The organism is Limnobacter thiooxidans, from assembly GCF_036323495.1.
GTDB lineage: Bacteria > Pseudomonadota > Gammaproteobacteria > Burkholderiales > Burkholderiaceae_B > Limnobacter > Limnobacter thiooxidans.
This window is the reverse complement of record NZ_AP028947.1, coordinates 3,103,343-3,331,521: the sequence shown is the minus strand read 5'-3', so window position 1 is coordinate 3,331,521 and position 228,179 is coordinate 3,103,343. Positions and strand designations below refer to the sequence as shown.

Annotated in this window: 221 protein-coding genes, 4 tRNA genes and 1 pseudogene (2 of these 226 running past the window's edge); 155 read left to right on the top strand and 71 right to left on the bottom strand. The window is 53.8% G+C overall.

The features are described from left to right. Positions 1–975: the 3' portion of an efflux transporter outer membrane subunit gene (locus RGQ30_RS15200; RefSeq protein ID WP_338284548.1), read on the top strand. 477 nt of this gene lie to the left of the window's left edge; 975 of the gene's 1,452 nt are visible here — the last part of the coding sequence; its start codon lies off the left edge, out of view; the stop codon is at positions 973–975. 58 nt (positions 976–1,033) lie between these two features. Here the strand turns inward: RGQ30_RS15200 and RGQ30_RS15195 are convergent, their stop codons facing one another. Next, positions 1,034–2,830 carry a hypothetical protein gene (locus RGQ30_RS15195; protein ID WP_130557422.1) on the bottom strand — a complete coding sequence of 599 codons (1,797 nt, stop codon included), beginning with the start codon at positions 2,828–2,830 and terminating at the stop codon, positions 1,034–1,036. A gap of 175 nt (positions 2,831–3,005) precedes the next feature. Between RGQ30_RS15195 and RGQ30_RS15190 the strand changes: the two genes are divergently transcribed. From RGQ30_RS15190 to RGQ30_RS15155, 8 genes are all read left to right on the top strand, one after another. After that, entirely contained in the window at positions 3,006–4,025 is a 1,020-nt protein-coding gene (locus RGQ30_RS15190) for a metal-dependent hydrolase (RefSeq protein ID WP_338284547.1), read from the top strand. A gap of 26 nt (positions 4,026–4,051) precedes the next feature. After that, on the top strand, positions 4,052–6,238 hold the full coding sequence (locus tag RGQ30_RS15185; RefSeq protein ID WP_130557423.1) for an acetyl-CoA hydrolase/transferase C-terminal domain-containing protein: 2,187 nt from the start codon (positions 4,052–4,054) through the stop codon (positions 6,236–6,238). 65 nt (positions 6,239–6,303) lie between these two features. Then, the gene (locus RGQ30_RS15180) at positions 6,304–6,714 is read left to right on the top strand and encodes a hypothetical protein (RefSeq protein WP_130557424.1); all 411 of its coding nucleotides are present in this window, start codon (positions 6,304–6,306) and stop codon (positions 6,712–6,714) included. A 64-nt stretch (positions 6,715–6,778) separates the two neighbouring features. Beyond that, on the top strand, positions 6,779–7,054 hold the full coding sequence (locus tag RGQ30_RS15175; protein WP_130557425.1) for a hypothetical protein: 276 nt from the start codon (positions 6,779–6,781) through the stop codon (positions 7,052–7,054). After that, on the top strand, positions 7,051–8,475 hold the full coding sequence (locus RGQ30_RS15170; RefSeq protein ID WP_130557426.1) for a TolC family protein: 1,425 nt from the start codon (positions 7,051–7,053) through the stop codon (positions 8,473–8,475). Before RGQ30_RS15175 ends, RGQ30_RS15170 begins: the two co-directional genes overlap by 4 nt. A 29-nt stretch (positions 8,476–8,504) precedes the next feature. After that, positions 8,505–9,917, top strand: coding sequence for a copper oxidase (locus RGQ30_RS15165; RefSeq protein WP_130557427.1), 1,413 nt, complete (start codon positions 8,505–8,507; stop codon positions 9,915–9,917). Between the two features lie 25 nt (positions 9,918–9,942). Then, positions 9,943–10,437, top strand: coding sequence for a cupredoxin domain-containing protein (locus RGQ30_RS15160; protein ID WP_130557428.1), 495 nt, complete (start codon positions 9,943–9,945; stop codon positions 10,435–10,437). Between the two features lie 19 nt (positions 10,438–10,456). Then, complete coding sequence (locus RGQ30_RS15155; RefSeq protein ID WP_130557429.1) at positions 10,457–10,816, top strand: copper-binding protein; 360 nt, start codon at positions 10,457–10,459, stop codon at positions 10,814–10,816. Between the two features lie 14 nt (positions 10,817–10,830). On the opposite strand, the gene RGQ30_RS15150 is transcribed toward RGQ30_RS15155, so the two are convergent. From RGQ30_RS15150 to RGQ30_RS15140, 3 genes are read right to left on the bottom strand one after another with little or no spacing between them, the layout of a single operon-like run. Continuing rightward, on the bottom strand, positions 10,831–11,595 hold the full coding sequence (locus tag RGQ30_RS15150; protein ID WP_130557430.1) for a histidine phosphatase family protein: 765 nt from the start codon (positions 11,593–11,595) through the stop codon (positions 10,831–10,833). A 4-nt stretch (positions 11,596–11,599) separates the two neighbouring features. Next, positions 11,600–12,685, bottom strand: a complete 1,086-nt coding sequence (locus RGQ30_RS15145) for a phosphotransferase family protein (RefSeq protein WP_130557431.1) — start codon at positions 12,683–12,685, stop codon at positions 11,600–11,602. Next, positions 12,685–13,914: an acyl-CoA dehydrogenase family protein gene (locus RGQ30_RS15140; protein ID WP_130557432.1), complete on the bottom strand. Its 1,230-nt coding sequence runs from the start codon at positions 13,912–13,914 to the stop codon at positions 12,685–12,687. Before RGQ30_RS15140 ends, RGQ30_RS15145 begins: the two co-directional genes overlap by 1 nt. Before the next feature lie 83 nt (positions 13,915–13,997). On the opposite strand from RGQ30_RS15140, the gene RGQ30_RS15135 reads away from it, so the two are divergent. The 4 genes from RGQ30_RS15135 to RGQ30_RS15120 all read left to right on the top strand — a co-directional run bounded on the left by RGQ30_RS15135 (position 13,998) and on the right by RGQ30_RS15120 (position 17,037). Continuing rightward, positions 13,998–15,119, top strand: coding sequence for an SMP-30/gluconolactonase/LRE family protein (locus RGQ30_RS15135; RefSeq protein WP_130557433.1), 1,122 nt, complete (start codon positions 13,998–14,000; stop codon positions 15,117–15,119). Between the two features lie 29 nt (positions 15,120–15,148). Continuing rightward, on the top strand, positions 15,149–15,685 hold the full coding sequence (locus RGQ30_RS15130; RefSeq protein WP_130557434.1) for a Dps family protein: 537 nt from the start codon (positions 15,149–15,151) through the stop codon (positions 15,683–15,685). 93 nt (positions 15,686–15,778) lie between these two features. After that, entirely contained in the window at positions 15,779–16,327 is a 549-nt protein-coding gene (locus tag RGQ30_RS15125; protein WP_130557435.1) for a sigma-70 family RNA polymerase sigma factor, read from the top strand. Beyond that, complete coding sequence (locus RGQ30_RS15120) at positions 16,324–17,037, top strand: anti-sigma factor (protein ID WP_130557436.1); 714 nt, start codon at positions 16,324–16,326, stop codon at positions 17,035–17,037. Before RGQ30_RS15125 ends, RGQ30_RS15120 begins: the two co-directional genes overlap by 4 nt. A 77-nt stretch (positions 17,038–17,114) precedes the next feature. Here the strand turns inward: RGQ30_RS15120 and RGQ30_RS15115 are convergent, their stop codons facing one another. Continuing rightward, positions 17,115–18,821 (bottom strand): DUF4394 domain-containing protein, encoded by a 1,707-nt coding sequence (locus RGQ30_RS15115; RefSeq protein ID WP_130557437.1) that lies wholly within the window; start codon positions 18,819–18,821, stop codon positions 17,115–17,117. A 90-nt stretch (positions 18,822–18,911) separates the two neighbouring features. Further along, entirely contained in the window at positions 18,912–19,622 is a 711-nt protein-coding gene (locus RGQ30_RS15110; RefSeq protein WP_130557438.1) for a Crp/Fnr family transcriptional regulator, read from the bottom strand. A 141-nt stretch (positions 19,623–19,763) separates the two neighbouring features. On the opposite strand from RGQ30_RS15110, the gene RGQ30_RS15105 reads away from it, so the two are divergent. Further along, positions 19,764–20,285, top strand: coding sequence for an Mpo1 family 2-hydroxy fatty acid dioxygenase (locus tag RGQ30_RS15105; RefSeq protein WP_130557439.1), 522 nt, complete (start codon positions 19,764–19,766; stop codon positions 20,283–20,285). 14 nt (positions 20,286–20,299) lie between these two features. Here RGQ30_RS15105 and RGQ30_RS15100 read toward each other — a convergent pair whose 3' ends face one another. After that, complete coding sequence (locus RGQ30_RS15100) at positions 20,300–20,632, bottom strand: DUF1840 domain-containing protein (RefSeq protein WP_130557440.1); 333 nt, start codon at positions 20,630–20,632, stop codon at positions 20,300–20,302. A 90-nt stretch (positions 20,633–20,722) separates the two neighbouring features. Here RGQ30_RS15100 and RGQ30_RS15095 point away from each other — a divergent pair, with 90 nt between their 5' ends. Both RGQ30_RS15095 and RGQ30_RS15090 read left to right on the top strand, forming a co-directional pair. Then, on the top strand, positions 20,723–21,265 hold the full coding sequence (locus tag RGQ30_RS15095; RefSeq protein ID WP_130557441.1) for a hypothetical protein: 543 nt from the start codon (positions 20,723–20,725) through the stop codon (positions 21,263–21,265). Then, the gene (locus tag RGQ30_RS15090) at positions 21,265–22,560 is read left to right on the top strand and encodes an MFS transporter (protein ID WP_130557442.1); all 1,296 of its coding nucleotides are present in this window, start codon (positions 21,265–21,267) and stop codon (positions 22,558–22,560) included. The genes RGQ30_RS15095 and RGQ30_RS15090 overlap by 1 nt, the downstream gene beginning before the upstream one ends. Here the strand turns inward: RGQ30_RS15090 and RGQ30_RS15085 are convergent. Further along, positions 22,533–24,098, bottom strand: a complete 1,566-nt coding sequence (locus RGQ30_RS15085) for a YifB family Mg chelatase-like AAA ATPase (RefSeq protein WP_130557443.1) — start codon at positions 24,096–24,098, stop codon at positions 22,533–22,535. The genes RGQ30_RS15090 and RGQ30_RS15085 overlap by 28 nt on opposite strands. Before the next feature lie 111 nt (positions 24,099–24,209). Then, positions 24,210–24,440: an accessory factor UbiK family protein gene (locus RGQ30_RS15080; protein WP_298218009.1), complete on the bottom strand. Its 231-nt coding sequence runs from the start codon at positions 24,438–24,440 to the stop codon at positions 24,210–24,212. A 211-nt stretch (positions 24,441–24,651) separates the two neighbouring features. Between RGQ30_RS15080 and RGQ30_RS15075 the strand changes: the two genes are divergently transcribed. From RGQ30_RS15075 to icmF, 12 genes and pseudogenes are all read left to right on the top strand, one after another. After that, positions 24,652–25,422, top strand: coding sequence for a TorF family putative porin (locus RGQ30_RS15075; protein WP_130557445.1), 771 nt, complete (start codon positions 24,652–24,654; stop codon positions 25,420–25,422). Between the two features lie 71 nt (positions 25,423–25,493). Continuing rightward, positions 25,494–25,832 carry a P-II family nitrogen regulator gene (locus tag RGQ30_RS15070; RefSeq protein ID WP_130557446.1) on the top strand — a complete coding sequence of 113 codons (339 nt, stop codon included), beginning with the start codon at positions 25,494–25,496 and terminating at the stop codon, positions 25,830–25,832. A gap of 21 nt (positions 25,833–25,853) precedes the next feature. Beyond that, positions 25,854–27,414: pseudogene (locus tag RGQ30_RS15065) on the top strand (ammonium transporter). A 740-nt stretch (positions 27,415–28,154) separates the two neighbouring features. Further along, positions 28,155–29,444: a glutamate--cysteine ligase gene (gshA, locus tag RGQ30_RS15060; protein ID WP_130558019.1), complete on the top strand. Its 1,290-nt coding sequence runs from the start codon at positions 28,155–28,157 to the stop codon at positions 29,442–29,444. After that, positions 29,441–30,403, top strand: coding sequence for a glutathione synthase (gshB, locus tag RGQ30_RS15055; protein WP_130557448.1), 963 nt, complete (start codon positions 29,441–29,443; stop codon positions 30,401–30,403). Before gshA ends, gshB begins: the two co-directional genes overlap by 4 nt. After that, on the top strand, positions 30,403–30,867 hold the full coding sequence (locus tag RGQ30_RS15050) for a PTS sugar transporter subunit IIA (protein ID WP_130557449.1): 465 nt from the start codon (positions 30,403–30,405) through the stop codon (positions 30,865–30,867). Before gshB ends, RGQ30_RS15050 begins: the two co-directional genes overlap by 1 nt. After that, a complete protein-coding gene (locus RGQ30_RS15045; RefSeq protein WP_130557450.1) occupies positions 30,836–31,105 on the top strand; it encodes an HPr family phosphocarrier protein in 270 nt (89 codons plus the stop codon). The genes RGQ30_RS15050 and RGQ30_RS15045 overlap by 32 nt, the downstream gene beginning before the upstream one ends. A 3-nt stretch (positions 31,106–31,108) precedes the next feature. Continuing rightward, entirely contained in the window at positions 31,109–32,860 is a 1,752-nt protein-coding gene (ptsP, locus tag RGQ30_RS15040) for a phosphoenolpyruvate--protein phosphotransferase (RefSeq protein WP_130557451.1), read from the top strand. Positions 32,861–32,997: 137 nt separating this feature from the next. After that, positions 32,998–34,134: a homoserine O-succinyltransferase MetX gene (metX, locus tag RGQ30_RS15035; protein ID WP_130557452.1), complete on the top strand. Its 1,137-nt coding sequence runs from the start codon at positions 32,998–33,000 to the stop codon at positions 34,132–34,134. After that, positions 34,131–34,772, top strand: a complete 642-nt coding sequence (gene metW, locus RGQ30_RS15030) for a methionine biosynthesis protein MetW (RefSeq protein ID WP_298217994.1) — start codon at positions 34,131–34,133, stop codon at positions 34,770–34,772. The genes metX and metW overlap by 4 nt, the downstream gene beginning before the upstream one ends. A 9-nt stretch (positions 34,773–34,781) precedes the next feature. Beyond that, positions 34,782–35,111: a DUF4212 domain-containing protein gene (locus RGQ30_RS15025; RefSeq protein ID WP_130557453.1), complete on the top strand. Its 330-nt coding sequence runs from the start codon at positions 34,782–34,784 to the stop codon at positions 35,109–35,111. Then, positions 35,071–38,373 carry a fused isobutyryl-CoA mutase/GTPase IcmF gene (gene icmF / locus RGQ30_RS15020; RefSeq protein WP_130557454.1) on the top strand — a complete coding sequence of 1,101 codons (3,303 nt, stop codon included), beginning with the start codon at positions 35,071–35,073 and terminating at the stop codon, positions 38,371–38,373. Before RGQ30_RS15025 ends, icmF begins: the two co-directional genes overlap by 41 nt. Before the next feature lie 350 nt (positions 38,374–38,723). On the opposite strand, the gene RGQ30_RS15015 is transcribed toward icmF, so the two are convergent. Then, positions 38,724–39,215 carry a hypothetical protein gene (locus RGQ30_RS15015; RefSeq protein ID WP_130557455.1) on the bottom strand — a complete coding sequence of 164 codons (492 nt, stop codon included), beginning with the start codon at positions 39,213–39,215 and terminating at the stop codon, positions 38,724–38,726. Next, entirely contained in the window at positions 39,208–39,675 is a 468-nt protein-coding gene (locus RGQ30_RS15010; protein ID WP_130557456.1) for a C40 family peptidase, read from the bottom strand. The genes RGQ30_RS15015 and RGQ30_RS15010 overlap by 8 nt, the downstream gene beginning before the upstream one ends. Positions 39,676–40,097: 422 nt before the next feature. On the opposite strand from RGQ30_RS15010, the gene RGQ30_RS15005 reads away from it, so the two are divergent. The 10 genes from RGQ30_RS15005 to RGQ30_RS14960 all read left to right on the top strand — a co-directional run bounded on the left by RGQ30_RS15005 (position 40,098) and on the right by RGQ30_RS14960 (position 50,775). Further along, positions 40,098–40,754, top strand: a complete 657-nt coding sequence (locus tag RGQ30_RS15005) for a cupin domain-containing protein (protein ID WP_130557457.1) — start codon at positions 40,098–40,100, stop codon at positions 40,752–40,754. Positions 40,755–40,848: 94 nt separating this feature from the next. After that, complete coding sequence (locus RGQ30_RS15000; protein WP_338284543.1) at positions 40,849–43,263, top strand: PKD domain-containing protein; 2,415 nt, start codon at positions 40,849–40,851, stop codon at positions 43,261–43,263. 55 nt (positions 43,264–43,318) lie between these two features. After that, positions 43,319–45,580, top strand: a complete 2,262-nt coding sequence (locus RGQ30_RS14995) for a heavy metal translocating P-type ATPase (protein WP_130557459.1) — start codon at positions 43,319–43,321, stop codon at positions 45,578–45,580. Next, complete coding sequence (ccoS, locus tag RGQ30_RS14990) at positions 45,581–45,736, top strand: cbb3-type cytochrome oxidase assembly protein CcoS (RefSeq protein ID WP_130557460.1); 156 nt, start codon at positions 45,581–45,583, stop codon at positions 45,734–45,736. Between the two features lie 128 nt (positions 45,737–45,864). Continuing rightward, positions 45,865–47,310, top strand: a complete 1,446-nt coding sequence (gene ccoN, locus RGQ30_RS14985) for a cytochrome-c oxidase, cbb3-type subunit I (protein WP_130557461.1) — start codon at positions 45,865–45,867, stop codon at positions 47,308–47,310. An 18-nt stretch (positions 47,311–47,328) separates the two neighbouring features. Further along, on the top strand, positions 47,329–47,970 hold the full coding sequence (gene ccoO, locus RGQ30_RS14980; protein WP_130557462.1) for a cytochrome-c oxidase, cbb3-type subunit II: 642 nt from the start codon (positions 47,329–47,331) through the stop codon (positions 47,968–47,970). A 12-nt stretch (positions 47,971–47,982) separates the two neighbouring features. Further along, positions 47,983–48,162: a CcoQ/FixQ family Cbb3-type cytochrome c oxidase assembly chaperone gene (locus RGQ30_RS14975; protein WP_130557463.1), complete on the top strand. Its 180-nt coding sequence runs from the start codon at positions 47,983–47,985 to the stop codon at positions 48,160–48,162. Further along, positions 48,159–49,097: a cytochrome-c oxidase, cbb3-type subunit III gene (ccoP, locus tag RGQ30_RS14970; protein ID WP_130557464.1), complete on the top strand. Its 939-nt coding sequence runs from the start codon at positions 48,159–48,161 to the stop codon at positions 49,095–49,097. The genes RGQ30_RS14975 and ccoP overlap by 4 nt, the downstream gene beginning before the upstream one ends. 17 nt (positions 49,098–49,114) lie before the next feature. After that, positions 49,115–50,536: a cytochrome c oxidase accessory protein CcoG gene (gene ccoG / locus RGQ30_RS14965; RefSeq protein ID WP_338284542.1), complete on the top strand. Its 1,422-nt coding sequence runs from the start codon at positions 49,115–49,117 to the stop codon at positions 50,534–50,536. Between the two features lie 14 nt (positions 50,537–50,550). Then, on the top strand, positions 50,551–50,775 hold the full coding sequence (locus RGQ30_RS14960) for a FixH family protein (protein ID WP_130557465.1): 225 nt from the start codon (positions 50,551–50,553) through the stop codon (positions 50,773–50,775). Between the two features lie 2 nt (positions 50,776–50,777). Here the strand turns inward: RGQ30_RS14960 and fnr are convergent, their stop codons facing one another. Next, entirely contained in the window at positions 50,778–51,533 is a 756-nt protein-coding gene (gene fnr / locus RGQ30_RS14955; protein ID WP_338284541.1) for a fumarate/nitrate reduction transcriptional regulator Fnr, read from the bottom strand. A 109-nt stretch (positions 51,534–51,642) separates the two neighbouring features. On the opposite strand from fnr, the gene hemN reads away from it, so the two are divergent. After that, positions 51,643–53,073 carry an oxygen-independent coproporphyrinogen III oxidase gene (hemN, locus tag RGQ30_RS14950; protein WP_130557466.1) on the top strand — a complete coding sequence of 477 codons (1,431 nt, stop codon included), beginning with the start codon at positions 51,643–51,645 and terminating at the stop codon, positions 53,071–53,073. Beyond that, positions 53,074–53,760: a sulfite exporter TauE/SafE family protein gene (locus RGQ30_RS14945; protein WP_130557467.1), complete on the top strand. Its 687-nt coding sequence runs from the start codon at positions 53,074–53,076 to the stop codon at positions 53,758–53,760. 9 nt (positions 53,761–53,769) lie between these two features. On the opposite strand, the gene RGQ30_RS14940 is transcribed toward RGQ30_RS14945, so the two are convergent. After that, on the bottom strand, positions 53,770–54,429 hold the full coding sequence (locus RGQ30_RS14940) for a GNAT family N-acetyltransferase (protein ID WP_130557468.1): 660 nt from the start codon (positions 54,427–54,429) through the stop codon (positions 53,770–53,772). A 57-nt stretch (positions 54,430–54,486) separates the two neighbouring features. Here RGQ30_RS14940 and lipB point away from each other — a divergent pair, with 57 nt between their 5' ends. Beyond that, positions 54,487–55,194 (top strand): lipoyl(octanoyl) transferase LipB, encoded by a 708-nt coding sequence (lipB, locus tag RGQ30_RS14935; RefSeq protein WP_130557469.1) that lies wholly within the window; start codon positions 54,487–54,489, stop codon positions 55,192–55,194. A gap of 38 nt (positions 55,195–55,232) precedes the next feature. After that, positions 55,233–56,216 carry a lipoyl synthase gene (gene lipA, locus RGQ30_RS14930; protein WP_420915146.1) on the top strand — a complete coding sequence of 328 codons (984 nt, stop codon included), beginning with the start codon at positions 55,233–55,235 and terminating at the stop codon, positions 56,214–56,216. On the opposite strand, the gene RGQ30_RS14925 is transcribed toward lipA, so the two are convergent. From RGQ30_RS14925 to tssK, 7 genes are all read right to left on the bottom strand, one after another. Further along, positions 56,143–56,544: a hypothetical protein gene (locus RGQ30_RS14925; protein ID WP_130557470.1), complete on the bottom strand. Its 402-nt coding sequence runs from the start codon at positions 56,542–56,544 to the stop codon at positions 56,143–56,145. The genes lipA and RGQ30_RS14925 overlap by 74 nt on opposite strands. A 299-nt stretch (positions 56,545–56,843) precedes the next feature. Further along, the gene (locus RGQ30_RS14920) at positions 56,844–57,851 is read right to left on the bottom strand and encodes a putative solute-binding protein (RefSeq protein WP_130557471.1); all 1,008 of its coding nucleotides are present in this window, start codon (positions 57,849–57,851) and stop codon (positions 56,844–56,846) included. Positions 57,852–57,928: 77 nt separating this feature from the next. After that, positions 57,929–59,611, bottom strand: coding sequence for a serine/threonine protein kinase (locus RGQ30_RS14915; RefSeq protein ID WP_130557472.1), 1,683 nt, complete (start codon positions 59,609–59,611; stop codon positions 57,929–57,931). Next, entirely contained in the window at positions 59,608–60,234 is a 627-nt protein-coding gene (tagF, locus tag RGQ30_RS14910; protein ID WP_130557473.1) for a type VI secretion system-associated protein TagF, read from the bottom strand. Before tagF ends, RGQ30_RS14915 begins: the two co-directional genes overlap by 4 nt. Continuing rightward, the gene (tssM, locus tag RGQ30_RS14905; protein WP_130557474.1) at positions 60,231–63,698 is read right to left on the bottom strand and encodes a type VI secretion system membrane subunit TssM; all 3,468 of its coding nucleotides are present in this window, start codon (positions 63,696–63,698) and stop codon (positions 60,231–60,233) included. Before tssM ends, tagF begins: the two co-directional genes overlap by 4 nt. Positions 63,699–63,714: 16 nt before the next feature. Beyond that, positions 63,715–65,088 carry a type VI secretion system protein TssL, long form gene (gene tssL / locus RGQ30_RS14900; RefSeq protein WP_130557475.1) on the bottom strand — a complete coding sequence of 458 codons (1,374 nt, stop codon included), beginning with the start codon at positions 65,086–65,088 and terminating at the stop codon, positions 63,715–63,717. Beyond that, entirely contained in the window at positions 65,085–66,449 is a 1,365-nt protein-coding gene (gene tssK / locus RGQ30_RS14895; protein WP_130557476.1) for a type VI secretion system baseplate subunit TssK, read from the bottom strand. Before tssK ends, tssL begins: the two co-directional genes overlap by 4 nt. A gap of 159 nt (positions 66,450–66,608) precedes the next feature. On the opposite strand from tssK, the gene RGQ30_RS14890 reads away from it, so the two are divergent. From RGQ30_RS14890 to RGQ30_RS14835, 12 genes are all read left to right on the top strand, one after another. Continuing rightward, the gene (locus tag RGQ30_RS14890) at positions 66,609–67,151 is read left to right on the top strand and encodes an OmpA family protein (protein ID WP_130557477.1); all 543 of its coding nucleotides are present in this window, start codon (positions 66,609–66,611) and stop codon (positions 67,149–67,151) included. Positions 67,152–67,172: 21 nt separating this feature from the next. After that, positions 67,173–69,230 carry a type VI secretion system Vgr family protein gene (locus RGQ30_RS14885; RefSeq protein ID WP_130557478.1) on the top strand — a complete coding sequence of 686 codons (2,058 nt, stop codon included), beginning with the start codon at positions 67,173–67,175 and terminating at the stop codon, positions 69,228–69,230. Positions 69,231–69,236: 6 nt separating this feature from the next. Beyond that, positions 69,237–69,698: a DUF4123 domain-containing protein gene (locus tag RGQ30_RS14880; protein ID WP_130557479.1), complete on the top strand. Its 462-nt coding sequence runs from the start codon at positions 69,237–69,239 to the stop codon at positions 69,696–69,698. Next, positions 69,692–71,059, top strand: coding sequence for a hypothetical protein (locus RGQ30_RS14875; RefSeq protein ID WP_130557480.1), 1,368 nt, complete (start codon positions 69,692–69,694; stop codon positions 71,057–71,059). Before RGQ30_RS14880 ends, RGQ30_RS14875 begins: the two co-directional genes overlap by 7 nt. Beyond that, entirely contained in the window at positions 71,052–71,837 is a 786-nt protein-coding gene (locus tag RGQ30_RS14870; RefSeq protein WP_130557481.1) for a hypothetical protein, read from the top strand. The genes RGQ30_RS14875 and RGQ30_RS14870 overlap by 8 nt, the downstream gene beginning before the upstream one ends. Before the next feature lie 8 nt (positions 71,838–71,845). Further along, positions 71,846–72,868 carry a type VI secretion system-associated FHA domain protein gene (locus tag RGQ30_RS14865; RefSeq protein ID WP_338284540.1) on the top strand — a complete coding sequence of 341 codons (1,023 nt, stop codon included), beginning with the start codon at positions 71,846–71,848 and terminating at the stop codon, positions 72,866–72,868. Beyond that, the gene (locus tag RGQ30_RS14860; protein WP_130557483.1) at positions 72,859–73,644 is read left to right on the top strand and encodes a PP2C family protein-serine/threonine phosphatase; all 786 of its coding nucleotides are present in this window, start codon (positions 72,859–72,861) and stop codon (positions 73,642–73,644) included. Before RGQ30_RS14865 ends, RGQ30_RS14860 begins: the two co-directional genes overlap by 10 nt. An 80-nt stretch (positions 73,645–73,724) precedes the next feature. Further along, complete coding sequence (locus RGQ30_RS14855) at positions 73,725–75,437, top strand: ShlB/FhaC/HecB family hemolysin secretion/activation protein (protein ID WP_130557484.1); 1,713 nt, start codon at positions 73,725–73,727, stop codon at positions 75,435–75,437. A 12-nt stretch (positions 75,438–75,449) separates the two neighbouring features. After that, the gene (locus tag RGQ30_RS14850) at positions 75,450–81,008 is read left to right on the top strand and encodes a beta strand repeat-containing protein (RefSeq protein WP_130557485.1); all 5,559 of its coding nucleotides are present in this window, start codon (positions 75,450–75,452) and stop codon (positions 81,006–81,008) included. Between the two features lie 149 nt (positions 81,009–81,157). Next, on the top strand, positions 81,158–81,565 hold the full coding sequence (locus RGQ30_RS14845) for a GlcG/HbpS family heme-binding protein (protein ID WP_130557486.1): 408 nt from the start codon (positions 81,158–81,160) through the stop codon (positions 81,563–81,565). Positions 81,566–81,656: 91 nt separating this feature from the next. Continuing rightward, positions 81,657–82,004: a DUF4870 family protein gene (locus RGQ30_RS14840; protein WP_130557487.1), complete on the top strand. Its 348-nt coding sequence runs from the start codon at positions 81,657–81,659 to the stop codon at positions 82,002–82,004. A gap of 35 nt (positions 82,005–82,039) precedes the next feature. Continuing rightward, positions 82,040–82,516 carry an NlpC/P60 family protein gene (locus RGQ30_RS14835; protein ID WP_298217952.1) on the top strand — a complete coding sequence of 159 codons (477 nt, stop codon included), beginning with the start codon at positions 82,040–82,042 and terminating at the stop codon, positions 82,514–82,516. 150 nt (positions 82,517–82,666) lie between these two features. On the opposite strand, the gene htpX is transcribed toward RGQ30_RS14835, so the two are convergent. Continuing rightward, a complete protein-coding gene (htpX, locus tag RGQ30_RS14830) occupies positions 82,667–83,545 on the bottom strand; it encodes a protease HtpX (protein WP_130557489.1) in 879 nt (292 codons plus the stop codon). Then, positions 83,542–83,886 (bottom strand): HPF/RaiA family ribosome-associated protein, encoded by a 345-nt coding sequence (locus tag RGQ30_RS14825; RefSeq protein ID WP_130557490.1) that lies wholly within the window; start codon positions 83,884–83,886, stop codon positions 83,542–83,544. The genes htpX and RGQ30_RS14825 overlap by 4 nt, the downstream gene beginning before the upstream one ends. Positions 83,887–83,992: 106 nt before the next feature. Here RGQ30_RS14825 and RGQ30_RS14820 point away from each other — a divergent pair, with 106 nt between their 5' ends. Together RGQ30_RS14820 and RGQ30_RS14815 are read left to right on the top strand one after the other, a co-directional pair. Beyond that, the gene (locus RGQ30_RS14820; protein WP_130557491.1) at positions 83,993–84,904 is read left to right on the top strand and encodes a LysR family transcriptional regulator; all 912 of its coding nucleotides are present in this window, start codon (positions 83,993–83,995) and stop codon (positions 84,902–84,904) included. A gap of 51 nt (positions 84,905–84,955) precedes the next feature. Beyond that, a complete protein-coding gene (locus tag RGQ30_RS14815) occupies positions 84,956–85,828 on the top strand; it encodes an AEC family transporter (protein WP_130557492.1) in 873 nt (290 codons plus the stop codon). 2 nt (positions 85,829–85,830) lie between these two features. Here RGQ30_RS14815 and RGQ30_RS14810 read toward each other — a convergent pair whose 3' ends face one another. Continuing rightward, a complete protein-coding gene (locus RGQ30_RS14810; protein ID WP_130557493.1) occupies positions 85,831–87,732 on the bottom strand; it encodes a hypothetical protein in 1,902 nt (633 codons plus the stop codon). Between the two features lie 209 nt (positions 87,733–87,941). On the opposite strand from RGQ30_RS14810, the gene RGQ30_RS14805 reads away from it, so the two are divergent. From RGQ30_RS14805 to RGQ30_RS14780, 6 genes are all read left to right on the top strand, one after another. After that, positions 87,942–89,924 carry a peptidase U32 family protein gene (locus RGQ30_RS14805; protein WP_130558024.1) on the top strand — a complete coding sequence of 661 codons (1,983 nt, stop codon included), beginning with the start codon at positions 87,942–87,944 and terminating at the stop codon, positions 89,922–89,924. A 134-nt stretch (positions 89,925–90,058) separates the two neighbouring features. After that, positions 90,059–91,009 (top strand): phosphate ABC transporter permease PstC, encoded by a 951-nt coding sequence (gene pstC, locus RGQ30_RS14800; protein WP_130557494.1) that lies wholly within the window; start codon positions 90,059–90,061, stop codon positions 91,007–91,009. A gap of 48 nt (positions 91,010–91,057) precedes the next feature. Then, positions 91,058–91,930: a phosphate ABC transporter permease PstA gene (pstA, locus tag RGQ30_RS14795; protein WP_130558025.1), complete on the top strand. Its 873-nt coding sequence runs from the start codon at positions 91,058–91,060 to the stop codon at positions 91,928–91,930. A gap of 34 nt (positions 91,931–91,964) precedes the next feature. Further along, the gene (pstB, locus tag RGQ30_RS14790) at positions 91,965–92,741 is read left to right on the top strand and encodes a phosphate ABC transporter ATP-binding protein PstB (protein WP_130557495.1); all 777 of its coding nucleotides are present in this window, start codon (positions 91,965–91,967) and stop codon (positions 92,739–92,741) included. A gap of 153 nt (positions 92,742–92,894) precedes the next feature. Then, a complete protein-coding gene (pstS, locus tag RGQ30_RS14785) occupies positions 92,895–93,935 on the top strand; it encodes a phosphate ABC transporter substrate-binding protein PstS (RefSeq protein ID WP_130557496.1) in 1,041 nt (346 codons plus the stop codon). A gap of 158 nt (positions 93,936–94,093) precedes the next feature. Then, complete coding sequence (locus RGQ30_RS14780) at positions 94,094–94,963, top strand: sterol desaturase family protein (protein WP_130557497.1); 870 nt, start codon at positions 94,094–94,096, stop codon at positions 94,961–94,963. Here RGQ30_RS14780 and RGQ30_RS14775 read toward each other — a convergent pair. The 6 genes from RGQ30_RS14775 to RGQ30_RS14750 all read right to left on the bottom strand — a co-directional run bounded on the left by RGQ30_RS14775 (position 94,929) and on the right by RGQ30_RS14750 (position 99,824). Further along, positions 94,929–95,615, bottom strand: a complete 687-nt coding sequence (locus RGQ30_RS14775; protein WP_130557498.1) for an MIP/aquaporin family protein — start codon at positions 95,613–95,615, stop codon at positions 94,929–94,931. The two genes, RGQ30_RS14780 and RGQ30_RS14775, sit on opposite strands and share 35 nt — an antisense overlap. Positions 95,616–95,619: 4 nt before the next feature. Next, positions 95,620–96,108, bottom strand: a complete 489-nt coding sequence (locus RGQ30_RS14770) for an arsenate reductase ArsC (RefSeq protein WP_130557499.1) — start codon at positions 96,106–96,108, stop codon at positions 95,620–95,622. Further along, positions 96,105–96,605, bottom strand: coding sequence for an arsenate reductase ArsC (locus RGQ30_RS14765; protein ID WP_130557500.1), 501 nt, complete (start codon positions 96,603–96,605; stop codon positions 96,105–96,107). Before RGQ30_RS14765 ends, RGQ30_RS14770 begins: the two co-directional genes overlap by 4 nt. Beyond that, positions 96,598–96,933: an ArsR/SmtB family transcription factor gene (locus RGQ30_RS14760; RefSeq protein WP_130557501.1), complete on the bottom strand. Its 336-nt coding sequence runs from the start codon at positions 96,931–96,933 to the stop codon at positions 96,598–96,600. The genes RGQ30_RS14765 and RGQ30_RS14760 overlap by 8 nt, the downstream gene beginning before the upstream one ends. Positions 96,934–97,031: 98 nt before the next feature. Further along, positions 97,032–98,255 (bottom strand): alpha/beta fold hydrolase, encoded by a 1,224-nt coding sequence (locus RGQ30_RS14755; RefSeq protein ID WP_130557502.1) that lies wholly within the window; start codon positions 98,253–98,255, stop codon positions 97,032–97,034. A gap of 777 nt (positions 98,256–99,032) precedes the next feature. After that, on the bottom strand, positions 99,033–99,824 hold the full coding sequence (locus RGQ30_RS14750; RefSeq protein WP_298217932.1) for a PaaX family transcriptional regulator C-terminal domain-containing protein: 792 nt from the start codon (positions 99,822–99,824) through the stop codon (positions 99,033–99,035). Between the two features lie 111 nt (positions 99,825–99,935). Between RGQ30_RS14750 and RGQ30_RS14745 the strand changes: the two genes are divergently transcribed. Genes RGQ30_RS14745 through RGQ30_RS14735 form a run of 3 tightly spaced genes read left to right on the top strand, consistent with a single transcriptional unit; the run spans position 99,936 to position 102,617 of the window. Further along, a complete protein-coding gene (locus RGQ30_RS14745) occupies positions 99,936–100,946 on the top strand; it encodes an MDR family oxidoreductase (protein WP_130557504.1) in 1,011 nt (336 codons plus the stop codon). Further along, a complete protein-coding gene (locus RGQ30_RS14740; RefSeq protein ID WP_130557505.1) occupies positions 100,939–101,844 on the top strand; it encodes a DMT family transporter in 906 nt (301 codons plus the stop codon). The genes RGQ30_RS14745 and RGQ30_RS14740 overlap by 8 nt, the downstream gene beginning before the upstream one ends. Positions 101,845–101,858: 14 nt before the next feature. Further along, a complete protein-coding gene (locus RGQ30_RS14735) occupies positions 101,859–102,617 on the top strand; it encodes a glutathione S-transferase N-terminal domain-containing protein (protein WP_130557506.1) in 759 nt (252 codons plus the stop codon). 3 nt (positions 102,618–102,620) lie between these two features. On the opposite strand, the gene RGQ30_RS14730 is transcribed toward RGQ30_RS14735, so the two are convergent. After that, the gene (locus RGQ30_RS14730; protein WP_130557507.1) at positions 102,621–103,688 is read right to left on the bottom strand and encodes an FkbM family methyltransferase; all 1,068 of its coding nucleotides are present in this window, start codon (positions 103,686–103,688) and stop codon (positions 102,621–102,623) included. Between the two features lie 242 nt (positions 103,689–103,930). Between RGQ30_RS14730 and RGQ30_RS14725 the strand changes: the two genes are divergently transcribed. Beyond that, on the top strand, positions 103,931–105,421 hold the full coding sequence (locus tag RGQ30_RS14725; RefSeq protein WP_130557508.1) for a peroxidase family protein: 1,491 nt from the start codon (positions 103,931–103,933) through the stop codon (positions 105,419–105,421). Here RGQ30_RS14725 and RGQ30_RS14720 read toward each other — a convergent pair. Then, positions 105,372–108,254 (bottom strand): protein-tyrosine phosphatase family protein, encoded by a 2,883-nt coding sequence (locus RGQ30_RS14720; RefSeq protein ID WP_338284538.1) that lies wholly within the window; start codon positions 108,252–108,254, stop codon positions 105,372–105,374. The two genes, RGQ30_RS14725 and RGQ30_RS14720, sit on opposite strands and share 50 nt — an antisense overlap. Before the next feature lie 247 nt (positions 108,255–108,501). Further along, positions 108,502–109,197, bottom strand: coding sequence for a sterol desaturase family protein (locus RGQ30_RS14715; protein ID WP_130557510.1), 696 nt, complete (start codon positions 109,195–109,197; stop codon positions 108,502–108,504). A 149-nt stretch (positions 109,198–109,346) separates the two neighbouring features. Between RGQ30_RS14715 and RGQ30_RS14710 the strand changes: the two genes are divergently transcribed. Beyond that, the gene (locus RGQ30_RS14710; protein WP_130557511.1) at positions 109,347–110,105 is read left to right on the top strand and encodes a class II aldolase/adducin family protein; all 759 of its coding nucleotides are present in this window, start codon (positions 109,347–109,349) and stop codon (positions 110,103–110,105) included. 27 nt (positions 110,106–110,132) lie between these two features. Here the strand turns inward: RGQ30_RS14710 and sorU are convergent, their stop codons facing one another. Then, a complete protein-coding gene (sorU, locus tag RGQ30_RS14705) occupies positions 110,133–110,474 on the bottom strand; it encodes a SorU family sulfite dehydrogenase c-type cytochrome subunit (RefSeq protein WP_130557512.1) in 342 nt (113 codons plus the stop codon). Between the two features lie 20 nt (positions 110,475–110,494). Further along, the gene (locus tag RGQ30_RS14700) at positions 110,495–111,736 is read right to left on the bottom strand and encodes an NADH:flavin oxidoreductase/NADH oxidase family protein (RefSeq protein ID WP_130557513.1); all 1,242 of its coding nucleotides are present in this window, start codon (positions 111,734–111,736) and stop codon (positions 110,495–110,497) included. 57 nt (positions 111,737–111,793) lie between these two features. On the opposite strand from RGQ30_RS14700, the gene RGQ30_RS14695 reads away from it, so the two are divergent. Both RGQ30_RS14695 and RGQ30_RS14690 read left to right on the top strand, forming a co-directional pair. Next, positions 111,794–112,705 carry a DMT family transporter gene (locus tag RGQ30_RS14695; protein WP_130557514.1) on the top strand — a complete coding sequence of 304 codons (912 nt, stop codon included), beginning with the start codon at positions 111,794–111,796 and terminating at the stop codon, positions 112,703–112,705. A 28-nt stretch (positions 112,706–112,733) separates the two neighbouring features. Further along, a complete protein-coding gene (locus RGQ30_RS14690) occupies positions 112,734–113,882 on the top strand; it encodes an AI-2E family transporter (protein ID WP_130557515.1) in 1,149 nt (382 codons plus the stop codon). 104 nt (positions 113,883–113,986) lie between these two features. On the opposite strand, the gene RGQ30_RS14685 is transcribed toward RGQ30_RS14690, so the two are convergent. The 3 genes from RGQ30_RS14685 to RGQ30_RS14675 all read right to left on the bottom strand — a co-directional run bounded on the left by RGQ30_RS14685 (position 113,987) and on the right by RGQ30_RS14675 (position 116,031). Continuing rightward, positions 113,987–114,907, bottom strand: coding sequence for a metal-dependent hydrolase (locus tag RGQ30_RS14685; RefSeq protein WP_130557516.1), 921 nt, complete (start codon positions 114,905–114,907; stop codon positions 113,987–113,989). 134 nt (positions 114,908–115,041) lie between these two features. Continuing rightward, positions 115,042–115,434: a thioesterase family protein gene (locus RGQ30_RS14680; protein ID WP_130557517.1), complete on the bottom strand. Its 393-nt coding sequence runs from the start codon at positions 115,432–115,434 to the stop codon at positions 115,042–115,044. A gap of 12 nt (positions 115,435–115,446) precedes the next feature. Next, on the bottom strand, positions 115,447–116,031 hold the full coding sequence (locus RGQ30_RS14675) for a thermonuclease family protein (protein WP_338284537.1): 585 nt from the start codon (positions 116,029–116,031) through the stop codon (positions 115,447–115,449). Positions 116,032–116,117: 86 nt separating this feature from the next. Here RGQ30_RS14675 and RGQ30_RS14670 point away from each other — a divergent pair, with 86 nt between their 5' ends. Continuing rightward, positions 116,118–116,921: a crotonase/enoyl-CoA hydratase family protein gene (locus RGQ30_RS14670; protein ID WP_130557519.1), complete on the top strand. Its 804-nt coding sequence runs from the start codon at positions 116,118–116,120 to the stop codon at positions 116,919–116,921. Positions 116,922–117,007: 86 nt separating this feature from the next. Then, positions 117,008–118,417: a WS/DGAT/MGAT family O-acyltransferase gene (locus RGQ30_RS14665; protein ID WP_130557520.1), complete on the top strand. Its 1,410-nt coding sequence runs from the start codon at positions 117,008–117,010 to the stop codon at positions 118,415–118,417. Positions 118,418–118,436: 19 nt separating this feature from the next. Here the strand turns inward: RGQ30_RS14665 and bcsR are convergent, their stop codons facing one another. Genes bcsR through bcsB form a run of 9 tightly spaced genes read right to left on the bottom strand, consistent with a single transcriptional unit; the run spans position 118,437 to position 130,983 of the window. Further along, on the bottom strand, positions 118,437–118,646 hold the full coding sequence (gene bcsR, locus RGQ30_RS14660) for a BcsR/BcsP family cellulose biosynthesis protein (RefSeq protein WP_130557521.1): 210 nt from the start codon (positions 118,644–118,646) through the stop codon (positions 118,437–118,439). Positions 118,647–118,650: 4 nt separating this feature from the next. Then, positions 118,651–120,360 (bottom strand): cellulose biosynthesis protein BcsG, encoded by a 1,710-nt coding sequence (bcsG, locus tag RGQ30_RS14655; protein WP_130557522.1) that lies wholly within the window; start codon positions 120,358–120,360, stop codon positions 118,651–118,653. 4 nt (positions 120,361–120,364) lie between these two features. Further along, the gene (bcsA, locus tag RGQ30_RS14650; protein WP_130557523.1) at positions 120,365–122,851 is read right to left on the bottom strand and encodes a UDP-forming cellulose synthase catalytic subunit; all 2,487 of its coding nucleotides are present in this window, start codon (positions 122,849–122,851) and stop codon (positions 120,365–120,367) included. Further along, positions 122,848–123,588, bottom strand: a complete 741-nt coding sequence (gene bcsQ, locus RGQ30_RS14645) for a cellulose biosynthesis protein BcsQ (protein WP_338284536.1) — start codon at positions 123,586–123,588, stop codon at positions 122,848–122,850. Before bcsQ ends, bcsA begins: the two co-directional genes overlap by 4 nt. Then, positions 123,585–123,794 carry a hypothetical protein gene (locus RGQ30_RS14640; RefSeq protein ID WP_130557525.1) on the bottom strand — a complete coding sequence of 70 codons (210 nt, stop codon included), beginning with the start codon at positions 123,792–123,794 and terminating at the stop codon, positions 123,585–123,587. Before RGQ30_RS14640 ends, bcsQ begins: the two co-directional genes overlap by 4 nt. Next, positions 123,791–125,197: a hypothetical protein gene (locus RGQ30_RS14635; RefSeq protein ID WP_130557526.1), complete on the bottom strand. Its 1,407-nt coding sequence runs from the start codon at positions 125,195–125,197 to the stop codon at positions 123,791–123,793. Before RGQ30_RS14635 ends, RGQ30_RS14640 begins: the two co-directional genes overlap by 4 nt. Next, positions 125,198–127,609: a cellulose synthase subunit BcsC-related outer membrane protein gene (locus tag RGQ30_RS14630; RefSeq protein ID WP_130557527.1), complete on the bottom strand. Its 2,412-nt coding sequence runs from the start codon at positions 127,607–127,609 to the stop codon at positions 125,198–125,200. Next, positions 127,602–128,747: a cellulose synthase complex periplasmic endoglucanase BcsZ gene (bcsZ, locus tag RGQ30_RS14625; protein WP_130557528.1), complete on the bottom strand. Its 1,146-nt coding sequence runs from the start codon at positions 128,745–128,747 to the stop codon at positions 127,602–127,604. Before bcsZ ends, RGQ30_RS14630 begins: the two co-directional genes overlap by 8 nt. A 1-nt stretch (position 128,748) precedes the next feature. Beyond that, the gene (bcsB, locus tag RGQ30_RS14620; RefSeq protein ID WP_338284535.1) at positions 128,749–130,983 is read right to left on the bottom strand and encodes a cellulose biosynthesis cyclic di-GMP-binding regulatory protein BcsB; all 2,235 of its coding nucleotides are present in this window, start codon (positions 130,981–130,983) and stop codon (positions 128,749–128,751) included. Between the two features lie 244 nt (positions 130,984–131,227). Between bcsB and RGQ30_RS14615 the strand changes: the two genes are divergently transcribed. Then, entirely contained in the window at positions 131,228–131,566 is a 339-nt protein-coding gene (locus RGQ30_RS14615) for an STAS domain-containing protein (protein WP_130557530.1), read from the top strand. Positions 131,567–131,572: 6 nt separating this feature from the next. After that, entirely contained in the window at positions 131,573–134,659 is a 3,087-nt protein-coding gene (locus tag RGQ30_RS14610; RefSeq protein WP_130557531.1) for a response regulator, read from the top strand. Positions 134,660–134,666: 7 nt separating this feature from the next. Here the strand turns inward: RGQ30_RS14610 and RGQ30_RS14605 are convergent, their stop codons facing one another. After that, positions 134,667–135,548, bottom strand: coding sequence for a MerR family transcriptional regulator (locus RGQ30_RS14605; protein WP_338284534.1), 882 nt, complete (start codon positions 135,546–135,548; stop codon positions 134,667–134,669). A gap of 61 nt (positions 135,549–135,609) precedes the next feature. Between RGQ30_RS14605 and RGQ30_RS14600 the strand changes: the two genes are divergently transcribed. After that, the gene (locus RGQ30_RS14600; RefSeq protein ID WP_130557532.1) at positions 135,610–136,689 is read left to right on the top strand and encodes a phospholipase A; all 1,080 of its coding nucleotides are present in this window, start codon (positions 135,610–135,612) and stop codon (positions 136,687–136,689) included. Continuing rightward, on the top strand, positions 136,686–137,558 hold the full coding sequence (locus RGQ30_RS14595) for a hypothetical protein (RefSeq protein WP_298217888.1): 873 nt from the start codon (positions 136,686–136,688) through the stop codon (positions 137,556–137,558). Before RGQ30_RS14600 ends, RGQ30_RS14595 begins: the two co-directional genes overlap by 4 nt. A gap of 26 nt (positions 137,559–137,584) precedes the next feature. On the opposite strand, the gene RGQ30_RS14590 is transcribed toward RGQ30_RS14595, so the two are convergent. The 7 genes from RGQ30_RS14590 to RGQ30_RS14560 form a co-directional block, all read right to left on the bottom strand. Continuing rightward, positions 137,585–139,516: an ATP-binding cassette domain-containing protein gene (locus RGQ30_RS14590; protein WP_130557534.1), complete on the bottom strand. Its 1,932-nt coding sequence runs from the start codon at positions 139,514–139,516 to the stop codon at positions 137,585–137,587. A gap of 2 nt (positions 139,517–139,518) precedes the next feature. Continuing rightward, the gene (locus RGQ30_RS14585) at positions 139,519–140,379 is read right to left on the bottom strand and encodes an NUDIX hydrolase (RefSeq protein ID WP_130557535.1); all 861 of its coding nucleotides are present in this window, start codon (positions 140,377–140,379) and stop codon (positions 139,519–139,521) included. A gap of 27 nt (positions 140,380–140,406) precedes the next feature. Further along, positions 140,407–141,531, bottom strand: coding sequence for a rod shape-determining protein RodA (rodA, locus tag RGQ30_RS14580; protein ID WP_130557536.1), 1,125 nt, complete (start codon positions 141,529–141,531; stop codon positions 140,407–140,409). Then, on the bottom strand, positions 141,528–143,438 hold the full coding sequence (gene mrdA / locus RGQ30_RS14575) for a penicillin-binding protein 2 (RefSeq protein ID WP_130557537.1): 1,911 nt from the start codon (positions 143,436–143,438) through the stop codon (positions 141,528–141,530). The genes rodA and mrdA overlap by 4 nt, the downstream gene beginning before the upstream one ends. Further along, complete coding sequence (gene mreD / locus RGQ30_RS14570) at positions 143,435–143,959, bottom strand: rod shape-determining protein MreD (protein WP_130557538.1); 525 nt, start codon at positions 143,957–143,959, stop codon at positions 143,435–143,437. The genes mrdA and mreD overlap by 4 nt, the downstream gene beginning before the upstream one ends. Then, positions 143,949–144,965, bottom strand: coding sequence for a rod shape-determining protein MreC (mreC, locus tag RGQ30_RS14565; protein WP_130557539.1), 1,017 nt, complete (start codon positions 144,963–144,965; stop codon positions 143,949–143,951). Before mreC ends, mreD begins: the two co-directional genes overlap by 11 nt. 66 nt (positions 144,966–145,031) lie before the next feature. Next, complete coding sequence (locus tag RGQ30_RS14560; protein ID WP_008248080.1) at positions 145,032–146,075, bottom strand: rod shape-determining protein; 1,044 nt, start codon at positions 146,073–146,075, stop codon at positions 145,032–145,034. A 233-nt stretch (positions 146,076–146,308) separates the two neighbouring features. On the opposite strand from RGQ30_RS14560, the gene gatC reads away from it, so the two are divergent. The 3 genes from gatC (at position 146,309) to gatB (ending at position 149,627) form a co-directional block, all read left to right on the top strand. After that, entirely contained in the window at positions 146,309–146,608 is a 300-nt protein-coding gene (gene gatC / locus RGQ30_RS14555; protein WP_130557540.1) for an Asp-tRNA(Asn)/Glu-tRNA(Gln) amidotransferase subunit GatC, read from the top strand. 70 nt (positions 146,609–146,678) lie between these two features. Next, a complete protein-coding gene (gene gatA, locus RGQ30_RS14550) occupies positions 146,679–148,175 on the top strand; it encodes an Asp-tRNA(Asn)/Glu-tRNA(Gln) amidotransferase subunit GatA (RefSeq protein ID WP_130557541.1) in 1,497 nt (498 codons plus the stop codon). 15 nt (positions 148,176–148,190) lie between these two features. After that, complete coding sequence (gene gatB / locus RGQ30_RS14545) at positions 148,191–149,627, top strand: Asp-tRNA(Asn)/Glu-tRNA(Gln) amidotransferase subunit GatB (protein WP_130557542.1); 1,437 nt, start codon at positions 148,191–148,193, stop codon at positions 149,625–149,627. Between the two features lie 605 nt (positions 149,628–150,232). Here gatB and RGQ30_RS14540 read toward each other — a convergent pair. Next, positions 150,233–151,015, bottom strand: a complete 783-nt coding sequence (locus RGQ30_RS14540) for an exodeoxyribonuclease III (protein ID WP_130557543.1) — start codon at positions 151,013–151,015, stop codon at positions 150,233–150,235. A gap of 22 nt (positions 151,016–151,037) precedes the next feature. Here RGQ30_RS14540 and pyrE point away from each other — a divergent pair, with 22 nt between their 5' ends. Next, entirely contained in the window at positions 151,038–151,742 is a 705-nt protein-coding gene (gene pyrE / locus RGQ30_RS14535; RefSeq protein ID WP_130557544.1) for an orotate phosphoribosyltransferase, read from the top strand. Positions 151,743–151,829: 87 nt separating this feature from the next. On the opposite strand, the gene RGQ30_RS14530 is transcribed toward pyrE, so the two are convergent. Genes RGQ30_RS14530 through RGQ30_RS14510 form a run of 5 tightly spaced genes read right to left on the bottom strand, consistent with a single transcriptional unit; the run spans position 151,830 to position 155,489 of the window. Next, positions 151,830–152,114, bottom strand: coding sequence for an HP0495 family protein (locus RGQ30_RS14530; RefSeq protein ID WP_298217869.1), 285 nt, complete (start codon positions 152,112–152,114; stop codon positions 151,830–151,832). Positions 152,115–152,119: 5 nt separating this feature from the next. Continuing rightward, positions 152,120–153,310 (bottom strand): D-alanyl-D-alanine carboxypeptidase family protein, encoded by a 1,191-nt coding sequence (locus tag RGQ30_RS14525; RefSeq protein ID WP_298217867.1) that lies wholly within the window; start codon positions 153,308–153,310, stop codon positions 152,120–152,122. A gap of 46 nt (positions 153,311–153,356) precedes the next feature. Continuing rightward, positions 153,357–153,995, bottom strand: coding sequence for an alpha/beta hydrolase (locus RGQ30_RS14520; RefSeq protein ID WP_130557545.1), 639 nt, complete (start codon positions 153,993–153,995; stop codon positions 153,357–153,359). Next, a complete protein-coding gene (locus RGQ30_RS14515; RefSeq protein WP_130557546.1) occupies positions 153,992–154,303 on the bottom strand; it encodes a (2Fe-2S) ferredoxin domain-containing protein in 312 nt (103 codons plus the stop codon). The genes RGQ30_RS14520 and RGQ30_RS14515 overlap by 4 nt, the downstream gene beginning before the upstream one ends. 40 nt (positions 154,304–154,343) lie before the next feature. Continuing rightward, positions 154,344–155,489 carry a VanZ family protein gene (locus tag RGQ30_RS14510; protein WP_130557547.1) on the bottom strand — a complete coding sequence of 382 codons (1,146 nt, stop codon included), beginning with the start codon at positions 155,487–155,489 and terminating at the stop codon, positions 154,344–154,346. A gap of 87 nt (positions 155,490–155,576) precedes the next feature. On the opposite strand from RGQ30_RS14510, the gene RGQ30_RS14505 reads away from it, so the two are divergent. The 3 genes from RGQ30_RS14505 to RGQ30_RS14495 are packed head-to-tail and all read left to right on the top strand — an operon-like array spanning position 155,577 to position 157,872. Then, entirely contained in the window at positions 155,577–156,329 is a 753-nt protein-coding gene (locus RGQ30_RS14505) for a biotin--[acetyl-CoA-carboxylase] ligase (RefSeq protein WP_130557548.1), read from the top strand. Beyond that, positions 156,326–157,156 carry a type III pantothenate kinase gene (locus tag RGQ30_RS14500; protein WP_130557549.1) on the top strand — a complete coding sequence of 277 codons (831 nt, stop codon included), beginning with the start codon at positions 156,326–156,328 and terminating at the stop codon, positions 157,154–157,156. Before RGQ30_RS14505 ends, RGQ30_RS14500 begins: the two co-directional genes overlap by 4 nt. Continuing rightward, a complete protein-coding gene (locus tag RGQ30_RS14495) occupies positions 157,153–157,872 on the top strand; it encodes a hypothetical protein (RefSeq protein WP_130557550.1) in 720 nt (239 codons plus the stop codon). Before RGQ30_RS14500 ends, RGQ30_RS14495 begins: the two co-directional genes overlap by 4 nt. On the opposite strand, the gene RGQ30_RS14490 is transcribed toward RGQ30_RS14495, so the two are convergent. Then, positions 157,869–158,966, bottom strand: a complete 1,098-nt coding sequence (locus tag RGQ30_RS14490) for a class I SAM-dependent methyltransferase (RefSeq protein ID WP_130557551.1) — start codon at positions 158,964–158,966, stop codon at positions 157,869–157,871. The two genes, RGQ30_RS14495 and RGQ30_RS14490, sit on opposite strands and share 4 nt — an antisense overlap. Before the next feature lie 64 nt (positions 158,967–159,030). Here RGQ30_RS14490 and RGQ30_RS14485 point away from each other — a divergent pair, with 64 nt between their 5' ends. The 3 genes from RGQ30_RS14485 to ttcA are packed head-to-tail and all read left to right on the top strand — an operon-like array spanning position 159,031 to position 161,119. Further along, a complete protein-coding gene (locus RGQ30_RS14485) occupies positions 159,031–159,807 on the top strand; it encodes an SDR family oxidoreductase (RefSeq protein WP_130557552.1) in 777 nt (258 codons plus the stop codon). Beyond that, the gene (locus tag RGQ30_RS14480) at positions 159,804–160,208 is read left to right on the top strand and encodes a dihydroneopterin aldolase (protein WP_130557553.1); all 405 of its coding nucleotides are present in this window, start codon (positions 159,804–159,806) and stop codon (positions 160,206–160,208) included. The genes RGQ30_RS14485 and RGQ30_RS14480 overlap by 4 nt, the downstream gene beginning before the upstream one ends. Positions 160,209–160,210: 2 nt before the next feature. Beyond that, complete coding sequence (ttcA, locus tag RGQ30_RS14475; protein WP_338284532.1) at positions 160,211–161,119, top strand: tRNA 2-thiocytidine(32) synthetase TtcA; 909 nt, start codon at positions 160,211–160,213, stop codon at positions 161,117–161,119. 234 nt (positions 161,120–161,353) lie between these two features. Here ttcA and ilvA read toward each other — a convergent pair whose 3' ends face one another. After that, the gene (gene ilvA / locus RGQ30_RS14470) at positions 161,354–162,874 is read right to left on the bottom strand and encodes a threonine ammonia-lyase, biosynthetic (RefSeq protein WP_130557554.1); all 1,521 of its coding nucleotides are present in this window, start codon (positions 162,872–162,874) and stop codon (positions 161,354–161,356) included. A gap of 173 nt (positions 162,875–163,047) precedes the next feature. Here ilvA and RGQ30_RS14465 point away from each other — a divergent pair, with 173 nt between their 5' ends. The 10 genes from RGQ30_RS14465 (at position 163,048) to glmS (ending at position 173,430) form a co-directional block, all read left to right on the top strand. Continuing rightward, complete coding sequence (locus RGQ30_RS14465) at positions 163,048–163,626, top strand: SPOR domain-containing protein (RefSeq protein ID WP_130557555.1); 579 nt, start codon at positions 163,048–163,050, stop codon at positions 163,624–163,626. 5 nt (positions 163,627–163,631) lie between these two features. After that, positions 163,632–164,273: a thiol:disulfide interchange protein DsbA/DsbL gene (locus RGQ30_RS14460; RefSeq protein WP_130557556.1), complete on the top strand. Its 642-nt coding sequence runs from the start codon at positions 163,632–163,634 to the stop codon at positions 164,271–164,273. A 17-nt stretch (positions 164,274–164,290) separates the two neighbouring features. Next, positions 164,291–165,298 (top strand): septal ring lytic transglycosylase RlpA family protein, encoded by a 1,008-nt coding sequence (locus tag RGQ30_RS14455; protein WP_130557557.1) that lies wholly within the window; start codon positions 164,291–164,293, stop codon positions 165,296–165,298. A gap of 58 nt (positions 165,299–165,356) precedes the next feature. Then, on the top strand, positions 165,357–165,917 hold the full coding sequence (gene hslV / locus RGQ30_RS14450; protein WP_130557558.1) for an ATP-dependent protease subunit HslV: 561 nt from the start codon (positions 165,357–165,359) through the stop codon (positions 165,915–165,917). Positions 165,918–165,922: 5 nt separating this feature from the next. Then, positions 165,923–167,257, top strand: a complete 1,335-nt coding sequence (gene hslU / locus RGQ30_RS14445) for an ATP-dependent protease ATPase subunit HslU (protein WP_130557559.1) — start codon at positions 165,923–165,925, stop codon at positions 167,255–167,257. An 88-nt stretch (positions 167,258–167,345) separates the two neighbouring features. After that, positions 167,346–168,233, top strand: coding sequence for an acetylglutamate kinase (argB, locus tag RGQ30_RS14440; protein WP_130557560.1), 888 nt, complete (start codon positions 167,346–167,348; stop codon positions 168,231–168,233). Positions 168,234–168,277: 44 nt separating this feature from the next. Then, positions 168,278–168,916 (top strand): PhaM family polyhydroxyalkanoate granule multifunctional regulatory protein, encoded by a 639-nt coding sequence (locus RGQ30_RS14435; RefSeq protein ID WP_130557561.1) that lies wholly within the window; start codon positions 168,278–168,280, stop codon positions 168,914–168,916. Further along, a complete protein-coding gene (locus RGQ30_RS14430; RefSeq protein WP_130557562.1) occupies positions 168,917–170,188 on the top strand; it encodes an FIST signal transduction protein in 1,272 nt (423 codons plus the stop codon). It begins immediately after the preceding gene. Positions 170,189–170,203: 15 nt separating this feature from the next. Beyond that, positions 170,204–171,571, top strand: a complete 1,368-nt coding sequence (gene glmU, locus RGQ30_RS14425) for a bifunctional UDP-N-acetylglucosamine diphosphorylase/glucosamine-1-phosphate N-acetyltransferase GlmU (RefSeq protein ID WP_130557563.1) — start codon at positions 170,204–170,206, stop codon at positions 171,569–171,571. A gap of 17 nt (positions 171,572–171,588) precedes the next feature. Beyond that, positions 171,589–173,430, top strand: coding sequence for a glutamine--fructose-6-phosphate transaminase (isomerizing) (gene glmS / locus RGQ30_RS14420; RefSeq protein ID WP_130557564.1), 1,842 nt, complete (start codon positions 171,589–171,591; stop codon positions 173,428–173,430). Here the strand turns inward: glmS and RGQ30_RS14415 are convergent. Beyond that, the gene (locus RGQ30_RS14415) at positions 173,417–174,238 is read right to left on the bottom strand and encodes an SDR family NAD(P)-dependent oxidoreductase (RefSeq protein WP_130557565.1); all 822 of its coding nucleotides are present in this window, start codon (positions 174,236–174,238) and stop codon (positions 173,417–173,419) included. The genes glmS and RGQ30_RS14415 overlap by 14 nt on opposite strands. A 19-nt stretch (positions 174,239–174,257) precedes the next feature. After that, the gene (locus RGQ30_RS14410; RefSeq protein WP_130557566.1) at positions 174,258–175,154 is read right to left on the bottom strand and encodes an alpha/beta fold hydrolase; all 897 of its coding nucleotides are present in this window, start codon (positions 175,152–175,154) and stop codon (positions 174,258–174,260) included. 107 nt (positions 175,155–175,261) lie between these two features. Between RGQ30_RS14410 and RGQ30_RS14405 the strand changes: the two genes are divergently transcribed. Beyond that, positions 175,262–176,284 carry an AraC family transcriptional regulator gene (locus RGQ30_RS14405; protein WP_130557567.1) on the top strand — a complete coding sequence of 341 codons (1,023 nt, stop codon included), beginning with the start codon at positions 175,262–175,264 and terminating at the stop codon, positions 176,282–176,284. Here the strand turns inward: RGQ30_RS14405 and RGQ30_RS14400 are convergent. Then, positions 176,234–177,457, bottom strand: coding sequence for an AmpG family muropeptide MFS transporter (locus tag RGQ30_RS14400; protein WP_130557568.1), 1,224 nt, complete (start codon positions 177,455–177,457; stop codon positions 176,234–176,236). The two genes, RGQ30_RS14405 and RGQ30_RS14400, sit on opposite strands and share 51 nt — an antisense overlap. Positions 177,458–177,507: 50 nt before the next feature. Between RGQ30_RS14400 and RGQ30_RS14395 the strand changes: the two genes are divergently transcribed. From RGQ30_RS14395 to dsbD, 50 genes are all read left to right on the top strand, one after another. Continuing rightward, positions 177,508–177,593: transfer RNA gene (locus tag RGQ30_RS14395), tRNA-Tyr, on the top strand. A 53-nt stretch (positions 177,594–177,646) separates the two neighbouring features. Beyond that, positions 177,647–177,720 (top strand) — tRNA-Gly (locus RGQ30_RS14390). A 17-nt stretch (positions 177,721–177,737) separates the two neighbouring features. After that, a tRNA-Thr gene (locus RGQ30_RS14385) sits at positions 177,738–177,812 on the top strand. A gap of 49 nt (positions 177,813–177,861) precedes the next feature. Then, positions 177,862–179,055, top strand: a complete 1,194-nt coding sequence (tuf, locus tag RGQ30_RS14380; protein ID WP_130557569.1) for an elongation factor Tu — start codon at positions 177,862–177,864, stop codon at positions 179,053–179,055. 15 nt (positions 179,056–179,070) lie between these two features. Next, positions 179,071–179,146, top strand: a tRNA-Trp gene (locus tag RGQ30_RS14375). A 12-nt stretch (positions 179,147–179,158) separates the two neighbouring features. Further along, entirely contained in the window at positions 179,159–179,587 is a 429-nt protein-coding gene (gene secE, locus RGQ30_RS14370; RefSeq protein ID WP_338284531.1) for a preprotein translocase subunit SecE, read from the top strand. After that, positions 179,587–180,120 carry a transcription termination/antitermination protein NusG gene (gene nusG, locus RGQ30_RS14365; protein ID WP_130557570.1) on the top strand — a complete coding sequence of 178 codons (534 nt, stop codon included), beginning with the start codon at positions 179,587–179,589 and terminating at the stop codon, positions 180,118–180,120. Before secE ends, nusG begins: the two co-directional genes overlap by 1 nt. 111 nt (positions 180,121–180,231) lie before the next feature. Next, positions 180,232–180,663: a 50S ribosomal protein L11 gene (gene rplK / locus RGQ30_RS14360; RefSeq protein WP_130557571.1), complete on the top strand. Its 432-nt coding sequence runs from the start codon at positions 180,232–180,234 to the stop codon at positions 180,661–180,663. Beyond that, a complete protein-coding gene (gene rplA, locus RGQ30_RS14355) occupies positions 180,664–181,362 on the top strand; it encodes a 50S ribosomal protein L1 (protein ID WP_130557572.1) in 699 nt (232 codons plus the stop codon). 210 nt (positions 181,363–181,572) lie between these two features. Further along, positions 181,573–182,103 carry a 50S ribosomal protein L10 gene (gene rplJ / locus RGQ30_RS14350; RefSeq protein WP_130557573.1) on the top strand — a complete coding sequence of 177 codons (531 nt, stop codon included), beginning with the start codon at positions 181,573–181,575 and terminating at the stop codon, positions 182,101–182,103. A 47-nt stretch (positions 182,104–182,150) separates the two neighbouring features. Then, positions 182,151–182,525: a 50S ribosomal protein L7/L12 gene (gene rplL, locus RGQ30_RS14345; RefSeq protein WP_130557574.1), complete on the top strand. Its 375-nt coding sequence runs from the start codon at positions 182,151–182,153 to the stop codon at positions 182,523–182,525. 137 nt (positions 182,526–182,662) lie between these two features. Then, positions 182,663–186,772 (top strand): DNA-directed RNA polymerase subunit beta, encoded by a 4,110-nt coding sequence (rpoB, locus tag RGQ30_RS14340; protein ID WP_130557575.1) that lies wholly within the window; start codon positions 182,663–182,665, stop codon positions 186,770–186,772. A 23-nt stretch (positions 186,773–186,795) separates the two neighbouring features. Continuing rightward, positions 186,796–191,025: a DNA-directed RNA polymerase subunit beta' gene (gene rpoC / locus RGQ30_RS14335; protein WP_130557576.1), complete on the top strand. Its 4,230-nt coding sequence runs from the start codon at positions 186,796–186,798 to the stop codon at positions 191,023–191,025. A gap of 142 nt (positions 191,026–191,167) precedes the next feature. Continuing rightward, a complete protein-coding gene (rpsL, locus tag RGQ30_RS14330; protein ID WP_105028062.1) occupies positions 191,168–191,554 on the top strand; it encodes a 30S ribosomal protein S12 in 387 nt (128 codons plus the stop codon). A 124-nt stretch (positions 191,555–191,678) separates the two neighbouring features. Further along, positions 191,679–192,149, top strand: coding sequence for a 30S ribosomal protein S7 (gene rpsG / locus RGQ30_RS14325; RefSeq protein ID WP_008253357.1), 471 nt, complete (start codon positions 191,679–191,681; stop codon positions 192,147–192,149). An 18-nt stretch (positions 192,150–192,167) separates the two neighbouring features. Further along, the gene (gene fusA, locus RGQ30_RS14320) at positions 192,168–194,270 is read left to right on the top strand and encodes an elongation factor G (RefSeq protein WP_130557577.1); all 2,103 of its coding nucleotides are present in this window, start codon (positions 192,168–192,170) and stop codon (positions 194,268–194,270) included. Between the two features lie 33 nt (positions 194,271–194,303). After that, a complete protein-coding gene (gene tuf, locus RGQ30_RS14315) occupies positions 194,304–195,497 on the top strand; it encodes an elongation factor Tu (protein WP_130557569.1) in 1,194 nt (397 codons plus the stop codon). Between the two features lie 99 nt (positions 195,498–195,596). Then, on the top strand, positions 195,597–195,908 hold the full coding sequence (rpsJ, locus tag RGQ30_RS14310) for a 30S ribosomal protein S10 (RefSeq protein ID WP_130557578.1): 312 nt from the start codon (positions 195,597–195,599) through the stop codon (positions 195,906–195,908). Between the two features lie 99 nt (positions 195,909–196,007). Next, entirely contained in the window at positions 196,008–196,652 is a 645-nt protein-coding gene (rplC, locus tag RGQ30_RS14305; RefSeq protein WP_130557579.1) for a 50S ribosomal protein L3, read from the top strand. A gap of 10 nt (positions 196,653–196,662) precedes the next feature. Further along, a complete protein-coding gene (gene rplD / locus RGQ30_RS14300) occupies positions 196,663–197,283 on the top strand; it encodes a 50S ribosomal protein L4 (protein WP_130557580.1) in 621 nt (206 codons plus the stop codon). Continuing rightward, positions 197,280–197,576 (top strand): 50S ribosomal protein L23, encoded by a 297-nt coding sequence (rplW, locus tag RGQ30_RS14295; protein ID WP_130557581.1) that lies wholly within the window; start codon positions 197,280–197,282, stop codon positions 197,574–197,576. Before rplD ends, rplW begins: the two co-directional genes overlap by 4 nt. Position 197,577: 1 nt before the next feature. Beyond that, the gene (rplB, locus tag RGQ30_RS14290) at positions 197,578–198,405 is read left to right on the top strand and encodes a 50S ribosomal protein L2 (protein ID WP_130557582.1); all 828 of its coding nucleotides are present in this window, start codon (positions 197,578–197,580) and stop codon (positions 198,403–198,405) included. A 15-nt stretch (positions 198,406–198,420) separates the two neighbouring features. Further along, positions 198,421–198,696 carry a 30S ribosomal protein S19 gene (gene rpsS / locus RGQ30_RS14285; RefSeq protein ID WP_130557583.1) on the top strand — a complete coding sequence of 92 codons (276 nt, stop codon included), beginning with the start codon at positions 198,421–198,423 and terminating at the stop codon, positions 198,694–198,696. Positions 198,697–198,706: 10 nt separating this feature from the next. Then, positions 198,707–199,036 carry a 50S ribosomal protein L22 gene (gene rplV, locus RGQ30_RS14280; protein ID WP_130557584.1) on the top strand — a complete coding sequence of 110 codons (330 nt, stop codon included), beginning with the start codon at positions 198,707–198,709 and terminating at the stop codon, positions 199,034–199,036. A gap of 9 nt (positions 199,037–199,045) precedes the next feature. Further along, on the top strand, positions 199,046–199,852 hold the full coding sequence (gene rpsC, locus RGQ30_RS14275) for a 30S ribosomal protein S3 (protein WP_130557585.1): 807 nt from the start codon (positions 199,046–199,048) through the stop codon (positions 199,850–199,852). A gap of 14 nt (positions 199,853–199,866) precedes the next feature. Beyond that, entirely contained in the window at positions 199,867–200,283 is a 417-nt protein-coding gene (gene rplP / locus RGQ30_RS14270; protein ID WP_130557586.1) for a 50S ribosomal protein L16, read from the top strand. Positions 200,284–200,286: 3 nt separating this feature from the next. Then, positions 200,287–200,481, top strand: coding sequence for a 50S ribosomal protein L29 (gene rpmC, locus RGQ30_RS14265; RefSeq protein WP_008253344.1), 195 nt, complete (start codon positions 200,287–200,289; stop codon positions 200,479–200,481). After that, a complete protein-coding gene (gene rpsQ, locus RGQ30_RS14260) occupies positions 200,478–200,750 on the top strand; it encodes a 30S ribosomal protein S17 (RefSeq protein ID WP_130557587.1) in 273 nt (90 codons plus the stop codon). The genes rpmC and rpsQ overlap by 4 nt, the downstream gene beginning before the upstream one ends. Before the next feature lie 108 nt (positions 200,751–200,858). Then, positions 200,859–201,227 carry a 50S ribosomal protein L14 gene (rplN, locus tag RGQ30_RS14255; protein ID WP_008253348.1) on the top strand — a complete coding sequence of 123 codons (369 nt, stop codon included), beginning with the start codon at positions 200,859–200,861 and terminating at the stop codon, positions 201,225–201,227. A gap of 7 nt (positions 201,228–201,234) precedes the next feature. Beyond that, positions 201,235–201,549 carry a 50S ribosomal protein L24 gene (gene rplX, locus RGQ30_RS14250; RefSeq protein ID WP_130557588.1) on the top strand — a complete coding sequence of 105 codons (315 nt, stop codon included), beginning with the start codon at positions 201,235–201,237 and terminating at the stop codon, positions 201,547–201,549. A gap of 10 nt (positions 201,550–201,559) precedes the next feature. Then, positions 201,560–202,099: a 50S ribosomal protein L5 gene (gene rplE / locus RGQ30_RS14245; RefSeq protein ID WP_130557589.1), complete on the top strand. Its 540-nt coding sequence runs from the start codon at positions 201,560–201,562 to the stop codon at positions 202,097–202,099. A gap of 8 nt (positions 202,100–202,107) precedes the next feature. After that, entirely contained in the window at positions 202,108–202,413 is a 306-nt protein-coding gene (rpsN, locus tag RGQ30_RS14240) for a 30S ribosomal protein S14 (protein WP_130557590.1), read from the top strand. 12 nt (positions 202,414–202,425) lie between these two features. Further along, complete coding sequence (gene rpsH, locus RGQ30_RS14235; RefSeq protein ID WP_130557591.1) at positions 202,426–202,821, top strand: 30S ribosomal protein S8; 396 nt, start codon at positions 202,426–202,428, stop codon at positions 202,819–202,821. Positions 202,822–202,833: 12 nt separating this feature from the next. After that, the gene (rplF, locus tag RGQ30_RS14230) at positions 202,834–203,367 is read left to right on the top strand and encodes a 50S ribosomal protein L6 (protein ID WP_130557592.1); all 534 of its coding nucleotides are present in this window, start codon (positions 202,834–202,836) and stop codon (positions 203,365–203,367) included. Positions 203,368–203,385: 18 nt separating this feature from the next. Further along, on the top strand, positions 203,386–203,748 hold the full coding sequence (rplR, locus tag RGQ30_RS14225; protein ID WP_130557593.1) for a 50S ribosomal protein L18: 363 nt from the start codon (positions 203,386–203,388) through the stop codon (positions 203,746–203,748). A gap of 9 nt (positions 203,749–203,757) precedes the next feature. Next, positions 203,758–204,282, top strand: coding sequence for a 30S ribosomal protein S5 (rpsE, locus tag RGQ30_RS14220; RefSeq protein WP_008249411.1), 525 nt, complete (start codon positions 203,758–203,760; stop codon positions 204,280–204,282). A 2-nt stretch (positions 204,283–204,284) separates the two neighbouring features. Beyond that, positions 204,285–204,467, top strand: a complete 183-nt coding sequence (gene rpmD, locus RGQ30_RS14215; protein WP_130557594.1) for a 50S ribosomal protein L30 — start codon at positions 204,285–204,287, stop codon at positions 204,465–204,467. Next, positions 204,467–204,901 carry a 50S ribosomal protein L15 gene (gene rplO, locus RGQ30_RS14210; protein WP_130557595.1) on the top strand — a complete coding sequence of 145 codons (435 nt, stop codon included), beginning with the start codon at positions 204,467–204,469 and terminating at the stop codon, positions 204,899–204,901. The genes rpmD and rplO overlap by 1 nt, the downstream gene beginning before the upstream one ends. Before the next feature lie 11 nt (positions 204,902–204,912). Next, positions 204,913–206,241, top strand: coding sequence for a preprotein translocase subunit SecY (secY, locus tag RGQ30_RS14205; RefSeq protein WP_130557596.1), 1,329 nt, complete (start codon positions 204,913–204,915; stop codon positions 206,239–206,241). A 3-nt stretch (positions 206,242–206,244) separates the two neighbouring features. After that, positions 206,245–206,463, top strand: coding sequence for a translation initiation factor IF-1 (gene infA / locus RGQ30_RS14200; RefSeq protein WP_008249415.1), 219 nt, complete (start codon positions 206,245–206,247; stop codon positions 206,461–206,463). A gap of 24 nt (positions 206,464–206,487) precedes the next feature. Further along, a complete protein-coding gene (gene rpmJ / locus RGQ30_RS14195) occupies positions 206,488–206,601 on the top strand; it encodes a 50S ribosomal protein L36 (RefSeq protein WP_008249416.1) in 114 nt (37 codons plus the stop codon). 15 nt (positions 206,602–206,616) lie between these two features. Next, positions 206,617–206,982, top strand: coding sequence for a 30S ribosomal protein S13 (gene rpsM, locus RGQ30_RS14190; protein WP_130557597.1), 366 nt, complete (start codon positions 206,617–206,619; stop codon positions 206,980–206,982). Positions 206,983–207,009: 27 nt separating this feature from the next. After that, the gene (gene rpsK / locus RGQ30_RS14185; RefSeq protein ID WP_008249418.1) at positions 207,010–207,405 is read left to right on the top strand and encodes a 30S ribosomal protein S11; all 396 of its coding nucleotides are present in this window, start codon (positions 207,010–207,012) and stop codon (positions 207,403–207,405) included. 75 nt (positions 207,406–207,480) lie between these two features. Further along, on the top strand, positions 207,481–208,104 hold the full coding sequence (rpsD, locus tag RGQ30_RS14180) for a 30S ribosomal protein S4 (RefSeq protein WP_130557598.1): 624 nt from the start codon (positions 207,481–207,483) through the stop codon (positions 208,102–208,104). 72 nt (positions 208,105–208,176) lie between these two features. After that, positions 208,177–209,157, top strand: a complete 981-nt coding sequence (locus RGQ30_RS14175; RefSeq protein WP_130557599.1) for a DNA-directed RNA polymerase subunit alpha — start codon at positions 208,177–208,179, stop codon at positions 209,155–209,157. A gap of 33 nt (positions 209,158–209,190) precedes the next feature. Beyond that, positions 209,191–209,589, top strand: a complete 399-nt coding sequence (rplQ, locus tag RGQ30_RS14170) for a 50S ribosomal protein L17 (RefSeq protein WP_130557600.1) — start codon at positions 209,191–209,193, stop codon at positions 209,587–209,589. A 168-nt stretch (positions 209,590–209,757) separates the two neighbouring features. After that, positions 209,758–210,687, top strand: coding sequence for an ATP-binding cassette domain-containing protein (locus RGQ30_RS14165; protein ID WP_130557601.1), 930 nt, complete (start codon positions 209,758–209,760; stop codon positions 210,685–210,687). Beyond that, positions 210,680–211,444, top strand: coding sequence for an ABC transporter permease (locus tag RGQ30_RS14160; protein WP_130558030.1), 765 nt, complete (start codon positions 210,680–210,682; stop codon positions 211,442–211,444). The genes RGQ30_RS14165 and RGQ30_RS14160 overlap by 8 nt, the downstream gene beginning before the upstream one ends. Before the next feature lie 17 nt (positions 211,445–211,461). Then, a complete protein-coding gene (cutA, locus tag RGQ30_RS14155) occupies positions 211,462–211,791 on the top strand; it encodes a divalent-cation tolerance protein CutA (RefSeq protein ID WP_130557602.1) in 330 nt (109 codons plus the stop codon). Continuing rightward, entirely contained in the window at positions 211,788–213,701 is a 1,914-nt protein-coding gene (gene dsbD, locus RGQ30_RS14150; RefSeq protein ID WP_130557603.1) for a protein-disulfide reductase DsbD, read from the top strand. The genes cutA and dsbD overlap by 4 nt, the downstream gene beginning before the upstream one ends. A gap of 6 nt (positions 213,702–213,707) precedes the next feature. Here dsbD and RGQ30_RS14145 read toward each other — a convergent pair whose 3' ends face one another. The 3 genes from RGQ30_RS14145 to yihA are packed head-to-tail and all read right to left on the bottom strand — an operon-like array spanning position 213,708 to position 216,420. Continuing rightward, the gene (locus RGQ30_RS14145) at positions 213,708–214,748 is read right to left on the bottom strand and encodes a magnesium transporter CorA family protein (RefSeq protein WP_130557604.1); all 1,041 of its coding nucleotides are present in this window, start codon (positions 214,746–214,748) and stop codon (positions 213,708–213,710) included. A 4-nt stretch (positions 214,749–214,752) separates the two neighbouring features. After that, positions 214,753–215,748, bottom strand: coding sequence for a porphobilinogen synthase (hemB, locus tag RGQ30_RS14140; protein ID WP_130557605.1), 996 nt, complete (start codon positions 215,746–215,748; stop codon positions 214,753–214,755). Positions 215,749–215,763: 15 nt separating this feature from the next. Next, entirely contained in the window at positions 215,764–216,420 is a 657-nt protein-coding gene (gene yihA / locus RGQ30_RS14135) for a ribosome biogenesis GTP-binding protein YihA/YsxC (protein ID WP_130557606.1), read from the bottom strand. 141 nt (positions 216,421–216,561) lie between these two features. On the opposite strand from yihA, the gene RGQ30_RS14130 reads away from it, so the two are divergent. The 3 genes from RGQ30_RS14130 to ccsB all read left to right on the top strand — a co-directional run bounded on the left by RGQ30_RS14130 (position 216,562) and on the right by ccsB (position 220,855). Beyond that, positions 216,562–217,233, top strand: a complete 672-nt coding sequence (locus tag RGQ30_RS14130) for a c-type cytochrome (RefSeq protein ID WP_338284529.1) — start codon at positions 216,562–216,564, stop codon at positions 217,231–217,233. A 95-nt stretch (positions 217,234–217,328) separates the two neighbouring features. After that, positions 217,329–219,518, top strand: coding sequence for a cytochrome c biogenesis protein ResB (locus RGQ30_RS14125; protein WP_338284528.1), 2,190 nt, complete (start codon positions 217,329–217,331; stop codon positions 219,516–219,518). Continuing rightward, complete coding sequence (gene ccsB / locus RGQ30_RS14120) at positions 219,515–220,855, top strand: c-type cytochrome biogenesis protein CcsB (protein WP_130557607.1); 1,341 nt, start codon at positions 219,515–219,517, stop codon at positions 220,853–220,855. Before RGQ30_RS14125 ends, ccsB begins: the two co-directional genes overlap by 4 nt. 76 nt (positions 220,856–220,931) lie before the next feature. On the opposite strand, the gene lysA is transcribed toward ccsB, so the two are convergent. Both lysA and lptM read right to left on the bottom strand, forming a co-directional pair. Next, complete coding sequence (gene lysA / locus RGQ30_RS14115) at positions 220,932–222,239, bottom strand: diaminopimelate decarboxylase (protein ID WP_130557608.1); 1,308 nt, start codon at positions 222,237–222,239, stop codon at positions 220,932–220,934. Positions 222,240–222,265: 26 nt separating this feature from the next. Then, positions 222,266–222,424, bottom strand: a complete 159-nt coding sequence (gene lptM, locus RGQ30_RS14110; protein ID WP_130557609.1) for an LPS translocon maturation chaperone LptM — start codon at positions 222,422–222,424, stop codon at positions 222,266–222,268. Here lptM and cyaY point away from each other — a divergent pair. Continuing rightward, positions 222,423–222,749, top strand: coding sequence for an iron donor protein CyaY (gene cyaY, locus RGQ30_RS14105; RefSeq protein ID WP_130557610.1), 327 nt, complete (start codon positions 222,423–222,425; stop codon positions 222,747–222,749). The genes lptM and cyaY overlap by 2 nt on opposite strands. 18 nt (positions 222,750–222,767) lie before the next feature. Here the strand turns inward: cyaY and RGQ30_RS14100 are convergent, their stop codons facing one another. Next, positions 222,768–225,245 carry a penicillin-binding protein 1A gene (locus RGQ30_RS14100; RefSeq protein WP_130557611.1) on the bottom strand — a complete coding sequence of 826 codons (2,478 nt, stop codon included), beginning with the start codon at positions 225,243–225,245 and terminating at the stop codon, positions 222,768–222,770. 185 nt (positions 225,246–225,430) lie between these two features. Between RGQ30_RS14100 and RGQ30_RS14095 the strand changes: the two genes are divergently transcribed. The 5 genes in view from RGQ30_RS14095 to RGQ30_RS14075 are tightly spaced (each overlapping or abutting the next) and all read left to right on the top strand, a layout consistent with a single transcriptional unit that may run on beyond the window. Continuing rightward, positions 225,431–226,399, top strand: a complete 969-nt coding sequence (locus RGQ30_RS14095) for a hypothetical protein (protein WP_338284526.1) — start codon at positions 225,431–225,433, stop codon at positions 226,397–226,399. Continuing rightward, complete coding sequence (locus RGQ30_RS14090) at positions 226,390–226,968, top strand: PilN domain-containing protein (RefSeq protein WP_130557613.1); 579 nt, start codon at positions 226,390–226,392, stop codon at positions 226,966–226,968. Before RGQ30_RS14095 ends, RGQ30_RS14090 begins: the two co-directional genes overlap by 10 nt. Next, on the top strand, positions 226,955–227,575 hold the full coding sequence (locus tag RGQ30_RS14085) for a type IV pilus inner membrane component PilO (RefSeq protein WP_130557614.1): 621 nt from the start codon (positions 226,955–226,957) through the stop codon (positions 227,573–227,575). The genes RGQ30_RS14090 and RGQ30_RS14085 overlap by 14 nt, the downstream gene beginning before the upstream one ends. Further along, positions 227,572–228,066, top strand: a complete 495-nt coding sequence (locus RGQ30_RS14080) for a hypothetical protein (RefSeq protein WP_130557615.1) — start codon at positions 227,572–227,574, stop codon at positions 228,064–228,066. Before RGQ30_RS14085 ends, RGQ30_RS14080 begins: the two co-directional genes overlap by 4 nt. Then, positions 228,066–228,179 carry the 5' end (the start) of a type IV pilus secretin PilQ gene (locus RGQ30_RS14075; RefSeq protein WP_130557616.1) on the top strand. 1,965 nt of this gene lie beyond the right edge of the window, so only the first 114 of its 2,079 coding nucleotides appear in the window; its start codon is at positions 228,066–228,068; its stop codon lies beyond the right edge, outside the window. Before RGQ30_RS14080 ends, RGQ30_RS14075 begins: the two co-directional genes overlap by 1 nt.

Below are 228,179 nucleotides of genomic sequence, written 5' to 3'. Positions count from 1 at the left end.
GCCAGTGCCAGCTTCATGCAGCAGGGTTACAACGTGCGAGGCGCACGCTTGAGTGTCGCAGCCACAGCGGCTTCGCTCTACACCCAAGTGCGTGTTTTGGGCCTTCAGGTCAAGGTACTGGAGCAAACTCTTGAAAGCCGTGATTCTGCCTACAAACTGGCCAAGCAACGTTACGACGTGGGCTTGAGCAATGAACTTCAACTGCGCCAAACTGAAGCCGAACTGCTGACTGTGCGTGCGCAATTGCCCGATACGCGTGAACAACTAGCCCGCGCGCAAAACGCATTGGCCGTGGTGGTGGGTGGCAACGCGCCTGTGTTGCCTGCCTTGGCTGTGGATAACCTGCAATTAACCAAGCTGTTTATCTTGCCGGAAGACACACCTTCAGAACTGTTACTGCGCAGGCCTGACCTGGCCGCTGCTGAACAGCAGTTGCTGGCTGGTGAAGCCAACCTGGAAGCAGCACGCAAAGCATTTTTCCCCTCAATTGGCTTGAGTGCCTTTGGTGGGCGTGAAAGTGCCGACTTGAGCAATCTGTTCAGTGGCCCAGCCCGCGTGTGGAGCTTCCAGACGCAGATTACCCAACCGATTTTCCAGGCCGGTCGCTTGTTTGATGAACGCGATGCGGCTGTAGCTCGCCGCAACCAGGCCGTGTTGCAATACGAGGCCAGTGTTCGCGCTGCATTCCAGGAAATTTACGACGCCATTGTGGCCCAGCGTGAGGCGCGAGAGCGTTTGCAGGCTCGTCAGGAACAGGTTCAAACCTTGACCCAAGTGGTGCGTCTTGCACAGCTTCGGCTGGACAACGGTGTGGCCAACCAGCTCGAGTTGCTGGATGCCCAGCGCAACCTGTTGAACGCGCAGCTAAGCTGGGCTTCAGCCTGGCAAAGCCAGCAAGGTGCAACGTTGGCGATGATCCGCGCCTTGGGGGGCGGGTTTAGTGCAGAGAAGACCCCGCTGTCAGCGGGGTCTTGATTGGTTTGAATATGGATATTGGCACGTTTTTACAGTGTGCCTTGAGCGGGCAGCCTGATCAGGCTGCCTGACCCTGACGGGCCTGTACTCCAAACAGAGTTGTCACACTTTTGGCATCTTCAAACCAACCCCACTGAGGGTAAGCGCCCTTGTCATTGTAGCCACCCAAAGTACCTTTGGCAGTTTTATCTTTCGCACCATCATTCAGCGAGGTCATGTGGATAGACTGCCCAATTGTGCTTCCTGCATCAAGAATGCCGTGCAGGTTGTTGTGTTCATTGGTGGCCCACACATTCAATAACTGGTCGTCGGTCAGGCCAAACGTATCACCGCCGTTCGATGCGATCAGGCTTTTAAGGCCGGCTACATCTCCATCGATGGCTTTGAGCTTGGCTTGGGCATATACCGCGCCCGCCTCTTTTTCCGAGCCAAATGAACCTGCAGGAAGCATGGCCTGCTTCATCAACATGTTGCCGGTCAGGTAAGCGCCCTTGATTTTTTCTGTATCTGGTTTGTTGTTCAGGTAGGTGCCCGTTTTTTCCAGTGTGGACTGTATGGATGAGATCACTTCGCTGGCGGGGCTCCCGAAAACGGTCTCCATTGCCGCATCATGTGTAGGGCGGTGCATCAGAAAACCCAGGCCATGACTTTCGCCGATGTGCTGGCTAGGCCCATGGGAGTCAGGCGTGATGTATTCACCCAGTGACCTGTCAGTGCCAAGACCAGTCAGTCCATGTTTAGGAGCACTACCCTGTTGTGCGTGTACACCACCTCCATGCCCACCCGCTGCCGCCGTTGCGGTTTCTGTGGCACCACCACCTCCATGACCTCCATGCCCACCCGCTGTTTCTATTGCGGTTGCGGTTTCTGTGGCACCGCCGTGACCACCATGTCCACCTGCTGTTTCTATTGCGGTTGCGGTTTCTGTGGCACCACCGCCGTGACCACCATGTCCACCTGCTGCTGCCGTTGCAGATTCTGTAATGGTGCCTCCGCCCGGACCACCATGTCCACCCGCTGTTGCTGTTGCGGTTTCTGTGGCACCACCGCTGTGACCGCCATGTCCACCTGCTGTTGCTGTTGCGGTTTCTGTGGCACCACCGCCGTGACCGCCATGTCCACCTGCTGTTGCCGTTGCAGATTCTGTGACGGTGCTTCCGCCGTGACCACCATGCCCAGCGCTAGCCGCTGCCGTACTGACTCCAGCACTCTCTGCTTCATCCGTTCGCATTTTGAGCACTGGCTTGCTTGCCTCTGCGCCATGCGTGGCAGCATGGGCCTCAGTATCATCCGGGCAGGTGGAACCATCACACCAGCTTTTCAAGGGGTGCTCGCTGTTGGTGGCATCACCAGTTTCATAATGGTTCAGTGCTTTGGTGGTATCGCCCTCGTAAAGATCAACCAACTGCTTCAGGTGTTGAACCCCCGCGGTAATCGCTTTTGCGGGGTCACTCATGGCTTCCGCCGTTAGTGCTTTGCCTGCAGAGTCTTTCAGGGCGTGTGAAGTTTCACCGTAGACTCCGCCTTCCAGCAGCCCTCCGTGTACGGAGAGTGGTCCATAAACCTGCTCTCCGGTGCCATCGCCCGCGGCATGTGAGCCAGAGGCATTGGCAGCTCCTTTGGATTGAATCATCTCTGTGACCAAGCCAGCAGGTAGGTTTGCGGCTTTTGCAACGTTTTCAGAGTAGTCCAGCCATTGTTCCTGAGGGGCAGCAATGGGAGGGGGTTTGATTTTTCCAGCCTCTTCAAGCCAGTTCTGGGCGCCTTGCGCATCGGCTGGGCCTGGATGTTGTACTGATTCTTCTGTGGCAGCTGGGTGGGGGTGAGCCGCTGCTCCGGAGACGGTTTCGCACATGATAATTCTCGCCGGTCAAGTTGTTTTACGGGTTTCTCCTTAATTAAGTAAACAAGTACGCATATTGGTTCAACTTGAATTCACAGTTTTAGTGTGATGCCTCAAGCAAATTTTTATGCATCGCTTGGTTTTTGGAGCTAATATCAAAAAAATAACAATGACATTGAAGAATGTCATGAATAACAACCAGCAAAGGCGCCTGCCGATGGCGCTGGTGGAGACTGAAATGAACGTTCTGAAAGGCTTGCGCTCAGCGCAGAAACAATCACGCCCTGCGTCCAATACTGACATTCCTTTAAAGCAACGCAATGTGAAGTTTGATTGGTCGGAAACACCCCTGGACTGGATACCCAACGAGCCTTTTTCAAGCTATTTCATCAATGAAATCAACCTGATTTTGCCTGCCGGCGAATTCTGGTTCTGTCGCCTGTACAACAAGGCGCTACCCCTGGTGACCGATGAAAAGCTGAAAGAAGATGTGCGGGGCTTTATCAAGCAGGAAGCCATGCACGCGCGCGGTCATGCCTCGGCCACCGAAGAATACCTGGCTGCACGGGGAATCAAGACCGAGCGCAACCAGAAGCTCATGAAGTGGCTGTTTGACGTGGTGCTGGACGACAACCCCTTCGGCCGAAAGGTGCCCGCTTGGCTGGAGCACCGCTGGTTGCTGACCCGTTTGGGACTGGTGGCCACCATCGAGCACATGACCTGTGTGTTGGGCATGTATGTGCTCGAAAACAAGACTTGGGACAAGTTGAATGCCGACGAGGTGCTGCTCGACCTGATTCGCTGGCACGGTGCAGAAGAAGTAGAGCACCGCAGTGTGGCTTTCGACCTTTACAAACACCTGGGCGGCGATTATTTGTCACGCTATTACCTGGCCGCGGTCGTGGTGCCGATGATCATCGGTTTGTGGGTGGACGGCGCAGCCAATATTGCGGGGCAGGACCCTCGGTTTGCAAAGAAAAAGCCCGCCGTGTACAAACCTTGGATGTGGATTGAGTGGTTCAAGGATTCCCGCAAGGGCCTGTTGCCCAACCCCTTGTGGTTGGTGTTGCAACAGTTGCCGTACTTCAGCCCCTGGTATGACCCAGTCAAAGAAGGCTCGAGTAAATTGGCTCAGGACTACCTGAACAAGTCCCCGGCCGCCATGACAGCCAGCGCCATCGCAGCGAACATGAAGGTGGCTGCTTAATGACCACTTAACCGTTGCGAGAATTCATGCCCACACACAAACCCCTGGTTTTGGACCATGTTGAACTGTGCGTGGACGAAATTCTTCAGCGGCTTGGCAAGCAGATTCGGGTGGGTTTGCCCTTGGGCCTGGGCAAGCCGCCTGAACTGATCAACGCCCTGTACGGTCGAGCCAAAGCCGATCCATCGATTGAATTGACGATCCTCACCGCCTTGTCACTTGAAAAGCCCGTGGGCGGCACTGCCATTGAAGCTGCATTTCTAAAACCTTTTGTGGACCGTGTGTGGGGCGACTGCCCAGACCTGTTGTATGCCGTCGATGCCACGCAGGGAAAATTGCCCGCCAATGTGAAGCTGCAGGAGTTTTTCTTCAAACCGGGCAGCCGCCTGAGCAACACAATTGCCCAGCAAAATTATGTCAGCACCAACTACACTACAGCCGCGCGGGATATTTTTCACTTGGGCTGCAACCTGGCCATGCAGGCGGTTTGCAAGCCTGAAAAAGACGAGGCCACACACTATTCCCTGAGTTGTAATCCGGATACGTCAATTGAACTGGTGCGCATGTTGCAGGAAAGTGGTCGCGCCCACCTGGTGGTGGGTGTGGTGAATCAGCACCTGCCCTACATGGGCCACAGCGCCCTGGTACCTTGCGAGGAATTCGATTTGGTGGTGGACCACCCCCGGTACAGCACCACCCTGTTTTCCACGCCGAAATTGCCGGTGGGGCTGGTGGACTATGCCTTGGGGTTTTATGCCAGTGCGCTGGTTCGCGATGGTGGTACCTTGCAGGTGGGCATCGGCGCTTTGGGCGACGCAGTGGTGCATGCCTTGGGCTTGCGGCACACGGCCAATCCGGATTATCAAAAAGTGTTGAAGGCGCTTCACTGGACAAGCGCTGGCCACGCACTGGCTGAACAAACAGGTGGCAAAGCCGCTTTTGATTCGGGCCTGTACGGTGCAACGGAAATGTTTGTAGATGGCTTTTTGCACCTGATGCAGGTTGGGGTATTGAAGCGCAAGGTTTACGATCACTGGGCTTTGCAGCAACTTGTCAACCAGGGCAGGCTTGACCCAGGCGCGCTGACCCCGGCTGTATTCGACGACCTGGCGGAACTGGGAATGCGGGAAATCACGCCTGTCGACCTTGCAGCATTCAAGCGCCATGGCTTGCTAAACGACCAGGTGTTGCTCGATGGGGTTTGGCTGGTGTTGCCCACCGGCCAACGGGTATTGGCCAATTTAGCTGACCCGCAGGCCAGGCAGGCTTTGGCTGAGCAGGGGTTGGCCAGCAATGGCGCAGGCGCGAAACTGAAGGGTGGCACCGTACTGCATGCCGGTTTTTTCCTGGGCCCAAGCGCCATGTATTCCGCGTTGAAGAACATGCCACAAGCCGAGCGCGATGCCATTCACATGCTGGGCGTTGAGCATGTGAATCAACTCGATTTGAACCACGGCTTGTACAGTGCGCAGCGCATGCATGCCCGGTTTATCAACACCGGCATCGTGGCCACACTGGGTGGGGCGGTGGTGTCCGATGGTTTGGCCGATGGCCGGGTTATTTCCGGCGTTGGCGGGCAGTATAATTTTGTCGCCATGGCGCACCAGTTGCCCACGGCGCGCAGTATCTTGATGATTCGTTCCGTGCGCGAGAACGAAACCGGTGGCAAGGCCAGCAGCAATATTGTGTTCAATTACGGCCATTGCACCATACCCCGGCACCTGCGCGACATTGTGGTGACCGAATACGGCATCGCCGACTTGCGTGGTAAGTCGGACTCTGATGTGGCTAAAGCGCTGATTGAAGTCGCAGATTCCCGCTTTCAGGCTGCGCTGTTGAAACAAGCCCAGGAAGCAGGCAAGATCGAATCGGATTATCAAATTCCCGAGGCATTTCGACACAACACCCCCGACAACCTTGCTGCCCGGTTGACTGCGTTGGAGCAACAAGGCTTGTTGCCCGCCTTTCCCCTGGGGTGCGACTTCACGGAGCAAGAGTGGGTGCTTGCCCAAGCCTTGAGCCGGGTGAAAGCCCAAGCCGCCACCACACCCAAATGGAAGTTGTTGTTGAGCACCCTGATGGCTGGCAAACCGCCCGCGGCGGCCACGCTTTACCTGGCGCGAATGGATCTGACCCAGCCTCGTGGTTTACAAGCCAGGGTAGTGCGCGCATTGTTGGTCAAGCAGTTGAAAAGACTAGGTGCGCTGAGTTAGCTTGCGGATGGAATGCAACCTTTCCCGGCTTGCCGAGTCGATGTACAGGTGCTATGTTGCGATCTATGACAAAAGTGGTCAAAACCGTTCTACTGTGGATGATGTTGTGTGCGTTGCCTGTTCAAGGCATGGCGCAGGCCACCATGTTTGCATGCCACTTGCAGGGCAAGGCTTCGACACAGGTCAGCGGTGCCGCCGGCTCAGCCCACGTGGTGGAGCACAGCGGCATGGACCACAGCATGCACACCAGCGCCGCCAGTGAGCACACCAGTTCGGATTCATCCAAAAAACTGATGAAGTCGCTCCACGGTTGCTGCAATTGCGCACCCACCTGCGCGGTGGTTTTGGTTTCAATGTCTCAGATCAGTTTTGATGTGGTGCAGCACGACACCATTCACCCCGTTTCTTCCTCCCAGCTTCCTTATTCGGCCGACACGCGTCGAATAGACCGACCGCCAAAGTTACTCGCCATCTGATTCGCGGGCAAGGGGTGGATGAACCACTGCGCTTGCCCTTTGTATTGAATGATTGCGAGGATTTATGAAGCTCCATTACCTAGTCGCGCTGGCCTTGTGGGGTTTGGCATGGCCTGTCCACAGCGACACAGCAGCGCAAACACTTGAATATCAATCGGCTTTTGAGGGCTACCAGGCCTATTCGGACCTTGAAATTCAAAACTGGCCCACAATGAATGAATTGGTTGATGAAATTGGTGGCTGGCGTGTCTACGCCCGCGAGCCTTATGAAAACAGCGAAAGCCCGGCTCAGCCAAAAGAAGAAATGCCCGTTCAACAGAAGAATGGAGGTGTGCGATGAACACCGCCCCTGCTGTTCAAAAAACATCCATTGCCTTGGCGGTGCTTTTGCTCGCGGGTTGTGCCACGGTGAACATCAACGAGTCGATCGAGCAGACCAATCAGGAATTGAATGGTTTTACCAAGGGCCAATTAAGCCTTGTTCAAACTGATGCGCAGCGCCAGGCCATGGCAGCCAAGGCCAGTGACATATTAAAAGAACCCTTGAGCCAGCCTGCAGCGGTGGAACTAATGCTGACCCACAGCCCGCAGTTTCAAACCGTACTGGCCGAGAGTTGGGCGCAAGCAGCCCTGGCTGCACAGGGCGGCCGCATCCACAACCCGGTGTTTGCGTTCGAGCGTTTGCGCATCAGGGATGAGCTGGAGCTTGGCCGTTTGCTCAGTTTTGGTCTGCTTGACTTGCTAAGCTTTCCGGCCCGGCAAGGCATTGCCCGCACGCAAATTGACCGGGCGCAATTGCAGTTGACCGGCAACGTGGTCGATCAGGTGACGCAGGTTCGCCAGGCCTGGGTTGACGCAGTGGCTGCCCAACAGGCGCATACCTACGCGCAGCAGGTGTTTGAAAGTGCGCAGACCAGCGCTGAGCTGGCCCGGCGCATGCAGGAAGTGGGCAATTTTACCCGCTTGCAGCGTGCACGCCAGCACAGCTTTTATGCCGATGCGGCCGTGAATTTGGCTGCCACCCGGCACAAGGCAACCAGCAGCCGCGAGGCCCTGGTTCGCATGCTGGGTTTGAGCAGTGAGCAGGCAGCACAATTGAAGCTGCCCGAGCGCCTGCCCGATTTGCCTGAAGCACCAAAGGCCCCTTCTGAGGTGGCCAAGCGGGGTGAAGACCGCCTGGATGTGCGCATGGCCAAACAGGGTTTTGAGGCCAGCGTCAAATCGCAGGGGTTGGGCAATATAGCCAGCTTTCTGGACATTGAAGCGGGTGTGCGTTACGACACTGATTTTGAAAACGACACGGGCGAGCGCAGCAACAAAAAAGGGTATGAGATTGAATTGGCCCTGCCGATTTTTGACTGGGGCGGCATGAAACGCGACGCCATGAATGCCAATACCCTGGCTGCGGCCAACCGGCTTGAAGCCACCCTACGAAATGCGCAATCCACCCTGCGGGAAAGCTACTCGGCTTACCGCACCACCTACGACATTGCACGCCATTACCGCGATGAAATCTTGCCACTGAAGCAAACCATCGCCGATGAAAACCTGCTGCGTTACAACGGTATGTTCATTGGGGTGTTTGAACTGTTGGCAGACAGTCGCGACCAGGTGAATACGGTTGTTCAAGCCATCAACGCCCAAGCTGATTTCTGGCGGGCCGATGCGGCCTTGCAAGCCACCGTGGTGGGCAAGCCCATGACGGTGTCGGTCAGCGGTGCGGCAGCAAATGCTGGCGGCAACGCCGGCGGTGGCCATTGAGCCATGGCACAGACAAAAGGATTTTAAATATGACTTCCAGACGAGATTTTTTTAAAGCAGCAGCACTGACAGGCGGTGCAGTGGCTGCCGCAAGCGTGAGCAAAGTGGCGATGAGCGCCTTGCCCGAACCGGTTTTACAAACTTCGCCGGACACCATGCCCCCTCTGGTGCCCAACACAGGGCGGCCTTACAACCCGGTGGTGACCCTCAATGGCTGGACCTTGCCTTGGCGGATGAATCAGGGTGTGAAGGAATTCCACCTGGTGGCTGAACCCGTGTTGCGTGAAATGGCACCCGGCATGACCGCCCACCTGTGGGGTTACAACGGCCAAAGCCCCGGCCCCACTATTGAAGTAGTGGAAGGCGACCGCGTGCGTATTTTTGTGACCAACAAGTTGCCCGAGCACACCAGCGTGCACTGGCATGGCCAGCGTTTGCCCAATGGAATGGATGGGGTGACGGGCTTGAACCAGCCTGGTATTCCTGCCGGAAAAACTTTTGTGTATGAATTTGAGGCCCGCAGGCCCGGCACCTTCATGTACCACCCGCATGCTGATGAAATGGTGCAAATGGCCATGGGCATGATGGGGTTCTGGGTGACGCACCCGAAAAACAAGCACCCGCTGATCAGTGATGTGGATCGCGATTACTGCTTTTTGCTCAACGCCTATGACATTGATCCAGGTGCCTACACACCGAAAATCATGACCATGCTCGACTTCAATTTGTGGACCTGGAACAGCCGCCTGTTTCCGGGTATTTCGCCCTTGGTGGCACGCAAAAATGATCGGGTTCGACTTCGCGTGGGCAACCTGACCATGACCAATCACCCCATTCACATTCATGGCCACGAGTTTGAAGTGACCGGCACAGACGGCGGGCCTACACCCAAGGCAGGCCGATGGCCCGAAGTGACCGTGGACATTGCGGTGGGGCAAATGCGGCAAATGGAATTCATTGCGAGTGAAGAGGGCGACTGGGCATTTCATTGCCACAAAAGCCACCACACCATGAATGCCATGGGCCACGATGTGCCCACGATGATTGGTGTTGATCATCGTGGCATGACGAAAAAAATCACCAAGCTGATACCTGATTACATGGTGATGGGTGAGCGCGGCATGGCCGACATGTCGGAAATGCAAATGCCCTTGCCCGACAATACTCTGCCCATGATGACGGGGGAAGGACCGTTTGGTTCGGTTGAAATGGGTGGCATGTTCAGCATGCTGAAGGTGCGCAAGGATCAAAAGCCTGGTGATTATTCAGACCCTGGCTGGTACAAACACCCCGAGGGCACTATTGCCTATGAGTTTACGGGTGAACTGGCCAAGCCTGCGCGCAGTAGCGGTGCCGGCCAACCGAGCATGAAACTGGCGCAAAAGCAGCAGCCCCACATCGAATTGAAGGTACGCAAGCCAACGGGTCATGCGGGACATTGAAACTAATTTGAGTCAAGGAGTGTCAATGTTGAAGTTTTCTGGAATTGTTTTGGCCTGTGTTGCGTTAATGGGCTATATGGGCAATATTGCGTTCGCTCACGGCGAGAAGAAAGGGAATACGGCGCCAGTGGTGAAGGAACAAACTGCCTGGGGCATTGCGGGTCATGCTTCAAAGGTAGTTCGCACCATTGATGTCAGCATGGGTGACGACATGCGATTCAAGCCGGGCAGGATGGAAGTACGAGAAGGTGAAACCATTCGTTTTGTGGTCCGCAACACGGGTGCTTTGCTGCATGAATTTGTGATTGGAACACCTGCCGAGAATGCCAGGCATGCCGAGTTGATGCTGAAGTTTCCGGGCATGGAACACGACGAGCCGTACATGGCGCATGTGGCCCCAGGCAAAGCTGGCGAAATTGTGTGGCTGTTCAACAAGGCGGGTGAATTTGAATTTGCCTGTTTGATGGCAGGTCATTTTCAGGCGGGCATGGTGGGTACAATCACCGTAACAGCCAAATAATTTTTGAAGGAGTAAAACCATGAAAAATGTATTGAAATCAAGTGCGATTGCCTTGCTCTTGTTGAGTGCAAGTGCCGCTTATGCCAACGACCATACGGTGCACGTTGGTGGTCACGAGCACACGAACAAACCCAAAGCTCAAGTGACCCGCCAAACGGAACTTGCCGAAGGGGAAATTCGCAAGATCAACAAGAGCACCGGCAAGATCACTGTTAAGCATGGTGAAATCAAGAGTGTTGAAATGCCGCCCATGACCATGGTGTTTGGTGTCGCCGACAAAGCCATGCTGGAAGGCTTGAATGAAGGCGACAAGGTGAAGTTCAATGTGAAGCAGGAAGGCTCGAATTACACCGTGACTGAAATCAGAAAAGCGCAGTAAATCTTGTTGTTGACTCAGCGATAGGAAATCAGGCCATTGGGTTTGGTGGCAAATGCTTCCAGCCCACCGGCCTGGTCAGCCAGTACACCCGCAATTTCACCCTCGAAGTGGGCTTGTTCGTTGAAGCTGGCCAGGCTGACGCCACGCTGGCCGAACAGCAGTTTGCTGACACTGCAATTGGTGATCATCCAGTTCATCAGGAAGGCATTGGCATCGGGCAGTTGCAGCAGGTTTTGAACAATGGCTGTAATTGGCCCACCCGAAGTAAATACCACTACATTGGCCGAGCCTGTGCCCTGTTTCAGTTGCATTGCTCGCGCAGTGACCGAACCCAGACCGCTCATGACGCGGGTTTTAAAGGAGCGCCAGCTTTCAGGGTAGTCCTCATCATGTTCACCACTGACCCACCGCGCAATCGCTTTTTCAAAAATTTGCTGAAAAGCCTTGCGCGGGTCGGCGTTGCTCATCACCTGTTTTTCAAAAACATCTGAGTCATCGAACTGGCCAATCAGGGCCTGCAAAATGGCTTCATGGTCATACTCGTTCAGACCGGCGTGTTGAACAGGTTCCTGGTGAACGCCATAGGTGCTGGCAAAGGCCTGTGCAGTTTGCAAATGCCTGTTCATGCTGCCGCTGAAAAAGCCATGCAGGCGAATTTTGCGCGCCCTGAACCACGCGCCAAGTTGCGCCGCCTGCAGTTGGCCAAGGGCCGACAAGTTATCGTAATCCGCACTGTCAAAACTGGCTTGACCGTGACGAACCAGGTAAATGGTGCCCATGCTTTTACCCTTGGCGGCCTGATTGCTTGATCAGGGATTTGCAGCGCCAGTTGACGTAGTTCACCATGATCCAGAAGTTTTTAAAGGCTGGGTTGCGGGTTTGACGGTAGTAGTAGCGGTAATAAATCTGCTGCGCAATCACCGCAATACGGAACAAACCGAACACCTCGTAGAAAGTCCAGTTGTCGGTGTGCAGGCCGGTTTTTTCTAGGTAGTACTTCACCATTTCTTTGCGGGTCAGCATGCCGGGCAGGCTGGAAGGTTGTCGTTGCAGCATCTTCATGAAAAAGTTGTCGTCGCCCTGCACCCAGTAGGTGATCACGCTGCCCAGATCCATCAGGGGGTCGCCGACCGTAGACAGCTCCCAGTCCAGCGTGCCAATAATCTCGGTGGGGTTGTTTGGGTTTAGCACCACGTTGTCCAGCCGCCAGTCGTTGTGGATCATGCAAAGCTTCACATCGTCCGGGCAGTTTGCATCCAGCCACTTGCGCACTGAATTGAACGAGCTGACATTCCAGGTGCGTACTTTGTCATAGCGCTGATTCCAGCCATCGAGTTGGCGGCGCGTGTAACCACTGCCTTTGCTCAACACGTCCAGCCCGCTGCTGTAAATATCGATTTGATGCAGTTCAATCAGGCGGTCCAGGAAATTAGTGCTCAACTCTCGGGCTTCGTCCTTGCTCAAGGCCATGCCGCGCGGCATGTGCTTGCGAGGAATAATGCCTTCAATGCGCTCCATCACATAAAACTCGCTGCCAATCACTGATTCATCGGCACAGTGGCCCACCATCCTTGGCACATGGGGGTACACGGGCTTCAGCAGGCTTTGAATCCGGTATTCGCGGCCCATGTCATGCGCCCCCTTGGCCTTGGTGCCCTTGGGGGGGCGGCGCAATATCAGGTCTGCTTCCGGGTATTTCAAGCGGTAAGTCCAGTTGGACGCACCGCCAGAAAACTGGGTCAATTCCGGTGTGTCGCTCAGTGCCAGACCCTGTGTGCGAAGCCACGCGGTGACTGCTTGCGTGTCCAGTTCCTCGCCTTTTCGAACTGCGCTGCCGGAATCAATGACTTGTTTCACAGCGTCGACCATTATTTGAATCCCCTCTTCATCATCTCGATGCGGGCAATCACGCCTTTGTGCACTTCATCCGGCCCGTCGGCCAGGCGCAGGCTTCGTGCCTGGATGTAAAACCCGGACAATGGCGTGTCGCGGCTCACACCCGCACCACCGTGCATTTGAATGGCCATGTCCACCACCTGTTCCAGCACATTGGGCGCCACCACCTTGATGGCCGCAATCTCTGTCATGGCGCCGAGCGCGCCCAGTTGGTCAAGTTTCCATGCAGCGTACAAGGTCAGCAAGCGGGCCTGGTCTATCGCCAGGCGGGCCTCGGCCACCCGTTCGCGGTTACCGCCCAGGTTGATCAGCGGTTTGCCAAAGGCAACGCGGGAAATGCCGCGTTTGATCATCAGGTCCAGTGATTCTTCTGCGGCCCCAATGCAGCGCATGCAGTGGTGAATTCGGCCAGGCCCCAAGCGACCTTGTGCGATTTCGAAGCCTTTGCCCAAACCGGCAATGACATTGCCCAGCGGCACACGCACATTGTTGAATTCCACCTCGCCATGGCCATGTGGTTCATCGTGAGTGCCAAACACGGGCAGCATGCGCTTGATGGTCACTCCCGGTGTATTCAAGGGCACCAGTACCATGGTGTGCTGGTGGTGCCGATCCAGGTCGGGGTTCTCGGTTCGCGCCATGACAATGGCAATTTTCGCGCGAGGGTCGCCGATGCCGCTGCTCCACCACTTGGTCCCGCTGATGACCACCTCATCGCCTTCCAGCGTGGCGGTGGCTTGCATGTTGGTGGCGTCGCTGCTGGCCACATCAGGTTCTGTCATGCAGAACACGGAGCGAATTTCACCGGCCAGCAAGGGTTCCAGCCATTCCTTTTTTTGCGCATCGCTGCCGTATTTCCAGAGCACTTCCATGTTGCCGGTGTCGGGGGCGTTGCAGTTGAACACCTCTGGGGCCATGAGGCTGCGGCCTGTTTCCTCGGCCACCAGGGCATATTCCATCGTGCTCAGGCCTGCGCCCAGCTTGTTGTCGGGCAGAAACATGTTCCACAATCCCGCTTCGCGGGCCTTGCTTTTCAGGGCTTCCATTTCCGGGGGGATGCGCCAGTGCTTCCATTCGCGGCCATTGCATTGGGCCTCGATTTTGTCCCAGTAAGCCGCTTCAATGGGCGCTATCTCGGTTTTCATGAAGGCGCGAACGCGCTTTACAAAGTCTTGCGCCTTGGCGCTGGGTTCAAAATTCACAACCTGTCTCCTGATTTTTTGAGTGCCCGGATTGTTTCCTCCGATATCATCCATGCTATCGGAAAACAGAAGGTGTCAACAACATGCGTGCTTTGGGTAAAGTTTTGATTGCGGTTGTATTGTTGCCAGTTGCGCTGGTTTGCGGTGTGGTGGTGTTTGATTCCACCCCGGCCGAGCCGGTCAGCTGGGTTGCACCACCCATGCCCAGCATGGATTCTGGGCCGTATGCCAGAAACACTTTGCTGGACGATGCCCAGGTGTTTGGCACTTACAACCTGTTGCAACCTGAATCGATTGCAGTGGGGCCTGATGGCTTGCTGTACACCGGCATGAACACCGGTGAAATTGTGCGCTTCAACCCTGAGAAGATGCAGGTTCAGGAAAGCTTGCAGACCACGCCTTTTGACTTGATTGCCAACACGCGGGGGCGGCCTTTGGGTTTGGTTTTTCATCCCGAAGGGTTTCTGGTGGTGGCCGATGCGATCAAGGGCTTGTTGAAGGTGACGCTGCAAGGCGAGGTCAGTGTGCTGGCGGTGGAGTCCGAAGGTTTGCCGTTCAAGTTTGTAGACGATGTGGCTGTGAGCGCCGACGGGCGATACGCCTATTTTTCGGATGCCTCCAGCAAATTTGATTTGAACAGCTATGTGCTTGACGTGCTGGAACATGCAGGCAATGGCCGCCTGTTACGCTACGATTTTCAAACTGGAGAGACCAAAACATTACTCAGCGGTTTGCAATTTGCCAACGGTGTCACAATATCAAAAGGTGGTGAGTATGTTCTGGTGAACGAAACTGCGGACTACAAAATCACCCGTTACTGGTTGCGAGGCGAGAAGACAGGCCAAAGCGACACTTTCGCCGAAGGCCTTCCCGGCTTTCCAGACAACATTCGAACAGACAGCGATGGCAATTACTGGGTCGCAATTCCCAGCCTGCGCGACCCTTTGCTGGATTCTTTGGCTGACAAGCCAGGTATTCGCAAAGCCATGGCAAAATTGTTGAACCACGTCCAGTTTCCGATCAAACCGTATGCCATGGCCATTGCACTAAGCCCGAAAGGCACCGTGATTGCCAATCTGCAAGCAGAAAAGGCGGGCGGCTACTTTTACTATGTGACGCAGGTGACGCCCTTTAATGGCAAACTGTATCTGGGTTCGGTGCACATCAATGGTGTGGCAACTATTTCCAACCCGTTCAGTCAATAATCTATTCAATTAATAACGGAGAGTATTCCATGGCAAAAACAGCTGCGAAAACCAGCGTGAAATCCAGAACATCCAGCAAGAAGCCTGACATGCCTTCCATCAATATTGGTATTCCTGACGCCAAGCGTGCAGCGATCGCCCAAGGCTTGAGCCGGTTGCTGGCAGAAACTTATACGCTTTACCTGACCACGCACAATTTTCACTGGAACGTGACTGGCAAGATGTTCAATACATTGCACACCATGTTCATGGGCCAATACACTGAGATGTGGAATGCGGTAGACCCAATCGCTGAGCGCATTCGTGCTCTGGGTTTTCACGCCCCGGGTTCTTACGCAGCCTTCTCAAAATTGAGTACCTTGAAAGATGCACCGGCTACGCCACCCAAGGCCATGGAAATGGTTGAAATCCTGGCCAAGGGACATGAAGCAATCGCCCGCACAGCCCGTGAAATTTTTCCTGTGATTGAAGATGGTGATGACCTGCCTTCAGCGGATCTTCTCACCCAGCGCATGGACGTTCACGAGAAAACAGCCTGGATGCTGCGCGCCTTGCTTGAGGATTAATGGCATTGAGCCGTTGATATAACCTGCATGGGTGGGACCTGAAATTGTTCTGCCCACCTGCATCTGTCTGTTTCAACCCAGTGTAGTGTTATCGTGACCGAAAAAAATACATCAGAACCGGACGACTTTGATTACGAGGCGGCGCTTCTTGCCTGCGCGCGCGGAGAAAAGTTTGCTTTGCAGGCTATCTATGCCCGTGACAGCCGCTGGCTGTTCGCCGTGGCCTATCGAATCGTGAAACGGCGAGAATTGGCTGAAGAAGTGTTGCACGACGCGATGGTGAAGGTTTGGAATCGTTCCCGACTTTACTCGCCCGCCTTGGGTTCTGCCCGCGGTTGGGTTTACACGGTGGTGCGCAATCAAGCCCTGAATTCAGTGCGTAAGCGCATGATGGAAGTGTCTTCCGAAGACCATGATGTACCGGAAATGTCCACGACAGACAATCAAGAGTTGGCCCAAGAGGCCGATAAGTTGAGTGCCTGCCTTGGCAAGCTGGATGAAACAAAGCGCAATGCCATTGTGTTGGCTTTTGTGGATGGGTACACACACGAACAAATTGCAAAGCGGTTGGATTCGCCCTTGGGCAGCGTCAAAAGCTGGATACGCCGCGGGTTGTTGAAATTAAAGGAGTGTTTGTCATGACAGAGTCGCAGTCAGAAGCCAGGATCATCGAGGCTGGCGAGTACGTGCTCGGCGTGATGACAGGCGCCGAGCGACAGGAGTTTGAGCGCCGTTTGAATCAGGAACCTGATTTGGCACTGGAAGTAAGCAAATGGACGGACCATTTCGCCGCCATGTCCAGAAAGCTTGAACAGGCGCCGGTGAGCCCCGAAGTGTGGGCCAGAGTGAACCGATCGGTTAACTCTTCAGTGTCCGCGCCAAATGCGGTTGCTTCAACTTTCGCATGGTTGTGGAAGGGGTGGGCCGTGGCTGCCAGCGCCGCTGTGGTGGTTCTGGGTGTTCAGTTGTTGGGTGCAAGCCAGCAATTGAATTCTGGCCCCCGTTATGTGGCCGTGATGAAAAGCCCGGACAAGTCCACCGAGTGGCTGGTGGAAGCACGCCAGAACGACACCATTCGGGTGTATCAAATTGGCGGTTTGCCGATTGAAGGCAACCCGGCCAACATGGGAAAGTCGTTGCAGTTGTGGACGAAGGCCCCTACCGATTCCGGCCCTACCTCACTGGGCTTGATGGAACTGGGCAAGCCACTTGAACTGCCTGCCGACATGCTGCCCACGTTGGTTGAGCAACAATTGTTTGAGGTGACTCTGGAGCCCAAGGACGGGTCCCCACTGGTAAACCGGCCTACCGGGCCGATCATGTTTATCGGTACAGCGGTGGCGTTGAAGTAAAGCGATGCTTTTTTGCAGACGTGAATAAAAAAACCCCGGTCTTTTGAACCGGGGTTTTTTTTATGGAGTACCTAGATTTAAAACTTGACTGAAAGTGAGCGGATGTCCGTGCTCAATGTAGCGCCAGAACCAATTTCTGAAGTGCCGCTGGCTACACCTGCTGCTGTTGTAGCACCTGTTCCCAAGTTCGCTGTGAACAGGCTGAAAGCACCCATAGCACCCACGCGGTTGGCCATAAGTACCATGCCGTTGTCGCCACCTGAAATATCGAAGCCACCGTAGTCATTAAATGCAGTGCCAGTGGCGCCGATTACCGTCAAAGTGCCATCGTTAGGTGGTACTTGCTGCAGCAAGCGATTGTTGTCTGCGTCGATATCAAACATACGGGTTGTAGTAGGGGCCGGATTTGCAAAGCTGTTGGCGTAAGCAATCTGTGCAATACCAAATCCAGTACCCACGCCAGCCAGCGTCAGGTTGGTATCGGTCGTTGTAGTGCCGCTGCTTTCCAGGTTGGCACCGGCAATGCGATAGTTTTTCGACACATTGTCCCCATCACCCGAGCTGACTATGCGCAGAGCATCGGCTGCCGGGTTGAAATCGATGGCGTAGTTCTTGCCAGCCGCCAAGCCATTCACAATTTCTGTGGCCACACTAAGCGTTGAACCCAGGGTAGCAGCGCCTGTGTCGGGGTTGATCGTGAAAATTTTGCCCGCACTGGTGAGACCATACAGGCGGCCATTGCTTGGGCGGAAGTCGATCGAGAGCAGGCGTTCGCCCGAGGGCAGTCCGGTCACGTTGGTGGCGGTTGCTGTGTTGGGTGTACGAATGCCGAACTTCAACAAACGCTGGGCACCTGCCGTGTTGCCATCCAGAGCAACGGCAACAGGGGCTGTTGCTGGCGCAAGTGCCATGCCCACAACTCCTGAAATATTCACGCTGCCCACCGCAACAGCTGCTGGACCCGCCACTGGAAGGGTGGCAGTGGAGTCTGGAATTGCAATAGTGTGAAATACCACGCTGCCGCCTACATTCAACAAAGCGTAGCCGCGGTTGTTGCGGGGATCAATGTCGAAGCCAGCCGTGCCGGTGGCGTTCACGCCCAAAGGTGCAGCTACAACCTGTGTACCATCATTGGGTGGGTTCTGAAACGTGAGGTTGTCGCCTGCGGTGTCAATGTTGAGCAAGCGAGTGCTGGTGGTGCCATCAAACGAGTTTGTGTATGCAGCACCGGAAATGTCTGCTGTTGGTGCTGAAGTGTTGGTGGTGCCGTCGACAAACGTTTCACCAGCGATTCGGCCAGTCGCCGCAGCCACAAAAATTCTCAAGTTTTGACCGGTATCGCTGATCACGCGCAATGCATCGGGTACCGGGTTAAAGTCCACAGCAAATGATGTTGCAGCCGGGTCGAGGGTAGTAAACGCGCCATTGATGGTGGGCGTTGTTGCGGGGATGAGTGCCGCACCTGCCGTTGCTACACCTGTTGTGGTATTGATAGTGTACAAGCGGCCACCGTTGCCTGGTGTGGTTCGTGCGATGGCATACAGTTGCCCGTCGCGTGGTCGGAAATCCATGCCCAGCAAGGTATCACCGCTCAACACGCCGGAAATTTGCACTGAAGTGCGAACAACGCTCGGTTCGGTTCTGTTGAATGAGGCCAGTTGACCGTTCGAGGTCAAAACGAATACGTCGCCAGCACTCAGCGGTGTGTTGTCATCATCCAGAAAACAACCGCCCAATACCAAGGTGGATAATGCCAGCGCTACAAAATTTTTCTTGAATTTCATTATTGCTTCCCTCTATCTGTGATTCCAAAATCCATGCCAACCCAAAAGGTGACAGAAAGTTAAACACAAACGGATGTGATTTGGATGCAACTAACTCAGTTGTGCTTTTTGCTTCAACCTTTCCAAGTCCAGAATTTCAATATTTCCCCGCCCCAGTTGTAATAAACCTTCATGTTCCAGTTCCTTGAGCATCTGGTTCACGGTTTGTCTTGAAATTGACAACATGGCAGAAAGTTTCTCCTGCGATACATGCAGTGTTCGGGCGCTGACAGTGTTGCTGTCAGACCGGATGCCATAGCCTTCGGCCATCTGCAGCAGTCGTCGCGCCAGGCGCATGTGCGTGGGCAGCAACGCGGCATCTTCAATGGCTCCGAAAATAAGTCTTACTTTCTGGGTCAGCAACAGGCCGAATTCCCGCCAGAACAAGGGGTTTTCTGCGGTCAATTGATCCAGCAGGTTTTGCCGCACGTGGAATACTGTGACGGGTCCGTCAGCCAGGGCGTCGTGAGTGCGGGGTTGGCGGTCAAACAGGCAGATTTCGCCAAACCAGTCTGGCGAATCAATCAGTGTCAAAATGACGTGCCGGTCGTCAGCCCCGTGTTTGTTGGCTCCAACAATTTGAACCGTTCCGTTCAACATGCCGTAAATCCCGTCGGTACAGTCTCCGCGGGAAAACAGTCGTTCACCACTTCGAAACTGCCGGACAGTGCCGTGTTTGAGCAGTGCCTGTTGCAGATTGCCGGGCAAGTTGGCGAACCAGCGTCCGCGTGCCAGTATTTGGTGAATATTGTGTATTTGCATCGATTTATTGTGGGTGTGTCTGCCTCTTTTTGTAAATTAGCATCAAATGTCAGGCAATTGACAGACTTTCGACGGTTGATTTGTAACCATACAGTCCTAAAATCACAAACAAGATACAAAAGTATCGCTGGAGCGCAATCCATGAAAACCTTGGTCGAGCAGTTGGCTACTTACGCCACCTACCACCGTGACCCGAGAAACATCGCCACCCATTTCATCGGTGTGCCGATCATCGTGTTGTCCGTCCTGATTTTGTTGTCGCGAGTTTCTGTTGATGTGGCCGGCATTGCTGTGACACCTGCGCTGCTTGTATTTTTGTTGTCCAGCCTTTTTTACTTCAAGCTCAGCCTGACCTATGGCTTGGCCATGTTCCTGATCCACGGCGCCTTGTTACTGACCGCCGGACATTTCGCGACGGTTAGCACGGTGTTGTGGCTGAGTGCAGGCGTGGGTGTGTTTGTGGTGGGTTGGGTGATCCAGTTCATTGGTCATTATTACGAGGGTCGCAAACCCGCATTTGTCGATGACTTGATCGGTTTGGCCATTGGGCCATTGTTTGTGGTCGCCGAACTGGGCTTTCTGATTGGCGTGGGCAAAAAGACCCAAATGCAGGTCGAGGCCATCGCTGGCCCAGTGCGTCGGCGAGATACAGTCAACGCTTGACCGTCAACTGGGGCTTAAAAGCCCCAGTGTACATCTACATTTTTCTTCTGCGCTTCTTCCAGCATTTTCAAGAACGTGTAGGCACGCTGTTCAAGGCTGACGTGGTTTTTCAACGCAATCTTTTCTTCGTCGTCCAGTTCGTCTTCATCGATCGGGTTCTCTGCCTTGGCCATGCGTTCGGTGTTGATGGCTGCCACCAACTGGGCATGAGCATGCGCCAGGTCTTGGGGTTCAATGACGCCTCGCTCGCTTGAATCGATTCCGATAATTTTGAATATTTGAGCGGCGTTCGTTTTGAACATAACGATGTCACCGGCGGCCTTGGACTTGAATTTGACAATACCCATTCTGCTCACACTCTGGTTATTACTGCTGTTGATCTTTTTGAAGAGCACCTACAATGGTGCACTTGCATAATTCTCGCTTCAAAGCGTCTCATGAATTCAATCCTTGCCCAAAGCCGTGCCGTTTTTATTGCCTTGTTCGCGATGTGGGCACTTGTCGCGTGTTCTCCGCAATTCAACTGGCGCACTGTGCCCAATGCCGACCTGGGATACACGGCCACATTTCCGGACAAACCCGCACAGGTTACACGGACAATGGATTTGATTGGTCTGCAGGTTCCGTTGACTTTGCAAGCCGCGCAGGTGCAAGGCATGTATTTCGCTGTGGGTACCGTGCCTTTGCAGGGAAACCTGGAGGGCCAGGGAATTGCCTTGCGTGATGCATTGGCGCTTGCCGTGGCGAATAATATTGCGGCTGAAAAGCCCGAGCTTGTGTCCATTCAATGGCTTGGCAAACCAGTTCAGGAAATGTCTCTGAGTGGCAAGTTGCCAGATGGCAGTGTTGCTTTCGCCCATGCACGATTTTTTGAACATCAAGGTACTTTGTATGAGGTGTTGTTGATGGGGCCAGGCCAGCGGCCCGCGCCCGAGGTATTGACTTCCTGGTTGGGCGGGTTTTCGCTTTTGGGCATGTAATGCGTTTTAACCCGGACCATGTTTCCCGTGAAGTGGGGCCTGATGGCGTAGAGCACACTTATGTCAGTGGCTCCCTGGCCGTCCGCATGTTCGTGATTTTTGCTGCGGCCTACATCATGTCCTATGCTTTTCGCGCCATCAATGCGGTAATCGCCCAGCCCTTGGTGGCTGAATTGGGTTTGTCTGCGGGACAATTGGGATTTTTGGCATCGGCTTATTTTTTGTCTTTCGCGCTCATGCAGCTTCCGGTCGGGGTCATGCTGGACCGATACGGCCCCCGCCGTGTCGAGGCGGTGTTGATTGGCTTTGCTGCCCTGGGCGCCTTGTTGTTTGCTGTGGCTGACAGTTACAGCGTGCTTTGGTTGGGACGCGCCTTGATCGGTGTGGGGGTGTCTGCTTGCCTGATGGCAGCTGTCAAAGCCTATTCCCTGTACTTCAGACCACATCTTCAAGCCAGCCTGTCGTCGTGGATGTTGGTTGCAGGTTCTCTGGGCGCGCTCACCGTGACCACTCCCGTTGAAGCTGCCCTGCCGCTGCTGGGTTGGCGCGGGGTTTTTGGATTGGCCGCTGTGCTGTGTGTATTGGCGGGGCTTGCTTTGTGGTTTGCGCTGCCTGCACTGTTTAAACCCCAGAAAGCCCAGTCTGTTGGCGACATGGCGCAGGGTTACCGTGCCATTTATGCTCACCCGCATTTCTGGCGTGTGGCGCCATTGGCCATGATCACCCAGGGTGGTTTCATGGCCTTTCATGGCTTGTGGGTGGGGCCCTGGTTTACCAATGTGGTTGGTTTGAGCAATTCGCAGGCCGCGCAAAACATGTTCTGGATATCTGCCGTGTTGATGCTGGGATATTTGGCATTGGGTTTCATGACACGCCGCATCTCAAAAGCCGGGGGGGATGAGGACCAGATCATGCTGATCGGCATGGGCTTGTCCTTGATTCTTTTTGCGGTGCAAATTGTTCAGGGCAGTGATTCAAGTGTGTGGGGCTGGTTGGTCCATGCTTTTCTTATTTCATCCGGCATCATGACCTACGCCACCTGCAACAAACCTTTCCCCAAGAAGCTGACAGGTCGATCCAGTACGGCCTTGAACCTGCTCATTTTTGTGGGTGCCTTCAGCATACAGTGGGGTATCGGCTTGGGCATTGATGCATTCACCGGCATGGGGCTGAGCAGCACTGACGCCATGCGCCTGTCATTGGCGTTTTTGTGGTTGATGCAACTGGGCAGTTGGCTTTGGTATGCCCGCCCAGGCCGCAAAACCAGTCATTTGATTCCGTTCAGCGCCACTTGATTGGGTATCGTGGGCAGGTTCAGTGATTTCCGGTACTGAATGGCGGTGGCTACCTGTTTCTTTTGAATATTCGCTGCGTCATCCAGATCAGCCAAAGTGCGGGCAACCCGGCAAATTCGGTGCAATGCACGGGCAGACAGGTGGTTTTTTTGCGCGTAACTGAGTAACAACTGTTCGGCGGAGTGTTCGGGTTTGCAGTGCATGCTGATTTGGCCCGGTGTCATTTCACCATTCAGGCAACCTTGTCTGTTCAGCTGAACTTCTCTCGCTTTCAGAACCTGCGTTAGCAGCGCGGCGCTGCTTCCGGATTCGTGTTCACCTTGCGACCCTTGTAACAAGGCTTGATGTTCGACTGGTTGTACGTCGATTGAAATGTCCAGCCTGTCGGCCAAGGGGCCTGACAGTTTGGCCTGGTAGCGGCGAACCTGCTCTGGCGTGCAGCGGCATTCCTTGACTGGGTGGCCCAGCCAACCGCAAGGGCATGGGTTGTGGGCGCACACCCATAAAAAGCGGGCTGGAAAGGTGGATTGGTGTCCGGAGCGGGAAATGTTGACTCGCCCTGTTTCCAGTGGCTCGCGCAAGGATTCAAGGCAGCGCCGGTCAAATTCCAGCACCTCATCTGTGAACAGAATGCCTTGGTGTGCCAAGGTTATTTCGCCGGGTGCGGGCGGATTACCTCCGCCTATCAGTGCGGCCATAGAACTGCTCGGGTGTGGATTCCTGAATGGCCTCGCCTGACTGAATGAATCGCCCTCACCCTTGAGGCTGCGAATGGCTGAGATATCCAGTGAGTCTTCAAAGGGCAGCGCAGGCAGAAGACCGCCAATCCGTTGCGCTAGCATGGACTTTCCGCTGCCGGGTGGGCCGACCAGGCGGATGTGGTGTTGTCCGGCAGCTGCTGCAAGCAAAGCGTGCTTGGCTGTTTGGTGGCCGATGACCTCAGCCATGTCGAGAGCCTGCCCTGTGGCGGTGGTTGGGCAGCCTGGCTGTTCCTGTGTCATTGGCGTGCCATGGCCTACAAGGTGCGCTGCTGCTTCAAACAAGGACACAGCACCGTACACCGCAATGTCAGGCACTGTTGCGGACACAGCGGCCTGTGCTTTGGGCATCATCAGTTTCAGGGGGCGATTGCGCTGTTGCGCCTGTTTGCGGGCTGCCACGGCGAGTGCGAAGGGGCTTCGCACACCAGTCAATGCGCCAGACAGGGAAAGCTCTCCGGCAAACACCCAGTCTTGCAGTTCGGCCTTGGCCAACTGACCCGATGCTGCGGCAATGCCCAAAGCCACCGCGAGGTCAAATGCGGCGCTGCCCTTGGGCAAGTCCGCAGGAGCAAGGTTGACTGTGATGCGTTGGCTGGGAAATTCAAAGCCACTGTTCAACAGGGCCGACCGAACCCTTTCCTTGGATTCCCGAATTTCCGCATCGGGCAGGCCAACCAAAGCGAATGAGGGTAGCCCCGCAGACAAGTGAACTTCAATTTGTACAGGAATAGGGCGAACACCGACAAACGTCAGGCTTTGGAGTGTGGCTAGGGGCATGGGAGTGTTTGCGGGAGGTCAAACCCCAACGATTATCCCCTCCGTACCTTTAAAGGCAAACGGGTGCCCAGCCTGGTGTCACCCGGCCTGGCTGGCAGAAAGTCTTATTGATCAGGCTTTCTTTTCCAGCTCTGCCACGCGCAATTCCAGTGCATGTACCTTTTCGCGCAACCGGTTCAAGACCTCTCGCTGGATCTCGAAGTCTTCCAGACTGACGAATTCCATATCCTGAAGGCTTTGGCGAATCAGCTGAGTCACTGGATTTTCAAGGGTTTGCAAACCTTTCGCGTTCAAAAGTTCACTGATTTTCGATTGAACTGCATCAAATGGACTGGTGGCCAAAATTTCCCCCGGAAGAGTGGTATCGCATCGCACCAAAACGGTGCACCAAAACAGTGCGATGACAGAAAATTCAAAAAATCGAATGCTTATTGTGCCCGAAAAAGGGGGATTTATCGCGAATTTACTGACAGGTAGCTTGCTGGCACGCTTCTCGCTAATAGAGCCTTGCCAAAAAAACTTTACGGCATTCATCTATTTTTAGGAGAGTGAGATGAAAAAATTAGTACTCGTCGCTGCAATCGCCGCAACCACATTCGGTGCTGTTTCTACTGCACAAGCTGTTGAAGTAACAACAACAGCGAACGCAAACATCACCACAGATTACAAATTCCGTGGTATTTCCCAGACCAACGCTGGTCCGGCATTCCAGGGTGGTTTCGATGCTGCTTTCAGCAACGGCTTCTATGTTGGTAACTGGAACTCCAACATCAACAACCTGGGTGCAGGAAGCTCTGGCCTGGAAATGGACTTCTACGGTGGCTATGCTGGTTCGTTTGCAAACGGTATCGGCTACGACGTCGGTGCCCTGTACTACTTTTATGAAGGTTTTTCTCCAGCAGTGAATGGACCTGATGCTGACACATTGGAAGTTTATGGCAAGTTGTCATACGCCAATGCATACGCCAAGCTGTCCTATGCTGTATCTGACGACTACTTCGCGTTCACAGCTGCAAACGGTAGTACTGATCTAGGCGGTTCCACTTACCTAGATTTGGGTTACACCTTGCCTTTGTCAGACTCATTGTCTTTGACTGCTCACTACGGCATCACCAGCTTTGACAAAGACCTGCCAAACCTTCGCACTGGCGTTGGTGGCGTTGATACATATGCCGATTACAGCTTGGCTGCGACTTATGCACTAAGCCCTAAGTATTCAGTAACTGCTGCCTACATCGAAACCGACAACGATGCACAAGCTATTTTCAATAACGATGACATCACCGACGGTTCTTTGGTCGTAACTTTCAGCGCCAAGTTCTAAATTGAATACAGACAGCGCTCTGAAGAGGGCGCTGTTTTATACCCTCTTCAAACTTAATTCAGGAGTGCGTAATGAAGCTAATCACAGCAGTCATTAAGCCTTTCAAACTCGATGAAGTCCGTGAAGCGCTGTCTGCCATTGGCGTGCAAGGCATTACGGTTACCGAAGTGAAAGGTTTTGGTCGCCAGAAGGGTCACACTGAGTTGTACCGTGGCGCCGAATATGTAGTCGACTTTTTGCCCAAAGTGAAAATTGAAGCAGCAGTGGATGACAGCCTGGTTGATCAGGCCTGTGAAGCCATTGAAGCGGCTGCCAAAACCGGCAAGATAGGCGATGGCAAGATTTTCGTGTTTGATTTGTTGAGTGTTACCCGTATTCGCACAGGCGAAACCGGTAAAGACGCCCTTTAACCAGAGAGAAGTGAGGAAATCATGAAGAAACTTCTGACTGTCTGGCTAGCGGCCGCCGCACTGAGTTTCAGTGTTGCCAGCCCTGGTGTGTTTGCGCAAGAAACGCCTGCAGCACCTGCCACCGAAGCCGTTGTAACAACCCCTGTTGGCGACGCAACTGTTGCCCCTGAGGCAGCCCCTGCTGCCGAAGCCCCAATGGCCGCTGAAGCTGCGCCTGCAGAAGAAGCTGCGCCCGCTGCAGTACCCGTTCCTGACAAAGGCGATACTGCCTGGATGATGGTTGCTACACTACTGGTCATCATGATGACAGTGCCAGGCTTGGCCCTGTTCTACGGCGGTTTGGTTCGCTCCAAGAACATGTTGTCCGTGTTGATGCAAGTCATGGTGACATTCTCCATGATTGTGGTGCTGTGGTTTGTTTACGGCTACAGCTTGGCCTTTACAGAAGGCAACGCATTCATCGGTGGATTTGACCGCGTGCTCTTGAACGGTATCTGGGACAACGCTGCTGGTACATTTGCAAACGCTGCAACGTTCAGCAAGGGTGTATACATCCCTGAAATCGTATTTGCTGCATTCCAGGCTACATTTGCCGGTATCACTTGTGCACTGATCGTGGGCGCGTTTGCCGAGCGTATCAAGTTTGGCGCAGTTCTGTTGTTCATGGTGCTGTGGTTCACATTCAGCTACATCCCAGTAGCACACATGGTGTGGTTCTGGATGGGTCCTGATGCTTACTCAAGCGCCGAAGTGGCAGCCGAGATGACCAGCAAAGCTGGCTACATCTGGCAATTGGGTGCCCTGGACTTCGCTGGCGGTACTGTAGTTCACATCAACGCCGCTGTTGCTGGTTTGGTGGGTGCATACATGATCGGCAAGCGTGTTGGTTACGGCAAAGAAGCAATGACTCCACACAGCCTGACATTGACCATGGTTGGTGCGTCCCTTCTGTGGGTGGGCTGGTTCGGTTTCAACGCAGGTTCTGCTCTGGAAGCCAACGGCTACGCTGCCTTGGCCTTCGCAAACACCCTGATTGCAACCGCAGCTGCTGTGATGGCCTGGTGTATCGGTGAAGCGCTGCTGAAAGGCAAGGCTTCCATGTTGGGTGCGGCATCCGGTGCTGTTGCTGGTCTGGTGGCAGTAACGCCAGCAGCAGGCAACGTGGGTATCGCTGGTGCAATCGTGATCGGTCTGCTGGCAGGTTTCATCTGCTTGTGGGGTGTTTCCGGTCTGAAGAAGCTGCTGGGTGCTGACGACTCTCTGGACGTGTTCGGCGTTCACGGCGTAGGCGGTATCTTGGGTGCTCTGTTGACAGGCGTGTTCAACTCGCCAAACCTGGGTGGCCCATCCGCAGTGGCTGACTGGACAACCGTGGCCCATGATTGCTGCTGGTGACTATTCCATCGCCAGCCAAGTGTTGATCCAGGCTAAGGCCGTGGTTATCACAATCGTATGGTCAGCAGTGGTTTCAGTGATTGCATTCAAACTGGTTGATCTGATTATCGGTCTGCGTGTAAGCGAAGAAGCCGAGCGTGAAGGTCTGGACATCACCTCACACGGTGAAACAGCCTACAGCAAGTAAGTACACTCTCCACTTAGGTGGATCCTTCAGCCCGGGACAATGGGCTGACTCAAAGGCACCCTCGGGTGCCTTTTTTGTTGCCTTCAATCTGTTTCTTTGGGTTGGCGTTTGCGGGGCTGACTTGTTGATTTTGGCAATAGAAGTGCGCAGTGCCTGTTGAGTTCGCTGAATGTCTGTTATCCCTCCTTGAAGCCTGGCTTGGCACTCGCCTCGCCCTCCAAAACACATTGTCGGGGCTCGGCGTTGGCTTGCAGCCAAGCGCGCCAATCCAGTTTCAAGCGGGCAGATATTCCTGATGCGAACCCAACAGGCACTGCGCACTTCTCTTGCGGCGTTCAAATCGCCGCCGCCCGCAAATCTCCGACCTCCGCAGAAACGGGTGTGAAGGCAACAAGTGGCTGAGAGAATTCACGTGCGGTGATGGGCGGGGAGGGGAGGCTTCAAGGGGCCAAGTCTGCGTTTCAGGGAAATCTGCCAGCGTGAAGCTTGTCTGCACAGTCGCCAAAGGCGAAAACCCGAACTCGCCCGTGGGTTTTGGCGAGTCGGGTTTAGTGCGGACAGGCGCAACACGCTGGAAAAACAGATTTCCACGCAGAGCTTGGCCATTGAGCCCCCTCCCAACCTCCCAACACCGCACCAATTCCCCAGCCACCCACCTTCACACCCGATTTTCCGTCCCCAATGTGGCAGTGCAGCGTTTTGGATTACACTTGGCGAAGTGTCTTACCCTGAGAATGTCGATGGTTCCACATCTAGTTACAGCTTTAACCGGTCCACTTCTGGATCTTGAAAAACGAATGCTCGACAAAACCACCGAGATTGAGCGGTGGTTCCGAATGGCCTGGAACGAGAACGTCCCGCCGTTTTACAGCTCTGTCGATGTACGCAATGCAGGTTTCAAGCTGGCACCCGTGGACACCAACCTGTTTCCGGGCGGTTTCAACAACCTGGCCCCTGAAATGATGCCCTTGGCCATTCAAGCCGCCATGAGTGCGATTGAAAAAATCTGCCCTGAAGCGCGCAGCATGGTGCTGGTGCCGGAAAACCACACCCGCAACACCTTTTACCTGACCAATGTGGCCCGTCTGGCTGCAATCCTGAAGCAGACCGGCCTGGATATTCGCCTGGGTTCCGTGTCGCCGGAAATTACAGAGCCCACCCGGTTTGACCTTCCCGATGGGCAGCACATCGTGCTGGAGCCTTTGCGCCGCAAGGGCAACCGTGTTGGTGTGGACGGCCTCGAGCCTTGTGCAGTCCTGCTGAACAACGACTTGTCTGCAGGCGTGCCCCCCATGTTGCAAGGCATCAAGGACCAGATCCTGCTGCCGCCCCTGCATGCAGGTTGGGCCACGCGCCGCAAAAGCACGCACTTCAAAGCCTATGATTCCGTGGTGGAATCGTTTGCTGAAATGCTGGATATTGATCCGTGGTTGATCAACCCTTACTTCACGCACCGCAACCAGCTCAATTTTCAGGAACGTGTTGGGGAAGAATCCCTGGCCGAGGCTGTGGATGAGGTACTGGCAAAAACCCGCATCAAGTACGCTGAATATGGCATTGACGAGCAGCCTTACGTGGTGGTCAAAGCCGATGCAGGCACCTATGGCATGGGGATCATGACCGTGAAGGATGCCTCTGAAGTGGTGGGGTTGAATCGCAAGCAGCGCAACAAAATGTCAGTTGTCAAGGAAGGCTTGCAAGTGTCCGATGTCATTATTCAAGAGGGTGTGCACACCTTTGAGAGTATTGAAGATGCAGTAGCAGAACCCGTGGTCTACATGATTGACCGGTACGTGGTGGGTGGCTTTTACCGGGTACACACAGGTCGAGCCCGCGATGAAAACCTGAATGCACCTGGCATGCACTTTGTGCCCCTTGCATTTGAAACCCCCTGCAACACCCCCGATTGTGGCGACCGCCCTGATGCGGCAGTGAACCGCTTCTATGCCTATGGCGTAATCGGTCGCCTGGCTGCCCTGGCCGCCTCGCAAGAACTGGAGGCCACGGCCAGCGTGGAGTTGGCCGCATGAGCAGCAGAAGTTTTGTGTGCGTGATTGATCCGCTCATCAGCCTGAACCCAAAAAAAGATTCATCGATTGCTATGATGGAATCGGCCCAGTCCCGAGGCTGGAAAGTCGGGGTGATTGAGGATGGTGGACTTCATTGGTCTACAGGCAGTGGTGTTCGTGCACACGTGGTGTGGATTGCCATTGACCGTGCGAGCAAGCCTTGGTATGCCGAAGTAGGGCGTGAAGAGGTGGCCTTGAAAGACCTCGATGCTGTCATCATGCGCAAAGACCCGCCATTTGATGCTGAATTTGTCACTGCAACCTGGTTGCTGGAACAAGCCGAGCGCGAAGGCGCCCGTGTGTTCAACAGCCCGCGCGCCATTCGCGACCACAATGAAAAGTTCACCATTGCCCAGTTCGAGCAGTTTGTGGTGCCCACGCTGGTGTCACGAAACGCAGTGCAACTTCGCAGCTTTCTGGATCAACACCCCGATGCGATTGCCAAGCCACTGGATGGCATGGGCGGAACCTCAATTTTTCGCCTGAAAAAGGGCGACCAGAACATCGGCGTTATTCTTGAAACATTGACTGATTACGGCCGAAAAACCGCCATGATTCAGCGTTACATTCCTGAAATCGTGGATGGTGACAAACGCGTCCTGTTGATCAACGGCGAGCCGGTACCCTATTGCTTGGCCCGTCTGCCTAAAGAAGGCGAACACCGGGGCAACCTGGCTGCTGGTGGCACCGGGCGCGCGCAGCCCTTGAGTGAAAGCGATTGGCACATTGCCCGCACACTGGGGCCTGAACTTAAAAAGCGGGGCTTGTTGCTGGTTGGTTTGGACATTATTGGCCAGAACCTGACCGAAGTGAATGTCACCAGCCCCACGTGTTTTCGCGAAATCATGGATCAAACCGGATTTCCGGTTGCTGACACTTTTGTGCAGGCGGTGGACCACGCCTTGCAGGAGTCTCGCTGATGTTGGGGCTTGTCTTGGTGACTCACGCCCCCTTGGGCGACGCCATCCGTCAGTGCGTTCAGCACGTCATGGGTTCGGCACCGGAAGGGTTCTCGGTGGTGGATGTCAGAAGTGATGAGGACATTGACCAGACCGTGCTGCGCATTCAAGATGCGGCGCGTAACGTACACGCGGGCACTGGTGTGGTGTTTCTCACCGATCTGTTCGGTGCCACACCTTCCAATGCCGCAGTGCGCGCCGGTGTGGAGTCTTTGAACTTGCCAACGGTTCTGGTGTCCGGCTGTAACTTGCCCATGGTGTTGCGTGCCTTGGGATTTCGGGATCTGCCCATCAACGAAGTTGCCGAGCGACTGGTCATGGGCGGTCGAAACGGTATAGTGAGCACAGGTGCCACGGCACCGCAACGTCAAACCTTTAACCCGGCGAAAAGCGATGATTCAGCAAGAAATCACCATCAGCAATAAACTGGGCCTGCACGCCCGCGCATCGGTCAAACTGACACAAACGGCAAGCCGGTTTCAGTCGGAAATCTGGATTGCCAAGGCGGGGCGGCGTGTGAATGCGAAAAGTATCATGGGTGTCATGATGCTGGCCGCGGGCAAAGGCCACCTGGTTACCCTCGAAGCCGAAGGCAGTGATGAAACCGAGGCGATTGCAGCACTGGTGGCCCTGATTGACGACAAGTTTGGTGAAGGCGAATAAACCATGACACTCGCCTTGCATGGCATCGCGGTATCCCGTGGCATTGCGGTCAGCCGAGCCCTGGTGTGGGACACGGCCATGCGGGACATTCCCCGTAACCGGATCGACAAAAAATCGGTACGCTTCGAGAAAAAGCGATTCGACAATGCGGTTAAAAGGGTGGCCGACGAACTGGTAGAGATCCGCAGCCAGATCAGCGCGGATTCCCCAGCCGAGTTCGATGCCTTTCTGAACCTGCACAGCCTGATCCTGCAAGATCCGATCCTTTCGGAAGAGCCGAAAAACCTGATCCAGAACAAACTCATCAACGCCGAATGGGCCTTGATTGAGCAGATGGAAGTGTTGCTGGAACAGTTTTCTGCCATTGAGGACGATTACTTCCGAGAACGCAACAGCGATGTGCGCCAGGTGGTGGAACGGGTCTTGAAGTCACTGCGCGGTCATGCAACAGCCTTGCCTTTGCCGCCAGAAGGGGAGAACGAAGACCCCTGGTTGATCGTGGCGCACGACATTTCCCCGGCCGACATGGTGCAACTGAAAGGTCGGCGTGTTGGGGCCTTCGTCACTGAGCTGGGGGGTGCCACCTCGCACACTGCAATTGTGGCGCGCAGCCTGGGCATTCCCGCTGTGGTTGGGGTTCCGCGTGCGCTTGAATTCATTCACAACGGCGACCTGGTGGTGGTTGATGGGAAGGTGGGGGCAGTGTTTCTGGACCCCGCCACCATTGTTGTCGATGAATACCAGCGCAAGCAGGCCATACTCGCCTTGTCGCGCCAGCGCCTGAAGCGCCTGATCACCACCGAAGCCAGAACCCAGTGCGGCCGTCGAATCGAGCTGCTCGCCAACATTGAATTGCCCGACGATGTGAAAGGCGTTGTGGATGCGGGCGCCGACGGCGTGGGCCTGTTCCGCTCGGAATTCCTGTTCATGAACCGCAAGGAATGGCCTTCTGAGGACGAGCAATTCGAGGCCTACCGAAAGGTCATCAAGGCCATGAAAGGCAAGCCGGTGACGGTGCGCACACTCGATTTGGGCGCCGATAAAACCCTGCAGTTTGACGGGGCCAACAGCAGTGCTCCCCCTGTGTCCAGCACATCTGCACTGGGGCTTCGCTCAATCCGCTTCAGTCTGGCCGAGCCTGCAATTTTTCTCACGCAGATTCGCGCCTTGCTGCGGGCCGCCAAAACCGGGCCAGTGAAAATCCTGTTGCCGATGCTGACCAACATTCGGGAAACCAAGCAGGCCTTAGCCTATATCGACATGGCCCGCGAGCAGCTGCAGGAACGTCGGTTTCAAGCCAACCAGGTGGTTCCAATTGGCGGCATGATCGAAGTGCCGGCTGCCGCACTCAGCCTGCCCCAATTCTTGAAGTACCTGGATTACGTGTCCATTGGCACCAACGATCTGATTCAATACACGCTCGCCGTGGATCGGGTTGACCACCAGGTTGCGCACCTGTATGACCCGCTGCACCCTGCGGTGCTACGCCTCGTGTTCGAGGTCATTAATTCGGCTGAAAAAGCGGGTGTGCCGGTCAGCGTGTGTGGCGAAATGGCCGGTGACATTCGCCTGACCCGCCTGCTTCTTGGCATGGGGCTGACCCAGTATTCCATGCACCCATCGCAGTTGCTCGATGTCAAGGAGCTGCTGTTGAAAACCGATTTCGATGCCACCCAGAAACTGGTCAGGAAGGTTACCCGTACCTTCGATATCGAAAAAGTTGACGCATTGATGCGTCAACTGCACAGCGACTAAGAGCGAACTAAGCCACGCAAACTGTACGGTGGGCGCCGTGCGCCCGCAATTGCACTGTATTCAATGCCTGTTTGGGATTTATACTCAAAGGCTAGCAAGAAGAACAAACAAAAAATCAACCATAGAAATATCGAATTGTGTCTGCCAACCAGTCTGTCGGCTTTGTAAAGCCTGAACTCATTGAATTTTCTGCGCCCCTGTTGCTGGAGTGCGGCAAGACTCTGCCTGCCTACTCCCTCATGGTGGAAACCTACGGTAATTTGAATGCTGACAAAAGCAATGCCGTATTGGTGTGCCATGCATTGAATGCCTCGCACCACGTGGCGGGACTGTATGAAGGGCAAGAGAAAAGTGAAGGATGGTGGGACAACATGGTTGGCCCCGGCAAACCCTTGGACACCGACCGATTTTTCGTCCTTGGCGTGAACAACCTTGGGTCATGTTTTGGTTCGACAGGCCCCAGCAGCATCAATCCAGATACGGGCAAGCCTTTCGGCGCTGACTTTCCATTCGTTACCGTTCAGGACTGGGTCAATGCCCAAGTGCGCTTGGCGGATCATTTCGGCATTCACAAATTTGCAGCGGTCATGGGTGGAAGCCTGGGTGGCATGCAGGCCTTGCAGTGGAGCCTCAGCTACCCGGAGCGTGTGGGGCATTGCATGGTCATTGCTTCCACACCCAAATTGAGTGCTCAGAACATTGCTTTCAATGAAGTGGCCAGGCAGGCCATTGTCACCGACCCGGATTTCCACGGCGGCAATTACTACGAGCACGGCGTGGTACCCAAGCGGGGTTTGCGCCTGGCCCGAATGATCGGTCACATCACCTACCTCAGCGGTGACGACATGGCCGAGAAGTTTGGGCGCACCCTGCGCACTGGCGACTACAACTACGGGCTGGACGTGGACTTTCAGGTGGAAAGTTACCTGCGTTACCAAGGCGACAAATTCGCAGATTATTTTGATGCCAACACCTACCTGCTGATCACCAAGGCGCTTGATTATTTCGACCCGGCACGTCACACAGGCGGTGACCTGACCAAGGCGCTGCGAGCGGCCACGGCCAAATTCCTGCTGGTCAGCTTCACCACCGACTGGCGTTTTGCCCCCGATCGCACACGTGAAATCGTGGAAGCCCTGATGGCCAACCAGCGCGATGTCACCTATGCTGAAATTGACGCGCCACACGGTCATGATGCTTTCTTGTTGACTGATGCGCGTTATCACAACGTGGTGCGCGGCTACTTTGAGCGCATTGCCAAGGAGCTCGCATGAAAAATCTGCATGCCGTGCGACAAGACGTGCAAGCCTTGCCGATTGTTGTTCCAAGGGCCGACCTGGACCTGATTGAAAGCTGGGTGCCCATGGGCGCCCGCGTGCTCGACCTGGGCTGTGGTGATGGTTCTTTTCTCGCCCGTTTGATGAAAACCCGCAATGCGAAAGGCTATGGGGTTGAAATTGACGACACCAATGTGCAGCGCAGCGTGGCCAATGGCATCAACGTGATTCAGCAAGACCTTGAAAAAGGGCTGGCCATGTTTGAGGATCATGCTTTCGATGTGGTGATTCTGTCGCAGACCTTGCAGGCCATGCACAACACCGAGCGCATTCTCAAGGAAATCGCCCGCGTAGGCAAAGAAGGCATTGTCAGCTTTCCCAACTTTGGCCATTGGTACCACGTGTGGTCGATCGCCTGGGGTCGCATGCCAGTGTCCAAGCAAATGCCCTACCAGTGGTACAACACGCCCAATATTCACCTGTGCACGCCCAAGGACTTCGAAGCACTGGTTGCTCAAATCGGACATAAAGTACTTGGCAAACAACTTTTTTTGCATGGTCAACCGGTCGATTTTCTGGGCAATTTGCGCAGTACTTTGGCGGTTTACCGGTTCAAACCGCAATTTGCCTCTTAGGGGCTTCGCTTGAAAAACAGTCCCCCCACCGCCCTTGAAACCGCGTATTGGCGGCAAGTCAAGCAAATTACCTGGCGTTTGCTGGGGGTCTGGATTGCCTTGATTCTCAGTATTGTTTTGTTTATTCCCCAACTTGGCATCACGGTTTACGGGGTGCCTCTCACGTACTGGGTGATTTCCAGTCTGCTCCTTTTAAGCTTTTTGGGTCTCGTCGCATGCTACGCATGGCGCATGGATAGGTTAGAATTAAAATTCAAACGAGCGGTGGAAAACAACCGCAACCCATCAGGAGACTCACATGAAAAGCAGCACCGGCGAGGTGGGGAAACCCCTCTCTGACAACAAAAGCACGCCCCTTCGTTTCGTAACAGGATCGTCCCTGTTTGATGGGCATGACGCCGCGATCAACATGATTCGCCGCTTGCTGCAAAGTCAGGGTGCCGAGGTAATTCACTTGGGGCACAACCGGTCGGTGCAGGAACTTGTGGACGCTGCCATTCAAGAAGACGCGGATGGTCTGGCAGTCAGCTCGTACCAGGGTGGACACAACGAATTTTTCCAATACATGGTCGATGAGCTGAAGGCCCAGCAGGCTGGTCACATCCAGGTGTTTGGTGGAGGGGGTGGTGTGATTTTGCCCTCCGAAATTGAAGCCCTTCAGGCCTATGGCGTCAACCGCATTTACAGCCCACAAGACGGCCAGAAAATGGGTCTGGAAGGCATGATTGGCGACATGATCGCCCGTGCCGCCCAGGTTCGCGATGCCCGCAAGAAGGCTGAAGTGATCAGTACGCCAGAAGGCATTCAAGCCTTGGTTGCCAATTGGCCCCAGCTGACTCAACTGATTACCCGCCTTGAGCGCGATGAAGTACCCACAGCCGACCTGGACGCCATTCGCGCATTGGCCAAAACCAGCAAGACGCCTGTGCTGGGTATTACCGGCACGGGCGGAGCGGGTAAATCCAGCCTGACCGATGAATTGATTCGCCGACTGCGCATGGACCATGGTGATGACCTGACCATTGGCGTGGTGTGCGTAGACCCTTCACGACGTAAAACCGGTGGAGCCCTGCTGGGTGACAGAATCCGGATGAATGCGATTGGCCCCTGGGCCGGCAATGAGCCGAAAGTGTTCATGCGTTCGCTGGCCACGCGCGATTCCGCGCAGGAAGTGCCCGCCACCTTGCCTGACATCATTGCCCTGTGCCGCGCCACTGGGTTTGACCTAGTGTTGATTGAAACGCCGGGCATTGGCCAAGGCGATGCCGCCATTGTGCCCCACGTGGATTTCAGCCTGTATGTGATGACCCCTGAATACGGTGCGGCCAGCCAGCTTGAAAAAATTGACATGCTGGATTTTGCCGATTTCGTGGCAGTGAACAAGTTTGATCGCAAGGGCGCACTGGATGCGCTGCGCGATGTGTGCAAGCAAGTTCAACGCAACCGTATGGCTTTCACCAGCATGCCCGACACCATGCCTGTATACGGCACGCTGGCAAGCCGGTTCAATGATGATGGCGTGAGTGCCTTGTACAAGGCCTTGCGCGCAGCCTTGCCCATTGCCAAGCCTTCCAAAGGCCTGTTCAATGCCATTGACACCAAGCATTCCACCACCATGAAGGCGGTGGTGCCCTCCGAGCGCGTGCGCTACCTGGCAGAAATTGCACAAGCCGTGCGCAGCTACAAGGCACAGGTTCAAAAAGATGTGGCGGCAGCGTACGACCTCGAATGCATGGAGCGAGCCCAGGCGCTTTTGCTGGCACATAAACCCGACAAGACCAAGGCGGTTGAAGCACTGGATGACCTGTTGGAGTTGACGAGCACTCGCCTGAGCATGGCCGCCCAAAAGGCCATGAAAGATTATTCAAAACTGGCAGAAGGGTATCAGGGCGACACGCTGACCTACGAGGTGCGCGGCAAGGCCTTGCAGGCGCCATTGACCGTCACCACCTTGTGCGGTTTGAAAGTCAATCGCGTCAGTTTGCCCAAATTCACCAGCCGTGCCGACTTGCTGAAATTCGTCATGCTGGAAAACCTGCCTGGCTATTTCCCGTTCACGGCAGGTGTGTTCCCGGTCAAGCGGGAAGGTGAAGACCCCACCCGCATGTTTGCAGGCGAAGGCGACCCCGCCCGAACCAACCGCCGTTTCAAAATGCTGAGCAGTGCAAGCGATGCCAAGCGCTTGTCGACTGCATTTGACTCAGTCACCCTGTATGGTTTCGACCCAGACCTGCGCCCGGATATTTACGGCAAGGTGGGCACCAGTGGTGTGAGCGTGGCCACGCTCGACGACATGAAAGTGTTGTACAGCGGATTCGATTTGTGCGCGCCCAGCACCAGTGTGTCCATGACCATCAACGGCCCGGCACCCAGCATTCTGGCCATGTTCCTGAATACGGCCATTGACCAGCAAGTGGACAAATTCACGTTTGAAAACAAACGCGCACCCAATGCCCAGGAATACCAGGCTTTGAAAGCTGCAACCCTGAAAGCTGTGCGTGGCACGGTACAGGCCGACATTCTGAAAGAAGACCAGGGACAGAACACCTGTATTTTCTCGACCGAATTCAGCCTGCGTGTCATGGGCGACATCCAGCAGTATTTCATTGACCACGAAGTGCGCAACTTCTACAGCGTATCCATCAGCGGATATCACATTGCGGAAGCAGGGGCCAATCCAATTTCGCAGTTGGCATTCACCTTGAGCAATGGCTTTACCTTCGTGGAAGCGTACCTGGCTCGCGGCATGAAGATTGATGACTTTGCGCCGAACCTGAGTTTCTTCTTCTCCAACGGCATGGACCCGGAGTACACCGTACTGGGTCGTGTGGCGCGCAGAATCTGGGCGATTGCCATGCGTGATCGTTACGGCGCCAGCGACCGCAGTCAAAAGCTGAAATATCACATTCAAACCAGTGGCCGCAGCCTGCACGCGCAGGAAATTGCTTTCAATGACATTCGCACCACATTGCAAGCGTTGATTGCCGTGTACGACCACTGCAACAGCCTGCACACCAATGCCTATGACGAAGCGGTGACCACACCAACCGAAGAAAGTGTGCGTCGCGCAATGGCCATTCAGTTGATCATCAACAAAGAATGGGGCCTGGCCAAAAACGAAAACCCGAACCAGGGCGCTTTCGTGATCGAAGAGCTGACCGAGTTGGTTGAGAATGCGGTGCTCGATGAGCTGGACCGCATCAGCGAACGCGGTGGCGTGCTGGGTGCCATGGAAACCGGCTACCAGCGCAGCAAGATTCAGGAAGAATCGATGCACTATGAAATCCAGAAGCACGATGGCACTTTGCCGATCATTGGCGTCAATACTTTCACGAATCCGGATGAAAATTCCGATTCATTGAATTCGCTTGAACTGGCCCGCGCCACCGAAGATGAAAAGCAAAGCCAGCTAAAGCGCCTTGCCGAGTTTCAGCAACTGCACGCAGCAGAAAGCGGACCCATGTTGGAGCGCTTGAAGCAGACAGCCATGGATGGCGGCAATGTGTTCGAAGTGCTGGTGGAGGCGGTGCGGGTGTGTTCGTTGGGGCAGATTACGCAGGCGCTGTTTGAAGTGGGTGGGAAGTATCGCAGGTCGATGTAAGGGCGGTTCAGCCAACCTGCCGTGGGTTGTTCGCTGCCTCGGCGTGGCTATATTGCCACCTCGGCGTGGGTTGCCTGTTCCGCACTGAAAACCGCTTGATCCCTTTTTGAATTGATCCTTGCTCACACAATTCGGTAAAAAAGATGGCCGAATTGTGTGTCGGCCGTGGGCCGAACGCTGCGGCTGAATTCAAACGGGGCGGTTTTCCTGAATGTGCGGAACAAGCAACACCACTGCCGAGTTGGCTGGATTGGCGCCCGCGCGAGCGTTGGTTCGCACGGTTGAGGCGTTGATTATTGCGTACCATTGTGGATTGCGCCGAATCCTCAATATCGTTGACCCAGCGTGGTTCAGTTGGCTGTGATCGCCTTGAAGTCCAAAAAACTTGCGCCTTCGAAGTACACTTTCATCGTATCTTCGCTCAACGACACAACCCAGAACGTCGAAGTGGTTTTTCCGTTTTCATGACAAACGGCGCGGGCGGTGGTTAATGTCGGATTTTTCAAACCTGTATTTTCAGCTGTGAATTGTTGATCGGGTGATACGGTTTGATTCAATTGCTGAATCAATTCGTCATTACTCAAGCTGGTTTTTACTAAAGAAATTCTTCCACCACATTCACTGAACAAATCAAATCCATTTTTTGGCGATTCGAAATTCAGCACATGACCAATGAGTGGCTTCAGAATGCCATCAATCAAAGGGTCACATCCAAAGGCGCAGGAATACGATTGAAATTGCCATTGCATTGAATCCGTGCCAGTGAGTTCTTTTTTTGGTGAATTGCATGCGCCTGATGCTGCTACGACAAGGCAGATCAATACAGTTCGTAGTTTAGACATGAGAGAAGCTCACATTACTCGTATAACTCGAAATGGATTGCGCTGAGTAAGTGATCAGCCGACGAAAGTAGTGTCGCCGCTTTCCCCAGAACCTGTTGCTGAATTTCACATATGCAACCCCCGTAGAGGATTGCGATCCAATCCAGCGCTCGTCATCAACAACAATTCCGATGTGGTTAACAAAACCATCTACAGAAGGAAAGACAATGATGTCGCCAGGTCGTGCAACATCTACTGTTTCGAATAATTTGCTGTTGATGAAGCCCTGCACATCGGTTAGAAAGTGAGATTTTTTCTCGGGAAACAAATTGCTGAACACGTATCCAACGAATCCAGAACAGTCGAAGCCATCCAGGGTTTTCCCGCCCCAAATGTATTTTCTGCCGTCTACCAATTGATAAACCCGCATTGATTCGGCAACGATTCCTTGGCCGCTGTTTTCTAAAAATTGATTGCCCACGATTGTTCCTGAAAAATATGGATTCAGAAAATGTAGATTGAGCGGAATGTTCGGTCAAAATGGGTATCCATTGTGTAATCCGAATGGATTGCTCTCCCGTGCGGCGGATAACCGGTTGCTCATGGCCCAATCGGCGGCGGTGTTCCAATCGTTTCGCCTTCAAGAAAACCTGCCCGTTTGAATTCACACGCCACGGTCGGCCAAAGGCCGGCACCGAGACTAGGCCCGCGTTTTTGCCGAGCGAGGTGAGTCAGTGTGAACTTCAAAAAGGGAAATACAGGTTTTCAGGCGAGGCGATTGAAACCCAAGCCAATTGGGCCAATGAATCAAATGGCGAAGGCGATTGGAACTTGCGTCAATTGGGCCAACACATCCGCTTTACGCTAGAATCACTCCATCGCAGTAACACCCCGAGCAGCACCATGAAACTCAACGCCGATTTGTCCCAACGCGCAGTCGTCAACAGCAACGATGTGGCCTGGGTCGCCTCACCAGCCCCCGGCGTGTGGCGCAAGCCCCTTGAGCGTGATGGTGGCGAAGTGGCTCGGCTCACCTCCATTGTTCGCTACGACCCCGGCTGCGCCTTTCCAGAACATGTGCATGGCGGTGGCGAAGAATTCTTTGTGCTTGAAGGCACCTTTGAAGACGAGTTCGGTGCCTACCCCGCTGGCACATTTGTCAAAAACCCGGTGGGTACGCGCCATTCTCCAAAATCCACGGAAGGTTGCACCATCCTGGTCAAGTTGCAGCACATGCGCGCTGAAGACCAGGAAGCCGTGGTCATCAACACCCACGAGGCGCAATGGCGCCAAGGCTTGGTACCAGGTTTGAAAGTGATGCCGCTGGACAGTTTCGAGACCCGCCACACGGCCTTGGTGCAATGGGCACCCAATACCTTTTTCAATATGCACCGCCACATGGGCGGCGAAGAAATTTTCGTGCTTCAGGGCGTATTCTCTGATGAGCACGGCGACTACCCCGCAGGCATCTGGATTCGCAGCCCGCATGCCAGCGTGCACACACCTTTTTCAAAGGAAGGTTGCACTATTCTTGTCCGAACAGGCCACTTGATCGACTGATTGTGTCAAATCAGAGACTTGTCTCTTAGTGGTATTTACCTCATCTCGAACGCAGACGCACTGGTATCAGTTCAAAACTTACTGGGCTGTCACCATGTTGTACAAAGCGCGTTTGTGTTCAATTGTTTTATTGATGTCTGTACTCGCAGCTTGCGGCGATAACAACGAAACCACTGCAGTTACCAGCGTTGACGGTCAGGAGAATCAGCCAGTATTGAATGCCAGCGAAAACCTGCAGGCCGCAGAGCGAAGCGTTGTTGAGCTGACCGCGACAGTGCAAAGCCAGGATCAAAACGCAGTGGTGGCCTATGCCTGGTTTCCCACCAATGAAGACAAGGTGTTTTTTGGTGATGAAGGTCGGTCAAACGAGTCGGTTCTGTCGCTGAAATTGCCACAGGTCAATCAAGACACAGTTGTCGAATTTGTGGTGCAGGCACAGTTCTCAGACAACACCGTGCTTGAAGATCGCGTTGAAATTGAAATCCGGAATACATTCGAGAATGCGCTACCCATTGTCAAGGTTGCCGCAACGCCTGTGCAGTCGGACAACCGCTTGTTGGCCAGCGCCTGTGAATCGACAGACACTGACGGCACCATTCAAGGTTACCAATGGCGAAATGAAACGCTGAAAATCACCTACGAAGAATCTGGCTGTAACTTGAATGTACAGCTTCCAAATTCCCCCGAGTCAAAAACTTACACATTCCGCGCTGTTGCGACTGACAATGAAGAAGGGGTGGGTTTCACCCTGTTTGAGGTGACCACGCCCGATCGCTCGGTGAACACGGCACCTGTCATTCAAAATGCCCGCGCATTGCCTGAGCCGGTTCGTCCGGGCGAAAGCCTGAGTCTGCAAGTCAGCGCAACAGATGCAAATGGAGACGCCCTGTTTTACAGGTGGGCTCAAACGGGCGGTGCCAGTGTGCAACTGGTGAACGCGGACAAAGCCAGCGCACAGGTCTTGATACCTTCTGATTTGGCAAACCAGGCACTTACTTTTCGCATCGAAGTTTCTGACCGCGAAAACTTTTCGATCAGCACAGACCAACGCGATGTAGTCGCCAATGTCAGGGCCAATACCGATCAAACCGCGAGTTTGCTGGATTGTTTGCAAGCCCCCACCCGATCTGGATGCCCTTTGGCCGGGTTGCTGGCCACGCCTCCGCTTGGCACCGGTCAACCCGGTGGTCAGCAAATCTCGGCTGGCCAGTGCACGCCATTTTATGGTGGTGGCGTAAACGGGCTTGGTTACGCCCACTTGTTAGGCGCCATGCATGAGCACACTGCGTATTCCGACGGACAAGCCAATACCGACCCACTCCAGGTGTATCAGCAAACCCGTGAGAGAGGCATGGACTTTGTCATGTCCTCGGATCATTCAGACAACTTGGCCATTCCCTTGGCACTCCCAGATACATCCAATTGCACAAGCAATCCCTTGTCGTGCTTGATCTCTGACCCCGACAATCTCGGCAACAGTTTGAGCAAGTGGCAAAGCACATTACGCCAGGCGAACCAGGTCACGGGCGAGTCCCTTGGCCTGTTTACAGCCATGCGTGGCTTTGAGTGGACTTCAGACCGTTTTGGTCATGCCAATGTGTACTTGAGCAAGAACAACATCAATGCCAAAGCGGGTCCAGGTTACGTGGTTTCCATGGATTTGTTCTGGCAGTGGTTTGTGTTGTCACCGCAGTTGGGTGGTGGTGGCGATGGGTTGATGGTTTTCAATCATCCAGGCCGTGAAGATGCCATCCACAGCGTGCTGTTACAGATTGGCGAGGGCTTGGGGCAGGCCACACGCATGGCCGGTGCCTTGAATGCGTTGAATGTGTTTCGGCAAGGCGATCCAGCGTATGCGTTCAATGACTTCAAATACATTGCACCCGCTGATTACCGGGTGGTGGGGCTGGAGGTGTTTGGCAAGGGTGATGAATATGACACGGATGGCAAATTTGGCTCGTGGTACGGCCATGCACTGGACAAAGGTTGGTACTTGGGGCCGGTTGGTTCTGAGGACCACCACGCCACCGACTGGGGTGGAAGTTCTTTGCCCAAAACAGTAGTCATTGCCCGAAACAACACACAGGCTGAAATTCGCGAGGCATTTCTGGCCCGCCGTTTTTACACGGTGGCTCAGCAGGAAAATGCACTGCGGATCCGCTTTGACGCAGTTCAGGGTGAACAGCGACATCCAATGGGTTCCAGAATCGGCACGCGCAATCCCACGGTACAACTAGAATTTGATGTCCGTAGTGTGGATCCCCTGGACAGTTTGCAGGGCGTGTCCGTGGAATTGTTCAGTTCCCAGTCAGGGCCATCAAGGAATTCGCAGATGAATTATGTTCCTCTCGCAGCGCAGCCTGCAAAAACCGGGCAATTCAGCGTGGCTCCTACAGAGGGAAAAAACTGGTATTTCCTGCGAGTGAAACGCGGTGACCGCATTGTGGCAGTCAGTGCGCCGATTTGGGTTTTCCAGGGTGCCAACCCCTTGCCGGAGTGCGTATTGTGATCAACCCTTGATTTGTATCAATTACAGATCAGCGGTGCATGGGTAGGATGCAATCATGAATTCATCCACGCCCATTTCAGAAGACGACCTTGGTTCCCGGCAGGTGCGTCGAGCAGACGGCCTCTGGGAAGGTATTGCCCGCGTCAGTGGCATGGACTGTGGTGCTTGCGCGGTAGAACTTGAGCATGCCGCAAGGCAGATTGAAGGCCTGAATGAATTTTCGGTCAACCCGGCCAGCAGCCTCGCCCGTTGGGCTGCCAGCACGCCACAGGCTATTTTGCAGATGGCCACACGAGCGCGGCGCCTGGGCTACTCGCTTGGGTCGGATTCAACAAATTGCAGCCAACAACAGGCCTTGCGAAATCGCAAGGCCGCACGGTCGCGCTTTCTTCGTTTTCTGGTTGCTGCGTTGTGCATGATGCAAATCATGATGTACAGCGCACCCGAGTATGTCTATTCCCCTGCTGAAATCGGCATCGCTGAAACCGGCCTGTTGCGCTGGGCCCAATGGGTGCTGGCCTTGCCCCTGATGCTGTACAGCGCGGCCCCTTATTTTCGCCGGGCCTGGGTGGCGGTGTGGCAGCGCCGTTTGGTGATGGATCAGCCAATTGTGCTGGGTCTGATGCTTGCGTTTGCACTCAGCAGCCTGAACCTGAACAACCTGTCGCACCATGTCTGGTTCGATTCCATTGCCATGCTGCTGACCTTGTTGCTGTTGGTGCAAATGGGGGTAGAAAATCAAACCGCCCGTGCCTTGCAGCATTTGTCAGGATTGCAGCCTGACTTGCCTCTACAGGTTGAAGTACCGGATGGCCCTCTCTGGAAGACCATGGCGGTGGCTCAACTGGCCGCTGGGCAAATGTACCGTTTGAACGAATCCCAGGCTGTGCCCGTTGACTCGGAATTGATCGAAGAACACTCCGAGGTGTGGGTGGATGAAGCCATGCGAACGGGTGAGGTTGATCCTGTGCTGAAAAAGCAGGGCGATCTCATCCAGGCCGGCAGTCGACTTCTCAGTGCGCAAGCACACTTGCGTAGCCTGCCCTTGGCTGGTGGTGACAGCCTCACCGCCCTGGGGCAGTTGTTGTTGCAGGCGCTCGCAGCAAAACCAGGTCATCAAGACAAGGTCGACCGCCTGTTACCCTGGTTTGTATTCGGGGTGCTGTTGTGTGCGTTGGGTACAACCTTGTATTGGGCTGTTTACCGTGCACAGCCCGAGGTGGCCGCCAGTGCAACCCTGGCTGTGCTCATCGTGACTTGCCCTTGTGCCTTGGCCTTGGCGCTGCCGCTAGTTCGCCTGTTTGGCATTCGTCGGCTGGCTGACCAGGGTGTGCTGGTGCGTAACCCGCAAGCTTTGGATACCCTGGCGCAGGTCACGGTGGTGGCCATGGACAAAACAGGCACGCTCACCCGTGCCGATTCAGTGCAGGTTCGCCACCAGGCCCTTGCGGGTGTTCCTGAAATTCTGGATGCGCGCCTGCTCAATGCCATTTGCATGTTGGCCCGAAAATCGGTGCACCCTGTGTCCAAAGCAATTGCGGCACATTTGTTTCGTACCCTCAGTGCCCAAGCTACGCCAGTGCAGTGGTTGCAGTTCGAAGAACAGGCAGGTGCAGGTTTGTCCGCCCTGTTTCAACTGGATGGAAAGCTTGTGGAATTGCGATTGGGCTCGGTCGCGCATTGTGGTCTTCTGGATGTCAAGAATACGGACAATCAAACACTCGCCTGCTGTACGGTGAACTTCAATCCAGGTTCACTTCAGGCCTTGTCTTTCTCGATCAATTTGCAGGCCGATCATGCCTTGATACCTCAAATGTTTGCGTTGAAAAAGCGGGGTTTGAGCTTGAACCTGTTGTCGGGTGATCAACCCGAGGCAGTCCGCCACTGGATGCCCAAACTGCCTTTTTCCGCGCGTCTTGGTGGCATGGGACCAGAGGACAAAACCCAATGGATTGCTCACCAGCAGGCCACTCACCAGTGCGTGGCCATGGTGGGCGATGGCCTGAATGACAGCGGTGCATTTGCCCGGGCCGATGTGTCTTTTGCGGCAGCGGGGGCCTCCACCTTGAGTGCCGGGCAAGCTGACTTTCTCTTGCTGCAACCCGGTGTGGCGGGTGTGCTGGACGCTTTTACCACTGCACGCCTGGTCGAGAAGGTGGGTCGGCAAAACCTGTTTTGGGCGCTGGCTTACAACGGTATCGCGGTGCCTGTGGCGGCCATGGGTTTGCTGAATCCCTGGATGGCTTCAGTCGGTATGGGACTGAGCAGCCTGCTCGTATTTTTCAATGCCTTGCGTGTCAAACAGGGAAGGGGATAAATGGACATCCTGTTTCTCTTGATTCCCTTGAGCCTGGTACTGGTGGCCGCAATTGGCATTGTACTGTTTTGGGCGGTGAATACTGGCCAGTTCGAGCTGTCCTCACGGGAAGCTCTGCACATTCTCGAAGACGACGACAGCCCCAGTGGTGGCTGATTGCTTGATCCAAAATTCCCCCCACAGTTCATCCACCCTGCAGTTGCTTGATTTAGATCAAGGCGGCTTTGTGCGTTTACGCACACACTGAATACTCCAAATATTTCCATTTTTTCCCGGAGGCACCAGTGGCCCATCAACTTCAAAACGACTATTACAACTACAAAGTTGTCAGGCAGTTTTCAATTGCCGCCATTCTATGGGGCGTGATCGGCATGGCTGTGGGCTGCTGGATTGCAGCGCAACTGGCCTGGCCTGAACTGGGTCAAGGTATTGAGTGGCTGAGCTACGGCCGCCTTCGCCCCTTGCACACCAACGCCGTGATTTTCGCCTTCGGCGGTTGCGCATTGTTTGCAACTTCCTATTACGTGGTTCAGCGCACCTGCAACGTGCGCATCATTTCCGACAAGCTGGCCGCCTTTCATTTCTGGGGTTGGCAATTGGTCATTGTGGCCGCTGCAATTTCATTGCCACTGGGTTTCACCCAGGGCAAGGAATACGCCGAGCTGGAGTGGCCAATCGACATTCTGATCACACTAACCTGGCTGGCCTACGCCGCCGTGTTTTTCGGCACGCTGGCCATTCGCAAGGTGAATCACATTTATGTGGCTAACTGGTTTTATGGCGCATTCATCATTGCGGTGGCACTGCTGCACGTGGTCAACAGTGCGGCCATTCCGGCTGGCTGGATGAAAAGCTACTCGGTGTATGCCGGTGTTCAAGACGCGATGGTGCAATGGTGGTACGGCCACAATGCAGTGGGCTTTTTTCTGACCGCGGGCTTTCTGGGCATGATGTACTACTTCATCCCCAAGCAGGTCGGCCGGCCGGTGTATTCCTACCGCCTGTCCATCGTGCACTTCTGGGCGCTCATTTTCACTTACATGTGGGCAGGCCCTCATCATCTGCACTACACCGCGCTGCCCGATTGGACTCAGTCGGTCGGCATGGTGTTCTCGCTGATTCTTCTGGCCCCCAGCTGGGGCGGCATGATCAACGGCATCATGACCTTGAGTGGGGCTTGGCACAAGCTGCGTGACGACCCGATTCTGCGCTTCCTGATCGTGTCCCTGAGCTTCTATGGCATGAGCACGTTTGAAGGTCCGATGATGGCCATCAAGACAGTCAACGCCCTGAGCCACTACACCGACTGGACCATTGGCCACGTGCACAGCGGTGCGCTGGGCTGGGTGGGTTTCATCTCGATGGGCTCGCTGTACTACCTCATGCCCCGCCTGTTTGGCAAAGCAGAAATGCACAGCAAGGCGGCTATTGAAGTGCACTTCTGGATCAGCACCATTGGCATTGTGCTGTACATCGCAGCCATGTGGATTGCCGGTGTCATGCAGGGTTTGATGTGGCGGGAACTGAACCCCGACGGCACTTTGGCCTACACCTTTGTGGAAAGTGTCAAAGCCACTTACCCCTACTACGTGGTGCGTTTTCTGGGTGGGTTGTTGTATGTCAGCGGCATGGTCATCATGGCCTGGAACTGCTGGATGACAGCAAGGGACGGCCGTGCAGTCCAGGCCAAAATTCCAGCCTTGGTGTTGAACACACCGGCCCACGCTTGAGTTCAATTGGGGACACACATGAAATTCTCACACGAAAAAATTGAAACCAATTCCTGGCTCATGCTGGTGCTGGTGTTGCTGGTCATCAGCGTGGGCGGTGCGGTTGAAATTGCCCCCCTGTTTTTCCAGAAAAGTACCATGCAGCCTGCACCGGGCGTGGTGCCCTACAGCGCCTTGCAATTGGCGGGCCGCGATGTGTATTTGAAAGAGGGTTGTTACAACTGCCACTCGCAAATGATTCGCCCGTTCCGCGCAGAAACCTTGCGCTACGGTCCGTTTTCAACGGCTGGTGAATTTGTTTACGACCATCCCTTTCAATGGGGCAGCAAGCGCACCGGGCCCGATCTGGCCCGAGTTGGCGAACGTTATTCCGACGAGTGGCACCGCATTCACTTGAACAACCCACGGGACGTGGTGCCTGAATCGAACATGCCTGCCTACTCGTGGCTGGACAGAAAAAAACTGGATGGCGAGGCACTGGTGCAGCACATGCGTGCGCTGAGCAAAGTGGGTGTGCCTTACACCGAGGCTCAAATCAACGCAGCCCCGCAGGATGTGGCAGGCAAAACCGAACTGGATGCACTGGTGGCTTACCTGCAAGGCCTTGGCGTGCGCAAGCCCGAGCCAGCCCCCGTTGCTGCCTTCACCCCCGGACACTAGGAGAACCCAAACATGGACATGATCAATGATGTGAATTTCTGGCGTGAGGCCATCACCGTGGGTGCGTTTGGATTGTTCGCTGCAATCACGGTGTGGGCTTATAGCCGAAAGCGTCACAGCGAATTCGCTGAAATCAGCGATTACGTGGTGCAGGACGACGACACAAGCGGTTTCGAAGTGAGGACAAAATGAGCGACTTTTTCTCTGCGGTGGTGCCATGGATTGTGGCAGTGGTCACCTTGCTGGGTGTGCTGGCTTGCGGGGTTTTCCTGTGGGTTCAAGCCAGCAAGAAACTGAAAGTCAGCCTGGACGAAAACACCAATTCAACCGGCCACGTGTGGGACGAGGACTTGAAAGAACTCAACAACCCCATGCCGCGTTGGTGGATGGGCCTGTTCTACATCACGGTGGTGTTTTCGCTGGGTTACCTGATTTATTACCCTGGCCTGGCAGCGTTTGAAGGTTCGAGCCAGTGGACCTCCACAGGCCAGTACAAGGCCGAACGTGCAAAAATTGAAGCCACTGCGGCGCCCCTGTATGCCCGTTTTTCCGCGCTGAGCATGGAAGAAGTGGCGCGCCACCCCGATGCCTTGAGCATGGGGCAACGCCTGTTCCTGAACAACTGCGCGCAGTGCCATGGTTCAGACGCACAGGGTTCCAAGGGCTTCCCCAACCTGACTGATTCAGACTGGTTGCACGGTGGTGACCCTGAAACAATTCGTGTGTCCATCGTTGAGGGTCGCAAGGGCCAGATGCCTTCCATGCAAGCCGCAGTGGGCGGTACTCAAGAGGCGCGCGCCGTGGCCCAGTATGTACTCAGCTTGTCAGGGCGCAGCAACAATTCCGTGCTTGCCCAACTGGGCCGTGAAACCTACAAGAATGTGTGTGCTGCCTGTCACGGTGCGGATGGCAAGGGCAACACGGCCTTGGGTGCGCCCAACTTGTCGGATCGAACCTGGCTGTACGGTGGTACGGAAAAAGCCATTGTGGAAACCATACGCAATGGTCGAAACGGAAACATGCCTGCCCACGGTACCTTGCTGACAGCGGAGCAAATCCGCGTGTTGGCCAGCTATGTGTGGCAACTCTCGAATGTTCCTGAAAAAACCAGCGCCTTGGCGCAATAAGAGTGGAGCAAGTGCCCGTGGCTACCCCCTCACAAGAATGGATTCTGATGTTTCAGGCCGACCAAAAGGTAGTGCCCAAGTCGGTCTGGGGGCGGTTTGCGCGTTCCCGCTGGGTCATGGTGTGGTTTACCCAGCTGCTCTATTACGGCACAGCATGGCTTCAATACAACGGCCGCCAGGCATTGCTGTTTGACCTCGACACTCGCCGGTTTTTTCTGGGCCCGCTGGTGTTCTATCCCCAGGACTTCATTTACCTCACGGGCCTGCTGATCATTGCCGCGCTCAGTCTGTTTCTGTTCACCGCAGTGGCCGGGCGGGTGTGGTGCGGTTATGCCTGCCCTCAAACCGTGTACACCGAAATATTCATGTGGTTCGAGCGCAAAATCGAAGGCGATCGCAATGAAAGACTGCGCCGCGCAGCCGGCCCGTGGACCGCGGAACGCAGTTCTCGCACCTTGGCCAAGAATGCCGTCTGGATTGCTTTTGCTGCGTTCACTGGTTTCACTTTCGTTGGCTACTTCACACCCATTCGGGAGCTGACCCACGAGTTGATCACCTTCAGCATCCAGCCGTGGGAACTGTTCTGGATCGGTTTTTACAGCCTGGCCACTTTTGGCAATGCAGGCTTCATGCGTGAACAGGTCTGCAAGTACATGTGCCCCTATGCCCGTTTTCAAAGCGCCATGTTCGACAAAGACACCTTGCTGGTGACCTACGACGAACAACGCGGTGAACCAAGGGGCAGCCGCAGTCGCAAGGCTGAATTGATACCGAACAAGTTAGGTGCTTGTGTGGACTGCAACCTGTGTGTGCAGGTTTGCCCCACCGGCATCGACATCCGCAAAGGTCTGCAATACGAGTGCATTGGTTGCGCGGCCTGCGTGGATGTTTGCGACCAGGTCATGGACAAAATGGGCTATGCACGTGGCCTGGTCCGTTACAGCACCCAGAACAGTGTGCAGCAAGGCTGGAGCGCAAGCCAAATGCTGCGCCGCGCTTTCAGGCCGCGCGTATTGGTGTACACCGCGGTGGTATGGATACTGATTGCCGCCATGGCCATGGCCATTGTGGCCCGCGACGACCTTCGGGTGGATGTGGTGCGCGATCGAACAGTTAACTACCGCTTGGTTGAAAACGGTCAGATCGAGAACGTGTATCGCCTGAACCTGATGAATGCCAGCGAATACACTTTGCAAGTGCAAACCAGCCTGCTGGGTGACAACACCGATGTGAAAGTTGTGGATGGACAGGCGCTTGTGTTGAACCCCACCGAAAGTCGATGGGTGGTTGTGCATGTGCAGGCCGATCCGGATTCGGTACACGCTGGTTCAAACCCAATCACATTCAGAATTGAAAGCGCCCGGCTTGACCAGGGCCGCCCCTTGTCTGAAACCGTTGAGCACATTGATGAACCTGCCGTTTTTCTGGCACCCCGCTAAGGAGTACACCGCTCATGAAGCAAACCGCCTTGAACAAAACCAACGACTCAATGATGAAACACCCCTGGATGTGGCTGGTGCTCGGCTTGCCAGCCACCGTTGTGGTGGCCGGGTTTGCAACCCTGTGGATTGCTGCATCGGATCCGCAGGCCATCGTGGTTGAACCCCACACCAAATCAGGTTTTACAGTGGAGCAGGCCGCGCCGGTTCAGCCAGCCGAGGCTCAGCGACAACAGTAAGCTCAGTGTGCTTTACCAGTGGCCAGGTTTTGAAGCAGTGTGTGATTCAGGATAGTCAGGTTTTTCTGGTCAATCTTGATCAACTGGTCTTTTTGAAGTTTGCTGAATGTTCGGCTGACCGTTTCAATCTTCATGCCCAGGTAGCTGCCAATTTCCTCGCGGGTCATGCGCAGCACCATCTCGCGGCTTGAAAAGCCGCGCGCTTTTTGCCGCTCGGTCAAATTCAACAAAAATGCAGAAAGGCGTTGTTCGGCACGCATGCTGCCCAACAACAGCATGGCGTTTTGGTCTTTCACGATTTCCCGGCTCATGATTCGGTGAAAGTGCATTTGAAGGGCATGAAATTCCTGCGCCAGCTCATCCAGCCTGGAATAGGGGATGGTGCAAACTTCCGAGTCTTCCAGCGCAATCGCTTCGCACATGTGCTGGCCAGTCCCCAAGCCGTCCAGGCCCAGCAATTCGCCAGTCATTTGAAAGCCGATGACCTGGTCGCTGCCGTCCTGATTGTTGACCAGTGTCTTGAAGGTGCCGGTTTTGACTGCAAAAAGGGAATTGAAATGTTCGCCGGTGCGAAACAGGTGTTCACCCTTGAGCAGCTTGCGCCGCAAACTCACCAGCTTGTCCAGGCGCTCAAGCTCCTCCGGTTTCAAGCCAACCGGCATGCACAAATCCTTCAAATTGCAGTTGGAGCAATTCTTTTTCAGTTCCTGAAGTGACACTGTGCAAGCGGAATTCAACATGTCGGTTTGATACACCATGAAGTAAGGGGTATCCAGTCATTCTACGCAAGCCTTGATACAGATCAAAGCAGTAAGAGTCGTTGTACTTCAGGATGGAATCAAATAAACGTCAAACAGGACGCATTCCATGTCAGCAACCGTTATCCAGTTCAACCCCGCACCCGGCATCAGTAGTAACCAAAGACCCAAGGTCGACCTGAACGATTTACTCACCCGCCATGATGTGCCGGGCCCGCGGTACACCTCGTATCCCACTATCGATCAATGCACTGAATCTGTGGGCGTGGGTGCGCTGGAAGATGCGCTGAAAGGGCGTTGCCTTGGGGGGCTACGCCGCCCCATGTCGCTGTATGTGCATGTGCCGTTTTGTGAATCAGTGTGTTACTACTGCGCCTGCAACAAGGTCATCACCCGCAAACACGACCGTGTGTCCCATTACCTGAATTGTCTTGAACACGAGGCAATGCTGATTGCCAAAAAGGCCGCGGGCAACCTGACCCCGGTCACCCAGTTTCACATGGGTGGGGGCACACCTACTTTTTTGAATGACAAGGAATTGCTGGGCCTGGTACAGGGGCTGAAAATGGTGTTTCCATTTGCAGCCAATGCTGAAATGTCCATTGAAGTAGATCCCCGCACCGTGGATGAAAACCGCTTGCTCAGCCTTCGCAGCATCGGCTTTAATCGCATCAGTTTTGGCGTTCAGGATTTCAACTCGCTGGTGCAAAAGGCTGTACACCGGGAGCAGAGTTTTGAGTCGGTGGAAAGCCTGGTCAAGGCTGCACGCCGTTTGGGTTTTGAATCCATCAACGTCGACTTGATCTACGGCTTGCCCAAGCAAAACCCCGAGCGATTTGCCGAAACACTAGATCAACTGGTCAGTCTTTCCCCTGACCGCGTGGCGCTTTACGGCTATGCCCATCTGCCAGAGCGGTTCAAGCCCCAACGGCGTATTCACAGCGAGGACCTGCCCGACGCTGCTGGCCGTGTGGCATTGCTGGCGCAGGCGATTGAACGCATGCAGGGTGCCGGCTACGACTACATTGGCATGGATCACTTTGCAAAACCCCAAGATCCGTTGGCTGTGGCCAAAAGGCAAGGGCGCCTGCACCGCAACTTTCAGGGTTACACCACCCAGCCCGATGCCGACCTGATTGGCCTGGGGGTCAGCGCAATCAGCAAAGTGGGGTCTGTCATGGTGCAAAACACCCGCGAACTGGATGCCTATGAAGACGCCCTGTCAAGGGGGCACCTTGCCCTGTTTCGCGGCCACGAGTTGACCCGGGATGACATCATTCGCTACAGCGTCATCATGGGTTTGCTCTGTCAGGGGAGCGTTCAGTTCCAGGATTACTCTCAATCACACTGGATTGAATTCGAGTCGTATTTTGAGAAGGAACTTGCCCAGCTTCGCCAGTTTTCCGAGCAAGGCTTGCTCGACATGGATGAGCAGGGCATTGAGGTCACGCCCCTAGGCTGGTTTTTCGCAAGACCCATTGCCATGGTATTTGATCATTATCTTCACCAGCGCTCTAGCGGGCACAGCAAGGTGCTTTGAATGGTCAGCCTGTCACTGCTTGCCTCCGCCTTGGCACTTGGGCTGTTGGCGGTCCCCCACTGCGGCTCCATGTGCGCGTGCCAGTTTGCAGCGCCCTGGCTTGAAAAGCCCATGGCCTTTCAATCGGGCCGAACATTGACTTATACCGCAGGTGGTGCCCTGGCTGGTGGCGTGTCATCCAGTGTATTGGGCTTGGCAGCCAGCGGTGCGCGTGTATTTACGGCACTGAACTGGATGTTGATGGTGATACTGTTCTTTTCTGCCGTGTTGCTGCTGTGGCGTGGCCAGCCTTTGGGTGCACTGGTGCAGCAGCGCATCCATTTGTCGCCTGCATTGCAACGGCGAATTGGCATGGCGCAAAAAGCCAGTGCAGTCAATTCACTCAAGGCAGGCCTGTTGTGGCTGTTCATGCCATGTGGCGTGTTGTGGGCTGGCTTGATGCTCGCTTACCTGGCCGGTAGCCCTTTTCAGGGCGCATTGGTCATGGCGGTATTTGCGTTGACCAGCGGCACGGGTTTGCAATTGTTCAGCAGGTTGCGCCAAACCTTGGCAACCCAGGTGGGCGACCAGTTGATGATGCGTTCAAGTGGCGCGGTCATTTTGCTGGGAATTGGTTTGATGGTGGGCAGGCAGGCGGGTTGGGTTCCCACACCAGTTTGGCTGCAAGGTTTGGGTTTTTGTCTTTGAATTGCAGATTTACAATTCTTCAGCCCAGCGACGAACCTGGTTCAATGAACCTTTGAACAAATGATCAATGCCAGCCAAGTGCTCATCCACAAATTCACGCACCATGGAACCGGTGCTGGCCGGTTCAACGCGCAAGTGGGCTTCGCACTGACCATCCGCCGTGCTCACCCGCATGTTCAGTTTGTGCGCAATCCGCAGCATGGCCTCGTTGTCCATCAAGGTATAGATAAAGAGCATCTCGATGCCTTCGTTGCGGGCCCGGCGCAAAGCCCGTTGAAACAGCAGTGTTCCCAAACCATGGCCGCGCATCTGTTCGTTCAAGGACAAACCCAGTTCAGCCCCCTTGGGCGCCTTGCTGCCTTCGGGTGCATTCAATGCAGCCAGGTGCACTACGCCCAGCAACACATCATCCCGGCCAAAAATACCAAATACCGAATCACGCTCAAAATCTATGCTGGCGGTGTACTTGGCAATGGCTGCGTCGCCCAGCGCATAACTGAAGCGCAAACGGCGGTCGGTTTCACCCAGGGCCAGCAAATGTGCAAGAATCAGGGGGCGATGCGAGTCGTCCAGTTCCACAATAGGCACTTTGGATAAGCCCAATACGGAAGCAGCCCGACGCCCAAGGACGCTGGGAATATCAAACCATTCAATGGACTCTGACGACATTTTGTACTCAACCGCTTGTTTGTAAAAATCTTTGTAAAAACCGGAAATCTCAAAAACATGATCCCCCAGGAAGAAAGCGCACCGCAAGTTATCAACTTGCAAGTTGGAGGCTCTATTCAAATTCAGGAACTGGGCCTGGTCGACTATTTGCCCACCTGGGAGGCTATGCGAAATTTCACAGATGCCCGCACAGAGCAGCTCAGCGGGCTAATCAGCGACCAGATCTGGATATGTGAACACCCGCCGGTTTTTACCTTGGGCCTGGCCGGAGACCCTGCTCACATGTTGCAGCGCAGCAACATTCCCTTGGTCAATACCGACCGGGGTGGGCAAATTACCTACCATGGCCCGGGCCAAATCGTGGTGTATCCACTTCTGGATCTTCGACGATTCGGTTTAAAGGTTCGGGAATATGTGCAATTGCTGGAACAAGCCATTATTGACGCCTTGATCGCGGTCGGTGTGGCAGATGCCCAACGAAAACCCACAGCCCCCGGTGTATACACCCTGCAGAATGGTGAACTGGCCAAAATTGCCGCCCTCGGGATCAAGATCCGAAAGGGCTGTGCCTATCACGGCTTGTCCCTGAACGTTGACATGGACCTGACCCCTTTTCAGCACATCAATCCCTGTGGATACCAAGGGTTGGAAACCGTGGATTTGAGCTCGATTGGTGTTAAAATTTCACTCCATGATATGCAGGTGCATCTGATGAAATATCTGATTCAGCATCTTGAAGCCGCGCGAAGCGCAGTGGCAAAGTAAACAAAAAGCCGGCCTGTCGCTGGCCAGGGAGCAAAAACGTGTCTGAGATCAATGAAAAATCCGCCGTCGCCAAAGAACTGAGTGCGGTCAGCGATCCGACCATCAAGCAAAAAGCTGCTGCCAAAACTGCCCGAATTCCCATCAAGATTGTGCCCGTGGAGCAGTTGAAAAAGCCCAGCTGGATTCGTGTGAAGGCGGGCTCACCCTCTACACGTTTCTATGAAATCAAGGAAATTCTCCGCGAACACAAGCTGCACACCGTGTGCGAAGAAGCGTCTTGCCCCAACATTGGTGAATGTTTTGGCAAGGGCACAGCCACCTTCATGATCATGGGTGACAAGTGCACACGCCGTTGTCCATTCTGCGATGTGGGCCATGGTCGCCCCGATCCGCTCGACGAAAATGAACCCCTGAATCTGGCCAAAACAATTGCCGCCCTGCGGCTGAGCTATGTGGTTATCACGTCAGTCGATCGCGACGACCTTCGCGACGGCGGGGCAGGGCATTTCGTTGCCTGTATTGAAAAAACACGCGAACTGTCACCCAACACAAAAATTGAAATTCTGGTACCCGACTTCCGAGGCCGCCTTGACCGCGCTTTGGGTATTCTGAATGCCGCGCCTCCAGACGTCATGAACCACAACCTCGAAACCACCGAGCGCCTTTACAAGGAAGCCCGTCCTGGTTCCGACTACAAGCATTCATTGAAGTTGCTGCAGGAATTCAAGAAAGCCCACCCAGGTACGCCGACTAAAAGCGGCATCATGGTGGGGCTTGGCGAAACGGATGAAGAAATACTGCAGGTCATGCGCGACATGCGCGACCACCAGGTCGACATGATCACCATTGGTCAGTACCTGGCACCCTCAGGGCATCACCTGCCGGTGCGCCGCTATGTGCACCCCGACGTATTCAAGATGTTTGAAGAAAAAGCCTATGAAATGGGTTTCACGCACGCCGCAGTTGGCGCGATGGTTCGTAGCTCGTATCATGCTGACGAACAGGCCCACGGACTAGTTTGAATGAGGACCGTTTTGCTGTGACCTCGGCCTGTTTGCGCTTCAGCCAAGCCCGTTCAATGTCCACTTCAACCCGTTTCATGTGGCGGATAAATGCGTAGCGAGCCAGTATGCCCAGGCTGAATGCACCGCAAACTGAATAAGCCACAAACACAATCATGTAAGGAAACAGCGCTGCCGTCTCAAGCGCGTGCAGCACGGAACTCAGTACATGAATTGAATCCAGAAAAATCAGGGTCGATACACCAACCAATAGGGAAGCTGAGACCTGTTTCATTTGACGAATAACCCAAAGCCGGGTCTCAAACTGTTTTAACTGTGACGTGTTCATGGCTTTCTCGCTGTTTGTGGGATGGCGTTTGCCAACCCATTGTTACTGCGCGAATTGTCCAGTTAGTAATAGTTTGGGTCTATAGAGAAATTGCCACGAAAAGACAGCAATATTATGGTTTTTGTGTAAATGAAAGTTAATTTTGTAAATTGGTGGCTACGGGTTGAATTTAACATTTTTGAAATTGGTGTGAATCTTGTTGTTTCTGGACTGTTTTATGCCTGAAAAACAACAGGTTATAAAACAGCCCAAATCGCGGATGAGGTTTTTGATCTTTTAACAAGCGTTTGACTGTTAAATCAAAGTTCCCGCTTGTCGGCACATTCGCCCAAACTACCGTCCAGTCTGCAACGAATACGCTTGAGGATTTTCATCATCTCGGGGTCGTAGAATCCTTCCGTAGTCATCTGAATGCGAGATTCCCGCATCAGGACATCGTATTTTTCCCGGTCCCCGGCAGGGATATCCAGCCACACGCTGGCAGGTACTGCCTTTTCTGAGGTGTCCACCAAGGCGATCGCACGGTCAAACTGCTTTTGTGTCCACTCCCTCGACTTTTGCCCAAATCCAGCCGGGAAGCTGTCTTTCTTGATCAGAATGTTGGCGGTCAGCTGCACCAGCGGAAACCGGTAAATTCCACCTTTCGTACCAATGCCCTTGTAAAGTTCCAGGGGTTGATAAGCAATGGTGGGTGCGGCAATGATGTCCACCTGCCCGTTGTTGAACTTGGTGCCGAAATTGATGACCTCGCTGGACACGGGCTGTGCACCAAGCTGTTGGACCATTTTGGCCTGGGACTTGTCGTAATCCAGTACTGCAATTTTTTTGCCTGCGGCTTTTTCAACGGAGTTGATTGCGCGGTCATTCACCATCACGTAGGCAGCGCCGATTGGCAAAATACCAGCCACCTCGAACAAGCCCGATGTCATTTTGTCGGCCAGCTTTGGGCTGCCCATCAACTCAATCACTGTGCGCAGGTGCTTGTAGGTGGGCACGGCGCCAATCGAATCAATGCTTCCAACGAACTTGTTGAATTGCCTGCCACGCAGCGTGGAAATTGCAGCTGCATCGCATTTGCCCGTCTTGAAGTCTTCTGCAGCAAGGCGTTCGTCCACATAAGCTTCCAGCTCAATGGTGGCCCCCCAACCTTTTGCGGCCACGGCGTAATCGCGCGCCTGTGCAAAAGCCGGCCCACTGCGCCCGGCAATGTCGAAAATGCACATCTTGGTGGTGGCAGCGTAAGCTGAAAAGGGTGTGGCCAGGCAAGCGCCCAGCAGGGTCAATGCTGCTGCAGTTTTGGTTTTCATGTCGTCTCCAGAATTTTGAGCTTTTTATGTAATGTTTTGAATAACATCGTGCCCTATGAATTTATTCTACAGAATAATCAATCCATTTCTTCAACTGAAAACCAGCCAGCGGCCATTTGATCCCTGCAACTTGTTGAACTGCACGGGCTTGTTCCTTCCAGATTTTGCACCGAATGTTCGATCAGGCCAAATCCGTAATGATCCTGAAGTTTCAGGTGTGCGTAATCCCGAGCTTGTTCAGTGACCACAATCAGGAACTGGTTCAAGCCTTCAGGGCCTGCTGCCTGAATGGGCTCATTCGCTGGCGGCAACTCAAGCAACTGTCCTGACTCTATTCGAATGGCGGGCACTCGCGCGTTTGGCAGCAGTTGAATCAAGGTGTTGTCTGAAGATCTTACGTACACCGCCACGTACCCTGAAATGGGCGAAACAATACCAAACCGAAGCAGGTCTTCACCAATTTTTAAAACGGTTTCTTTGGGCTGAATTTCCAGCGCAAAGTGGGTACGGTTCAACACGGCCTGAAAAGCGCCATACACATCGGGTGACGCTTTCGACATGGCACTGGTTGTTTCCTCGTTGGGCAACGTCTCCGGTGAGGGCTCCTTTGCCGATGAAGTTTCAGAAGGTATCAACACCGGTTGTTCAACCTGCGTGCCGGTTAAAATCCATGGCAGCGAAATCAGGATCAACACACTCAACAGGCCTGCGCCCGCTGCACAACGCCAGTACTGTCCGTATTCCTGTTTGTTCTGTCGGCTATTCACAGGGCTTGCAAGGTTGGGCTGTAACTTATCCCCTTGCGTGGGTGGACTGAAAAGATCCAGCACATCAGGCTGCTGGTTCAACAAGGCCTCACGAAATTGCCGCATGCATTGGGTGCGCTCTCCGGGTTGAACGGCCAAGGCGCGGTCCACCGCCTTTTTCAAAGCCGTACTGAATGGCAGGTTTTCCTGCTCCACCAGCGGCGTGTAGCTGTCATTGACCATCCGACCGACCGAAGACGGGGGTGTTTTACCGGTCATGAGAAAATGAGCAACCGCAGCCAGTGCATACACATCGGTCCACGGCCCTTGGCTCAGAGAAGGCAATTCGGCGTATTGTTCGATCGGCGCGTAGCTCGCCTTCAAAATAACGGTGAAGGGTTGTGACACATGGCCGATGGCACGCCTTGCTGCGCCAAAGTCCAGCAGAATCGGCAGGCCTGTGTTTTCCTGAATAATGATGTTTTCCGGCGAAATGTCCCGGTGATAACACTGCTGCTGGTGCATCACCTCAAGCGCCTCGGTCAATGCAACCAGCCAGGGCACAAGTGTGCTTTCTGCCAGTGGTTCCTCTTGCTGTTCATGATGTTGCTTGAGGGTAATGCCCCGGTACAGTGGCATGACCATGTACGCTGTACCACTCATTTCCCAAAAGCGGTAAACCTTGACCAGCGCTGCGTGGTCGAACTGGGCCAGCAAACGGGCCTCATTGATGAAGCTGCGCATGCCTGCATCAAAGGTATTGCGATGTCGCTCATCACGAACCTGAACCTCGCCAGTGGGTAATCGCATCGCCAGCGTGCCCGGCAGATATTCCTTCAAGGCCACCTGCCTTTCCAGCATGGGATCCCAAGCTTCATACACAATACCAAAGCCACCCAGGCCGATGATCCCCCGGATCTCGAAGCCCTCGATCAGAGCACCTACAGGCAAGGGCTGTTGGCCTGAGTTCCCACTCACCGCTGGGGCTGATTGAATGACTGTGTGGTCGTTCATGGTGTCAATGAACTTGGGGATATTCGCCCTAGCAATGCACCAAAGGCTTGTGTGCGTGGCAAGCCGTGGTGTTGCATCACCCTGGTGATCTGGCCTGCATGATCAATCCGGAACCAGTGGGTGCCTTCCCGTTGCACAGCCAGTGTTGTGCCCGGCCCGTGTTCAGCGCGAATTGTCGGCAGCCCTGAAAGCGCGTCGTTCAGTTTCAGCAGAGGCCATTCCTCGTTCAACGCATCAGCACACACCGTGTGGGCATGCAAGAACCAGTCAGCCAATTCTTTGCACGACAATTCCGTGCAGGTACTGCTGTCAAGCTGCTCCAGTAGTACAAAGGGAAACGCACGTCCTGCCTTGTCCACAGAGGGCATGAGCACCCCGACAACAAGCAATTCGCCCTGCGATGGCAGTGTATTGTGACCCAACACGAAGCCATGAATGGGTGTTTCAAAGTACGCCCGTATCCAGGCGGGGCCGTGTGAACTTGAGCCCGCTTGCATGGCCGTGCTCAACCAGTCATCCAGCTCGCTGAGCAAACAAATGCTCATGTTGTGACTGCAGAAATCGCCCACACACGGCAGTTTCCCAAACCAGGCGATGTTGCGTACTCGGGTCTGGTGGTTCATAGATTGCCCGGGCAACGAAACTGACGTAGCTCATGAAGACGCAAGGGGTTAAAAGCCGAATTCGCCAGTATTTCAAAATCAAACTGCTTGCCATCGAGTGTGAATTTCGCCTTGAATTTTTCAGGGCGCTCGGTGTTTTGAATCTGGCTCGCGTCGAACAGCCTGAAAAGCGCCCAAGGGCCCGAATAGGTTTTGTAAGAGCCTTCCGAAGCTCGTACACGAAGTGTGGCGGATGGGGATTGCCCACCCCATTGAATTCGATGATTGGGTTGAAACTGTCGTGAAAACATTTTTAGTTCGCCGTTGTTTTCCAGGTAGAACACATCGTCCGGATTGCTCGAATTCACCAGGCGCATTTCCACTTCAAAGCCTGGCGAAGCCTTGTTTCCTGAAAAGAACACATCCCGAATTCGGGCAGCCCTTTGAAACTGGATCAGGGACGGATTGTTTGCAGCTCGGGAGCCATCGCTGAGTGGTTTCAGGGTCCAACTGCCAGTGCCTGTGTCCACCAGGTTGGCCAGTCGGCTGGAAAAGAACTGGTCCATCAAGCCCGATGGGCCGAAAAAGCGTGCGAAATCGTCGGTCAGCACATCCAGACCTGACCCGGCATGGATGGGGTAACGATTCGCCACGGTGCGCTGACAAACCTCTTGCAGTGGTCGCAGGTCGGCCGTCAGGTTGGCCCGTTCTGCGGCTCTGCCTTGTGCGCTGCCTTGGCCTGCCAACTGCCCGACAATGGCGCGTACCGGTTCAGGCAGCAAACCAGCACCCACCTGCAGGGCGTCCATGGCTGCTGGCGGCGGTGGCGCTGTTTTGCTTTTTTTGGCGCTGGCCACAGCGGCAAGCTGTGCATACAGGTCATTCAGCAACGTCGACACTTGCGCATAGCTTGGTGGGTTGCCTTCGAACAGACCATTGATGTCGCTGAAATAATCATCAACCTGCTGCTCCAGTGGCACGTCGATATCCACGGGTTTGAAGTCTGAATCCGCCAGCAAGGCAGCGTTGCTTGACAGGCTTTGCGAAGCTTTTTGATTGGCCAAAGACTCCGCTTTGGACGCAAGCTGTGTCGATTGACCTGCCAGCCTGGTGTTCCCAGACACCCCCTCAAGAAACTTCTTCAAGGGCGATTGCGGTGAAGCCAGCACGCGGGCCAGATTAACCGCTTGGTCAAACTGAGTGGGGCGCTGAATTTCCACATCTTTCAAATAGCTGTCCCATGTATTGATGTAGTCCTCGATGTAAAGCTGGCGTGTTCGTTGAAGCAGGTTGTGGGGTTCGTCGTTGAGGGCTGCATGGCTGTCGCCCATGACCCAGCCAGCCTCCTTGTTCAAGCGTGCCGCTTCGGCAGGCAGGCTGGGCAGGAAATGACTGACATACGCTTCGCGCGTGAAAAAAGCATCGACACCCTGGTTCAGGGATTGGCCACTGGGTCGGGTGAACACAGCCGCCGCACTGACCCCCACGGTTTGAATCAGATTGAAATCGGGTATTGAACCGGGTTTGAAAAACCGCAGCATGCGTTTGTACAGACGTTGCTCCAGTGATTGCACGCCAATGGCCTGCCGGGCGGTATTGACCAGTTCAAGGTCAATTGCAGGCAACCCGGTGGGTGCGCCCAGCGCAATGGCGGCTTCCAGATGCGCCACCGCACGGGTTTTCAAGTCAGGTCCATAAGCAGAAAACACATTCTGTTTCCAGTCAAAAACCACCCAGCTGGCTAGCGCTTGCGCATCGAAATACTGTGGCGAATGGATCATCACGTAGGCTTTCAATGATTCATAGGCCAGTTCCATGTCCTGGTTCAATGACGCTCTAAGCCGGTCTTCAAGGCGTTTGGCCACATGGGGCATCAATGCTTCTGACAAGGCTCGCCGGTAAGCCAGTTGCTCGGCCTGTTGCAGTTTTACGTCCTGATTCAAACCCAAGTGGTAGGTCAATTCGTCCGGGCTTTGGGTGACCACACCCTGAAGGGTGTCCAATGCCCTGAACAGGGCTTGTAGCGAAGCTTGTGCCTCTGTGGGCAGTGCAGCAGCCTGCGCTTTCATGACGCTACTCCGATCAAGCGTTTGGGCCATGGCGTTACTGTTGTTGGTGTGGCTAAGCCACCAGCCTGCACAGAGCAAGCCGAACACCAACAGCGCAAGACCCAGGGTTGCGAAATAGCTCACTGTTGACAGCAGAGCCTTGCGTCTCACGTAGGCAGCCAGGTGTTGTTCTGCGAATACCACTTTCGACAACATGGCTTGAATGAAAAAACTTTTGCCCTGTCCAGCCGTGTTGGTATCCGCGTGGCGACTGGGTGTACCCATGCCCGATAAAATTCGGTCAAACACATTGCCATCCTGAGTCCCGCTGCTGAAGTAAACCCCACGCAGCGTAATGGGCTTCTCAAAGGGGCTTCCGCATTGAAGTGCCTGTAGCAAAACGTCTTCAATCGCCGGTTTCAACTGCGCCATGGCCAGCGGAAATTCAAACAGTTTGATCCTGCGATGTTCAAGCTCCTCTCGGTCCAGGCGGACATTCAACTGCTCACTCAGGCGGGCAATCATTTCGTTCAGTGCGTGTGGAAGGGTGTCTTTCAGGGTGATGTCAAGCAGGTTTGGGTGTTCAAAATTCACCCCCCAGGCTTGAGCACGTTCCTGTTCACTCAAGCGGCCAAACGTTTCCTTGAAGCCTGACAATAGATCCAGTTTTGTCACCAGTACATAGACGGGCGGGCACATGCCCAGTATTCGAATCATTTCCTGCAGACGCAGCGCAATTTTTCCCGCTGTTTCTCTTCTCTGTGCCGGCGAATCTAGCAGCTCGTGAATACTGAGCGTCAACAGAACCCCATTAACGGGTTGCCTGGGGCGGTGTTTTTTAAGTAAGCCCAGGAACGAATTCCATGCTGCTGCGTCAGTGGCCTGGTCGGAGTCCTGGGTAGTGAAGCGCCCAGCCGTGTCAATCAGCACAGCCTGGTCAGTGAACCACCAGTCGCAGTTCCGTGTTCCACCAACTCCCTTGATAGGGTCTTTGCCCAGGTTCTCCTGCAAGGGAAATCGCAAGCCAGCATTATGGAGCGCAGTTGTTTTTCCACTTCCGGGCGGGCCGATCATCACGTACCAGGGCAGCTCGTACAGGCCGGGTTTGCTCTGATACCAGGCCTTGCGCGATTGGTGCTTTTTTAGCGTGTTGACCGCTTCGGTAAAGATTTCCTGAAGCTTCGCAGACTGAACGCGGGCTTGTTCATCCTGTCGAGTCAAACCCACTTTCAGCGCCTGTTCGGCTTTCCTCAAGGTCCACCAACGCCAGCCCAGTGGGCCGAAGATCAGCAGCGCCATCAAAGCAATCAGTGCAAAGCGCGGCCAAAGCCCCTCCAGTGGTTTGTATTCACCAATGGACACGATGGGACCGACAAACCAGACAAGCGCAAGAAACCCGAAAAATGCCAGCAGGCAGAATACAAATCTTAAAAGCATGGTGAACTCAGGTGGGTTATTGGGCGTGAACCAGTGCAATTTCAACGCGTCTGTTCAAGGCACGGCCTGCTGCCGTGTTGTTCGGTGCAATGGGGTTTGCAGCGCCTGCACCTTCCGTGGCAATTGCAGTATTCGGTAGAAAAACGGCAATCCGTTGCCCCATATTTTCTGCACGTTCAGAGGACAACTGCCAATTCGATGGAAAGCGGATTGATCGAATCGGCTGATTGTCCGTGTAGCCCGTTACCGTGATTTGTCCCGGGTGAAGTGCCAGCTCGCGCGCCACTTTCTCCACAAGGGGAATTGCTTTTTGATTTATATCCGCACTCCCGGATTCAAACAGCCCGTCTCCAACCAGAATGACGGTGGATTTGTTGCCAGCCTGCTTCAATGTCAGCAGTCCCACTGCAATTTCCTCGCGCAATTGCTGGGGTAAGCCCAGGCCAACTGCCGACACCACTGGCGCTGCCTGTGCTTGTGGAAACTGTGGTGGGGGGAAGGATGTTTCTGCAATGTTTGCAAAGGCCTGATCGGATTGCGTATTCATGTCAAAGTACAGACCTAGAAAAATCAGGCTGCTGAGTGCTGAAAGCGCACACATTGGCAGCCACAGTGGAATGTGGTTCAAACGTTTTGCAGGCGTCGGTGCCCTGGATTTCCAGAAGGCCGGGTGCAAAGGGTTCATGGGGTCAAGCGGGTTGGTCTGTACCAGTTGAAACAGCCTGCTTCGCAATTGCCGCAACGCGACGTCACCACCCGATTCCACCTGGTATTTGCCTTTGAATCCCAGGCTGAGGATAACCGCCATCACTTCGAGAAGGTCCCTGTTTTCAGTCGGGCTTTGCATCATTTTCTGAATCAGCGCAAAGACCTTTTCGCCCCCCCATGTCTCGCTGAAAAACTGAAGCAGAAGGCTGTGTGCAGCCCAGTTTCCCGAGCCGCCCCATGGCGTATTTGCCGCGCGTTCATCCATGAATGTGCACAGCACATAACGCATGGAAATCCGTTCGGCTTGTGCTCGCCCAGCGTGTTCCAGGGTGCGGTCCAGTTCAAGCAAACCTTTCGCCCAGCAGGCTGACAATGCCTTTGTTGACGTGATATGCGCTTCGCTGGCCATTGCGCACACCATGCGTAGCAAGGGGCTGGCTTGTGCCAGCAATACATTCCTGCTGGCGGAAGGGCTCTCTTTAAGTTGTTCAAGCGTGTGGTCAAGCCTTGCCTGTGCTTGCACGGATTCCGCTTCGCTGAATTGCCCGTGCGTAATGTGTTGCGGGCCAGGGCCCAGCAGGTTGTCCAGTGAATCAATGGCAGCACTGGCGGGTTTCCCCAGCCGTGGTTTGATGATGGTGCGTTCGCCGCCCAGCGAAGCAAAAGGGTCATGCTTGCTCAAAGCAATCGCTCCTGTTCACGCCGAACTGCCCACAACTCGAGTCGAAGTTCCGGCAAATCCCCGGCGTAATGAATGGCCAGGTGGCCGGTTTGTTCAAGCAGTTTCCACAAGGGCTCGGCACGTGTTTCAAGCTGAAAACACAAGTGGTCCGCATAGTGGGGCAATGCAGCTGGACTTTGTTGCACTGACTTCAGCCTTACGCCTGGCAGGTTGAGATTGACCAGGTCGCGAAGCTTTTCCACTGGACCAATCTTGACTGTGCTAGGTAGCTGTCGCTGAATCAGTTCCTCGGGTGCCAGAGCATGAACCGAGAGGTAAAAGTGGGCGTTGTCCACCAGTGTACGGTCAGTAATTTGGCCGATGTGAATGCCGCCAGGCTTGGGGGTCAGAGGGATCTGGATGGCGTGCTGGTCATGCAGGCCTGCCAAGGCATTTCGAATGGCAGTCAGTACACCGTCAAAACAAAGGCGAAGGTTGTCGTGGTTGTAGCTGGGTGAGAAATCTGCCGCGCTGTCATCGCCGTACAGCGTGACCGAGCCCAAACACGCCAGCAGGCGCAGGTATGCAGCCTCTGGGTGAACCTGTTTGCTGCCCAGTAAATGCGCAAAAATCAGTCGGTGTTGCACACAGGCCTGCAACAGCAGGAAGTCACCTATCTCCGAGCTGTTGTGGCTCCCCTTGCGTATGCGCCGCTGGCGCAGCTGGCTGATTTTACTTTCGAGCAAAGCCAGTACCGCATCCAGTACTCGACGAATATTCGAATTCTGCAGGCTGCACAGGCAGGGTTCAATGAATGCCTCGTTGATGCGAATTTCCCCATTCCTTGAGGAAAGTAACTCACACACCTGGAGTTGTACATGTCCCTCCTGGTGTTGGGTGTCGACACTCAGGAAGCTGGCAAGTCTTGCGACATCCACACTTTGCGGTTCAAGTTCCGGGTCATGGTGATTGGGCATTTCCACGGACTCCCCCACGAATTTCAGTCGAGCCTGTTTGTCCGCGTTTTCACCGTTTTCCTGCCATTCCAGTTGTGGCGCATGCCAGTGTGGATTGGCAAGGGACAACATCACCTTGCCTGCATTGGGAAAGCTGGCCAGGGTGAGGCAGGGCGGAGCAGGGTCCTTGTCAGGAATTGAAAAATAGGTTCCATCCGGAAAATATCCAGTGGCCTTGAGCACGCCAATTCTGCCAGCCACCAGCAAGTCGGCGTCGAGTTGCAAAGTGTGGAATCCATGAAAATGCCCATTGAAATGCGATGAGCGAACATGAATTTCATGCTCGAAAAATCGCTCTTGTTGCTGGAAGTGTTGAGGCTGTAGGAAGAGGCCTTCGCTCCAGATCACTCGGCTGTTTTTAGTCATATCGGGGGTGGGGGTTCACTCTAAGTTTGTTGGGATGTATCACTCTTTGAACAGATTTTTTCAAATGGAATAGACTCGACGCCCAAGTTGCGAAAAATCCTAACACGAGATTTTTTAAGGTGATTTTTTTACCGATGCCCTACCTATTCCGGAGTAGCTATGTTTGAAAAACACATCGCGAAGTTCGCGTTTATTGCACCGTTGGCACTCGCATTCAGTGCCCTGTCTCACGCAGAATCATTGGTGGTTGATTTGGGAAATACAGTTCCCGCAGCCGAGCAGGTTAAGGAAGGTCTCTTTCCCGAAGAGGCCTGTGAAGAATTGCGCAAGCATGGTTTCAAGTGCATGGGCTTCAAGCCCGCAGTTCGCTTTTCAATTCCCAATGCCCACTTTCAGTTGGGTTCGGCTGAGTTGCCGGTTGACCTGAAAAAACAGCTTGATGTGTTTGCAGAAGTCTTGAGCAATCGCCCTGCTGGTACCCCACCGATTCTAGTCACTGGCCATGCCGATGCAAGCGGCAATGTGTTGCTGAATCAGGCCTTGTCGGCAGAGCGTGCGAAAGCGGTCAAGAGCTATCTGACCCACAAAGGTGTTTCACCTGCCTTGTTGCGCATCGAGGGCAAGGGGGCCGAACGGCTGGCAGATGCCGAGCGACCCTATTCGGCAGCCAACCGGCGCGTTGAAATCAGCCGTTTGCCTTGACCGGAACCATTTGCCGCAGCAATGAACAGATTGATCACACTAAGCGGATCAGCCCCGCTGGACGAAATGCATTTTCGCTCCGCAAGGTTGCACGAGTCCCTGTCTGAGAACAGCACGGGCACGGTTTCTCTCGAGTCTGATTCCGCCACCTTGAATGCGGATGACTTCCTCGGGAAAACACTGTGCCTGGCATTTGAAACACGGGCTCAAAGCCTGCGATATTTCGACGGTGTCATTGTTGAAATGGAACAAGCCTCGCTGGCTGCCGGTGGGCGTTGCAGCTATCGTCTGGAGCTGAAGTCCTGGACATGGCTGCTGGGTAAAAACCAGGAGTTTCGCGTTTATCAGAACAAAAGCGTGACAACCATCGTAGCAGAAGTGATTGCCCGCCACAGTCATTCGGCCGTGCGGTTTTCTGATCGCACGCAAGGCGCTAAACGCGTGTGGGATTACGTGGTCCAGTTTGGTGAAAGTGACCTCAACTTTGTGAGGCGTATTCTCGAGCAGGAAGGTATCTACTTCTTTTTTGAACATGCAAAAAATCAGCACACCCTGGTGCTGGTTGACTCTGCTTCAGCCCACCCCACCTATCCGGCCTATGACACATTGGCCTATGATCCTTCGGTGGCGGGGGGGCGACTAACGCCGGAAGAAATGATTGCCGGCATGTCCCTGCGCAAATCAATAGAACCACCCCGGCATGCGCATTCTGACTACAACTTCAAAACACCGTCGACATCGCTGTTGGTGACATCGCAAGGCAATACCGAGGGATACAACGCAGCCTACGAGGTTTTCGAGTATCCAGGCGAATACGACAATGAAGGGGAAGGCGCGCACTACAGTCGGCTTCGGGTTGAGGAGGCGCAAAGTCGCCAGCAGGTTTTTCATGCAAGCACCGCGGCACGCGGCGTGTGCAATGGCCACCTGATTTCCACGGTGTGCAAAGACAATTCCGCCTTTTCCAAAAGTCTGTTGATCATCAGTACATTGGTGAATATTCACGAAGCAGAGCCCGAAGCCAGCAGTGGCACGCAATCCAGCTTTGATTGCCAGTTTCAGGGCATTGAGGCAAGTCACCCATTTCGTCCTGAGCGCAAATCCAGAAAACCCCATGTCAAAGGCCCTTTGCCTGCTTTGGTGGTGGGGCCGGAAGGACGGGAAATTCACACCGATGAATTTGGGCGCATCAAGGTTCAGTTTTACTGGGACCGGTATGGTCAACGCAATGAAAACAGTTCTTGCTGGGTGCGCGTGGCGTCACCGGTTGCGGGCAAAGGCTGGGGCTTCATTGCAATTCCGCGAATTGGACAGGAAGTGATAGTGTCTTTCGAGGACGGCGATCCCGATCGGCCACTGGTCACTGGCGTTACGTACAACGCAGAGCAACAGGTCCCATACCCGCTGCCTGACCACAAAACAGTATCTGGTTGGCGCTCGCATTCCAGCGAGAAAGGTTCGCCCTCGAATTTCAATGAATTGCGTTTTGAAGACAAACTGGGTAGCGAGTATGTCTGGTTTCAGGCTGAAAAAGACTACTTGAGTTTGATCAAGAACGACAGCCACGAAGAAATTGGCAACGATTCCCATCGCCTGATTCATGGCAATCTGATTGAAGAAATCAAGCAGGATGTGTCGCGTACGGTTCTTGGGAAATTGAGCCAGCAAATCGAGCAGGCTTTGCACCTGACCGTCAACGACGATCTGCTGGCCAAGGTCCAGGGCCTGCTGGGTGTCATCAACCAGGGTCAAATCGCAGTCAGTACCACCGGGCAGTGTTCCATCAAGTCAAGCGGAAGTACGGATTTGCAGGCAGAGGGCAATCTCAGTCTTGGCACTTCGGCCCAGGGGAATTTGAAAGCGGGTTCAAGTCTGAAATTGACCGCAGGTTCCACCCTATCCCTGAATGTAGGTGGATCGTCAATTGTCATTTCGGCTTCTGGCATTGTATTTAATGGTCCATTCATCTCCGTCAATAGCGGGGGCGGTGGTGCAGGGGCAGCCAGTGCCTCACCTGCGCCACCCGAAACAGCACAGGCCCCGGAAGTGGTGGAGCCTCCTGTTGATCCAATTCCCTGATTCCGCATGCTGTCAGTCTATGGTGTAGCCCCCAGCGAGCAGTTGTTTAAAGGCACTTCCGAGGCCGAGTTCCCGGCATTCCACGGGCGCCCTGTTGGCGGTCCTGTCTTGGTGGACTGCAAGGTGTCAATCGTCAAGTTGGGCAGTCATGCGCTGGGCGATCAACAATCGTGGGTCTGGAAGCCTGTCACGCAAGGTTATGCAGTGGCACTTGAAAATCAGCCGCTCTCTTCACTGAAAAATCATTTGCGTGGTCTGCGCACCCTGAAGGATGAGTCGGGTCAGAATCGTCTGTGGCCCTGGTTCGATCCCCGCTATTTGAAACTGGTATTGCGTGGACTTGATGGGGATGACCTGGTTCGTCTGTTCGGTCCGGTAACACTGTTTGCGTTTGCATTAGAAAATGGTGTGGAGTTGTTCAGTCAGCAAGATGGCAGCTTGCAGGTCAAGGTGGTATCAAAATGTTGACGCTCGAACTGAAGGCTCAATTTGAAGACCTTGCAACGCGTGACCACGAGATTCGAATTCAGTCACTGCTGACCGAACTGGATACGCGCCAAAAATACTCAGCTCACGCAGACTTCCCGGAAGTGGTTTCCTCGTGGATTGAACAACTGAATTTGCGTGGTATTCGCAGCGCCTATCATCAGGCCTGTGTCCTCTTCAGTCTGATGGCCTGCGATCTTGAGTTCGAGTCCATACCACTCGGTCAGGATGCACAAATACAGGTTGCGCATTGTGTGTCGAGTGCCTTGCTGGCGGGTGTCCCCCGCGGTGCCTTTCAGCACATTCATCGGGTTCTTTCCGGTGTTGGTTTTTTCAATGAAGCGTGGATCAGCCCTGAACCGGAACACGATTGTTTGTATACGCTGTCAAACCCCTTGACCAACTGTGGCCCTGTTGATGTGCCTTGCTCGCATACTGGTTATACCGGCAGCACATCCCCATCCCTTGAGTCAGTTCATGATCAAGCAACCTTTCTTCGAACGACATCCGGATTTCAGCACAAAATATCGGCCTCGTTTCCTGTTCCGCGTTTGCTCTCGAAGGTGTGTCAGGGGGCCTTGTCACCTGACCCCTGGTGTGTCAATCCACACCCGGTGTTCGATCAATGCGAGATTGGCCTAGGGGCGACCCACGGCTTTGCACCGCTGCAGAAACTACGGCTTGTGGATGCCAGGCAAGCCAGCCTATCCTGTCAAAAACGTGGTCTTGAGTTGCCTGATCTTGTCAGTCAACTCCTTGATTCAGATTGGAAAAAATCTGGTTTGCTACGCGAGTCCACCTTGCTGTTGGAAGCGCCTGTGATGTATGCAGATCTCGCTTTCAGTGCGGGGTGGGTGAGCCAGGAAAGTAGTTTTGCGTATGCCACACATGGTGAACTGGGCCTCAGTGTGTCAGCCGGTGGCATTGATTGGCAGGGCAGTCTGATTCATGAAGGGTGCCTTGCACAGCTCAGTATTTGCCTGCCTCAGGATTTTCGTCTGAGCTGGTCCTTGGAGGGCTGCTTTCCGGTGGGGCAATTGCCTGTGGGCTCACCGTTTTTGATTCGCCAGCAGAACATTCCCTTGCACGCTCAACTGAATTGCGCCATCTGTGTGGGCAAACCGGTTTTGAGTCTTACCAACCCGATTGCCGGGCATTTGAGCCTTCGGCTACTGGTCACTATTGATCCGCAAACGCGCCAACTTGGATTGACGCTGGAGTTGGGCCACTCGCAACTGGTGTGTGAATGGCAGGCGGCGGACGCACTGCTTGGGTGGACTTTCGGGGAATGGGATCTGCTGCCCGAGTCGACGGTGCACACCTGGGATTTGCGTCATGGATAAAACCCTTTTGATTCGCGCCCGTGTTCAGGGGCTGGATGCACTGTTAACCCTGAATGGCATGGTGCTCTGCAAGTTGATTTCAGATCAGGAAATTCGTCTTCCTGTGCACGAGTTCATTCAGTCTGGTGAAAACCGGATTCAAGTCCTTGCATTGGGTCCTCAGGGTGTGCAGTTCGACAGTGCGTTGGCCCCTGTTGATTGTGGGGTCAAGGTGTCGGTCGAGCTTCAAAAAGACAGGGGGGGTGAAAGCCTGGTGCAAGCCCATGTGTTGTTTGATCTGGGCGAGAATTTCAAAAAGGGGCATCGTCTTGAAAAAGGGCGAATGCTGGATGTCACTGTGAACTTGCCCGTGTCTTTCAACCGCTGGCGTTACCTTGATGTATTGCAGTCCGGGGCAGACGAAACCGACCACATCAAGATTCAAGACTTCGTGCTTCGATTGGCGGGTTTGTTTCAAACCAAGAAAGTATCGCTGTTGCTGCCGTACTTTTCTGTTCGCAATCAGGAAGTGGCCAGTGCGTATGGCCTGGATATGCAACAGGCTCATGCCGCCATTTCTACTCGTTTGAATCTGCTTTGCTCAACGTTCAATCTGTCTGAGGAGTCCCTCGACTCGGCAAGCTGGCTATTTCACAAAGTGCGTCAATCATCGGTGTATGCACTTTTGAATTCAAGGTATCAGCCTCTGTTTCAATTCGAATCAACCGAAAACCAGAACAGTCATCAGTGGCCCATGCATGTGGGCGTGCTGGGTGGCGAGGTGTTTGTATTGCGATGAATACGCTCATGAACTCCAGTTTCGTTTTGGTGCTTGATACCGTAAATGGCGCAGTACCCAATTCACGCGGCGTTTCAACGCAATGGATTGTGCCCATTCAAGGGGGTACGGTGGGTCGGTCACCCGATTGCAGCTGGGTGATAGCGGATCCCAATCGAGTGATGTCCCGTCAACATGCGAAAGTGGATTGCGATGCGCAGGGTTGCCACTGGACCGACCTCGGCACCAATTCCACGTTGCTGAATGGCAAACCGCTGTCACAGGGGCAGCGGATTTTGTTGAACGTCGGCGATGTGTTGAAGATTGGTGATTGTGTCATCACTCTGGCCAAGGTTCAGGATGATTGGTCGAGCCTTCCGGAGTTTGCGCAGCCTGAACCGGTTGACCCATTGGCATCGCTGTGGCCTGTCGCTCCGCCTGCTCTGAGTATCGACGATTTGCTCTCAGGACTTGAATCACCGCTTGGCCGTGATCAGGCCGATGATCCATGTAATGCCTCTGTGCTGGCCCAACGAATGTATGTTGGTTCTCAAGCGGGGTTGGATATACCCCAGCAAGCCGTGGTTTCTGCTCAGCTCATTCCGGATGCCCACGAGCTTGAACGCGTGAAGACATTGCTGAAAATCAGCGTGCAAGGTTACATGCAATTGCTACAGGCTCGCCGCGCTTTTCAGGAAGAAACGGGTGGCACTTTAACCACCATTTCCAGCAAGGCCAACAATCCCCTGAAATTTTCTGCCACTGCGGAAGACGCCTTGAATCGCCTTCTTGATCAGTCGTCTCCATCGTACTTGTCAGGCGAGCAGGCTTTGGTTCAGGCCTGTCAGGACATCCTGGCGCACATGCAGATCAGCGTTGAGCACAGTCGGTTCGTCATGACGCAGGTCAAGTCCACACTGAGTCCGCAAAGTCTGCAAGATGAACTGGCTCAGTCTGGCGCTTTCAAACTGGGCTTGGGTGCAAGTCGAAAGGCCCGGCTTTGGGATCTGTATTGTGAGCGATACGACAAGTTGGGGGACACATGGAACTGACCATCCAGTTGGGGGATTCAGATGAGCGAAGTTCATTGTCTCTTCGTGTCCATGAGCGCAGTGATATTGGACACCGTGCCGAGAATCAAGACCGTTTGTCCTGCCAGAACGTAGGGGATTACCTGGTTTGCGTGCTGGCAGATGGCGCTGGCGGGCATCTGGGTGGCAAGGTGGCCGCAACGCAGGCCGTGAGTGCATTTGTAAGTGCATTTGCTCAGTGCCCCACTCTGGATTCTCGCGAACTGTTGGGCATCGCCCACCATGCCAACCGCGTCGTGCTGGATGCACAGCAGACCCACCCGGAACTCGCTGATATGCACACCACTTTGTGTGTTCTTGTCCTTCACCGGGCGTCGGCCCAGGCCATCTGGCTTCATGTGGGCGACTCCCGCGTGTACCACTTCAACAATACAGCCTTGGTAAGCCGAACCAGAGACCACAGTATCTCGCAATGGATGCAGGATCACCAGCAAACTGAAAACCCACACGCCCGCAATGCCCTTTACACCGCAATGGGAGAACAGGCCGAGCAGTTGCAGGTGGAGGTGTCATCACCTCGCACGGTTTCTCCTGGGGACTGGTTTCTCTTGTGCAGCGACGGGTTGTGGGAGCATTTCACCGACGAGGAGCTCGGCCTGTTGGGCAGCAACTTGCGGAATGACAAAGGCTGCAGCGCGTACATTCACCAATTGGCCCTGACTCGATCACAAGGCCAGGCGGATAACCTCAGCAGCGTTCTTGTATTCGTCGGTGAAGGGTGTCATTCGAGTGGTTGATGCCATGCCAATGACGCTATTTTTTGTTTCCCCAAATTGATGTTTCAATCCGGTTCGCCCTAGTCTCGAGTGTTCTTGTCATGTCTCTTCACCGATTTGCAGTTGTCCTTGGTGTGGCACTTTGTGTGGCACTTTTTTCCACACATGGTCATACTCAGGTATCGACACCTGCCCCCTTTTTGAATCCAGCGCCGGCTGAATCCAGCCAAGAACCATCAGAAGCTCCTGTTGTTGACAACCAGCTTGACCGGCAGGCTGCCCCCGAGTTGGGCAAGCCGTTGAATGATCTTTCCCTGACGGTTAAAGCGTATCGTCTGGAGGGCATTGATCCACAGTACCAGCAAGCCATTCAAACCCGGCTGCAAGCCTACACGGGCCCCGCACGTTCCTTTGAAGACCTCAGCAGCGCAGCGCAAATTGTCACGGCCTATCTGCAAAGTGAAGCGGGTTTGTACCTGGCTTATGCCTACTTGCCTGCTCAGGAAATCAAGGACGGTGTGATCATCATTCAGGTTCTGCCCGGTGTACTTGAAGCTGTCGAGGTGATCTGGCCTGCTGAGCCGCTTCGCGTAGACCGAGATATTGTTGTGTCGCACCTGGATCGCCTGAAACCAGGCACCGTGATTCGTGTCGGTGAAGTAGAGCGTGTGGTGTTTCTGTTAAATGACCTGCGGGGAATTCGCATGTCATTTGCGATCAAGCCGGGTAATCAGCCTGGCAAGGCAATCCTCGTGGCCAGCCCATCGAATGACAAGGCTTTGACAGGCAGCGTTGGTGTGGATGCCAATGGATCACGCTTCGCCGGTACGTACCGGGGCGTAGCGTCCATGTCGTGGGAAAGTCCACTGGGTTTGGGTGATTCGCTCTCTGCCAGTCACTTGCAATCTGAAACAGGTGGGCTGGATTTCACCTTGCTGGGTTACACATTGCCAGTGGGTTCCAACGGCTTGAAGCTGGGTGCCAATATCTCGTCCGTGAACTATGCGTTGAGTGAGAACGATTTTCCGCTGGGGCTGAATGGTGATGCGGAGTCCATCGGTATATTTGCCCTTTATCCCCTGGTTCGCTCGCGAAACATCAACTTGTTCGCTTTGGCTGGCTACGACAAAAAGGAATATACGGATCGGCAGTCTCGGGCCGGGCTTGAAACCGTCAAGGAGTTGGAGTCCTATCGCCTCTCTCTGAGCGGGGATGCGCGTGACAGCGTGCTGGGTGGCGGATTGAGTTTCTTCGGTCTGGCGCTGGAGGAGGGTGAGGTGGATTACCCTGCCGGCCTGCCATTTGGATTGGACGATGAAACCAAGGCCACGCGAGTTAACTATTCGCTGGGGCGTCTTCAATCTTTGATGCCGGGCAAATTGATGTTGTGGAGTTTTGTCCGTGGGCAACACGCTTTGGACAACTTGGACAGCAGTGAGCAGTGTTCGCTGGGTGGGGCCACAGCAGTGCGTGCATTTGCCCAAGGGGAAACCTCGGGCGACAGTTGCGATTTGCTGACTCTGGAAATGCGTTACCTGCCCACAGCAAGTTGGCTGGGCAGTCATGCCCGAGAGTTGTCCTTCAATTTCTTCTATGACCAGGGCCGTGTCCGCTTTCGCAAAGACCCCAGTGCCCGCGCAGTCGGCTTCGACAACCACGCTGAACTTGCTGGTTACGGAATTGCGCTGGCTTGGGACCGTCAGGATGTGTTCACGTTCAACTTGAGCCTGGCCTGGGAACTCTCTGGTATTCGGCGATCCGACCCGAAACCGCAAAGCCCCCGAATCTTCGCATCCTACGTCTATTACTTCTGAAGGGTCAGACAAATGTACACCCCCGCTATTACGCCCCATTGTTCATTTGTCCTGAAACCGCTTGCCGCGGCTGTGCTCGTGGTTTGTGCATCAGGTGTGCATGCGGCACCGAGTTTTAACGGTTCACCGGGTGGCAATGTCACGGTGGAAACCAGTGGTTCCACCACAACAGTGACCCAGTCGGTCACTGCAAGCAATCGTGCGCTGGCCAACTGGGATGATTTTTCAATTGCAGGCAATGAATCGGTGGTTTTTGAGCAGCCCAACTCAAACTCGGTGATTTTGAATCGGGTGTTGGGCAGCCACCCGTCTGAAATCTTTGGCCGCTTGAGCGCCAACGGACGAGTGTTCCTGATTAATCCCAATGGCATTGTGTTCGGTGCAAACTCGGAAGTGAATGTCAGTGGGCTGGTGGCTTCTACTTTGACCCTCAAGCCGGGCTCTCAAAACAACAGCGATCTCATCGAGTTTGAGCTCACGGACAGCGGCGGCACCATTACCAGCAACGGCACAATCAATGCCAAGGACATTGCCTTTCTTTCCACGGACATTGAGAACAACGGCATTTTGAATGCCAGTGGCGCAGGCGCGGCTGTCCATCTGATTGCAGCCAGTGAGGTGACGGCCAATACATCGGGCAATGACCTGGTTTTGAATGTGCTGGCTGGCCATGAAAACGCGGTGATCAACCAGCTGGGCGGGGTGTTTGCACAGGGCGGAAAAATTGTGTTGATTGCCCAGTCCCAAACGGGTGGTCAAGCCAGTGTCATCAACACGGCGAACATTGCTCGTGCGTCACAAATTGTAATCGAAGGTGATGTGGTTCGCTTGACCGGCGACATCAATCTTTCTGACGTTGAAAGCAGGCTGCAAGTGACAGCACAAACCATTCAGCAAGACGATTTGTTGCGCGCTGGAGGTGCGGTGGCGCTTCAAGCCGACACCGTGAATCTGGATGATGCCGGAAACGACTTTACAGGCACCGTCAGTCTGGATGTAAACAATCAGGCGACACTGCAAGATGTGAATGCACTGGTTGTTCAAGGAAATTCTGGCGCTGCAACCTTCAGTGCAGTTGATCTGTCGATGGGCAGCCTGAATGCAGACAGCTTGGCAGTCAATGCCCAAACCGTCACCCAGACGGGCGCGCTGGAAGTTGGCGGTACAACCCAACTGAATGCGGAAGCAGTCACACTGACGAATGCTTCCAACCGTTTTCAGGGAACAGTGAATGCCACTGTGGGTAATCAACTCAGCTTGCGCACTGATCAAGATCTTGCTGTGTCAGGCAATGTCGGAAATGCCACGCTACAAGCAGAAAATATTGCATTGAATGGTTTGCAAGCCACGGGCGATGTCGTGTTATCAGCCAGCGGTTCAATTACTCAGGGTGGGGATGTGTCAAACGCGCTGGCAATTGGCGGTGCTACGCAAATTGAAAACGCTTCGGTTGTTCGTCTGGACAATTCAATGAACGACTTTGAAGGGGCGGTGAGTCTGAACGGTGCAGGCTCAGTGGCGTTGGCGGACCAGAACAGTTTGACTGTACAGGGTACGGCAGGCGATCTGGCCTTGCGTGCAAGCACAGGGCCAGCCGGCCAGGTCACCTTGGGGCAACTCAAAGCTGAAAGTTTGAATGTCAGCGCCAACCGCATTGGGCAGTCTGGTGTAGTAGCAGTTGGAAATTCTGCGACCCTGGCTGCCGCGCAACTTGAATTGCTAAATGCAGGAAATGATTTTCAAGGCCAGGTGAATCTGAGTGTGAGCGGGCCAACCAGTTTGCGAGACTCCAATCAGTTGCAAGTAGCAGGTGCTGTCAATTCGGCTGAAATTCAGGCTTCGGAAGTAACCATCAACGGGTTGACAGCAGCAGGCAATCTGACTTTGCAGGGTGGCAGCATCAACCAGTCTGGGGCATTGTCGGTGGCGGGTTCAACCACCCTTGTCGGTGGTGAAGTCAATCTCGACAATTCAGGCAACAATTTCAACGGTGTCGTGAATGTCAATTCAACCAGCACGGCAAGAATTGATGTCGCCGGTGACCTGGAGTTGCTTGGTTCGGCCCAATCGTTGACCGCGTTCAGTACAGGTACCTTGCGCGTGTCCAGTCTGGATTCCGGGAACATTGAATTGACTGCAAACCAGATAGAGCTGCAGAATTTTGCAGCGCGAGGCGATTTGAAGTTGAATGGGGGCAGCGTCAGCCAGCAAGGCGCGTTGACAGTGGAAGGGAACACCCGCCTGGGTGCCAGCACAGTAAGCCTGCAAGATGCCGGCAATGATTTCAAGGGTGTGGTTGATCTGGATTCAGCAGGCAATGTGTCACTTCGTGATGCAAACGGATTGCGATTGCAGGGGCGGGCGAGCAGTATCAATGCCCAAGCTGCCGGTTCGATTGATCAGTCAGCTGCGCTGAATATTGCCGGCGCAAGTGAATTTGCAGCCACAACAATTGCCTTGAATTCGGCAGGGAACACGTTCGGGGGTGACGTGGCTTTGAATGCCACAGACGCGGCCAACCTGAGCGCCCAAGGCAACCTGACTGTAGGTGGGCAGGCTAAAAGCCTGACAGCCTCTGCAAGTGAAACGCTACGCTTTGCGGCCACACAGACAGAAACCCTGGTTGCGTCTGGCAGGCAGGTGAATCAGGCGGGGATCTTGCGCGTGGCTTCAAGTACCACGGTGAGTGGTGGCAGTGTGAATTTGAACAACGCGGAAAATGATTTCGGTGGTTCGCTTGCCCTGAATGTCAGTGGCAACGTAACCGTTCGTGATGCCAATGACCTGCTGCTCACAGGGCGGGCGGAAACGGTCAATGTTCAGGTCGGCAACACTTTAACGCTTGGCGGTGTACAGGTTGAAAGCGGTAATTTCAGTGCAGACACCATTGCACTGAACCGGTTGAATGTTCAGGATTCCGCCCGCTTGCAAGCTTCGGTGATTACTCAAACCGAGGCTGCCGAAGCTTCAGGTCGGTTGAATCTGGTTGCAAACACGGTGAGTCTGACTGATACAGGCAACGACTTTTCCGGTGAATTGCGCGTGAACTCAGCCACCGCACACATTGTCGATTCCAATGATTTGACGATGACCTTCGCAGGAGACAACCTGACGGCGCAAGCGGCAAACTTGAATGTCAATGAAATGCGCGCCACGGGTGATGTGCTTGTAACGGCAGACAACGCAACTATCGTGTCTTCAGGCGATTTGTCACTGCAAGGCCAGGTGGGAACATTGAATGTTCAGGCCCGCAACTTGTCGCAAAGGGATGCATTGCGGGTTCGCGGGGCGGCACGCCTGAGCGCCGAGAATGTGGCACTTCGCCACCAGGCCAACGACTTTCAAGGCGAAGTGGTGCTGAATGTTGCAGGCAACGCCGTGTTGAATGATCAAGATTCATTGGAAATTTCGGGCCGGGTTCAAGGTGCCGCACAGTTTTCTGCCGAGTCTTTGGGGCAAAGCAATGCCTTGGTCACAGAATCCGATTTGTTGCTTCAAGCCAGTCAAATCAATCTGAGCAACGAAGCGAATTCTCTCGGTGGAGCATCAGGCAATCCATCAAGCGGCCTGTCGGGCCATGCTGTGCAACTTGAAGGCGTCACGCAGGCGGTTTTGACAAGCCAGGGCAATCTGAAAATTCAAGGTGCAGTTGATTCCCTCACCATTGCTGCACAAACCGTGGAGTTAGGGCCCTTGGGTTCGCTTCAGGATCTGAATGTTGTCGCCAATGGTGTGCGCCAAAGCGCTGCCCTTCGGGTTGAGGGGCAAAGCGATTTCACAGCAAACCAAATAGAACTGCGCAACACATCCAATGATTTTGTCGGTTTGGTGAATATTCAGGCACGTGATGCGGATTTATCCCGTGTTGCTTTGGCCGATTCAAATTCATTGGTTGTTCAAGGGAAAAACATGCAGTTTGCAGCACAGGTACAGGGTGACCTGAACCTGCAGGCTGACAATTTGTTGCTGAGTAACACCGTTGTGCAGGGTTCCACCACTGTGAACGTGGAGGGGGAGTTGACCCAAAATCAGTCCATCGCAGTGAATAACGCAACTTTGGCTGCGGACAAAATTACCTTGAACCATTCGGATAACCGATTCGATGGTTTGACGCAGGTTCAGTCAGACAAGCTGATTGAATTGGGCAGTGCCTCTGACCTGAATCTGGATGCAATGGGCTCGACTGGTGTACTTGCATTGAACGTGCAAGGCGGCGCAGCAGTCACGGGTGGCAATGTAATGTTTGCTAATTCAGTGTTCAACAAGGACCTCAATGTCACGGCCAATGATGTGTCGCAAACCGGGCGTTTGATGGTTCAGGGTGACGCCCAGGTCAACGCAACAGGCGGCTCTGTCAACTTGCAAAACGTGAACAATCAGTTTGCACAAACAGTGAGTGTGAATGCAGACCGAACCAATGTGTCGGCACAAGGCGACCTGCGTATCAAGGACCTCGTCACCCGAGGTGGCGCCATTACCGCGGATGGTCGTTTGATTTTACAAGGGCAAATTGAACAAACCGGCGGAACTTTGAGTTTCACCGCGAATGGAATTCCCCGTCCCTTGTCGTCTGCGGAAATAGCCCTGATGTTACCGCCTGAATTGGATGTGTTTTCTGCGAAAGAAGCCGTGGACCCCTTGACTGGCTTGGGCCGTATTACCCTGGCCAGCGCGGCGATTCAGCAGGTGTCGGGGCAAATTGTCACTTCGGTTGACTCCACGACACAGTTCAAAGCCACGCAAAATGGCTCCGTGGTGCTTGCCCCAGTCAATCAAGGCAGCGTCAACCAGCTCAACGGCCAGTTCGAAGCTTTGGCGGGACAGAACCATGGGCAGGCATTTGTTTACCAGCAGGAACAAGGTGCCAGTTTGTTCGCTGTCAACAACGATGTGCAGTTGCGTGTGGCTGGCAAAGGAGTTGAAAGTGACGTCGTGGCAATTCGTTCACGGGGATTGGCAACAGTAGGTGGCGAGTCCCAACTGCGTGCCCGCATGCCCTACAACGACTCTGGGGCGGGTACCTCGAGGTCTTATGCCGGTTTGACCTTGTCGATCCCGCTGAGCAACCCGCAGCAAGGTTCAACGAGCATTGCTTCTTTTGGTGAATCGTCGGGCGTTGGGCAACAGGCTGCTTCGGTGGGGGCGATCCGAGTCGAAGTGGGTGAACTGAATCAGGTTGGTTTGGGTGGCTTTGTCACGATTTTGCCTTTTGAGGGCAGTAATTTGCTGCCTGGGCAAGTGGTATATCTGGCTGGCCCAGAGCGTCGCGGTACTTACGCCTTTTTCTACGATGGGGCACGTAACCTGAACCGCATCCCAGTGGTTTACAACGGGGCATTGTTGTTGTCTCCGCAGGAAAACGCAGCATTGACCACAGCGCAGGGGGCGGTGGTACTGGCCCGACAGGAGCAGACCCGGTCTGTGGTGCGCACCGAGAATGTGGCAGGAAAAATTATCAATGGCGTGGTGGCCGAGGTGGGGCCGGGTCGCCCCGCCACGGAAGGGGAGGGCGGAGCAGGCAAGCCGGATTCTTGCGATGCAGCGGGGGATGGACTGACTTGTAAACTTTGATTGGAGAGGTTCAGTTTGCATGCACAGTGACCAAAACCAAAACCGGCAATTGTCAGACTTGTTTGCATTAGGGACTTCCTGTGTAGTCTTCACGGAAAGTCTCCCTCATACTGCGGTTTGTCATTTTTAAATCAAATTGGAGTCTGTTCATGAAAACCAAAGCTGTGTTATCTGCCGATGATGTTCAAACCATTCTGGCTGCGGCCCGCGCTGAAGCCGACCAGAACAACTGGGGCGTAACCATTGCAGTGGCAGACGACGGCGGTCACTTGCTGGGCCTGTTGCGCCTGGATGGTTCTCCAACCATGAGCGCCTACATTGCGCCTGCCAAGGCCAACTGCTCTGCACTGGGGCGTCGTGAAAGCAAAATGCTGGAAGACGTGATCAATGGCGGTCGCACTTCATTTTTGTCTGTGCCCAAGCTGGAAGGCATGCTGGAAGGCGGTGTTCCGATTTTCGTGGATGGCCAGTGCATCGGTGCTGTTGGCGTATCGGGCGTGAAGTCGGATCAAGATGCCCAGATTGCCAGAGCAGGCATTGCAGCGCTCAAGCTGTAAGACTGATCGAACTGACCCCGCCGCGTGCGGGGTTTTTTCTGTGCGAAGTCGTCTAAAATCAAGGGGTCTTTAAAAACCTTGGCAGACCTTGATGAATAACCCGCTTCAGCCACTATCCAGCCAGGAAGAGTCCAACCGCACAATCGTTCTGATTGCCTATGTGTTGGGCGCTGTGGGCATATTCACGGCCTTTATTCCTATCCTGATCGCCCTGATCATTTGCTATGTCAAGCGGGGTGAGGCCACTGGCACCATTTACTACAGCCACTATGATTGGCTGATCTCCACATTCTGGATCGGTACCTTTTGGGCTGTGGTGGCTTTATTTACCTATGTCTTCCTGATCGGCTTCGTGATCTACGGTCTTTTGAGTCTTTGGTTGTTGTATCGTTTTGTCAAAGGCCTGTTGCGTTTCAGTGAAAGGAAGGCAGTGGTTTGAGGTGCCTCCTGCACGGTCGACGCGCGTGGACACTCTTGCTGTGCTCCATCCTGGTCCAAGGTTGTGGCACTTTTGGTGATGGTCGAAGTGATTCAATTCGCCTTGGCGATGGTTCGGTTTTCTTTGGAAGCTCCGCGTCAAACCCCGCAGTGCACGCAGCCTTGATGGCTCAATACCGCGAATGGAAAGGCACACCCTATCAGCTTGGCGGGAACTCCAAGCGGGGCATTGATTGCTCTGCGTTTGTTCAGCAAACCTTGTCCACCCGTTTCGGCATCAATGTGCCAAGGAGCACGGCAGCACAGGTGGATGTGGGCACGCAGGTCAGGCAAGGCGAAATGCAGTTGGGTGACTTGGTGTTCTTTCGCACGGGCTACAACAGCCGCCATGTCGGAATTTACATGGGCAATGGCCAGTTTCTGCATGCATCAACGCGGGATGGCGTCGTGGTGGGCGATCTGAATCAGGCCTATTGGCGCAAGGCTTTCTGGACGGTTCGCCGCGTGATGTGAAGCACTGAGGTAAAACATTGAGGTGAATCACTGTGATGAATCAACGCCGTGAATCAAATGTCATGAATCCATAAGCTGAATAAAAAAACCCCGCCAAAATTTTGGCGGGGTTTTTTTGGGCCAGGCTGCAAGGCCTGGCATCACTTTCAATTAACGCTGTTGAGACAAAGCAGCAATACGTTCTTCCAGGGGTGGGTGGCTGCTGAACAAGGCCATCACGCCGCCTTTGCCTGAAATGCCGGATGCTGCCATATTCGGTGGCAATTCACCCGACTGCATGCCGCCCAAACGTTTCAGCGCGGAAATCATGGGCAGGCGTGAACCCATCAAGTGCGCTGCACCTGAATCGGCCCGGAATTCGCGCTGGCGTGAGAAGTACATCACGATGATGGACGCCAGAATACCCAGGGTAATTTCCATCACGATCACGGTGATGAAATAGCCCATGCCTTGGCCGCTCGATTCAGAATCGTCCTTGCGTAAAAACTGATCCACCATGAAGCCGACCACGCGGGCCAGGAAGAACACGAAGGTGTTGACCACACCCTGAATCAAGGTGAGGGTGACCATGTCGCCGTTGGCCACGTGGGCTACTTCGTGAGCCAACACGGCTTCCGCTTCTTCACGGCTCATGCTTTGCAGCAAGCCGGTGCTGACAGCTACCAGCGAGTTGTTCTTGCTTGGGCCTGTGGCAAACGCGTTGGGTGCACCTTCGTAGATGGCCACCTCGGGCATGGCAATGTTGGCTTTGCGGGCAAAGCGCTCAACAGTTTGAACCAGCCATACTTCGGTGGCGTTGCGCGGGGTTTCAATGACTTGTGCGCCCGTGCTCCACTTGGCTACCTTCTTGCTGATCAAGAGGCTGATGAATGAACCGCCGAAACCCAATACAGCACTGAATGCCAGCAGCATGGTCAGGTTCAGCTGACCCCCGGCCATGAACTGGTTCAGGCCCAGTACATTCACGGTAATGCCCAGTACCACCATGATGGCGATGTTGGTGGCTAGAAATAAAACAATGCGTTTCATGATGCGTGTTGTCCTTTCAACAATTGCAAGGGTGTCACCTGGTGAAGGGTGTGTTTCAGTTGGCGGCGAAGGGCACGTGCTGCCGATTCGACCGCCAGGTCAATCGCGCTGAGCCAATGTGGCCCATCGCTGTTCACGATCACGGGCGCTTGCCCGTCGATCCGAATTTCAATCATACAGTTGCGTTGCTCGGGCAACGCAGCGGTTCGGCGATCCAGTTTGACCGTGATGTTCTTTATTTGCGTGGACAGCTGGTTAATGGCCGAGCGCACGCGCCGAAGCACGTACCTGCGCAAGGTGTCGTCAATCTCGGGATGCCGAGCCACAATTTCTGTGTTCATTTTGCGTCCTCCTTACGGGGAAATAGACAACTGGAGTGTACGCTGGTTCAATGTAAGAATAAATGGAACAATAGCTTATTAAATAATCGATTTTATCGAAGTATCCATGAAGCTTAACGAATTGAATTATCACCACCTGCGCTATTTCTGGATGGTCGCAAATACGGGCAGCCTGACTGCGGCGGCCGAGCGCCTGGGCCTGCGTGCCCAAACCTTGTCCAGTCAAATAACTCAGCTGGAACAGACCTTGGGGCGATCCCTGTTTCAGCCTGTTGGCCGGGGGCTGGGGCTCACCGAGGCTGGGCGGATTGCCTTGCGCTATGCCGACCAGATTTTTCAGCTGGGCGAGCAAATGGCTGAAAGCCTGAGCGATGAGCAGCTGGACTACACCCTGCGCCTGACCGTGGGTATCGCGGATGCATTGCCCAAAACCGTGTCGTTTCACATGATTGAGCCCATCCTGGGCATGCAACGCCCGGTGCGCCTGGTGTGCCAGGAAGGCCGATTCGAGGCGCTGTGTTCCGACCTGGTGCAGCACAGTGTAGACGTGGTGCTGGCAGAACGCCCAGGTGGCCAGGGCACGGCGCACTTGCAGGTTGCCAAGTTACTGACTTACCCAGTTCGTATTTTTGCCAGCCCGGTATTGAAGGCAAAGTATCAAGACAACTTTCCGCAAAGCCTGCAGCATGCACCCTTTCTGATGCCGTCCAGAAACAATGTGTTGCGCCTGAAGCTGGAGCATTGGTTGGAAAGCGTCGGTGTGGAAGTGACTGTGGTGGGCGAGTTTGATGACCTGGCTCTGCTGGAAACCTTTGGTCGTGCAGGTTTGGGTTTGTTCGCTGTGCCTGCCTTGCTGATTGAAGACGTGGTGCGAGACAACACATTGGTGCACATGGGCGATGCACAGGGCGTGGTGGAAGACTTTTTTGCCTTTACCCACCCGCGCAATTTGAATCACCCCGCCTTGAAGCTGCTCTTTGGTGCCAACCCCAATACAAACCCGAATCGTCCTGAATAAAGCCTTGCAGTACACTTCGACCTTTCCCGCCATTTTTCCGCACGGTTTCCCATGTTTTTGCGCATTGTTGCAGTGATTTTTCCGGTGTTTGCGGTGGTGGCTTTGGGCTATTGGTATGGCCGGGTCAAAAAGCCGGACATGCGGTTTGCCAACCAGCTGAACATGGAAATTTTTGTCCCGGCGCTGGTGTTTTCTGCGCTGGCGAGCAAGTCATTTGACTTAGAAGCCTACTGGTTGTTGGCGGTGGGTGGTGCCGTCGTGGTGCTGGGTTCCGGGTTGCTGGCCTGGCCCATCGGCCGACTTTTGGGCATTGATGCCAAGATCTTCGTGCCCCCCATGATGTTCAACAACTGCGGCAACATGGGCTTGCCGCTGGCCATTCTGGCGTTTGGCGAACAGGCCCTACCCGCTGCGGTGATGTTGTTTTTGGTGGGCAACACGCTGCACTACTCGCTGGGTACCTGGATGATGAGCCCCAATGCCCGGATCCTGATGTTGTGGAAAGAACCGGTGATTGCTGCCTCGATTGCGGGTTTGCTGGTCAGTGTGTTGAACATCCAGGTGTGGGAGCCCTTGTATTTCGCCATCGACATGATTGGCGATGTGTCGATTCCTCTCTTGCTGTTTTCTTTGGGTGTGCGCCTGACCCAGGCTGATTTTTCAGATGTGAAACTGGGGGTGATCGGTGGCGTGTTGTGTCCCCTAACCGGTTTGATATTTGCGGCCCTGTGTGTCTGGTTGCTGCCTTTGAGCACGGAACATGCCGCCATGCTGATTGTGTTTGGTGCCTTGCCGCCCGCTGTGCTCAGTTTTGTATTTGCCGAGAAATACGGTTTGGAACCCCAGCGTGTGGCATCGCTGGTGATGATGGGCAATTTGATGAGCCTGTTGTTTGTTCCAATGGCTCTGTTCTGGGTGCTGTAACTTCAACGCTGTGGTGGCATGCTGACCCAGACCCTTTCCCTTTCAGGAAGTCGAATGGTGGCGGCACTTAACAGGTCCGGGTATTGGGCCAGGTCAATAACCAGCCGTTCATCGCGCCTTGCGTTGTACACATGGCCCAAGGTTGGCCCGGTGCGCATGCCCAGTGCGGTGAATTCTGGTGTATTCATCCACAGACCCTTTGGCAACTGCTCCATCAGACTTTGAGTTTCGAGGCGTGCGTCTTCGGCTTGCAGGCCCACGCTGACTTGCAGGAATGGTCCCCAAGGCGAACTTCCCCCTGTTTTGATAGCCAGCAGGCGTGTGTTGAGTTGCAAAGGCGGAAGTGCGTTGTTCAGTGCAATCCGCAGGGTGTTGCCTGTCAGCTTGATTGTTTGTTGGTCGATCTTGATCAGGCTGTCGAGTGGCAAGCCCAGAAAGTTGAGCAAAGGCAACACGGGTAAACCGAACATTCGTACCTGTGTGGGTGTGAACTCCAGGTGAAGTTGGTCGTCGGATACCTGCAGTTCGCCGCTGAGGGTGGCGGGTAGCCAAATCAGAGGTATACCCAAAATTTCAGGCCTGACTTGCAGGGCAAGCTCCAGAAGTGGCGAGCCGATTCTGCTATTCACCCTGCGAATGGGGCTGCCTTCATAGTTGAACAGTGCCTCATTCATCAAGGTATTCAAGGCTTTTTCACCCAGCGAAATTTCTCCGGTGTGTACAGTCTGTGGTGCGGTGGGTAACTGACCCAAATCCGTTGCATGGGTGCTGGCCAGCAGTTTTTCAACGCGCAATTCAATGCCCTCGTTCGATAACAGGGTGGCCTCATGAACTGCAAGGGTCACCGGCTGTTGCTGTGCATACGTTTCCAATTGCTGCTTGAGGCGCTTCATGGCTTGGTCGCCCTTGGCGAGCAAGGCGGCTTCGTCTTCACCCAATGGCCCTTCCTGGGCACTGATCCAGATGGCGCCGTCGGCACGCAATTGCATGGTGCTGGTCTGAATCAATGGATCCAGTTGATGCAGGCCCACGGGCAAGGTGGAACTTGGGGTGCCTGTAATCAAGGTGGGTTTTCCTGACAACACCATGCCCGCTGCACGCAGTTCCCCACCCGCGGTGTAAACAAAACTTCCCGGGCACTGTGCGCCACAGAAAAAGGGTGGCGAATTTGAGGCGCCCAGTAGTACTTTCACTTCACCTTGCGCCAATTCCACTTTGCTGAGTTCGAATGAAATTTTGGGCGCCTGAAGCAGTGAATCAAGACGCAGCACCATGGCCTGCCCTTGCAAACGCACTGCCTTCGATTTCATGTCAATCAGGGCCTGCAATTGAATGTTGGTGGCCAGCAGGGCCTTGTAAACAGGAATGCCCGCTACTTTAAGCCGGCTGGGGGTCAACCCGATTTCCTTGTTGTTCAGTACTGAAGGGGCGCCTTCCATTTCAAACGGAATCCACAGGCCGAGCCGTCGAATGTCGCCTTTGATCAACACCCCGTCGGGTTTGGTTTGTACCTGCTTGATTCGAAGTGGGGCATTGCTTGCATTCAACTCGGCTTGCACCAGTGTTTGCAGCACGGCATCTGAAATTTTCAGGCGTGCATGGCTTATCTGTACGCCCAAGGCAGACGTGTTTTCCAGTGAAATTGGGGTGTCTGCCTGAACCGGTTGCAGCGTGCCGTGCAATTCCTCAAGGTCAAACTGAAGTTCGGGCGACAGCCCAAGCCGGCTTTTGCGTGCCTGAACCATGGCTTGCTTTAGGGCGGAATTGCCAGGCGGCATGGCCTGTCGCCAGTCTTGAACGGTTTCAAGTGCATTGCGTGCCGTGCTGTCGGTTGACGCTGCTGTTGGTCCACCCAGAGCAAGTGCGAGTAACAGGAATAAAAGCCGAACGGGTTGGTGCTGCATGACACATTGCTCAAATGATTTTGTGACAAAGTGTAAAGTGACTTGGCGCTGATTGCTGGAATTTGGCTTCTAGCCTTCGTTGTGAGGGCAAAGGGCTGGGGTCGTGTCATTTAATTAAAACTGATTGCGGTTACGACCACGGTTTTGCTTTCATTCATCCCCGCTTTTTGAAATAATGTCCACCCTTGTCTGAAAATGCCAGTGAAATCATGAGTTTGTTGCCACACGAGTTGGAATTGCTTGCCCCTGCACGCGACGTAGAGATTGGTCGCCAGGCGATTTTGCACGGTGCAGACGCGGTTTACCTGGGTGGGCCCACCTTTGGCGCACGCGCCAACGCGGCCAATTCTGTGGCGGATATCGCGAAGCTGGTTCAGTTTGCCCACCGCTATCACGCCCGCATTTTCACGACCATCAACACGATTTTGCACGACGCCGAGCTGGAAGAAGCGCGCAAACTGGTTTGGCAGTTGTACGACGCCGGCGTGGATGCCCTGATCATTCAGGACATGGGCTTGCTGGAAATGGACTTGCCGCCCATCCAGCTGCATGCCAGCACCCAGTGCGACATTCGCACTGTGGAAAAAGCGAAATTCCTGGCGGACAGCGGTTTTTCACAGCTGGTGCTGGCCCGTGAACTGACGGTGAAAGAAATTGCGGCCGTGCATGCGGCGGTAGGCGATTCAGCCACCATTGAATACTTTATACATGGAGCCTTGTGCGTGGCCTTTTCGGGCCAGTGTTACATCAGCCATGCTGAAACAGGCCGAAGTGCCAACCGCGGCGATTGTTCACAGGCTTGCCGCCTGCCTTATACCCTGACCGACCAAAGCGGTGCTGTGGTGGCTTTTGACAAGCATTTGTTGTCGATGAAAGACAACAACCAGAGCGGCAACCTGGAGCACCTGATTGATGCGGGGGTACGTTCCTTCAAGATTGAAGGGCGCTACAAGGACATGGCCTATGTGAAGAACATCACGTCCCACTACCGCATTTTGCTGGACGAAATCATGGAGCAGCGTGGCGAGTTTACCCGCGCATCCAGTGGGCAAACCCGGCATTATTTCCGCCCTGACCCTGATCGGAATTTTCACCGGGGTGCCACCGATTACTTTGCCAGTGGACGAAAAATCGACATTGGTGCCTTCGATTCGCCCAAATTCATCGGGCAGCCTGTGGGCCACGTGGTCGCCGTGAATGACAAGAGCATCGACATCCAAACCAGTGATGAGTTGAACAATGGCGATGGCCTCAACTTCATGCGCAAGCGCGAAGTGGTGGGTTTGCATGTGAACCGTGCTGAAAAGTTGCACAGCAAGGGAGAAGGCCAGGCCGTGTACCGCGTATTCCCCAAAGACCCGATTGCCAGCTACGGGGGTCTGAAAGCCGGGTTGCCGATGCACCGCAACCGTGATCATGCCTGGGACATGGCCTTGGCCAAAGACAGTGCCGAGCGACGAATCGGTTTGTGGCTGACCCTGACCGAGTGGATGGAAGGCGACCTGTTGAAAGGCCTGCAGTTGAGCCTGACCGATGAAGATGGCGTTGCCGCTTTGTCTCAGGTAGAAATGCCCTTGGAGCTGGCCAAGCAGGCAGACACCGCAGTGGACAGCATAAAAACCCACATGGCCAAGCTGGGCGGAACTGATTTCTCGGCTTTGGGCCTGAATGTTCATTTAAGCCAGCCCTGGTTTGTACCCGCCAGTGTTCTCAATGGCATGCGCCGCGAGGCCATTGAAGCCTTGAACGTGGCCCGTGTGAACGCCTGGCAACGCCCACCACGCAAGGAGCCTGTGCAGCCCTATGTGGACTACCCAGAAAAGTCATTGAGCTTTTTGGCCAACGTCTACAACGACAAGGCGCGCGAGTTTTATCGCAAGCATGGCGTGGAAATGATTGCTGCTGCGTATGAGGCACATGAAGAGGCGGGCGAAGTGCCTGTCATGATCACCAAGCATTGTCTGCGATTTTCGTTTAATTTGTGCCCAAAGCAAGCCAAAGGGGTGGCAGGGGTTCAGGGGCAGGTGAAGGCCGAACCGATGGTGCTGGTCAATGGGGATCAAAAGTACACCCTGAAGTTCGATTGCAAACCCTGCGAAATGCACATCATGGGTAAAATGCGCAAAGACATATTCAACAGCCCGCCCCCGTCGGTGGTACCCATCACGTTCATGAAGCGCAAACCGCTTTGAGTTTTTAACCACGTTTTCGTGTCCTGATATTCAATTTCACGAGTACGTCAAAAATTTGTCACTTTTTTGTCATAATTCTTGGATACCCTTGTGGGTCTGCGTGAAATCTTCTGCTGGATTAACCATTTACCAACATGTCCAATAACTCGACGATCAAGGTCCCGACCAAACGGGGCGACGCCATTTTTGGCCTGTTAACCAGCGGCGCATCGGTGTTCACCCTGCTGCTGCTGGGTGGAATCATTGCCTCCCTGATTGTGGCTTCCTGGCCCACCATCACTGCGTTTGGTTTTGATTTCCTGTTCACTGCCAACTGGGATCCCCCCATTGATGAATATGGCGCCTTGGTGCCGATTTACGGCACCCTGGTAACCTCGTTCATCGCCTTGATTATTGCCGTTCCCGTCAGCTTTGGCATCGCGTTGTTTCTGACTGAATTGGCACCGCCCTGGTTGCGTCGCCCATTAGGCACCGCGATTGAACTGTTGGCTGCTGTGCCATCGATTGTTTACGGCATGTGGGGCTTGCTGGTGTTTGCGCCGATTTTTGCCAAGTACATTCAAGGGCCCTTGGGCGCGACATTGGGTAAAGTACCTGTGATTGGCGCCTTGTTTTCTGGCCCGCCCATTGGCATCGGTTTGTTGTGCGCCGGCGTGGTACTGGCCATCATGATCATTCCTTACATCGCCGCAGTGATGCGTGACGTGTTTGAAGTGACCCCGGTGATGTTGAAAGAAGCTGGCTACGGCATGGGCTGTACCACCTGGGAGGTGATCTGGAAAATTGTGTTGCCCCACACCAAAGTGGGCGTCATTGGTGGCGTGATGCTGGGTCTGGGTCGAGCGCTGGGTGAAACCATGGCGGTGACCTTCGTGATTGGTAATACAAACTACCTGAACGACATTTCTTTGTTTTCACCAGGTAACAGCATTACTTCAGCGTTGGCGAATGAGTTTGCCGAAGCAGATGCCGGCTTGCACACCTCGGCGCTGATGGAACTGGGTCTGATCCTGTTTGTAATCACATTCTTTGTGTTGGTGGCATCAAAACTGTTGTTGGCCAAACTGTCGAGCAACGGGAGATAAGCCATGGCTAGCGTATATCAAACCCCTGTTTCAGGTGCAAAAGACAATATGGTGACCACTGTGGCCACGGATGAGCGGATGCGCATCAAAATGCAAGCCAAGCGCAAGTTCGTCAATTCGATCGCGCTGACGCTGTCATTGGCGGCCATGGCGTTTGGCCTGTTCTGGTTAATCTGGATTCTTTACACTACGGTGACTTTGGGCATCAATGGCCTGTCGTGGCAGTTGTTCACTGAAATGACACCTCCGCCGGGTGTGGAAGGCGGTGGCCTGGCCAACGCCATCACGGGTACTTTGCTGATGGTGGGTTTTGCCACGCTGTTTGGTACACCACTGGGTATTCTGGCGGGTGTGCATCTGGCGGAGTCAAGAAAGGACAACAAGCTGGCCAGTTCGGTGCGTTTCATCAACGACATTTTGCTGTCTGCACCATCGATTGTGATCGGCTTGTTCGTGTATGCGGTCATGGTTCGCATCATGGGACACTTTTCGGCTTGGGCGGGTGTAGTGGCTTTGGCCCTGATCCAGATTCCAATCGTGATCCGCACCACCGAGAATATGTTGCGCCTGGTACCAGACGCCTTGCGTGAGGCTGCATTTGCCTTGGGCACGCCCAAGTGGAAGATGGTGATGTCCATTACTGTGAAGGCCAGCTATGCAGGTATCCTGACCGGAATTTTGTTGTCAGTTGCCCGAATTGCCGGTGAAACAGCGCCCTTGTTGTTTACAGCACTGTCGAACCAGTTCTGGAATACAGACATGATGAAGCCGATGGCCAACCTGCCGGTGATGATTTTCAACTTTGCGCTCAGCCCGTTCAAAGAGTGGCAGGAACTGGCATGGGCCGGCGTATTCCTGATTACGGCTGGCGTGCTGGTGTTGAACATCATTGCCCGATCATTGCTGAAGAATTCAAAATAATTGACCAGATAAATTGATCTTTATAGGCCTAAAAATGCCCAATACCGCTGTTGTTGAAAAAACGAAATTGGAAGTCAAGGATCTAAACTTCTATTACGGTGATTTTCATGCGCTGAAGTCGGTCAACCTGACCATTCCTGAAAAGAAAGTGACCGCCTTCATTGGTCCATCTGGCTGTGGTAAGTCCACCCTGCTGCGTACCTTCAACAAGATGTACGCCCTGTATCCCGAACAACGGGCGGAAGGCCAGATCTTGATGGATGGGGAAGACTTGATCACCAGCAAGAAAGACATTGCATTGATTCGCTCGAAAATTGGCATGGTGTTCCAGAAGCCCACGCCCTTTCCAATGTCCATCTATGAAAACATCGCATTTGGTGTGCGACTGTTTGAAAAGCTGTCCAAGGGCGAAATGGAAGAGCGCGTGGAGTGGGCACTGACCAAGGCTGCGCTGTGGAAAGAGGTGAAAGACAAGTTGCATCAAAGCGGCAACGGTTTGTCGGGTGGTCAGCAGCAGCGTTTGTGCATTGCACGCGGTATTGCGATCAAGCCTGAAATTTTGCTGCTGGATGAACCCTGTTCTGCGCTCGACCCGATTTCAACGGCCAGTATTGAAGAGTTGATTACCGAGCTGAAAGAAGACTACACCGTGGTGATCGTGACCCACAACATGCAGCAGGCTGCCCGTGTTTCGGACTATACCGCGTACATGTACTTGGGTGAGTTGATCGAATTCGGCGTGACTGACCAGATTTTCCTGAAGCCCAAGAAGCAGGAAACAGAAAACTACATCACGGGTCGATTTGGCTGATTCGGTCTTTGGACTCGCAGTGATGATGACTAAAAAACCACATTTGGGCAGCCAGGTGTGGTTTTTTGACATTTATGTAAATGCCTTATATCTGTCATGATTCTGAAACATTCCTGCTGCATGATGAAGTCACTTTAATAAGTGAGGTGAAAAATGTTCAACATTAAAACAATCGCCACAGCGATTTCTGCAGGTGCCCTGGCCCTGAGCATGACTTCCGTGAACGCCGCTGAAATTACCGGTGCTGGCGCTTCTTTCCCTGCCCCTGTTTATTCCAAGTGGGCCGATGCCTACAACAAGGAAACAGGCAACAAAGTGAACTACCAGTCCATCGGTTCCGGTGGTGGTATCAAGCAAATCACGGCCAAGACCGTGGATTTTGGTGCATCTGACGCGCCTTTGAAGCCTGAAGACCTGAAAGAAAAAGGTTTGATGCAGTTCCCAACCGTGATTGGTGGCGTTGTGCCCGTGGTGAACCTGCAAGGTGTGGCCCCCGGCCAGATGAAGCTGAGCGGCGAAGTGTTGGCCAACATTTACCTGAACAAGATCACCAAGTGGAACGACAAGGCGATTGCAGACCTGAACCCAGGCGTCAAGCTGCCAGACACTGACATCAGCGTGATTCGTCGTGCAGATGGTTCCGGTACAACCTTCATTTTCACCAACTACCTGAGCAAAGTCAGCGCTGACTGGAAGAGCACAGTGGGTGAAGGCACGGCAGTGAAGTGGCCAGTAGGCTTGGGTGGCAAGGGCAACGAAGGTGTTTCAGCCTTCGTGCAGCGTCTGCCAGGTTCAATCGGCTACGTGGAATATGCTTACGCCAAGCAGAACAAGCTGACCCACACGCAACTGAACAACAAGGACGGCAATTTCGTTCAGCCTGATGACGACTCGTTCAAAGCTGCCGCTGCTGGTGCTGACTGGTCCAACAGCTTCTATGAAATCCTGACACTGCAGCCTGGTAAAACAGCTTGGCCCATCACTGGTGCCACTTTCATCCTGATGCACACCCAGCAGGCTGATGCAGCCAAGGCTTCTGAAGTGTTGAAGTTTTTCACCTGGGCTTATGCCAAGGGCGACAAGCTGTCCTCTGACCTGGATTATGTTCCATTGCCAGATGCAACAGTCAAGTTGATTGAAAACGCTTGGAAGACCATCAAGACTGCTGATGGTAAGGCCATCGCAGTGAAGTAAATTTTCAACCTTGGTTGAAATGAAAGGGCCCCGCAAGGGGCCTTTTTTGTTGGTTTGTCATTTTTGACTTTGTTGGTATTGAGTGATTTCAAGGCTAACGTTACGATACAACGCATTAATTGATTAATTTGTAATGTGTTGTATCGCCCGGAGGCTGCATGGGTTTGTCACTGCCTGATTACGAACAACTCACCCTGCTGATGTATGTGGTGGCGATTCCGTACTTTTTTGGCGCGATGGCCCTTGAAGGTTGGGCGATGCGCAAGAAGCCAGCCGGATATTACGCCGGCTATTCCCTGAACGACTCCTTGTGTTCGATTTCGATGGGGGCTTTAAAATTGGTCACCATGGGCCTCAGCGTGCTGTGGGCTTACCCCATCATGCTGTGGCTGTTCGAGTTTCGGGTGGTGAGTTGGGACATTTCAACCTGGTGGTTTGTACCATTGCTGCTGGTGGCAGATGACTTTTGCTACTACTGGTATCACCGGGTGGCACACAGGTGTGCATTGTTTTGGGCGGAACATTCCAACCACCATACCAGTGAGCGCTACAACCTGAGTACGGCCTTGCGTCAATCTGTATTGGGTCCTTTTTACGCTTTCATTTTCTGGTTGCCCCTGCCACTGTTGGGCATGGACCCGCTGGTGCTGACCTTCGCCCACACGGTGAACCTGCTTTACCAGTACTGGATACACACCGAAACTTTCGAAGTGCGTGGTTGGTTCGAAAAAGTGTTCAACTGCCCCCAGCATCACCGCTTGCACCACGCCAAAAACGAGGTGTACCACGACTGCAATTACGGCGGAATATTGATAGTTTGGGACCGCTGGTTCGGCACTTATCGGGAATTTGTTCCGGGTGTCAAACCTGTGTATGGCACGTTGACGCCCGTGTTGACCACCAACCCGCTGAAGCAGGCGGTCGCTGGCTGGGAGCATTTGATTGAAAAAATGAAGGCAGCACCCGGTTTCAAAAACCGGGTGCTGTGCCTGATCAAGCCGCCGGGTTGGGTGCCGGGGAAGTTGTAACGGGCTTGTTGCTGCTGAAGAGTTTGTAGAGGACGATGGCCAGCAAACCACCGATGACTTCAAACACCACATAGGCGGGTACATCGGCCGGTGCAATGCCGGCAAAACTGTTGGAAAACTGCCGCCCGAATGCAGCCGCCGGGTTTGCGAATGATGTGGATGATGTGAACCAGTAGGCTGCGCCAATGTAACAGGCCACCATGCCTGAAACCCGTTCCTGTTTCGCTATCAATATGACCAGCAACAAACCGGCGGTGGCAACGATTTCACCCGTCCAGATTCCCCAGCCAGTTCGCGCTTTTTCTGAAAACTGCAGCAATTCCATGTCGAACATTTGGTGAACCAGAATCGCGCCGAAGAAGGCGCCAGCCAATTGAACCAGGGTGTAGGGGATGAGTTCTTTTCCAGCTTGGCGCTTCAGCAGCACCATGGTCAGCGTGACCACTGGGTTGAAATGGGCACCGCTGATTGGGCCAAACACTTCAATCAGGATGTACAGGCCAAACACCGTGGCCAGTGTGTTGGCAATCAGCGCCACACCATTGTTGCCTTCCGATAGGTTTTCAGCCATGACACCAGAACCAATCACAATGGCCAGAAGCAGCAGGGTGCCGAGAAATTCAGCACCGAGTCTTTGTGGAAGTGAATGCATGCGATTAACTCCGTGCGATGGCAGCCAATGCTGTATTCAGTTCGGCGGTGCTCATGGTGCCCAAGGGCAGCTGGATGAGCTGCATCATTTTGTAGGCAATGGCTTGGCGGGTCAGCTCGAATGCACGGGGCTTGTTTTCTTCAATTTCACTGGATGGGTCTGGATAGCCCCAGTGTGTTTTGACCGGGCTGCCGGGCCAATAGGGGCACTGTTCTGCAGCGGCGCTGTCGCACACGGTAATGACGATATCGATTTTTGGTGCGCCGGGCTCGGTGAACACGTCCCAGCTTTTGCTGAGATAGGCGCTGGTGTCAATGCCAACACTGGCCAATGCTTGCAAGGCATAGGGATTAACGCGGCCACTGGGCGCGCTGCCTGCACTGAAAGCCTTGATGTCTTTTCCGTATTGTTGGGCCAGGTGGTTCAGCATGCCCTCGGAGAGCACGCTGCGCGCGGAGTTGTGAGTGCAAAGAATGAGTACATTGGTGCTCATGAAGATACCTTTCCTATTTGTTCGACTTCATGTTGAATGGCGAGTTTTTCAAGTTTGGCAATGGGTAGTGCCAACATCAGTTCGATGCGTTTGCGCAGCAGAAGCCCGACATTGCGGAATTCCTGCAAGATGTGTTCGTGTGTACCCTCGGCCTTGGCGGGGTCGGGTGCACCCCAGTGCGCCAAAATGGGTTGGCCTGGCCACACCGGACACACTTCACCGGCGGCTTGATCGCACACAGTGAACACGAAATCCATTTGTGGGGCGTTGGGTTGGGCGAACTCATCCCAGCTTTTGCTGCGCAGGCCGGTGGTGTCGATTTCCCAGCGTGCAAGTAATTCAAACGTGTAAGGATTCACACGGCCGGCGGGGAAGCTGCCCGCCGAGTAAGCCTTGAACTGGCCTTTGCCCAGTTGGTTGAGAATGGCTTCGGCCAGAATGGAACGAGCGGAATTGCCGGTGCAGATGAAAAGCACGTTGAATGTTTTGTCACTCATGGTGAGTCTCTGTGGTTGCGGGTTGATTGCCAGGTGCGCATCCGCGGCCTTCACAACAGTTCTCTGTGAGGTAGGAGATGACGCCGTTCATGTGTTCAAACTGCGCGCTGTAGATGAGGTTTCGACCCTCCCGAATGGGGTGAATCAACCCGGCGTTGTTCAATTCTTTCAAATGAAAAGACAGCGTGGCCGCGGGAATGTCCAGTTGTTCACCCAGTTGACCTGGAGTCAGCCCGGCTGGGCCTGCCACCACGAGGGCGCGAAACAGCCGCAGACGGGAGGACTGGGCAAGTGCTGCCAAAGCTTTGACAATGTCGTTTTCTTTCATAATTCGATAATAATAGAAATATAGAAATAATTTATGAATTTTTTGTGACAGCAGACCGATTGCTCGGTCTGCGAGATTAACCTGCTTGAAACGTCAGGTCAGGCTACGCGGGGTGTGTCTTTTTGAATGCGCGCCCTTGGTTTCCTGGCTGTAGTGGCTTTCGGTTTGCTTGCCTTGGGTTTGTTTGCAATGGGTGCTGCAACTGAAGTTGCCTGCACTTGTGAATGACCCTGCAGCCATTCCGCCGCCTGTTTCCAGACATGCTCGCGCGCCTGGCTACCCAGAATAACGCCCATGTGGCCGCCGGGTGCAAGCAGGAAGGATTTGTTTTTGGACGCCACCATTCGCAGGCTTTTCTTGGCCATGCTGCCGGGCACCAGGTGATCGGTTTCGCCCGCAAACACCAGCATGTTGGCTGTGATGTTGCCGAGGTCTGAAACCAGTTCACCAATTTTGACCTTGCCGTTCGCCAGTTTGTTGTCCACTGCAAAGCGGATCATGAAGTCGCGTACCACGCCGCCCGGGTACAGCATCATGTTGTTCAGGTAGTCGGCTGTGGTGGTGTGTTGTTCAACAAAATCACGGTCGTTCAGGCGCGTCAGCAGGTCCCAATAGGTGGTGATACTGGCCACGGGCGCCGTCAGTTTGAATCCCAAGCTGACCATCCAGCCGGGTGGGCTGAATAGCATGGGGTTGATTCGATCCAGCCGGAATTCACTGTACTTGCGAATAAAGCGTGCGGTGACATTCAATGTGTTGGAGGCGAAGGCCATGATGTTTTTGCCATCGCGCAGGTCGATGGGACTGGCCACCGTGACGAGGTTGCGGATGTGCTTGTCGTGCCCGTAACCGGCGTAAAGCAGGCACAGCAAACCCCCCATGCACCAGCCGAACAATGAAATTTCTTTGGATTGACTGTGTTCACGAACCGCATCAAGGGCTTGACCCATCATGGTGTGGCTGTAGTCGAACAGGCCGAGGTGGCCGTCTTTGCGTTCGGGCTTGCCCCAATCCACCAGGTAGACCTGGAAGCCTGCCTCTGTCATGGATTTGACCAGGCTGCGATCCGGCATCAGGTCAAAGGTTTCGGTGGTCACACCCAACGGGGGCACCATGACCAAGGGCACCGCGTGCGGCTGGCTGGTATCGGCTGACGGGGCGTAATAACGCACACGCATGGGCAGGTGCTCAGCAATGACCTCGTACTCTGTTTTTCCCGACTGGATCAGTATCTCTTTGCGAAAAAACCAGTCCGCTGCGTTGGTCGCAGTGTTCACGGCCAATTCATTGATTTTCAAAGCAGTTTTGAATAGTTTTTTCACGGGTGCTGCGGTGCAAGGTTGGAATGGTCGAAGTGTATACGCAGTGGGGGGCGATTCGGATGAGGGTTTACTCTAAATGACGCGCGAGTGCACTAATCCGCGCGCGGGTTCTTTGCCCAATTAACGCGAGTTCCGATTGCCGCCTGTCAGTTACTTACCCAATCAGCGCCAATTCCAATCGTCCGCCTGAAAATCTGTATCTCCCTTTTTGAAATTCACACTGACTCAACACACTCGACAAAAAAGATGGTCGAGTGTGTTGTCGGCTTGTAGCCGAACGTTGCGTGTGAATTCAAACGGGCAGGTTTTCTTGAATGGCGACGCGATTGGAACTTCGCTGCTGACTGGACACAAAATCGGCGGTGATGGGTCGCGCTGAGTGGGCGGCAATCCGAGCCCTCGCTTAACCTCCGCATGGGTTTCGCGCTGGTTGCGATCAAACCGGACGGTGACTTGCCGACTCGGCAGTGGGTTTGCTTGTTTCGCACATTCAAGAAAACCGCCCTGGTTTGAACAAGGCTTGAATGTTCGTGCAATGCGCGACACCCAGGCCCGACCATCTCTTTTGTCGGGTTTGGGTGAATGAAATGCCTTTGTTCAAAAAGGGAAAAGCGGTTTTCAGTGCGGAGTCAAGCAAGCCACGATGAGGCAGCAGATCAACGTCAGTACGGAATCGAGCAACCCACGATGAGGCAGCAGATCAAAGTCAGTGCGGAATCAAGCAACCCATGATGAGGCAGCAAATCAGCGTCAGTGCAGAATCAAGCAGACAGCACCTCAGCTTTCCGCGTTCTCCCACATGCTGTTCCAGATCCGCATACCGGCCTGGTCGACTTCATCCACCGCACTCAGGAACTGTTTGCGTGCCTGCACATCTACCCACTCGCTTGGCAAAAAAGGGTCGTAGACGACATGCTTGATGGCGGTGCCACCCAGCAGAAAGGATTCGCGTGCCGCCACTTCCGGTTCAAGCGCGTGGAAGCGGTCAAGCCAAGTGCGCATTTTTTTCTCGAGTTGCTGGTAGTTTTGTTCCAGTTCCCGGGGGTTCCACAGGGTTGCAATGCGATGTTCGGTGGTGCTGTCAAACCCACTGGCTTGAAACACAGGGGCTTCTTTTTCCAGACCCAGTTTGTAAAGCCGTACCCGCACTGTTTCCAGATTGTCCTCAATGTTGTTGGGGCGTATGAACAGGTGTTCGTTCAGGGGCTGGAAGCCGAGCATCAGCAGGGATCGGGCGCGGGCGCGTTGTTGCCTGGCTTCACTGCGCGAAAGTTTGTCCGCTTGAACCACAATGTAACTGCCGTCCCATTGGCGAACACGGGTGCTGCGGGTGCGCCAGGCCGCGACATCGTCAGCCAGGGTGTGTGCATCGTCGGTCAGTTGATACAGTGCGCGGCCTGCCGATTCAATCAGACCTTCAGCAGACAGGCGCACCAGGGCGACCCGTGTGTTGTTCACGCTGATGTCGAATATGCCGCAGGCGGCAATTGCCTGTTTGGCGGAAAGGGGGCGACCTTTGGAGGCCAGCAACAGGTCAAGAATAAGGCTTTTGGCGGTGGGTTTGCGCACTGTGTTGTTGTTATTCCAAGGCAAACCTGAAGTGTATGCAAGGCAGGCGCATCACGCAAATTTGGTCACTGGTTTGTGCGATGATTGGCTCACCCGAAATAAGGAGACAAAATGATCAGGGCATGGATTTCCCGGTCGGCAGACCAGGCGCAGGCGGAGTTGGTAGAACTCGATGAAACCGAGTTTGCCGGGCAGGATGTGCTGTTGAAGTTGCATTACAGCTGCCTGAATTACAAAGACGCGCTGGCCTTGACCCACACCGCCCCGATTGCACGCAAATACCCCATGGTGCATGGCATTGATGCGGTGGGCGAGGTGATCGAGTCCAATTCAAGCCAATGGCCTGTCGGTACGGTGTGTCAGGTAAACGACTGGGGCTTGGGTGAAACCCATTGGGGCGGTTTGGCGGAGCGTGCCAGCGTGCCCGCGCAGTGGATATCCCCTATTCCTGAAGGGCGAAGCGCCCGTTGGGCAGCCGCCCTGGGCACTGCCGGTTACACCGCAGCCTTGTGCGTGATGGCCTTGCAAGACCACCCGGTGAAGCCGGGTGATGGCCCTGTGCTGGTCACCGGGGTTAGCGGGGGCGTGGGTACTGTAGCTTGCCTGTTGCTGCAACACTTGGGCTACGAGGTGGTGGGGTTGACTGGCTCGATTGATGCCACGGGAGAGCCTGTTTCAGAGTCGGCCGCCAAACATTTTGAGCGTCTGCAATTGGGGTCCACTCATTTGATTCATCGGGAATCGATGTCCCGCGCTGGAAAGCCTTTGCAAAAAGAGCAGTTCGCAGCGGTGGTGGACAGTGTTGGCAGCCACACCCTGGTGAATGCCTGCGCCCAAACCCGGTATGGTGGGGTGGTTGCTGCGTGTGGTCTGGCGCAGGGCATGGATTTTCAGGGCAGTGTGGCCCCTTTCATTCTGCGGGGAATAACCCTGCGTGGTATCAACTGTGTTTACAGGACGCACGCGGAGCGAGACCGTGCCTGGGGCATGTTGGCGCAGGCGCTGGGTGAGTACGACCTGGACTTCATGATCAAGGAAGTGCGCCTTGCACAAGCGCTAGACAGTGCACGCCTTGTGCTGGCGAATCAATTGCAGGGGCGGGTGGTGGTGAACTGTGCCTGATTTTGGTAAACGGGCCTTGCCGCATCTGGCCCTTGTTCTGAATGCGTTGGTGTGGGGCTTGTCGTGGTGGCCTTTGCGCGAGTTGCAAGCCGAGGGGCTTCACCCTTTGTGGTCCTCGTCGGCGACTTACTTGCTGGGTGCGATCGTGTTGTTGTGTGCCATGCCCCAGGTGCTGGCCGAGTTCCTGAAGTACAAGCCTCTTTGGTTGTTGGCATTGGCTGCTGGCACCACCATGGTGGGTTTTAACTGGGGGGTGTCCATCGGCGAAGTGATTCGCGTGGTGTTGTTGTTTTACCTGATGCCCATTTGGTCGGTTTTGCTGGCCCGCGTGGTGTTGAATGAGGCCATTACACTAAGCGCCATGTTACGGGTTGGCCTTGCCTTTGCAGGCGCTGTGCTGGTGCTGAGTCCGGAAGGAGCCTTGGGATTCCCGGTGCCATCGAACATGGCGGAATGGTTGGGCTTGATGGGTGGTGCTGCCTTTGCGCTGAATAACATTTTGTTGCGGCACCAGGCCGAGCGGTCAGCCCAAGCCCGTTTGTTTGCGATGTTTGTAGGGGGTGTTGTGGCACCCACTGCAGTGGCCATTGTTGTGGCTGCATGGTTGGGTGAGGGCAATTCAATTGTTCAGTGGCCTGTAGTGCCCGGCAGTTACGGTGTATTTGTATTGTTGGCCTTTGCAGTCACATTGCTGTTGGCCAATTATGGTTTGCAATACGGTGCGTCGCGTTTGCCAGCCAACGTCACTTCGGTGGTGATGTTGTCCGAGGTGGTGTTTGCCACTTTATCAGCCATTGTGCTGACAGACGAGGTGCTGACCTTGCAGGTTGGCGTGGGTGGCTCCATGATTCTGGTGGCCGCAGCGCTGAGTGCACTGAACAGCAATAGCGCACATTGATTGGGAGAAACTGGATGAAACACATGTTCAAGGTGGCTTTGGCCACAGCAGCGTCAACCTTGCGTGGATGGCAAGGCATGGTGACCGAGCCCGCAGCGGTTCAACCCGACAAACCATTGAAACTGTATGAGTTTGAAGGTTGTCCCTATTGCCGTTTGGTGAGGGAGACGCTCACGGAATTGTCGCTTGACGCCGATATTTACCCTTGTCCGAAAGGTGGGCAGCGCTTTAGACCCCAAGTGGTGGCCCAAGGCGGCAAAGCCCAGTTTCCATTTTTGGTGGATGACAACACGGACGTGGCATTGTACGAGTCGGCCGACATCATTGAGTATCTCTACCGTACCTACGCCAAGCGACCGGTACCGCTGCGTGTGAAGGCTGCGTTGCCGCAGGCGGTGTCCAGCCTTGCCAATTCCGCCCTGGGTTTCGGTGCTGGCAACAAGGCGAGAAAGTCGATGCAGCCTGAACAGATGCTGACCTTGTACAGTTTTGAAGCGTCACCGTTTTGCCGCCCTGTTCGGGAGGTGTTGTGTGAACTGGAAATTGCGTATCACCTGGTGAATCTGGGCAAGGAACAATTTGCCGACATGGGTGTGAATGGCGTTCATGCTGCGCTGGGTGAATACAACCCGGTCAAAGGCGGAAAACGCGAGCAGTTCATGGCCAAGACCAACAAGATGATGGTGCCTTACCTTGAAGACCCGAACACCGGCAAGGCCATGTTCGAGTCGAAGGCGATCGTGGCTTACCTGCTTGAAACCTACGGAGCGTGAGTTTCAGGCAGGTATAAAAAACATCACTGTTTCAGTCCAGCCCTCGGTGTAGTGGCGCAAATATACCTTGTAGTCATTGCGCACCCCCAAGATGATTTCTGGCACCTGCCAGAAATGCGCCGGGTCGTGGTACACGGCCACGGCCAGCTTGGGGTGGTCTTCCTGAATGTGCCATTTCATGCCCTCAAGCGCTTTGGGCTCGGCGCCTTCAAGGTCCAGCTTGATGAAGCTGACCGACTCGGTCACGCAATTGTCCAGGGAATCCACATCAATTTTGACGCTGCCCGTTTCCGATATCTTGCAGGCTGAACCACTGCTGGCATCAAACGACAAAGTCTGTTTCGAATCAAACAAACCCAGCGGATGAAATTCAATATCGCGATGCCCGGCAAGTTTGTTTTTGGCCGTATTCAGTGTGGTTTGCACGGGTTCAAAAAAGTGAACGCTTTTGTATTCAGGGCAACGGGCGATGAATTCGTCTGTGGTGTAACCATCAAATCCACCACCATCCACAAACACCTCGCCTGGTGCAAACTTCACAAAGGGTTCGAAATATTGCTGGTCGGCTGTGTAGTCGAAAAATCGCATGGCTCGAAGGTTGGCGTTCAGGCGAAATTCCATCACGCGGTTGAACACTTCACGCGATTCCTGGTCAGCAAACAGTTCCCGCACCCATTCAAATTTCTCGGTGTGCGCTGCATATTCCTTTTGGGTGTCGGCCAGGGCCGGAACTTGCGGCAACTGAAAGTGGCTGGCATCGGCCACTGCAAAATAGTCCATCGACACCACACCGTTCAAACGCAACAATTTGTTCATCGCGGTTTTGGGACGGGCTTGCGTCACCGTGGAAATCACCATGCTGCCAGCGGGCACATCGCTTAACTTCACAATGGGTATGCCCCGATATTCCGTGGCGGTGGTGTATTCGTCAATGAAGCCATCAAGCTTGGCTTTGTTGGCCACCGCATCGGCAAATTCGTTGATACCCAGCACATAGCGCTTTTGTGTGGTGTTGCCGAAAAATTCCGCATGGAATGCAGCGGCGTGGGCTTTTTGGCTGAGTTGTTTCATGGTGTCCCCGGCGGGTGTTGATGCAAATCAGTCTAACCACTGCGTATGGCCTCCAAGGGGACGAAAAGCGAGGGAAAACAGGTGCTTATCCTGATCAAGGGGTTGTTTGGGAACCCCCGCATATGCGGGATGGCTGCTTGTGCACAGGGAAGGTGTTGAAGGCGTGAAACAGGCAGACCTGCTAACTTTTTCCAAGCTGTTTGGTCGCTTGCTTCCAAGCCAACAACAATCAGGAGAATTCCATGTCCCACCACGGCAATGTGTATCGCTCGGGCGATGCACCCCCCTCATCCACATTTTATGACCAAGGCAAATTTGGTCGACTGTTTCAGAACCTGCCCGCTTTTTCGTCCGACAGCCCGGCCTTGCGTGCTGCATTGCTGAAAATCGGCGAGCGCAATGGTGTGATGGATGCGAAAGACGATTTGACCCAGGCCCCGCAAAACCTGATTCTTCAGCAGCCTTTGCTGGCGAACAACCCGGACAACCCTGACCTGACGGCGGGCATGACTTTTCTGGGGCAGTTTCTGGATCACGACATGACGCTGGATATCACATCCAGCCTGGAGCAGCAGGTGGACCCGGAAATGATCCAGAATTTCCGCGTTCCCACTTTTGGGCTGGACAGTGTGTATGGCTTGGGCCCCGGTGGCTCGCCGCACCTGTTTGACCAAACTGTTGATTTTGGCCTGACCACCATGCTCGTGGAGCTGAACCCGGGTGCTGAACTGCTTTGCCGGGATGGTTCGAACAAGTTTGATTTGCCGCGCAACAGCCAGGGCACACCCCTGATTGGCGACCCACGCAATGATGAAAACCTGGTGCTGTCGCAACTGCAAGTGGCGTTTCTGAAGTTTCACAACAAAGTGGTTGCGCACATGAAAAGTGAGGTGGGTTTGACCAATCCGGCCGAGATTTTCCTGGAGGCGCAGCGCCTGACACGCTGGCATTACCAGTGGATTATCCTCAACGAGTTTTTGCCCAAAACAATCGGGAAGAGTCTGGTGACTAACATTTTGACCAAGGGCCGCAAGTTCTACAAATGGCGAAATGCACCTTACATTCCTGTGGAGTTTTCCGTGGCGGCCTACAGGTTTGGCCATTCACAGGTACGCCCCAGTTATCGGGTGAATTTTGGCAAGGGTTCGGACCCGGATTTGTTTGCGCTGTTCTTCAATGACAACCTGGCGGTGAACCCGGTTACCTTTGACATGCGTGGTGGTTCTCGCGCACCGCACCGTTTTATTGACTGGCAAACCTTTTTTGATTTCGGTGACAACAAGGCCCGCCAGAACAAGCGAATTGATACCCGAATTTCTACAGTAATGTTTGACTTGCCGGGTTTGCCGCCTGGTGGGCCACAGTCATTGGCGCAACTGAACTTGCTGAGGCACCTGACTTTCAAAGTACCTTCTGGGCAGCGGGTTGCAGCGGCCATGGAAATTGAGGCGCTGCCAGAGGAAGCGCTTGCTGAACTGAAACCTTACAACCTGCACAAACGCACACCGCTTTGGTATTACTGCCTGAAGGAGGCGGATGTAACCGCCGATGGCAAACACCTGGGGCCGGTTGGCGGCCGAATTGTGGGTGAAGTCATGATTGGTTTGCTGCAAGGGGACAAGACCTCGTACCTGTCGCAAGACCCGGATTGGACCCCTGTATTTGGCAAAAAGCATGGGCAGTTCACCATGGTGGATTTGTTGACACAGGCTGGGGTGGTGACTGAGTTGTAGTTTTACTTGGATGCAAATGTTTTTTAATCCAGCTCACCAATTCGGGAAAGGAGGAGATTCGTTGGCCGAATGTTTTGGGCTTCTTGAAAAGTAACTGGCGGCCGGCAGGTGGTTCTTGATTTCGGATTGATTTTTTGTTTTTCAACAAATCAAGCGCCAGTTGAACCAGTTCCTCTTTCTGGGCAGTGCTGTGCAAGAATCGGGGGCCGCGTTGGTCCCGGCCGGTCTTGATCCAGGAGTCGATCAGGTGTCGACAATTACTCTTGGTCATTTTCTTCGCGTGAATTGCATCGTCAATGTGACGGGCCATTAACCAAGCCGATGGGCGCCCGATACCAGCTGCGCTGCTGAGCCACAGATTGTTCTGGTTGAGCTGACACTCGTCAGCGAGTTTCAGCATGGCTTTCAACTGGATTTTGCTGACGCAGTTGTTTTTGAATTCACTGTAGATTTGCACATGACGAACGGTTTTTTCAAGACCAGTTTCCTTGTCTGTGACATTGAATTGATAGCTGTAGGCCAGGCAGCCGTTCTTGTTCAAAGCATCCACAGTTTGTTCCACATCATTGATACGGAATTTTCCAACGATCAATTCAGGTGGGGGACCGTATTTCGCCGGATTGCTAAACTTGTTCAGAACAATCGGACTCAGAATATTCACGCCGTGTGGTTCTGGGATGCTGGCAAATTTGGCCAGCCGGTTTGGATCCGAAACAAATTCAAGAACATCGCTGCCCCTATTGAACAGGCTGTGCAGGTATAGAAATTTTGATTCGGTATTCTTGGGTTCCTGCGCCAGGGTGAACGTGTGTTCTAGCACCAGTTCAATTTGATTGATATTCAAACCGATGTATTGATTTTCCCGCGACGTGGTACGAACCTGAAAGGTCGGTTTTTCAGCCCCTGGATTGGGTAAGGTGACTAGGGCAGGTTGGTGTTCAGCTGGCTCTATTTCAGGGACTGCAAGTGACAGGGGGGCAGGTGTGGTTTTAGGCCCTGGCGGGGGCTCATTCCTGAATGCCCGACTGGATACAGAGTTCGAAATGGAATCAGGTCTGGACCCTGAATTGTTATGTTTCCATGCCTGTATGTCTTCTAGAATGGTGTTGCAAAGCAATTTGAATTGCGCGTCCTTTTGGACAAACTGGGGGCCTCTTTCAATTCGTCCATGCAACACTTCTGCGACTATTTTTTCAATGACTTTTTGCCTGCTTGGTTCTGAGGAATCTGGATCGTTGAATACCTCTTTGGCTCCCGATTCACCAATCAGTTTTTGGTAAAGCCTTGCGTAGGCAAGTATGGTACCTGTGCGCCCAACGCCTGCACTGCAATGCGTGATCACCGATGAACCGGCCTGCTTTTCCCGGCATACAAGCTGCCCCAACATTCTCAGCGTGTCTGGCTCCACTACACCCCTGTCTGGCCAGCCCCTGAATTGGGTAACCTTCAATTCGACCGCTGGGTTTTGCCCCACAGTAACTTCCACTGTGAGGCGTTGCAGGTCCTTGTCCAATGTTTCCACATGGCGGGTGGTGATTGATACATTGTCGAATTGATGAGTTTGGTCCACCTGTTGTGGGCAGTATTCGATGCCCTTGCCGAGGTACAGGTCGGATGCCGAGCGAAGATCCAAAATGGTTGGCTTGTCTTGGCCGGCTACCATGCTCAGGAATTTGGCCACGTTGGCCTGATCTTCATTGGAAAGATGACGGGCAGGACCTGTCGTGACTGGTTGCATGGCAGCAATCAGTGATCCAGGTCCAGTGTCGCTGATCAGATTGGCATGCACATCTGCTGGATGACCATCGACTTTGGCTCGGGAATGTTCAGGGCAGGGTATGTTGTCATAGCAGGACGGGACAGGTGCGGAATTTCGGTTACCGAATTCGTTCATATTCCTGAAAACCACGGAAAGTACCTTGTTCCAGGTTGTCTGCTTGTTCTGCCCAGCTGGAGGTTGGTCGGCCAACCTGGTTAAATCTTCCGGTGCGATTTTTTTTGTGACTTGGGCAAGGTAAGCAGGTGTGGGTGTGGCTGGTGTAACTCGCCGGCCAGGGAACAGCAGTGCAAATGCAAGTGAGGGTTGGGTTGTCAGGGCTAGTTGTATTCCAGGGCAGTGCCGGGCAGCTTGCCGAAGCTGCTTTAGCACCTCTGGAAACCCCGGTTGATCTGCGGCCTGTCTCATCACCTCGCTAAACGTTTGGCGGTCAATCAGCACGGCGTCAAGACCCTGCAAGGATCCCTGTAGATGAGGTGGCAAAATGTCGATTACCGCTTTGGCCATGCTTTGTTCGACTCGGCTCAATGGCAGTTGGCTTGTGTGGAAATGGGTTTGGGTATTTGTTATCTTTCTTATTTCCTTGACCAAAACGTCTGGATTCATGGCGCTGGTTGGCTTGAATTGACTTAACGATTCTTCAATATCAATGGGTGTGGGTGGTAATTTTTGGTTGTTGAGGCCCACGCTAAAGCACGTAAGTTGCAGGGCATTCATATACACCTTTTTGCTGTGAAACGTGAAGATATGGCCCGTTGCACACCCATCGTGTGCAAGCATTTCCTGGGCGGCAGACAACAAAGTATTGGCCGCGGCTGTGTGTTGGCTTTCTGTCAGGTCGCCCAGTTCTAAAATACTGAAGGCCTGCTGGACGACTGCCTGTGGTGCCGTCTTGTTTCTGTGCAGGCTGGTTTGATCAGGCCGCTGGTTTGCCGCCATGTTGATTTGCCAGTTTCGTGGATCATCCAGGACTTCCGAAACGCAGGTTTGTGCTTCGCGGTGCTCAAATGTCTGGGGAATAGAAAGACGAGACCAAATACTTGTCGAGGATTCCATGGCTGTTTGACCCTGCATTGTGAAGTTGTCAGAATTCCGTTCAATGCGGGTTACCGGTTTTTCGCCGCTTGCCACAGAGGTTCAGGGATTCAACTGTCGATAATGGCAGGGAAAATTTGCAGGTTAGAAAAGGGTGAGGTGTTCTGGGCTGCCGGGGGAACTCTTGTGCAGACTTTTCCTACTTAAGGTTCACAGGTAACGTACCCCTTGAAAGGGAACGTTCACCTGGTCCTGGGAGTTTCTCAAGTTACCTTCTATCCCAAGTCCCCATCAACCAGTCCATGATCGGATAAGTAATATTGAAATTCTTGTGCGCCATGATGCGATGGTCGTGGTGCGTGGTGTGCAACCGGGCAAACCGTGTAAACCCGGGAATGCGGTGCACCCAGTGGTCTTCCTTCAAGTGGTAGGAAAGGTGCAACAGTTCGTAGTTCAAGTAGTAGGCCATGCCTGTGGCCACCAGCAATAGGGCCACGTTTTCATTGAACAGCCATGCCACCAGCAGGCCCATGGGCACAAAAAAAGCCAGCACGAAAAAACCGACAATGGCGATTGGAAACAGCACGGCCTTGAAGTCCATGTTGTTGTCTATTTCCATGTGGGTGTCAGTAAAAAACTTGTGGTGTTGCAGTGAATGCCGCTTGTACACAAAGCCCAGTCCTTTCACCGGGCGGTGCATGGCGTACTTGTGACCCGCCCATTCTGCAAAATTCGCATACAGGAAGGTGGCAGGAATCGTCAGCCATTCCAGAAGACTGGGCGATTTCAGCCAATACACGCACAGGGCGATGACGCCCAAACCCAAAGTCATCGTCATGGCCAGGTGCAAATGGCCGTTGTAACGGCCTGAAATGAATTCTGCGCGGTAATTTGCACGAACCGTGCGGACAACAGCAGGGTCGCCAGTTTCAGCGGGTGTGGGTGTTTTGACCTTGGCGTGCATGTATTACAGTCTCCGGCATTTGGCTTTGGTTTTGTAATGTGAGCTTGCCTTCGATCCAGTCCAATTTCAAGTGTTTTGCACAAGCAAACCTGACGGCACTGATACACTTCAGAAAAAGTACAATCAAAAACGCAGCAAAGGAGACCACCATGAATTCCACAAACCCGCCCGCCCACATGTCCCCCCTGGAATGGCACGCCCGTGTCGACCTGGCCGCCGCGTACCGACTTGTTGCCATGCATAAGTGGGACGACCTGGTGTTCACCCATATTTCAGCTCGCGTGCCCAATGAAGATGGGCATTTCCTGATCAACCCCTACGGCTTCATGTTCGAGGAAATCACGGCGAGTAGTTTGGTGAAGGTGAACATGAATTGCGAGAAAGTGGACAACAGCCCCCACGATGTGAACCCGGCGGGCTTCACCATTCACAGTGCGGTGCATGCTGTGCGTCACGATGCGCATTGCGTGATGCACACGCACACTGTGGCGGGTGTTGCCGTGTCCACGCAGGAACAGGGCCTGTTGCCTATTTCTCAGCAGTCGCTTTTTCCGCTGGCGGGTTTGGCTTATCACGACTACGAAGGTCTGGCTTTGCGTGAAGACGAGAAGGTACGCTTGCAGGCGGATTTGGGTGAAGCGAATTCCCTGATTCTGCGCAACCATGGTTTGCTGACTTGCGGCCCCACTGTGGCCGATGCCTTTTTGAACATGTTTATCTTGCAGCGGGCCTGCGAGGTTCAAATTGCAGCCCAGTCAGGCGGAGCAACCCTGATACCGATTGCGACACCCATCGTGAATGGCATCAAGGCGGCTGCGGCACAGGTAACCCGTGGCCTAGGCGGCAACATTGCCTGGCCAGCCCTGTTGCGCAAACTGGACCGTGAGCAGCCTGATTACAAAAACTGAGTTTGAGAAACTGGCGATCGGCAAGCGCTAGGGCGCGGCCTTCACTGGTTCAGTGCCTGTCACGGTTGATACATACCTGGCCAGAATGTTCATCTGGTCCACGGTGAGGTGATCCACGAAAGGGGGCATGCCCCCTTTGCCATTTCGCAACGCATTCATCACGCGTTCCTCATTGGGTTTCAACACATCCAGAACTGGGCCAATCTTGCCCTTGGAGCCCGCATCTGCCAAGGTGTGGCAAATGGCGCAGGCGGGTTCAGCATCGGTTTGAAACAACTTTCGGCCTTGTTCAAGTACTGTGGCGTCGTCCAAGGCGTACGCTGTGAACGGCGCCAGGGCAAGAAGAAACAGAATGCAGTGTCGAATCATCTTGCCCCCAACTGGTTGATTTACGCCCTTAACTTGCGGGCCTTGAACAAGCCCCAACTGCTTTCAAGCATATAGAAAAACAGCACTTTGATGGCTCCCTCGTTCGGGACTGGGTTTTTGCCTTTGCCCATGCGGTGAATTTGCCGGGTGTACCATTGAATTTCAAGCAGGCCTGTGCGGTCCACGGCTTTCACCCCAGTGATCAGGGGCTTGACTGGGTGCAGCGCTTCCTTGTTGTCCAGCAGGCGATTGGGCAAATCAGGTTCAATTGCGATGGATCGGGCCAAGCCGATTAAGTCCACTGCGCCGCTGTTCAGCGCTTCTTTCATGCCGCCCACTGTGCGAAAACCACCTGTCAGCATCAAGGGCACTTTGCACACTGCGCGCACTTTTTCAGTGAAATCCATGAAATAGGCTTCGCGTTTTAACGTGCTTTCTTTCTTGGGTTGGGCTGTGGCGCCTGTCATGGCTGGGGCTTCGTAGGTGCCGCCGGACACTTCGATCAGGTCAATGCCGCGTGCTGTCAATTCCTGGATCACGGCCAGTGATTCTTCCTCGGAAAAACCGCCTTTCTGGAAATCGGCGGAATTCAGCTTGATGCCCACGGGGAAGTCTGGGCCCACTTGCCTGCGCACCTCGTCATAAACGGCCAGTACAAAGCGGCGACGGTTTTCCGGGTTGCCGCCCCACTGGTCTGTGCGCTGGTTGCTGTGCGGACTCAGAAACTGACTGATCAGGTAGCCATGTGCGCCATGAATTTGAACGCCATCGAAGCCTGCATCTTTGCAAATTTTCGCGGTGCGGCCCCAGCGGGCAATCAAATCTAGAATTTCGGTTTCAGTCAATTCGCGAGGTGTGGCGAACATCATCTGCAGGCTTTTGTGAAAGGGCACGGCCGAAGGCGACACGGTTTCCTTGTTCATGCCCTTGGGGCATTGCTTGCCAGGGTGGTTGATTTGAACCCAGATTTTGCTGCCCTTGGACTGGCCTGCTTTGGCCCACTGTTGAAGCATGGGCATATCACGGTCGTCTTCAATAACGACGTTGCCGGGCTCTGCACGTGCACGGCGGTCTATCATCACATTCCCGGTTATATTCAAGCCAATGCCACCCGCAGTCCATCGCTGGTACACGCGTACCAGCTGGGGCGTTGCGCGGTTGTCGCGGGTGCCCAGGGCTTCGCTCATGGCCGCTTTGACCAGTCGATTGGGCAGGGTTGCGCCGCAAGGCAAGGTGAGGGGGTCGCGAAGTTCGATGCGCATGTGTGGTGGCCTTTGTCTCGATGTTGGAATTGTGTTTGGGGATATTAGCGTGCCCGTATGAAAAAAGTTGAAGTCAGTACACTAATTTTCACAATCCTGGCGATGTGTGCATTTGCGGCCAATTCCTTCTTTTGCAGGGCTGCTTTGGGGGCTGGGCAAATTGACCCGGCCAGTTTTACAGCCATCCGCTTGATCAGCGGCGCGGTCACTTTGTGGCTGTGTTTGCGCATTCAAAACACCGGTGGGCAACAGGGCAGTTGGATTGGAGCGATGGCTTTGTTTGGCTATGCAGCCTTGTTTTCTATGGCCTATGTGACGATGAGTACAGGCACGGGAGCACTGATTCTGTTTGCCAGTGTGCAGTTCAGCATGATTGCCTATGCCGCCACGAAGGGCGACCGGCTACGTGGGCTTCGGGCGGTGGGTGCACTGGTTGCCAGTGCAGGTCTTGTCCTGTTGCTGTGGCCGCATGTGCAAACGCCCGCTTCGTTGTTCGCTGCTGGCAGCATGGCCCTGGCCGGCGTTTGCTGGGGGGTGTATTCCGTGGTGGGGAAAGGTTCGAAGTCGCCGATGGCCGACACGGCTGGAAATTTTTCGAGAGCTGCCTTGTTGATGGCCTTGCTGTGGCTCGCGGTTTATTGCGCCGCCCAGGCTGGTATTCACATTCCCGGTGTCACGGTTGAACGTGGTTTGGCTTTGTACACAGTGTTCTTGCCCGCACCCACGTTGGCAGGTGTGTTGTTTGCGTTGGCTTCAGGCTGCCTGGCCAGCGGCATTGGTTATGCGGTGTGGTACAAGGTATTGCCAGCACTGCATACCACGTCGGCTGCCAGCGTCCAGCTCAGTGTACCGGTGATCGCCGCGCTGGCTGGCGTGGTGTTTCTGGATGAAGCACTAACGCTGACTTTGCTGTTGGCGATGTTCATGACACTGGGTGGTGTGTACCTGGTTTTGCGCGTCACGCGTTAAGCGTCGTTGAAACAATACTTTGAGTGGAATGGAATCGATGAAGGACTTCCCGGTTAACTCCAAAAATCAGACCCAGCAGAGCCGAGTCAGCTTGTCGTCTCTGGCCAAGCAGTTTTATTTGCAGCATTGGGGTTTGTTGTTGAGTGCTGCTCTGGTACTGGCGGTGTTGATCGTTCTGTGGCCCGTGCTTGCGCCTTTCGTGGCTGCTTTCGTACTGGCTTATCTATTGGCTGCACCCAGCCGCTGGGTGCACAGAAAATTGCGCGGACGCTTGCCGTTGCCGGTGTGTGCTGTGCTGACTTTTGTCGGATTTCTGTTGATTTTTTCAAGTGTCAGCTTGTTGTTTATTCCGGTGGTGCTGACTCAGCTTGAGTTGATTCAAGGCAACTTGCCGCAGTTGATCGTGAACGTGAAACACACGGTGTTGCCCCGGCTGAATGATGTGTTTGGTTTGAACATTTCAGTGGACAGCACCGAGATGAAAGACCGGATCGCCAAGTACATTGGCGAGAACCGGGGAACCTTGGCCGAGGTGAGCACCAAGATACTGCGCTCGGGTTCTCAATCGGTATTGGGTATCACCGGATTTGTCTCGCTGACCATTGTGGCTACCCTGTTCATTCTGCCAAGCTGGACTCAAATTTGCCGACAGCTGCAGCAGGTTTTTCCACCTCATGTGTGGACACGTGCGCAACCGGTGTTCAATGAAATTGACACGGTCATGACCGAGTACATCAAGGGCATGATGATTGTGATGCTTTTTTTGAGTACTTTTTATTCCATCGGTTTGAGTGTGGTGGGGCTGCAAAGCGGTTGGGCCATAGGCATGTTGGCAGGTTTGTTGTGCGTGGTGCCTTACCTGGGGTTTGCCTTGGCGCTGGTAGTGGGCTTGCTGACAGCGGCGCTGGAACTGCAGGGCTTTCTGCCGATCTTGCTGGTGTTGTTCGTGTTTGTTGCCGGGCAATTTCTGGAAGGTTTTGTATTAACGCCCTTGGTGGTTGGTGACAAAATTGGATTGTCCGCGCTGGCTGTTATTTTTGCGCTGGCTTTCTTTGGTGCAATTTTCGGCTTGGTGGGTGTGTTTTTGGCTTTGCCACTGGCTGCGATTTTCAAGGTGGCTTATGTGCAAGCCTTTGCGCATTACGAACAGAGCCGTTATTACCGGCAAGGTGAGTAAGTCGGATTAAAAACGGCAGGGTCTGTTTTACCCTGCCGCTTGTGCCATCCCCTTTACCCCAGGTTTTTTGTCACGAAATCTGAGAGGGGGGGCTTGTCAGCCTTTCAGGCTGCGCTGGCTTTCAACTGACTGTTCAAACGTGCACGAATCGCGTTCGCAATTTCGGTGTTGGGTTTGCGCCCGGCACCTTCCACACCCGCAACGAAGTTGTCGATCTCAGTCAGGAACTTGCTGTTGTCATGCATCCAGGGGTGAAAGTCGGTTTTGAAATAATCCATGAATTCGCCATTTGCAACCGGGTTGCGCAGCACACCAATTTTCTTGCCCCACAGCATCTTGGTGACGGTCCAGAATCCTTTCAGGTGGCCGCCCTTGATTGTTTTGTCAGCCATCACCAGGCGCACGTGGAAGGTCATCACCAGTGGCCAGAAAATTGCAGTGGCCAGCACCATGGCCAAGCGGCGGCTAAACCGGTTGTGCAGGTTATCGGGCAGTACATGGTTCCACACGTCGTAGGCCACAGCCTTGTGTTCGGTTTCTTCGTAGGCGTGCCACATCCACATTTGCTTGTAGGCGGGTTCTGATTTTTCGCCGAGTACGTCCGGATTGCGCAGCAGTTGGTCGGCCATCAGGGCGGTGTAATGTTCCAGTGCAATGGTGCCAGCCAGGGTCAAGCGCTTGCCAAGGGCTTTCTGGATAATTGCCAGAAAGCGCCACAGGAATTTGTCCATTTGCGAGGCAGGCAGGCCTGCGCGATCGAGCATTTCGTTGTACTCGACGTGCTCGCGACTGTGCATGGCTTCCTGGCCGATGAAGGCCACCACTGCTTTTTTCAATTCGGGGTCGGTAATGTCGTCGCGGTAATTGCGCACGGCATCCATGAACATGCGCTCGCCTGCAGGGAAAAACAGCGACAGGGCGTTCATGAAGTGGGTCACGTGTGGACCCTGTTCGTGCCAGTTGGAGACTTTTTCTTCAGGCAGATTCAGTTTGACATCGCGGCGCACCGGCATGATGTTTTTCATGGTTTGACTCCTTCCTTGTTTTATTGTTGTTGCCACGCTAAACCGTGACATTGGCCAATGTAACAATAAAATTTCCGAGCCACAATAGCAAAAACTGAGAACCTGTTCTAGAAGCACATTGGGGTTTTCCCCAGTCAAAGGCCTGCTTTAAAGCGGTCTGGAATGGGTGTGGATCGGCCTGTGGCGGGGTCTACCCACACCATTTTTGCGCTGCCTGTTGCCACCAGCACGTCGGGTGCGTCGGTGCGGCGCATTTCATAGTGTTGTACCAGGCTGCTGCGCCCCATCTCGCCGGCGAACACCTTGATCTCCACGCTGCCAGGTGCCTTCAGTTCTTTCAGAAAGCTGCATTCGGTGTGGACAATCACCACGTAGGCAGGGTTGTTGTCCTGCTTGGCTGGAAACAGGTCGATCCATTCCACCCGGGCCTGCTCGAAACAGCGGAAGTAAACCGTGTTGTTGACATGGCCTATCTGGTCCATGTCGCCCCAACGAAGGGGAATGGTGCTGGTGTAAATTTCTTTCATGGTGGGTTTCATTCAGCGTTGGTTGCGTTGTTCGGTTCGCCATTGCCATGGGGCAAGGGGCGCAGTTTGTCTCCACAGGCCTTTGCGTGCGTTGCGAGCCTTCTCTTCAGCCGCTTCATAAAGCACGCGGTCTTGGCTGCTTTGGCTGCGCGAGTATTCCCGGTACCACCACGCATGGCCTGCTGCAATAGCTTGCAAGTTCACATCCACTTCGCCGTCGCACAGACGCTGCTCACAACCGGCTACAGGCAACACCACTTTGGCCACCTGTCGCTGGTAGCGGTCGGTGTTGTTCACCACAATTTTAACGTCCCGGTTCATCACTTGTTCGATCAGCCAGTTGCGGGCCTGTTCGCCACCGGCTTGTTTGAGTTCAGGTGAATCGATGGCGTGCATCCGGATTTTATGAATGGCGCCATCGCGGTTGCGCACGGTGATGGTGTCCCCATCGGCCACCCTGGTGACTTGTGCCAGGTAAAAACTGCCAGACAGGGCTTGAGATGATTTGCGTTCAGGGTTCTGCCCGGCGTTTGGGCCGGTGTCTGGTCCATAGGGGCTGATGTAATAGCCCAGCAAGGCCAAAACCAGAGCCAACACTTTAAAGATCATATTGGGTTTGAGAATTTTCAAGGTTAAGATGGCTGAAAAGCCTTTACGACAACAGAAAAACAGCCGAGCGTACCATGGACAGAGTTACCCTGCAGTTCAACAATGACAACACCGTGGCCACAGTGGCCCTTAATCGCCCCGAAAAACACAATGGAGTGGATTGGCCGATGTTGAAGGCCGTTCGAACCGTTCAATTGAAACTGCCCAAACACAAAACATTGCGGGCTGTGATTTTGAAAGGAGAGGGCCCTTCATTTTGCGCCGGGCTGGACGTGAAGTCGGTCATGAGCAACCCCAAAACTGCGGTGGTGATGTATGCCAACCTGTGGCTGCCCATGCGCAATATTTTTCAGTCCTGGAGCATGGGTTGGCGCGACCTGGGTGTACCGGTGATTGCGCAGATTCATGGCAACTGTTTTGGGGCCGGTATTCAACTGGCCCTGGGAGCCGATATTCGCGTTTGCAGCACCGATTCCCAACTGTCGATTCTGGAAGCCAAATGGGGCTTGGTGCCTGACATGGGCGGCGGCGCCCTGCTGCGGGAACTGCTGCCAGTGGATGTGGCCAAGGAGCTGACCATGACAGGCCGCGTACTCAGCGGCCTACAGGCCAAAGACTTGGGGCTGGTAACACATGCCGTGGAAAACCCGGATGAAAAAGTGCAGGCGCTGGTGCAGGAAATACTGACCCGCTCACCTGATTCTGTCGCGGCGAGCAAATTCATGTTGCAGCGTATTTTTGGCATTGACGAGGCTGCCCACCTGACCCAGGAACGCCGCTGGCAGCGCCGCTTGTTAGGCTTCAAGAACCAGCGCATTTCCGTGGCGAAGAACAGCAAGCAACCTGCAATGCCTTTTGCGAAGCGCCAGATCCGCTGAAATTCCCAAGGTGTGCTGCATCCAGCGGCACACTTTCTGAAGTAAAAACAATTCCAAAAATAAAAATTAATCCGGAGACATTTCCCATGAAGGCCTTGACCCCCAACGACCAACTGTTCTTGTGGCTGGAACGCCGCAACCAACCCATGCACGTGGGCGGACTTGTGTTGCTCAAGCCCGGCGTTGGTCAAACCGCCAGTGATTATGTGCAAAAAGTGGTCGCTGACATGCGCACCTTTACCGAACCTGTGGCCCCTTTCAATTTGCGTTTGAAATCGCGCTTGGGCATGTGGTTCTGGGTTGAGGACGATGAATTCGATCTGGAAGCGCACTTCATTCATTTGTCTTTGCCCAAACCAGGCCGTATTCGTGAGTTGCTGGAATTGACCTCCAAGCTGCATGCCGCGCCACTTGACCGAGGCAAACCTTTGTGGGAAGCCTATGTCATTGATGGCCTGGAGGACGGCCGGGTGGCGCTGTATACCAAGGTTCACCACGCACTGGTGGACGGGGTGGCTTGCATGAAAATGCTGCAACGGTCGATGGCCAGCAGCCCGGATGTCATGAATATTCCTCCGCTTTGGGCCAACCCGAATTTGCGTGGCAGCGCCCAGCGTTCTGAGGCTTCCGAAGGTTTGGTCACTTTGCTCAGCCAGGTTGCCGACACTGCCAAAACCCAGTTGTTCAGCTTGCCCAAAGTAGTGAAGGAAGTGGGGCGTTCTCTGTGGCAAACCAGTGTGGCCGATCCTGATTTTGTATCGGTGATTCAAGCACCGCGCAGCGTGTTGAACCGCCGCATCACAGCATCGCGCCGGGTTGCTGCGCAATCGTGGTCCATGGATAGAATCAAGGCTTGTGCCCAGGGTTTGAACATGACATTGAACGACGTGGTGCTGGCCATGTGTGGTTCGGCCTTGCGGTCTTACCTGGGTGAATTGAATGCTTTGCCGGCTCGCCCACTGGTGGCCATGGTGCCGGTGTCACTGCGAAAGGACGACACCGCCACAGGCAACCACGTGGCCCTGCTGTTGGCCAACCTGGCAACCGACACGGAAGATCCGGTGGAACGGATTGAAACCATTGCCCGTTCAGTGAACCATTCCAAGGAACGTTTTGCCAGCATGAACCAGACCGAAATCATGAATTACGTGGCCACCATGATGGGCATTAGCGGGTTCAACATGCTCACAGGTTTGGCGCCGAAATTGCAGGCCTTTAATATTGTGATTTCGAATGTGCCTGGGCCGAAGCACACCTTGTATTTCAACGGTGCCGAAGTGGATGGGGTGTACCCGGTTTCACTGTTGCTGGATGGGCAGGCTTTGAACATCACTTTGAACAGCTATGCCGGCAAACTGGAATTCGGCCTGGTGGCTTGCCGGCGAACCATGCCTTCCATGCAGCGCTTGCTGCAGTTTCTTGAAGATGGGTTGGTCGAGCTTGAAGCAGCGGCAGCCAAACTGCAAAAGCAGAATTTGAAAAAACGTTCAGCCTGATTGGGGCTGAACTGTTCGCTTAATCGTCGCCAAACCGCGAGGCCATGGCAATACCAAAAAGGAAAGGCCAGCGCTGGAATGAATCGTACACAGCCTGGTCTTGCTGGATATCCTGGTACATGTTGTGATCGAAACCTTCCAGTTGAGCGCTCAAGGCGTAAATGTCATGGGCCATGTCAGCGGGTGGCATGAAAAGGGCGGGCGGGTTGTGTGGATTGAAATTGGCCATTTTTTTACCTTGCGGCTTCCGATCCAGACGCAACTTGCACAGGACCCAGCATTTTCCAGGCTGCACCGGGCGCCTTGATCCAGTAGGCCCCCTGGCTTTCCATGACAGTGATATTGCCCTGTTGGGATACAAAGCGGGTGGATGGCAGGTCACTCAGCAACACTGGCCAACTGGGCTGACGCTGCTGTTCCGCGTTTTGAGCCAGCCATCGGCTGAACAGTTCGCTCAAGGCGGTATAACTGACCGATTGCTTGATGTTGATGGGTCCTGTTGAAGCGGGTTTGTAGCCAGGTGCAACCCAGTACCCAAATACCGGTACTTTGGTAATGGCCGGTGTGGGCAATTCGCGCAGCCCCACCAGTTGTCCGTATTCCCCGCTCAACCCGGCACCATGTTCCGGAACCACCACCACCAGCGCCTTTCGATCGCTGCGGCGGATTTCTCCCAATACAGATTGCAGGTCATTGAACAGGCGCTCAAGCCGCAAGGGGTAGCTGTTCAAGCTGTTCAGCTTGCTGTTGGGCAATCGATTACCATCATGCAGGGTGATACTGTTGTAATAGTAGGCCACAGCGGCGCTTTCTTTTTGCGTTCGCTTGTTCCACCAAGCCCGCAGATAATCTCCGTCGCGACCAACCTGTGAGCCGTCGAACGCCAAAACACCTGCAGGTACTTCATTGTGCGCGATGCTTTGCAGCGCGTTACCGCCAAGGTTGCTGCGCACCAGCTTGCTGAAGTCCTGGAACTTGCCATCGTGGTTCAAACCCATTTCCACGTCAAACCCTGCATTTCGAAGCTGTTCAAACAGCATGCAACTGTCGCTTGGGCTTTTGTACAGGTCATCGTGACGCGCCTGGCCGCACTGGCCACGCAGCAGTCGGATGGCTGCAGGCCCGGAGTAACTGGTGGCTGAATTGAAGTTTTCAAAAATGAAATCGGCCTGTCTCAGTGCCGGGTGCTGACTCTGCTTGGCATATTGCATGTCAGCCCAGGACAAGGAGCAGATTTGTAGCACGATGACATCGAAGTCGGGCGCCAAAGGGGGCGCAAACGCGGCAGTGACCAGCGCTTGCTGTTTGTCAAAAAAACCCTGAAGCACTGCACCCGGACCTACACCTTCATTGGTGTTGTCTCTAAGTTTGGTGGAACTTTCCTGGTCACGGGCCACGCGCAACTTCTGAAAGTCTACCTGTCCAAGGGCCAGCAATTCAGCCGGGGACAGGTTTTCACGCGCTTGCGCCAAGGGCTCTTTGGCTTGCGCAACTGCGTCCGGTTTGTCTTGATTTGCAAGCTCTGCTGTTTGCATGGCCAGCACGGCCAGAAGACCAACACCCACCCAGGTGCTGATGCGGAAATACCGGTCCAGTACCCGAATCAGCATGAAGGCAGCCAGCGCACCCCACAGCATCCAGGGTTGAATGGTGCGCTTGGTCAATTCAAGCAGGTAATCCACTGAAAACCCGAACAAGGCTCTGATCTGATCCACCAGGGCCAGTGACACCACCAGCCCCAGTTCATGCAACAACAGGGCTGTGGCAGGCCCGACAAACAAGACATAGCGCAACAGGGCCATCAATCGCCTGTTTTGAAAGGCTGCCGGGTTGGTCGCCAGTAGCAAGGCAAACAAGGCCAGGTTCCAAAGGGGACTAAGCGTTAGTTGTCCGGCAAAGTGCAAGCCAAACTTGATCAGGAAATACAGGTTCCACAACAGCATGGCCCTAGTTCTCCCACTTCTCGTTCTGGGCCTTGTTGCCCATCAGGCGGTTGCCCAACTGTACGGTGCCGTCCTTGATCCAGGCGAACAACCGGACATAGCCGATCATGCCTTTCAGGAATACATCCTTGAGGCCACCCAGCGCCCGATCCCGAGTCTGGTCTTCCTGCCAGTTCAGCCAGGCATCGGCACGGCCGAAGGTGCACTGGATCAACTGGGTTTCCTGTTCCGGGGTCAGGTTGGTGAACAGGGCCTCCACCCTGTTGTTTTCAGTGAAATGAATTTTCGCAGGAAACAGGAATTCCCGATCGCCACGGTGCAAGCCGACCTGCACCTGGCTGAATTCATTGATGCCTGACGTGTCTTCAACGGCCAGGGTAAGCCCAGCCGCCGAGTATTCTTCGGTGTAACAACTGACTGTGTAGCCACCGGGCAGTTTGAGGAATGCCGGCATCACCATGCGCACGCGGTGGTGAACATGCTTTTGAATGGACTCGGTGGCCACACCCACTGCAGCACCCAGAATGGCCAGGTTAAAGCCACACCACAACAGGTTCATGACAACAGTGCCAGTTTCATGGGTGTTGAAGACAAACAGCCGGAACAGCCCCACCACGAAGCCGATCAGGTTGATCAACAACAGGATCAGATAGGGTTTTGCAATGTTGGCATCGAAATAGCTTTTCTCGATCAAGCCGCCTTTGGACGTCACGTTGAACTTGCCCAGCTTGGGGTTGATGAAGGCCAGCGTGGTTGGCAGGATGATGTACCAGGACAGCACGGTTTCATAGACCTCGGACCAGAAAGACCGCCGGTATTTGCCCTGTATGACCGAGTTGGTGTAACTGGAAATCATCAGTTGCGGCAGGGCGTAACTGAGAATGGTCACCGCCGCGGCATTGATCAGGTGTTGTTCAAAGAACAGGTAGGCCATGGGCATGATCAGAAAAATCATGCGGGGAATACCGTAGAAAAAATGCAGCATCGCGTTGGAATAGCAAATACGCTGGAACAGGTTCAATCCTTTCTTGAACATCGGATTGTCGGTTCGGAAGATCTGCGCCATGCCGCGTGCCCAGCGAATTCGCTGGCCAATGTGCCCCGACAAGGTTTCAGTTGCCAGGCCGGCAGCCTGAATGTTGTTCAGGTACACGCTGTTGTAACCCAGTGCGTGAAGTTTCAACGCCGTGTGTGCGTCTTCGGTCACGGTTTCTACGGCAATGCCACCCACTTCCAGCAAGGCTTTGCGCTCAATGACTGCGCAGCTGCCGCAGAAAAAGGAGGCGTTCCAGTAGTCGTTGCCGTCTTGAATCAAGCCATAAAACAGCGAGCCTTCGTTGGGCATTTGCCGGAAGGAATTGAAGTTGCGCTCGAAAGGGTCGGCCGAGAAAAAGTGGTGGGGCGTTTGCACCAGCACGCACTTGGGGTCGCGGCTGAACCAGCCCATGCTGGTTTGTAAAAAAGAGCGGGTGGGAATGTGGTCGCAGTCAAAAATGGCAATGTACTGCCCGTGGGTGTGCTTCAAGGCGTAGTTGATGTTGCCGGCCTTGGCGTGTGAATTGTCGGGCCGCGAAATGTATTCCACGCCGGCCTGGCGGGCAAATTCTTCAAAGGCGGGGCGGTGACCATCGTCCAGAATGTACACCGTGATTTTTTCCAGTGGCCAGTCAAGCCCCTTGGCGGCGTACACGGTAGGCCGCACCACCGACAATGGTTCGTTGTAGCTGGGAATGAACACATCCACTGTGGGCCAGTCGTTCAGGTTCAATTCCAGTGGCATGGGCTTGCGTTTCAGGGGCCAGGCGGTTTGAATGAAACCGAAAATCAGGATGACCCAGGTGTAGGCTTCTGCCGCCACTAGTGTGTAACCCAAAAACATTTCCATGCCACTTTCCAGGTCCAGCGAGCTTGTAAATCGCCAGAACACGTAGCGCGCCAACAGCAGCATGGTCAGGGCCATCAGGCACAGGTTTGCAAATCGTTCAGGCATGCGCTTGAACAGCATGGCAAAGAGATAACACACCAGAATGAAAACCCACTGCCCGGCCAGTGGAAGCGAGGCCTGCGCCGTGAACAGAAACAACGTCAGTGCGCTCAAACCCAGGGCCCAACGAACTGGCCTGGCTTGGGTAAGCAGGCCACTGGCTTGTTCTATCCGGTGTTCCAGCCTGACCGATTTCACCACGCGATCGGTGGCACGCCCCAAGGCGAATTGAAGCAGCTTGAAAGGGCGCTGTACAGTGAACCTGAACAACACGGCCACTGGGCTTAACAAATCCTGAACAGCCACGAGCAGAATGCGGAACGACACATAGAAAACTCCGTGGCTGCCCCGTGCTTTCGAACTGGCCAGCGTGCTGTTCAAGCTGTTGGGGCGCAACCAGAGTGCCTGAAACAGCCGCAGCAATCGAAGCCTGGTGCTCAGCTGGGGCATTTCACGCAGGTCGAGCAGGCGTTCAAGCCGGTTGATCCAGTTCGAGGAGGTGCTCATCCGATCTCCGAATCAATCCAGTTGCACAACTTTTGCTGGTCATCCACAAGTTGCGAACGCGGTGCGTATTCGGCCAGGGGGGTTCCCGCTGCAATGCTTTCTGCCAAGGCTTGGTCTTCGTGCAGGTAAAACGGCAGCAGGCGGTGGCTCAACTTCATTTTGCACAGTGTCCACAAATCAAGATGCAGCACTTTCGAGGAGTCAAAGCGATTCATCAGAAAATACGAAGCGCCCCGACTTTCAAGCAAATGCGGCAGCAGGCCATCAATGCCCAGAATGGCGCCTGAATCGGGAATCAAGGTCACCAGATTCAGGTCTGACAAGGCCATCACCGCATGGCACCAAGGGCTTGGCCAGCGAGGCAGGTCCACAATGACCACCGAGTTATCGCTGAACTGGTCTTGCTGCAAAAGCTTGACTAAGCGGTCTGGCTGCTCCATCAGTATCCGGTCAATGCCCAGCTGTTGGGCCACTGTGATTCGCCCGAAGGGCAGCAATTGAAAACCGGTGCTGATTGGTTTGAGTACGCTGTCCAGTGAATCGCCTTGCAGAAGCACATGACCCAGGCCTCGCGGGCTACTTTCAGAAAAACCCAGCTGAAACTCGATGTTGTTGACCAGGTCGGCTTGTATCAGGGTTACGGGCCTGCCCAGCATACTTAACTGGGTAGCAGCCGCGCTGGCCAGGCTGGTTCGTCCTGCTCCGCCGGTTGGCGATACCAATGCGATGATGATCATGTGTCCTCTTTTTCGCTGGGGCTGGCAATCCATTTGCCATGCCGCACCAACTGGTAACAATCTTCGGGCAATTGATTGTTGCTCCAGTTGACCCAGTCGCTCAACCAGATCCGCGTGGCGGGATTTTTCATCATTTTGCCAACCAGCAAAATAGTGAGCAAAATGCCCAGCAACAAACCACTTGCAATCAGTGCCAAGACGATCATTGTGTTTTTCCTTTCATCATCTTGTTCAAACGTTGCATCCAGGGGCGTTCATGATTCTGCCCCTCTGGCCCCCCATGCCACAACTCTGCCAGCTTGGCTGCTTCGTTCAGGTCTTCGCCCATCAAGTCTTCGACCGAGAGGGGTTCAAGTTCTTCTTGCAGGTCTGCAAGCAGGTCAGCTTGCGTTTCTTCACCGATGAACTGGATGTCGCCGCTGAATAGCACATCGAGATTTTCCCGGAAGCATGAATCCAGCCAGTTGCGATAGGCGACTTCATCGGGCTCGGTGGCCCATATTTTAAGCACGTAGATCGCTTCGCGTGTTGCGGTGAAAACACAGGTGGCCTTGGACCAGTTGGCCAGGCGAAGTGCGGTTTGCGCGGTCATGTGGCGCATCAGTGACAGACGTGTGATGGTGCAATGCATGGACCAGCGCTTGGCAAGTTCGAGCATCATCAAGCCGTGCACTGCGAATGTCGGATTGGCCACAACCGTCAACAGACCTGGCATGAATACCTCATGCAAATCGCGTGCAAAACCCGCTTCGTGCAGTAGTGTGGGCAACTCACCGGGTTGGGCATGGTGAATCTGGTCTGCCCGAACGCCCAGCCAGGTTTGAATGTTTTCCTTGTTGGCCCACACGGAATCGGCTCCCATTCGCAACAGTGTCGATGCATTCTGCGAATTGATTTCACCGTGGGCCTGAATGTGGATGCCTTGTTGCACGGCTTCGCCATATCGCAGGTGGTGGCACGCTTGGGCCAGGCTTTTCAGGTTGCCAAACAGGCGGCTGTCCAGTACCTGATGCAGTGGTAGCTGCGAGAACTGGCTGTTGTCGTTCCAGAGGTTGGTCTGCAATCCCCACTGGGTTGGCCACCAAGGGCGAAATTCAAATTCTCCCCTGTTGCTGACATCGGCCAATCCGTCCGCGAAAGTACTCCATTCCGGCAAGTCACCCTGCACCGGCGTGACAACGTGAGCCTTTGCATGCACGGCCCATTTGTTCAACAGCCGCATTTGGGCCAAGGGGCTGCGCCGGGCCAAGGGCTCGTCGCTGTCGTTAAACCACAGTTCTGCATGTTCAACAATAACCAGTGCGGGTTGCAGCACACAGAGCGTGTCCAGCGACCGACAAAGCTGTCGAATACCGTGTGTCGCATGGCCTTTGGCCCACAGGTTTCTCACAGAAACCACATCCAGTCCTTTCGGTGCCTGACTGCGTTTGAGCAAATAGGGTTCCAGCAGGTTGCGCACCACAGTCTGGGGGCTTGCTGTCAGCCACAAACAGGACTTGAATGGAGTCTCACCTTGGGAATCCAGCCAGTGCTGCACCAGGCTGTGCGCAAAGCTGGCTGCCTGAGGCGCGCGCACGACATAGGCTCCGGGCGTGGGCATGTCAATCATTCAGAACCTCGAATAAGGTGCAACGCCTTCGGGCGGCACACTCAGTTCAAAAAAGTCCCCAAATGAATATTTCAGGTACAGCTGTAATCTGTCGGGGTTGTAACCTTCTGAGCGATCTATCTCGAAATAACCCCCCAGCACAAAATTGTTCAGCACCTGCCGTTCGAGTGCCAGGCGCAAACCGGTACTGGTGCCACCACCGGGGCCACCCGTTTCAATGGTGGCATTGCCCTGCGCCGCAGCGGCTGCCGCCAGTTCCGGGTTCAATGGGTAAAGGTTAGCGTCGTCTTCCCGCGATTCGCTGGCGCCAATTCTGGCCTGCATTTGCCAGGACCAGCCATTGACATTGCCTGTCCAAGTAACGGGGAAGGACAAGGATCCAAAAGCCTGTGGGCTGTAATATCCACCCTGACCAAAGGTGTAAAAACGCAGGTTTTTCTCAAACGACCAAAGGAACAGGGAGGCACCCACTTCAACCCGGTGCCCTGGTCGCTGAAACACGGTTTTACCGACGATGCCTTGCAAATTGAACTCGGTGTTGTCCGGAATGTTTTCGCCTGTGATCAGGTTGGCCCGGGCAATGCCGACAAAATCCAGCGTTGGGCTGAGCGCCTCGTAATACACAGCACTGACCCCGTTTCTTCTCGCGCCACCCCAGCGTTCGCCAGTCAGTGGATCAATTGCACCCGTGGTGGACAGTGCGCTGCCGTTGACCATGCGACGGGCCAGTTCCAGCCTCAGCGAACCGTTTCCGAGGTTTGTACGCCATTGAAGTCCGCCTACCCAGTCATTCACCGGATAGTCGCCAACCGTAGTGCCCAAGTCAATACGGTATTGGTCAGTTTGTACGCCCACGCCCAGCACGTGACCTTTGAAATTCTGGTCCAACCGCTCATTGGCAATGGCTGGGTCAGTGGGAATGGTGGTTCCCAGTTTCGCAAAGTTGGTGGTTGTGGCGAGGTTGACGCGGCCTGAATTCGCATTCAAGGTGTCGGCACGAACAAACAGTGTTTTCTCGAAGTCCAGCGGCAGGTCGATTTGCAGGGGAATTTCGTTTGAGTTGATTTTTGAAACGCCTTCATCTCCGTCGATCAATGCGTTTTCATAGGACATGCGAACACGAACCTGCTGCTTTCTGCGAAGGCTCTGCTCAATGTCTTGAACTTCCGGCTCGGCACGCCAGCGGGGTGCGCTTCCCAATGCCGTGGCTATGGCATTGAATTGACTTTCCTGCTGAAGGGTGCGCAATGAATTCAGGTACTGGCCGTAGCTGACGCGTTTTTCAAGCGCGCTCATGCCCTCGGTCCATTCGGTTTTTGGCACAGCATTCATCAAGGCCAATGCGTCCATCCCGCGGTCTTGGCGCGCTGCCAGCAAAGCTGAGGCAAAACGCATTTCCTGACCCTTGTTTTGACTCAAGCCTTCGTCCATGATTTTTCTGGCGCTTTGCTTGCTTTCCGCGTCGCCCTGGTCATCCAGCAAGGTCGCCAGGTCGTAGCGAAACCAAGGGTAGGTCGGATTAAGGTCCACTGCTTGTTGAAGGTTTCTGGCTGCTGCGGTTTTGTCGCCTGCATCAATCAGTCTCTGCGCCTGGTCTGCCAGTTGCTGCCCTTGTTCAAAGGCAGACAATTCTGGCGCAGCGTCAGGTACAGGGGCGGTGGGTACTGTAGCAGGGGCATCCTGTGTCGCGATGTCCGCCGGCTTTGCTGCAGTCGCAGCGCCTCGGGGTGCGCTGGCTGGAGAATTGCGCGTGATCTGCAAACTGTTGCCCACTGGCTGGGCTGAAGCGGCTCCCAAATCAGCCAGCAAGGCTTTGTAACGTTTGTCTTCCGGGAAACGGCGGGCAAGTTCAAGCGCGATTGGACGTGCTTTGGCTCGGCCTTCGGGAGTGCGACCCATCAATTTGTAGATTTGTACGGCAGCATCACCCAAGGGTGGTTGCGGCAGCAGCGCTTGCAATTTTTTTGGCAAGTCGGCGGGCGCCTTTTCGCTGTCTGCAAGATAACGTAACTCGGCGAGCTGCTGCCTTTTTTCACCGGCCAGGGTGATGGCCTGCTGCAATTCAATGGCAAACGGGTGGTTGCCATGCGTGATCTGCAATTTACCCAACCACACATTGGCAGCTTGAACATCACCACGTGCCAGGTCGATCAGGCCTTGCCAGCGTAATGCAGACGCATTGGCAGGGTCAATCAGCAGTACCTTGTTGAATGATTGAACCGCCAGGTCGAAACGAAATCGCTCGTACCAATAAATCCCTTTGTCGCTGAGTGCCCGGACATTCGATTGCTGTGCGTCCACTGCAGCCAGTGCAGGTAGTGCAAAGAAGGTCGCTGTACTGGTCGCAAAACAGCCACGGATGGCCAGGGCCAAGGCACGTGAACGCCAATTGAAGGTTCTCGCCTTAGCCACAGGACTTCACCTCTTTGCCCTTTGGCATCAGTTCGCCCAAGGCATTGAATCGGTAGAGCCGGTCTGTGTACCCTTGCCCGAAAAGGCTGAGTGCGCCGTTGTAATAGCCATATTCAAGCCACGCTTTTTTGTCGTTTTTCTTCAAGCTGAAGGCTGCGAATTTTTTGGCAAGGTCTGGTGTTCCGGAGGCCTCGAGAAAAGGGGCCATGGCCACCTGAAAGCCTGCTGGCCCACGCTCAGCAGACACTTTTCCATTCAAGGGTTCAAACCATTCCGGCATGTTTTGTCGCTTCAGCAGCAAGGCCACCGTGGGCGACAGTTGTTTTAGGAGCGGCTGGGTGATTGGGTCACCTGCACTAGTCATGCCGATCCACATGTAGGTACGAATGGCATCGTAGTCCCCGCGTTGTTCATCTTCGGGCAAACTCAGTTGCCCGTTGTTGTAGTGCACCCAGTCGGGATAAGCACCGGTTCGGCCGCTGTCAAGTAACAGGCGCTGGCTGGCCAGGTAGACATGCGCCCAACGCGCATCATCGGCCCACGCATTCGCAAACCTTGCCATCATGAACGGGGGCAGGTAGCTTGGGTTCAGTTTCACGGTGCCATTGCTTTGAACAAAGCCGTTGTTCCCGGGCAGCACGCTCAAGCCCAGCCCGCTGACTTCCACGCTTTCCTTGTCCAGAATCAGGTTGCCCAAGGCGCGTGCCTTGTCTGCATAGGGTGCATGACACCAAACCCTGCTGGCTTCCAGAAGACTGTAGGCAATCCAAAGGTCTGCATCTGATGCGCTGGTGGTGTCGATCACGCCCCAGTTTTCGCCCTGCTTGCCCCAAATCCAGGCGGGCAGTTGTTTGCCAAGATCACCGCCGCTGAGGTTGTTTTCTGTCCATTTCAGGATGGCATCGAATGCGACCCGGTCTTGTGCCACCAAGGCAAAAAACAGGCCATAAGACTGGCCCTCGGACACGGTACGCAGATCTGCCTGGCTGCGGTCGATTACCCGGCCATCCTCGCTCAGGAATGCAGTTTTAAATCCTTCCCATGCTGGCCAGGAGTGAGCAGTACTGCAGCTTGCAGTGCCAATTGCCAATACAAGCACCATGCCCAGCCTGGTTACCTTGGTCCGCCAATGGTTCAAATCAAACCCCCTTGGTGCGTCTGTTGGCCCGGCTGGACAACCAGCCAAAAGCCAGTATGGCCAGAACAACGCCGGCCAGTGCACCGCCCACAGCGATCAATGCCGGGTATTCGGAGAAAGCAATCCTCAATCTTAACCACCATGGCAAAGCCCCACTGATGTAGGTGCTGCCCAGGCTGTAACTTTGAATGTCGTTGCCACGAATCAGGCTGACGCTGCCCTTGATCTTCGCCACATCGCTGTAGCTGGACAAGGCGGCCACTGCGCGCTCAAAGCTGTCCTGATCAGTACCGGTGACAACCAGCCCGGCCTTTTTTGCTTGTAGGTGCGATTCAAATCCCACGATGGCTCCGAGTGAACCTGCTGTTTGAATCAGTGCGCGCGTGTCGCTGCCTGGTTGCAGCTCATTGTCACTCTGCCAAAGGCCCTTCAGCCATTGAAATGCAGGCGGCAAGCCCATACTGCGCTCGGTATTGTTCAACACCATAGGCAGGTTCATGTTGGCCTCATTCAACCAGCCCAGCCGATCGCTGGTACCCAGTGCCAACCAGTTTTTGCTGCCGATTCCCTCGGGTTTGTCCGACACGATCAGCGTTGTGCGTGTCGCGGGCAGCCCTGTCCATTGACCGAAGAGTCCCATCACATTAAGGAATGAACGTGTTTCAAGTGCAGTCGGGTTTGTCGGCAACACAATGGCTGTGTCGGACAAGTCGGCCATGATGCTGAAGGGATAACCGCCGTTGGCAAAAGCCGTTAAATTGGGCATGCGGGTGTAGTGCGGCAGGTTCGAAAAGTCCAGTGTAGATTCCGGATCAATCGAACCCCGCGCGACTTGTGATACCCGAGTGCAGGCACCGCCCCCTTCAGCCATGAAGCCAAATCCGAAGGCCAGTTCATTGTTACCCCCCACGCGGAACGCCGGAATTTGAAGTGACTCTTCACTGCTTAGTTCAGCCTGGCCGAGCAGGTCGATGTTGATCTTGTTTTGCACTTGTTCCGAACGCGGCGCCAGCCTGAACGACTGAATCAATGCGTTGTTGATTTCAATGTTCAACAAAGAGTCGTTCCAGCGCGACGGGGCGGTGTAACGGTACTTCAAATCCATCGGTATGTTGCGACCCGCCCAACTGAACAAGTCTGGTGGCAGGCGAAGGTTCAGTGCCGCGCGCGGTTTGTCGGCACTGACCTCGAGTTGTCCCGGAAAATCAATCAGTTCACCAAAGCGAACTGGCCTGTCGGTGGGTACATAGCGTGGTGCATCATAAGGCTTGCGGGGTGCACCCAGTTCCACTTTCTTGACCAGTGCTTTTTGACCACTGAGCACCTGGCCCTCAATCACCAAGCCATAAACAGCCTGCAGCAACTCGTCCTCGGTGCGACCCATCACGTACAGGTGTTTGATCGAAGGGTTGTCTTGCGACCCGACAATCATCAGGCTTGGTCCCTCAATCTGCGTCTTGTCCATGCCCTGCGGCATGTTTTCGCCCGTGGTTAATATGATGGTGTGGCGTGTGGGTGAAGCATTGTCCAGCAGATCGAATTCAGCCTGACGATAAAACGCCTGAGCTCCCATCCACGACGCCAGAATGCCCGCAGCTTTCAGGTTGGTGTCGCTGCGTTTAGCGGGCAACACCAGTGGAAGTTTCAGTTTTCGATTGTCCCGGGGATCAAAAAATGGCGCCGGCAACAGAGCCAGGTCGTTCACCAGGTTTAGAGGCGTGGAGACAATCGTCAGGGTGCTTTCAGGTCGAATGTCCACACGCAGAGTCGGATTGCCTGGGTCCACACACTCGGTGTCATAGGTGCCGTCGTATTCGATCCGGATGGTTGCGAAATCGGAAAACAGCGTGGGGTCCAGTTCAAGCGTCATGTTGTGGCTGATACCTGCCCGGCTTGCGCTGAGTTGGCTCAACGCAGACAACTGGTCGTTCACATACACGCGAATGAATGACTGGTCGTGCCGCATGCCCTGCGGGTAAAGAACCTTCAGGTTCAGGCTGGCCCGCGTCACCAATTCGTCCAAGCGAATACCCGAATTCAAATCGATCAAACGGTTTGTACCCGTGAGACGGACACCGCGAGATTGCCCCATTTCTGAAAAAGTCAGCGTTCGCTGCTTCTCGGTACCCGCACTTTCCGCGCGTGCGGCTTGGGTCTGTTGGACCGGTGGCACGGGCAGCTGGGCGTGACCCGTCAAACAAAACACGCAAATGGCAATTGATAAAGTGTGTTTCATATATTGGATCATCGCTGGGCTTGGTAATAAGATAAGGGGTACATGAACTTTGAGTTGCAAACTTGAGTAAACCCGTTTGCGGGTTTTTCTGTTTCTTGTGGGAATTATTCCACATTCATTGTCACGCTATACCAAGGTTTTGTATATGCTCCAGTCATAGCGCTTTATTTGATCAATTATTAAATAAAGTGTCGTAAAAGTCGCACTTTTTGTGTGAGAGATCTATAAGTTTAGGGTGGGTTAAATGGTTTCAACAGAAGACATCGGCGATGTGTTTGTATTGAAGGTCGAAGCGGTCCGTCTCGACAGCGCCGTGGGCACAATCATACGGAACGCTGTGGTTTCAAAGTTAGAAACCAGTAAAAAATTCGCCCTTGATATTTCTGCCGTGAAGCTGGTCGATTCTGGTGGTCTCGGATCGCTGGTCGCCTTGCTCAAAAACATCAGCAACAACCAGGGTAAATTGACATTGATTGGCATGAACAAATCAGTTCGAATGATGTTCGAGTTGTCTCGCATGGATCGTCAGTTTTCTTTGCTGGACGACATGCCCAAAGCAATCGCCTTTTTTCAGCAGGCCTGAGACAGCGTGCAGGCCAATGACCCTGGTAAATCCCTGCCTCGAATTCTGGTAGTTGATGATTCGGTGGTCGAGCGCAACCTGTTTGTCCACATGGTGGCCAAGTGGGGTTACCCGGTGGAATTCGCGGAAAGCGGACAACAGGCCATTGAGCTGATTCAGCAAAAGAAAATCCAGTTGGTGCTGGCCGATTGGCAAATGCCGGAAATGCAAGGTACGGAATTGTGTCTGACCCTGCGCAACCTGAATCTGGGGCAATATACCTACATCATCTTGATGTCAGCCCAGAATGATGAGGAGTTCCTGATCAAGGCACTCGACGCTGGTGCAGACGACGTGCTCGCCAAGCCGGTTGATGGCAGTGAACTTGAAGCCCGTCTCCAATCGGCTGTTCGTCGAATTGAGTTGCAGGCCCAGCTGGCCCGCAAAACCGACGAGCTCTCTCGGGCTCACGATGTGATTGCTCAAGACCTCAGGGCAGTGTCCAGCCTCCAACGCAGTTACCTTCCCGAACCCGAAAGTCCCTTTGCCGGCTTGAATTATCAGTGGTTGTCTGTACCGTCGAAATATGTTTCCGGCGACCATTTGCATGTTTTCGAACTGCAGCCTGATGTGTATGGCTTTTATCTGCTGGATGTGTCGGGGCATGGTATTCCGGCCGCCGTGAAGTCGATGCAACTGGTACAAATGTTTGCTGACAACTCCAGCTCAAGCCTCGTACTGGAAAGTTCGGTTGGTGCAGATGGCATCCGTGCGGTTTCCCGTCCCAGGGATGTGGTGGCCCGGCTGAATCGACTTTTCCAGCAAACCGAGTCGGACCTGTCGTATTTCACCATGATTTACGGCATCTTCAACACCGCAACACGTCAGATTTCCCTTTGCCAGGCTGGGCACCCTTCGCCCATCTTGTTGACAGGCCAGGGCGGTGTTCAGGTATTGGGTCAAGGAGGGTACCCGGTTGGTCTATTCGACTTTGATGATTTTGAAGACATCGAGCTGACACTCGGCGAGGATGAAGCCCTTGTTCTCTACTCTGATGGAGTTACAGAGGTGTTGTCCTCCAGCGCTGAATCATTTGGGGAAGAGCGGCTTCTCCAGTGCATAACAGAGCAGGTTCGACTTGGGCGTTGTGCAGATTTGCCTGAATGTATCCGCTGGACTGTGGAGAAGTGGGGAGGCCCGGTCGTACAGCAAAAAGGGTTTGAGGACGATGTTTCCATCCTGATGATTGCGCCCCGGCCGGGTTTGCTGGATCAACATGTACACACAGACGTTGATCGACAGTTACCTGAGCCTGTATTTCGCTTGCAAGGTGTGCAGGGCAATCAATCGAGCGGTGAATTGAGTCCAATTCCCTTGTCCGCCGCCAAGTCCATTGTGATTGTGGACGACTCGCGCAGTTTTCTGCGTATCTTTGAGGCCATGCTCAACAGTTGGGGCTACAAGGTGCATTCCGCCAAAAATGGCCACGATGCGCTGGCCTTGATCGAGAGCGAACAGCCCGATTTTGTACTTACAGACTGGGACATGCCCGGCATGAGCGGAATCGAGCTTTGCGAGCAGGTGAGTGCTCAACGGGGCAACGCCTATACCTACATCATCATGATCACCGGTTACGCTTCTCGCGATGATTTGTTGCACAGCCTGCGGGTGGGCGCAGACGACTTCATGACCAAGCCGGTCAACCCCAGTGAGCTCAAGGTTCGTCTCAAAACAGCGGAACGGATCGCTGACCTTCACACTGGGTTAGAGCGCAGGCACACCGAGCTCAGCCAATTGTATGAAGCCCTGCAGCGTGACATGCGTGAAGTATCAAGAATTCAACGCGCGTTGTTACCCAAGAGCCGGGTTGAACCCTGGCCCTGCGCAGTTCAAACACTGTATCAACCCAAGGGTTATGTGTGTGGAAAGCAGATGGGCCTGTTGCAAACCCAAAGCAACGAACATGGCTTTTTCATGATTTCGATGCCGGGGGAAGACACGGCCACTGCCCTTCAAACCATGGCCCTTGCGCGCTGGTTTTCAATGGCCCGTGCCACGCGCGTGCTGTTTCCTGTTGAGGAAACCAGCGCGAAGGTTCGCCGTTACCTCGCCAGTCCCGAGCAGGTACTCGCTCAATTGTCCAGCATCTCTCCTGCGCTGGATGATGCAGCGCCAGAGTTTGATCTGCTTTACGGATTGATGAACCTGGATCAAGGTACCTTGCTGGTGGCCGGTATCGGCGCCTGGTCCATGGTGCTTGCCCAGCCTGGACTCTCGCCCCTGCATGTTGTACTCCCCAAGCTGAATCCGGGTGAGTTGAGAAAAGGCCACGTGGTCTATCAGGACGTCATTCGCCCCGGTAGCAGGCTTTTCTTCTATTCGCAGGATTGTTCCGAAGCATTCGGAATTTCTGACTTCAACGCTTGGGCCAATGACATTCTGGTGGATGAACAAGGGCCCAATGTCTTGGGCAAAGAGTTTTCGCGCCTGCTATCACCTTCCCGCCAAACTCAAATGCCATCCGGCGATCTCGCCTTGCTGGGAATTCAATGGCGGGAAAGTTTCGAGCCAGTGCTTTGCACGTTTTCTGATGAGCAACTCAGAACCTTGCTTCGGGAAGTCCGTGCTTTGGGTCAATCGGCAGATGACGAGTTTTCAGCAGACAACCCACCCCTGGACCTGGGGCAATACCTCGATAGCCTGGCTTTCAGCGTGGTTGCTGATACCTTGAATATCGGGCGTATGAGTGAAGCGGTTCGTACCTTTGTCGAGGGGCTGGCGTATGCCGAGGACCTTTGCTACAACGCTGACCTGGTGGTGTCTGAAGCCATGACCAATGTCATGGTGCACGGCTTCAAAGACCTGCAGCCGGCGCCTTTGGGTTTGATCGTGGCTGCATTTCAACACGGCATCGCAGTGCTGGTCGAAGACCATGGCAGCAGAATACCGGCGGCAGTGCTGGACAACATGCGCAATGTTGAATCGTTTCAGCAGGATTTCAGCCTGAGCGAGCTGCCCGAGGGCGGTATGGGGCTAGCCCTGATAAGGGCCGTGTCAAGGCGCTTCGCCTACAGGTCTACACAATCATCCAATCGGCTGCTGGTTTTGCTCTGACCACGGGTCAAGATTTTTTGTCTTTGTCCTGGGACTCGGTTGATTCGGGAGGGGGCACCCAGGATTCGGCTTGTTGGCCCAAGGTGTTTGGCATTTCCTCGGCCATCTTGTCAATCAAGCCGACAATGCGGTCATTGACGAATTTGCTTGCCGATTTTTGAAGCGCCCGAGACACCTCAGACTCAATTGCAGTCATGGCCAAAGGCCGTATTTTCCAGATCAGCTGAGCCAACCTCGGCAACTCTTCCTTGGGTGGAAGGTTATCGCCATACTGGTCCAGTTCCTTGACGAACAGTGACACCGCTTGGTCACAAAAACTTTCCAGGTGCCCCCGCAGGGAATCGATCAATTCGAGCAAGTCCAGCAGGGGAATGCCCTCACTAGCCATTTCCGCGCCAGCATGCAGAATTTTCGGACTGGGTGCGCGGTAGCGCAGGCCGTCAGGTTCCAGCAAACCCAGTTCAATGGTTTTGGCCAAGGCGCCCCTGCTGAGATTGGTCCCGAACATGGTGGCCAAATGAACCGGATTGAAGTTTTTCGGAATTTCATCGGTCCACGGGCTGGTGATGGCGTGCGTTAAACCCAGCAGTTGCCGAAGGTCGTAGCCTTTGTCGATCGCATCCAGCATTTCCTGAATGTTGTTCAGGGTATAGCCACGGCCCAGCATTTGGCCCACCAGTTTCAGGCGTGAAAGGTGGTCCTCATTGTAGAAGCCCACTCGGCCACGTTTCTCTGGTGGTGCCAGCAGCCCCCTGTCCTGGTAGGCGCGCACATTGCGAACCGTGGTGTTGGCCGTGCGGGCCAGTTCGTCAATGGTGAACTCGCGACCGGGCCCACTGGGCGAAGTGTCTTTGTTTGCCGACGATTTTTTAAAGCGGAATGAAACCATTTAGGAATTGTAACCAAATGTGAGAGTATCTAGCCAGTCACGCTTCTCGCAGCACGCAATCATGAACAAATTCATCCTTTTGACCTTGAGCCTGTTTTGTCTGAACGCAGGGGCTCAAACTGAAACCATTGCCAACAAGACACTGGACGAACGCGCATTGCGCGCCTGCCTGTTTCTGGAAGACGACCAACTTCGCCTGCGCTGCTTTGATGATGCCACAGGCCGAAGCCTGGTTGTAAAAGACGGCACTGCCCCGGCGGCCGCCGCTCCGGTGGACGGCGGTTTGCTGCTTTATAAAAACGCTGAAGAAACCACACTGTCCTGGCTGGACCGCCGGTGGGAGTTGGCTCCATCCTCCAAGCGGGGCACGTTTTCAATCAGCCCGTACAAGCCAGTCTACCTGCTGCCGGTGTATCACAACGCATCCCCGAACAATCGGCCAAGCAGCCCCAATCCGGCCAACACCACCACCACTTCCGAGAATCTGGATCAAAACGAAAGCAAGTTTCAGCTGAGTTTGAAAACCAAAGTGATGGAAGACATCATCGGTGACAATGGCGACTTGTGGTTTGCGTACACCCAGTCCAGCCGATGGCAAACATTCAATCAGGAACTGTCCCGGCCTTTCCGTGAAACCAATTACGAACCCGAGCTGATTTTCACCTGGCGCTCAAGTTGGTCCGAATTCAAGGACGCAACCGGCTGGGAACCCCGTTTGCTGGGCTTGAGTTTGAACCACCAATCCAACGGCCGGGCGTTGCCTTTGTCCCGTTCGTGGAACCGGCTCATCGGCATGGTCGGTTTTGAGCGCGAGAACACCATGGTCCAGATTCGTCCTTGGGTTCGTCTGTCAGAAGACTCGGCCGAAGACGACAACCCGGACATCAGCGATTACATGGGCCGCGGTGACTTGCTGCTTGTTCACAAAAGCGAAGGCCACGAATATTCGCTGTTGACCCGTCATAATTTCCGCGGCGGTGACCAGTCCAGGGGGGCTGTGCAATTAGACTGGGCCTTCCCGTTGACCAGCAACTTGCGAGGACATTTGCAGTATTTCTCCGGGTATGGCGAAAGTCTCATTGATTACAATTACAGATCGGATTATCTCGGTTTGGGCTTGTCTTTGGTGGGCTGGTATTGAAAAGGGTTTTGTCGTGTCTGTTGTTGGTGTGTGGACTGTTCACCGGCCTTGCCCAAGCTGGGGATGCAGTTGTGTTCGTGCTGGCGGCCACTGACAAGGTACTCGTGACCAACCTCAAAGGGCAGCAGTACCGGGCCTTGCCCACTCAGCGCTTGTTGCATGGACACACGGTGAATGTGCCCAGAGGACAGCGATTTTCAGTGGCCGTCCTGAGTACGGGCAATCGCCGCGTATTTAACGGACCGGCAAGGTTGAAAGTGATTGCAGACACTGTTCGCCTGATCACCGGGCCCGCCCCGAAAGTGTTTTCGCTTGCCCCAGCCGAACTGGATTTGATCGATCACTGGATTGCCGTGTATGCCCGGCCGCGCGGCGTGGTCAGCAAAGACAAGCTACAAGAGTCAGAGATCACCTTGCAGGCGCTTTACCCTGTGGATGGTTCGCTTTTGCTTACACGCAATCCAGAGTTTTTGTTTAAGGGCGATTTGCCGCGCGAAGGCAATTTGATGTTGTTTGATGCCAAAGGAAAGCGCTTTTGGGTCGAACCACTTGAAGGCGAGTACCTGACCCTGCCGCCAGCCGCCAGGTTTGAATGGGGGCAAAGCTTCACTTGGGAAGTCAGACGTTTAACTGGTGGCCGAGTGGTCAGCGGCAGCTTTCACATTGCCAGCGAGGAAACAGCCAGGGCTTTGCTTCAAGCCAGGGTGCCCGACACTCCAAATGCGCTTCCTGAATCCAGGCTGTTTTATGGCATGCGTTTACAGCTGGCTGGTGCGTACCAGGAAGCCACTGAAGTGTGGGATTCTCTGAACATCCAACTGACCCCGCAGGGGCAGCTTGCCCCCTTGCCTGCAAGTCCCCGTTCCTAGTTTTGACAGCAACGCTTTGATCTTTCTCAGGCGTCCAATTCTTCCCAGCGTGCATAGGCCTGCTGCAGCTCTTCTTCCAAAGCTGAAAGCCGTGCCTGGGCTGCGGTCACTACGCTGCTTTCCTGCTGATAAAAATCAGGTGCTCCGATCTTGTTCACCAGGTCAGCCTGTTCAGTTTCCAGTGTTTCGATCAATCCGGGCAGCGTTTCGAGTTCGCGCTGTTCTTTGTAGCCCAGCTTTTTTGCTTTTTTGACGGGTGCTGCCGGAGGTTGAGGTGATGCCGCAACTGTGGTCGCAGCAACTGTTGCCGCCGGGCTCATCGGTGTGTTTTCAAGCCGCTCTTTGCCTACGTTGGCCCAAGGGTCTGTAGTTCGTTGGCGCAGCCAGTCGTCATAGCCACCCACATAGTCGCCCACCACGCCCTGGCCTTCAAACACCAGGCAGCGGGTTACGATCTGGTTCAGAAACTCCCTATCGTGACTGACAAGAATCAAGGTGCCCTGGTAGGCCATCAACTTTTCTTCCAGCAATTCCAGTGTCTCAATGTCCAGGTCGTTGGTGGGTTCGTCCAGTACCATCACGTTCGAGGGTGTCGCAAACAATTGCGCCAGAATCAGGCGGGCACGCTCGCCTCCGGACAGGCTTCGCACCGGCTGGCGGGCGCGGTCGGGTGTGAACAGGAAGTCTTGCAAATAGCCGATGACATGTTTGGCCTGACCATCAATCGTGATGAACTCCTTGCCGGCGCCGATGATTTCTACCGCCGTGTCTTCTTCGTTGAATTGGCTGCGCAATTGATCAAAATACGCAACTTCCAGCTTGGTGCCCAGTTTCACGGTTCCGGAATCGGGAGGCAGTTGCCCCAGCAAAACCCGCAGTGCCGTGGTTTTTCCAATTCCGTTCGGACCGAGGAATCCAATTTTCTCACCACGCAAAATCGTGTTGGTGAAGTTGCGCAGAATTTGCAAGTCACCCAGCTGTTTGTTGATGTCGGTCATTTCCGCCACCAGCTTTCCGCTTCGCTCGGCCTCCTGTACCTGTACTTTGGCGGTACCCACCACATTGCGGCGGTCCGAGAACTGTTTGCGCATTTCCATCAGAGCGCGAACCCGACCTTCGTTGCGGGTTCGGCGGGCTTCAATGCCGCGTCGAATCCACACTTCTTCTTCAGCCAGTTTTTTGTCAAACAAGGCCGTGGCTTTTTCTTGCGCATGCAAAAATTCCGCCTTGCCTTTCAGATAACCCTCGTAGCCGCCTGACCAGCTTTTCAGCATGCCGCGGTCCAGGTCACAGACCCGTGTGGCCAGTTTGCGCATGAATGAGCGATCATGGCTGACAAAAATCACAGCGCCCTTGAACTGGCGAATCTGCTCTTCCAGCAATTCAATGCTCGGAATGTCCAGGTGGTTGGTAGGCTCATCAAGTAGCAGCACATCCGGGTTGCTCACCATGGCTTTGGCCAGCATCACCTTGCGTTTCATACCACCTGACAGTTTGGCGAAGGGCAGGTCGGCGGGTAACTTCATGCGCGAAAGCATTTGGTCCACTTCACTTTCCAGGTGCCAGCCGTGGTGTTCGCTCAATTCATTTTGGGCGTTTTCCAGCAAGCTTGCCTCGTCGGGAGTCAGTTCGTCGTGATTGCGCGGGCCCAAGGTGCGACTGACACTGATCGATTTGCCCAGAGTGCCGAACCCTTGTGCAACCACATCAAAAATCGTTTCGTTGTGTTCCTGGGGTACAGCCTGTTCCAGGCAAGTCATGCGTAGCCCGTCCTGCTTGATCACCAGGCCATCCTCAGGTGTTGTTTCGCCTGTCAGTATGCGGAAAAGGGTACTTTTCCCGGTACCGTTACGGCCGACCAAGGCCACGCGTTCGCGTTCTTCGATGGAAAATTCAACCTGGTCCAGCAGCATCGTGGTGCCGATTCGGTAGGTGGCGGCTTTTAAACCCAACAACATGTTTAATCCTTCTGATTTTGTTTGACCGTGCTCAAGGCCAATGCGCAGCACAGGGCGGCATCCGGTGTAAATTGGTGCGTATTGATGGCATGAATGCAAGCCTTGGGGCTCATCAACTGGAATGCTTCCACTTCGCCATCCCGGTTGCAAGGCCGGTGTCCCGGTTTCAACTGGCCATGAAAAAGAACCACGTTTTCGTGATGCCAGCCACCATACAGCAAGGGGCGACTTAACACCAGTTCACCGGGAGGCAGCGGTTTAATCCAGGAGAAACTGTCTGGATTCAGCCCTGCCTCTTCGTCAAGTTCTCGCCAAAGCGTTTGCTCAACGCTTTCCGTACTGGCAATACCACCGGCAGCCACGTTGTCGAGCATGCCGGGATTTTCGTGTTTGGTGTGTGCACGAACGCCGGTCCAAATCTGGCCATGCTGGTTCTCAACATGCACGTGTATTGCCCGGCTTCTAAGTCCCAAAGTTTTGAACAAAGCCCTTTCAGCTTGCGCAATGAGCTCCCCGCCTTGATTCAATACCAACTGCTCTTCATTCCGCCAGCCGGGCACCAGACCAAATGCGCGTAGCCGTTGTGCAATTGAAATCAGGGCGGCACTTAACGTCTGCTGGTTTGCATCTGTCACCAATTCCAGGCCGAGCGCGGTGTGCTCAAGTGGCAGGCCGGCATCCTTAAATGCGGGCAGAATGATTGGCAAATGCGCTTTGTCCAGGTGCCCAAAATGTTCGCCATTGACGATCCATTTTAAAAACCGGCTTGCAGGTTCGCTGTCCTCATCGCGCCAGCGCTGCACAAAGGGCAAAAACGCAGTGCTGAGGGTTTTGTCCATCCAGGCTCGGCTGGCTGTTTCCATGGGGCAGGGGCCTTGAGTCGGGTGTGCTTAAGTTTGCACCAGTTTTTTGGTGTTTTGAATGCTCATCAAGATACCGGCACCCATGCCCAGTGTCACCATCGCGGTACCGCCATAGCTCATCAGGGGCAGGGGGACGCCCACCACAGGCAAAATGCCACTGACCATGCCAATATTCACAAATGCGTAGGTGAAAAAGATCAGCGCCATGGCCCCAGCCATCAACCTTGAAAACAGGGTGGGTGCATTGCCGGCAATCACCAGGCCGCGCACAATCAGGCAGGTGTAAAGCGTCAACAAGACCAGGCAACCCAACAGACCAAATTCCTCGGCGAGCACAGCAAAGATAAAGTCGGTGGTGCGTTCCGGAATGAATTCAAGATGGGTTTGAGTGCCCTGCAAAAACCCCTTGCCTGAGAACCCACCTGAACCCACTGCCACAGTGGATTGAATAATGTGAAAGCCTTTGCCCAGCGGGTCTTGTGTGGGATCTAGAAGGGTAAGAACACGCTGCCGCTGGTAATCGTGCATCAGTGTCCAGAACACAGGCAGGCTGGCCAGAAACAGCGCTGTTAGCCAGGCCAGAATTTTCCAGGAAAGCCCGGCAAAGAAAATCACGAAAAACCCGGACCCTAAAACCAGCAGCGCTGTGCCCAAGTCGGGTTGCTTGAGAATCAGGATGCCGGGAATTGCCAGAATGATCGAAGCCACTGCGAATTCTCGCCAACCCGATACGTTTTCTCTTTGCTGAAAAAACCACGCCAGCATGAGTGGCATGGAAATTTTCATGATTTCAGAAGGCTGGATCCTGATGAACCCCAGGTTAAGCCAACGCTGCGCCCCTTTGGATATGTCGCCAAACAGTTCCACAGCAATCAATAACAAGACGCCTGTGACATACAGAGGTACGGCGATGCGCATCAAAAATTGAGGCTTCAGGTTGGCGGTGACCCACATGACCCCAAAGGCGATCAACAAATTGCGGGAGTGGTCGAGAAAGCGCCCTTCAAAATCGAATGCCGCGCTGTATTGGGTGATCAAGGCAAACACCACCAATGCCAGCAGGATTGAACCCAAGACCGGGTCAAAAACCGTTAGGAAAGGTTTGACTCGAGGCCAAATGCGCTCGCGCTGAATAGGGCGGGACCTGTTCATTGAGGTGTCTCCTCTTCAAGAGGGGTCGGGTCCGGCAAGGCTGAGGGCGGTGCGTTTTCCGCCTTCAAGGCCCAGAACACGTCGAGAACCTGTTTGATGGCAGGGGCTGCAGACTGGCTGCCAAAACCTGCGTTTTCCACGATGGCTGCGAATGCAATTTCGGGTTGTTCCATGGGGGAGAAGGCAATGAACCACCCATGGTCACGGAGTCGCTCAGCGGAGGCTGCGCGGTCCTTGTAGGTCTCGCCTTTTTTCAAACCGAAGACCTGTGCTGTACCCGTTTTGCCGGCCACTTCATAGGTCACGTCCTTGAACACACCACGTGCGGTTCCTTCCAGTACCGCCCCCCGCATGCCCAGCTTCACTGAATTTACGTGCCTTTCCTGCAATTGGAGTTGCTTGAATGCTTCCAGCGGTTTTTCAGTGACCTGGCCGCTGACCGGGTTCTGATAAGCCCGAACCAGCCTGGGTGTAGCATTCATGCCGCCGCTGGCCAATACAGCGGTGGCATGGGCCAATTGAAGTGGGGTGTAGTTGTTGTAACCTTGGCCAATCGCTACGGAGACGGTTTCTCCGGAATACCATCGCTGCGCTTCCGGTCTTTTGAAAGCCTTGGTCTTCCATTCCCTAGAGGGCAAAACACCTGTTCGTTCACCATCCAGGTCAATTCCTGTGCGCGACCCAAAGCCAAAGCGACCCATGAACTCGGCAATCACATCTATTCCCATGTCGCTGCCCAGCATGTAGTAATAGGTGTTGCATGACTCGGCAATTGATTTGTACATGTCCACTACGCCATGCCCGCCAATTTTGTCGTCCATGAATCGACGCCCACCAAAATCATAATAGCCGGGGTCTCTCAGTCCATAAGAAGCTGTACGAAAACCGCCTTCCAGTGCTGCCAATGCCATGAAGGGTTTGAAAGTGGATCCCGGGGGGTAGGTGCCTGCCAACGGGCGGTTCAACAAGGGCCTGTCGATGCTTTCATTCAAGGCTTTCCAGTTCTCGGAGTCAATACCCTCAACAAACAGATTGGGGTCGAAGCTGGGCGCGCTGACCATGGCGAGGATGTCGCCGTTGCGTGGGTCGATGGCCACCAATGCGCCGCGCTTTCCTTCGAGCGCCTTCTCAGCAGCATTCTGAAGGCGAATGTCGATTGACAGCATCAGATTGTTGCCGGGTACAGCCGGCGATCTGGACAGTACACGAACCGCCCGGCCTCCTGCCGAGGTTTCCACCTCTTCAAATCCCGTTCGACCGTGCAGTTCCGTTTCATAACGCTTTTCAAGGCCGTCTTTGCCAATGTAGGCCGTGCCTCGGTAATTGTTGGTCTGGTCCAGTTCTTCGATTCGGTCCTGGTCTTTGGCAGAAATGCGACCGATGTAACCCAGCAAGTGGGCTGCATGTGGGCCATGTGGGTATTGTCTGAACAGACGTGCTTTGATCTCGACCCCGGGAAAACGAAAACTTTGTACGGCGAACCGTGCCACTTCCTCGTCGGTCAGGCGGGTTCGAATCGGGATGGATTCGAATCGTTTGGATTCTGCACGCAGTTTTTTGAAGCGGCGGCGATCCAGGGCAGAAATTTCGACAATCTTGCCCAGTTGGTCAATCATTTCGTCAAGCTTGTCAATTTTTGATGGTGTGATTTCAAGCGTGTATGCCGAGTAATTGTTCGCCAGCACGACCCCGTTGCGGTCCAGTATCAAACCGCGGTTGGGAACCAGCGGCACAATCGTAACCCGGTTGTCTTCCGCCTTGGACTGGTATTTCTCGTAGCTGACGACCTGTAGCCAAAGTAGCCGTGCTACCAGAACACCAAACAAGGCCACAACGAACACGCCTGCAATGAACAGTCTGAATTTGAACTGTTTGATCGCCTGTTCCGGGTGAGTAAACTCGGTCATATCGGGCGGTCGTTATCACGGTGTTGAGGCAACTTTTGAGGTGCCAGCAACAAAAACTGGGTAAGCGGCCACAGTGCGGCGGTGAGCGCACTTTCTGCAAACATCCAGGGGCCGGGGAATATTCCTCCGAACATGACCCGAATTGCGACGGTAATAGCCTGTGCCGCAAGAAGCAGGGGGAAAATATGAGCAGCCTGCATCACGGGTGAAAACCACATGACCCGGCGGTGGATTGTGATCGCAAAATAGGACAGCAAAGTGTAGGCCAGTGCATGCTCACCAAACACACTGGCGGTGTGCACATCCACCGCTGCGCCGAAGCACCAGGCCACACCAATCCCGATTCGTCGGGGTTGCCTGATATTCCAGAACACCAGCACCAAGGCCAGCAGGTCGGGTGTGATCCAGCTTCGATCCAGGGGAAGAAGTTTGAACAACAGCGCAGCTGACAAGGAAATCAGGATGAACCACGGGTTCACTGGCCTAAGAATCTCTGAATTCCCAAATGGGTTAATTGCCATTACTTCCCCCTTGCACTGCGGGCGTCGCTGAACCTGCGGGTGCAGCCAATGGCACTGAAGATGGCGCTAACGATGCTGCTGGCGTTGTTGTTGGGGTTGCTTGGGGGGCTGTCGTTGGTGCAGGAGGTCCTTCAATCGAAGCAGGTGCAGCTTCCTCAGGCGTCAGCGTTTCCCGTGCTGTATCCAAAACAAGTACGAAACGATGCTGTTCAACGCCGGCGATCGGTTCGCAAAAAATGCTGGCGAATGCGTATCTGGAATTCCGCTCTACGCGCATCACGCGCGCGACCGGTATTCCCCGTGGATAAACCCCGTCCAGGCCGGAAGTGACCAGCAGATCGTTGTTTTCAATTTCTGCATTGGCAGCCATAAAGCGCAATTCCAGCAGCCCACCGTCCAGTCCGCCGTAGGCCACGCTACGAAGGCCGTTTCGCAGGCTTTCAACCGGAATAATCTGCTCTTTGTCGGTGATCAGGCTGACCTCCGCCCGGCTGGGAAATGTCCGGGTGACCTGGCCCATCAGGCCAAGTTCGTCAATCACGGGCATGCCTTCGCGAATGCCTTGAATGGAGCCCTTGCCGATGATGATTTTTCTGGAAAACGGATCGCGCGCATCACTGACTACTTCGCTGAGGATGGCGCGCTTGACCTGCAGGGTATTGCCCACATTCATCAGCTTGCGCAGTTTCTCGTTCTCCACTTTCAGCGTTTGCAGTTCGTGAAGTCGTTGTTTGTCCTGAAGCTTTTCCAGCTGCAAGGCTTCATTCTCGGTTTTTAGTGAGCCCAGTGTAGTCACATACTCCAGCCCTGCTTCCCCTATTTCCAGGGGAAAGCTTGCAAGTCGCTGCACCGGGTACAGCACTGTGCCCACCACCTTGCGTACCACTTCCATAGCGCCAAAGCGGGCATCAAGAAACAGCAGGCCGACTGAAAGCGCAACAAAGAAGGCCAGCCGCACACGTGCGGATGGCCCTTGTTTGAACAACGGTGGTGGTGAGTACTCCATAGGCTTGTCTCTGGTTTAACGCCAGGCTGCGTGAGAAGCCAAAGTTAGAACCGGTTGCGTTTCTGCTTATTCACTCGTGAAAATGGTGCCCAACTTGTCCATGCGTTCCAGCGCAAGGCCACAACCCCTGACCACACAGGTCAATGGATCTTCGGCCACATGCACGGGCAAGCCGGTTTCCTCCATCAACAATCGGTCCAGGTCGCGTAGCAACGCGCCGCCACCGGTCAACATCATGCCGCGTTCGGCAATGTCTGCGCCCAGCTCGGGTGGTGTTTGTTCCAATGCGGATTTCACTGCTGACACGATTGCATTCAGTGGTTCGGTCAGCGCTTCCAGAATTTCGTTGGAAGAAATGGTGAAACGGCGTGGAATACCTTCAGACAAATTGCGGCCGGTTACTTCCATGTCTTTCACTTCCGAGCCAGGGAAAGCAGAACCAATCTGCTTCTTGATTGCTTCGGCTGTGGGTTCGCCGATCATCATGCCGTAGTTGCGACGGATATAGCTGATGATCGCTTCGTCAAACTTGTCGCCGCCCACGCGCACGCTTCCCGCGTAAACCATGCCGCCCAAGGAAATAATACCCACTTCCGTGGTGCCACCACCAATGTCCACAACCATGGAGCCTGAAGCTTCGGACACCGGCAAGCCGGCACCAATAGCTGCAGCCATTGGTTCTTCAATCAGATAAACCTGCGAAGCGCCTGCACCCAATGCGCTTTCACGAATGGCCCGGCGTTCAACCTGGGTAGAACCACAGGGCACGCAAATGATTATTCTGGGGCTGGGGGAAAACAGGCGGCTTTCGTGAACCATCTTGATGAACTGCTTGAGCATTTGCTCAGTCACGGTGAAATCGGCAATCACGCCGTCTTTCATGGGGCGGATTGCTTCGATATTGCCCGGTACCTTGCCCAGCATCTGCTTGGCTTCAAGGCCAACTGCAGTGATTGTTTTTTTGCCGTTGGGTCCGCCTTCCTGGCGAATTGCAACTACGGAAGGTTCGTCAAGAACAATCCCTTTTGTGCGGGCGTAAATAAGGGTGTTGGCCGTGCCCAAGTCAATGGCCAAGTCGTTTGATAAGTAGCTGCGTAGAAACCCAAACATGGTGATGTTCTAACCTGTATCGTGTAGTTGGAGAGCTGCCAAGCCCGCGAAGCTCAAAGTTGTCTAGAAGTTGTACGGCACGCCACTAATTATGGGACTTCACTTGTCAAGTGGCGTAACCACCGATGATAACCTATAAAATAAGACGACTTTGATCAACACAGACTTTCACCAAGCGGCATTTGCATCGATTAGAGTTGATGTTCAGGCCTGCTTGTCGGCGGAGAAAATTTATGTCCCTGGATTCCGGGCAAATTGGAAAAATTGCGGCTTTGTCGCGTCTGAAGCTGGCTCCTGAACAAGCCCAGGCCCTCGAGCAACAATTGAACAACATTATGCAACTGGCCGATCGCTTGAGCAGCGAAAACACCGATGGTGTCGAGCCCCTCGCGCATCCAATTTCATTGATTCAGCCTATCGCCTTGCGCCTGCGCGAAGACGCCGTGTCTGAAGCAGACAACCGGGTAGCCAACATGGCCAATGCGCCGGCCGCGGAGAAGGGCTTGTTCCTTGTGCCCAAGGTCATTGATTAAATCCCGAACGTTCATTGCAAAGTTGCCCCCTTTTTTATTACCAATCTGACATTGGAATGTGGTTTTAAGCATGTCTTCAGAACTTCAAAGTATTTCCCGGCTGCGAACGCTGCTGGATGAGAAAAAAACCAGTGCCACCGAGTTGGCGCAAGAAGCATTGCGCTCAGCAGGCCAGCAGTCCAGTTTGAACGCATTCGTGGACATTCGCGATGACCTCACCCTGGAACAGGCCAAGGTAGCCGACGCACGGCTGGCCGCTGGTGAACGCGGCGCTTTGTTGGGCATTCCAACAGCACACAAGGATATTTTTGTGACGCAGGGCTGGACCAGTACGGCTGGTTCAAAAATGTTGGCTGGCTACAAAAGCCCGTTTGATGCTGAAGTGGTGTCGCGTTTGAATGCAGCGGGGTCGGTCAGTATTGGCAAACTCAACTGCGACGAGTTCGCCATGGGGTCTTCTAATGAGAAAAGCGCTTATGGCCCCTGCTTGAACCCATGGGACACGCAGGCTGTTCCCGGTGGTTCATCAGGTGGGTCTGCTGTGGCGGTGGCTGCAGGCGTGGTGCCGTTCACCACGGGTACAGACACGGGCGGCTCGATTCGCCAGCCCGCTTCACTGTGCGGTATCACCGGCATCAAACCCACTTATGGCAGTTGCAGCCGCTACGGCATGATTGCCTACGCCAGCAGCCTGGACCAGGCTGGCCCCATGGCCCACAGCGCGCGCGATTGCGCGCTGGTATTGAATACCATGGTCGGTTTTGATGTGAAGGACAGCACCAGCGTGCAGCGCCCAGCGGTTTCCCAAGGCATGCGCGAAGACTTCACCGCCGGATTTGGCAAACCCCTGCGCGGTGGCGATGGGGCAAAGCCATTGGCTGGCATTCGTGTGGGCTTGCCCGCCGAGTTCTTCGGAGAAGGCTTGGCCGCCGACGTGCGAGCACCAATTGATGATGCACTGAAACAGCTTGAAGCCATGGGCGCCACGCTGGTTCACATTAGCCTACCCCGTACGGAATTGTCGATTCCTGCTTATTATGTGATTGCGCCTGCGGAAGCCAGTTCAAACCTGTCACGCTTTGATGGCGTGCGTTATGGCCACCGCGCAGCCGAATACACCGATTTGAAGTCCATGTACGAGAACTCACGCACCGAAGGCTTTGGTCTGGAGGTGCAGCGCCGCATCATGGTGGGCGCTTATGTGCTGTCACATGGCTACTACGACGCCTATTATTTGCAGGCCCAGAAAATTCGCCGCCTGATTGCGCAGGATTTCCAAGCGGCTTTTCAGCAGTGCGACTTCATTGCTGGTCCGGTCAGCCCCACTGTGGCCTGGAATCTGGGTGAAAAGTCTGCCGACCCGGTTCAAATGTATTTGGCCGATATTTACACCCTCAGTACCAGCCTAGCCGGATTGCCTGGCATGAGCGTGCCCGTGGGCTTTGGCGACAAAGGCCGCCCGGTGGGCATGCAGTTGATTGGCAACTATTTCAAGGAAGGTGAGTTGCTGGCTTTGGCTGATCACTATCAGGCCGCCACCGATTGGCACCTTCGCACACCGTTTTAATTAAAGGATCACGCCATGCAATGGGAAATTGTGGTGGGTCTTGAAACCCACACCCAGCTAACCACGGAATCAAAAATTTTCTCCGGCGCCAGTACGGCTTTTGGCGCCGAGCCCAATGCGCAAGCCTGCGCAGTTGACTTGGCCTTGCCAGGCGTGCTGCCGGTGATGAACAAGGCAGCAGTGCAGCGCGCCATCCAGTTTGGTTTGGCGGTGGGTGCCAAGGTGGCAGAGCATTCGGTGTTTGCCCGAAAAAACTATTTTTACCCTGATTTGCCCAAGGGCTACCAGATCAGCCAGTTTGAAATTCCAGTGGTGCAGGGCGGCACCGTCAGCTTCTTGCTGGGCGACCAAATGAAAACAGTGCGCCTTGTGCGCGCGCACTTGGAAGAAGATGCCGGCAAAAGCCTGCATGAAGACTTCGCCGGGCAATCAGGAATTGATTTGAACCGCGCAGGCACGCCCTTGCTGGAAATTGTGACTGAGCCTGATATGCGCTCGGCCGAAGAGGCCGTGGCCTATGCAAAAACACTGCACACTTTGGTGACCTGGCTGGGCATTTGTGATGGCAACATGCAGGAAGGCAGTTTCCGCTGTGATGCCAACGTGTCCGTTCGCCCAAAGGGTGAAAGCAAATTGGGTACGCGTTGCGAAATCAAGAATCTGAACAGCTTCAAGTTCTTGCAGGCGGCCATTTTGTATGAGGCACAGCGCCAAATCGAAATCATCGAAGATGGCGGCGTAATCAAACAAGAAACACGCCTTTACGACCCGGATCGCAATGAAACCCGATCCATGCGCAGCAAGGAAGATTCGGAAGACTACCGCTACTTTCCAGACCCAGATTTACCACCACTCATGATTTCTCCAGAATGGGTTGAGCAGGTGCGCTCAGAAATGCCTGAATTGCCGGGGCAGAAGCAGGCGCGTTACACCGGCGATTTGGGCTTGAGCGAATACGATGCTGTCACCCTGACGGCCAGCCGCGCCATGACCGACTACTTTGAGTCAGCTCTTGCGGTGGCGGGTGCCGACAAAGCAAAACCTTTGGCCAACTGGTTGTTGGGCGAGTTCTCTGCCAGCTTGAACCGCGACGACAAAACCCCCGCCGAGTCGCCGATTGCCCCTGAACTGATGGCTGCTCTGGTGAAGCGCGTGGTCGATGGCACTTTGAACAACAAAACCGCGAAAGTTGTTTTTGCTGCCCTGTGGGAGGGCAAGTACAGCGACGTGGATGCGTGCGTCAAGGGTGAAGGGCTGGAGCAGATTTCCGATTCTGGCGCTGTTGAAAAGATGATCGACGATGTCTTGGCAGCTCACCCAGGTCCTGTTGCGGAATACAAAGCGGGCAAGGAAGCCTCCTTTAACTTCCTGGTGGGGCAAATCATGCGCGCTGCGCGTGGCAAGGCCAACCCGGCGCAGGTGAATGAGATTCTGAAAGCCAAGCTGAGCTGAATTCACTGGCTGGGGTGATTTATTGCCTTCCCGGCGTGCCTTGCCCGATTCCGCACGAAAAACCGCTGATCCCTTTTTGAACGAAGGCTTTGTATTCACATCAACCCGACAAAACACACGGTCGGGTTGATGTGTCGCGCCGCGCGCGAACATTGAATCCTTGTTCAAAAGGGGCGGTTTTCCTGAATGTGCGGAACAAGCAAGCGCATTGCCGGGAAGGCTTTGAACCCAGCCTAGGTACGCAATCATCAGGCCGCTCGTCAGCCACCTGTCGTGAATTTAGGCACTGCCGGTGTTGCAACCTCGGTGTGATTGCTTTTAGGCGCGCGATGAATCACCGTCGGGTTTGGGCTCAATCGGCAGCGATGTTCCAGTCGCTTCGCCATTCAAGAAAACCTGCCCGTTTGAATTCACATGCAACGTTCGGCTGCAAGCCGACAACACACTCGACCATCTGTTTTGTCGAGTGTGTTGAGTCAATGTGAATTTCAAAAAGGGAAAACCAGGTTTTCAGGCGAGGCGACTGGAATTCGCGCTGATGGGCTTTTCATACCCGGCGGCGGTTGCTCCAAATTCGCGCGAATGGGTAAAAACCAGTTCGCGAATCACAATGGGTAATCGTAGTCCGCAATCAACGGCGCATGGTCCGAAAACTTCTTGGCTTTGTACACGCTGACCTCGCGAATATGCTCCCGCAATGTCGGGCTGACCATCTGGTAGTCAATGCGCCACCCCACGTTTTTTGCATAAGCCTGCCCGCGGTTGCTCCACCAAGTGTAACAACCATCCGTTTCTTCGGGATACAGCACGCGATATGCATCCACCCAGCCGCGTTTGTTCATCACGTCGCCAATCCAGGCGCGCTCCTCAGGCAAAAAACCGCTGTTTTTCAGGTTGCCTTTCCAGTTTTTCAGGTCGATTTCCTGGTGGGCAATATTCCAGTCCCCACAAAGCACCACAGGTTTTGTTTTTGCTTCAACTTCCTCAAAAACCGTTGCAAAATGTTCTAAAAACCGGAATTTGGCCAGTTGACGATCTTCAGAGCTGCTGCCGGAAGGGAAATAGATCGATGACACAATCATGTTTTCGAATTCGGCAGTGATCATGCGTCCTTCTGCGTCGAACTCGTGGTTATTCAGGCCGTAAGTGACGTTAAGTAGCTTTGTTTTGCTGTAAATCCCCACGCCGCTGTAGCCCTTTTTCTCTGCTGCCTGGAAATAACCCGTGTATTCCCCGGGTTGCAAGTGCTCGGGCCCCAAGTCGGCCAGGTGGGCTTTGATTTCCTGTACGCACACCACATCGGCCTGGCTTTCATTCATCCAGTCGAAAAATCCTTTTGTGTGTGCAGAACGAATTCCATTCAGATTTGCTGAGATAATGCGGGTCATTGTTTGAAGTCTGTTTTAGGGATTGATTGTGGTCGATTCAAATCAAAATTTGCAGGTACTTTCCGATCAGTTTTTGCAGTTTGCTGTCGAGAAGCAGGTCTTGCGCTTCGGTGAATTCAAAACCAAGGCGCGAAGAATGTCACCGTATTTTTTCAATGCGGGTTTGTTCAACACGGGTTCGTCTTTACAAAAACTCAGTGAATTTTACGCACAAACCTTGATGGAACAAACCACGCAGCGTGGAATTGAGTTCGACATGCTGTTTGGGCCTGCTTACAAGGGCATTCCTTTGGTGGCTGGTGCCACGATGGAAATGGCTCGTCGGGGTAAAGATGTACCGTATGCCTTCAATCGCAAAGAAGCCAAAGACCACGGTGAAGGCGGTTCATTGGTCGGGGCTCCTTTGGAAGGGCGGGTCGTTATCGTGGATGACGTTATCTCCGCAGGTACTTCCGTGCGAGAATCCGTGGAAATCATCCGTGCCAATGGCGCTGAACCCGCCGCCGTTTTGATCGCTTTGGACCGAATGGAAAAAGGTATGCGCGATGGGCAGGACACCCAGCATTCAGCCGTTCAGGAAGTTGAGCAGCTGTATGGAATCCCGGTGATTGCAATTGCCAACCTGCAAGACCTGTTGCGTTACCTTCTGACCCGTCAGGCGGCCAATGTACGTCTGGCTGGCTGGTATGAAAAAGTGAAAGAATACAGAAGTCGCTATGGTGTGTAGCGTCTCCTGATTAAAGGTCTGCCTGCAAAAAAAGGCTGCGTCCGCCAGAAACGGAACGCAGCCTTTTTTGCTTTCATGTCAGTGAGGTCACAACACAACAGACACCAGTTTATGACCCGACAAGGCCCGGTAGATGTCGTCCAATTCATCCTGGTTATTGACATAAACATTGCAGGTCAGGCTCAGGTAATTGCCTTTGCTGCTTGGCCGCATATTCACCCCGGCAACATCAAAGCCCGGATTCATCGCCAGCAGCAAATCACAAATCACCTGTGAGAACTCAGGTACGTTTTTCCCCATGACCTTGATTGGAAAGTGACAGGGAAATTCGATCAGGCTTTTCTTCGGTTCTCCAGACATTGGCTGATTCATCTTTTTTACTCTTCAAACCACAGTTTTGCGGAGTCAACCAGTCGACCGAAAATGCCCGCTTCTTCCACTGTAGCCAGCGCCAACAAGGGTACCTTGCCAATTGTTTCGCCGTTCAGGGTCAGTTTCAGATGGCCAAGTTCGGTACCAGCAGGGATCGGGGCAATCAGGGTGTTCTTCTTCTCCACCGTGGCTTTCAGTTGCTTGGCCATGCCGCGTGGCACGTTAATCAGCAGGTCCCTGGTCACGCCCAGCTTCACTTCTTTGGACTGGCCTTTGTACACGTCGCTGGCACTGATCGCTTGGTTGGCTGAATAAAGCTTCACTGTTTCAAACATCTGGAAGCCATAATTCATGAGCTTCAGGCTTTCCTGGGTACGTGCCTGATCCGAGCTTGTGCCCAACACCACTGACAGCAATCGTCGGTCAACGCCGTTTGGCAGCTTCCGGTTGGCTGAACTGACCAGGCAGTAGCCAGCAGATTCGGTGTGCCCTGTTTTCATGCCGTCTACCGATGGGTCGATCCACAGCAAGCGGTTGCGGTTGGGCTGGCGAATGCCGTTGTAGGTGTATTCCTTGGTCGAATACATCTTTTTGTAATACTCGGGGAAGTCGAGAATGATGCGTTTTGCCAAAATGCCCAGGTCACGCGCTGTCGTGTAGTGCTGTGGATCTGGAAGACCAGTTGAATTCTTGAAGTTGGTGTCAGTCAGGCCAAGGCGTTTTGCTTGCTGGTTCATCAAGGTCGCAAAGTTGTTTTCGTCGCCGGCCAGCAATTCTGCAATTGCACGGCTGGCATCGTTGCCGGATTGAACAATCACGCCATACAGCAATTCTTCTACTGTCACAGGTTTGTTGGGTTCAACAAACATTCGTGATCCTTCAGCCTTCCAGGCATAAGGAGAAATAGGTACTTGCTGATCCATGCGGATCTGTTTGCTTTCCAGTGCCGCGAACGCCATATAAGCTGTCATCAGCTTGGTCAATGAGGCCGGGTCAAGCCGTTCACGGCTGTTGAATTCTGCCAAGGTCTGTCCCGTGGTCAGGTCAAGAAGCATGTAGCCTTTGGCGCCGATTTCAGGAGCGGGCGGCATGACGCTGGATTGGGCAATCGCTTGATGTGAGGTGATGCTCAAGCCGAGAATCAACGACAGCTGACCCAAATGGCGTTTGAATCGGGAAAGTCTTGAATTAAACAAGTAATACGCTCCTGTATTAAAAAATTGGAAGAATTCGGCTGGGCGTTCAGCTTGGGTAGTAACGCACAACCAGCTCTTTGAGTTGAGGCAGTTTTCCGTGAAAAAAATGTTCCACGCCCGGCATGACAATCACCGGCACGTTGGTGCCGTTAGCCCACCGAAGCACGTCTGTCAAAGGCACCGTGTCATCCACTTCACCGTGAATCACCAGTGTGTTCTCCGGGACAGGTGCCACGGAAAACCGGCTCGTTGCGGTGCCAACCAGCACCATTTTGCCAACTGAGACCTCTGTTTTACGCAGACGTTCAGCAGCATGGCTTGTGACAAAAGCACCAAAAGAAAATCCAGCCAATGCGACGGGCTGATTCTGCAAATCTGCTGACAACAGTTTGGTCCGGGCCTCTTGGGTCAATTGAACCAGGTCTTCACATTCTGCGTTGCCGTTGTCATGTGCGCCCGCGCTTTGCCCAACACCACGAAAGTTGAATCGAACCGTGATATAGCCCAGTTGCAGGAAAGCCCGTGCCAGTGTCTGTACCACCTTGTTGTCTTTGGTGCCGCCGAACAGTGGGTGAGGGTGTGCAACCACGGCCAGTCCAACGGGAGAACCAGTTGGTTCGTCAATTGACACTTCAATGGGGCCAGCCTGACCTTCCCACAACTCATGTCGGGTTCGCGGATTCATGGCAGTCGCAGGCGCTCGACAATTTGACCGCCCACCAGGTGGGAATCAATGATTTCATCCACATCAGTGATGTCCACGTAGGTATACCAAACTCCTTCGGGGTACACCACCATCACCGGGCCTTCGTCGCAGCGGTCCAGGCAGCCTGCCTTGTTCATGCGTATCTTGCCTTGCCCGTTCAATCCCAGTTTTTTGATGCGGTCTTTGGCATGCGCATGGGCAGGTGTGGCGTGGCAGTCTGCGCAACAGCTTTCATTGTTTGCGCGTTGGTTGGTGCAGAAGAAAACGTGTTTCTCGAAGTAGCTCATGACTTGGTGGGTCCGCTCGGGTACTGGGGTTGAGTCCTTATTATCGCCGAAAACGCCGTTCTGGCAGGCTTAAAAAGGTCAAAACAGTCAGCGCCAGAATTGGCCACAGCTCACTGACCCATCGACCGGCTTCCTGCAAGCTGCGCAAGATGGTCAGTGCTCCGCCGCCCGAGGTCGTCATTTCCGGGTCGTATACTCCGGGTAGCAGCAGGGTGATCAACCAGCCTGCCAACAAATGGATCAGTCCAATTCTTGCCAGGTGATGGGGCGATACAGGCATCATCGAAATGCTGAGTGCCGCCACAAACGCAATGGCCAGGCTCAGGCCGTGAGCTTCAAGCCACCGTTGGGTCAGGTAAACCCAGGCTGATGAGGGGGCGATAACCAGGTAATCCAGCAAGCGTATTGCCAGCGTCAAGACAATCAGCACGATCAGCAAGCGAGTTCTGGGTGAGCCCGCCTGTGTTTGTGCAAGCCCGATCATCCAGGCGCACATCAAAAAGCAGTAGTTGATGAAAGTTGGCGCAACGGTTTCAATTCGAAGCAGCAAATCAAGGGGAAGTCCAAATGGTGTGCCGTGTTGCAGCGGCCCGGGAATTTCAAACAGGTTGCCCAGCCACAGCCCGGTGCTGAATGCGGGGTTTTGTGGAGGCAAAATACTGAGAAACCACAGGCAGAGCAGGCCCATGCCGATCCACGCGCGTTGTATCAGCCAATGCTCCAGTCGCTGGTTTAGCAGAGGCGCTATGCGGTGGTGTGCAGTGACGTAGATGCCAACCAATACGCCAATGGCGCCGCCGATCCCGTTGGTCACCACGTCCATTTTCGAGGGTACACGGGTTGGCAGAAATGTTTGCAAAGACTCCAGCGCCAGCGACACCAGAACACAAAGCACCACAACCAATATCTTGTCGAATGTTCTGGGTTGCCGATTCAGCCCCAGCAGCATTAAAACCCCCAGGGGCACATACCCTGCGATATTCAGGAATACGTCTGCCCAAAGCACTTTCTGATGTACGGGTATCCAGGGGCCGAACAGAAACTCAAGCGGACCGATACCGATGTGGCGCCAATCTGTGTAAGGGAAAAGGCTGAGGTGAATCACCACGCAGGCGTACAGGCTCGCAAACATCAGAATTCCGGTGTAAGGCGTCCTTTTGAGCAGGCTGGCGTGGATTGGAGACATTGAGTTTGAACAATTCCTTGGTTTTGTGTCCCTTCCGGGGGTTAAGATGAGCAAAATTTTGCAACTTGAGACCAACTACCCCGATTGATGTTAACCCAAGCCGATGTGCACTGGATTGAACTTGATTCAGTCGACTCCACAAATGATTACCTGAGTCGCGCCTACCAGCAAGGCCGGGTGTCGGGCTGCGCCGTTGTGCTGACCCAGGCACAGACAGCAGGTCGAGGAAGGGCTGGCCGTAGCTGGAAAGCTGTGCCAGGGGCAAGCCTGTGTTTCTCGCTGGGTTTGCCCGTGGCTGGGTACCAACTTCCATTTTTGCCCCTGTGCGTGGGTTTAGCAGTTGCGGAGGTGCTCGAACGGTTTGAGGTGCCTGTGCAATTGAAATGGCCCAACGACTTGATTGTCGGCGGACAAAAGCTGGGCGGTGTGTTGTGTGAGTCTTTCCATACCGGTTCGGGCGCGACCACGGTTATCGGAGTGGGGCTCAACGTTCATCCAGTTGATGTGCCGCAGGCGCTTTCGGGTGCGGGTGCAAGCTGTCTGGTTCAATGGGTTGACGCGTCCATATTGCCTTCATTGCGCGAGCTTGCAGAGGCGTGTGTGTTGTCTATCCTGCACCAGGTTGAGGCAGCCCGGGCCCAAGGTATATCAGCCTTGTTCAAGCAGTTCGCATTGAGAGATGCCTGGCTTGGGCTGGAAGTTGTTGTGCTGGAGGAGGGCAAGGCCCTGTTTTCAGGGCGGGCGATGGGAATCGACGAAAACGGTGCTTATCTGATTAGCACCAGCAATGGTTTGCGTTCGGTGATAGCAGGCGATTTGTCACTGCGGGTGGCTGCATGAACCAAACCCCGGTGTTGCTGTGCATGGATGCGGGAAACACCTTGGTGAAGTGGTGCCTTTTTGACAACTTGCAGCAGAATTTCTCCAATGCAATGAATTTTTCAAGTCAGCCAACCTCAGAACTCAAGCCTTTTGAAAACGCTTGCACGGTGTTGGGCGATCTTTTGTCCTCTGTATTGAGTGACCTTGACAACCCTGTGGCTGCAGTATTGTTGTGCAATGTGCTGGGTCCAGATTTCGAGCGGGCCGTGCGACGCCTGTGCGAGCAGCACCATGTGCCGTTGCATGTGCTTAGCGTCAATACGAAAGTGCCAATGCGGTCTGCTTATGAAAATCCGTCCCAGTTGGGTAAAGACCGTTGGGCTGCGTGTTTGGCGGTTTCGCAAAACAGCCATGCCCAGGTTAACTTGTTAGTCAGTTTTGGCACGGCCACTACTGTTGATGCCGTTGTCGATCAGGCTGGCTGGCAGCATCTGGGCGGTTTTATTGTGCCAGGCCTGCACACGATGTTTGACAGCCTTCACGTCAATACCGCGGAATTGCCACCGGTTAGATTGGGGGTACCCGCTTCACACCTCGATTCAGGTTTTTGGCCGGGGACGACCCAACGAGCCATTGGGGAGGGTGTAGGGCGCATGCAGGCGGCCTTTGTCCAATCCTTGGTCAATCAGTTGGCGCATCAATATGAGCAAACCCCGGTTGTCTGGTTTTCCGGTGGGTTCGCGCACCAGATGGTGATGTACTTTCCACAGGCTCATTTGCTTGAACACGCAGTATTCAAGGGCCTAGTGTTCGACTACCAATGTTCAGTGCAGGGCAGATCATGAATGGTTGGAAAGTCTTGGTGGGGGTGCTGGTTGTCACCAATTTTGCCTGGTTGGGCTGGGGGCTGCTTGAAAGCGGCGCCGGTTTGAAGCAAATGGAAAGCAGCGGGCTTCGCTCAGAATGGGTGACCATTGAGAAACCCTGGCAGCAAGCTGTGGAGGTGGCGCGCAGCAATGCCCCTGTTGCACCCAAAATCAACCTGAAGGAAGGGTTGGCGCAACTGGATTCGGCCATTGAAAGCGCCAGCAAGCAGGTTTTTGAGGACCCAAAAAACAATCAGACCTGCTTGCAGTGGGGGCCCTTGCTTCAAAGTGAGTCTGCCCGTGTTGCGGATTCTCTCTCCAACTGGGGGGGGGAGACAGACCGGTTGGAAAGGCAGGTCCCTGTTGGCTACGTCGTGTTTCTGCCTCAAGAAATCGTCAACACTGGTGTGGGTATCGATCAGTTGTCAGGTAAGGGCATCACTGACATGTTTTACATCACCACCCCTGGGCCCTTGCAAGGCACCATTTCACTGGGACTTTTTCGCGATGTTGAGCGTGCAAATGTACAAAGGGATGATTTGATCAAGCGTGGGGTCGCCGGTGTTCAGATTCGTGAACGCTTGGGGCCAGTTCGCGTGTTTTTTGAATTGAGGGGAACGCCAGATCAAATCAAATCCGTGCAGTCCATTTTTGAGCTCAACAGTAAAGGCGAGCTCAAAGCCTGTGGCACTTAAAGATCGCCACTCCGGTCGTTGGCCAGAAAAGCCTGATTCAGTGTTGTGCCTTCCGCATTCACACCTTTGCTCCAGCAAATCACTTTGAATGCCTCACCCATGTCCGCTTCATTAAGCAGGGTGTTCAGGTTTTGTCGTAGGTGCGCACCACGGGTGGGGTGGGTGAACTCAGGTTGCTGAGTCGCCAACTCAAGAATGCCGTGACCCAGCAAAAATTCGCCTTGGTGGGAATACCCTTCCAGTTCCCCGCCGCAGCTACTCAAGGCCGAATACACCGCACTGAAATTCACATGAGCGGTCAAATCCTGTTCACCCACTTTGGCTAGAAAATCGTCGTGTGCAGTGTGGCGGCTTGTTGCGCGCAGAGTGCCCTTGTGTCGTGTGGGAAGGTAATACAGAGCCCCATGAAAGCCGTAGTCAATCATCAAGGCAATGCCATTTAAACGGTCGGTGACGGTTTTTACCCAAGCAATGCTTTGCTCGGCCACTTCAGACTCATACCCTTCAGGCCAAGGTCCGTGCTGGGTCTGCAGTTGAGTCACGGTGGTTGCAAATTGGGGGTCGGCGGCTTGCCACACCAATTGAAGCGCACCGTCGACCTGTTGAACCCAGGCCTCAAGCGGTCCGGTATTGCTCCATTTGAATCGTCGCACGGGTGTGGCATCCAGAACCTCATTGCCCAGAATGACGCCATTCAGCTTGTCGGGTAAAGTACTCAGCCAGCGCACTTTTTTTTCAATTTCCGGGCCGTGTTGGGCCATCAGGTTGGCCAGTTGCACCAATTTCAACCCACCCGACACATCCACGATGTTGTACTGGGTGATCAGATCGCCTGCTGTGGCCAACACATCACAGGCCAGTTTGCCAGTGCCGGCTCCGAATTCGTACACCACGCCGCCACAGCGGGGCAGCACTTCCCGAATTGCCTTCCCCAAGGTTTGGCCAAACAGGGGGCTTAATTCCGGGGCAGTCACAAAATCGCCTTCCCCGCCGAATATGCCTTCCCCCCGCGAATAATAACCGTACTGAGGGTTGTACAAGGCAAAATGCATAAACTCGTCAAAGCGAGTGGCTTGATTAAAATTCGACAGCATGGGGCGGGTCTGGTTTAGAATAGCGGGTTGTTCTTTTAAAAATCAAAGCCTTGTATTCTAACCGATGATGTACGAAACGCCACAATCCACCCCGCAGTTCGCCCTGGTAACCGGGGGCGCAAAACGCCTGGGCCGTGCCATCGCGCTTGAACTGGCTCGCGCTGGCTGGTCGATTGTGCTGCATTGTCGGAATTCGCTTGCAGAGGCAACCCAAACAGCCACAGAAATCGAAGCGCTGGGCGTTCGCTGCGTGGTGGTGCAGGCCGACCTTGAAAACCCTGACGAAGTGGAAGCGTTGTTTGACGAGGCTGAGCGTGCAGGCCCTGTGCGGTGCGTGGTTAACAATGCCTCCCTGTTTGAATTTGACTCTGGTGAAACATTCAAGCCCGCTCTTTTTCACCGTCACATGGCATCCAACCTCGCTGCCCCCATTCAGCTTGCACGGCGCCTGTTTCAGCACGTTCCTGAACAAGAACAGGCGGTGGTTGTCAACCTTCTGGATCAGAAACTCAAAAACCTCAATCCTGATTTTTTGAGCTACACCTTGACCAAGGCAGGCCTGGAAACCGCAACCACCATGCTGGCCATGGAACTCGCCCCCAAAGTGCGTGTAGTGGGCGTGGCACCGGGCCTTACACTGATTTCCCATTTGCAAACCGATGCGCAATTCGAGCAAACCCATCGAATTTCGCCCTTGAATAAATCTTCCGAGCCCCAGGACATCGCCAACACGGTGTTGTTTCTGGTGCAAAGCCGCGCCATCACCGGTACCACCATCCTTGTGGATGGCGGACAGCATCTGGTGCCCATGTCGCGCGATTTCAGCATGATGACCCCATGACAGACTGGTTTTTTGACTCCCGCCTTGCCGATTGCCGTCGCGTGTTTATCCGCGACTTTGACGTGTCGGCCGCCATTGGCGTTTTTCCTCAGGAGTTGGGGCGAACACAGGCTGTGCGCATCAACATCGATTTTTGGGTGAAATGCGCATCCACACCGTCGCAACGTGACCTGCTGGTTGACGTGGTCGACTACGATTTCGTGCGGCCTGGTATTCACGGTTTGATTCAGGCTGGTCACATCGGTCTGCTGGAAACACTGGTCGACAAAACACTGGCTCTGGTCTTGGAACACCCGAAGGTGGTTGCCGCCCGAGTGCGTGCCGAAAAATCCGAGGTTTACCCCGACTGCGAATCTGCCGGCGTGGAGGTATTCCGCTTTAAATCTTCTGCGAGTCTTTAATCATGTCGCTGCTCACCGAAAACCCCGCTGAAACCTCCATTCAAACAATCACCATTTTCCCCAGTAAAGCGGAACAGAAAGAGGTGTTTGAATTCAATAAACTGGAGAAACGCCTGACCAAGCAGGTTGGCCAAGCCATCGCCGATTTCAACATGATTGAAGACGGCGACAAGGTCATGGTGTGTGTGTCGGGCGGAAAAGACAGTTACGGCTTGCTGGACATCCTGTTGTTGCTGCGTCAGCGTGCGCCCATCAATTTCGACATCATCGCGGTCAATCTGGACCAGAAGCAGCCAGGTTTTCCGGAAGAAGTGTTACCCAATTACCTGCGCAGCATCAATGTGCCTTTTCACATCGAAGAGCAAGACACTTATTCCATCGTCAAACGAGTCATTCCTGAAGGCAAAACCACCTGTTCACTTTGTTCGCGCTTGCGCCGGGGTATTTTGTATCGCGTGGCGTCTGAACTGGGCGCCACCAAGGTGGCCCTTGGGCATCACAAGGACGACATTTTGCAAACCCTGTTGTTGAACCTGTTTTATGGTGGCCGCATCAAGGGCATGCCGCCCAAGCTGGTTAGCGACAACGGTGAGCACACGGTGATTCGCCCCTTGGCCTATTGCCGTGAGCGCGATTTGGCCCGCTATGCCGAAGAGAAAAACTTCCCCATCATTCCGTGCAATTTGTGCGGCAGCCAGGAAAACCTGAAACGCAAGGAAATGGCAGCGCTGCTCAAGCAGTGGGAAAAGCACAACCCGCGCTGGATCGCCAACCTGTTTACCTCATTGTCCACTGTGGTGCCTTCGCACCTGATGGACCGCAAGCTCTTCCCGTTCGAAACAATCCGGCCTGGCGCGGTGCTCGAAGACGGTGCCGGCGACAAGGCGTTTGATTCGGATGACGAGTGCTAAATAGCCGGGTTCGGCTGTTTGGTGCAGGTTGAATGCTCATTGCCTTTCGGGCTTGGCGGGCTTTGTTTCCCTTTGTTGATTCTTGCTCGGTGCATGCGAAACGCCAAGCGTGTTCGCATCCGGCCCTTCGGGCCAGCACCTTGCTTTGAATCAAACCGCGAAGCCCGCCTTGAATCGCCCGCAAGCCAACAGCACACAACCTTTCCTATCAGCCGACCCTGCGTGCGCTCTCCGTCACTTCAAAAACAGCTTGTACGCCGGGTTCTCGGTTTCGTTCACCGCCGGGTAGCCCAGTTGTTGCACAAACTTGTCGAACTCGGCATGGTCTGCCGGTGGCACCTGGATGCCCACCAGGATGCGGCCATAGTCCGCGCCGTGGTTGCGGTAGTGAAACAGGCTGATGTTCCATCCCGGGTTCAACGCAGTCAGGAACTTGGTCAGCGCGCCCGGGCGCTCCGGAAATTCGAATCTGTAAACCAGTTCGTTATTCGCCATACTTGAGCGGCCACCGACCATGTGGCGCAAATGCAGCTTGGCCATTTCGTCATCGGTCAGGTTCAAGGCGTCAAAACCCGAATCGATAAAGCGCTGTTGCAACTCGTCGGCCTGGGCGCGGTTGCCAATCTGGATGCCCACAAAGATATTGGCTTTGGCGGACTCCGACATCCTGTAATTGAATTCCGTCACATTCGTGGGGCCAAGCAGGTCGCAGAATTTCCTGAAACTGCCGCGCTCTTCCGGCACGGTGATTGCGAAAATTGCTTCCCGCTGCTCACCCACTTCAGCCCGCTCGGCCACAAAACGCAGGCGGTCAAAGTTCATATTCGCGCCACAGGAAATGGCAATCAAGGTTTGGTTTTGCAGGCCCATTTCAGCGGCATACTGTTTCAAACCGGCCACCGCCAATGCACCTGCGGGCTCCAGAATACTGCGTGTGTCCTGAAACACATCTTTAATCGCGGCACAGGCCTCATCAGTGGTCACGCGCACAATGCCGTCCACATACTGTTCGCACAGGCGGAATGTTTCCTCGCCTACCAGTTTGACCGCCGTTCCATCGGAGAACAGGCCCACTTCAGCCAATGTTACGCGTTGGTGCTTTTCCAGACTTTGGGCCATGGCGTCCGAATCCACGGTTTGTACACCGATGATCTTGATGTCAGGTCGCAGTTGCTTCACATAGGCACCCACACCTGCAATCAGGCCGCCGCCACCAATTGCAATGAAAATGGCGTGAATCGGGCCTTGGTGCTGGCGCAAAATCTCCATACCCACCGTGCCTTGCCCGGCAATGACGTCAGGATCATCAAATGGGTGGACGAAGGTCAATCCCTTGGCCTGCGCCAGTTCACTGGCATGTGCAGCGGCATCGCTGTAGCTGTCGCCAAACAGCACCACATTGACCCACTCGCCGCCAAAGCGTTTGACTGCATCAATTTTCAAGGCGGGCGTGGTCGTGGGCATCACAATGGTTGCCAGACACTTCATTTTGGATGCTGACAGCGCCACACCCTGGGCGTGGTTGCCCGCCGAAGCAGCAATGACGCCCCTTTCCAGTTGGATCGGGGTCAAGTGCGCCATCTTGTTGTAGGCCCCGCGCAGCTTGAAGCTGAACACCTCCTGCATGTCTTCACGCTTGAGCAACACATGGTTGCCGGTTCGAAGCGACAGGGAGTGGGCTGGCTCAAGCGGAGTTTCGATGGCCACATCGTAAACCTTTGCGGTCAATATGCGTTTTAGATAGTCAAGACCCACAAAGCACCTTTTTATGACTGATTTTCAAGCAAATTTCGGGCTTTTACCCCGGTAGGCTACACTTTACAGCATGTGTTCAATCCCGATTGTCGGCTTGCGCGTTTGCGCCGCATCTCCCCGTCGCCTTGGGGCATAATTTAGAGTCAGATTATTCAGGACAGGTTCAAACCCCAATGTCACAATCCAAATCGGCGAAATCCAAAGCAAAACCCAAGGCACAGAAATCCCTAGGGAACACCGTCCCGGCCTTCGTATTTGGCATGGTTTTTGGTCTGGTCATTGCCTTGGCTGTGGCCCTGTTTGTCAGCAAGTCACAGTTGCCATTCTCCGGAGCGGAAACGCAAGGTGCCGTTCCAAACGTTTCGCCTGGTCCTGGCAACAATGCGCCCGACCCCAATTCGGCCATTTACAACAAGGCCAATGCCAACCAGCCTTCAGTGGTCACCACCGACCCTTTTCAGCAAGGCACGGAACCTCAGCCAGCCGAAACCGCTCCAACCACGCAAGCTGAACCCGTTGCGCAAACGATCTACTTTTTGCAGGTTGGAAGTTTTCGCAATCGTGAAGACGCCGAGCAATTGCGTGCGCAGCTCGCTTTTGTTGGTACTGAATCCGAAATTTCCGTTGGAGAAGTCAACGGAAATGTAGTAAATCGCGTTCGTGTTGGGCCATTTGGCAGTGCGAATGAAGCCTATCAGGCCCGAATCCCTCTCACCAAAGGCGGGTTCGAGGCCACCGTGGTCAAGGAGTAAATACAATGAAACGTCGTGAATTGATTCAAGGTGCAGCGGCACTTGGTGTAACCAGTCTGCTGGGTGGCATGTCCCCCGCAATTGCCCAGGATTCGGGTGCGTTCCGCAAAGTCCGTAAAGAGGTGCCACGCTCTACACCAGGCAAAATTGATGTTGTCGAGTTTTTTTGGTACGGTTGCATTCACTGCTACAACTTCGAGCCCAAGGTCAATGCCTGGCACAAAAAGTTGCCAAGCGATGTGATCTTCAACAAGGTACCCATCGTGTTTCAAAGTCAACGGGTTAACTTTCAGGGGCATCAGCGCTTGTATTACACGTTGGAAGCCATGGGTAAACTGGATCAGGCGCACAGTAAAGTGTTTGAAGCCATGCACAAAGACAAGAAATTGCTGGCGGATGATGCACAAATTTTTGACTTTGCCGAATCAATCGGTCTGAAGCGTGAAGAGTTCGCCAATGTGTTCAAGTCTTTTGGTGTGAATGCAAAATGTGCTCAGGCCAAGGCCCTGTTTGAGTCCTATGGTGCCGACGGGGTCCCAACCCTTGGTGTAGATGGCAAGTTCTTCACCTCGGCCTCTATTGCCGGTTCTGAAGACAACGCGATTCGGGTGGCCGAAGCCCTGATCAAGCGACAGCGTCAAGCTTAACGACACGGGGGATCAGTATGCTGGCATGGGTCGGAACGTTCAGGGGTATTCAGGCAGTCTTGTTTTTACCCTTACTTGGTGTAGTGGCCGCCTGTTCCAGCGTTCCCTTGGATCAGCCTGGTCCGCCTACTGTTCAGGTCAGCAAAGCCCCGGTAGTCAAGCCGCAGCCTCCAGAGCCGGTCAAGCATGAAAACTGGGAACCCGCCCCACAGGGGGGCGGCTACTACCTGGATGATGGCCCGGGTGATCTGCGCCCAGCCAATCTCGATGAATTGCCCTCAGCACAACCTCAGCTGGAACCGATCGCCATTCGAAACACCCGTCCCTATACTGTGATGGGACAAAGCTTTACTCCACAGACATCTCTGGAAGAGCCCTATCAACAAAAAGGCCGGGCGAGTTGGTACGGCAAAAAGTTTCACGGTGCCAAAACGGCAAACGGCGAAATCTACGACATGCACCAGATGACCGCAGCGCATCCCACTTTGCCTTTGCCCAGTTATGCGAAGGTCACCAACCTGTCCAACGGCAAGTCTGTGATTGTCCGTGTCAACGACAGAGGGCCATTTTTGCGGGGGCGCATTATTGATCTCAGCTACGCCGCTGCTTTTCAGTTGGACTATATCAAGCACGGCAGCGCTGAGGTGATGGTTGAAAAAATGACCCCCGATGCGATTGCGCAGTACCACGCCGAAAGAAACGGTGGGCGTGCTGTTGCGCGCAGTGCTTCGGTTGAACAGGTCAGTATGGCAAAGCCTTCGGCACTGGCACCTGTCAGTCGAACGCCGCTTTACCTGCAAATAGGTGCATTCGGCAACAAGAGCAATGCCGAGGCCCTGGTCGGTCGGGTTGTCAGCAGCCATGAAAGTTTTGGCAAAGCCAGCCAGATTCTCTCCGAGTCTGGCATCCATCGGGTACTGGTCGGCCCTTTTGCCAATATCGACCAAGCCAATGAAGCAGCCATTGAACTCAGTGCCTTCGTCGAGGTTCAGCCTGTCATCAAACAAGACTTGATCCTGCCCTGATCGTCCCCATATCTCTCCACACGCGTTTGAAACGCGCCACATTTCTGAAAGGATAGGCATGGAGCAATATCACGGCACCACCATATTGTCGGTTCGGCGAGGCAACCACGTGGCACTGGGAGGTGACGGTCAAGTCACCTTGGGTCACATTGTTGTCAAAGGCTCAGCCCGCAAGGTTCGTCGCCTGCATCACAACAAGATCTTGGCCGGGTTTGCCGGGGGCACCGCAGACGCTTTCACCCTGTTTGAGCATTTTGAGGCTCAACTGGAAAAACATTCTGGCCATTTGTTGCGCGCGGCTGTTGAACTGGCCAAAGAATGGCGTACCGACAGAATGTTGCGTCGGCTTGAGGCCATGCTGGCTGTGGCAGACGAAAATCATTCCCTGATCATTACTGGTAATGGCGACGTACTTGAGCCAGAACAAGGGCTGGTGGCCATTGGTAGTGGTGGGTCCTACGCTCACTCTGCAGCCAAGGCACTGCTGGAGAACACCAACCTGTCGCCCGAGGAAATCGTCAAGAAGTCCCTGACGATCGCAGGTGAGCTGTGTATTTACACCAATCAGCATCACACCATTGAAGTGTTAGGTGCGCCTGCATCTTCTTCGAAAGAGTAACGTTCATGAAACCATTGACTCCCTCAAATATTGTTGAAGAACTCAACAAAAATATCGTTGGTCAGGACGCCGCGAAACGCGCTGTGGCCGTGGCCCTGCGCAACCGGTGGCGTCGCATGCAGGTGCCCATGCCTTTGCGACAGGAAATTACGCCCAAAAACATACTCATGATTGGCCCGACCGGTGTCGGCAAAACTGAAATAGCGCGCCGTCTGGCCAAATTGGCCAACGCACCATTCATCAAGATTGAAGCGACAAAATTCACCGAAGTTGGCTATGTCGGGCGCGATGTGGACACCATCATTCGCGATCTGATTGAAATCGCACTCAAGCAGGTGCGTGAAGAAGCGCAGGTCGGCGTGCTCGAAGAGGCCAAGTCGGCTGCGTTTGACCGTGTACTTGATGCACTCCTGCCGCCAGCCCGCGATTTCGGTTTCACTGAACAATCGGCTGCACCCACAGAGGAAAACCGAACCCGCATCCGTTTTCGCGAGAAACTGTTTGCCGGTGAGCTCGATGACAAGGAAATCGAAATTGAAGTGGCCGCTGCGCCACCATCGCTGGATGTGGTTGGTCCCCCCGGTATGGAAGAGCTCACAGGCCAATTGCAATCCATGTTTCAAAACATCTCGGGCGGCAAGAAGAAACTGCGCAAACTGAAAGTGTCCGAAGCGCTTAAAGCAATTCAGGACGAAGAGGCCGCAAAGCGGGTCAATGAAGAAGAGGTTCGTGCCCAAGCCATTGCCAGGGTTGAGCAGGACGGTATTGTGTTTCTCGATGAAATTGACAAAATTGCCACCAAGGCGGACGGCCGGGGCACCGATGTGTCTCGTCAAGGTGTGCAGCGCGATCTTTTGCCATTGGTCGAGGGCACCACGGTCAACACCAAATACGGCATGATCAAGACGGATCACATCCTGTTCGTCGCCAGTGGGGCGTTTCATTTGTCCCGTCCGTCAGATCTCATCCCCGAATTGCAGGGGCGTTTTCCAATTCGGGTTGAACTTGAGTCGCTGACGGTGGAAGACTTCCAGCGCATCCTCACCAGTACTGATGCCTGCTTGACGGAGCAATACAAAGCCCTGTTGGCGACAGACGGTGTGGAGTTGGTATTCACCGATGAAGGGGTTCGGCGATTGGCTGAAATCGCATTCACGGTGAACGAAAAGACGGAGAACATTGGTGCACGTCGCCTTTACACCGTGATGGAGCGCCTGCTGGAAGAGGTGGCTTTTCAGGCCAACGGTCAGCCCCAGTCCGTTGAAATTACAGCCGACTTTGTGGATTCAAGGCTGGGAGAAGCCGCCAAGTCTGAAGATCTGGCGCAATTCATTCTCTAGAATCTGTAGATCGGCGTTGCAATTTCATTTGTCCGGGTAGATTGGCTTTAAAATGCAATCTCGAACCCATTTCTACCCGGATAGTTTCATGACCGCTGACATTCTTACCCCCGCCATCAAAGCCAAGGTTTTGTCTGAGGCGCTGCCTTACATTCGCCGTTTTCACGGGAAAACCGTGGTGGTGAAATACGGTGGCAACGCCATGACCGATGTCAGCCTGCAAAAATCTTTCGCGCACGACGTGGTGCTGCTCAAGCTGGTCGGTATTAACCCGATCGTCGTCCATGGCGGCGGCCCTCAAATTGACGAGGCCTTGCGCCGTGTGGGCAAGCAGGGCACCTTCATTCAGGGCATGCGTGTTACCGACGAAGAAACCATGGAAGTGGTGGAATGGGTACTCGGTGGTCAGGTTCAACAGGACATCGTGATGATGATCAATGAACATGGCGGCAAAGCGGTGGGTTTGACCGGCAAGGACGGTGCCTTGATCCAGGCCCGCAAAATGAAACTGGCAGACCAGCACGAGCCAGGCAAGTTTCACGACATCGGTTTTGTGGGTGAAATTGCCTCAATTGAACCAGCCATTGTCAAAGCGCTGCAAGACGATGCCTTTATTCCTGTCATTTCTCCAATCGGATTTGGCGATGACGGGCATGCCTACAACATCAATGCCGATCTGGTTGCTGGCAAAATAGCTGAAGTCCTGAAAGCTGAAAAGCTGATCATGATGACCAACACCCCTGGCGTACTCGATAAAAATGGACAATTGCTCACTGGGCTTACGGCCAAGCGCATTGACGAGCTGTTTGCCGATGGAACAATTTCTGGCGGCATGCTGCCTAAAATTTCATCCGCCATTGAGGCAGCAAAAAGCGGAGTAAACTCAGTCCACGTGGTTGACGGTCGCATACCGCACTGCCTGTTACTTGAAATCCTCACTGACCAAGGCGTTGGGACCATGATTCGCAGCCACTGATTTCAAAAAGGCGCCCACAAGGGCGCCACATCCCAGGGGGAGACATGTCGAACAAAAGAATGCCGAATTTGTCTGTGACGGATGGGTTTGATTTTTTCAAGAAAATCTGGGGCAGTCTGCCCATTCCCAGTGTCATGAATCCCACCACCGACCTCGACGAGCTCGACAAGCGAATCTCCGATTTGAAGGCAGTTGAGCAGTGGCTGAATGTGAATCTCAGCATGCTCCGCGCTACCATTCAGGGGCTTGAGGTTCAACGTGGCACCATCGCCACCATCAAGTCTTTCAGTTCCAACATCGGTTTGGGCGCAGAACGCGCCGGCGATACCCCTCCAACCCTGAATGACGAGTTTATTCGAAAGGCCATGCAGGCTGCAGTAGCGCCGCCTCCAGTACCTCGGGTTGAGCCAGTGACCACCAAAACACCCGACCCTGAACCCGAATCATCCGCTTCCAGTGAGTCCGCTGCTGCCGCCCAGGAAACATCGAATGCAATCGTGACCAATGCCACGGCCTGGTGGGGGCTGTTGCAAGAGCAGTTCAACAAAGTGGCTGCAGCTGCTGTGGCCAATGCCGAGCCAGGCGAGACTGCGTCAAAACCCAAAACCAAGCGGTCAACCTCCGCCGTCAAAAAATCCGCCAGCGCCGCCAAGACGACTCGCACAACCCGTTCAAGGACTTAGATGTTTCGTTTTGGCCATGCCACACATCCCAACTGGAGAGAAGCACTTGAACTCGTGTTGGTGCAGCTTGAAGGCCAAATGCAGCTTGAGCAGTTCGCAGCGGACATTACCCGGCCCCAAAAGCTGGGGCTGATCTACGTTACCGAGGCTTTTGCACCCTCCATGCCCCTGATCTTGCAGGGCTTGCGCCAGCGCACCGGTTACAAGGACTGGGTTGGCGGTATCGCCCCGGGTGTGTGCAGTAGCGGTGTTGAGTATTATCAGGAGCCAGCCATCGCAGCCATGCTGATGGAGTTTCCCGCTGATTCTGCCAGGGTTTTCTCAGGAAAAGTGCCCCTTCCCAAGCCGGGTACGGTCAATGCCTCGGGTCGTGATGTCATGGCTTCAGCACTTATCCACGTGGATCCGCTGACAGAAGATATTGACGACTTGCTTGAAGACCTGTCCCTGAAAGTCAGCAGCAACCAGGTTTTTGGTGGGCTGGTCAGTGCAGGTAGTGCGCACACGCATGTGGCCATTGAACCATTGTCCGGCGGAGTGTCCGGCGTGGTATTCGCCAGCGGTTTGCCCCTTGAGGTTCGCATGACACAGGGGGTTCAGGTGGTCGGTGTGGAACATGAAATAACGGCTTTGCGCGGCAACTTTGTTGAAGAGTTGGATGGTTTGCCCGCACTCGACGTACTGCTAACTGACTTGGGTCTACAACCCGATACCGATGAATCGAATTCTGCAGATCACGCCGCCGATGTATTGGCCAAACGGTTTGCACATGGATTGTTTGTTGGCCTGACTGACCGGGCTTTGGCAGAATCCGCAATCCTTAAAGGGTACGCCGCAGGTCGTTCTGAAGCCCATCAACTCAAGGTTCGCCCCGTCGTTGGTATGGATCCCAACAAGAAATCCCTGGCGGTGGCCGAAGACTTCAAGCTCGGCGACAGGCTCTCTTTCTGTACAAGGGATGAAAACTCGGCCCGGGTTGATCTCACCCGCATGTGCGCAGAATTGCGCGAGGATCTGGACGCGCCCGCGCCCAGGCTGAATGAACTGCAGGCTGCCGGGTTTTCTGGAATACATTCTCGACGCAAACCACGTGGTGCGGTGTACATTGCCTGCAATGGCCGTGGTGCTTCGCTTTTCGGGTTACAGGGCGTGGAACAGCAAATTGTTCGCGAGCAATTGGGTGACATTCCCCTCATTGGCTTTTCAGCCAATGGAGAAATTTTTAGGGGTGCCTTGTATGGCTACACAGGTGTATTGGCTTTGTTTTTCTAAATTAAATTATTTGACATGAATATCCTGATACTTGCTGCTGGCAAAGGCACCCGGATGAAATCTGCCTTGCCCAAAGTGCTTCATGCCGTGGGCGGTCAATCCATGCTGAGCCGTGTGCTGGATACATCCTCGCAATTTGCAGACCCCAACATTGTAGTGGTGGTTGGGCATGGTGCCGAAGAAGTTCGGCGTCATCTTTCGGACAGTGAGGCCATTCGTTTTGCTCTTCAGTCCGAACAGCTTGGTACTGGCCATGCGGTGCGTTGTGCAATCGATTCCCTGGCGGACCACCCAGTTACCCTTATTCTGTATGGTGATGTACCTCTGATTCAATTTGAATCCCTGCAGCCGCTGGTTCAAGCTGCACTTCAGGGCCAGGTCGGGTTGCTGACCTTGAGCATGGCCAACCCCCAGGGTTATGGCCGCATTCTTCGCGACAGCGACGGCGCGGTCATTGGCATTGTCGAACAGAAGGACGCAACTGCTGAGCAGCAAGCAATCACCGAGATCAATACCGGTATTCTGGCCTGCCCCACCTCTGATCTGAAAAACTGGGTTGGCAAGCTGGGTAACAGCAATGCGCAAGGTGAGTATTACCTCACCGACATCATCGCGATGGCACACGCAGACGGTTTGCTGGTGCGCACAGCGCAGGCTGGGTATGGCTGGGAAGTGTCTGGTGTGAATTCCAGAGTTCAGCAAGCCGAACTTGAGCGCGTCTGGCAGTTGCATCAGGCTGAAAAACTGATGGCTGAAGGCGTCCAGCTCCTTGATCCTGCTCGCATTGACCTTCGTGGCACGGTGCAGTGTGGCGCCGATGTAGTCATTGATGTCGGTTGTGTATTTCAAGGTCAAGTTACTTTGGGGGATGGGGTGTCCATCGGGCCTTATTGTGTGCTGAACAATGTATCCATTGCTGCAGGTACTCGGGTCGAAGCTTATTCGCACCTCGCCGATGCCACAGTGGGCGAAAACGCCGTCATTGGCCCTTACGCCAGGCTTCGTCCCGGTGCAAAACTGGGTGATGAAGTGCACATCGGCAATTTTGTCGAAGTCAAAAATGCAAGCATTGCCCGGCAATCCAAAGCCAATCACTTGGCCTACATTGGTGATGCCGAAATTGGCGAACGGGTCAATGTGGGGGCGGGAACCATCACCTGCAATTACGATGGTGCAAACAAACACCTCACGGTGATTGAGGACGATGTATTCATTGGTTCCGACACGCAACTGGTTGCACCCGTCACCGTGAAGAAAGGCGCCACCCTGGGGGCTGGTACCACTTTGACCAAGGACGCTCCAGCGGGTGCCCTCACCGTGTCCCGTTCCAAGCAAATCACGATCGAGGGCTGGAAGCGCCCGGTCAAATCAACAAAAAAATAAAAGGACTACTGTTCATCATGTGTGGAATTGTCGGTGTACTCTCAAAAACCAACAGCGTGCCCGTGCTGATTGATGGCTTAAAAAAACTCGAATACCGCGGATACGACTCTGCCGGTTTGGCCATTCAGTCTGACGTTGACCGGTCCATTCACCGTGCACGCAGCGTAGGTCGTGTTGTCGAACTCGACGCCACCACCAAAGCCCTGACCGCCCGCATGGGCATCGCCCACACCCGGTGGGCTACCCATGGGGTGCCCAGTGAGCGCAATGCCCACCCACATGTCAGCGAAGGGCGGGGCATTTCTGTCAGCGTGGTGCACAACGGCATTATCGAAAACCACGAAGAACTCCGCAAATCACTCACCGCGGAAGGTTACGTGTTTCAGTCGGACACCGACACGGAGGTGATTGCTCACCTGGCCCATAAGCACCTGGTCCAAGGTCTGCCATTGTTGGCTGCCGTACAAGCCACGGTAAAACTGCTGGAAGGTGCTTTTGCAATTGCCGCGATTTGTAACACGGCACCCCTGACTTTGGTGGCCTCCAAGAAAGGAGCGCCCCTGTTGGTAGGGCACGGTGACGGGGAGTTCTTTCTTGCATCCGATGCGTCTGCTCTGGTGGCCCACACCAAGCTGATTACCTACCTTGAAGAGCGCGACGTGGTTTTGTTGGAAACGTCAGGTGTGTCGTTTTTTGACGGCGAGGGCATGCAGGTTGAGCGCGAAATCATCGAAAGCCAGTTGTCAGCCGATGCAGTGGAATTGGGCCCTTACGCCCATTACATGCAAAAAGAAATCTATGAACAACCGGGGGCCATTGCGGCCACCCTTGAAATGGTCAGCAACGCCTCTGCGGTGAAGCCCGAGCTGTTTGGTGCGCAAGCCGGCGGTGTTTTGCCCGGCATTCAACAAGTACTGATCCTGGCCTGTGGCACCAGCTACCACGCCGCCTTGGTGGCACGTTATTGGCTAGAGTCCATTGCAGCTTTGCCCACCAGCGTGGAAATCGCTAGCGAATACCGTTACCGGACCAGCGTCAGTCTGCCCAATACACTGGTGATCACCATTTCCCAGTCAGGCGAAACCGCCGATACGCTGGCTGCACTTGAGCATGCCAAGTCTCAAGGCATGGTTAATGCACTCTCCATTTGCAACGTACCCGAATCTGCGTTGATACGCGCCAGCAACCTTCGCTTCCTGACCCGCGCAGGTCCCGAAATCGGCGTTGCGTCTACCAAGGCCTTTACCACCCAACTCGCAGCCCTGTTCACCTTCACCATGGTCATGGCCAAATTGCGGGGGAAACTTTCTGAAGATCAGGAGAAAACGCTTCTTACCCAGTTGCGTCACCTGCCCTCCGCGATGCAGAACATTCTGGCGCTTGAGCCCGAAATCAAGGCGCTTGCAGCCAGCTTCGCAGAAAAGCGCCATGCCCTTTTCCTGGGTCGTGGTGTGCATTACCCCATCGCCATGGAAGGCGCCTTGAAGCTCAAGGAGATCAGCTATATTCACGCTGAAGCGTATGCCGCCGGCGAGCTCAAGCATGGTCCTCTGGCCTTGGTGGATGCGGACATGCCGGTTGTGGCCGTGGCACCCAAAGACACCCTGATTGAAAAGTTGAAATCAAATCTTCAGGAAGTGCGCGCACGCGGTGGCGAGCTTTACATATTCGCCGACCGTGACACCAAAATTGAAGAAGTGGATGGTGTGCACGTGATCAACCTGCTTGATCACGCCGGGCATTTGTCCCCGATTCTGCACACCCTGCCTCTACAGTTGCTGTCCTACCATGTCGCCTTGGTCAAGGGAACGGATGTGGACAAACCGCGCAACCTGGCCAAGTCGGTTACGGTCGAATAACTGACTCCTGTTCATCGGCCTTGAATTTTTTCAGGGCTTTTTCCGAGCCTTGCAGTCGGCTTAAACCTTCAGCCACCCGGTGAAACAGGCCGGGTGCCAAAACCAGTGGTGCAATTGTTTTTGGCGCAATAATCTTGCGTTGGCGCTTCTCAATTCCACGGTACATGGAGGCGATGACCTGTTCCGGCTCTACTGCGCCAAAGGCACCTTTGTGCCCGCCCCACAACACGCCCGCATTCACTTCCTGAATCATGGCTGTGTTGGTGAAGGTAGGGTGTACACAGCCCACATCGATCCCGTCCGAAGCCAGTTCCTGCCGGGCAACATCCGCCAGTGCCTCCACAGCAGCCTTAGAGGCGGCATAGTGCCCCATCAGCGGTGTGTGAATGGCTGCAGCAAGGGAAGAAATGATCTGCAAATAGCCCCGGGTCTCCCTTAGGTAAGGAATGCCAGCGCGGATGGTGTTGAACACACCGTGCACATTCACCTGCATCACAGCATCAAAATCTGCCGGGTTCATGTGCTCAATTGAGCCCATTTTCAAGATGCCGGCGTTGGCCACAATTACATCGATGCGGCCAAATCGTTCCTTGCATTCCGCCATCGCCAATTCAAGGTCTGCAGGTTTACAAACATTGGCCTGGCAGCCGGCAATCGAATCACCGCCCAGCAACTCGCCTTGCTCAAAAACAGCTTCTGCATTCAGGTCGACAACAAAGGCCTTGCCGCCGTTGCTTACCACCCGTGCAGCCAAACCCGCGCCCAAGCCGCGCGCGCCACCTGTCACAAATACCACCTTGTTCTTCATGGTCTATCAATCCTGTTGTTCAAAGAGTTTCAATGAATGTGATGCAGTCGATTGCGAATCTTTCCGGCGTTTCTTCCATCGGGATATGACCCACACCCCGGTAAATTTTCAGTTCCGAATTGGGCATGTCCCGGTGGAAACGGCTCGCCATGTCGATACTGACCCAGCGATCCTTGTCACCCCACACAATCAGTGTTTTGGCTTGAACATCGACGAGCCTTTCCGCGCCCAATTCGCCATCCGTGAATACGCCAACCATCTGGCCGACGGCGCTTCGGTTGGGTTTGTGCATGAACAATTCGAGGTAGCGGTTCATTACCTCTTTCTTTATCTTTGTCTTGTCCCCGTACACATCGCGAACCGCCATTCGCAACAGAAATGCTGGAATCGTATAGCGTGTCAGCCAGGCAATTGTTTTGAACGTAAACAGCCGAATGTAAACCGGCAGCGGCTGCTGATATCCAACTGCATCGGAAATTATGAGTCCCCTGACCCTTTCAGGATGGCGCTGGGCTTGATCCCAGCTCAAAAAGCCGCCAAATGAATTGCCAACCATCACACACTTTTTGATGTTCAGTTCATCCAGCAGGGCATCTACAAATTGCTGGTAAAACGCAACATCCATCTTCCGCGCAAAACCTTGCTCATCCAGCACAGGGCCGGTGAGTCCAAACGGGGGCAAGTCAAATCGAATGACCCGAAACTGTTTGCTCAGTTGTTTTGCGGTCTCGTCCCAAGTGTGCAAACTCGCCGCAAATCCGTGAATCATCACCACATCGGGCCCGCTGCCTTCAATGCTCACATGCACATCAATTCCCATGCATTGAACAAAAACTGACGTGCTCAAGCTGTACTTGTCGCGCAAAGTTAGCTTGTCTGGTCCGGCAAGGCCAAACTCCTTCAGCAAAGTATTCAAGCTTTGTCTCCAATGTTTTGTTTCATCACAGTTTAGGAGTACACAAACTTTCCAGGAACTTGATTACAATCGGGTTTGTTGATATTTTCGGACAAATCCATTTCGCCATGCCTGCCCGTCGAACTGTAGCCAGCGTCAAAATTCTCTGTGAGCTTGGTATCCGGCTGGGCTCCCCACTCAATGCCTTGTTGACTGGCTCCTCGATTTTGCCGGCTCAGTTGGACGACCCGCACCTGGAAATCAATCCAGATCAGGAATTGCAAGTGATTCACAATCTGGTTCGCTTGCATGGCAAGGTGCCAGGTCTGGCGCTGATGGCCGGTGCTGAATACCATCTCACCACCTACGGTATCTGGGGTTATGCGTTGATCACCAGTCCGACATTTCGGCAGGCGGTGGAATTGGGTTTGCGTTACCTTGATCTCACGTTTGCCTTTGCAAGGGTCGAGTTGAAAGAATCCGACGGCACTGCAGCAATCATTCTGACAGTGGATCATTTGCCGCCGGTTGTGCGTTCTTTCGTCGCCGAGCGCGACAGTGCCGCCATCCAGGTGCTGCAGCGGGAGCTTTTCGGTGTCAGCCTGCCCTTGCGTGCCATGGAATTCACGCATCTGCCCTGTGCGCCATTATCCCAGTATGAAGCGATGTTTGGTTGCACGCCTCAGTTCAATGCGCCCCATAACCGGGCTGTTTTCGACGAGCAATGGTTGGGCCTTTCATTGCCCAAATCCAACGAAACAAGCACCAAATTTTGTGAAACCCAGTTAGAGAATCTGTTGTCGCGGCGCATGCAGCGGGGCGGTGTTTCCGCCTGGTTGCGCAACAAGCTGCTTGCAGACATTTCATCCTCGCCCAGCCTGCAGCAAATTGCCACTGATCACTTCATGACCGAGCGAACCTTGCGAAGGCGCCTGACCGATGAAGGCACCAGTTACCGCGATTTGCTCACTGAAGTGCGTCAAACCATGGCAGAGGAACTGTTAACGTCAACTGGGTTGAGTGTGTCCGAGGTCTCCGCAAGACTCGGATACTCCTCACCTTCAGCGTTCATCCATGCATTTCAGAAGTGGCACGGTTGCTCACCTCGCCAGTTTCTGGATGCTCGACCTAAGCAGATAAAGGGCTACTAAACCTGGGAGTGCCGCGAAGGTGGAAAATATGAAGAAGTTGCTCCATCCATACGCATCCACCACAAAGCCGGCTGGTGCCGCCAGGTAGACCCGGCCCATGGCGGCCAACGAGGAAAGCAGGGCGTACTGCGTGGCCGAAAATTCTTTGCTGCAGAGGCTTGTCAGCAGTCCCACAAAGGCCGCGGTACCCATGCCTCCGCACAAATTCTCGACAAATACTGCGCCCCCCATGGCCCATATATCGGGTTCCATCACCGACAGCAACCAGAACGACAAATTCGATATGGCTTGCAAGGCGCCGAACAGCATCAACGACCCATAAAGCCCCATGCGAGTCATCAGCGCACCACCCAAAAATGCTCCCATCAAGGTTGCAATCAGGCTGACCGTCTTGTTCACAGCGCCCACTTCGGTCAAGGTGAATCCGAGCCCTTTCAGCAAAAACGCAGTAGTCAACGAACCTGCAAAGGCATCGCCCACTTTGTAAAGCACAATCAGCAAAAGGATCCAGATAGCCGCCTCTTTGCTCAGGAAATTGCGTGCCGATTCTTTCACGATGCCAAACAGTTGACGTTTGCTTTCGCGGCGCAATTCGTCTTCCGGCGTATCGGCCGAGGGGCTGAATGCCGTGATCACCGCACAGGCAGCAATCAAAGCAGCCATCAGCAGGTAGGTGCCAGCCCACCCAAGCACTTCACCGGCCAGAATCAGGGCCAGTCCCCCGGACACCAGCATGGCCACCCGATAGCCTGTCACGTAGTACGCCGCGCCCAAGCCACGTTCCTGGGCGGGCAGCAAGTCGGTTCTGTACGCATCAATTGCCATGTCCTGGGTTGACGAGCAAAAGGCAATTGCCACCGCAACTGCCGCCACTGTCCACGCAGAGTGAACATCCACAAAGGCCATTGTTGCAATCAGGGCTGCGCAGGCCAGTTGCATCAGCGCAATCCATCCCCGTCGCTGATCAAAAAAGCCGGGTTTCAAGTAATCGAGAAAGGGCGACCAAAGAAATTTGTAGGTGTAGGGAAATCCAACCACCGCATAAAGACCGATTGTTTTTATATCCACATTCTCGACTGCAAGCCACGCTTGAAGGGTACTTCCTGTGAGGGCAAGGGGCAGACCGCTCGAAAAACCAAGAATTAATAAACAAATAAAGCGGAAAGAGGGCATAAGGTGTTGACGTTGTCTAAAAAAGTATCCATAATCCGGGGTTCTCTTTTGGAGAGATGCCCGAGTGGCTAAAGGGGGCAGACTGTAAATCTGTTGGCTTACGCCTACGTTGGTTCGAATCCAACTCTCTCCACCAAGAATTCAAGCAGTTTAACCGAGTGCGCCCCTGAAAAGGGGCGGATAAGGTGTGCGGGTGTAGCTCAATGGTAGAGCTGAAGCCTTCCAAGCTTATGACGAGGGTTCGATTCCCTTCACCCGCTCCAGGCTTTAATAGAAAGTTGCTCATGTGGCTCAGTGGTAGAGCACTCCCTTGGTAAGGGAGAGGTCGGCAGTTCGATCCTGCCCATGAGCACCATACCGTTATAACCGCACTCCTTTGGTTGGGTGCTCGCACCGAGGTCGTCATGGCAAAAGAAAAGTTTGAGCGTAAGAAGCCACACGTAAACGTTGGAACGATTGGTCACGTAGACCATGGCAAGACAACATTGACAGCGGCGATCACAACAGTGTTGGCTCGTTTGAGCGGTCACGGTGAAGCCAAGGGCTACGACCAGATTGATGCGGCACCGGAAGAAAAGGCGCGTGGCATTACAATTAACACAGCGCACGTTGAGTACGAGACAGAAACACGTCACTACGCGCACGTGGATTGCCCAGGTCACGCTGACTATGTAAAGAACATGATTACCGGTGCGGCGCAGATGGACGGCGCGATCCTGGTATGTTCAGCCGCTGACGGCCCCATGCCACAGACACGTGAGCACATCTTGTTGGCCCGCCAGGTTGGCGTGCCTTACATCATCGTGTTCCTGAACAAGTGCGACATGGTGGACGACGAAGAGTTGCTGGAACTGGTTGAAATGGAAGTGCGCGAGCTACTGTCCAAGTACGACTTCCCAGGCGACGACGTGCCAATCGTGAAAGGTTCAGCCAAGCTGGCCCTGGAAGGCGACACAGGCGATTTGGGCGAAGGCGCGATCAAGCGTCTGGCCGAAGCCCTGGATACCTACATTCCTACACCAGAGCGCGCAGTGGACGGCACCTTCCTGATGCCAATCGAAGACGTGTTCTCCATCTCCGGTCGCGGTACGGTGGTAACTGGCCGTATCGAGCGTGGTGTGGTTAAAGTCGGCGAAGAAATCGAAATCGTGGGTATCAAGGACACAGTCAAGACCATTTGTACTGGTGTTGAAATGTTCCGCAAGTTGCTGGATCAAGGTCAGGCTGGTGACAACGTGGGCGTGTTGCTGCGTGGTACCAAGCGTGAAGACGTGGAGCGTGGTCAGGTGTTGGCCAAGCCCGGTTCAATCAAGCCGCACACAGGCTTTAGCGCCGAAATCTACGTGTTGAGCAAGGAAGAAGGCGGACGTCACACTCCATTCTTCAACAACTACCGTCCTCAGTTCTACTTCCGTACAACCGACGTGACAGGCTCGATCAGCCTGCCCGAAGGCAAGGAAATGGTTCTGCCAGGCGACAACGTGTCAATCAATGTTGAATTGATTGCGCCAATCGCGATGGAAGAAGGTCTGCGTTTCGCGATTCGCGAAGGTGGCCGTACTGTAGGTGCCGGCGTAGTTGCCAAAATCACCAAGTAATCATTCGGGTTTTTTAGGGCAATAGCTCAATTGGCAGAGCGTCGGTCTCCAAAACCGAAGGTTGTGGGTTCGATTCCCTCTTGCCCTGCCAAATTTGGTAGGATTGCCGCCGCTGAATAACTTCAGCGGCGGCTTACATTTTAAGAATATGGCGCAGAACGACATTCAAACAATCTCCACTGGGCAAGACAAGCTGATGCTTGTGCTGGCGGTCGCTTTTGCGATCGGTGGTGCTATTGCGTACCAAGTGTTGTCCGCAGAAGACTTCTTTATTCGCCTTGGCGTGGTTCTGCTTGGTGTGGGTCTGGCTGTAGCCAGTTTCCTTCTCTCCCAAACCGGTAAGCGGTTCGTTGGGTTTGCCAAAGACTCCGTTAATGAGGCCAAGAGAGTGGTCTGGCCTACCCGCAAAGAGGGTATGCAGATGACCGGCGTGGTTTTCGTATTCGTGCTGATCATGTCCATTTATTTGTTGCTGGTTGACAAAACGCTTGAGTGGGTCTTTTACGACTTGATTTTGGGGTGGGCAATATAATGTCAAAACGCTGGTACGTGGTGCACGTATACTCTGGCCTTGAGAAGAGTGTGCAGAAATCGTTGCAAGAGCGCATTGACCGTTCTGAGTTCTCTGATCTGTTTACCCAGATTCTTGTGCCCTCTGAAGAGGTTGTTGAGATCAAGGGTGGACAAAAGTCCATTTCCGAACGCCGTTTCTTCCCTGGTTATGTGTTGGTGGAAATGGAAATGACTGATGACTCCTGGCATTTGGTCAAGAATACCCCGAAAGTCACGGGTTTCATTGGTGGAACCGGAAACCGCCCCACGCCGATTTCCCAGAAGGAAGTCGACAAGATCATGAAGCAGATGCAGGAAGGTGCTGAAAAGCCACGTCCCAAGGTGCTTTATGAAGTGGGTGAAATGGTTCGTGTCAAGGAAGGTCCTTTTGCTGATTTCAATGGCAATGTGGAAGAAATCAATTACGAGAAAAGCAAGCTCCGCGTATCTGTGACCATTTTTGGTCGTGCCACGCCTGTCGAGCTGGACTTCCATCAGGTCGAAAAGGTCTGACGAAGAAATAAGTTTTCACGCCGCCTGTATTTAGTTGCTGACAGGAGAAACGGTAATTCGAGCAACAAGAGGAGCAGTGCAAGCTGCGCTTGAACTCACGGAGAAATTTCAATGGCCAAGAAAATCATTGGCTTTATCAAGCTGCAAGTTCCAGCAGGTAAAGCAAACCCATCACCACCCATCGGCCCAGCATTGGGTCAACGCGGTTTGAACATCATGGAATTCTGTAAGGCATTCAATGCCCAAACCCAAGGCTTGGAGCCAGGTTTGCCAATTCCAGTGGTAATCACCGCCTTCGCAGACAAGTCTTTCACGTTCATCATGAAGACGCCTCCTGCGACAGTGTTGATCAAGAAAGCAGCAAAAATCACCAAGGGTTCTCCACGTCCTCACCTGGACAAAGTGGGTAAGATCACTCGTGAACAAGCTGAAGAAATCGCAAAAACAAAGATGCCTGACCTGACCGCTGCTGACATGGATGCTGCTGTTCGCACCATCGCTGGCTCAGCGCGCAGCATGGGTATCGTGGTGGAGGGTCTATAAATGGCTAAGTTGTCAAAACGCACTCAGGCATTGCGCGCAAAAATCGATCGCAATGCGTTTTATCCCATTGAGCAAGCTCTGGGCCTGGTAAAAGAAACAGCAACCGCCAAGTTTGATGAGTCAGTAGATGCTGCCATTCAATTGGGCGTTGATGCACGTAAATCAGACCAAGTAGTTCGTGGTTCAGTGGTTTTGCCCGCCGGTACAGGCAAGACGGTACGTGTGGCCGTGTTCGCGCAAGGTGCCAAGGCTGAAGAAGCCAAAGCCGCCGGTGCCGACATCGTGGGTATGGACGACCTGGCTGCTGAAGTGAAAGCAGGCAACATGAACTTCGACATCGTAATTGCGTCTCCAGACACAATGCGTATCGTTGGTACGCTGGGTCAGATTCTGGGTCCTCGCGGCCTGATGCCAAACCCGAAAGTCGGCACTGTAACTCCTGATGTGGCCACGGCTGTTAAAAACGCCAAGGCTGGTCAGGTTCAGTATCGTACAGACAAGGCTGGTATCGTTCATTGCACAATCGGTCGCGCATCGTTTGATGTGGACAAGTTGAAGTCCAATCTGGCGGCATTGCTAGAGGCATTGAACAAATCGAAGCCAGCATCGTCTAAAGGTGTGTATCTGAGAAAGATTGCCGTATCCAGCACCATGGGTGGTGGTGTACGCGTTGACCAGACTACAGTTTTGGGTCAATAAGAAACTTTGGGCTGAAGCGCCGGGTTCTCCCGGTGCTTCAGGTTGTCAAAGACCGTTGGAGAAAGAAGGTTTGCTTGCAGGCCTGATTTTTTAAAAAACCATCCAACCTAGATGGCGGTCCCGAGTAAAAGTAATGAATTTACGTTCAAAGCTTGATTTCGGTCGCCTGTTTTAAACAGTGCAATAAGCGCTTCTTTTTGGAGAAAGACCGTGGCATTGAATCGCCAAGAAAAAGCAGCAGTCATCGAAGAGATCACCAGCCAGTTGGCCAGTGCTCAATCCGTGGTTGTTGCTGAATATCGTGGTCTGTCTGTAGAAAGTGTGACGCAGCTCCGCAAGGATGCTCGTGCAGCAGGTGTTTATTTGCGTGTTCTGAAAAACACATTGGCAAAGCGAGCCATTGCAGGTACAGCCTTTGAGGCTTTGTCCGGCAATATGGTTGGCCCGCTGATCTACGGTATCAGTGCTGATCCCGTCGCAGCAGCCAAAGTGTTGGTTAATTTCGCGAAGACAAACGACAAACTCATCTTGACCGCTGGTGCTTTGCCAGGCCAGGTTATGGGTGCTGACGGTGTGAAGGCTTTGGCCACCATGCCAAGTCGTGATGAACTTCTGTCGAAATTGCTGGGCACGATGCAAGCACCTATCGCAACATTTGTACGCACTCTTAACGAAGTGCCTACGAAATTTGTTCGCGGTGTGGCTGCCGTTCGTGATCAGAAAGAATCGCAAGCTGCTTAACTTTTTTCAAGATAGCCGAATCAAACTTTTAACTGGAGAATACTCAAATGGCAACTAAAGCCGAAATCCTCGACGCCATCGCTGGCATGACCGTACTCGAACTGTCCGAACTGATCAAAGAAATGGAAGAGAAGTTTGGCGTTTCTGCTGCTGCCGCTGCTGTAGCAGTTGCTGCACCTGCCGCTGCTGGTGCTGCTGCCGCTGAAGAGAAGACAGAATTCGACGTAATTCTGACTGCTGCTGGCGAAAGCAAGGTAAACGTAATTAAAGTAGTACGTGCATTGACCGGTCTTGGCCTGAAAGAAGCCAAGGACCTGGTTGACGGCGCACCCAAAGCTGTTAAAGAAGGCGTTTCCAAAGCTGAAGCTGACGACGTCAAGAAGCAACTTGAAGAAGCTGGTGCGAAAGTCGACGTTAAGTAATGTCGGTTTTTGAAATGCCCGGGGGTTTTTGCCTCCGGGCTTTTTGCGCTTGAAAGAGCGATTACAACCAGAGTGTGTTAAGCCATGTGTAGAACACATGCATATCGCTTAATCCGCTCGACATCAGGACAGAAAATATGTCTTACTCTGCCACCGAGAAAAAACGCATACGCAAAAGCTTTGCGAAACGGCCTCCAGTTTTGGATGTTCCGTATCTTCTCACCACTCAACTTGACTCCTACACTGACTTTCTTCAATTGGGATTGCCCATTGAGAAGCGTGCCGAACAAGGGTTACAGGCGGCGTTCCAGTCTGTATTTCCGATTGTGTCCCACAATGGCTATGCGCGCCTGGAATTCGTTCAGTACGCGCTAGGTGAACCAGCTTTTGACGTCAAGGAATGTCAGCAGCGTGGATTGACATTCTGCTCCCCGCTGCGCGCTCGCGTTCGCTTGGTTCTTCTTGATCGTGAGGCCAGCAAGCCCACAGTCAAGGAAGTCAAGGAGCAGGAGGTGTATATGGGCGAACTGCCCCTGATGACTCAAAACGGTTCTTTCGTGATCAACGGAACCGAGCGTGTGATCGTGTCCCAGTTGCATCGGTCACCCGGCGTGTTTTTTGAACACGATCGCGGCAAGACACACAGCTCGGGCAAATTGTTGTTCTCGGCACGAATCATTCCATACCGTGGTTCATGGCTGGATTTCGAGTTTGATCCGAAAGATGTTCTGTATTTCCGTGTTGACCGTCGTCGCAAGATGCCCGTCACGATCCTGCTCAAAGCCATCGGCATGAAAAACGAGCAGATCCTGGCCAGCTTCTTTGATTTCGACCAGTTCGAAATCAAATCCGAAGGCGCGTCCATGGATCTGGTCACTTCCCGCCTGAAAGGCGAAGTTGCCAAGTTTGACATCGTCGACAAAGCCGGCAAGGTTTTGGTTCAAAAAGACAAGCGGATCAACGCAAAACACATTCGTGATATTGAGGCTGCGGGCCTGAAGAAAATTTCCGTACCGGAAGACTTCCTCATTGGTCGTACGCTGGCCAAGAACATTGTGGACGGAAGCACGGGCGAAGTTGTGGCGTCTGCCAACGATGAAATCACTGAAGAAATCATGGGCAAGATCCGTGATGCCGGTGTAAAAACCATCGAAACAATTTTCACCAACGAACTCGACCACGGTGCCTACATTTCTCAAACTTTGAGAACTGACGAAACAGCAGATCAAACTGCTGCACGTGTGGCCATTTATCGCATGATGCGTCCAGGCGAGCCGCCCACAGAAGAAGCTGTTGAAATGTTGTTCAACCGCTTGTTCTACAGCGAAGACTCCTACGACCTGTCACGTGTGGGTCGCATGAAATTCAACCGCCGTGTGGGCCGTCCGGAAGTGGAAGGCGCCATGGTTCTGCAGGACGACGACATCCTGGCCGTGATCAAGATCCTGGTGGATCTGCGCAACGGCAATGGTGAAATCGATGACATCGATCACTTGGGTAACCGCCGTGTTCGCTGTGTGGGTGAATTGGCCGAAAACCAGTTCCGCGCAGGTCTGGTTCGCGTTGAGCGTGCCGTGAAAGAGCGTCTGGGTCAGGCTGAAGCCGAGAACCTGATGCCGCACGACCTGATCAACTCCAAGCCAATTTCTGCAGCAATCAAGGAGTTCTTCGGTTCTTCCCAGTTGTCGCAGTTCATGGACCAAACCAACCCCCTGTCTGAAATCACGCACAAGCGTCGTGTTTCAGCCCTGGGCCCAGGCGGTTTGACGCGTGAGCGTGCCGGCTTTGAGGTTCGTGACGTACACACCACCCACTATGGCCGTGTGTGCCCGATCGAAACACCGGAAGGTCCGAACATTGGTCTGATCAACTCCATGGCGATGTTTGCTCGTTTGAACGAGTACGGCTTCCTGGAAACACCTTACCGCAAGGTTGAAGGTGGTGTTGTGTCCGATGAAATCGTTTATCTGTCAGCCATTGAAGAAGGTCGTTATGTGATCGCCCAGGCGAACGCTGAAATTGACGACAAGAAGCGCCTGGTCGGTGATCTGGTTTCCTGCCGCGTTGCAGGGGAATTCGAGTTGATGGATCCGTCCGGCGTTGAGCTGATGGACGTTGCACCAGGCCAGATTGTGTCCGTGGCTGCATCATTGATTCCGTTCCTCGAACACGATGATGCGAACCGTGCGTTGATGGGTGCAAACATGCAGCGTCAAGCTGTGCCATGTCTGCGTCCAGAAAAGCCGTTCGCAGGTACCGGTATCGAGCGTACCGTAGCCGTTGACTCGGGTACAGTAATCGTGGCTGACCATGGCGGTGTTGTCGATTACGTCGATGCAAACCGCATCGTGATCCGCGTGAACGACAATGAAGTGGAATCTGGTTCAGTGGGTGTGGACATCTACAACCTGACCAAGTACACGCGTTCCAACCAGAACACCAACATCAACCAGCGTCCAATCGTCAACAAAGGCGACATCATTGCCAAGGGCGATGTGATTGCGGACGGTGCATCCACTGACTTGGGCGAATTGGCCTTGGGTCAAAACATGCTGGTCGCGTTCATGCCCTGGAACGGTTACAACTTCGAAGATTCAATCTTGATCTCCGAGCGCGTGGTTGCTGAAGACCGCTACACCTCAATTCACATTGAAGAATTGTCCGTTGTAGCCCGTGACACCAAGCTGGGCTCCGAAGAAATCACACGCGACATTTCCAACCTGTCCGAAGCCCAATTGTCACGCCTGGACGAATCCGGCATTGTGTACATCGGTGCTGAAGTACAGGCTGGTGACGTCATGGTTGGCAAGGTCACGCCAAAAGGCGAAACCCAGCTGACTCCGGAAGAAAAGCTGCTGCGTGCAATTTTCGGTGAAAAAGCCTCTGACGTAAAAGACACCTCACTGCGCGTGCCTTCCGGCATGACTGGTACGGTGATCGACGTTCAGGTGTTCACACGGGAAGGCATCGTACGCGACAAGCGCGCTCAGTCCATCATCGACGACGAACTGAAGCGCTATCGCCTCGACTTGAACGACCAGATGCGTATTGTGGAAGCTGATGCTTTTAACCGTATTGAGCGTTTCCTCGTGGGCAAGGTGGCCAACGGTGGTCCAGCCAAGCTGGCCAAGGGCACCAAGATTAGCGCTGAATACCTGAAAGAAGTGGATCATCACCACTGGTTCGATATTCGCCTTGCAGAGGAAGAAGCTGCTGGACAACTCGAAACATTGAAGAAGTCCATTGAAGACAAGCGTCACCAGTTTGACTTGGCTTTTGAAGAAAAGCGCAAGAAGTTGACTCAAGGCGATGAATTGCCACCGGGCGTTTTGAAAATGGTCAAGGTTTACCTGGCAGTCAAGCGTCGCTTGCAGCCAGGTGACAAGATGGCCGGTCGTCACGGTAACAAGGGTGTGGTCTCCAAGATCGTGCCTGTGGAAGACCTGCCTCACATGGCTGATGGCCGTCCTGTGGACATCGTGTTGAACCCGCTGGGTGTACCTTCACGTATGAACGTGGGTCAGATTCTTGAAACCCACCTCGGTTGGGCGGCCAAGGGCATTGGCGATCGCATCAATGAAATGTTGCGTGAGCAAAATGCTGTAGCCCGCCTGCGCGAATACCTGCACAAGGTCTACAACGGCACAGGTACCACTGTTGATCTGGATTCCCTGACGGATCTGGAAATCATCAACATGGGCAAGAACCTGACCAAGGGTATGCCATTCGCCACGCCGGTATTCGACGGCGCGAACGAAGAAGACATTCTGGAAATGCTCCGTCTGGCTTACCCCGACGAAGATCCTCGCATGCAGGCTTTGGGCTTTAACGAGTCCAAGACCCAGGTCACGCTGTATGACGGTCGTACTGGTGATGCGTTTGACCGCAAGGTCACCGTCGGTTACAAGCACGTGCTGAAACTGCACCACTTGGTCGATGACAAGATGCACGCCCGTTCAACTGGACCATACTCTCTGGTGACGCAGCAGCCATTGGGCGGTAAAGCCCAGTTTGGTGGTCAGCGTTTCGGTGAGATGGAAGTGTGGGCGCTGGAAGCCTATGGCGCATCGTACGTTCTGCAGGAAATGCTGACTGTGAAGTCAGACGATGTGAATGGTCGTACGAAGGTGTATGAGAATTTGGTCAAAGGTGATCACACGATTGATGCTGGTATGCCGGAGTCTTTCAACGTACTCGTGAAAGAAATCCGCTCACTCGGTATTGATATTGATCTGGACCGTAATTGATCGGTCGCGACGGAGGTATTTAAATGAAAGCTTTATTAGATCTGTTTAAACAGGTCCAGCAAGACGAGCAGTTCGACGCAATCAAGATTGCGATCGCATCGCCCGATAAAATCCGTTCGTGGTCTTTCGGTGAAGTCAAAAAGCCAGAAACCATCAACTACCGCACGTTCAAACCTGAGCGCGATGGTCTGTTTTGCGCCAAAATTTTTGGTCCAATCAAGGACTATGAGTGCTTGTGCGGCAAGTACAAGCGCCTGAAGCATCGCGGCGTAATCTGCGAAAAGTGCGGCGTTGAAGTGACGCTAGCTAAGGTCCGCCGTGAGCGCATGGGTCACATTGACCTGGCCTCGCCTGTTGCCCACATCTGGTTCCTGAAATCCTTGCCATCCCGCTTGGGTATGGTTTTGGACATGACCCTGCGGGACATTGAACGTGTTCTGTACTTCGAAGGTTTCGTCGTTGTCGAGCCAGGAATGACTCCGCTCAAGCGTGCGCAGCTGCTGACCGAAGAAGACTACTTGGCCAAGCAGGAAGAGTATGGTGACGACTTCGTCGCGTTCATGGGTGCTGAAGGCATTCGCGAACTGTTGAAGTCGATCGACATCGATCGCGAAGTGATTACCTTGCGCGACGATCTGGCGACCACCAATTCAGAAGCCAAGATCAAGAAGATCGCCAAGCGTCTGAAGGTACTTGAAGGTTTCCAGAAGTCAGGCATCAAGCCTGAGTGGATGATCCTCGAAGTGCTGCCCGTGCTGCCACCAGAATTGCGCCCATTGGTGCCGCTGGACGGTGGTCGTTTTGCGACCTCTGACCTGAACGACCTGTATCGTCGCGTCATCAACCGCAACAACCGTTTGAAGCGTCTGCTGGAATTGAATGCCCCTGACATCATCGTGCGCAACGAAAAGCGCATGCTGCAGGAAGCGGTGGATTCATTGCTGGACAACGGTCGTCGCGGCAAGGCCATGACAGGCGCCAACAAGCGCCCATTGAAGTCATTGGCCGACATGATTAAGGGCAAGGGCGGTCGTTTCCGTCAAAACTTGCTGGGCAAGCGCGTGGACTACTCCGGTCGTTCCGTGATTGTGGTGGGTCCACAGCTCAAATTGCACCAGTGCGGTTTGCCCAAGCTGATGGCGCTCGAATTGTTCAAGCCATTCATTTTCAATCGCTTGGAAGTGATGGGTATTGCAACCACAATCAAGCAGGCCAAGAAATTTGTTGAAAACCAGGAACCCATTGTTTGGGACATCCTGGAAGAAGTGATTCGCGAGCATCCGGTCATGTTGAACCGCGCGCCAACGCTGCACCGCTTGGGTATTCAGGCTTTCGAGCCTGTGTTGATTGAAGGCAAGGCCATTCAATTGCACCCACTGGTTTGTGCCGCGTTCAACGCCGACTTTGACGGTGACCAAATGGCGGTTCACGTGCCTTTGTCTCTGGAAGCCCAGATCGAAGCGCGTACCCTGATGTTGGCCTCCAACAACGTGCTGTTCCCTGCCAACGGCGATCCCTCGATCGTACCGTCACAAGACATCGTGCTGGGTCTGTACTACACAACTCGCGACCGAGTGAATGGCCGCAACGAAGGCATCATGTTTGCTGACGTGGGCGAGGCAAACCGCGCATACGACAACAAGGAAGTTGAATTGGCCACGCGCGTAACCGTGCGTATCACCGAATTCGATGTCAACAAGGAAACAGGCGAAAAGACCTCCAAGCGCACACGTTACGAAACAACCGTTGGTCGTGCCTTGCTGTCAGAAATCCTGCCACCAGGTTTGCCATTCTCCTTCATCGATCGTCCACTGAAGAAGAAGGAAATTTCTCGCTTGATCAACGCGTCATTCCGTCGCTGTGGTCTGCGTGAAACCGTGATTTTCGCCGACAAGCTGATGCAGTTTGGTTTCCGCATGGCGACACGCGGTGGCATTTCGATCGCCATGGGCGATATGGTTGTACCTGCTCAGAAGCAGGTCATCATCGCTGCGGCTGAAGCCGAAGTGAAAGAGATTCAATCTCAGTACACCTCCGGTCTGGTTACCCAGGGCGAGCGTTACAACAAGGTGGTTGACATTTGGGGCCGTGCAGGTGACCAGGTGGGCAAGGCCATGATGGAACAGCTGGCGACTGAGCCTGTGATCGACCGCAACGGCAACGAAGTGCGTCAGGAATCGTTCAACGCGATTTACATGATGGCCGACTCCGGTGCGCGTGGTTCTGCAGCGCAGATCCGACAGCTTGCCGGTATGCGAGGCCTGATGGCCAAGCCGGATGGCTCCATTATTGAAACACCGATCATCGCGAACTTCCGCGAAGGTCTGAACGTATTGCAGTACTTCATTTCCACACACGGTGCGCGTAAGGGTCTGGCCGACACGGCTTTGAAAACTGCCAACTCCGGTTACCTGACACGTCGTCTGGTTGACGTGACCCAGGATCTGGTTGTTGTTGAAGACGATTGTGGCACCACCAATGGCGTGGCCATGAAGGCCCTAGTAGAAGGTGGTGAAGTCATCGAAGCGCTGCGCGACCGTATTTTGGGTCGTGTGGTTGTTGCCGATGTCGTCAACCCTGAAACCCAGGAAACCGTGTTCGAAGTGGGCAAGTTGCTCGACGAAGATGCGGTTGAACTGATTGATCATCTGGGTATCGACGAGGTGCGCGTGCGCACACCGTTGTCTTGCGACACACGCTATGGCCTGTGCGCCAAGTGTTATGGCCGCGACCTGGGTCGTGGTTACCTGGTCAACAATGGCGAGGCTGTCGGTGTTATCGCGGCCCAGTCCATCGGTGAACCTGGTACCCAGTTGACCATGCGTACGTTCCACATCGGTGGTGCGGCGTCCCGTGCAGCTGTGGTGTCCAGCATTGAAGCCAAATCGAATGGTGTCATTCGCTTTACCGCAACAATGCGCTACATCACAAATGCAAAAGGCGAGCAGATCGTTATTTCCCGTTCGGGTGAAGTACTGATCACCGACGACTTTGGTCGTGAGCGCGAGCGTCACAAGGTGCCTTACGGTGCAACATTGGCTGTGTCCGACGGCAACCAGGTCAAGGCTGGCGCCATGCTGGCAACCTGGGATCCGTTGACACGTCCAATCGTGACCGAATATGCCGGCAAAATCCGCTTCGAGAACATCGAAGAGGGCGCCACTGTTGCCAAGCAGATTGATGATGTAACCGGTTTGTCCACTTTGGTGGTTATTGATGCCAAGCGTCGTACCGCTGGCAGCAAGGGCGAGCGCCCACAGGTTAAATTGATTGATCCACAGGGCAATGAAGTCAAGATCGCTGGATCAGACCATTCCGTGAACATCAGCTTCCCAGTTGGTGCGCTGATTACTGTGCGCGACAACCAAGATGTGTACGTGGGTGAAGTACTGGCGCGTATTCCTCAGGAAAGCCAGAAAACCCGTGACATTACCGGTGGTCTGCCCCGCGTGGCCGAATTGTTTGAAGCCCGTTCTCCAAAAGATGCCGGCATGTTGGCTGAAGTGACTGGTACGGTCTCTTTCGGTAAGGACACCAAGGGTAAGCAGCGTCTGGTCATCACCGACCTGGACGGCGTGTCACACGAGTTCCTGATTCCCAAAGACAAACACGTGCTGGTACACGATGGTCAGGTGGTGAACAAGGGCGAATCCATTGTTGACGGTCCTGCAGATCCACACGACATTCTGCGCTTGCTGGGCATTGAAGCCTTGGCGCGATACATCGTGGACGAAGTACAGGATGTTTACCGCTTGCAGGGCGTGAAGATCAACGACAAGCACATCGAAGTGATTGTTCGTCAGATGTTGCGTCGCGTGATTGTGGATGATCCGGGCGAAACCGGCTTCATTCCTGGTGAACAGGTCGAGCGCTCCGAGTTGTTGGATGCGAACGACAAAATGCGCAGTGAAAACAAGCGCGAAGCAAGCTACCAAAATATCTTGCTGGGTATTACCAAGGCGTCCTTGTCAACCGACTCGTTCATCTCGGCTGCTTCCTTCCAGGAAACAACCCGTGTATTGACCGAAGCGGCCATCATGGGCAAGCGCGACGAATTGCGTGGTCTGAAAGAAAACGTGATCGTTGGTCGCTTGATTCCTGCTGGTACAGGTATGGCGTTCCACAAGGCACGCAAAGACAAGGAAGGGCGCGAAGCTGAAGAGCTGCGCCAGATGGAAGCTGAACATGATCCACGTGCGCAAGCCGAGGCCTTGTTCAACATGCCAGCCGCTGAGGGTTCTGACGAAGCCTAAGTTGTTGACGTGAATATGAAAGGTGGTGTGAAAACATCGCCTTCATGATTGACCCGTGATTGTATTTTGGAATACAATCGCGGGCTGAATTGGCTGCGGGTCTGCCCGCGGCCCTTTTGTTTTTTTAACCGGAACTGGAACTATGCCAACCATTAATCAACTTGTGCGCAAACCACGCACCAGTGTGACCATGAAAAGCAAGAGCCCCGCGCTTGAGGATTGCCCTCAAAAGCGTGGCGTGTGTACTCGTGTTTACACAACAACTCCAAAAAAACCAAACTCTGCGCTGCGTAAAGTAGCCAAAGTTCGCCTGACCAACGGCTTCGAAGTGATTTCCTACATCGGTGGTGAAGGCCACAACCTGCAGGAACACTCTGTTGTCTTGATCCGCGGTGGTCGTGTGAAAGACTTGCCTGGTGTGCGTTACCACATCGTACGTGGTTCACTCGACTTGCAAGGCGTTAAGGATCGTAAGCAAGCTCGTTCCAAGTATGGTTCGAAGCGTCCTAAAGCTGCCAAAGCCAAGTAATAAGCCAGGTAATTTATTACATTGGTCAATTTAAAACCGCATTCCGTGCGGCACACATCTGGTGTGTCGAGTAAGCAGATGCATAAGTGGGATTGCCCACGCTGAAGATAAAGGAATAGTCAAGATGCCACGTCGTCGCGAAGTGCAGCGCAGAGAAGTGCTGCCAGATCCAAAGTTTCAAAGCACAGAAGTAGCCAAGTTCATGAACGTCATCATGTTGTCTGGCAAGAAAGCTGTTGCTGAACGCATTATTTACGGTGCTTTTGACAGCATCTCAACGAAAGCTGGTAAAGACCCACTCGAGGTGTTCAACGCCGCGATCAACAACGTAAAGCCTGTTGTTGAAGTGAAGTCTCGCCGCGTCGGTGGTGCGAACTACCAAGTTCCGGTGGAAGTTCGTCCCTCACGTCGTTTGGCCCTGGCCATGCGTTGGGTGCGTGAAGCAGCCAAGAAGCGTAGTGAAAAGTCTATGGATCTTCGCCTTGCAGGTGAACTGCTAGAGGCAGCAGAAGGTCGCGGTGGTGCGATGAAGAAGCGTGATGAAGTGCACCGCATGGCTGAAGCCAACAAAGCCTTCTCGCATTTCCGATTCTAAATTTAACTGGAGTAGCAAATGGCTCGTAAGACGCCCATTGAGCGATATCGTAACATTGGTATTTCCGCGCACATTGATGCCGGAAAAACCACAACGACTGAACGTATCCTGTTTTACACAGGCGTCAGTCACAAGATTGGTGAAGTGCACGACGGTGCGGCCACCATGGACTGGATGGAGCAGGAACAAGAGCGCGGTATTACCATTACCTCCGCTGCAACAACCTGTTTCTGGAAAGGCATGGACAATTCCTACCAGGAACACCGCTTCAACATCATCGACACCCCAGGGCACGTGGACTTCACGATTGAAGTTGAGCGTTCCATGCGTGTGTTGGACGGTGCTTGCATGGTCTACTGTGCAGTAGGCGGTGTTCAGCCCCAGTCTGAAACTGTTTGGCGGCAAGCCAACAAGTACAAGGTGCCTCGTTTGGCCTTCGTGAACAAGATGGACCGTACCGGTGCCAACTTCTTCAAGGTGGTCGAGCAGATGCGCCTGCGCTTGCGTGCGAATCCTGTTCCTATCGTGATCCCAATCGGCTCGGAAGAAAAATTCCAGGGCGTGGTTGATTTGATCAAGATGAAAGCGATTTACTGGGATGAAGCATCTCAGGGCATGAAGTTTGACTACCGTGAAATTCCTGCGGAATTGCAAGCTGAAGCGGACAAGTGGCGTGAGCAGATGGTTGAGGCTGCTGCCGAAGCCTCTGAAGAACTGATGAACAAATACCTTGAAGAAGGTACCTTGTCTGAAGAAGAAATCATTCTTGGTATTCGCACCCGCACCATCTCGACTGAAATTCAGCCGATGTTGTGTGGTACGGCTTTCAAGAACAAAGGTGTACAGCGCATGTTGGACGCGGTTATCGACTTCCTGCCGTCACCCGTGGATATTCCACCAGTGTCCGGTACAGACGAAGACGAAGAGCCGATTGTTCGCCATGCCAACGACGAAGAGAAGTTGTCTGCCTTAGCATTCAAGCTGATGACCGACCCGTTCGTAGGTCAGTTGACATTCGTTCGCGTGTATTCCGGTGTATTGAACAAGGGTGACTCTGTTTACAACCCGGTGCGTGGCAAGAAAGAGCGTATTGGCCGTATCGTTCAGATGCACGCCAATAACCGTCAGGAAGTCGAAGAAATTCGTGCTGGCGACATCGCTGCTTGCGTGGGCTTGAAAGACGTGACCACGGGTGAAACCCTGTGTGATCCTTCAGCGATCATTACCCTGGAACGCATGGTGTTCCCGGAGCCGGTGATTGCGCAGGCTGTAGAGCCAAAAACCAAGACAGACCAGGAAAAAATGGGTATCGCCTTGGGTCGTTTGGCTGCAGAAGATCCTTCATTCCGTGTTCGCACAGACGAAGAATCTGGTCAAACCATTATTGCTGGTATGGGCGAATTGCACCTCGAAATTATCGTGGACCGCATGAAGCGTGAATTTGGCGTAGAAGCCAACGTAGGCAAGCCGCAAGTGGCTTACCGCGAAACCATCCGCAATACCGTGAAAGAAGTCGAAGGCAAGTTTGTTCGCCAGTCTGGCGGTCGCGGTCAGTACGGTCACGTGGTTCTCCGCGTTGAGCCAAACGAAGCGGGCAAGGGTTTTGAGTTCCTCGACGAAATCAAAGGTGGTGTTGTTCCTCGTGAATACATTCCTGCGGTTCAGAAAGGTATTGAAGAATCCCTGAGCAATGGTGTATTGGCCGGCTACCCGGTTGTTGACGTTAAAGTGGCCTTGCACTTCGGTTCATACCACGACGTTGACTCCAACGAAACAGCGTTCAAAATCGCTGCTTCAATGGGTTTCAAGGAAGGTATGCGCCGCGCAAGCCCCGTGCTGCTCGAGCCAATGATGGCTGTTGAAGTTGAGTCACCAGAAGACTATGCTGGTACTGTGATGGGCGATTTGTCATCACGTCGCGGTGTGGTTCAGGGTATGGACGATATTCCTGGTGGTGGCAAGGCAATTAAGGCTGAAGTGCCTTTGGCTGAAATGTTTGGTTATTCCACAACATTGCGCTCCCTGACTCAGGGTCGTGCAACGTACAGCATGGAATTCAAGCACTACAGCGAAGCACCCAAAAACGTTGCAGACGCTGTGATCAGCGCCCGCGCCAAATAATTGAAATCAAAGAACTGAAAAGAGGTATTTGCAATGGCAAAAGAAAAGTTTGAGCGTAAGAAGCCACACGTAAACGTTGGAACGATTGGTCACGTGGACCATGGCAAGACAACATTGACAGCGGCGATCACAACAGTGTTGGCTCGTTTGAGCGGTCACGGTGAAGCCAAGGGCTACGACCAGATTGATGCGGCACCGGAAGAAAAGGCGCGCGGCATTACAATTAACACAGCGCACGTTGAGTACGAGACAGAAACACGTCACTACGCACACGTGGATTGCCCAGGCCACGCTGACTATGTAAAGAACATGATTACCGGTGCAGCGCAGATGGACGGCGCAATCTTGGTGTGTTCAGCCGCTGACGGCCCCATGCCACAGACACGTGAGCACATCTTGTTGGCCCGCCAGGTTGGCGTGCCTTACATCATCGTGTTCCTGAACAAGTGCGACATGGTAGATGACGAAGAGTTGCTGGAACTGGTTGAAATGGAAGTGCGCGAGCTACTGTCCAAGTACGACTTCCCAGGCGACGACGTGCCAATCGTGAAAGGTTCAGCCAAGCTGGCCCTGGAAGGCGACACAGGCGATTTGGGCGAAGGCGCGATCAAGCGTCTGGCCGAAGCCCTGGATACCTACATTCCTACACCAGAGCGCGCAGTAGACGGCACCTTCCTGATGCCAATCGAAGACGTGTTCTCCATCTCCGGTCGCGGTACAGTGGTAACTGGCCGTATCGAGCGTGGTGTGGTTAAAGTCGGCGAAGAAATCGAAATCGTGGGTATCAAGGACACAGTCAAGACCATTTGTACCGGTGTTGAAATGTTCCGCAAGTTGCTGGATCAAGGTCAGGCTGGTGACAACGTGGGCGTGTTGCTGCGTGGTACCAAGCGTGAAGACGTGGAGCGTGGTCAGGTATTGGCCAAGCCCGGTTCAATCAAGCCACACACTGGCTTCAGCGCCGAAATCTACGTGTTGAGCAAAGAAGAAGGCGGACGTCACACTCCATTCTTCAACAACTACCGTCCTCAGTTCTACTTCCGTACAACCGACGTGACAGGCTCAATCAGCCTGCCCGAAGGCAAGGAAATGGTTCTGCCAGGCGACAACGTGTCAATCAATGTTGAATTGATTGCGCCAATCGCGATGGAAGAAGGTCTGCGTTTCGCGATTCGCGAAGGTGGCCGTACGGTAGGTGCTGGCGTAGTTGCCAAAATCACCAAGTAATACTTGATATAAGCCCGCACCATCTGTTTGGTGCGGGTAACACAGAGGTGAGCCAAAAGATCAGTTTGGTCACACTCTTTCAGCTCTTTAGGACGCAACATGAATAACCAGAAAATTCGTATTCGCTTGAAAGCATTCGACTACAAACTGATTGATCAGTCTGCACTCGAAATCGTGGAAACTGCAAAGCGCACTGGCGCAGTTGTCAAGGGTCCGGTTCCTCTTCCAACGCGTATCAAGCGTTTCGACATCTTGCGTTCACCACACGTGAACAAGACATCACGCGATCAGTTTGAAATTCGTACGCACCAGCGTCTGATGGACATTGTTGATCCAACCGACAAAACAGTTGATGCACTGATGAAGCTGGATCTGCCCGCGGGCGTGGATGTAGAAATCAAGTTGCAATAAATCAAATTAACGCATATACTCTTTGGCTAACCTTTTCATAAGGTTAGCTTTAGATAGAATTTAATTATTCGGCCAATCGTAGCCGAAATTGGAGAAATCATGAGTCTAGGCCTTATTGGTCGCAAGATCGGCATGATGCGCATCTTTACTGACGCGGGTGTTTCTATTCCCGTGACAGTGGTAGATGTGTCTTCTAACCGTGTTGCGCAGCTCAAAACACTCGAACAAGACGGCTACACAGCCGTTCAGTTGGCCTACGGGTCACGTCGTGCCTCCCGTGTCGTCAAGGCGCAGGCTGGTCACTTCGCTGCAGCTTCAATTGAAGCAGCTTCTTCCCTGGTTGAATTCCGTGTTGACACTGCCAAGCTTGCAGAATTGCAAGTCGGTGCTGCTGTCTCCGCCGAAATTTTCGCGCCCGGTCAAAAAGTTGACGTTAGCGGTGTAACGCAGGGTAAGGGTTTCAGTGGTGCAATCAAGCGTCACCACTTTAGCTCCCAGCGAGCTTCCCACGGTAACTCGATCTCCCACAATGCCCCCGGTTCAATCGGTATGGCTCAGGATCCAGGTCGTGTATTTCCTGGTAAGCGCATGGCTGGTCAGTTGGGTAACGTAAACCGCACAACCCAGAATCTGGAAGTGGTGCGTGTTGACGCCGAGCGTGGTCTTCTTTTGATCAAGGGTGCAGTGCCCGGTTCAAAAGGCGGTCAGTTGTTGGTCAAGCCGGCTGTCAAGGCAAAGGCGTAAGGGGAACCAGATGGAATTGAAAGTCATAAGTGATTCTGGGCAGGCCTCTCAAACTGTTCAGGTTTCCGATGTGGTGTTTGGTCGTGAATACAACGAACCGCTGATTCATCAGCTGGTAGTTGCTTATCAGGCCAATGCTCGTCAGGGTACGCGTCAGCAGAAAGACCGTTCGGAAGTTCGTGCTTCTACGCGCAAGCCCTGGAAGCAGAAAGGTACTGGCCGTGCTCGTGCTGGTGCTGTGTCCAGCCCACTGTGGCGTGGAGGCGGCAAAACATTCCCAAATTCTCCCAATGAGAATTTCACGCAAAAGCTGAACAAGAAAATGTTCCGTGCTGGTGTGTGTTCGATTCTCTCCCAGTTGAGCCGTGAAGGTCGCCTGGTGGTGGTTGAGTCCTTGGGTCTGGAAGCGCCAAAAACCAAGCTGCTTGATCAGAAGTTGAAAGGCATGGGTCTTGATTCTGTCTTGATGATCGTGGACTCGGTCGATGAGAATTTGTACCTGGCATCCAGAAACTTGCCCAATGTGGCAGTGGTTGAGCCGCGCTATGCAGATCCGCTTTCCTTGATCTATTTCAAGAAAGTGGTTGCAACCCGCGCTGCAATCGACAAACTGCAGGAGATGTACGCATGAACACCCAGCGTTTAATGAAAATTCTGTTGGCACCCATCGTCTCTGAAAAGAGCACCATGCTGGCCGACAAGCACGAGCAAATCGCTTTCAAAGTGTGCTCCACTGCAACAAAGCATGAAATCAAAGCGGCTGTAGAACTGTTGTTCAAGGTTGAAGTTGATGCGGTGCGTGTTGTCAATATTGCTGGCAAGCAAAAGCGCTTTGGCCGAACAATCGGACGTCGCTCCGATACGCGCAAGGCCTATGTCGCGCTGAAAGCAGGTCAGGAAATTAATTTCTCGGAGGCTGCGTAACATGCCATTAGTTAAATTAAAGCCAACATCGCCTGGCCGTCGTGCCATGGTGAAAGTGGTGCACCCGCATCTGCACAAGGGTGAGCCTTACGCTCCGCTGCTCGAGAAGAAGTCAAAAACTGCTGGCCGTAACAACAACGGTCACATTACTACCCGTCACATGGGTGGTGGTCACAAGCAGCACTATCGCATGGTTGACTTCAAGCGAAACAAGGATGGTATTCCTGCGAAAGTGGAAACCATTGAGTACGATCCAAACCGGACGGCCCACATTGCCCTAATTTGCTACGCAGACGGCGAGCGCGCATACATCATCGCGCCACGCGGTTTGCAGTTGGGTCAGGTTGTGTTGAACGGTTCTGAAGCGCCGATCAAGATTGGCAACACTCTGCCGATTCGCAATATCCCCGTAGGTACCACTGTACATTGCGTAGAAATGTTGCCAGGCAAGGGTGCCCAGATCGCGCGTTCGGCAGGTGGCTCCGCCATGCTGTTGGCCCGTGATGGTACTTACGCTCAGATGCGCTTGCGCTCCGGTGAAATTCGTCGTGTGCATATTGAGTGCCGCGCCACCATCGGTGAAGTCAGCAACGAAGAGAACAGCTTGAAGAAAGTGGGTAAGGCTGGTGCTACACGCTGGAAGGGTATTCGCCCAACAGTTCGTGGTACAGCGATGAACCCGGTTGATCACCCTCACGGTGGTGGTGAAGGCAAGACCGGCGAAGGCCGTGTACCTGTTAGCCCATGGGGTCAGCCGACAAAAGGTTATCGCACTCGCAACAACAAGCGTACCAATTCGATGATTGTTCAGCGTCGTCACAAGCGTTAAGTGGGGTAAACAGATATGTCTCGTTCATTAAAAAAAGGTCCTTTCTGCGACGCCCACTTGATCAAAAAAGTAGAGGCTGCTGCAGCAACCAAGGACAAGCGTCCAATTAAAACCTGGTCCCGTCGCTCGACTGTTCTCCCTGAGTTCATCGGTCTGACAATCGCTGTACACAATGGCAAGCAACACGTGCCTGTGTATATCAATGAAAACATGGTTGGTCACAAGCTCGGTGAATTTGCGTTGACACGCACTTTCAAGGGTCACGCGGCTGACAAGAAGGCCAAGCGATAAGGGGTAGGAAATGGAAACTCGTGCAATTTTAAAGGGTGTTCGCTTGTCTCCTCAGCGTGGCCGTATGGTCGCTGATTTGATTCGCGGAAAGAAGGTTGACCAAGCCTTGAACATCCTGGCTTTCTCACCACAGAAAGCGGCATTGATTGTGAAGAAAGTGTTGGAAAGTGCAATTGCCAATGCTGAGCACAACGATGGTGCTGATGTAGATGAGTTGAAAGTGAAAACAATTTATGTGGAAGAGGGGCCTGTGTTGAAGCGCTTTACAGCGCGCGCCAAAGGTCGCGGCAATCGTATCACTAAGAAGACCAGTCACATTTATGTGACGGTTGGAAACTAAGGGGGTTACATGGGTCAGAAAATTAACCCTACGGGCTTTCGCCTGGCGGTATCACGCAACTGGGCTTCTCGCTGGTACGCATCGAATAGTGATTTCTCCAAGATGCTTCTTGAAGACATCCAGGTTCGTGATTTCCTGAAAAAGAAGTTGAAGAACGCATCTGTAGGCCGAGTGCTGATCGAGCGTCCTGCCAAGAATGCTCGCGTGACAATCTATTCCGCCCGTCCAGGCGTAGTGATTGGCAAGAAAGGCGAAGACATTGAGCTGTTGAAAGCCAGCTTGCAGAAGCTTGTTGGTGTTCCCGTTCACGTGAACATCGAAGAAGTTCGCAAGCCTGAAATCGATGCGCAACTGATTGCGGATGGTATCTCTCAGCAACTTGAGCGCCGCATCATGTTCCGCCGTGCGATGAAGCGCGCGATGCAGAATGCCATGCGCACAGGTGCACAGGGTATCAAGATCATGTCTTCAGGACGTCTGAATGGTATCGAGATTGCCCGTACAGAATGGTACCGTGAAGGCCGTGTGCCTTTGCATACACTGCGCGCCGACATCGATTACGCGACCAGCGAAGCCGCAACAACTTACGGCATTATCGGTATCAAGGTTTGGGTCTACAAGGGCGATACCTTGGGACGTGGCGATGTGGCAGCAGCGCCGGTCGAGGCAGAAAAAGAAGAGCGCCGTCCGCGTCGTCCTTCAACTCGCCCAGCTGGTGCAGGTGCCCGCAAGGCACGCAAACCCGAAGGTGCTAGCGCAGCAGCTAGTGGTGCAAACAAAGAGGAAGGCGCTGCAAGCACTTCCTCAGAACAGTAAACTAGGAGCGCATGATGTTACAGCCATCACGTCGCAAATATAGAAAAGAGCACAAAGGCCGCAATACCGGTCTGGCCACTCGTGGTGCAAGTGTGTCTTTTGGCGTTTACGGACTGAAGTCCACTGGCCGTGGTCGATTGACTGCACGTCAGATCGAATCTGCCCGTCGCGCAATGGTTCGCCACATCAAACGTGGCGGTAAGATTTGGATTCGCGTGTTTCCGGACAAGCCGATTACCAACAAGCCTGCAGAAGTTCGTATGGGTAATGGTAAAGGTAACGTCGAGTTTTACGTGGCTGAGATTCAGCCAGGTAAGGTGCTCTACGAAATGGACGGTGTGAGTGAAGAGCTGGCACGTGAGGCGTTTCGTCTTGCAGCGGCCAAGTTGCCTCTTCCTTGCGTGTTCGTAACACGTCAGATTGGGAGTTAATAAATGAAAGCTTCTGAATTGCGCGGTAAAAGCGCTGCAGAATTGACGAAAGAGTTGGAAGAGTTGTTGCGTGCGCAGTTTTCATTGCGCATGCAGGCTGCAACGCAGCAATTGACCAACAACTCCCAGTTGGCAAAAGTACGTAAAGACATCGCACGTGTTAAGACTGTGATGACTCAATCGAAGAGGTCCGCATGAGCACCGAAGCGAAAGTAAGTTTGAAGCGCACCTTGGTTGGTCGCGTAGTTAGTGACAAAATGACGAAATCAGTTGTTGTGATGGTGGAAAACCGCATCAAGCACCCGATTTACGGTAAGTATATTGTCAAATCCCACAAGTACACTGCACACGACGAAAGCAATGAAGTCGCAGAAGGTGATCTGGTTGAGATTTGTGAAGGTCGCCCAATTTCCAAGACAAAATCCTGGAGTGTGACCAAAGTGTTGGAGAAAGCAAAAATCATTTGATTTTTGTCTTGCTCAAGTAATTCAAGCCTGCTATTATAGCAGGCTATCTTTTCAACCCATGCGGGACCAAAACTGGTTGCGAAAGCAGCTAAGTTGGTTTGACAATCCATGATACAAATGCAATCACGGCTAGATGTAGCCGACAACACGGGTGCGCGTTCTGTAATGTGCATCAAGGTACTTGGTGGATCCAAGCGCCGTTATGCGGGCATTGGAGACATCATCAAAGTGTCCATTAAGGATGCGGCCCCTCGTGGTCGCGTCAAAAAAGGCGAGATCTATAACGCAGTGGTCGTTCGTACGGCCAAGGGCGTTCGTCGCCCTGATGGTGCGTTGATCAAGTTTGACAGCAACGCAGCGGTTTTGCTCAATGCAAAACTAGAGCCCATCGGTACCCGTATTTTTGGCCCAGTGACACGCGAACTTCGCAATGAGAAGTTCATGAAGATCGTGTCTTTGGCTCCAGAAGTTCTGTGAGGGAATTATGAACAAAATTCGCAAAGGCGATGAAGTGCTGGTGCTTAACGGCAAGTTCAAGGGAAAGAAGGGCGTAGTGCTCTCCCGTGTGAACGATGAATACCTCCTGGTTGAGGGTGTGAACATCGTCAAGAAGCATCAGAAGCCTAATCCTATGAAGGGAGATGTTGGTGGTGTTGTTGACAAGACAATGCCTATCCACCAGTCCAATGTCAGCTTGTTTGACAAAGAGACAGGTAAGCCATCTCGTGTAGCTGTCAAGAAAGTTGATGGCAAGTCCGTGCGAGTTCTGGTGAAAACCGGTGCTCAGTTGGCAAACTAAGGGGGCCGTCGTGTCACGTTTTCAAGAGTTTTATAAAAACGAAGTGGTTGGGCAGCTGTCCAAGCAATTCGGTTACAAGTCTGTGATGGAAGTGCCTCGCATTACCAAGATCACCCTGAACATGGGTGTTGGTGAGGCTGTCAACGACAAGAAGATTATCGAGCATGCTGTTGGTGATCTGACTAAGATTGCGGGTCAGAAGCCTGTTGTAACCAAGGCCAAGAAGGCGATTGCGGGTTTCAAGATTCGCGAAGGCTATCCAGTGGGTTGTATGGTTACATTGCGTGGCGAGCGCATGTATGAATTCCTGGATCGTCTGGTAACAGTTGCTTTCCCGCGCGTTCGCGACTTCCGTGGTGTATCTGGCAAGTCGTTTGATGGTCGGGGTAACTACAACATCGGCATCAAAGAACAGATTATTTTCCCTGAGATCGAGTACGACAAAATCGACGCGCTTCGGGGTCTTAACATCAGCGTAACTACGACAGCGAAGACAAATGATGAAGCCAAGGCTTTGTTGACCGCTTTCAAGTTTCCGTTCCGTAACTGAGGTGTGACGTGGCCAAATTATCTTTGATTAATCGTGAGAAAAAGCGCGCAGCCTTGGTGAAGAAGTATTCTGCCAAGCGCGATGCCTTGAACAAGATCGTGAAAGACCAATCTGTCAGTGAGGCAGAGCGCTATGAGGCACGCTTGAAGTTGCAAGCACTGCCAAGAAATGCGAACCCGACTCGCCAGCGTAACCGCTGCGAATTGACTGGTCGTCCCCGCGGCACATTCCGTTTGTTCGGTTTGGCCCGTAACAAGATCCGTGAAATTGCCATGCGTGGTGAGATTCCTGGGATCACTAAGGCAAGTTGGTAAGGGGTTCTAATTATGAGTATGAGTGATCCAATCGCCGACATGTTGACCCGCATTCGCAATGCTCAAGGCGTTGACAAGGTTTCGGTTGAGATGCCTTCCTCTAAGGTGAAGGTAGCTATTGCACAAGTTTTGAAGGATGAAGGCTACATTGAGAGTTTCTCAATCGTGGGTGAATCAGCAAAACCTGTTTTGAAAATTGAGTTGAAGTACTACGCGGGTCGCCCCGTGATTGAAAAGATCGAGCGCGTTTCTAAGCCTGGTTTGCGTATTTACAAAGGTAAAGACGAGATCCCTGAGGTGATGAACGGTCTGGGTGTTGCAATCGTTTCAACTTCCAAAGGCGTGATGACTGATCGCAAGGCCCGTACCACTGGTATCGGCGGCGAAGTTATCTGCTACGTGGCTTAAAGGGGTAATGAAATGTCTAGAGTAGCGAAAGCTCCCATTTCTGTGCCTTCAAGTGTGCAGGTGACCATTAACGGTCAGCAGGTTTCGGTGAAGGGCGCAAGCGCAGAACTGAAGCTGAATGTGAATACTTTGGTGATGCCTGTTTTTGAAAATGGCATTCTATCTGTCAAGCCAGTGGTTGATACAACTGATGCCAATGCGCAGGCCGGTACGGCCCGTGCGTTGTTGGCCAATATGGTCAACGGCGTAAGCAAGGGCTTCGAGCGCAAGCTTCAGTTGGTAGGCGTGGGATACAAAGCCGCAGTTCAGGGTGATTCCATTAACCTGGCGCTGGGTTTCTCTCACCCTGTAGTTCACAAATTGCCCGCAGGTGTCAAGGCCGAAACGCCAACACCTACCGAGATCATCTTGAAGGGTGCCGACAAACAAGTGATTGGTCAGACTGCTGCGGAAATCCGCGCTTATCGTCCACCAGAGCCTTACAAAGGCAAGGGTGTGCGTTATTCGGATGAGCGTGTGGTTATCAAAGAGACCAAGAAGAAATAAGGCGCCAAGAGGTAAATCATGGAAACTAAACAAGAAGCACGTGCCCGTCGTGCAAAACAAACCAGACGTCGTATTGCACTTGCTCGTGCTACCCGTTTGTGTGTGTTCCGTACCAATTCCCACATTTATGCCGCGGTTCATTCTGCGGATGGTGGTCAGGTTTTGGCTGCTGCATCAACGAACGACAAGGATTTGCGTGCCCAGCTGGATGGCAAGTCCGGCTCTAACAAGGCAGCTGCTGCCTTGGTTGGCGCCACAATTGCCAAGCGTGCGTTGGCTGCTGGCATCAGCGAAGTTGCTTTCGACCGTTCAGGCTTTGCCTACCATGGTCGCGTTAAAGAACTGGCTGACGCTGCGCGTGAAGCTGGCTTGAAATTCTAAGGAGTGATCATGGCAAGAATGCAAGGTAAAAATGCCGCGCCTGAAGCGCGTGATGACGGCCTCAAGGAAAAAATGATCGCGGTTAACCGCGTGACCAAGGTTGTTAAGGGTGGTCGTATCCTCGGCTTCGCTGCACTGACAGTTGTTGGTGATGGTGATGGCAGTGTGGGTATGGGCAAGGGCAAGTCCCGCGAGGTGCCAGTGGCCGTTCAAAAGGCCATGGAGCAGGCTCGTCGCCAGATGGAAAAAGTGTCACTGCGTGATGGCTCCATCCATCACATTGTGTACGGCCAGCATGGCGCCTCCAAGGTGTTCCTGGCTCCAGCGCAAGAAGGTACTGGCATTATTGCCGGCGGCCCAATGCGCGCTGTTCTGGAAGTTGTGGGTGTTCGCAACATCGTGGCCAAAAGCCACGGTTCGTCGAATCCTTATAACCTGGTTCGCGCAACTCTGGATGCTTTGGGCAAGTTGCAAACCCCAGCTGAGATCGCTGCCAAGCGCGGCCTGTCAGTTGAAAAGTTATTTGAGGCTTGATCATGAGCGGATCCGTAAAAGTCACGTTGGTTAAGAGCATTATCGGCACCAAAGAAACTCACCGCGCTACCGTGCGTGGTTTGGGTCTGCGTCGTATTAATCACAGCCGCGTGCTGGTTGATACACCCGAAGTGCGTGGAATGATTAACAAGGTTTCATACCTGTTGAAAGTTGAGGCTGCATAATGGAATTGAATACACTTGCACCCGCCCCGGGCAGTAAGTTTAACCGCAAGCGTGTGGGTCGTGGTATCGGCTCTGGCTGGGGTAAAACTGCTGGTCGCGGTCACAAGGGTCAGAAGTCACGTAGCGGTGGATTTCACAAGGTTGGCTTCGAAGGCGGTCAGATGCCTATGCATCGTCGTTTGCCCAAGCGTGGTTTTTCCTCACGTACTGCGGCATTCAACGCACAGATTCGTTTGACTGATCTGGATACATTGGCTGTTGATACAGTGGACATCTTGACGCTGAAACAGGCTGGCCTTGTGCCCGCCCAGACTCTCGCGGTCAAGGTAATCCTGGCTGGTGAGATCAAGCGTGCCGTTGTATTGAACGGCATCAAGGCAACGAAAGGTGCAGCCGAGGCCATCGCGGCCGCTGGCGGCTCCATTAACGCTTAAGAGAGCATCGCGTGGCCTTTAACCCATCTACATTAGCGTCATCCAACAAGTTCACTGATTTGCGCAAGCGTCTTGTGTTCTTGTTGCTGGCTCTGATTGTGTATCGTATTGGCGCACATATTCCAGTCCCTGGAATCGATCCTTCTCAGTTGAAGCAGCTGTTCGACAGCCAGCAGGGCGGCATTCTTGGCATGTTCAACATGTTCTCGGGTGGTGCTCTCTCCCGCTTCACGGTTTTTGCCCTGGGTATCATGCCCTATATTTCGGCATCTATCGTGATGCAGTTGGCCAGCGTCGTGGTTCCGCAATTGGAAGCGTTGAAGAAGGAAGGTGAGGCAGGGCGTCGCAAGATTACCCAGTACACCCGATACGGCACTTTTTTCCTTGCCACTTTTCAAGCCATTGGTATTTCCATTGCACTTGAATCACAGGCTGGGCTGGTGATTGATCCAGGTATGGCGTTCCGTTTTACTACGGCTGTGTCTCTGGTAACAGGCACCATGTTTTTGATGTGGCTTGGAGAGCAGATCACTGAGCGTGGTTTGGGCAATGGTATATCCATCCTGATTTTTGCAGGTATTGCTGCGGGTCTTCCCGGCGCGATTGGTGGTTTGTTTGAACTGGTCAGGACCGGTGCGATGAGTTCTTTGGTCGCATTGTTGATTGTTGTGCTTGCAATCGCCGTAACTTATCTGGTTGTGTTCGTGGAACGTGGCCAACGGAAGATCACGGTGAATTATGCCAAGAGACAAGTGGGTAACAAGATCTATCAAGGTCAAACTTCGCACTTGCCGTTGAAGTTGAATATGGCGGGAGTAATTCCACCAATTTTCGCTTCCAGTATTATTTTGTTGCCTGCGACTTTGACAAGTTGGTTTGGTTCCGGTGATGGTGCGGTAGTTGGTTTCCTGAAGGAAGTTTCTCAGACTCTTTCTCCCGGACATCCTCTCTACATGTTGTTATATGCCACAGCGATTGTGTTTTTCTGCTTCTTTTACACTGCATTGGTGTTCAACAGCAGGGAGACAGCAGACAACCTGAAGAAAAGTGGTGCGTTTTTGCCAGGAATTCGTCCAGGTGAGCAAACATCTCGTTACATCGATAAGGTGCTGACTCGTTTGACTCTGATTGGGGCTGCCTACATCACCTTGGTGTGTTTGCTTCCTGAGTTTCTGGTTTTGGGATTGAGTGTGCCGTTCTATTTCGGCGGTACGTCTCTGTTGATTATTGTAGTTGTTGCGATGGATTTCATGGCTCAGGTTCAGGCCTACGTGATGTCCCAGCAATACGACAGCCTTTTGAAGAAATCAAGCTTCAAAGGCTCTGGATTAACGAGGTAGTGATTGTCTAAAGACGACGTTATCCAAATGCAGGGAGAGGTAGTAGAAAACCTCCCTAACGCCACTTTTCGAGTGAAATTGGAAAATGGCCACGTGGTGCTCGGTCACATATCAGGAAAAATGCGAATGAACTACATCCGCATCCTTCCTGGTGACAAGGTGACGGTTGAGTTGACACCGTATGACTTGTCCAGGGCACGAATTGTTTTTCGAGCCAAGTGAATTGGTTCTTTTTGGAGTTACGCCATGAAAGTTCAGGCTTCTGTGAAAAAGATTTGTAGAAAATGCAAAGTGATCAAGCGCAAAGGCGTTGTTCGCGTAATTTGTTCCGAGCCGCGTCACAAGCAGCGTCAAGGTTAATAAAAGGGGATTTAAATGGCTCGTATTGCCGGCATTAACATTCCAAGCCACCAGCATACCGTTATCGGTCTGACTGCTATATTCGGCATTGGTCGTTCCACCGCCAAGAAGATTTGTGCAGTGACCTCCATTCCTGAGTCCAAGAAGATCAAGGATCTTGACGACGCAGATTTGGAAAAGCTGCGCGACGAAGTGGGCAAGTACCTGACTGAGGGTGATTTGCGTCGTGAAGTGACCATGAACATCAAGCGTTTGATGGATTTGGGTTGCTACCGCGGCTTCCGTCACCGTAAAGGTCTGCCTGTACGTGGTCAGCGCACACGCACGAATTCTCGCACTCGCAAGGGTCCGAAGCGTGCTGGCATCGCACTGAAGAAATAATCAGGTAATCATAGGAAGGTTAGCCAAATGGCCAAAGGAACAGCGAATAACCGCGCACGCAAGAAAGTCAAAAAGAATATTTCTGACGGTATTGCGCACGTACACGCCTCATTCAACAACACCATCATCACGATCACTGATCGCCAGGGCAATGCTTTGGCTTGGTCTACATCGGGTGCACAGGGTTTCAAGGGCTCAAGAAAGTCCACTCCCTTTGCTGCTCAGGTCGCTGCTGAGGTGGCTGGAAAGGCTGCACAAGAATGCGGTATCAAGACAGTTGAAGTGCTAATCAAAGGACCAGGCCCCGGCCGTGAGTCCAGCGTACGCGCCTTGAATGCATTGGGTATCAAAGTGACCAGTATTTCTGACATCACTCCGATCCCACACAACGGATGTCGTCCTCCCAAGCGTCGTCGCATCTAATTTTTTAAGACCATTGTTCGTCATATTAATTGGCGAACTGAAGCGATTCACATCGCGTAATGAAAGAGGTTTCAAGTGGCTAGATATACAGGTCCAAAATGTAAGTTGTCACGTCGTGAAGGCACAGACCTTAGTCTGAAAAGCGCACGTCGTAGTCTTGATTCCAAGTGCAAACTGGATTCCAAGCCAGGTCAGCATGGTCGCACTTCGGGTGCTCGCACCTCTGACTACGGTCAGCAACTGCGCGAGAAGCAAAAAGTGAAGCGCATGTACGGCGTGTTGGAAAAGCAATTCCGCCGCTATTTTGCCGAAGCTTCCCGCCGCAAAGGCAACACAGGTGAAACCTTGTTGCAGTTGCTCGAATCCCGCTTGGACAACGTTGTTTACCGCATGGGTTTTGGCTCTACACGCGCCGAAGCACGTCAGTTGGTGAGCCACAAGGCAATTCTCGTGAATGGCAAAGCCGTTAACATTCCTTCCTATTCAGTGAAGTTGAATGACGTGATCGCTATTCGCGAAAAGTCCAAGACGCAGGCTCGCATTGTTGAATCTGTAACTTTGGCCGAACAGATGGGTTTCCCTCTGTGGGTTAACGTAGATGCAAAGAAGCTTGAAGGCTCTTTCAAGAGCATTCCAGACCGTGCGGACTTGTCACAAGAGATCAACGAAAGCTTGATCGTTGAATTGTACTCACGTTAATTCGATTAACTGATCCGAGCGATCCCCAGCCTTATCGGTGTAACGAGCCGAGGGTACTGAAAAGGATTTTGAATGTTTAATGCCAGTTTGCTGAAACCGCGCATTGTTGAAGTCGAGACAGTCGGCCCCAACAGCGCAAAAGTTGTGATGGAACCGTTTGAGCGTGGCTACGGCCACACTTTGGGCAACGCGTTGCGTCGCGTGTTGCTGTCCTCCATGATTGGATACGCACCTACAGAGGTGTCAATCGCTGGAGTGGTTCACGAGTATTCGACATTGGATGGTGTACAGGAAGACGTTGTTGACCTGTTGTTGAACCTGAAAGGGATTGTTTTCAAGCTTGAGTCACGCGATGTAGTGACTGTGACCTTGAAGCGTGATGGTGAAGGCGTTGTGACGGCTGGTGATATTGAGCTGCCCCATGATGTCGAAATCATCAATCCTGACCACGTGATTGCTCATCTTTCACAGGGTGGAAAGCTGGACATGCAGATCAAGGTCGAGAAAGGCCGTGGTTATGTGCCTGGTTCCGTTCGTCGTTTTCCTGATGAACCAAGCAAGGCCATTGGTCGTATCGTTCTGGATGCTTCTTTCAGCCCGGTAAAGCGCGTTTCCTACGCAGTAGAGAGCGCACGTGTTGAGCAGCGTACAGACTTGGATCGCTTGGTGATGTCAATCGAAACCAACGGTGTCTTGTCGCCCGAGGAATCCATTCGTTTGGCAGCACGCATTTTGGTTGAGCAGTTGTCAGTGTTTGCCGCCTTGGAAAACACGGCAGAGCCTGAGGTTTCTCAGCGTGCGCCGCAGGTAGATCCTATCTTGCTGCGTCCGGTTGATGACCTGGAACTGACTGTTCGCTCGGCGAATTGCTTGAAGGCAGAGAATATTTACTACATTGGCGACTTGATTCAGCGCACAGAAAATGAGTTGCTGAAGACCCCTAACCTGGGTCGCAAGTCACTGAATGAGATCAAGGAGGTGTTGGCCGCACGCGGTTTGACACTGGGTATGAAATTGGAAAACTGGCCACCAGCCGGTCTCGATAAGCCCTGAGCTTAGCGTTTGTTAGATTGAAGGATATTTAAAATGCGTCACCGTCATGGATTGCGTAAACTAAATCGCACCAGCAGCCACCGCCTTGCTATGTTTAGAAACATGACCAACGCCTTGTTGCGTCATGAAGTGATCAAAACAACGTTGCCCAAGGCCAAAGAACTGCGCAAGATTGCCGAGCCTATCATTACGATGGGTAGGACACCTACATTGGCCAACAAGCGCCTGGCATTCAGCCGCTTGCGTGACCGTGAAATGGTGATCAAGCTGTTTGATGAAATCGGTCCTCGCTACGCAACACGTCCCGGCGGCTACATGCGTGTTCTGAAGTTTGGTTTCCGCAAGGGCGACAATGCACCAATGGCTTTGGTTGAATTGGTTGATCGTCCAGAAACAGCAGAAATCGTTGAGATCGCTGAAGAGCAGGCCTGATTCTTTTAAATCTGACTTTTAGTTTGTGCTGGCACCCTTGTCAGAACAGGCGAATTAGGCAGGTTTCTTTCAGTGTGATCATTCAATCGAAAAGCCGTATTAGCACCAGCTAATGCGGCTTTTTGATTTTTCAAGATGGACATTGCAACAAGCGTGGGAATTAATGTGGTGAGTGATTCAACGGTGTTGGAACTTGTTGACGTCAGAAAGTCATTTTTGGGCCGTGCTGTATTGGAGGGCTTGTCCCTTTCTTTGGCCTCAGGTGAATGCATTGCTTTACTGGGACCCAATGGCGCCGGTAAATCAACCACGATCTCACTTGCGCTTGGCTTGTCGGAAACTGACAGTGGTCGTGTTGAGCTGTTGGGGTTGAGCCTGCCGGGATCTGGCCATATGGCCCGACAGGAGGTGGGGGTAGTGCCACAGTACGACGCTTTGGATCCTGATTTCACGGTATTTGAAAATCTGTTGGTATTTGGCCGGTATTTCGGTCTTCACGGTGCGAAGCTGCGCGCACGCGCGGAGGAGTTGCTGAACTTTGCCCAACTGCAAAGCCGGCGCACCGACTCTGTTGCTACGCTATCCGGTGGCATGCGTCGGCGTTTGATGCTGGCGCGTGCCCTGATAAACAAGCCCAAGGTTTTGTTTCTTGATGAACCCACCACAGGGCTTGATCCGCAAGCCAAGCATGTTATTTGGGATCGTTTGGTGGATTTGAAGAAGCAGGGTGTGGCTTTGTTTTTGACCACGCATTACATGGACGAGGCGCAGCGGTTGGCTGATCGCGTTGCCATTCTTGATCACGGCAACATTGTCGTGTGCGACAAGCCCTCTGCCTTGATCAAGGATGTTGTGGGCTACGCAGTTTTGGAGTTGTGGGGTGCTGGTGCAGATGCCTGTGTGGCATCCATTCAACAGGCCAATCCCATGCCTGTTGAGCAACGGGGTGCGAATTACTATTTCAAGAATCATTGTGCCGACATCGTGTTCACTGGGCTCAAGGAGTCAAATCCAATGGGAGTTGACTTCATCTATCGCCCGGGCAATCTCGAAGATGTTTTTTTTAGCCTGACTGGCAGGGCTTTGCGTGATGATTAATGTCCATGCAGTGGTACAGGTGTGGCGCCGGAATTTCATGGTTTGGCGCAAGCTTGCTTTGCCTTCCTTGTTGGGCAACGTGGTTGATCCTGTCATGGCCTTGATGGCCTTTGGTCTTGGATTGGGTTCAATGTTGCCAGATGTGGGCGGTATGCCCTATCTGAATTATCTCGCTGTTGGCGCTGTGTGTATCAGCGCGATGAACGCACCAACCTTTGAAGCCTTGTACTCTGCATTTTCGAGGATGCATACACAGAAAACCTGGCAAGTGATCATGAATACCCCTGTGCGTTTGCGTGAGGTGGTGTTGGGTGAGTGCGCTTGGGCAGCCAGCAAGGGATTGATCAGCACGGGTGCCATGTTGTTGATTATTGCGTTGCTGGGCATTGGCGACTTGCAGTTTTGGTTACTTGCTTGGCTTGTCCTGGTGTTGGCCTGTTTGATGTTTGCCGGTTTTGGCTTGTGTGTGAATGCCCGGGCACCCAGTTACGATTTTTTCATGTTTTATTTCACCCTGGTGGTGACGCCGATGACCTTTTTGTCGGGCGCGTTCTTTCCACGGGCTCAGTTGCCTTCATGGCTGCAAATCATTGCTGACTACATGCCACTTTCCGTGGTTGTCGACGCATTACGCGGTATTTACGCAAGAGATTTCAGTGCCTTGCCAGCACTTTTGATGCAGATGGCAGTCTATTCAGCATCGGGTATCGGTTTGGCGATCTATTTGACAGAGCGACGTTTCAAACCAAAGGGCTAAGGGGCGGAGACGAGAACATGAACACAAATTGCTTTGTGGCTTATACGACAGTGGATTCAAAGACCAAAGCCACCAATCTGGCCCGGCAACTTGTGGAAAGTGGTGGTATAGCCTGCGCGAGTATTGTGGGCCCAATTGAGTCGGTTTATTTTTGGCAAGGGCAGTTGGAACAAACGCCTGAATGGATGTTGATGATGAAATGCTCTGAAAAACAGGTCGAAAAACTGAAGGCAGTCATTGTGGAATTGCACGAGTATGATTTGCCCGAATTGATCGTGCTTCCAATTGTGGACGGGCATTTGCCCTACCTGAACTGGATTGCTTCAACACAGGGCAGTGCATCATGAGCGCCATTCAGCAAGTATTGCGATATGCCAGTTTTATATTGGTTCTGTTGTATGCCATTTTTTTGGTGAATGCGCCAACAGCGCAGGCCAACGATTTTTTGGCCCCGGAAGAAGCCTTTCAGTTTGATTTGCGCATTCAAGATTCCGCCTGTGAGAAGGATTGCCTGATTGACGTACAGGCAACGGTTGCCCCCGGCTATTACCTGTACCGGGAGCGGTTTGCGCTCGAAAACCCAAAGGGTCTGCCCTTGCTGGAATGGGTGGAGCTGCCCAAGGGTGAACGAAAGTTTGACGAGTTTCTCAATCAGGACATCGAGGCTTTGAGAGGCAGTATGGCATTTCAGATCCGTTACAGCTTGGGTGAGCTGGCGGTCAAGGAAGCGAGCGCAGTGCTGGTGTCGCAGGGATGCGCAGACGCGGGGCTTTGTTATCCGCCCATGAGTACCCCCGTGACTTTCAGGGACAATGGATTACTTAAGGGAATGTTGGGTTCCGGTGGCATGGGGGGTTTGCTTGGTGGCAAGCAAGCTGACGTGTCGGCCGCAGGGCAATCTGTGGTGCCAGCCCTGCCTGCCAATGAGGCGGGTGATTTGGCAAGCCGTCTGGCTGCGCAATCGTGGGTTGTCGTGTTACCCGTGTTTTTTGGTCTGGGTTTGTTATTGGCATTTACGCCGTGCACATTGCCAATGTTGCCAATTTTGAGCAGCCTGGTGGTAGGTCAGCAGGTGGGTAATGGCAACAGTGGGCGGGCCAAGCCCATGGCGCTCGCGTTGGTGTACGTGTTGGGCATGGCCATGACCTATGCCTTGCTGGGCGTGTTGGCTGGTTTGACTGGTCAAAGCCTGGTGATGGCGATGCAACAACCGCTGGTGTTGTGGGGCTTCGGGGGCGTGTTGGCCTTGCTTGGCCTCGCGCTGCTGATGGGGTATTCATTGCAGCTACCCGCTGGCTTGCAATCGTGGTTGCAGGAGAAAACAGGTCGCTTGAAGGGCGGACAGTTCGTGCCGGTGCTGGTTATGGGGGTTTTGTCAGCGTTGCTGCTGGGACCCTGCGTGGCCCCGCCCCTTGCAGGCGCGTTGCTTTACATTGGTCAAACCGGTGATGCGCTGTTGGGTGGCGCTGCGTTGTTCTTGTTGGCCTTGGGTATGGGGCTGCCCCTGGTATTGTTTGCAGCCGGTGCAGGTGCGGCATTGCCTAAGGCCGGAGCCTGGATGACCTGGGTATCTGCTGCTTTTGGATTCGTGCTGTTGGCTGTGGCGGTGTGGACGATTACCCCCGTTACACCGGTTTGGGTCATCATGGCTGCGTGGGCTGTGCTGGCTTGTACGGCCGCGGCAGCGCTGTTTCATGGGGCCACCAGCATGGTGACCATGGGTTCGCGCGCTAAAGTGTTGAGCAAGGCCTTGGGTTTGCTGCTGACCTTGTTGGCGCTGATTTACATGATGGGCTTGTTCTCGGGCTCCAACAATCTTTTGCAGCCTTTGGCTGGAGCGGGCACCCAAGTGTCTGGTCTGCTGGGGTCGGCTTCTGCTGGGGTGTCCAGTAGCAAGCCTGAATTCGAGAAGGTGAAAAGCGAAGCCGCGCTTGCCCTGATTGATTCGAGCACCATGCCTGTGATGCTGGATTTCTATGCAGACTGGTGCGTGAGTTGCAAGGAGTTCGAGCTGTTTACGTTGACGGATGCAGCGGTCAAGGCGAAGCTGGATGGCATTCGATTGGTTCAGGTGGACGTCACTGACAATACCGAGTCGGATCAATTGTTGCTCAAGGAGTTCCAGCTGTTCGGTCCTCCGGCCATCCTGTTTTTTCCAGCCGGTGAAACAGGTGCAATCCACCAGGTGATCGGGTTTCAGAATGCGCAGCGTTTTGGTGAAACACTGGAACAAGTTCGACCCGGCCTGAAACTTTGAGGGCTTCTATTTCCCCATGTGGTTGCGCCGCGTGAACCAGAAAATCAATACGACAGATACCAGGCTGGAGATACCCATTAGTCCCAAGGTAATCCAGAAACCTTCAGGATTGTCTTGTAACGGCATTTGAACGAAGTTCATGCCGAAAATTCCGGTGATCAATGTCAGTGGCATGAACAGTGCCGTGATCATGGTCAACACTGTGACAATTTCATTGGTTTTGTGGGCCATGGCCGAGAAGTGAAGCTGCACTGCCGTTTCTGTATTGGCGCCCAATCGACGGGTTTGGCTGACCACGCGTTCAAGATGCTCAAGTGTGTCACGTGCGTTGACTTGCAGGGATGGCGCCATTCGGCTTTCACGCTCCAGATCCTCCTGCCAGTCAGTCAATGCGTCGCGCTGGTCTTGCGCCACCGATTCAAGCCGGTTCATTTCGTTTCTTGCCGCGAGCAGGGCATTCCAGTCCTGAAAGCGTTTGCGTGGGTTCAGCAGATCGCGTTGCCAGCGCTCCAGTTGATCCGAGATTTCCATTCGGGTTTCAAGAAACCGGTCTGCCATGTTGCTGACCAGTTGAATCATGAGTTCGTTGGGGTCAGATGGAGCTCGCTTGAACTTCAGGAAACTTTCGATTTCTTCCACATTGCGCGATGAGGCTTTGTCCAGAAACTGACTGGCGAGTGAAAAGGCGGGGCTGTCTTTGGGGCGAAGTGTCACCAGCAGTTTGGGCGTGATGATAAAAAATACGGGTCGGGTTTTGATGCTGAGCCGGTTGGTGTCGTCGAACAAGGGCTTGTTGGACAGGGTCCTGATGATCAGGATGCTATAACCGTCGCCGATGTCAAAATGACTGGGATGGAAGGTGTTCCGAAGATCTTCGTGATGAAGTTCGTCCAGCTTGAATCCCAGCAAGGTTTCCACGCTGGGCATCCAGGCGAGTTCCTCGTCCAGTGATGCATCCAGCCACAGAAAGCCATCCTCGGGCAGGTTGTCTGGCGTCTCTTTGAGTCTCTTCAACTCCTGAGAATTCAGGTGCGTCCAGATGCCCATGTGCTTAACCTTGCTTGAGCAGTTTTGCCGCGTCGAGTGCGAAGTAGGTCAAAATACCATCTGCACCCGCGCGCTTGAATGCCAGCAGCGATTCCATGACCACTGCGTTTTCGTCCAGCCAGCCATTCTGCGCAGCGGCCTTGATCATGGCGTATTCACCGCTGACCTGGTACGCAAAGGTGGGGCGTGCGAATTTTTCTTTCACGCGCCATAAAATGTCGAGGTAGGGCATGCCTGGTTTGACCATCACCATGTCCGCGCCTTCATCCAGGTCCATACCCACTTCCAGAAGCGCTTCATTGGAGTTGGCCGGGTTCATCTGGTAGACCTTTTTGTTGCTTTTTCCCAGGTTTGAACTGGAGCCTACGGCATCTCGGAACGGGCCATAAAATGCGGATGCATACTTGGCGGAGTAGGCCATGATGCTGGTGTGAATGCATCTGTTGGCTTCGAGTGTTTCGCGAATGGCACCAATGCGCCCATCCATCATGTCGCTGGGGGCGACGATGTCTACGCCAGCCTGGGCCTGGACCAAGGCCTGCATCTGTAGCATTTCCACTGTTTCATCGTTGAGCACGTAGCCGGAGTCGTCTATCAGACCGTCTTGCCCATGGCTGGTGAAGGGATCAAGCGCTACGTCTGTCAGCAGCATGAGTTCGGGGAAGCGTTTTTTCAGTTCGCGCACTGCATGGGGCACCAGACCCTCTGGATTCACTGCTTCCATGCCGTCGTCAGTTTTCTTCTCCGATTCGATAACCGGGAAAAGCGCCATGACAGGCACGCCCAGCTCGAGACATTGTTCTGCTTTGGCAAACAGCAAGTCGAGTGACAGGCGTTCAACACCCGGCATGGAGGCCACTGGTTCGCGTGTGTTGCTGCCGGGCACCACGAACACCGGATAAATGAAGTCGGCTGCACTCAAGGTGTGTTCGGCAACCAGTCGACGCAGTGCGTCGGTTCGACGCAAACGACGGGGGCGATGGTACAAATGCTGGGTCATGGTGTGTGGTCGCGGTCAGGGTACTGGGTTGATTTCGGGGTCGAGGTCAGCCACAGGCGGGCGAACCCAGTTGGACAGTTGGGTTTCAAGGTCAAGCATGCCTATTTTTTTCAAGGCCGACCACAGTTGCACCGTGATTTCATGGCCATTGACCCGATAGGGGTCGAGTGCTTTTTGGGTAGCACGCAACGCGAGAACCTGTTCCTGCCGGTTGAATTTGTCTGCCTTGGACAACATGATGTGAACGGGCAATTGGCGATGGCCTACCCACTTGATGAGGGCGTAATCCAGTTCAAGCAGGCCGCGGCGGCAGTCCACGATCAGGACGCAGCCAACAAGGCTTGGGCGGTCTGCGAGGTAGCTGCCCAGTTCCTTGTCCCACACGCTTTGGCTGGTCTGGGCCAGTTGGGCAAAACCGTAACCGGGCAGGTCCACCAGGCGGGCAATTGGCTCAGCCTGCTCAATGACATGAAAAAAGTTCAAAAGCTGTGTGCGGCCCGGCATTTTACTGGCATAAGCCAATTGCCGTTGTTTACACAGGGTGTTGATGGCCGTGGACTTGCCGGCGTTGGAGCGCCCGGCAAAAACGATCTCGGGGACGCTGGCGCCCGGGCATTCGACCATGCGAGATGCGGAGATCTCGAAATGCGTGTTGTGGAAATTGATTGTCATGCCCACATTTTAGATGCAAGAGTGGCTCTTGAGTGGTTATAATCTAGGGTTTGTGGAAACTTTGCTGGTGCGCCGCACCCCGCCTGAATTGAGCGGATGCAAATTTTTGGGTTGCTTTACAACTTTTTGATGGGTTTGACCATGCTGACCAAGCTGACGACGCCGAACAAGTCGATGATGTTAAAACTGAGTTCCATGTTTGCCGCTTTGACGTTCTCGATGTCTGTGGCTTACGCTGCCGGCCCCGCGGAAGTGTTCAAGCCGGATTTGGCCAAAGGCAATGAAATCATGCAACAGTGCGTGGCTTGTCATGGCGCAGACGGCAATGCTTCAGCACCGATTTATCCAAAAATTGCGGGTCAGCACGCTGAGTACCTGTACAAGCAGTTGTCCAATTTCAAAGCCGGTAAAAACGGTGAAAAGCCATTGCGCGAAAACGCGATCATGGCAGCATTTGCTGCTGGATTGTCCGATGAAGATATGAAAAACGTGTCGGCTTATCTGGCTTCGCAGAAGCAAACTTTGAGCGCCGCTAAAAACAAGGACACCTTGGCTTTGGGCGAAAAGATTTATCGCGGTGGTATTGCAGACAAAAAAATTCCGGCTTGTGCGGGTTGCCATAGCCCGACAGGTTCCGGCATTCCTGCACAGTATCCGCGCTTGGGTGGCCAGCATGCCCAGTACACGGAAAGCCAGTTGGTTGCATTCCGTGATGGTGTTCGTAACAACAGTGAGCAGATGAGCGTGATTGCCGCCAAGATGTCCGACAAGGAGATGAAGGCAGTGTCAGATTACATCGCAGGTTTGCGTTGAACATTTGACGCAACTGCTTGTCAAAAAGGGGCTAAACGGTAGCCCCTTTTTTTTCGGGCGAGAAGTACTAGGCATAAAACAACGGGGATAGGCGAGTGAGTAGTTCAGGAGACATCGCAAACAATACAAGCCCGCAGAGACGGGGCAGGCAAACCGCACTGGCCAACTGGCTGGAATTGCTGGGCTCGATGCGTTTTGCAATCAGTCTGCTTACTTTGATTTGCATTGCTTCGGCGATCGGCACGGTAGTGGGCCAATCAGACCCTTGGGTCAACTATGTGAACCAGTTCGGGCCGTTTTGGGCGTCCTTTTTCGAGCCCATGGGTTTATTTCGCATTTACAACGCGCCCTGGTTTATTGCTGTCATGGCTTTCCTGGTGGTGTCGACTTCCCTGTGTGTGTACCGCAATACGCCAAAAATGATCAAGGAAATGCGGGTGTATCGCGAGAACCTCCGTGAGGGCAGTCTGAAGGCTTTCGCCCACCGCTGGGAGGGACGTTTTAACGAGAAGCCTGATGTGCTGCCGGGCATCGTGACCGAGTGGCTGGAACACAAGGGGTTCAAGGTCAAGCAGTCTGTTCGCGAGAATGGGACCATGGTCGCCGCCAAGGCAGGCAGTGCGAACCGGTTTGGTTATATTGCCGCGCACCTTTCAATCATCGTGATTTGTGTGGGCGGTTTGCTCGACAGTGGAGTGCCGCTGCAAGTGGCGGTGTGGGCCACCGGCAAAACACCTGTGACAGGCGCCGAAATAAGCCAGGGTATTCCGGAGAAGGCACGTTTGGGTGAATCCAATCCCAGTTACCGTGCCAACTTGCTGTTGCCTGAAGGTGAAACCAGTCGTGTCGCTGTGCTGAACACTGACGATGGTTTGTTGATTCAGGATTTGCCCTTTGAGTTGACGCTTAAAGAGTTCCGGATTGATTTTTACAGCACAGGTATGCCCAAGTTGTTTGCCAGTGATGTGGTGGTGTTCGACCCCGAAACACAGGAACGCTTTGAAGCCACCATTGAAGTGAACAAACCACTGATTTACAAGGGTGTGACGGTTTATCAGTCCAGTTTTGATGACGGCGGCACCAAAATTCAGCTCAAGGGCATTCCATTGACCGGTGAGCGGGACTACCGCTTCGACCTGGATGGTGTGGTTGGTGGTGGCCGTGATTTGAGCCAGCTGGGCGAAAAGATGAATGGACTGCCCGCTGAGGTCCTGAAGGTGGAGTTCACTGCCTTTAAATCAATTAATGTGGAAGCATTGCCAGTCGAAAACTCAGGTTCTGTGGGTGTGGATGACCTGGCCTTGGGAAATGCCAATGCCCTGTCACCCTTTGAGACCAATCTGGCCAGTGTGTTGGGTCCCGGTGTGAAGGAAGATGCGAAGACCAAGTTCACCAATATTGGTCCTGCCATCACTTACAAGTTGCGAGATGAGTCTGGACAGGCTCGCGAATTCCACAACTACATGCTGCCGATCAATCTGGATGGGGGGCGTTACTACCTGGCTGGTGTTCGCGATACTCCGGCTGACGGCTTCAAGTATTTGCGCATTCCCGTGGATGACAATGGGCAGCTTGATGGTTTCATGCGTTTTCGCGCGGCCTTGCAAAGTGATGACATTCGCAGGGCTGCTGCCCAGCAGTTTGCGCTGCAGGCATTTGGCGATCGGGCAGACTCCGCTCAATTGGTGGCCAGTGTCTCGGACAGCGCTCGGCGAGCGCTGGAGCGATTTGCTGGGGTGGATGGTGGAATTTCAGGCTTGCCGGCCATTGCTCAGTTCATTGAAAGCACGGTGCCGGAAGGCGAAAGGGAAAAGGCGAGCGATGTGATTATTCGCCTGCTGCAGGGTGCCATGTGGGAGGTCTATCAGCTTTCCCGTACCACTGCGAATCTGGCGCCTGCAGTGCCCGATGAGGTGCACGGCCGTTTTGTGCAGGATGCGCAAATTGCCTTGTCTGACTTGTCCTTGTACGGCGCGCCGGTGATGTTCCAGTTGGACCAGTTTGACGAGGTGAAGGCCAGTGTATTCCAGTTGGCCAAGGCGCCTGGCCAATGGATTGTTTATTTGGGTTGTCTGTTCTTGTGCATCGGCGTATTTTCGATGTTCTACATTCGTGAGCGACGCGCCTTTTTCTGGGTGACACGCGATGCGGAGGGCTCACGGGTCATGATGGGTATGTCCACAACCCGGAAAACCATGGATTTTGAAAAAGAATACGAGCAGTTTGTGAGTGAATTGAACAGCAGGGCGACCACAAAAGCCGCCCCGGCAGGAGATGCAGTATGAGTTCGACTTGGGTCAATCAAACACCGACGGGTGGAAAAGCCAGCTTGCCCACAAAGAAGGCCGGCTGGTTTTCAAAGCGCTTTCATTGGAGTGATTTTGCATTTGCCGCATTGTTGCTGGCAGCTGCTGGTTATGCCTCGCAGCAATATCACAGTTTCATGGATATCTATGAAATCAGTATTTTGTGGAGCTGTGTGCCGGTTACCGCGTACATGGCCTACCGATGGGGTTCACTGAAGTGGTTGATCCTCAGCGTGGCGGGTTTGAGTTTGCTTTCAATTGCATTCTACGGGGGCGACCTGGCGGCAGCAGAGCAACGGTTTTTCCTGAAGTACCTGTTGTCCAGCCAGTCTGCGATTTTGTGGATGGGCGTGATGTTCGTGGTCGCTACCGTGTCGTACTGGATTGGCTTGGTGGGCCGTTCCCCCACGGCCAGCTTTGTGGGTACTGCGTTGACCTGGGGTGCGGTGGTAATCGGCTTTGCCGGCATGTTCATTCGCTGGTATGAAAGCTATTTGATTGGCCCGGATGTTGGCCACATTCCTGTATCTAATCTGTATGAAGTGTTCGTGCTGTTTTCGCTGATCACCGCAATTTACTATCTGTTTTACGAGCAGGTTTACAAAACTCGCCAGTTGGGTGCGTTTGTAATGCTGGTGGTGGTTGCGGCCGTGGGCTTTTTGGCCTGGTATGGTGTTGAACGTCAGGCATATGCCATTCAGCCTTTGGTGCCAGCGCTACAAAGCTGGTGGATGAAAATCCACGTGCCTGCCAACTTTATTGGTTACGGCACGTTTTCAATTGCTGCAATGGTGGCTTTCGCTTACCTGTTGAAGGTGTATGCCCATGCGCCCAGTATCAAGGCACTGATCCCAACCGGTATTCTGGGTGTGTTGATGTTCCTGGAGCCTTTGGTGTTCCGCAGTGGCGGCGTGTCTATTTACTGGGCGCTTTATCTGGGCATTGGTTGTGTGGTGGTGGGTGCGATTTTGCTCGCACGCAAGCGTATTGCCGATGCACTGCCTTCGCTTGAAGTGCTCGATGACGTGATGTACAAATCGATCGCTGTGGGGTTTGCTTTTTTCACTGTGGCCACGATTTTGGGCGCACTTTGGGCCGCTGAAGCATGGGGTGCGTACTGGCAGTGGGATCCCAAGGAAACCTGGGCTCTGGTCGTTTGGTTGAACTATGCAGCCTGGTTGCACATGCGTTTGGTGAAAGGCCTGCGCGGTGTGGTGGCCTCCTACTGGGCATTGGTTGGTCTGCTGGTGACCGGGTTTGCCTTCCTGGGTGTGAACATGTTCCTGTCGGGTTTGCATTCCTACGGTGAGCTGTAACAGCACCAAGCTGCCAAGATGATGACGAAAAAAAAGCCCCGATTAAAAACCGGGGCTTTTTTGTTGGATCGGCTGTTTATACATCCAGCTCGGGCCGCAACTGGTCTTCAATGGTTTCGCGCCGGCGGATCAAGGTGACTTCCCCGTTCTCGATCAGCACTTCGGCTGCACGGCCACGGCTGTTGTAATTCGAGGCCATGGTTTGCCCGTAGGCGCCCGCTGACAGGATTGCAAGGTAGTCCCCCTGCTCGATGGCCAGTGTTCGGTTTTTGGCCAGCCAATCACCAGATTCGCACACGGGGCCAACCACATCGTATTCCTGTGGCTGCGCATGGGCATTGTTTTGAACGGCCACCACACCGTGGAAGGCTTTGTACATGGCCGGGCGCATCAAGTCGTTCATGGCTGCATCCACAATGGCGAAATGTTTGCCTTCATTTTCCTTCAGGAATTCAACTTGCGTGAGCAAAACGCCCGCATTGCCCACGATGGAGCGGCCCGGCTCGAATGACAGGGTTGGCATGCTGCGCCCTTTGGACTGCGCCCAGTCTTTTACCTTGGCGATAAGACGGGGCAGTACTTCCGCAGGGGTGGGCGGTGTTTCATCCAGGTACCGAATGCCGATGCCGCCCCCCAGGTCCAGGTGATTGATCTCGATGCCATCCGCCGCGAGTTGGTCAAGCAGAGCCAGAACGCGATCCAGTGCATCAAAGTAAGGGCTGGCGTCAGTCAGTTGGGAGCCAATGTGGCAATCAATGCCGTGCACATTCAACCAGGGGTGCGCGTGCGCAAACTGATACACACGAGGCGCTGCGTTCATGGACACGCCAAACTTGTTCTCTTTCAAGCCTGTGGAAATGTAGGGGTGGGTTTTTGCGTCAACGTCAGGGTTCACGCGCAGCGACACATTGGCCATGCGCTGCATTTTTTCTGCAACCTGACCAATGCGGGTCATTTCTGCTTCGGATTCCACGTTGAAGCAACCCACACCCTGGCTGAGCGCGTATTCAATTTCCTGCGCTGATTTTCCCACGCCGGCAAACACTGCTTTTTGAGGTTTTCCGCCTGCAGCGATAACCCGTGCAAGTTCGCCTGCCGACACGATGTCGAACCCAGCCCCTTCCTGGGCCAATGCCTTCAGGATGTGGACGTTTGAATTGGCTTTGACTGCATAGCAGATGGTGACATTGGCGAGGCCTTCGCAAGCACTGGCGTAGGCGCGATAAGCTTCCTTGATGGAACTGGCTGAATACACGTACAGCGGCGTGCCGTATGTTTGGGCCAGGCCTGACAAATCGGTTTTTTCAAACTGAAGTTCGCCAGTAACCCCATCAAATTGCAGATGGGGGTTGAGGTCGCTTGGGTTCACTGAATTGTTTTGCACGGTAAAATCTGCTCGAATTTGTGGGGTTAGCGGTTTTGCTGTTGGTCTGGCTTGTCGTAGCCTGCCGGTTTGGGCAAGGGTGGTGGCGGTTCGGGCAAATAAAGCGCGCCGCGTTGGCCGCAGGCGTTCAGGCCCAGTGTAAACAGGGTGACAATGGCCAATGTTCTTAAAGGTGATTTTTTCATGACAGATACGGAATTCCAGGCGGTGGTGGATGCCACCTTGGTTCAAGTTGAAGAGTATATTGAATCCTTGGTCGATACGCTGGACCTTGATGCAGATTCAATGCGCTCGGGCAATGTATTAACCCTTGATTTTGAAGACAAAGGCAAGATGATTTTGAACAGCCAGGTGGCCAATCACGAGCTTTGGCTGGCGGCGAAGTCGGGTGGCTTTCACTATTTCCTGTTCAATGGCGAATGGGTCGACACCCGCAGCAAGGTGCCGTTCAAGACCCATTTCGTCGAATTGCTGACAGGCCAGCTTGGCATGGCCTGTCCTGCCCTGTAACCACTTCGTCCGCTGTTTTCAGTTCCCAAAAAGGCGCTCAATGTCGTCTTTGGGCGGATTTTTCGGACGGGCGGGTTGTTCGTAGGTGGTGCCGTCGCCTGCTGTTGGGTTGTTGTTCACAGGTGGTGCTTGGCCATCGCCTTTGAGCATCCCACCCAACCCCTGCAAGAAGTTGAATAGGCTGTTGATGTCGTCGCCACCACCATTGACGTCGATTCGCGCAACACCTGAACCAGGTCGATACTCGGTGTAGTAGTAATTACCATCCACGAAATCGATTCCTGCGGGTACCACCTGAGGTTTTTCCGGCAGGTCGGCCAAAGCCACTCTCATGTAATCGATCCAGATTGGCAGCGCCAGGCCGCCACCGGTTTCACGGGCACCCAGATTGCGGGGTTGGTCGTAACCGACCCAGGCAATGGCTGCAATGTCGCTGTTGTAGCCAGCAAACCAGGCGTCGTGGCTGTCGTTCGTAGTCCCTGTTTTTCCTACGATGTCACCGCGGTTCAATACTTTGGCGCGTGTGGCAGTGCCACGTTCTACAACTTCCCGAAGCAAGCGAGTGGTCAGGAATGCGTTGCGCGCGTCAATGACGCGGTTGGCTTCTTCACCCGCAACAGCTGGGCGGGCCCTGGCGACAATACGGCCGCTGCCATCGGTGATTTTTTCGATCAGGTAAGGCTTGATGCGATAGCCAGAATTGGCAAATACCGCGTAAGCGCTGGCCATTTGCAAGGGGTTTGTTGTGACTGCGCCCAATGCCATGGTGAGGTATGGCGGCACATTTGCAGCAGGGAAGCCGAACTGCGTGGCCCAGCGCTGACCATATTGCGGTGTAATTTCCTGGAGTACCCGAATGGACACCATATTTTTGGACTTGGCCAGGCCTTCCTTGAGAAGCATGGGGCCGTCATATTTGCCGTCGTAGTTCTTGGGGCTCCAGTCTTTGCCGCCGGGTGTGTCGGCAGGTACGAAAATAGGTTCGTCGGCCACGAGAGTGGTGGGAGTAACTCCTTTTTCAAGAGCCGCCGAATACACGAATGGTTTGAAGGCCGAGCCGGGTTGGCGCGTGGCTTGTGTCACGTGGTTGAACTTGTTGCGTGAAAATTCGAATCCGCCTGACAAGGCGCGAATGGCCCCGTCCTTGGGTGTGATGGCGATAAAGGCAGCTTCTACTTCCGGCAACTGGGTCAACATCAGCGGCTGGTCTTTGCGTTTCAAGATACGAACCACGGCGCCGCGTTTGAGGCGTTTGTTGGCAGGTGCGCGTTCATTGAGCCAACTAAGCGCAGGTTTCAGGCTGTCCCCAGTCAACCGGATTGGTTGGCCGGCACCCTGAGACACAACAACCTCTGTTGGGCTTGCGGACAATACCACCGCACTTTGCAGGAAGCCGTAGTCGGTGTAGTCGCTGATGTTGTCACCAATCACGGCCTCGGCTTCCTTGGCATCGCTGGGCAGCTCAATGTAGCCTTCAGGACCGCGGAAGTATTGCCGCAGTTCATAGTCCATGACGCTGTTGCGCAAGGCACGCTGCGCTGCACGCTGCTCCTTGGCGATCAGGGTGGTGGTGACAGTGATACCTGAGGTGTAGGCTTCTTCCCCGTACATTTCAACTGCGGCCTGGCGAGCCATTTCTGCCGCGTAATCTGCGTTGATGGTGAGGCCTGTGGTGGCTTCAACGTCGTCTCCGTTGGCTTTTCTGTTTCGGTAAACCAATTCGGTTTTCAGGGCTTGCTCAAACTGCGTGTCATCCAGGTAGTCCAGGTCATTCATGCGGCGAAGCACGTATTCCTGGCGAATCTTGGCCCTGTTCGGATTGACGATTGGGTTGAATGCGGAAGGTGCCTTGGGCAAGCCGGCCAGCATGGCAGCTTCTGCAGCATTGATGTCGCGCAGGGGTTTGCCGAAGTAAACCTGTGATGCAGCCTGGAAGCCGTAAGCACGTTGACCCAGGTAAATCTGGTTGATGTAAAGCTCCAGAATTTCATCTTTGGTCAAGTTGTCTTCGATCTTGTAAGCAAGCAGCACTTCGTACAGTTTTCGTGTCCAGGTTTTGTCCCGGGTCAGGAAAAAATTGCGCGCGACCTGCATGGTGATGGTACTGGCGCCCTGGGTTCGACCACCCGATGTGACGTTCGTGACCAATGCGCGAGCCACCCCCATGAAATCGATACCGCCGTGCTGGTAGAACCGATCATCTTCGGCTGCCAGAATGGCCTGCTGCATGACCAAAGGCACTTCGGTGATGTCGACCGGACGCCGCCTTTCTTCTCCGAATTCACCGATCAGTACGCCGTCGGTGGTCATCACCCGAAGGGGAACCTTGGGGCGGTAATCGGTCAGGGTATCGAGGTCGGGCAATTTCGGAAAAATCAGGGCCAGCGCAACACCGACCAGCAGTGCGCCGGAAATACCCAAGCCGATGAGCAAAGCCAGCACGGTGGCGATAAAGCCTTGGGGGTGTTGCTTGATGCGAGGTTTGTTTGAATTCACTGGGCGTTGGATGGAAACGGTGTTGGAGTAGGTGACATTGTAGCGTCCAACGCAGCCGAATTGCCCCAAGTTGACCCGAGTGGTGATTCAAGCGATCTCCCCCTACTGGATGGGCACTCCAATGAGGGTTAGCTGGATAGTCCGAATTCAATACTCTGAAGCTCTAACAGGCACAGAGTTCAAACATGAAATCAATCCGGAATATGTGGCTTAAATTGCAGAGAAGGGCGACCTACGCCCTGTCGATGTCGGTCAGCGGCGCCAGTTGTCGATGGGTCTATGGCGAAATAGACAGGCAACGCAGTCTTTCATTCAAATCGATTCTTGCGTCGGGCGGCGAAGACCTGGCTGGATTGCCTTCACAGGATGCCTTGATCCCGTCTGCGCCCCTTGAGCAAGCCATTCAGGGTGCGCTTCGCCGTTTGCCGGCTGGGGCTGTTCGCCCTCAATTTCTGGTGTTCTCCGTTCCCTCCAAGCATGCCTACCTGGGGGAGATCAGCGTGCCGAAAGACGAGCGTGAAAGCCTGATTCGCTACCAGATTCAGGAATTGATGGAGCTTGCCGCAGGGTCATCCGAGCGTGAAGCGGCTTTTGACTGGCAGCTGAAAGCCGAGCTGTCGGATGGCCACGTCAGCCTGGCCGTAGCAGGTATCGACCAAAGGCAGGTCGACGAAGTGCGTCAAGCCTGCCAGGCCAGCGGGCTGCAATGCCTTGGCATTACGCTGGATTCTGTCGCTGCGATGAACGGTTACCTGCAGATGGTGCCTGCCGCTTTGAAGCAGGTAGATATTCGTTTTTTGCTGCACGGTGAGCTTTCAAGAAACCGGGTGAGGCTGGGCGTTTTCTCTCAAGGGGTGTTGTTCAACGAAAGCTGGGAACACAGCGAAGAGGGCTTCTCGGTGGTGCAGGCCATTTCAGCATTGGAAAGGCTGGTTTCAACATGGACAAGGGACGGCGTGCCGGATGAAACCGCGTCCGTGAGGTTGATCCTCGGGGGCGAGTTGATGTACGCCAAGGGATGTGAGCTGACCGCCAAGCGAAGCCAGGTGTTGTCGCCGCGCTTGATGGATATTCCCCCGCGCAAAGAACTTCAAAACCGCTGGCACGATGATGTGGTGCCTTTCGGTGCATTGGAGGCCATGCCATGCGAGTAATACTTTTCAACCTGTTTCCCTACCGCGCTGACCGCGAGCTCAAGAACAGGCGCCGAGTTGTCCTTGAGTTGGCTGGAGGAATACTGGCAGGTTTGCTGGTTTGCAATGCGATAGGCAATGAGTTTGCCGATCGAGTGGCCAGGAAAAGTCAGTTTTTGAGCAATCTGGCAGCCATGGAGGCAGAAATGGCCGAGCGGGTGAAAGTGGTTCAAGACAAGAAGGACCGGGTTGCTGTTCTGAAGCGACAAGTGAATGCACTAAAAACAGTTCAAGCGGAATCCTTGCTGGCCAGTCAGTGGGTTTCGTTTCTGGATGCCACGGTGCCAGCAAGTGTGTCGATGACCCGCCTGTACGTTATCAAGGGTGTATTGCATGTCAATGGTTTCACCAACACGGTGTCAACACTGGCCAGTTGGGTGGATGACATGGAAGCGGGCAATACCTTGTTCAAGTCAGTGGACCTGGTGACTTTGATTGCACCGCGTGATGACGCAGAGGGGGCGACCGCACCCCGCCATGTCTTTGAAATTCGTGCCCAGTTGAGGGAGGCTAATCATGAGTCTCGATAACTGGAGTCTAGATGAGGCAACCGACCAGTTGATTCAACTGGGTCTGGCAAAACGACTCTTGGTTATTCTGGCCCTTTGGCTTGTGATGTCCATCGGGGCGTTCTTTGTGTTCTGGCAGGACGACCTGGAACAGGCCCGGCAGGCCGAAACAGAAATTCAGACTTCCCTGACCCAGCTTAAAGCGGAATCGCAGTTGCTGCTGGAACAACCGGCCATTGAACTTGAATTGGCTGAGCTGGAACTGCTATTGCCCGAGTTGAAGAAAACCCTGCCCTCTGAGCGGGAGCTGGCTTCTTTGCTGGGTCGCATTAACGAAATGATTCTGGATAACACCCTTCGCTTGGCCGAGTTCACGCCTCAACAACACCAGGACCTGGAAGTGATGCGCCGCGTGCCCGTCAAGCTGACCGTGCGCGGTGAGGGCGCTTCGATTGCCAAATTGCCCAATCACATTGCCAGCCTGAGTCGGCAGGTGACCATGAAGGAGTTTGAAATGGCGCTGATTCCCGAGAGCGGTGTGTGGCAACTCAGTGGCGAGCTGAATGCCTTTGCCCAGCCAGTTTCTGGCCCGGCTGGCACACCGGTAAAGCTGGAGGCTGCGCAATGATTTCATTTCTGTTTTCTTTACTGCTGGTGCCCTTGTTGCCCGAGCTGGCCAACCCCGCTGATCAGCATTCCGATGATCTGAACCTGCTGGCACAACGGATTCGCCAGAGTCAGGAAATCTTGCCCCAGACGCCCATGGATTTGACGCAAGCCCAGGTTGAGAGTGCGCGTGATCTGCCTTTGATTACCGGCCGATTGTTTGACTGGTCTGCAACCCAGCGCAATGCAAAGGGTGAAGTTCCGGCGGCCAACGATTTGCCTGTGGAAACGCTTCGGCTGACCGGGATGATTGAATCGGCCGGACAGCGCGTGGCCATTTTGAATGATGGACAAAAAGACCATGTGGTAGCGGTCGGAAGCTATGTGCTCAATACGTACAAGGTGATTTCTTTTGGGGTCAATCGGGTGGTGCTGATGCCGCTTGATGGGCTGGCGGGGGGCAAACCCCTGGAGTTGAACTTGATGCCTGGCACTTTGCCTGGGGGACTTTGATGAATATTCAAACGAAAACAAAGGGTGATTTTCACCTGATCCGGCAAACTGTATTGGGCTTCATGCTTGGACTGGTTTTTGGTCCAGCCTTTGCACTGACTATTGTGGACGCC

What these genes read in the sequence shown, in the direction of transcription:
- RGQ30_RS14130 (WP_338284529.1), top strand. Translation starts at nt 216,562, where the DNA reads ATGCTGACCAAGCTGACGACGCCGAACAAGTCGATGATGTTAAAACTG.
- RGQ30_RS14855 (WP_130557484.1), top strand. Translation starts at nt 73,725, where the DNA reads ATGTCTCTTCACCGATTTGCAGTTGTCCTTGGTGTGGCACTTTGTGTG.
- RGQ30_RS14455 (WP_130557557.1), top strand. Translation starts at nt 164,291, where the DNA reads ATGCTGGCATGGGTCGGAACGTTCAGGGGTATTCAGGCAGTCTTGTTT.
- yihA (WP_130557606.1), bottom strand. Translation starts at nt 216,420, where the DNA reads ATGACAATCAATTTCCACAACACGCATTTCGAGATCTCCGCATCTCGC.
- metW (WP_298217994.1), top strand. Translation starts at nt 34,131, where the DNA reads ATGAAAAATCTGCATGCCGTGCGACAAGACGTGCAAGCCTTGCCGATT.
- tuf (WP_130557569.1), top strand. Translation starts at nt 194,304, where the DNA reads ATGGCAAAAGAAAAGTTTGAGCGTAAGAAGCCACACGTAAACGTTGGA.
- RGQ30_RS14805 (WP_130558024.1), top strand. Translation starts at nt 87,942, where the DNA reads ATGAGTTTGTTGCCACACGAGTTGGAATTGCTTGCCCCTGCACGCGAC.
- rplX (WP_130557588.1), top strand. Translation starts at nt 201,235, where the DNA reads ATGAACAAAATTCGCAAAGGCGATGAAGTGCTGGTGCTTAACGGCAAG.
- RGQ30_RS15180 (WP_130557424.1), top strand. Translation starts at nt 6,304, where the DNA reads ATGACAAAAGTGGTCAAAACCGTTCTACTGTGGATGATGTTGTGTGCG.
- RGQ30_RS14685 (WP_130557516.1), bottom strand. Translation starts at nt 114,907, where the DNA reads ATGAAAAACATCATGCCGGTGCGCCGCGATGTCAAACTGAATCTGCCT.
- bcsG (WP_130557522.1), bottom strand. Translation starts at nt 120,360, where the DNA reads ATGCTGTTGTGGAACCTGTATTTCCTGATCAAGTTTGGCTTGCACTTT.
- RGQ30_RS14510 (WP_130557547.1), bottom strand. Translation starts at nt 155,489, where the DNA reads ATGTCTCCAATCCACGCCAGCCTGCTCAAAAGGACGCCTTACACCGGA.
- RGQ30_RS14615 (WP_130557530.1), top strand. Translation starts at nt 131,228, where the DNA reads ATGGTTTCAACAGAAGACATCGGCGATGTGTTTGTATTGAAGGTCGAA.
- bcsB (WP_338284535.1), bottom strand. Translation starts at nt 130,983, where the DNA reads ATGAAACACACTTTATCAATTGCCATTTGCGTGTTTTGTTTGACGGGT.
- lipB (WP_130557469.1), top strand. Translation starts at nt 54,487, where the DNA reads ATGATCCCCCAGGAAGAAAGCGCACCGCAAGTTATCAACTTGCAAGTT.
- RGQ30_RS14765 (WP_130557500.1), bottom strand. Translation starts at nt 96,605, where the DNA reads ATGAGTGACAAAACATTCAACGTGCTTTTCATCTGCACCGGCAATTCC.
- rplR (WP_130557593.1), top strand. Translation starts at nt 203,386, where the DNA reads ATGGAAACTAAACAAGAAGCACGTGCCCGTCGTGCAAAACAAACCAGA.
- RGQ30_RS14890 (WP_130557477.1), top strand. Translation starts at nt 66,609, where the DNA reads ATGTTTGAAAAACACATCGCGAAGTTCGCGTTTATTGCACCGTTGGCA.
- tssK (WP_130557476.1), bottom strand. Translation starts at nt 66,449, where the DNA reads ATGACTAAAAACAGCCGAGTGATCTGGAGCGAAGGCCTCTTCCTACAG.
- RGQ30_RS15190 (WP_338284547.1), top strand. Translation starts at nt 3,006, where the DNA reads ATGAATAACAACCAGCAAAGGCGCCTGCCGATGGCGCTGGTGGAGACT.
- RGQ30_RS14665 (WP_130557520.1), top strand. Translation starts at nt 117,008, where the DNA reads ATGAAGGCCTTGACCCCCAACGACCAACTGTTCTTGTGGCTGGAACGC.
- cutA (WP_130557602.1), top strand. Translation starts at nt 211,462, where the DNA reads ATGAACACAAATTGCTTTGTGGCTTATACGACAGTGGATTCAAAGACC.
- RGQ30_RS14485 (WP_130557552.1), top strand. Translation starts at nt 159,031, where the DNA reads ATGATGTACGAAACGCCACAATCCACCCCGCAGTTCGCCCTGGTAACC.
- argB (WP_130557560.1), top strand. Translation starts at nt 167,346, where the DNA reads ATGACCGCTGACATTCTTACCCCCGCCATCAAAGCCAAGGTTTTGTCT.
- RGQ30_RS14710 (WP_130557511.1), top strand. Translation starts at nt 109,347, where the DNA reads ATGAATTCCACAAACCCGCCCGCCCACATGTCCCCCCTGGAATGGCAC.
- RGQ30_RS14560 (WP_008248080.1), bottom strand. Translation starts at nt 146,075, where the DNA reads ATGTTTGGGTTTCTACGCAGCTACTTATCAAACGACTTGGCCATTGAC.
- pstC (WP_130557494.1), top strand. Translation starts at nt 90,059, where the DNA reads ATGTCCAATAACTCGACGATCAAGGTCCCGACCAAACGGGGCGACGCC.
- RGQ30_RS14600 (WP_130557532.1), top strand. Translation starts at nt 135,610, where the DNA reads ATGAACAAATTCATCCTTTTGACCTTGAGCCTGTTTTGTCTGAACGCA.
- RGQ30_RS15090 (WP_130557442.1), top strand. Translation starts at nt 21,265, where the DNA reads ATGCGTTTTAACCCGGACCATGTTTCCCGTGAAGTGGGGCCTGATGGC.
- RGQ30_RS14780 (WP_130557497.1), top strand. Translation starts at nt 94,094, where the DNA reads ATGGGTTTGTCACTGCCTGATTACGAACAACTCACCCTGCTGATGTAT.
- RGQ30_RS15155 (WP_130557429.1), top strand. Translation starts at nt 10,457, where the DNA reads ATGAAAAATGTATTGAAATCAAGTGCGATTGCCTTGCTCTTGTTGAGT.
- RGQ30_RS14405 (WP_130557567.1), top strand. Translation starts at nt 175,262, where the DNA reads ATGCCTGCCCGTCGAACTGTAGCCAGCGTCAAAATTCTCTGTGAGCTT.
- RGQ30_RS14695 (WP_130557514.1), top strand. Translation starts at nt 111,794, where the DNA reads ATGAAAAAAGTTGAAGTCAGTACACTAATTTTCACAATCCTGGCGATG.
- icmF (WP_130557454.1), top strand. Translation starts at nt 35,071, where the DNA reads ATGAAAAGCAGCACCGGCGAGGTGGGGAAACCCCTCTCTGACAACAAA.
- lptM (WP_130557609.1), bottom strand. Translation starts at nt 222,424, where the DNA reads ATGAAAAAATCACCTTTAAGAACATTGGCCATTGTCACCCTGTTTACA.
- RGQ30_RS14915 (WP_130557472.1), bottom strand. Translation starts at nt 59,611, where the DNA reads ATGAACGACCACACAGTCATTCAATCAGCCCCAGCGGTGAGTGGGAAC.
- gatB (WP_130557542.1), top strand. Translation starts at nt 148,191, where the DNA reads ATGCAATGGGAAATTGTGGTGGGTCTTGAAACCCACACCCAGCTAACC.
- RGQ30_RS14700 (WP_130557513.1), bottom strand. Translation starts at nt 111,736, where the DNA reads ATGCGCATCGAACTTCGCGACCCCCTCACCTTGCCTTGCGGCGCAACC.
- RGQ30_RS14825 (WP_130557490.1), bottom strand. Translation starts at nt 83,886, where the DNA reads ATGAACACAGAAATTGTGGCTCGGCATCCCGAGATTGACGACACCTTG.
- nusG (WP_130557570.1), top strand. Translation starts at nt 179,587, where the DNA reads ATGTCAAAACGCTGGTACGTGGTGCACGTATACTCTGGCCTTGAGAAG.
- RGQ30_RS14820 (WP_130557491.1), top strand. Translation starts at nt 83,993, where the DNA reads ATGAAGCTTAACGAATTGAATTATCACCACCTGCGCTATTTCTGGATG.
- gatA (WP_130557541.1), top strand. Translation starts at nt 146,679, where the DNA reads ATGTCTTCAGAACTTCAAAGTATTTCCCGGCTGCGAACGCTGCTGGAT.
- RGQ30_RS15110 (WP_130557438.1), bottom strand. Translation starts at nt 19,622, where the DNA reads ATGCAAATACACAATATTCACCAAATACTGGCACGCGGACGCTGGTTC.
- pstB (WP_130557495.1), top strand. Translation starts at nt 91,965, where the DNA reads ATGCCCAATACCGCTGTTGTTGAAAAAACGAAATTGGAAGTCAAGGAT.
- RGQ30_RS15170 (WP_130557426.1), top strand. Translation starts at nt 7,051, where the DNA reads ATGAACACCGCCCCTGCTGTTCAAAAAACATCCATTGCCTTGGCGGTG.
- ccoS (WP_130557460.1), top strand. Translation starts at nt 45,581, where the DNA reads ATGGACATCCTGTTTCTCTTGATTCCCTTGAGCCTGGTACTGGTGGCC.
- RGQ30_RS15115 (WP_130557437.1), bottom strand. Translation starts at nt 18,821, where the DNA reads ATGAAATTCAAGAAAAATTTTGTAGCGCTGGCATTATCCACCTTGGTA.
- rplN (WP_008253348.1), top strand. Translation starts at nt 200,859, where the DNA reads ATGATACAAATGCAATCACGGCTAGATGTAGCCGACAACACGGGTGCG.
- bcsA (WP_130557523.1), bottom strand. Translation starts at nt 122,851, where the DNA reads ATGAGCACCTCCTCGAACTGGATCAACCGGCTTGAACGCCTGCTCGAC.
- RGQ30_RS15175 (WP_130557425.1), top strand. Translation starts at nt 6,779, where the DNA reads ATGAAGCTCCATTACCTAGTCGCGCTGGCCTTGTGGGGTTTGGCATGG.
- RGQ30_RS14085 (WP_130557614.1), top strand. Translation starts at nt 226,955, where the DNA reads ATGAGTCTCGATAACTGGAGTCTAGATGAGGCAACCGACCAGTTGATT.
- RGQ30_RS14770 (WP_130557499.1), bottom strand. Translation starts at nt 96,108, where the DNA reads ATGAGCACCAATGTACTCATTCTTTGCACTCACAACTCCGCGCGCAGC.
- rpmC (WP_008253344.1), top strand. Translation starts at nt 200,287, where the DNA reads ATGAAAGCTTCTGAATTGCGCGGTAAAAGCGCTGCAGAATTGACGAAA.
- RGQ30_RS14495 (WP_130557550.1), top strand. Translation starts at nt 157,153, where the DNA reads ATGAATGGTTGGAAAGTCTTGGTGGGGGTGCTGGTTGTCACCAATTTT.
- RGQ30_RS14945 (WP_130557467.1), top strand. Translation starts at nt 53,074, where the DNA reads ATGGTCAGCCTGTCACTGCTTGCCTCCGCCTTGGCACTTGGGCTGTTG.
- rodA (WP_130557536.1), bottom strand. Translation starts at nt 141,531, where the DNA reads ATGAACAGGTCCCGCCCTATTCAGCGCGAGCGCATTTGGCCTCGAGTC.
- RGQ30_RS15120 (WP_130557436.1), top strand. Translation starts at nt 16,324, where the DNA reads ATGACAGAGTCGCAGTCAGAAGCCAGGATCATCGAGGCTGGCGAGTAC.
- RGQ30_RS14875 (WP_130557480.1), top strand. Translation starts at nt 69,692, where the DNA reads ATGTTGACGCTCGAACTGAAGGCTCAATTTGAAGACCTTGCAACGCGT.
- RGQ30_RS14995 (WP_130557459.1), top strand. Translation starts at nt 43,319, where the DNA reads ATGAATTCATCCACGCCCATTTCAGAAGACGACCTTGGTTCCCGGCAG.
- rplB (WP_130557582.1), top strand. Translation starts at nt 197,578, where the DNA reads ATGCCATTAGTTAAATTAAAGCCAACATCGCCTGGCCGTCGTGCCATG.
- rpsK (WP_008249418.1), top strand. Translation starts at nt 207,010, where the DNA reads ATGGCCAAAGGAACAGCGAATAACCGCGCACGCAAGAAAGTCAAAAAG.
- RGQ30_RS15005 (WP_130557457.1), top strand. Translation starts at nt 40,098, where the DNA reads ATGAAACTCAACGCCGATTTGTCCCAACGCGCAGTCGTCAACAGCAAC.
- tssM (WP_130557474.1), bottom strand. Translation starts at nt 63,698, where the DNA reads ATGCTTTTAAGATTTGTATTCTGCCTGCTGGCATTTTTCGGGTTTCTT.
- hslV (WP_130557558.1), top strand. Translation starts at nt 165,357, where the DNA reads ATGGAGCAATATCACGGCACCACCATATTGTCGGTTCGGCGAGGCAAC.
- mreC (WP_130557539.1), bottom strand. Translation starts at nt 144,965, where the DNA reads ATGGAGTACTCACCACCACCGTTGTTCAAACAAGGGCCATCCGCACGT.
- hemB (WP_130557605.1), bottom strand. Translation starts at nt 215,748, where the DNA reads ATGACCCAGCATTTGTACCATCGCCCCCGTCGTTTGCGTCGAACCGAC.
- fusA (WP_130557577.1), top strand. Translation starts at nt 192,168, where the DNA reads ATGGCTCGTAAGACGCCCATTGAGCGATATCGTAACATTGGTATTTCC.
- RGQ30_RS14605 (WP_338284534.1), bottom strand. Translation starts at nt 135,548, where the DNA reads ATGGTTTCATTCCGCTTTAAAAAATCGTCGGCAAACAAAGACACTTCG.
- RGQ30_RS15185 (WP_130557423.1), top strand. Translation starts at nt 4,052, where the DNA reads ATGCCCACACACAAACCCCTGGTTTTGGACCATGTTGAACTGTGCGTG.
- RGQ30_RS14870 (WP_130557481.1), top strand. Translation starts at nt 71,052, where the DNA reads ATGGATAAAACCCTTTTGATTCGCGCCCGTGTTCAGGGGCTGGATGCA.
- rplO (WP_130557595.1), top strand. Translation starts at nt 204,467, where the DNA reads ATGGAATTGAATACACTTGCACCCGCCCCGGGCAGTAAGTTTAACCGC.
- rpoB (WP_130557575.1), top strand. Translation starts at nt 182,663, where the DNA reads ATGTCTTACTCTGCCACCGAGAAAAAACGCATACGCAAAAGCTTTGCG.
- ccoP (WP_130557464.1), top strand. Translation starts at nt 48,159, where the DNA reads ATGAGCGACTTTTTCTCTGCGGTGGTGCCATGGATTGTGGCAGTGGTC.
- rpsJ (WP_130557578.1), top strand. Translation starts at nt 195,597, where the DNA reads ATGAATAACCAGAAAATTCGTATTCGCTTGAAAGCATTCGACTACAAA.
- RGQ30_RS14490 (WP_130557551.1), bottom strand. Translation starts at nt 158,966, where the DNA reads ATGCTGTCGAATTTTAATCAAGCCACTCGCTTTGACGAGTTTATGCAT.
- RGQ30_RS14520 (WP_130557545.1), bottom strand. Translation starts at nt 153,995, where the DNA reads ATGAATCCGCGAACCCGACATGAGTTGTGGGAAGGTCAGGCTGGCCCC.
- RGQ30_RS14775 (WP_130557498.1), bottom strand. Translation starts at nt 95,615, where the DNA reads ATGCATTCACTTCCACAAAGACTCGGTGCTGAATTTCTCGGCACCCTG.
- RGQ30_RS15070 (WP_130557446.1), top strand. Translation starts at nt 25,494, where the DNA reads ATGAAGCTAATCACAGCAGTCATTAAGCCTTTCAAACTCGATGAAGTC.
- gshB (WP_130557448.1), top strand. Translation starts at nt 29,441, where the DNA reads ATGAGCAGCAGAAGTTTTGTGTGCGTGATTGATCCGCTCATCAGCCTG.
- RGQ30_RS14810 (WP_130557493.1), bottom strand. Translation starts at nt 87,732, where the DNA reads ATGCAGCACCAACCCGTTCGGCTTTTATTCCTGTTACTCGCACTTGCT.
- RGQ30_RS14435 (WP_130557561.1), top strand. Translation starts at nt 168,278, where the DNA reads ATGTCGAACAAAAGAATGCCGAATTTGTCTGTGACGGATGGGTTTGAT.
- ccoO (WP_130557462.1), top strand. Translation starts at nt 47,329, where the DNA reads ATGAAATTCTCACACGAAAAAATTGAAACCAATTCCTGGCTCATGCTG.
- rpsS (WP_130557583.1), top strand. Translation starts at nt 198,421, where the DNA reads ATGTCTCGTTCATTAAAAAAAGGTCCTTTCTGCGACGCCCACTTGATC.
- RGQ30_RS14670 (WP_130557519.1), top strand. Translation starts at nt 116,118, where the DNA reads ATGGACAGAGTTACCCTGCAGTTCAACAATGACAACACCGTGGCCACA.
- RGQ30_RS15150 (WP_130557430.1), bottom strand. Translation starts at nt 11,595, where the DNA reads ATGGGCACCATTTACCTGGTTCGTCACGGTCAAGCCAGTTTTGACAGT.
- rplW (WP_130557581.1), top strand. Translation starts at nt 197,280, where the DNA reads ATGAACACCCAGCGTTTAATGAAAATTCTGTTGGCACCCATCGTCTCT.
- RGQ30_RS14940 (WP_130557468.1), bottom strand. Translation starts at nt 54,429, where the DNA reads ATGTCGTCAGAGTCCATTGAATGGTTTGATATTCCCAGCGTCCTTGGG.
- rplV (WP_130557584.1), top strand. Translation starts at nt 198,707, where the DNA reads ATGGAAACTCGTGCAATTTTAAAGGGTGTTCGCTTGTCTCCTCAGCGT.
- RGQ30_RS14530 (WP_298217869.1), bottom strand. Translation starts at nt 152,114, where the DNA reads ATGAATCAGCCAATGTCTGGAGAACCGAAGAAAAGCCTGATCGAATTT.
- RGQ30_RS15000 (WP_338284543.1), top strand. Translation starts at nt 40,849, where the DNA reads ATGTTGTACAAAGCGCGTTTGTGTTCAATTGTTTTATTGATGTCTGTA.
- bcsR (WP_130557521.1), bottom strand. Translation starts at nt 118,646, where the DNA reads ATGGCCAATTTCAATCCACACAACCCGCCCGCCCTTTTCATGCCACCC.
- RGQ30_RS15135 (WP_130557433.1), top strand. Translation starts at nt 13,998, where the DNA reads ATGCGTGCTTTGGGTAAAGTTTTGATTGCGGTTGTATTGTTGCCAGTT.
- rplL (WP_130557574.1), top strand. Translation starts at nt 182,151, where the DNA reads ATGGCAACTAAAGCCGAAATCCTCGACGCCATCGCTGGCATGACCGTA.
- RGQ30_RS14725 (WP_130557508.1), top strand. Translation starts at nt 103,931, where the DNA reads ATGTCCCACCACGGCAATGTGTATCGCTCGGGCGATGCACCCCCCTCA.
- RGQ30_RS15195 (WP_130557422.1), bottom strand. Translation starts at nt 2,830, where the DNA reads ATGTGCGAAACCGTCTCCGGAGCAGCGGCTCACCCCCACCCAGCTGCC.
- hslU (WP_130557559.1), top strand. Translation starts at nt 165,923, where the DNA reads ATGAAACCATTGACTCCCTCAAATATTGTTGAAGAACTCAACAAAAAT.
- RGQ30_RS14680 (WP_130557517.1), bottom strand. Translation starts at nt 115,434, where the DNA reads ATGAAAGAAATTTACACCAGCACCATTCCCCTTCGTTGGGGCGACATG.
- RGQ30_RS14745 (WP_130557504.1), top strand. Translation starts at nt 99,936, where the DNA reads ATGATCAGGGCATGGATTTCCCGGTCGGCAGACCAGGCGCAGGCGGAG.
- rplD (WP_130557580.1), top strand. Translation starts at nt 196,663, where the DNA reads ATGGAATTGAAAGTCATAAGTGATTCTGGGCAGGCCTCTCAAACTGTT.
- rplC (WP_130557579.1), top strand. Translation starts at nt 196,008, where the DNA reads ATGAGTCTAGGCCTTATTGGTCGCAAGATCGGCATGATGCGCATCTTT.
- rpmD (WP_130557594.1), top strand. Translation starts at nt 204,285, where the DNA reads ATGAGCGGATCCGTAAAAGTCACGTTGGTTAAGAGCATTATCGGCACC.
- cyaY (WP_130557610.1), top strand. Translation starts at nt 222,423, where the DNA reads ATGACAGATACGGAATTCCAGGCGGTGGTGGATGCCACCTTGGTTCAA.
- rpsL (WP_105028062.1), top strand. Translation starts at nt 191,168, where the DNA reads ATGCCAACCATTAATCAACTTGTGCGCAAACCACGCACCAGTGTGACC.
- rpsQ (WP_130557587.1), top strand. Translation starts at nt 200,478, where the DNA reads ATGAGCACCGAAGCGAAAGTAAGTTTGAAGCGCACCTTGGTTGGTCGC.
- RGQ30_RS14975 (WP_130557463.1), top strand. Translation starts at nt 47,983, where the DNA reads ATGGACATGATCAATGATGTGAATTTCTGGCGTGAGGCCATCACCGTG.
- RGQ30_RS14715 (WP_130557510.1), bottom strand. Translation starts at nt 109,197, where the DNA reads ATGCACGCCAAGGTCAAAACACCCACACCCGCTGAAACTGGCGACCCT.
- RGQ30_RS14730 (WP_130557507.1), bottom strand. Translation starts at nt 103,688, where the DNA reads ATGAAACAACTCAGCCAAAAAGCCCACGCCGCTGCATTCCATGCGGAA.
- ptsP (WP_130557451.1), top strand. Translation starts at nt 31,109, where the DNA reads ATGACACTCGCCTTGCATGGCATCGCGGTATCCCGTGGCATTGCGGTC.
- rpsC (WP_130557585.1), top strand. Translation starts at nt 199,046, where the DNA reads ATGGGTCAGAAAATTAACCCTACGGGCTTTCGCCTGGCGGTATCACGC.
- RGQ30_RS15165 (WP_130557427.1), top strand. Translation starts at nt 8,505, where the DNA reads ATGACTTCCAGACGAGATTTTTTTAAAGCAGCAGCACTGACAGGCGGT.
- RGQ30_RS14505 (WP_130557548.1), top strand. Translation starts at nt 155,577, where the DNA reads ATGTTAACCCAAGCCGATGTGCACTGGATTGAACTTGATTCAGTCGAC.
- ccsB (WP_130557607.1), top strand. Translation starts at nt 219,515, where the DNA reads ATGAGTTCGACTTGGGTCAATCAAACACCGACGGGTGGAAAAGCCAGC.
- rpsE (WP_008249411.1), top strand. Translation starts at nt 203,758, where the DNA reads ATGGCAAGAATGCAAGGTAAAAATGCCGCGCCTGAAGCGCGTGATGAC.
- RGQ30_RS14735 (WP_130557506.1), top strand. Translation starts at nt 101,859, where the DNA reads ATGAAACACATGTTCAAGGTGGCTTTGGCCACAGCAGCGTCAACCTTG.
- rplF (WP_130557592.1), top strand. Translation starts at nt 202,834, where the DNA reads ATGTCTAGAGTAGCGAAAGCTCCCATTTCTGTGCCTTCAAGTGTGCAG.
- RGQ30_RS14415 (WP_130557565.1), bottom strand. Translation starts at nt 174,238, where the DNA reads ATGAAGAACAAGGTGGTATTTGTGACAGGTGGCGCGCGCGGCTTGGGC.
- RGQ30_RS15095 (WP_130557441.1), top strand. Translation starts at nt 20,723, where the DNA reads ATGAATTCAATCCTTGCCCAAAGCCGTGCCGTTTTTATTGCCTTGTTC.
- RGQ30_RS15085 (WP_130557443.1), bottom strand. Translation starts at nt 24,098, where the DNA reads ATGCCCCTAGCCACACTCCAAAGCCTGACGTTTGTCGGTGTTCGCCCT.
- hemN (WP_130557466.1), top strand. Translation starts at nt 51,643, where the DNA reads ATGTCAGCAACCGTTATCCAGTTCAACCCCGCACCCGGCATCAGTAGT.
- mrdA (WP_130557537.1), bottom strand. Translation starts at nt 143,438, where the DNA reads ATGACCGAGTTTACTCACCCGGAACAGGCGATCAAACAGTTCAAATTC.
- pstS (WP_130557496.1), top strand. Translation starts at nt 92,895, where the DNA reads ATGTTCAACATTAAAACAATCGCCACAGCGATTTCTGCAGGTGCCCTG.
- RGQ30_RS14480 (WP_130557553.1), top strand. Translation starts at nt 159,804, where the DNA reads ATGACAGACTGGTTTTTTGACTCCCGCCTTGCCGATTGCCGTCGCGTG.
- rpsM (WP_130557597.1), top strand. Translation starts at nt 206,617, where the DNA reads ATGGCTCGTATTGCCGGCATTAACATTCCAAGCCACCAGCATACCGTT.
- RGQ30_RS14500 (WP_130557549.1), top strand. Translation starts at nt 156,326, where the DNA reads ATGAACCAAACCCCGGTGTTGCTGTGCATGGATGCGGGAAACACCTTG.
- dsbD (WP_130557603.1), top strand. Translation starts at nt 211,788, where the DNA reads ATGAGCGCCATTCAGCAAGTATTGCGATATGCCAGTTTTATATTGGTT.
- RGQ30_RS14590 (WP_130557534.1), bottom strand. Translation starts at nt 139,516, where the DNA reads ATGTTGTTGGGTTTAAAAGCCGCCACCTACCGAATCGGCACCACGATG.
- tagF (WP_130557473.1), bottom strand. Translation starts at nt 60,234, where the DNA reads ATGAACCACCAGACCCGAGTACGCAACATCGCCTGGTTTGGGAAACTG.
- RGQ30_RS14095 (WP_338284526.1), top strand. Translation starts at nt 225,431, where the DNA reads ATGAAATCAATCCGGAATATGTGGCTTAAATTGCAGAGAAGGGCGACC.
- rplK (WP_130557571.1), top strand. Translation starts at nt 180,232, where the DNA reads ATGGCCAAGAAAATCATTGGCTTTATCAAGCTGCAAGTTCCAGCAGGT.
- RGQ30_RS14850 (WP_130557485.1), top strand. Translation starts at nt 75,450, where the DNA reads ATGTACACCCCCGCTATTACGCCCCATTGTTCATTTGTCCTGAAACCG.
- RGQ30_RS14400 (WP_130557568.1), bottom strand. Translation starts at nt 177,457, where the DNA reads ATGCCCTCTTTCCGCTTTATTTGTTTATTAATTCTTGGTTTTTCGAGC.
- RGQ30_RS14175 (WP_130557599.1), top strand. Translation starts at nt 208,177, where the DNA reads ATGTTTAATGCCAGTTTGCTGAAACCGCGCATTGTTGAAGTCGAGACA.
- RGQ30_RS14880 (WP_130557479.1), top strand. Translation starts at nt 69,237, where the DNA reads ATGCTGTCAGTCTATGGTGTAGCCCCCAGCGAGCAGTTGTTTAAAGGC.
- RGQ30_RS14460 (WP_130557556.1), top strand. Translation starts at nt 163,632, where the DNA reads ATGAAACGTCGTGAATTGATTCAAGGTGCAGCGGCACTTGGTGTAACC.
- RGQ30_RS15105 (WP_130557439.1), top strand. Translation starts at nt 19,764, where the DNA reads ATGAAAACCTTGGTCGAGCAGTTGGCTACTTACGCCACCTACCACCGT.
- RGQ30_RS14885 (WP_130557478.1), top strand. Translation starts at nt 67,173, where the DNA reads ATGAACAGATTGATCACACTAAGCGGATCAGCCCCGCTGGACGAAATG.
- glmS (WP_130557564.1), top strand. Translation starts at nt 171,589, where the DNA reads ATGTGTGGAATTGTCGGTGTACTCTCAAAAACCAACAGCGTGCCCGTG.
- RGQ30_RS14815 (WP_130557492.1), top strand. Translation starts at nt 84,956, where the DNA reads ATGTTTTTGCGCATTGTTGCAGTGATTTTTCCGGTGTTTGCGGTGGTG.
- RGQ30_RS15160 (WP_130557428.1), top strand. Translation starts at nt 9,943, where the DNA reads ATGTTGAAGTTTTCTGGAATTGTTTTGGCCTGTGTTGCGTTAATGGGC.
- RGQ30_RS14840 (WP_130557487.1), top strand. Translation starts at nt 81,657, where the DNA reads ATGAATAACCCGCTTCAGCCACTATCCAGCCAGGAAGAGTCCAACCGC.
- pstA (WP_130558025.1), top strand. Translation starts at nt 91,058, where the DNA reads ATGGTGACCACTGTGGCCACGGATGAGCGGATGCGCATCAAAATGCAA.
- rpsH (WP_130557591.1), top strand. Translation starts at nt 202,426, where the DNA reads ATGAGTATGAGTGATCCAATCGCCGACATGTTGACCCGCATTCGCAAT.
- rplA (WP_130557572.1), top strand. Translation starts at nt 180,664, where the DNA reads ATGGCTAAGTTGTCAAAACGCACTCAGGCATTGCGCGCAAAAATCGAT.
- RGQ30_RS14585 (WP_130557535.1), bottom strand. Translation starts at nt 140,379, where the DNA reads ATGGAAACAGCCAGCCGAGCCTGGATGGACAAAACCCTCAGCACTGCG.
- RGQ30_RS14925 (WP_130557470.1), bottom strand. Translation starts at nt 56,544, where the DNA reads ATGAACACGTCACAGTTAAAACAGTTTGAGACCCGGCTTTGGGTTATT.
- sorU (WP_130557512.1), bottom strand. Translation starts at nt 110,474, where the DNA reads ATGATTCGACACTGCATTCTGTTTCTTCTTGCCCTGGCGCCGTTCACA.
- RGQ30_RS14760 (WP_130557501.1), bottom strand. Translation starts at nt 96,933, where the DNA reads ATGAAAGAAAACGACATTGTCAAAGCTTTGGCAGCACTTGCCCAGTCC.
- RGQ30_RS14540 (WP_130557543.1), bottom strand. Translation starts at nt 151,015, where the DNA reads ATGACCCGCATTATCTCAGCAAATCTGAATGGAATTCGTTCTGCACAC.
- RGQ30_RS15130 (WP_130557434.1), top strand. Translation starts at nt 15,149, where the DNA reads ATGGCAAAAACAGCTGCGAAAACCAGCGTGAAATCCAGAACATCCAGC.
- RGQ30_RS14090 (WP_130557613.1), top strand. Translation starts at nt 226,390, where the DNA reads ATGCGAGTAATACTTTTCAACCTGTTTCCCTACCGCGCTGACCGCGAG.
- RGQ30_RS15075 (WP_130557445.1), top strand. Translation starts at nt 24,652, where the DNA reads ATGAAAAAATTAGTACTCGTCGCTGCAATCGCCGCAACCACATTCGGT.
- RGQ30_RS14720 (WP_338284538.1), bottom strand. Translation starts at nt 108,254, where the DNA reads ATGGAATCCTCGACAAGTATTTGGTCTCGTCTTTCTATTCCCCAGACA.
- RGQ30_RS14920 (WP_130557471.1), bottom strand. Translation starts at nt 57,851, where the DNA reads ATGAAAACCAAAACTGCAGCAGCATTGACCCTGCTGGGCGCTTGCCTG.
- RGQ30_RS14430 (WP_130557562.1), top strand. Translation starts at nt 168,917, where the DNA reads ATGTTTCGTTTTGGCCATGCCACACATCCCAACTGGAGAGAAGCACTT.
- RGQ30_RS14865 (WP_338284540.1), top strand. Translation starts at nt 71,846, where the DNA reads ATGAACTCCAGTTTCGTTTTGGTGCTTGATACCGTAAATGGCGCAGTA.
- glmU (WP_130557563.1), top strand. Translation starts at nt 170,204, where the DNA reads ATGAATATCCTGATACTTGCTGCTGGCAAAGGCACCCGGATGAAATCT.
- rpsG (WP_008253357.1), top strand. Translation starts at nt 191,679, where the DNA reads ATGCCACGTCGTCGCGAAGTGCAGCGCAGAGAAGTGCTGCCAGATCCA.
- RGQ30_RS14160 (WP_130558030.1), top strand. Translation starts at nt 210,680, where the DNA reads ATGATTAATGTCCATGCAGTGGTACAGGTGTGGCGCCGGAATTTCATG.
- RGQ30_RS14690 (WP_130557515.1), top strand. Translation starts at nt 112,734, where the DNA reads ATGGAATCGATGAAGGACTTCCCGGTTAACTCCAAAAATCAGACCCAG.
- RGQ30_RS15145 (WP_130557431.1), bottom strand. Translation starts at nt 12,685, where the DNA reads ATGGTCGACGCTGTGAAACAAGTCATTGATTCCGGCAGCGCAGTTCGA.
- RGQ30_RS14465 (WP_130557555.1), top strand. Translation starts at nt 163,048, where the DNA reads ATGTCACAATCCAAATCGGCGAAATCCAAAGCAAAACCCAAGGCACAG.
- ttcA (WP_338284532.1), top strand. Translation starts at nt 160,211, where the DNA reads ATGTCGCTGCTCACCGAAAACCCCGCTGAAACCTCCATTCAAACAATC.
- fnr (WP_338284541.1), bottom strand. Translation starts at nt 51,533, where the DNA reads ATGGTGTATCAAACCGACATGTTGAATTCCGCTTGCACAGTGTCACTT.
- gshA (WP_130558019.1), top strand. Translation starts at nt 28,155, where the DNA reads ATGGTTCCACATCTAGTTACAGCTTTAACCGGTCCACTTCTGGATCTT.
- RGQ30_RS14515 (WP_130557546.1), bottom strand. Translation starts at nt 154,303, where the DNA reads ATGAGCTACTTCGAGAAACACGTTTTCTTCTGCACCAACCAACGCGCA.
- rplQ (WP_130557600.1), top strand. Translation starts at nt 209,191, where the DNA reads ATGCGTCACCGTCATGGATTGCGTAAACTAAATCGCACCAGCAGCCAC.
- rplP (WP_130557586.1), top strand. Translation starts at nt 199,867, where the DNA reads ATGTTACAGCCATCACGTCGCAAATATAGAAAAGAGCACAAAGGCCGC.
- mreD (WP_130557538.1), bottom strand. Translation starts at nt 143,959, where the DNA reads ATGGCAATTAACCCATTTGGGAATTCAGAGATTCTTAGGCCAGTGAAC.
- RGQ30_RS15100 (WP_130557440.1), bottom strand. Translation starts at nt 20,632, where the DNA reads ATGGGTATTGTCAAATTCAAGTCCAAGGCCGCCGGTGACATCGTTATG.
- rpmJ (WP_008249416.1), top strand. Translation starts at nt 206,488, where the DNA reads ATGAAAGTTCAGGCTTCTGTGAAAAAGATTTGTAGAAAATGCAAAGTG.
- rpoC (WP_130557576.1), top strand. Translation starts at nt 186,796, where the DNA reads ATGAAAGCTTTATTAGATCTGTTTAAACAGGTCCAGCAAGACGAGCAG.
- RGQ30_RS14640 (WP_130557525.1), bottom strand. Translation starts at nt 123,794, where the DNA reads ATGATCGTCTTGGCACTGATTGCAAGTGGTTTGTTGCTGGGCATTTTG.
- RGQ30_RS14080 (WP_130557615.1), top strand. Translation starts at nt 227,572, where the DNA reads ATGATTTCATTTCTGTTTTCTTTACTGCTGGTGCCCTTGTTGCCCGAG.
- RGQ30_RS15045 (WP_130557450.1), top strand. Translation starts at nt 30,836, where the DNA reads ATGATTCAGCAAGAAATCACCATCAGCAATAAACTGGGCCTGCACGCC.
- RGQ30_RS14145 (WP_130557604.1), bottom strand. Translation starts at nt 214,748, where the DNA reads ATGGGCATCTGGACGCACCTGAATTCTCAGGAGTTGAAGAGACTCAAA.
- RGQ30_RS15050 (WP_130557449.1), top strand. Translation starts at nt 30,403, where the DNA reads ATGTTGGGGCTTGTCTTGGTGACTCACGCCCCCTTGGGCGACGCCATC.
- RGQ30_RS14860 (WP_130557483.1), top strand. Translation starts at nt 72,859, where the DNA reads ATGGAACTGACCATCCAGTTGGGGGATTCAGATGAGCGAAGTTCATTG.
- gatC (WP_130557540.1), top strand. Translation starts at nt 146,309, where the DNA reads ATGTCCCTGGATTCCGGGCAAATTGGAAAAATTGCGGCTTTGTCGCGT.
- RGQ30_RS14960 (WP_130557465.1), top strand. Translation starts at nt 50,551, where the DNA reads ATGAAGCAAACCGCCTTGAACAAAACCAACGACTCAATGATGAAACAC.
- htpX (WP_130557489.1), bottom strand. Translation starts at nt 83,545, where the DNA reads ATGAAACGCATTGTTTTATTTCTAGCCACCAACATCGCCATCATGGTG.
- RGQ30_RS14635 (WP_130557526.1), bottom strand. Translation starts at nt 125,197, where the DNA reads ATGATTGACATGCCCACGCCCGGAGCCTATGTCGTGCGCGCGCCTCAG.
- bcsQ (WP_338284536.1), bottom strand. Translation starts at nt 123,588, where the DNA reads ATGATCATCATCGCATTGGTATCGCCAACCGGCGGAGCAGGACGAACC.
- RGQ30_RS14845 (WP_130557486.1), top strand. Translation starts at nt 81,158, where the DNA reads ATGAAAACCAAAGCTGTGTTATCTGCCGATGATGTTCAAACCATTCTG.
- tuf (WP_130557569.1), top strand. Translation starts at nt 177,862, where the DNA reads ATGGCAAAAGAAAAGTTTGAGCGTAAGAAGCCACACGTAAACGTTGGA.
- RGQ30_RS15015 (WP_130557455.1), bottom strand. Translation starts at nt 39,215, where the DNA reads ATGTCTAAACTACGAACTGTATTGATCTGCCTTGTCGTAGCAGCATCA.